This window comes from Pectobacterium sp. CHL-2024, assembly GCF_044751765.1.
Taxonomy (GTDB): domain Bacteria; phylum Pseudomonadota; class Gammaproteobacteria; order Enterobacterales; family Enterobacteriaceae; genus Pectobacterium; species Pectobacterium brasiliense.
Genome location: NZ_JBIXKO010000009.1, coordinates 1 through 161,948, shown reverse-complemented (window position 1 = coordinate 161,948; position 161,948 = coordinate 1). Strand labels below are relative to the sequence as shown.

At 53.5% G+C, this 161,948-nt stretch carries 129 protein-coding genes, 6 tRNA genes and 1 rRNA gene; 99 read left to right on the top strand and 37 right to left on the bottom strand.

Features of this window, described 5'->3' with window-relative positions; genetic code table 11:
- The first annotated feature begins 174 nt into the window (after window positions 1-174).
- From rrf to yjfF, 7 genes are all read left to right on the top strand, one after another.
- Window positions 175-290 (top strand): 5S ribosomal RNA (rrf, locus tag ACIPUG_RS14870).
- Between the two features lie 52 nt (window positions 291-342).
- Window positions 343-419, top strand: a tRNA-Asp gene (locus tag ACIPUG_RS14865).
- A gap of 54 nt (window positions 420-473) precedes the next feature.
- Window positions 474-549 (top strand) — tRNA-Trp (locus ACIPUG_RS14860).
- A 439-nt stretch (window positions 550-988) separates the two neighbouring features.
- A complete protein-coding gene (gene ytfQ / locus ACIPUG_RS14855; protein WP_010283932.1) occupies window positions 989-1,945 on the top strand; it encodes a galactofuranose ABC transporter, galactofuranose-binding protein YtfQ in 957 nt (318 codons plus the stop codon).
- A gap of 190 nt (window positions 1,946-2,135) precedes the next feature.
- Window positions 2,136-3,653 carry a galactofuranose ABC transporter, ATP-binding protein YtfR gene (gene ytfR / locus ACIPUG_RS14850; protein ID WP_039555976.1) on the top strand — a complete coding sequence of 506 codons (1,518 nt, stop codon included), beginning with the start codon at window positions 2,136-2,138 and terminating at the stop codon, window positions 3,651-3,653.
- Window positions 3,643-4,653, top strand: coding sequence for a galactofuranose ABC transporter, ATP-binding protein YtfT (ytfT, locus tag ACIPUG_RS14845; protein WP_010283927.1), 1,011 nt, complete (start codon window positions 3,643-3,645; stop codon window positions 4,651-4,653). The genes ytfR and ytfT overlap by 11 nt, the downstream gene beginning before the upstream one ends.
- Window positions 4,653-5,615: a galactofuranose ABC transporter, permease protein YjfF gene (yjfF, locus tag ACIPUG_RS14840; protein ID WP_205538470.1), complete on the top strand. Its 963-nt coding sequence runs from the start codon at window positions 4,653-4,655 to the stop codon at window positions 5,613-5,615. The genes ytfT and yjfF overlap by 1 nt, the downstream gene beginning before the upstream one ends.
- 21 nt (window positions 5,616-5,636) lie before the next feature.
- On the opposite strand, the gene hdfR is transcribed toward yjfF, so the two are convergent.
- Entirely contained in the window at window positions 5,637-6,464 is an 828-nt protein-coding gene (gene hdfR, locus ACIPUG_RS14835; protein WP_010294681.1) for an HTH-type transcriptional regulator HdfR, read from the bottom strand.
- 120 nt (window positions 6,465-6,584) lie between these two features.
- On the opposite strand from hdfR, the gene ACIPUG_RS14830 reads away from it, so the two are divergent.
- A complete protein-coding gene (locus tag ACIPUG_RS14830; RefSeq protein WP_010283921.1) occupies window positions 6,585-6,923 on the top strand; it encodes a DUF413 domain-containing protein in 339 nt (112 codons plus the stop codon).
- A gap of 57 nt (window positions 6,924-6,980) precedes the next feature.
- On the opposite strand, the gene ACIPUG_RS14825 is transcribed toward ACIPUG_RS14830, so the two are convergent.
- Window positions 6,981-8,507, bottom strand: coding sequence for a YifB family Mg chelatase-like AAA ATPase (locus tag ACIPUG_RS14825; protein WP_400338964.1), 1,527 nt, complete (start codon window positions 8,505-8,507; stop codon window positions 6,981-6,983).
- Window positions 8,508-8,914: 407 nt separating this feature from the next.
- Between ACIPUG_RS14825 and ilvL the strand changes: the two genes are divergently transcribed.
- The 7 genes from ilvL (at window position 8,915) to ACIPUG_RS14790 (ending at window position 16,395) form a co-directional block, all read left to right on the top strand.
- A complete protein-coding gene (gene ilvL, locus ACIPUG_RS14820) occupies window positions 8,915-9,013 on the top strand; it encodes an ilv operon leader peptide (RefSeq protein ID WP_071531109.1) in 99 nt (32 codons plus the stop codon).
- A 140-nt stretch (window positions 9,014-9,153) separates the two neighbouring features.
- Window positions 9,154-10,800, top strand: a complete 1,647-nt coding sequence (gene ilvG, locus ACIPUG_RS14815) for an acetolactate synthase 2 catalytic subunit (protein ID WP_400320485.1) — start codon at window positions 9,154-9,156, stop codon at window positions 10,798-10,800.
- 57 nt (window positions 10,801-10,857) lie between these two features.
- Complete coding sequence (gene ilvM / locus ACIPUG_RS14810; protein ID WP_010294673.1) at window positions 10,858-11,118, top strand: acetolactate synthase 2 small subunit; 261 nt, start codon at window positions 10,858-10,860, stop codon at window positions 11,116-11,118.
- Between the two features lie 25 nt (window positions 11,119-11,143).
- The gene (locus ACIPUG_RS14805; RefSeq protein WP_014916970.1) at window positions 11,144-12,070 is read left to right on the top strand and encodes a branched-chain amino acid transaminase; all 927 of its coding nucleotides are present in this window, start codon (window positions 11,144-11,146) and stop codon (window positions 12,068-12,070) included.
- A gap of 73 nt (window positions 12,071-12,143) precedes the next feature.
- Entirely contained in the window at window positions 12,144-13,994 is a 1,851-nt protein-coding gene (gene ilvD, locus ACIPUG_RS14800; RefSeq protein ID WP_010283912.1) for a dihydroxy-acid dehydratase, read from the top strand.
- A 5-nt stretch (window positions 13,995-13,999) separates the two neighbouring features.
- Complete coding sequence (gene ilvA, locus ACIPUG_RS14795) at window positions 14,000-15,544, top strand: threonine ammonia-lyase, biosynthetic (RefSeq protein ID WP_040034470.1); 1,545 nt, start codon at window positions 14,000-14,002, stop codon at window positions 15,542-15,544.
- A 107-nt stretch (window positions 15,545-15,651) separates the two neighbouring features.
- Window positions 15,652-16,395: a DUF2461 domain-containing protein gene (locus ACIPUG_RS14790; RefSeq protein ID WP_104212883.1), complete on the top strand. Its 744-nt coding sequence runs from the start codon at window positions 15,652-15,654 to the stop codon at window positions 16,393-16,395.
- Window positions 16,396-16,407: 12 nt separating this feature from the next.
- Here ACIPUG_RS14790 and ACIPUG_RS14785 read toward each other — a convergent pair whose 3' ends face one another.
- Window positions 16,408-17,208 (bottom strand): lysozyme inhibitor LprI family protein, encoded by an 801-nt coding sequence (locus tag ACIPUG_RS14785; protein WP_104212884.1) that lies wholly within the window; start codon window positions 17,206-17,208, stop codon window positions 16,408-16,410.
- Window positions 17,205-18,095 carry an HTH-type transcriptional activator IlvY gene (gene ilvY / locus ACIPUG_RS14780; RefSeq protein ID WP_010283902.1) on the bottom strand — a complete coding sequence of 297 codons (891 nt, stop codon included), beginning with the start codon at window positions 18,093-18,095 and terminating at the stop codon, window positions 17,205-17,207. Before ilvY ends, ACIPUG_RS14785 begins: the two co-directional genes overlap by 4 nt.
- Window positions 18,096-18,262: 167 nt before the next feature.
- Here ilvY and ilvC point away from each other — a divergent pair, with 167 nt between their 5' ends.
- Window positions 18,263-19,741, top strand: a complete 1,479-nt coding sequence (gene ilvC, locus ACIPUG_RS14775) for a ketol-acid reductoisomerase (RefSeq protein WP_010283900.1) — start codon at window positions 18,263-18,265, stop codon at window positions 19,739-19,741.
- 113 nt (window positions 19,742-19,854) lie between these two features.
- Here the strand turns inward: ilvC and putP are convergent, their stop codons facing one another.
- A complete protein-coding gene (gene putP / locus ACIPUG_RS14770) occupies window positions 19,855-21,339 on the bottom strand; it encodes a sodium/proline symporter PutP (protein WP_400338958.1) in 1,485 nt (494 codons plus the stop codon).
- Between the two features lie 196 nt (window positions 21,340-21,535).
- Here putP and putA point away from each other — a divergent pair, with 196 nt between their 5' ends.
- Window positions 21,536-25,480, top strand: a complete 3,945-nt coding sequence (putA, locus tag ACIPUG_RS14765; protein ID WP_400338956.1) for a trifunctional transcriptional regulator/proline dehydrogenase/L-glutamate gamma-semialdehyde dehydrogenase — start codon at window positions 21,536-21,538, stop codon at window positions 25,478-25,480.
- Window positions 25,481-25,574: 94 nt separating this feature from the next.
- Here the strand turns inward: putA and ppiC are convergent, their stop codons facing one another.
- Window positions 25,575-25,856, bottom strand: a complete 282-nt coding sequence (ppiC, locus tag ACIPUG_RS14760; RefSeq protein ID WP_039277727.1) for a peptidylprolyl isomerase PpiC — start codon at window positions 25,854-25,856, stop codon at window positions 25,575-25,577.
- A gap of 160 nt (window positions 25,857-26,016) precedes the next feature.
- On the opposite strand from ppiC, the gene rep reads away from it, so the two are divergent.
- Window positions 26,017-28,038, top strand: a complete 2,022-nt coding sequence (gene rep, locus ACIPUG_RS14755; RefSeq protein ID WP_014916955.1) for a DNA helicase Rep — start codon at window positions 26,017-26,019, stop codon at window positions 28,036-28,038.
- 213 nt (window positions 28,039-28,251) lie between these two features.
- Here the strand turns inward: rep and ppx are convergent, their stop codons facing one another.
- Both ppx and rhlB read right to left on the bottom strand, forming a co-directional pair.
- Window positions 28,252-29,748 carry an exopolyphosphatase gene (gene ppx / locus ACIPUG_RS14750; protein ID WP_205566980.1) on the bottom strand — a complete coding sequence of 499 codons (1,497 nt, stop codon included), beginning with the start codon at window positions 29,746-29,748 and terminating at the stop codon, window positions 28,252-28,254.
- A gap of 6 nt (window positions 29,749-29,754) precedes the next feature.
- Complete coding sequence (rhlB, locus tag ACIPUG_RS14745; protein ID WP_014916953.1) at window positions 29,755-31,044, bottom strand: ATP-dependent RNA helicase RhlB; 1,290 nt, start codon at window positions 31,042-31,044, stop codon at window positions 29,755-29,757.
- A 118-nt stretch (window positions 31,045-31,162) separates the two neighbouring features.
- Here rhlB and trxA point away from each other — a divergent pair, with 118 nt between their 5' ends.
- From trxA to ACIPUG_RS14655, 18 genes are all read left to right on the top strand, one after another.
- Entirely contained in the window at window positions 31,163-31,489 is a 327-nt protein-coding gene (gene trxA, locus ACIPUG_RS14740; RefSeq protein WP_010283883.1) for a thioredoxin TrxA, read from the top strand.
- Between the two features lie 494 nt (window positions 31,490-31,983).
- A complete protein-coding gene (gene rho, locus ACIPUG_RS14735; protein ID WP_010283881.1) occupies window positions 31,984-33,243 on the top strand; it encodes a transcription termination factor Rho in 1,260 nt (419 codons plus the stop codon).
- 206 nt (window positions 33,244-33,449) lie between these two features.
- Window positions 33,450-34,547: a UDP-N-acetylglucosamine--undecaprenyl-phosphate N-acetylglucosaminephosphotransferase gene (gene wecA, locus ACIPUG_RS14730; RefSeq protein ID WP_094370123.1), complete on the top strand. Its 1,098-nt coding sequence runs from the start codon at window positions 33,450-33,452 to the stop codon at window positions 34,545-34,547.
- A 21-nt stretch (window positions 34,548-34,568) separates the two neighbouring features.
- Window positions 34,569-35,615: an ECA polysaccharide chain length modulation protein gene (gene wzzE, locus ACIPUG_RS14725; protein ID WP_039286255.1), complete on the top strand. Its 1,047-nt coding sequence runs from the start codon at window positions 34,569-34,571 to the stop codon at window positions 35,613-35,615.
- A 67-nt stretch (window positions 35,616-35,682) separates the two neighbouring features.
- Window positions 35,683-36,813, top strand: a complete 1,131-nt coding sequence (gene wecB / locus ACIPUG_RS14720; RefSeq protein WP_400338953.1) for a non-hydrolyzing UDP-N-acetylglucosamine 2-epimerase — start codon at window positions 35,683-35,685, stop codon at window positions 36,811-36,813.
- Window positions 36,814-37,098: 285 nt separating this feature from the next.
- On the top strand, window positions 37,099-38,361 hold the full coding sequence (wecC, locus tag ACIPUG_RS14715) for a UDP-N-acetyl-D-mannosamine dehydrogenase (protein ID WP_039466137.1): 1,263 nt from the start codon (window positions 37,099-37,101) through the stop codon (window positions 38,359-38,361).
- Window positions 38,352-39,425, top strand: a complete 1,074-nt coding sequence (rffG, locus tag ACIPUG_RS14710; protein WP_208851965.1) for a dTDP-glucose 4,6-dehydratase — start codon at window positions 38,352-38,354, stop codon at window positions 39,423-39,425. The genes wecC and rffG overlap by 10 nt, the downstream gene beginning before the upstream one ends.
- 37 nt (window positions 39,426-39,462) lie before the next feature.
- Window positions 39,463-40,194, top strand: a complete 732-nt coding sequence (gene wecD, locus ACIPUG_RS14705; RefSeq protein WP_400338950.1) for a dTDP-4-amino-4,6-dideoxy-D-galactose acyltransferase — start codon at window positions 39,463-39,465, stop codon at window positions 40,192-40,194.
- Between the two features lie 4 nt (window positions 40,195-40,198).
- Window positions 40,199-41,329, top strand: a complete 1,131-nt coding sequence (rffA, locus tag ACIPUG_RS14700) for a dTDP-4-amino-4,6-dideoxygalactose transaminase (RefSeq protein WP_400338948.1) — start codon at window positions 40,199-40,201, stop codon at window positions 41,327-41,329.
- A gap of 1 nt (window position 41,330) precedes the next feature.
- Window positions 41,331-42,581 (top strand): lipid III flippase WzxE, encoded by a 1,251-nt coding sequence (wzxE, locus tag ACIPUG_RS14695; RefSeq protein ID WP_400338945.1) that lies wholly within the window; start codon window positions 41,331-41,333, stop codon window positions 42,579-42,581.
- Window positions 42,578-43,663: a TDP-N-acetylfucosamine:lipid II N-acetylfucosaminyltransferase gene (locus tag ACIPUG_RS14690; protein WP_010283870.1), complete on the top strand. Its 1,086-nt coding sequence runs from the start codon at window positions 42,578-42,580 to the stop codon at window positions 43,661-43,663. The genes wzxE and ACIPUG_RS14690 overlap by 4 nt, the downstream gene beginning before the upstream one ends.
- The gene (wzyE, locus tag ACIPUG_RS14685; protein WP_249647941.1) at window positions 43,660-45,048 is read left to right on the top strand and encodes an ECA oligosaccharide polymerase; all 1,389 of its coding nucleotides are present in this window, start codon (window positions 43,660-43,662) and stop codon (window positions 45,046-45,048) included. Before ACIPUG_RS14690 ends, wzyE begins: the two co-directional genes overlap by 4 nt.
- Window positions 45,045-45,794 (top strand): lipopolysaccharide N-acetylmannosaminouronosyltransferase, encoded by a 750-nt coding sequence (gene wecG / locus ACIPUG_RS14680; protein WP_039522135.1) that lies wholly within the window; start codon window positions 45,045-45,047, stop codon window positions 45,792-45,794. The genes wzyE and wecG overlap by 4 nt, the downstream gene beginning before the upstream one ends.
- Before the next feature lie 306 nt (window positions 45,795-46,100).
- Entirely contained in the window at window positions 46,101-47,492 is a 1,392-nt protein-coding gene (locus tag ACIPUG_RS14675; protein ID WP_039286239.1) for an amino acid permease, read from the top strand.
- A gap of 139 nt (window positions 47,493-47,631) precedes the next feature.
- A tRNA-Arg gene (locus ACIPUG_RS14670) sits at window positions 47,632-47,708 on the top strand.
- 121 nt (window positions 47,709-47,829) lie between these two features.
- Window positions 47,830-47,905, top strand: a tRNA-His gene (locus tag ACIPUG_RS14665).
- Window positions 47,906-47,947: 42 nt separating this feature from the next.
- A tRNA-Leu gene (locus ACIPUG_RS14660) sits at window positions 47,948-48,034 on the top strand.
- A gap of 42 nt (window positions 48,035-48,076) precedes the next feature.
- Window positions 48,077-48,153: transfer RNA gene (locus ACIPUG_RS14655), tRNA-Pro, on the top strand.
- Window positions 48,154-48,276: 123 nt separating this feature from the next.
- On the opposite strand, the gene ACIPUG_RS14650 is transcribed toward ACIPUG_RS14655, so the two are convergent.
- Window positions 48,277-49,584: a histidine-type phosphatase gene (locus tag ACIPUG_RS14650; protein ID WP_379057310.1), complete on the bottom strand. Its 1,308-nt coding sequence runs from the start codon at window positions 49,582-49,584 to the stop codon at window positions 48,277-48,279.
- Between the two features lie 247 nt (window positions 49,585-49,831).
- Between ACIPUG_RS14650 and purB the strand changes: the two genes are divergently transcribed.
- The 6 genes from purB (at window position 49,832) to ACIPUG_RS14620 (ending at window position 55,351) form a co-directional block, all read left to right on the top strand.
- Window positions 49,832-51,196 (top strand): adenylosuccinate lyase, encoded by a 1,365-nt coding sequence (gene purB, locus ACIPUG_RS14645; RefSeq protein ID WP_014916939.1) that lies wholly within the window; start codon window positions 49,832-49,834, stop codon window positions 51,194-51,196.
- Window positions 51,197-51,205: 9 nt separating this feature from the next.
- A complete protein-coding gene (locus ACIPUG_RS14640) occupies window positions 51,206-51,748 on the top strand; it encodes a GNAT family N-acetyltransferase (RefSeq protein WP_205532853.1) in 543 nt (180 codons plus the stop codon).
- Window positions 51,745-52,536 carry an amino acid ABC transporter substrate-binding protein gene (locus ACIPUG_RS14635; protein ID WP_010284946.1) on the top strand — a complete coding sequence of 264 codons (792 nt, stop codon included), beginning with the start codon at window positions 51,745-51,747 and terminating at the stop codon, window positions 52,534-52,536. The genes ACIPUG_RS14640 and ACIPUG_RS14635 overlap by 4 nt, the downstream gene beginning before the upstream one ends.
- A gap of 137 nt (window positions 52,537-52,673) precedes the next feature.
- Window positions 52,674-53,345 carry an amino acid ABC transporter permease gene (locus ACIPUG_RS14630; protein WP_010284942.1) on the top strand — a complete coding sequence of 224 codons (672 nt, stop codon included), beginning with the start codon at window positions 52,674-52,676 and terminating at the stop codon, window positions 53,343-53,345.
- Window positions 53,346-53,354: 9 nt separating this feature from the next.
- Window positions 53,355-54,116 carry an amino acid ABC transporter ATP-binding protein gene (locus ACIPUG_RS14625; protein WP_010284939.1) on the top strand — a complete coding sequence of 254 codons (762 nt, stop codon included), beginning with the start codon at window positions 53,355-53,357 and terminating at the stop codon, window positions 54,114-54,116.
- Window positions 54,117-54,193: 77 nt separating this feature from the next.
- On the top strand, window positions 54,194-55,351 hold the full coding sequence (locus ACIPUG_RS14620) for a M20 peptidase aminoacylase family protein (protein WP_014916936.1): 1,158 nt from the start codon (window positions 54,194-54,196) through the stop codon (window positions 55,349-55,351).
- Between the two features lie 682 nt (window positions 55,352-56,033).
- Here the strand turns inward: ACIPUG_RS14620 and hemY are convergent.
- Genes hemY through hemC form a run of 4 tightly spaced genes read right to left on the bottom strand, consistent with a single transcriptional unit; the run spans window position 56,034 to window position 60,056 of the window.
- The gene (gene hemY / locus ACIPUG_RS14615) at window positions 56,034-57,227 is read right to left on the bottom strand and encodes a protoheme IX biogenesis protein HemY (RefSeq protein ID WP_400338942.1); all 1,194 of its coding nucleotides are present in this window, start codon (window positions 57,225-57,227) and stop codon (window positions 56,034-56,036) included.
- A 2-nt stretch (window positions 57,228-57,229) separates the two neighbouring features.
- The gene (gene hemX / locus ACIPUG_RS14610; RefSeq protein WP_039510553.1) at window positions 57,230-58,354 is read right to left on the bottom strand and encodes a uroporphyrinogen-III C-methyltransferase; all 1,125 of its coding nucleotides are present in this window, start codon (window positions 58,352-58,354) and stop codon (window positions 57,230-57,232) included.
- A gap of 23 nt (window positions 58,355-58,377) precedes the next feature.
- Window positions 58,378-59,118: a uroporphyrinogen-III synthase gene (gene hemD / locus ACIPUG_RS14605; RefSeq protein ID WP_039277693.1), complete on the bottom strand. Its 741-nt coding sequence runs from the start codon at window positions 59,116-59,118 to the stop codon at window positions 58,378-58,380.
- The gene (gene hemC / locus ACIPUG_RS14600) at window positions 59,115-60,056 is read right to left on the bottom strand and encodes a hydroxymethylbilane synthase (RefSeq protein ID WP_039557413.1); all 942 of its coding nucleotides are present in this window, start codon (window positions 60,054-60,056) and stop codon (window positions 59,115-59,117) included. Before hemC ends, hemD begins: the two co-directional genes overlap by 4 nt.
- Before the next feature lie 455 nt (window positions 60,057-60,511).
- Here hemC and ACIPUG_RS14595 point away from each other — a divergent pair, with 455 nt between their 5' ends.
- On the top strand, window positions 60,512-63,070 hold the full coding sequence (locus ACIPUG_RS14595; RefSeq protein WP_040034417.1) for a class I adenylate cyclase: 2,559 nt from the start codon (window positions 60,512-60,514) through the stop codon (window positions 63,068-63,070).
- Between the two features lie 45 nt (window positions 63,071-63,115).
- The gene (locus tag ACIPUG_RS14590; protein WP_400338939.1) at window positions 63,116-64,288 is read left to right on the top strand and encodes an MFS transporter; all 1,173 of its coding nucleotides are present in this window, start codon (window positions 63,116-63,118) and stop codon (window positions 64,286-64,288) included.
- 34 nt (window positions 64,289-64,322) lie between these two features.
- On the opposite strand, the gene cyaY is transcribed toward ACIPUG_RS14590, so the two are convergent.
- Complete coding sequence (gene cyaY / locus ACIPUG_RS14585; RefSeq protein WP_010284924.1) at window positions 64,323-64,643, bottom strand: iron donor protein CyaY; 321 nt, start codon at window positions 64,641-64,643, stop codon at window positions 64,323-64,325.
- A 59-nt stretch (window positions 64,644-64,702) separates the two neighbouring features.
- Between cyaY and ACIPUG_RS14580 the strand changes: the two genes are divergently transcribed.
- The 10 genes from ACIPUG_RS14580 to ACIPUG_RS14535 all read left to right on the top strand — a co-directional run bounded on the left by ACIPUG_RS14580 (window position 64,703) and on the right by ACIPUG_RS14535 (window position 73,883).
- Complete coding sequence (locus ACIPUG_RS14580; RefSeq protein ID WP_014916929.1) at window positions 64,703-64,888, top strand: lipoprotein; 186 nt, start codon at window positions 64,703-64,705, stop codon at window positions 64,886-64,888.
- A gap of 77 nt (window positions 64,889-64,965) precedes the next feature.
- Window positions 64,966-65,790 (top strand): diaminopimelate epimerase, encoded by an 825-nt coding sequence (dapF, locus tag ACIPUG_RS14575; RefSeq protein WP_400338936.1) that lies wholly within the window; start codon window positions 64,966-64,968, stop codon window positions 65,788-65,790.
- Entirely contained in the window at window positions 65,787-66,491 is a 705-nt protein-coding gene (locus tag ACIPUG_RS14570; protein WP_320722127.1) for a DUF484 domain-containing protein, read from the top strand. Before dapF ends, ACIPUG_RS14570 begins: the two co-directional genes overlap by 4 nt.
- Window positions 66,488-67,423 carry a tyrosine recombinase XerC gene (gene xerC / locus ACIPUG_RS14565; protein WP_400338933.1) on the top strand — a complete coding sequence of 312 codons (936 nt, stop codon included), beginning with the start codon at window positions 66,488-66,490 and terminating at the stop codon, window positions 67,421-67,423. Before ACIPUG_RS14570 ends, xerC begins: the two co-directional genes overlap by 4 nt.
- Window positions 67,423-68,139: a 5-amino-6-(5-phospho-D-ribitylamino)uracil phosphatase YigB gene (gene yigB, locus ACIPUG_RS14560; RefSeq protein ID WP_180774907.1), complete on the top strand. Its 717-nt coding sequence runs from the start codon at window positions 67,423-67,425 to the stop codon at window positions 68,137-68,139. Before xerC ends, yigB begins: the two co-directional genes overlap by 1 nt.
- Before the next feature lie 80 nt (window positions 68,140-68,219).
- Entirely contained in the window at window positions 68,220-70,382 is a 2,163-nt protein-coding gene (uvrD, locus tag ACIPUG_RS14555; protein ID WP_180787102.1) for a DNA helicase II, read from the top strand.
- A 144-nt stretch (window positions 70,383-70,526) separates the two neighbouring features.
- On the top strand, window positions 70,527-71,273 hold the full coding sequence (locus ACIPUG_RS14550; RefSeq protein WP_039286217.1) for a cyclase family protein: 747 nt from the start codon (window positions 70,527-70,529) through the stop codon (window positions 71,271-71,273).
- Window positions 71,274-71,460: 187 nt separating this feature from the next.
- Window positions 71,461-71,517 carry a YsgD/CorL family protein gene (ysgD, locus tag ACIPUG_RS14545; RefSeq protein WP_349814568.1) on the top strand — a complete coding sequence of 19 codons (57 nt, stop codon included), beginning with the start codon at window positions 71,461-71,463 and terminating at the stop codon, window positions 71,515-71,517.
- Between the two features lie 166 nt (window positions 71,518-71,683).
- On the top strand, window positions 71,684-72,634 hold the full coding sequence (gene corA / locus ACIPUG_RS14540; RefSeq protein WP_010284904.1) for a magnesium/cobalt transporter CorA: 951 nt from the start codon (window positions 71,684-71,686) through the stop codon (window positions 72,632-72,634).
- A gap of 190 nt (window positions 72,635-72,824) precedes the next feature.
- Entirely contained in the window at window positions 72,825-73,883 is a 1,059-nt protein-coding gene (locus ACIPUG_RS14535; RefSeq protein ID WP_014916922.1) for an AbrB family transcriptional regulator, read from the top strand.
- Here ACIPUG_RS14535 and rarD read toward each other — a convergent pair.
- Together rarD and ACIPUG_RS14525 are read right to left on the bottom strand one after the other, a co-directional pair.
- Complete coding sequence (gene rarD / locus ACIPUG_RS14530) at window positions 73,849-74,778, bottom strand: EamA family transporter RarD (protein ID WP_014916921.1); 930 nt, start codon at window positions 74,776-74,778, stop codon at window positions 73,849-73,851. The genes ACIPUG_RS14535 and rarD overlap by 35 nt on opposite strands.
- Before the next feature lie 102 nt (window positions 74,779-74,880).
- Window positions 74,881-75,369: a thioesterase family protein gene (locus ACIPUG_RS14525; RefSeq protein WP_014916920.1), complete on the bottom strand. Its 489-nt coding sequence runs from the start codon at window positions 75,367-75,369 to the stop codon at window positions 74,881-74,883.
- Between the two features lie 273 nt (window positions 75,370-75,642).
- On the opposite strand from ACIPUG_RS14525, the gene pldA reads away from it, so the two are divergent.
- The 3 genes from pldA (at window position 75,643) to rhtC (ending at window position 79,141) form a co-directional block, all read left to right on the top strand.
- The gene (gene pldA, locus ACIPUG_RS14520) at window positions 75,643-76,515 is read left to right on the top strand and encodes a phospholipase A (protein WP_039504628.1); all 873 of its coding nucleotides are present in this window, start codon (window positions 75,643-75,645) and stop codon (window positions 76,513-76,515) included.
- A 133-nt stretch (window positions 76,516-76,648) separates the two neighbouring features.
- Window positions 76,649-78,475, top strand: coding sequence for an ATP-dependent DNA helicase RecQ (recQ, locus tag ACIPUG_RS14515; protein WP_010284890.1), 1,827 nt, complete (start codon window positions 76,649-76,651; stop codon window positions 78,473-78,475).
- A 42-nt stretch (window positions 78,476-78,517) separates the two neighbouring features.
- Complete coding sequence (gene rhtC, locus ACIPUG_RS14510) at window positions 78,518-79,141, top strand: threonine export protein RhtC (protein WP_010284889.1); 624 nt, start codon at window positions 78,518-78,520, stop codon at window positions 79,139-79,141.
- A gap of 89 nt (window positions 79,142-79,230) precedes the next feature.
- On the opposite strand, the gene rhtB is transcribed toward rhtC, so the two are convergent.
- Window positions 79,231-79,851 carry a homoserine/homoserine lactone efflux protein gene (rhtB, locus tag ACIPUG_RS14505; RefSeq protein WP_039277662.1) on the bottom strand — a complete coding sequence of 207 codons (621 nt, stop codon included), beginning with the start codon at window positions 79,849-79,851 and terminating at the stop codon, window positions 79,231-79,233.
- A 130-nt stretch (window positions 79,852-79,981) separates the two neighbouring features.
- Between rhtB and pldB the strand changes: the two genes are divergently transcribed.
- On the top strand, window positions 79,982-81,019 hold the full coding sequence (gene pldB / locus ACIPUG_RS14500) for a lysophospholipase L2 (protein ID WP_400338928.1): 1,038 nt from the start codon (window positions 79,982-79,984) through the stop codon (window positions 81,017-81,019).
- 102 nt (window positions 81,020-81,121) lie between these two features.
- Window positions 81,122-81,922: a sugar/pyridoxal phosphate phosphatase YigL gene (yigL, locus tag ACIPUG_RS14495; RefSeq protein WP_010294521.1), complete on the top strand. Its 801-nt coding sequence runs from the start codon at window positions 81,122-81,124 to the stop codon at window positions 81,920-81,922.
- 80 nt (window positions 81,923-82,002) lie between these two features.
- On the opposite strand, the gene glpQ is transcribed toward yigL, so the two are convergent.
- Both glpQ and glpT read right to left on the bottom strand, forming a co-directional pair.
- A complete protein-coding gene (glpQ, locus tag ACIPUG_RS14490; protein WP_400338925.1) occupies window positions 82,003-83,070 on the bottom strand; it encodes a glycerophosphodiester phosphodiesterase in 1,068 nt (355 codons plus the stop codon).
- Between the two features lie 75 nt (window positions 83,071-83,145).
- A complete protein-coding gene (glpT, locus tag ACIPUG_RS14485; RefSeq protein WP_400338922.1) occupies window positions 83,146-84,495 on the bottom strand; it encodes a glycerol-3-phosphate transporter in 1,350 nt (449 codons plus the stop codon).
- A 311-nt stretch (window positions 84,496-84,806) separates the two neighbouring features.
- Here glpT and glpA point away from each other — a divergent pair, with 311 nt between their 5' ends.
- The 6 genes from glpA to gntR all read left to right on the top strand — a co-directional run bounded on the left by glpA (window position 84,807) and on the right by gntR (window position 93,072).
- Window positions 84,807-86,477, top strand: coding sequence for an anaerobic glycerol-3-phosphate dehydrogenase subunit A (gene glpA, locus ACIPUG_RS14480; RefSeq protein ID WP_400338919.1), 1,671 nt, complete (start codon window positions 84,807-84,809; stop codon window positions 86,475-86,477).
- Complete coding sequence (gene glpB, locus ACIPUG_RS14475; protein WP_014916911.1) at window positions 86,467-87,729, top strand: glycerol-3-phosphate dehydrogenase subunit GlpB; 1,263 nt, start codon at window positions 86,467-86,469, stop codon at window positions 87,727-87,729. Before glpA ends, glpB begins: the two co-directional genes overlap by 11 nt.
- Window positions 87,726-88,937: an anaerobic glycerol-3-phosphate dehydrogenase subunit GlpC gene (glpC, locus tag ACIPUG_RS14470; protein WP_400338917.1), complete on the top strand. Its 1,212-nt coding sequence runs from the start codon at window positions 87,726-87,728 to the stop codon at window positions 88,935-88,937. Before glpB ends, glpC begins: the two co-directional genes overlap by 4 nt.
- 457 nt (window positions 88,938-89,394) lie before the next feature.
- Window positions 89,395-91,050 carry an alginate lyase family protein gene (locus tag ACIPUG_RS14465; protein WP_400338915.1) on the top strand — a complete coding sequence of 552 codons (1,656 nt, stop codon included), beginning with the start codon at window positions 89,395-89,397 and terminating at the stop codon, window positions 91,048-91,050.
- A 169-nt stretch (window positions 91,051-91,219) separates the two neighbouring features.
- Complete coding sequence (locus ACIPUG_RS14460) at window positions 91,220-91,915, top strand: pirin family protein (protein ID WP_014916908.1); 696 nt, start codon at window positions 91,220-91,222, stop codon at window positions 91,913-91,915.
- Window positions 91,916-92,076: 161 nt separating this feature from the next.
- Window positions 92,077-93,072, top strand: a complete 996-nt coding sequence (gene gntR / locus ACIPUG_RS14455) for a gluconate operon transcriptional repressor GntR (RefSeq protein WP_014916907.1) — start codon at window positions 92,077-92,079, stop codon at window positions 93,070-93,072.
- A gap of 8 nt (window positions 93,073-93,080) precedes the next feature.
- Here the strand turns inward: gntR and ACIPUG_RS14450 are convergent, their stop codons facing one another.
- The gene (locus tag ACIPUG_RS14450) at window positions 93,081-93,593 is read right to left on the bottom strand and encodes a gluconokinase (protein WP_010277892.1); all 513 of its coding nucleotides are present in this window, start codon (window positions 93,591-93,593) and stop codon (window positions 93,081-93,083) included.
- Between the two features lie 158 nt (window positions 93,594-93,751).
- On the opposite strand from ACIPUG_RS14450, the gene ACIPUG_RS14445 reads away from it, so the two are divergent.
- Window positions 93,752-95,128 (top strand): GntP family permease, encoded by a 1,377-nt coding sequence (locus tag ACIPUG_RS14445; RefSeq protein ID WP_039466207.1) that lies wholly within the window; start codon window positions 93,752-93,754, stop codon window positions 95,126-95,128.
- 215 nt (window positions 95,129-95,343) lie between these two features.
- On the opposite strand, the gene ACIPUG_RS14440 is transcribed toward ACIPUG_RS14445, so the two are convergent.
- Window positions 95,344-95,937 carry a YhgN family NAAT transporter gene (locus ACIPUG_RS14440; protein ID WP_014916905.1) on the bottom strand — a complete coding sequence of 198 codons (594 nt, stop codon included), beginning with the start codon at window positions 95,935-95,937 and terminating at the stop codon, window positions 95,344-95,346.
- A 299-nt stretch (window positions 95,938-96,236) separates the two neighbouring features.
- Between ACIPUG_RS14440 and asd the strand changes: the two genes are divergently transcribed.
- Window positions 96,237-97,340, top strand: a complete 1,104-nt coding sequence (gene asd, locus ACIPUG_RS14435; RefSeq protein ID WP_039510528.1) for an aspartate-semialdehyde dehydrogenase — start codon at window positions 96,237-96,239, stop codon at window positions 97,338-97,340.
- Window positions 97,341-97,512: 172 nt separating this feature from the next.
- Here asd and ACIPUG_RS14430 read toward each other — a convergent pair whose 3' ends face one another.
- A complete protein-coding gene (locus ACIPUG_RS14430; protein ID WP_080162961.1) occupies window positions 97,513-98,004 on the bottom strand; it encodes a hypothetical protein in 492 nt (163 codons plus the stop codon).
- Window positions 98,005-98,087: 83 nt separating this feature from the next.
- On the bottom strand, window positions 98,088-99,806 hold the full coding sequence (locus tag ACIPUG_RS14425; RefSeq protein WP_094370434.1) for a sensor histidine kinase: 1,719 nt from the start codon (window positions 99,804-99,806) through the stop codon (window positions 98,088-98,090).
- A 372-nt stretch (window positions 99,807-100,178) separates the two neighbouring features.
- Between ACIPUG_RS14425 and glgB the strand changes: the two genes are divergently transcribed.
- From glgB to glgP, 5 genes are all read left to right on the top strand, one after another.
- Entirely contained in the window at window positions 100,179-102,356 is a 2,178-nt protein-coding gene (glgB, locus tag ACIPUG_RS14420; RefSeq protein ID WP_400338910.1) for a 1,4-alpha-glucan branching enzyme, read from the top strand.
- On the top strand, window positions 102,357-104,333 hold the full coding sequence (gene glgX, locus ACIPUG_RS14415; protein ID WP_400338907.1) for a glycogen debranching protein GlgX: 1,977 nt from the start codon (window positions 102,357-102,359) through the stop codon (window positions 104,331-104,333).
- Window positions 104,334-104,368: 35 nt separating this feature from the next.
- Complete coding sequence (glgC, locus tag ACIPUG_RS14410; RefSeq protein WP_039498123.1) at window positions 104,369-105,646, top strand: glucose-1-phosphate adenylyltransferase; 1,278 nt, start codon at window positions 104,369-104,371, stop codon at window positions 105,644-105,646.
- 28 nt (window positions 105,647-105,674) lie between these two features.
- The gene (gene glgA / locus ACIPUG_RS14405) at window positions 105,675-107,114 is read left to right on the top strand and encodes a glycogen synthase GlgA (protein WP_039286184.1); all 1,440 of its coding nucleotides are present in this window, start codon (window positions 105,675-105,677) and stop codon (window positions 107,112-107,114) included.
- A 75-nt stretch (window positions 107,115-107,189) separates the two neighbouring features.
- Entirely contained in the window at window positions 107,190-109,637 is a 2,448-nt protein-coding gene (gene glgP, locus ACIPUG_RS14400; protein WP_014916897.1) for a glycogen phosphorylase, read from the top strand.
- A gap of 97 nt (window positions 109,638-109,734) precedes the next feature.
- Here glgP and ACIPUG_RS14395 read toward each other — a convergent pair whose 3' ends face one another.
- The 5 genes from ACIPUG_RS14395 to glpD all read right to left on the bottom strand — a co-directional run bounded on the left by ACIPUG_RS14395 (window position 109,735) and on the right by glpD (window position 114,813).
- The gene (locus tag ACIPUG_RS14395; RefSeq protein WP_400338904.1) at window positions 109,735-110,229 is read right to left on the bottom strand and encodes a hypothetical protein; all 495 of its coding nucleotides are present in this window, start codon (window positions 110,227-110,229) and stop codon (window positions 109,735-109,737) included.
- A 72-nt stretch (window positions 110,230-110,301) separates the two neighbouring features.
- Window positions 110,302-110,628, bottom strand: a complete 327-nt coding sequence (locus tag ACIPUG_RS14390) for a hypothetical protein (RefSeq protein ID WP_400338901.1) — start codon at window positions 110,626-110,628, stop codon at window positions 110,302-110,304.
- 12 nt (window positions 110,629-110,640) lie between these two features.
- Window positions 110,641-111,225 carry a hypothetical protein gene (locus ACIPUG_RS14385; RefSeq protein ID WP_336833993.1) on the bottom strand — a complete coding sequence of 195 codons (585 nt, stop codon included), beginning with the start codon at window positions 111,223-111,225 and terminating at the stop codon, window positions 110,641-110,643.
- Window positions 111,226-111,834: 609 nt separating this feature from the next.
- Complete coding sequence (locus tag ACIPUG_RS14380) at window positions 111,835-112,731, bottom strand: DUF4123 domain-containing protein (protein WP_104212920.1); 897 nt, start codon at window positions 112,729-112,731, stop codon at window positions 111,835-111,837.
- Window positions 112,732-113,313: 582 nt separating this feature from the next.
- A complete protein-coding gene (gene glpD, locus ACIPUG_RS14375) occupies window positions 113,314-114,813 on the bottom strand; it encodes a glycerol-3-phosphate dehydrogenase (protein WP_010277863.1) in 1,500 nt (499 codons plus the stop codon).
- A 320-nt stretch (window positions 114,814-115,133) separates the two neighbouring features.
- Between glpD and glpE the strand changes: the two genes are divergently transcribed.
- The 5 genes from glpE (at window position 115,134) to malQ (ending at window position 121,807) form a co-directional block, all read left to right on the top strand.
- Window positions 115,134-115,457 (top strand): thiosulfate sulfurtransferase GlpE, encoded by a 324-nt coding sequence (glpE, locus tag ACIPUG_RS14370; RefSeq protein WP_039508608.1) that lies wholly within the window; start codon window positions 115,134-115,136, stop codon window positions 115,455-115,457.
- A gap of 68 nt (window positions 115,458-115,525) precedes the next feature.
- Entirely contained in the window at window positions 115,526-116,359 is an 834-nt protein-coding gene (glpG, locus tag ACIPUG_RS14365) for a rhomboid family intramembrane serine protease GlpG (protein WP_039510516.1), read from the top strand.
- A gap of 24 nt (window positions 116,360-116,383) precedes the next feature.
- Complete coding sequence (locus ACIPUG_RS14360; RefSeq protein ID WP_010277854.1) at window positions 116,384-117,142, top strand: DeoR/GlpR family transcriptional regulator; 759 nt, start codon at window positions 116,384-116,386, stop codon at window positions 117,140-117,142.
- A 42-nt stretch (window positions 117,143-117,184) separates the two neighbouring features.
- A complete protein-coding gene (gene malP / locus ACIPUG_RS14355; protein WP_400338897.1) occupies window positions 117,185-119,707 on the top strand; it encodes a maltodextrin phosphorylase in 2,523 nt (840 codons plus the stop codon).
- Between the two features lie 12 nt (window positions 119,708-119,719).
- On the top strand, window positions 119,720-121,807 hold the full coding sequence (gene malQ, locus ACIPUG_RS14350; protein WP_400338894.1) for a 4-alpha-glucanotransferase: 2,088 nt from the start codon (window positions 119,720-119,722) through the stop codon (window positions 121,805-121,807).
- 67 nt (window positions 121,808-121,874) lie between these two features.
- Here malQ and nfuA read toward each other — a convergent pair whose 3' ends face one another.
- Window positions 121,875-122,450, bottom strand: a complete 576-nt coding sequence (nfuA, locus tag ACIPUG_RS14345) for a Fe-S biogenesis protein NfuA (protein WP_010277845.1) — start codon at window positions 122,448-122,450, stop codon at window positions 121,875-121,877.
- A 60-nt stretch (window positions 122,451-122,510) separates the two neighbouring features.
- Complete coding sequence (gene gntX, locus ACIPUG_RS14340; protein ID WP_400338891.1) at window positions 122,511-123,212, bottom strand: DNA utilization protein GntX; 702 nt, start codon at window positions 123,210-123,212, stop codon at window positions 122,511-122,513.
- 83 nt (window positions 123,213-123,295) lie between these two features.
- Here gntX and bioH point away from each other — a divergent pair, with 83 nt between their 5' ends.
- The 8 genes from bioH to ACIPUG_RS14300 all read left to right on the top strand — a co-directional run bounded on the left by bioH (window position 123,296) and on the right by ACIPUG_RS14300 (window position 133,706).
- Entirely contained in the window at window positions 123,296-124,063 is a 768-nt protein-coding gene (gene bioH, locus ACIPUG_RS14335; protein WP_400338888.1) for a pimeloyl-ACP methyl ester esterase BioH, read from the top strand.
- 182 nt (window positions 124,064-124,245) lie between these two features.
- Window positions 124,246-127,362: a multidrug efflux RND transporter permease AcrD gene (acrD, locus tag ACIPUG_RS14330; RefSeq protein ID WP_400338885.1), complete on the top strand. Its 3,117-nt coding sequence runs from the start codon at window positions 124,246-124,248 to the stop codon at window positions 127,360-127,362.
- A gap of 146 nt (window positions 127,363-127,508) precedes the next feature.
- The gene (locus ACIPUG_RS14325) at window positions 127,509-128,123 is read left to right on the top strand and encodes a LysE family translocator (RefSeq protein WP_400338883.1); all 615 of its coding nucleotides are present in this window, start codon (window positions 127,509-127,511) and stop codon (window positions 128,121-128,123) included.
- A 106-nt stretch (window positions 128,124-128,229) separates the two neighbouring features.
- Window positions 128,230-129,213, top strand: coding sequence for a GlxA family transcriptional regulator (locus tag ACIPUG_RS14320; protein ID WP_400338881.1), 984 nt, complete (start codon window positions 128,230-128,232; stop codon window positions 129,211-129,213).
- 124 nt (window positions 129,214-129,337) lie between these two features.
- Complete coding sequence (locus ACIPUG_RS14315) at window positions 129,338-131,083, top strand: alkaline phosphatase (RefSeq protein WP_400338880.1); 1,746 nt, start codon at window positions 129,338-129,340, stop codon at window positions 131,081-131,083.
- A 12-nt stretch (window positions 131,084-131,095) separates the two neighbouring features.
- Window positions 131,096-131,575 carry a hypothetical protein gene (locus ACIPUG_RS14310; RefSeq protein WP_039288599.1) on the top strand — a complete coding sequence of 160 codons (480 nt, stop codon included), beginning with the start codon at window positions 131,096-131,098 and terminating at the stop codon, window positions 131,573-131,575.
- Window positions 131,576-131,583: 8 nt separating this feature from the next.
- Window positions 131,584-132,276 carry an ABC transporter ATP-binding protein gene (locus ACIPUG_RS14305; RefSeq protein WP_040033304.1) on the top strand — a complete coding sequence of 231 codons (693 nt, stop codon included), beginning with the start codon at window positions 131,584-131,586 and terminating at the stop codon, window positions 132,274-132,276.
- Entirely contained in the window at window positions 132,273-133,706 is a 1,434-nt protein-coding gene (locus ACIPUG_RS14300) for an FtsX-like permease family protein (protein ID WP_400338878.1), read from the top strand. The genes ACIPUG_RS14305 and ACIPUG_RS14300 overlap by 4 nt, the downstream gene beginning before the upstream one ends.
- A gap of 135 nt (window positions 133,707-133,841) precedes the next feature.
- Here ACIPUG_RS14300 and kduI read toward each other — a convergent pair whose 3' ends face one another.
- The 4 genes from kduI to ACIPUG_RS14280 form a co-directional block, all read right to left on the bottom strand.
- Entirely contained in the window at window positions 133,842-134,678 is an 837-nt protein-coding gene (kduI, locus tag ACIPUG_RS14295) for a 5-dehydro-4-deoxy-D-glucuronate isomerase (protein ID WP_010299379.1), read from the bottom strand.
- A gap of 12 nt (window positions 134,679-134,690) precedes the next feature.
- The gene (gene kdgT / locus ACIPUG_RS14290) at window positions 134,691-135,647 is read right to left on the bottom strand and encodes a 2-keto-3-deoxygluconate transporter (protein WP_014916883.1); all 957 of its coding nucleotides are present in this window, start codon (window positions 135,645-135,647) and stop codon (window positions 134,691-134,693) included.
- Window positions 135,648-135,998: 351 nt separating this feature from the next.
- Entirely contained in the window at window positions 135,999-136,787 is a 789-nt protein-coding gene (locus tag ACIPUG_RS14285) for an IclR family transcriptional regulator (protein ID WP_014916882.1), read from the bottom strand.
- Window positions 136,788-137,009: 222 nt separating this feature from the next.
- Window positions 137,010-139,343, bottom strand: coding sequence for a Tex family protein (locus ACIPUG_RS14280; RefSeq protein WP_400338875.1), 2,334 nt, complete (start codon window positions 139,341-139,343; stop codon window positions 137,010-137,012).
- A gap of 362 nt (window positions 139,344-139,705) precedes the next feature.
- On the opposite strand from ACIPUG_RS14280, the gene ACIPUG_RS14275 reads away from it, so the two are divergent.
- On the top strand, window positions 139,706-140,992 hold the full coding sequence (locus ACIPUG_RS14275) for a citrate synthase (RefSeq protein ID WP_400338872.1): 1,287 nt from the start codon (window positions 139,706-139,708) through the stop codon (window positions 140,990-140,992).
- Window positions 140,993-141,057: 65 nt separating this feature from the next.
- Here the strand turns inward: ACIPUG_RS14275 and ACIPUG_RS14270 are convergent, their stop codons facing one another.
- Together ACIPUG_RS14270 and ACIPUG_RS14265 are read right to left on the bottom strand one after the other, a co-directional pair.
- Window positions 141,058-142,725, bottom strand: a complete 1,668-nt coding sequence (locus ACIPUG_RS14270; RefSeq protein WP_039550028.1) for a methyl-accepting chemotaxis protein — start codon at window positions 142,723-142,725, stop codon at window positions 141,058-141,060.
- A gap of 472 nt (window positions 142,726-143,197) precedes the next feature.
- A complete protein-coding gene (locus tag ACIPUG_RS14265; protein ID WP_400338870.1) occupies window positions 143,198-144,901 on the bottom strand; it encodes a lysophospholipid acyltransferase family protein in 1,704 nt (567 codons plus the stop codon).
- Window positions 144,902-145,248: 347 nt separating this feature from the next.
- Here ACIPUG_RS14265 and ACIPUG_RS14260 point away from each other — a divergent pair, with 347 nt between their 5' ends.
- From ACIPUG_RS14260 to greB, 3 genes are read left to right on the top strand one after another with little or no spacing between them, the layout of a single operon-like run.
- Window positions 145,249-145,587 (top strand): helix-turn-helix transcriptional regulator, encoded by a 339-nt coding sequence (locus ACIPUG_RS14260; protein ID WP_400338867.1) that lies wholly within the window; start codon window positions 145,249-145,251, stop codon window positions 145,585-145,587.
- Complete coding sequence (locus tag ACIPUG_RS14255) at window positions 145,577-146,872, top strand: type II toxin-antitoxin system HipA family toxin (RefSeq protein WP_268198903.1); 1,296 nt, start codon at window positions 145,577-145,579, stop codon at window positions 146,870-146,872. The genes ACIPUG_RS14260 and ACIPUG_RS14255 overlap by 11 nt, the downstream gene beginning before the upstream one ends.
- Window positions 146,869-147,348, top strand: a complete 480-nt coding sequence (gene greB / locus ACIPUG_RS14250; RefSeq protein WP_039288614.1) for a transcription elongation factor GreB — start codon at window positions 146,869-146,871, stop codon at window positions 147,346-147,348. Before ACIPUG_RS14255 ends, greB begins: the two co-directional genes overlap by 4 nt.
- An 82-nt stretch (window positions 147,349-147,430) precedes the next feature.
- On the opposite strand, the gene ACIPUG_RS14245 is transcribed toward greB, so the two are convergent.
- Window positions 147,431-148,228: an HpcH/HpaI aldolase/citrate lyase family protein gene (locus tag ACIPUG_RS14245; protein WP_400338866.1), complete on the bottom strand. Its 798-nt coding sequence runs from the start codon at window positions 148,226-148,228 to the stop codon at window positions 147,431-147,433.
- A gap of 333 nt (window positions 148,229-148,561) precedes the next feature.
- Here ACIPUG_RS14245 and ACIPUG_RS14240 point away from each other — a divergent pair, with 333 nt between their 5' ends.
- The 10 genes from ACIPUG_RS14240 to envZ all read left to right on the top strand — a co-directional run bounded on the left by ACIPUG_RS14240 (window position 148,562) and on the right by envZ (window position 161,764).
- A complete protein-coding gene (locus ACIPUG_RS14240) occupies window positions 148,562-150,463 on the top strand; it encodes an IucA/IucC family protein (RefSeq protein WP_400338864.1) in 1,902 nt (633 codons plus the stop codon).
- An 81-nt stretch (window positions 150,464-150,544) separates the two neighbouring features.
- A complete protein-coding gene (locus ACIPUG_RS14235; RefSeq protein ID WP_227527375.1) occupies window positions 150,545-152,740 on the top strand; it encodes a TonB-dependent siderophore receptor in 2,196 nt (731 codons plus the stop codon).
- Between the two features lie 41 nt (window positions 152,741-152,781).
- The gene (locus ACIPUG_RS14230) at window positions 152,782-154,185 is read left to right on the top strand and encodes a Y4yA family PLP-dependent enzyme (RefSeq protein ID WP_400338861.1); all 1,404 of its coding nucleotides are present in this window, start codon (window positions 152,782-152,784) and stop codon (window positions 154,183-154,185) included.
- A 13-nt stretch (window positions 154,186-154,198) separates the two neighbouring features.
- Window positions 154,199-155,215 carry a PLP-dependent cysteine synthase family protein gene (locus tag ACIPUG_RS14225; RefSeq protein WP_010277727.1) on the top strand — a complete coding sequence of 339 codons (1,017 nt, stop codon included), beginning with the start codon at window positions 154,199-154,201 and terminating at the stop codon, window positions 155,213-155,215.
- 10 nt (window positions 155,216-155,225) lie between these two features.
- The gene (locus ACIPUG_RS14220) at window positions 155,226-156,395 is read left to right on the top strand and encodes an NAD/NADP octopine/nopaline dehydrogenase family protein (RefSeq protein WP_400338858.1); all 1,170 of its coding nucleotides are present in this window, start codon (window positions 155,226-155,228) and stop codon (window positions 156,393-156,395) included.
- A gap of 60 nt (window positions 156,396-156,455) precedes the next feature.
- A complete protein-coding gene (locus tag ACIPUG_RS14215) occupies window positions 156,456-157,706 on the top strand; it encodes an MFS transporter (protein WP_400338855.1) in 1,251 nt (416 codons plus the stop codon).
- Window positions 157,699-158,859: an ABC transporter substrate-binding protein gene (locus tag ACIPUG_RS14210; protein WP_400338854.1), complete on the top strand. Its 1,161-nt coding sequence runs from the start codon at window positions 157,699-157,701 to the stop codon at window positions 158,857-158,859. The genes ACIPUG_RS14215 and ACIPUG_RS14210 overlap by 8 nt, the downstream gene beginning before the upstream one ends.
- Window positions 158,860-158,927: 68 nt before the next feature.
- Entirely contained in the window at window positions 158,928-159,338 is a 411-nt protein-coding gene (locus ACIPUG_RS14205; protein WP_080718602.1) for a ParB N-terminal domain-containing protein, read from the top strand.
- Window positions 159,339-159,686: 348 nt separating this feature from the next.
- Entirely contained in the window at window positions 159,687-160,406 is a 720-nt protein-coding gene (gene ompR / locus ACIPUG_RS14200) for a two-component system response regulator OmpR (RefSeq protein WP_005969424.1), read from the top strand.
- A complete protein-coding gene (gene envZ / locus ACIPUG_RS14195) occupies window positions 160,403-161,764 on the top strand; it encodes a two-component system sensor histidine kinase EnvZ (protein ID WP_039277203.1) in 1,362 nt (453 codons plus the stop codon). The genes ompR and envZ overlap by 4 nt, the downstream gene beginning before the upstream one ends.
- Window positions 161,765-161,948: the final 184 nt, after the last annotated feature.

Below are 161,948 nucleotides of genomic sequence, written 5' to 3'. Positions count from 1 at the left end.
TACGTTGAGCTAACCAGTACTAATGACCCGAGAGGCTTAACCTTACAACACCGAAGGTGTTTTAAAGACTCATAGAGAACGATGTTCAGCTTGTTCAGAGATTGGTTCTGGTGGTTGCGTGATGACGAGAAAGATAAAGTCACCATAGTAACGGCTGGAATGAAACAGAATTTGCCTGGCGGCGATAGCGCGGTGGTCCCACCTGACCCCATGCCGAACTCAGAAGTGAAACGCCGTAGCGCCGATGGTAGTGTGGGGCTTCCCCATGTGAGAGTAGGGAACTGCCAGGCATCAAATTAAGCAGTAAGCCGGAGTAATCCGGTGGTTGTAGAGAAATTCGGTGGAGCGGTAGTTCAGTTGGTTAGAATACCTGCCTGTCACGCAGGGGGTCGCGGGTTCGAGCCCCGTCCGTTCCGCCACTTATTAAAAATTATGCCTGCTAACTTTAGCAGGCATAATATTAAGCGTAATTTAGGGGCGTAGCTCAGTTGGTAGAGCACCGGTCTCCAAAACCGGGTGTCGCGAGTTCGAGTCTCTCCGCCCCTGCCAAATAAAACCCTTCACGTTATCGTGAAGGGTTTTTTTTGATCTATACTTTATGCTCGATCCTGTCTCGTATCCTTCTTTCCAATTTCTTCGTTATTTCTCCCCTCTGGATGTCTAATTAATCTAACGTGTTGTTATTTAATAGATAAAATTCGCTAATGTGCTGTTGATAGATCGTGCTGATTTAGCTGTAAATATGCACAAAATAACCGTAATACCAGGTTGTGAACTTGCTCATTCACCTTGTTCGATATTTGAACTAAAACTATCTACAACCTGAGTGAAAGGAAGTTGTTTTTCAGAACGATCCTTCAGGTTGCATTCACTTGTTAGTGATACCTGCCAACATCACATCGGTAGCGCTACAGCAGAAATTCGTAGCGCTATGCTGTACCTGAAATCTGACTAAGTAGCTGTAAGACTACACAGAAGGAGTTTAAGTATGTACAGACGTTTACTGGTAGCTGTTGCTGTAAGCACTGCGTTATGTGGTGCCGTACAGGCAAAACCCCTAACGGTTGGGTTTTCCCAGATTGGTTCAGAATCAGGATGGCGCTCTGCGGAAACTAAGGTGTCAAAGCAGGAAGCCGAGAAGCGTGGGATAACGTTAAAAATAGCGGATGCTCAGCAGAAGCAGGAGAATCAGATTAAGGCTGTGCGGTCGTTCATCGCTCAGGGCGTAGATGCCATATTTATTGCTCCAGTTGTCGCGACAGGTTGGGCGCCAGTCTTACAGGAAGCTAAAGAAGCAAAAATTCCAGTGTTCCTGCTTGATAGAACGATTGAGGTTAGCGATCCATCGTTGTACACCGCTGCTATCGCCTCTGATAGTGTCTATGAAGGAAAAGTGGCAGGGGAGTGGCTTGTGAAAGAAGCCGCTGGCAAACCTTGTAATGTTGTTGAGTTGCAGGGAACTGTTGGGGCTAGCGTTGCGATAAACCGTAAGAAAGGGTTTGCTGACGGTATAGCTTCAGATCCGCAGATAAAAATTATTCGCTCACAGTCGGGAGACTTTACTCGTAGCAAGGGTAAAGAGGTCATGGAAAGCTTTATTAAAGCTGAGCAGAATGGGAAAAATATCTGTGCGGTTTATGCACATAATGATGACATGGCAATAGGCGCTATTCAGGCAATAAAAGAAGCTGGTCTGAAACCTGGTTCACAAATAAAAGTTGTCTCCATTGATGGTGTCCCCGACATTTTTAAAGCTATGATGAATGGCGAAGCTAATGCCACCGTTGAATTAACACCTAATATGGCTGGTCCTGCTTTTGATGCTTTATTAGCGATGAAGAAGGACGGGAAACAGCCTGAAAAATTCATTCAAACCGAATCACGTTTATTACTGCCTGACACGGCAAAACAGGAATATGAAACCAAGAAAGACCTTGGTTATTGAGATTTATATTGTGGATTTATCATTGATATAAATTTTGCTAAATACCTGGCAGAAATATAAATATGGGAAAGTAGGCTTGCTATGTTTTCTGCACCGTTTAATCACGGGACAGTGAATATTGTCAGCCTACTTACCATAATATTGCTCAGGTGTGATGTAGCCTTGTTAAGTTGTCGCATAGGTGATGCTGATGGAAACGACACGGTTGTTAGATATTCGGGGCATGAGCGTTGAGTTTCCGGGGGTAAAAGCACTAGATCAAGTGGACTTCACGCTTGATCGCGGCGAAATAGTGGCGCTATTAGGAGAGAATGGCGCAGGGAAGTCAACGTTAATTAAGGCGTTGACTGGTGTTTACCATCGCTCAACGGGTGAAATTATCCTCGATGGTATGGCGATTAATCCTGTAAATACGGCTCATGCTCAGTCATTGGGTATTGGTACGGTCTATCAAGAAGTCAATCTATTACCGAATCTGTCCGTTGCGGCAAATCTATTTATTGGTCGTGAGCCCACACGTTGGGGCATCGTGGATCAACATAAAATCCTGCATCAGGCCGAAGCACTTTTATTGAATTATGGACTGATGATCGATGTTAGCCATCCGCTTGGTAATTACTCCATCGCAGTGCAGCAAATTGTAGCTATCGCCAGAGCTATCGATCTTTCCGCTAAAGTTTTAATTCTTGATGAACCGACCGCAAGCCTTGATGCAAAAGAAGTCGATATGCTACTGGATATATTGCGGACGTTGCGCGATCGCGGAATCGGTATGATATTTGTGACACACTTTCTGGATCAGGTTTATCGCATTAGTGACAGAATTACCGTTTTGCGTAATGGAAGATTAGTCGGGACATTGCCTGCCGCAGAATTACCACGTATTGAATTAGTCCAAATGATGTTGGGGCACAGTTTTGATGAAACGTTATTGAAGCGTGGCGAACATAGTGACGTCTCAGGTGAGCCTATCGTGCAGTTTAAACACTATGGTCGGCGTGGCTCGATTAATGACTTCGAGCTTTCCGTGCGCCCGGGAGAAATTGTTGGCCTCGCTGGTCTACTGGGGTCCGGCCGGACAGAAACCGCGCAGCTGATATTTGGTATTAACGTGCCTGATGCCGGTGAAGCCAGAGTTGATGGCAAACAAGTCAGCATTCGCACGCCACGTGCAGCAGGAAAACTCGGCTTTGGCTATTGCCCTGAGGATCGCAAAACTGACGGCATTGTCGGTGCGGCAACGGTACGAGAGAACATCATTTTGGCGCTTCAGGCGCAACGTGGCTGGCTGAAGCCCATTTCCTTACGTGAGCAAACCCGTATCGCTGAAAAATTTATCAGCCTATTAGGGATTCGTACGCCGAGTCCAGAGCAGGAAATTCAGTATCTATCGGGAGGGAATCAGCAAAAAGTCCTGCTATCGCGCTGGCTGGCAACAGAGCCGCGCTTCTTGATTCTGGATGAGCCAACGCGAGGAATCGATGTCGGTGCGCATGCTGAAATCATTCGCCTGATCGAAAAACTTTGTGAACAGGGGATGGCGTTACTCGTGATCTCTTCTGAATTGGAAGAACTGACCGGTTATGCGGATCGCATCATTGTGCTGCGCGACAGGCAGCACGTTGCGCATCTTGAACATAATGAGATCTCGGTTGCCGCAGTCATGCAGGCAATCGCAGTACAAACGGGAGCAGATGATGACAGATAATAACGTCAAACCTGCCAAAAAAGTCCGCTTAACGTTCACCAAAGGGGTGCCACAGCTTCTGGCGCTCGTTGCCATCTTGCTGATTGATAGCATGGTCGCGCCCAACTTCTTCTCCCTCCACATTCAGGATGGGCGCTTGTTCGGTAGCCTTATCGACATCCTTAACCGCGGTGCGCCCGTTGCGCTGCTGGCATTAGGTATGACGTTAGTGATTGCCACTGGTGGAATCGATTTATCGGTTGGTGCGGTAATGGCGATTGCAGGCGCGACGGCCGCAACGCTTACTGCTGCTGGCCATCCGCTTCCTTCTGTACTGCTGGTTGCGCTATTGGTTGGTGCGTTGTGTGGGCTATGGAACGGTTTTCTGGTTGCGGTGTTACAGATTCAGCCGATTGTAGCGACGTTGATGCTGATGGTTGCCGGGCGAGGCATTGCTCAGCTGATTACCGAAGGTCAAATTATCACGTTCGATAACGCCGGGTTGGCTAAGTTGGGCAGCGGAACCCTGTTCTATCTACCCATGCCAGTGATTATTGCCTGCGTGATGCTGTTGGCGCTGTGGATTTTGACGCGTAAAACGGCGCTTGGGCTATTTATCGAATCTGTTGGTATTAATTTGCGATCGGCTCGCAACGCTGGCGTGAGTACGAAGCTGGTATTGGTCGCAGCTTATGTCATATGCGGCGTGTGTGCGGCCGTAGCGGGCGTTATCGTGACTGCAGATATCCGTGGGGCGGATGCGAACAACGCGGGCCTCTGGTTGGAATTAGACGCGATTCTGGCTGTGGTGATCGGTGGCGGTTCGCTACTTGGGGGGCGTTTTAATTTGCTGCTCTCTGTCGTCGGTGCCTTGATTATTCAGAGTATGAATACTGGCATCCTGCTGTCTGGCTATCGGCCGGAATTCAACCTGGTTCTGAAGGCACTCGTCGTTCTGCTGGTTTTGGTTATGCAATCTCCGCGTATTTCGCTGCATCACCTGTTCAGGAGGAAAACATAATGTTGAAACGCCACTTCCCCCTGTTGATGACGATTCTGGTCTTTATTGCTGGCTATTTATTCTGTCTCAGCCAGTTTCCCGGCTTTGCGTCGACGCGAGTTTTCTTTGATTTACTGACGGATAACGCCTTTCTGGGGATCGTGGCTGTTGGGATGACGTTTGTCATCTTGTCTGGCGGGATCGATCTCTCCGTAGGGTCAGTCATTGCATTTACTGGTGTGTTACTGGCCAAACTGATCGGTACGTATGGCATTGATCCTTTCTTTGCGTTCGCAATAGCGCTGGTGATGGGCGCCATGTTTGGCGGGCTGATGGGATGGATTATCGACACGCTCAAATTGCCAGCCTTTATTATCACGCTGGCAGGTATGTTCTTTGTCCGAGGAATGAGCTTTATCGTCTCACAGGAGTCGATTCCAATCGATCACCCGGTCTATAGCCAACTGGCGGGTTTAGCATGGCGCATGCCGGATGGAGGACGGTTTACCTTTCTGGCGCTGGTTATGTTGGTTGTAGTACTGCTGGGGATCGTGATGGCGCACCGTACCCGTTTCGGTAACCGTGTTTATGCGATTGGTGGTAGCAGCTATTCAGCGGAACTGATGGGGGTGCCCGTCAGGCGGACGACGATTCATATCTACATGCTTTCCAGTACGTTAGCGGTGCTGTCAGGTATTGTTTTCTCTCTCTACACTTCCGCGGGTTATGCTCTGGCAGCAAGCGGTGTGGAATTGGACGCCATCGCTGCCGTCGTCATCGGCGGTACGCTACTGACCGGTGGTGTCGGAACCGTATTGGGCACCCTGTTTGGCGTACTGATTCAAGGTCTGATTCAAACGTATATCACGTTTGACGGCACCTTGAGCTCATGGTGGACAAAAATCGTCATTGGTTTCCTGCTGTTTGCTTTCATTGGGTTACAGAAGGCGTTAAGCACATTCTGGTTAGCCAGACGTGCTTAAGTGAGTTGTGAGCAAAATAGCTCATGGATTAATCACAATAGGCGTTTTCAGCAACTGACGAATCATCGTCTGCTGATCGCTGTTTTGTAACCAAACGGCGTAAAACGGGCGCACGACGGGCTGACTGTCGCCAACTATCCGCAGGTTGGAATAGGTTTGTAACCAATGGCTGGGTAAAAACGCGCAGCCGCCGGTTGTTTCAAGCAATTGGCGGGTCAACTGGGCCGATGTTGTTGTCAACACGGGAAGCTGATCGCTGGCTAATAGGCGATGTTCCTGCTGATGAAAGTCTGCGCCCCACTCTAATTTTATATAAGGCAGTTCCTGCCCAGGTGGGTGCGCTTCTGCAGCAAACAGCGAAAGGGAGAAGTTACCCAGTAGCTGGCTCGCTAATTCTTCCATTTTTGGCTGTTCGGTTGTAATCAACAGATCCAACTGACGCTCATGGAGTTGTTTTACCAGCGAGTGACGTAAGGCAATGCGCGCTTCTAGCTGGAGCAGCGGGCGCTGTTGATACAGCGATTGTAGCCAGGGAGTCAGATAGGCCTCCCAGAGTGACGCCGTTGCTCCTACCGAAAGCAGGCTGTGTTGCTGCGAGCGTGCGACTTCTTTTTTGGCGATCTGCCAGGTGCCGATAAGGCTTTCCGCATAGGGCAGAAGCCGTTCGCCAGCGGGCGTCAGACGTATGTTGTTCCGATGGCGCGTGAACAGGTTGGCACCAAGCTGCGTCTCTAACTGGCGAATCCGAAAACTCACCGCTGACTGCGTGAGATACAGGGATTCGGCGGCACGGCCAAAGTGTCTTGTCCTGCTGACTTCCAGAAAGGTTTTTAGTAATTCGGTATCCACGCCCATCTCCAAAAAAATTTTGTCGTAATGATTTAAATGTTTTGTTTTACACAATGTCAAGCCTATCTAATACTCCGCGCCATAAACAACACGACCATAGAAGAATTAGGAGCGTGTAAGATGGCAGAAAGCTTCTCTACCACTAATCGTTTTTTTGATAACAAGTTCTACCCGCGTGGTTTTTCCCGACATGGCGACTTTACGATTAAAGAAGCACAATTGTTGGAACGCCACGGCTACGCGTTTAACGAGCTGGATTTGGGTAAACGTGAGCCAGTGACGGAGGAAGAGACATCGTTTGTTGCAATGTGTCGCGGCGAACGTAAAGCGGAAACGGAACTGGAAAAAATCTGGTCCAAATATCTGGATCGTATTCGTCGTCCTAAACGCTTCCATACGTTGTCTGGTGGTAAGCCGCAGATGGATGCAGTGGAAGAATACACTGAAAGCGATGATTAATTAAGAATGGGGCTAACGCCCCATTTCCTTTTGTAGCGAACAAATGTAATGCTCTCGCTATTCAAGGTTTTTGTGGAGCTGGATGAGCAAGCGATCCATACAGCGATAGCTCAGCGCTTCGGCAAGGTGTTTTCTTTCAATATTATCCCGACCGCCTAGGTCAGCGATCGTGCGCGCGACTTTCAAGATCCTGTGCCATGCACGTACGGATAAGCCAAGTTTGTTCATCACCTCTTCCAAATAGGTCGCATCAGCCATCTCCAATCCGCAGTGTTTTTCTATTTCACGTGAAGTGAGTAGCGCGTTGATTTTATTTGCCCGCTTCAGCTGTATCTGCCGTGCGATCAGCACGCGCTCACGAATTGTCGCGCTGCTTTCGCCTTGATAATGCTGCTGAGATAAAACCCCTGGTGGTAGCAAAGGGACTTCGATTGAAAGGTCAAAGCGATCCAAAAAGGGACCGGAAAGTTTGCTGAGATAGCGCAGTATTTGTTGTGCCGGCAACCGGTTATGAACGCCCTGATAGTGGCCTGACGGGCTGGGATTCATTGCGGCAACGAGCTGCACCCGTGCTGGGTAGCACACCTTAGCCCGAGTGCGGGAAATGATAATTTCACCGGACTCCAGAGGCTCTCGTAGTGAGTCCAGTACGCGTCGCTCAAACTCCGGTAATTCGTCCAAAAATAGTACACCGTTGTGGGCGAGCGAGATTTCTCCGGGTTTGGGTAGCGACCCTCCGCCCACGAGCGCAGCCATAGAGGAACTATGGTGAGGCGCTCTGAATGGTCTGGCTCGCCAGCGCGTCATGGTGGCATCAATGTTGATTAGGCTGTTGATGGCGGCGCTTTCCAGCGCTTCTTCATCGCTTAATGGTGGCATCAGATTGCCTAATCGACTCGCCAACATGGTTTTCCCTGTTCCCGGAGGCCCTAGCAAGAGCAGGTTGTGACCGCCTGCCGCCGCGATTTCTAACGCGCGTTTAGCCTGTTCCTGACCGATGATATCCTTCAGATCGCGCGTATCTTCTTCGATCGGTGGAACGGGCGTCATGTCGGAGCAACTGAGCAATTCCTCTTCTCCACTGAGAAAAGCACACACGTCCAACAAATGCCCGGCCATTAGCGCTTCACCCTGTGGTATCAGGGTCATCTCCCGTTTATTGTCATCTGGCAGGATAAGCTGGCGGCCTGATTTTATGGCTTCCAATGCAGCGGGAATCGCGCCATTGACGCCACGTAAGGTGCCAGACAGGCCGAGTTCGCCAAGAAACTCGTAGCGGCTTAGCTTCTCACCATCGATTTGTTCTGAAGCCGCCAGAATCGCCAGAGCAATCGGCAGATCGTAGCGTCCTCCTTCTTTTGGCAGGTCTGCGGGGGCGAGATTGACCGTGATGCGCTTTGCCGGAAACGTAAATCCGCAATTGATGAGAGCGCTGCGCACGCGATCGCGCGCTTCCTTGACGGTGGTTTCTGGTAAACCCACCAGCGTTAAAGCCGGTAGCCCACTGCTGATATGAACTTCGATATAAACGTCCGGTGCTTGTACACCAATCATTGCCCGAGTATAGGTAACTGCCAATGACATGCTATTTCCCCTTTGCTGATGGTTTGCATCATGTCTGGCAAGGGAGAAGAAGTAGAGACCGTCTTCGCCACTTTGCGCGGCGATTTCATGAAATAATCCTCTGTTTCAGTAATGAGTAAAATTTGTGCGTGATGCGCCGCAATTATGTAGGGTGAACCGATGGCTTAATGCTATCCGCCGATTGACGACTCTCGTTTTCATCTGTCACGTTTCTCGTACAACGCTCATTTTTACGCCAACGGGCGAAAATAATTTGATGCGCGTCTACCTTATGATTACGTTGTATTTTTTCTCGTATCATAGGTAATCCTTACGGGTGGCAATGAAAAAAAATTGTTGTCAGGCCATGTCTTACTGTGATAACTCTGTAGGCATTCGTTCGACAGAAGATTAATGAACAACCTATTATGAAAGCCCTATCCCTAGTGATTAGCCTAGTCGTGATTAGCGTGGTGGTGATTATTATCCCACCGTGCGGGGCTGCACTTGGACGAAGAATGGCTTAGAAATCAAGGCCTAATTCAAGAAAACCCCCGCACCGAAAGGTCGGGGGTTTTTTGTTGGGCGTAATCTATAACGGAAAGGAACAGAAAATGAACATCAGCATAAAATTCTGTTATTCCCATAAGATGTCGGGGAAATAACTATGAATGGAGCACAGTGGGTGGTTCAAGCGTTGCGAGCGCAGGGAGTGGAAACCGTTTTTGGTTATCCAGGGGGCGCGATAATGCCAGTCTACGATGCACTTTATGACGGCGGCGTTAAACACCTGCTGTGTCGCCACGAGCAAGGCGCAGTGATGGCGGCGATTGGCTATGCCCGCTCCACGGGCAACGTGGGCGTCTGCATTGCGACGTCCGGCCCGGGGGCAACGAACCTGATCACCGGTTTGGCCGATGCGCTGCTGGATTCTGTGCCTGTGGTAGCGATCACCGGACAGGTTGGGTCGGCACTGATCGGCACCGATGCTTTTCAGGAGATCGACGTGCTGGGGCTGTCTCTGGCCTGTACGAAACACAGCTTTTTGGTTGAGTCTCTCGAATCATTGCCGGAAGTGATGGCAGAAGCGTTCGCGATTGCCAACAGCGGCCGACCAGGCCCTGTTCTGGTCGATATTCCTAAAGATATTCAGCTGGCGATGGGGGATTTCACTCCGAACTTTGCGCCCGTTGCTAACGATGTTGATTTCCCCGATCAAGATATCGCGCAGGCATATGCCCTGTTGGCTAAAGCGCAAAAACCCGTGCTGTACGTTGGCGGTGGTGTTGGCATGGCGAATGCGGTTCCGGCACTGCGTGAATTCCTGAGCGTAACGGATATCCCTTCCGTTTCGACGCTGAAAGGGCTGGGTGTCGTGGATGCCAATCATCCCTATTACCTCGGTATGATTGGTATGCACGGCACGAAGGCGGCGAACCTGATTGTGCAGGAGTGTGATTTGTTAATCGCCGTTGGGGCGCGCTTTGATGACCGCGTAACCGGCAAGCTGAACGCCTTCGCGCCTCACGCCAGCGTGATTCACATGGATATCGACCCAGCGGAACTGAGCAAGTTGCGTCATGCTAATGTCGCGTTGCAAGGCGATCTGAACGCGATATTACCGGCGCTGCAACAACCGCTGAACGTCAGCGCGTGGCGCCAGCAGGCGACCATGATGAAGGCGGAATACCCGTGGCGTTATGATCATCCCGGTCAGGCGATTTATGCGCCTGCGCTGCTGAAAACGATCTCCGAACGAATGGATGCGGACACCGTGGTGACGACTGATGTAGGCCAGCACCAGATGTGGGCTGCGCAACATATGACGTTCAGCCGCCCTGAGAATTTCATCACCTCCAGCGGCCTCGGTACGATGGGCTTCGGCGTACCCGCTGCGGTAGGCGCACAGGTTGCGCGCCCGGACGATATGGTTATTTGTATTTCCGGCGATGGCTCTTTCATGATGAACGTTCAGGAGTTGGGCACCATCAAGCGAAAACGGCTGCCGTTAAAGATCGTGCTGCTGGATAACCAACGGTTAGGCATGGTGCGTCAGTGGCAGCAGTTATTCTTTGATGAACGTTATAGTGAAACTGACCTCTCCGATAACCCTGATTTCCTGACACTGGCAAGCGCGTTTGATATCCCTGGCCAGCGCATCACCCGTAAAGATCAAATTGATGTCGCGCTGGACGCCCTGTTTAACAGCGAAGGACCCTATTTACTGCACGTATCGATCGATGAATATGAAAACGTCTGGCCACTGGTTCCGCCGGGTGCGGGTAACGAAACGATGCTCGATAAAACCGAATAGGCTCGACAACACCGAATAATGGCCGACTTACACAGAATAAGTGCTGGAGACAACAGAATGACACACCATCAACTTTCGATTCAGGCGCGCTTTCGTCCCGAGGTTCTGGAGCGTGTATTGCGTGTTACCCGCCATCGCGGTTTCAAAGTTTGCGCGATGAATATGGTGCAAACCACCAATGCCGATCACATTAATATTGAACTGACCGTTGCCAGCCATCGTTCGGTGGATTTATTGTCAACGCAATTGAGCAAGCTGTTGGATATTGCCTGCGTTGACATTCAACCGATGACGACATCACAGCAGATCAGCGCCTAACGCAAAAGAATAAGGAAAAAGAAGAATGACAAAAAAAGCGGACTACATTTGGTTCAATGGCGAGATGGTTCCATGGGCTGAAGCAAAAGTACACGTCATGTCGCATGCCCTGCATTATGGCACCTCCGTCTTTGAAGGCGTTCGTTGCTACAATTCACATAAGGGCCCGGTGGTTTTCCGTCACCGTGAGCACATGCAGCGCCTGCGTGATTCGGCAAAAATTTACCGTATGCCCGTCGCACAAAGCGTAGATGAGCTGATGGAAGCCTGTCGTGAAACGCTACGTAAAAATAACCTGACCAGCGCGTATATTCGTCCACTGGTGTTCATTGGTGATGTGGGTATGGGCGTTAACCCGCCAGACGGTTATCAAACCGACGTCATCATCGCGGCCTTCCCGTGGGGCGCGTATTTGGGTGAAGAGGCGCTGGAAGCCGGCATTGATGCGATGGTGTCATCCTGGAATCGTGTGGCGGCAAATACCATTCCAACCGCCGCGAAAGCGGGTGGCAACTATCTATCCTCCCTGCTGGTGGGTAGCGAAGCACGCCGCCACGGCTATCAGGAAGGGATCGCGTTGGATGTCCACGGCTATGTTTCCGAAGGCGCAGGCGAGAACCTGTTTGAAGTGAAGGACGGTATTATCTTCACGCCGCCGTTTACCTCTTCGGCGCTGCCGGGCATTACGCGTGACGCTATCATCAAGCTGGCGAAAGATGCGGGATATGAAGTGCGTGAGCAGGTGCTGTCCCGCGAGTCACTGTATCTGGCGGATGAAGTCTTCATGTCCGGCACGGCGGCAGAAATTACCCCCGTGCGTAGCGTCGACGGCATTCAGGTCGGTGCTGGCAAACGCGGACCGGTCACCAAAGCCTTGCAGCAGGCGTTCTTTGGCCTCTTTACGGGTGAAACCGAAGATAAATGGGGCTGGCTGGATCCGATAAATCAGTAAGCAGTCAAGACAGACAGTCAGGCGGTGACACGTTCCGTCATCGCCAAATTCGTAATTTTTGGAGTAACAGAGCATGCCTAAGTACCGTTCAGCCACAACCACTCACGGCCGTAATATGGCCGGTGCCCGAGCCTTGTGGCGCGCCACCGGGATGACCGACGACGATTTTGGTAAACCGATTATCGCAGTGGTCAACTCCTTCACCCAATTCGTGCCGGGCCATGTGCACTTGCGCGATCTGGGTAAACTGGTTGCCGAGCAGATCGAAGCCTCCGGCGGCGTCGCGAAAGAATTTAACACCATTGCGGTCGATGACGGTATCGCGATGGGACACGGCGGCATGCTCTATTCCCTGCCTTCCCGTGAACTGATCGCCGACTCCGTGGAATACATGGTCAATGCCCACTGTGCGGATGCCATGGTGTGTATTTCCAACTGCGACAAAATCACCCCGGGGATGTTAATGGCGTCGCTGCGTCTGAATATTCCGGTGATTTTTGTTTCTGGTGGCCCGATGGAAGCAGGGAAAACCAAATTATCCGATCAGATCATCAAGTTGGATCTGGTGGATGCCATGATTCAGGGCGCAGATCCGAAAGTCTCGGATGAGCAGAGCGAGCAGGTGGAGCGTTCAGCCTGTCCGACCTGTGGCTCCTGTTCTGGTATGTTTACCGCTAACTCCATGAACTGTTTGACCGAAGCGCTGGGGCTGTCTCAGCCGGGTAACGGTTCTCTGCTGGCAACGCATGCTGACCGTAAGCAGCTGTTCCTGAACGCAGGCAAACGTATTGTCGGTCTGGCGAAGCGTTACTACGAGCAGGATGACGAGAGCGTGCTGCCACGCAATATCGCTAATAAAGCCGCATTTGAAAACGCCATGATTCTGGATATCGCCATGGGCGGTTCCACCAATACCGTTCTGCATCTGTTAGCCGCGGCGCAGGAAGGTGAGGTGGACTTCACCATGACCGATATCGACAGGCTGTCACGTCAGGTGCCACACCTGTGTAAAGTGGCGCCGAGCACGCAGAAATACCATATGGAAGACGTACACCGCGCGGGCGGCGTGATCGGTATTCTGGGCGAGTTGGACAGAGCGGGTTTGCTGAACCGTGAAGTGAACAATGTGTTGGGCAAAACACTACCGGAAACGCTGGAAGCCTACGACGTGATGCTGACGCAGGATGAGAGTGTAAAAAGCATGTATTCCGCTGGCCCGGCGGGTATCCGTACGACTAAAGCGTTTTCTCAGGATTGTCGCTGGGATTCACTGGATACCGATCGTCAGGAAGGGTGTATTCGTTCCCGCGAATTTGCCTACAGTCAGGATGGCGGGTTGGCCGTGCTGTACGGCAATCTGGCAGAGAATGGCTGTATCGTGAAAACCGCAGGCGTGGATGAAGGGAGTCTGGTCTTCCGCGGTCCGGCAAAAGTTTATGAAAGCCAGGATGATGCGGTAGACGCCATTCTGGGCGGTAAAGTCGTGGCGGGTGACGTCGTTGTGATCCGTTATGAAGGGCCGAAAGGCGGGCCGGGTATGCAGGAAATGCTGTATCCGACCACCTACCTGAAATCGATGGGGCTGGGTAAAAGCTGTGCGCTGATCACTGACGGGCGCTTCTCCGGCGGTACTTCTGGCCTGTCTATCGGCCATGCGTCTCCTGAAGCAGCCAGCGGCGGCACCATTGCACTGGTACAGGACGGTGACATCATCGCGATTGATATTCCGAACCGCAGCATTGCGCTGGTCCTGGATGATAATGCGTTAGCAAGCCGCCGCGCAGCGGAAGAGGCGAGAGGCGAGCAGGCCTGGACGCCACATAATCGCGAACGTCAGGTGTCTTTTGCGCTGCGTGCGTACGCTAGCCTGGCAACCAGCGCGGATAAAGGCGCTGTGCGGGATAAAAGCAAGCTGGGAGGCTAATGCTGATGGCTGTGTCACAACCTCTTCCTGCCGCGCCGGGAGGCGCGGAGTATCTGCGGGCGATCTTGCGCTCGCCAGTGTATGAAGTCACGCAGGTCACACCGCTAGAGAAGATGGAAAAGATCTCTTCGCGGCTGGGTAATGTCATTCTGGTAAAACGTGAAGACAGGCACGCGGTGCACAGCTTCAAGCTGCGCGGCGCGTACGCTATGATGGCCGGTCTGAGCGATGAGCAAAAATCCCACGGTGTGGTAACGGCGTCAGCCGGTAACCATGCGCAAGGTGTCGCGCTCTCTTCCACCAAGCTGGGGATTAAATCGCTGATTGTGATGCCGGTGGCGACGGCTGATATCAAGGTAGATGCCGTGCGCGGTTTTGGCGGCGAAGTGCTGCTACACGGTGCCAACTTTGATGAGGCCAAGGCGAAGGCGATTGAGCTGTCACAACAGCAGCATATGACCTTTCTGCCGCCGTTCGATCACCCTGCGGTGATTGCGGGACAGGGCACGTTGGCGATGGAATTACTACAGCAGGATGCGCATCTGGATCGCGTGTTTGTGCCGGTCGGCGGTGGTGGTTTGGCGGCAGGTGTTGCCGTACTGATCAAACAGTTGATGCCGCAGATTCAGGTGATCGGCGTAGAAGCGGAAGATTCCGCCTGTCTGCGCGCGGCGCTGGATGCCGGGCAACCGGTCGATCTGCCGCGTGTCGGGCTGTTTGCCGAAGGCGTGGCGGTGAAGCGCATTGGCGATGAAACGTTCCGCCTGTGTCGGGAATATCTGGATGACGTGATTACCGTCGACAGCGATGCCATCTGTGCGGCAGTGAAAGATCTGTTTGAGGATGTCCGCGCAATTGCTGAACCGTCCGGCGCGCTGGCGTTGGCGGGGATGAAAAAGTACATCCAACAGCATCAGATTCAGGGTGAACGTCTGGCGCATATTCTGTCCGGCGCGAACGTCAACTTCCACGGGTTACGCTACGTTTCTGAGCGCTGCGAGCTGGGTGAACAGCGCGAAGCCTTGCTGGCCGTGACGATCCCTGAGAAACAGGGCAGCTTCCTGAAGTTTTGCCAACTGCTGGGCGGTCGTTCCGTTACCGAATTCAACTACCGCTATGCGGATGCCAAAGATGCCTGCATTTTTGTCGGTGTGCGTCTGACGCGTGGCTATGTGGAGCGGCAGGAGATTATCGCCGAGCTGTCCGCAGACGGTTATGAAGTGGTGGATTTGTCCGATGATGAAATGGCGAAGCTGCACGTTCGTTATATGGTCGGCGGACGCCCTTCCAAACCGCTCCAGGAACGGCTGTACAGCTTTGAGTTCCCAGAGTCGCCGGGCGCATTACTGAAATTCTTGCATACGCTGGGAGCGCACTGGAATATTTCACTGTTCCATTACCGCAGCCACGGCACGGATTTTGGTCGCGTGCTGGCCGCGTTCGAGTTGGATGCAGGCGATCGGGAATTCGAGCAGCACCTACAGGCGCTCGGCTATGAATGCCACGACGAAACCAATAATCCGGCGTTCCGTTTCTTTTTAGCGGGTTAAGTTAGTTGATTACGCGCTGAGTTTTCCCTTAATGCCGCCGATGGTGTTTCACCGTCGGCGGCGTTATCTTTAATGTCATCTGACAGCAACAGGGATGGCATTTCTTTATGGCAACGCAGTTCACGGGTTTTTCTCAAGCGGGTTTAACGTTTCTTCAGCAGGTGCGTCAGTACAACGATAAAGCGTGGTTTGACGAGCATCGTGCGGTTTACGATGAGCAACTGGTTGCGCCGTTCCGCACGCTGGTGGATGAACTCAGTCTGACCATGTTGCAGATTGATGATCACTTTGAAACACGTCCCGCTATCGGTAAGACTCTCTCCCGTATTCATCGCGACACGCGCTTTTCTCACGATAAATCACGCTATCGCAGCCATATGTGGCTCACTTTCAAACGTACTCGCAAAGACTGGACGGATGCACCGGTGTATTTCTTTGAAATCACGCCGGATACCTGGCGTTACGGGCTGGGCTATTACAGCGCGACGCGTAATACGATGGACCTGTTCCGTCAGACGCTGCGCGGTAATCCGTCGCAGTTTCTTGAAGTAGCAAGCTGTCTGGGAAAGACCTTCACGCTGGAAGGCGAAAGCTACAAACGCCCGCTGATTAAAGATCAGGAGCTGGAACTGGCTGACTGGTATAACCGTAAGTCGTTTGCCGCGATATCTACCCGACAGGATATGGACGCGCTGTTTTCCGGCGATCTGGTGACGGTTCTGTCACAGGGTTTTACCCAGCTTGAACCGCTCTATCATTACCTGATGAACGTCGAAACGATGAAGAAGGCCGTGCAGGAAACGGAGTCCGATACGCGGGCCTTTTCGGCGGATAAGTGGTTCGAACGCTAGAGCTAGCCAACGCTACGGCGTTTTCTGCTGCTCCAGTGGCGTTTTATCGCGCTCCAGCAAATAGTTAAACAGGTAACCTTCTTCCCGATTGCTGCCGAAGGTGGCGATTTGCAGATGATCATCGTCAATGCAGGTGAGTAGTATTTTCACCTGCTGGCCGAAGCTGCTTTCACCTTTGCCAATGGCTTGCGTATCGCTCATCTGACGGGCGGTGAAGTCTGAATCATCCAGCTTGTTACCGTAGCGAAATGCAATGGACGCGCCGCCTTCAATCTTGCCGCGCTGGTTGGTCATCGTCAGGCTGACGGCGTGGTAGGGTGCTTTCTGATCGTACATTTCCCGAAAATAATCCCCCAGATCGCGATATTCCTCGGCGGAAAGCCCTGACATCACATACTCATAGCTGAATGAGCCGTGGAAACAAGCGGTGCTTTTCACGGGCGTAATCGGCGAAGGGAGTGCGTGCTGCGCGATGTCATTCAGATAGCGCAGCCGGTTTAACTGCTGCTGGTAGCGTTGGCGCAAGCAGTCCTCGTCTTTGCATTGATCGCGTGTGGTCAGCCAGCTGCGCTGAAACTGGTTGAGCGTTTTTTCCCACGGCGCGCTGTTGTCGTACGCTGTCAGGAACGCGCGGGAGGTCTTCCAGACCTGTGCCAGTTCTTCATCGAGCTGCCCGAGCAGCGGGCTGGCGCAAATCAGCTTTTCCTGTGCTGAGACGGCGTTGTTGCAGGAGAAACTGGCGGCTTGCGCATGGTGGCTGAGGGAAACGAACGTCACCCCTGCGGCGATCAGGGCAGTGAAGGCTATCTTCATGGGGTATCCTGTAATATGTCCCAAAAGGCGGCAATCAGCGGTTCGCTAAGCCGTTTTTTCTGTACGCACACGCCGAGTTCAAGCGGTTCCATTACCTGCTCGACAAAGACAGAGACGCGGTTGCGTACCGGTTCCGGGCTGTTTTCCAGTACGACGTTGGGAATCAGCGCGATACCACAGCCCAGCGCGACCATCGATACCATCGCTTCATGCCCGGAGATGGTGGCGTAAATTTGCGGGTTAGTGATGTGGTTGCGTCGAAACCACAGATCGATGCGCTTACGCACCGGGCCGTGTTCCGGCAGGATAAACGGAATCTGCGACCAGTCTGGGTCTGCCTGCCGCACCAGCGACTGCACGGGGCAGGGAAGTGCCGGGATAATCAACGCTAGTGGCAGTTTATCGAGCGGCATGAAGTCAACACTTGCTGGGAGCGCTTCCGGGCGTCCCGCAATCCCCAAATCCCCATCATTCGACTGAATTTTCTCAACGGCATCAGCGGCATCTCCCGTCGTCAGTTTAATTTCTACCAGCGGGTGCAGCGCCCGAAAGCGATCCAGTATCGGCGGCAGGTGGCTGTAGGCGGCGGTGACGGAACAGAAGATCCGCAGCTCGCCGCTTAACGACGGCCCGTGCTGGTCTATCGTGTGGCGTAGCTGCTGGTATTGTAGCAACGTTTGCTGGGCGAACTGCTTCAGGTGATCTCCGGCATCGGTAAGCTGCACGGTACGGTTATCGCGCAGAAACAGCGTCTGCCCTAAATCCTCTTCCAGCCGTTGGATTTGCCGTGACAGCGTGGATGGGCTGATGTGCATCGCCTTGGCGGTACGGCCAAAGTGCCGACTTTCCGCCAGATGCAGGAATAATTTGAGATCACGTAGATCCATGCGATACAGGCCCCGTTTTTTATCTTGCAGATAGTGCAATGTGACGTTGTTAATATATCAATTTAAGCAACGCAATTCCTGTCATATGATGGGGTCATAGTGAATTCCCATCTGGCGGGAATCCTTTCTCGAATAACAGACAAACAAAACCGTATACGGAGCACGACATGGCTAACTATTTCAACACATTAAACCTGCGTCAGCAGCTGGATCAATTAGGCAAGTGCCGCTTCATGGGGCGTGATGAATTTGCCGATGAGGCGAGCTACCTGAAAGGGAAAAAAGTGGTGATCGTCGGCTGTGGTGCTCAGGGTCTGAACCAGGGTCTGAACATGCGCGATTCTGGTCTGGATATCGCTTACGCCCTGCGTGCTGAAGCGATTGCCGAAAAACGCGCATCATGGCGCAAAGCGACCGAAAACGGCTTCACCGTTGGTACCTACGAAGATCTGATCCCGCAGGCTGACCTGGTGGTTAACCTGACGCCGGACAAACAGCACTCAGCAGTCGTTCAGGCGGTACAACCGCTGATGAAACAGGGCGCTGCGCTGGGCTACTCTCACGGCTTCAACATCGTTGAAGTGGGCGAGCAAATCCGTAAAGACATCACCGTCGTGATGGTGGCACCGAAGTGCCCGGGTACGGAAGTACGTGAAGAATACAAACGTGGTTTCGGCGTACCAACGCTGATCGCGGTTCACCCGGAAAACGATCCGAAAGGCGAAGGTATGGCCATCGCTAAAGCGTGGGCTGCGGCAACCGGTGGTCACCGTGCTGGCGTTCTGCAATCCTCTTTCGTTGCGGAAGTGAAATCTGACCTGATGGGTGAGCAGACCATTCTGTGCGGTATGCTGCAAGCGGGTTCTCTGCTGAGCTTCGACAAACTGGTTGCTGAAGGCACCGATCCGGCTTATGCAGAAAAACTGATTCAGTTCGGCTGGGAAACCATCACCGAAGCGCTGAAGCAGGGCGGGATCACGCTGATGATGGATCGCCTGTCTAACCCAGCAAAACTGCGTGCTTACGCACTGTCTGAGCAGCTGAAAGGCATCATGGCGCCGCTGTTCCAGAAACACATGGATGACATCATCTCCGGCGAATTCTCCAGCGGCATGATGGCTGACTGGGCGAACGATGACGTGAAACTTCTGACCTGGCGTGAAGAGACCGGTAAAACGGCATTCGAAAACGCACCGCAGTTCGACGGTAAAATCGCTGAGCAAGAATACTTTGATAACGGCGTGCTGATGGTTGCGATGGTGAAAGCGGGCGTTGAGCTGGCGTTTGAAACCATGGTGAGCTCTGGCATCATCGAAGAGTCGGCTTACTACGAATCACTGCATGAGCTGCCGCTGATCGCTAACACCATTGCGCGTAAGCGTCTGTATGAAATGAACGTGGTTATCTCTGATACCGCTGAATACGGTAACTACCTGTTTGCTAACGCTGCCGTTCCATTGCTGAAAGATGCATTCATGGCATCCCTGCAGCCAGGCGATCTGGGCAAAGCGGTAGCAGGCACCGAAGTGGACAACGCGCAGCTGCGTGATGTTAACGAAGCGATCCGTAATCACCCAATCGAAACCGTAGGCCACACGCTGCGCGGTTACATGAAAGACATGAAGCGTATCGCTGTTGCGGGTTAATTTCCGTCAGTGATCGAAATAGAAGAGGGCACAGCATTGGCTGTGCCCTCTTTTTTATCAACGAACGCTTTTATCGCCGGGCTTTTGTAGCAATAGCAAACGTACGTTTTTTATCAAACGGACTTATATTGTTCTTCCGCCTGATTGAAGCGATCGGTAATCGCTTTTGATGGCGCTTTACCCAGCAGGCTGACGATAAAAATGGTCAGGCTGTTGAAGATGAAACCTGGGATAATTTCATACAGGCCCAGCCAGGCGTAGTGTTCCCAGATCAGCACGGTTGTTGCGCCCACGATCATGCCGAACAGGGCACCGTTGCGCGTCATGCGCGGCCACAGCAGGGAAATCAAAATCACCGGTCCGAATGCGGCACCGAACCCAGCCCAGGCATAGCTCACCAGACCCAGCACGCGGTTTTCAGGATTAAGCGCCAGCGCGATAGCGATGATAGCCACTAACAGCACCATGGCGCGGCCCACCCACACCAGCTCTTGCTGACTGGCGTTTTTGCGCAGGAACGGCTTGTATAAATCTTCGGTGATGGCGCTGGAGCACACCAGCAGCTGGCAGCTTAGCGTACTCATCACGGCAGCCAGAATCGCAGACAGTAGCACCCCGGCAATCCACGGATTGAACAGCAGCATGGATAGCTCGATAAAGACGCGTTCGCTGTTTTGCGTCACGTTACCTGCCTGATCCGGGTTGTTGTGGAAGTAAGCAATGCCGAAGAAGCCTACCGTCACGGCACCAGCCAGACAAAGAATCATCCAGGTCATACTGATGCGGCGTGCGCTGTGGATCGTGTGGTGCGAATCGGCGGCCATAAAACGCGCCAGAATGTGCGGTTGACCGAAATAGCCCAGACCCCAGCCCATCAGCGAGAGGATAGCGACAAAATTCAGTCCTCGGAACATATCCAGGTTGGCCGGGTTTTTCGCTTCAATCACCATCAGTGAGCTATCAATTCCTCCAAGAGACAGGATGACGATCACTGGCGTCAGAATCAGGGCGAAAATCATCAGGCTGGCCTGAACGGTGTCCGTCCAGCTTACGGCGAGAAAGCCGCCGATGAAGGTATATGCGATGGTGGCTGCTGCACCGGCCCACAACGCGGTGCCGTAACTCATACCGAAGGTACTTTCAAACAGGCGCGCTCCAGCGACCACGCCGGATGCACAATAGATCGTGAAGAAAATCAGGATGACTAACGCGGAGATCACGCGCAGTAATTTACTGTTATCTTCAAAGCGGTGGGTGAAATAGTCAGGCAGGGTGAGCGCGTTGTGGTTTACCTCAGTGTGTACGCGCAGGCGTCCGGCGACCCATTTCCAGTTCAGGTACGCGCCTAACGTCAGGCCGATCGCGATCCAGCTTTTAGAAATCCCGGCAATGAAAATAGCGCCCGGTAATCCCATGAGCAGCCAGCCACTCATATCGGAAGCGCCAGCCGACAGCGCGGTTACCACGCTTCCCATCCGGCGTCCGCCCAGAATGTAATCGCCAAAGTTATTGGTGGCGCGGTAGGCAAACAGGCCGATGAGAACCATCCCGAAAATATACAATAGAAACGTCACCAGCATAGGTGTGCTTATTGTCATTCAACTCTCCACATTATTTTTCGTGCCGCTGTCGCGGCGACGCTGTGTTTTATAGTAATCACTCAGGCCGGAACGAGGTCTGACGGTGATGATGGGCTGCAACCGATCCGTTTGTTAACAAGGTTGCACAAAGTTGCAACATGGTTGATATTGACGTTATCCCGATGTGCATCTTCTCATGACAGGAGTGGACTCTATGGGCTCTACCACGATGGGTGTAAAACTCGATGAGGAAACGCGCGAACGTATCAAGGCGGCAGCCCAGCGTATTGATCGTACACCGCACTGGCTGATCAAACAGGCTATTTTCCATTACCTCGAACGCCTCGAAAGCGGCCTCGACACTCCTGAAACACCGCAATGGGCGAATGTCAGCCACATTGAAGCGGAAGAGATTATGCCGCAATCTCAGGAAGAAGAAACCCACCTACCCTTTCTTGATTTCGCCGAGCACATTCTTCCGCAGTCCGTTATCCGCGCCGCCATAACTTCTGTTTACCGCCGCCCCGAAAGTGAACTGGTTCCTATCTTGCTCGAACAGGCAAGACTTACCGATGAAATGTCGCAGTTAACGCAAAAACTGGCTTATCAACTGGCAGAGAAATTACGTGGTCAGAAAGCCGGAAATGGGCGTGCGGGCATTGTGCAAGGACTGCTACAGGAATTCTCACTTTCTTCTCAGGAAGGGGTGGCGCTGATGTGCTTAGCCGAAGCGCTGCTGCGTATTCCCGATAAATCCACGCGTGATACGCTTATTCGCGACAAGATCAGTCGGGGAAATTGGCAGGCGCATCTTGGTCACAGTCCGTCACTCTTTGTGAATGCTGCAACCTGGGGACTGCTGTTTACCGGAAAGCTGGTGGCGACGCACAACGAAGTGAACCTCTCGAATTCGCTGAACCGCATCATCGGGAAAAGCGGCGAGCCGCTTGTCCGCAAAGGTGTCGATATGGCTATGCGGCTGATGGGAGAGCAGTTTGTCACCGGGGAAACTATCGGCGAAGCGCTGGCGAATGCCCGTGAACGGGAGAATAAAGGCTTCCGTTACTCTTACGACATGTTAGGTGAAGCCGCGCTGACGGAACATGATGCTGCCGCGTATCTGTCGGCCTATCAACAGGCGATTCATGCTATCGGCAAAGCCTCGAACGGGCGCGGGATTTACGAAGGGCCGGGCATCTCCATCAAGCTGTCGGCGCTGCATCCCCGCTATAGCCGGTCGCAGTATGATCGTGTGATGGAGGAACTTTATCCGCGTTTGTTGATGCTGACGCTGCTGGCGCGTCAGTACGATATCGGGATCAATATTGATGCGGAGGAAGCCGATCGACTGGAGATCTCGCTCGATCTGCTGGAAAAACTCTGCATGGAGCCGCAGTTGGCGGGGTGGAACGGCGTTGGGTTTGTCATTCAGGCTTATCAGAAACGTTGCCCGTATGTGATTGATGCGTTGATTGAGCTGGCACAGCGCAGCCGTCGGCGGCTGATGATTCGTCTGGTGAAAGGAGCGTACTGGGACAGTGAAATCAAGCGCGCGCAGGTTGACGGGCTGGAAGGCTACCCAGTCTACACGCGTAAGGTCTATACCGATGTGTCGTATCTGGCGTGCGCTCGGAAGCTACTGGCCGTCCCGAATCTGATTTACCCGCAGTTTGCCACGCACAACGCGCAGACGGTAAGCGCGATCTACCACATGGCGGGCAACAATTATTATCCTGGGCAGTATGAATTCCAGTGCCTGCACGGCATGGGGGAACCGCTTTACGATCAGGTGGTGGGCGCGGTTGCTGATGGAAAACTGAACCGTCCGTGCCGTATTTATGCTCCGGTCGGAACCCATGAAACGCTGCTGGCTTATCTGGTGCGACGCCTGCTGGAAAACGGCGCGAATACCTCGTTTGTTAACCGCATTGCGGATACCTCAATGGCGCTGGAAACGCTGATTGCCGATCCGATTCGTGGCGTAGAGGCGCTGGCAAAAGTGGAATGGAGCATGGGCGCACCTCATCCCAAGATTCCTCTGCCACGTCAGCTATATGGACGGGAACGGCAAAATTCGAGCGGACTGGATCTCTCGAACGAGCACCGGCTGGCTTCGCTCTCCAGCGCGTTGCTGAATCATGCGTCACAGCCGTGGTATGCCGCGCCAATGATTGAGGGGGAAAGCGAGGCGAGTGAAGAAAGACCTGTCGTGAATCCCGCAGATATGCACGATGTGGTGGGCTACGTTCTCGATGCCTCGGTGGCGGATGTTGAGCAGGCGGTAGATGCCGCAGTACATGCTGGCACCATTTGGTTTGCGACGCCACCCGCAGAGCGGGCCGCGATATTGAATCAGGCCGCCTCGCTGATGGAAGGGCAGTTGCAAAGTCTGCTGGGACTGCTGGTGCGGGAAGCGGGTAAATCCTTCAGTAACGCGATTGCCGAAGTGCGCGAAGCGGTGGACTTCTTGCGCTATTACGCGGGGCAGGTTCGGGATTCATTCACCAATGATACCCATCGTCCGCTGGGGCCGGTGGTTTGCATCAGCCCGTGGAATTTCCCGCTGGCGATCTTCACCGGCCAAATTTCTGCCGCACTGGCGGCAGGAAACAGCGTGCTGGCGAAACCGGCTGAACAGACGCCGCTGGTTGCGGCACAGGCGGTGCGTATTTTACATGAGGCGGGCATTCCTCTGGGTGTGCTGCAACTGCTGCCCGGACAGGGAGAAACGATTGGTGCCGCGTTGGTCAGCGATGAACGGGTACGCGGCGTGGTGTTTACCGGATCGACGGCCGTTGCCAAAACCCTGCAACGCAGCATCGCGGGCAGGCTCGATCCACAGGGGCGTTTGACGCCGCTGATTGCCGAAACGGGTGGACTGAATGCGATGATTGTCGATTCGTCTGCGCTGACGGAGCAGGTGGTGAATGACGTTATCGCCTCTGCGTTCGACAGCGCTGGACAGCGTTGCTCGGCGCTGCGTCTGCTGTGCCTGCAAGAGGATATTGCGGATCGCACTCTGGCTATGCTGCGTGGCGCGATGGCGGAGTGTCGAATGGGCAATCCTGAGCGGTTATCGACCGACATCGGTCCGCTGATTGACGTGGAAGCGAAAGAGAACGTGGAACTGCATATCCAGACGATGCGGTCGAAAGGCCATACGGTATTTCAGGCAGCGTATCCGCAGGATGAGGAGACGTGGCGGCACGGGACGTTTGTGAAGCCGACCCTGATCGAGCTGGGCAAGATAGACGAGCTGAAAAAAGAAGTTTTTGGTCCAGTTTTACACGTAGTTCGCTATCAAAGCCAGCAGTTGGATGCCGTGATTGCGCAGATCAACGCGGCGGGATACGGTCTGACGCTGGGTGTGCATACCCGCATTGATGAAACTATCCTGCGTGTGACGGGCAAGGCGAAGGTGGGTAATCAATATGTGAACCGTAATATGGTCGGTGCCGTTGTCGGTGTTCAACCGTTTGGTGGGGAAGGCTTATCAGGAACCGGACCAAAGGCGGGCGGGCCGCTTTATCTGTACCGTTTGCTGGCACATCGGCCGGACGACGCGCTTGCGGCAGAATTCGCACAGCAGAACCGTGAACAGGCGCTGCTGGCGGGGCTACAGGCGCTGGAAGACTGGGCGATTGCTGAGGAGCGTCACGGGCTAGCGATGTTATGCCAGCGCTATAGAGAATATAGCGTTAGTGGGACAACGCGGCTGTTGCCCGGCCCGACAGGGGAAAGTAATTCCTATACGCTGCTGCCGCGCGAGCGGATTTTATGTCTGGCGGATAATGAGGACGATCGCTTGATTCAGACGGCGGCGGTGTTGGCAACGGGCGGGGAGTTGTTGTGGCAGGAAGGCGAGCAGGAGAAAACGCTTTACGGCCGTTTACCCGCCGGCGTGCAGTCGTATATTCAGTTCACGCCTGACTGGCAGCGGCAAGGTGTGTCTTTTCATGGCGTCATTTATCATGGGGATGCCGATCGATTACGGCAACTGAGTGAGGCGCTTGCAGAGCGCGATGGCCCGATTATCCAGCCGTTAGGCTATGCGCAGGGCGATACCCACGTTCAGTTGGAGCGTCTGTTGACCGAACGTTCCCTGAGTATTAATACCGCTGCTGCGGGCGGCAATGCCAGCCTGATGACGATAGGTTAATAAGGCATTTAATAGAAAAAACGCGCCAAACCAGAAGGTCGGCGCGTTTTTCATGTTCGGGGGTGTCGGCGTGGCGACTTCATTGCGATACAACTTAATTGCGATAAAGCACCTTGATTACGTGGTAACCAAACTGGGTTTTCACCGGACCAAACGGCTTCAGCAATTCGCAGGAAAACACCGCCTTATCGAATGCTGGCACCATGTCGCCTTTACGAAATTCACCTAAATCGCCGCCGTTGCGTTTTGACGGGCAGGTCGAGTGCTTCTGTGCCAGTTTCTGGAAGTCTGCACCTTTTTCCAGTTGCGCAAGAATTTCAGTAGCTTCCTGCTCAGTGTCTACCAGGATGTGTAGGGCTGCTGCGGTATTTGCCATGTTATTACCTTTTTTGCAAAAGAGATTCCGGCGCGCAATGTAACATTTGCAACGCAAGATGTGGACTGCGATGTGCTTTCCTTAATAACAAATCCCTGGTCAAGATCGATACGGCTTTCTGCTACAATCGCCTTCCGTTTTATGAGTGAGCAAGATCGTTATGCGCTTAAACCCCAGCCAACAACACGCCGTCGAATTCGTCACCGGACCTTGTCTGGTGCTGGCGGGCGCAGGTTCAGGCAAGACCCGCGTTATCACCAACAAAATCGCGCACCTTATCCGCCAGTGTGGCTATCAGGCTAAGCACATTGCCGCTGTGACGTTTACCAACAAAGCGGCGCGAGAGATGAAGGAGCGTGTGTCGCAAACGCTGGGGCGTAAAGAAACGCGTGGGTTAATGATCGCGACCTTCCATACGCTGGGGTTGGAGATCATCAAACGTGAATACGTCGCGTTGGGCATGAAATCCAATTTCTCATTGTTTGACGATCAGGACCAGATGGCGCTGCTGAAAGAGCTGACGGAACAGTGGCTGGAAAACGATAAGGTTCTGCTGCAACAGCTGATCTCGACGATCTCAAATTGGAAAAACGATCTGATCGATCCTGCCGGCGCGGCAGCAACCGCCCGTTCCGAACGCGATAAACTGTTTGTGCATTGCTACTCGCTCTATCACGATCACTTACGTGCCTGTAACGTACTGGACTTCGACGATCTGATTTTGCTGCCCACGCTGTTGCTGAAGCAGAACGCGGAGGTGCGTGAACGCTGGCAGAACCGCTTACGCTACCTGCTGGTGGATGAATATCAGGACACCAACACCAGCCAGTATGAGCTGGTTAAGCTGCTGGTAGGCACCCGCGCGCGTTTTACCGTCGTAGGTGATGACGATCAGTCTATTTACTCCTGGCGTGGTGCGCGACCACAGAATCTGGTGTTGCTACAGCAGGATTTCCCCGCGCTTGACGTGATCAAGCTGGAACAAAACTACCGCTCGTCCGGGCGCATTCTGAAAGCCGCCAATATTCTCATCGCCAATAACCCGCACGTTTTTGAAAAGCGTCTGTTCTCGGAGCTGGGTTACGGCGATGAACTCAAAGTGATTACCGCCAACAATGAAGATCACGAAGCGGAGCGGGTCGTTGGTGAGCTGATTGCCCATCACTTTATTAAAAAGACCCAGTACGGCGACTATGCCATTTTGTATCGTGGCAACCATCAATCGCGTCTGTTTGAAAAGATGCTGATGCAGAACCGTATTCCGTATCGTATCTCCGGCGGCACGTCGTTTTTCTCCCGACCTGAAATCAAAGATTTACTGGCTTATCTGCGCGTACTGACCAATCCAGACGATGACAGCGCGTTCTTACGTATTGTGAACACGCCCAAGCGTGAAATTGGCCCGGCGACGATGAAGAAACTGGGCGAGTGGGCAGGGCAGCGCAATAAAGGTCTGTTCAGCGCGAGTTTTGATCTTGGGCTGAGCCAGACGCTGACCGGTCGTGGGCTGGAGTCCCTGCAACGGTTTACCCAGTGGCTGGCGGAAATCGCCCGTCTGGCAGAGCGTGAACCGGTCGCCGCCGTGCGCGACCTGATTCATGGGCTGGACTACGAAAGCTGGCTGTATGAAACCTCGCCGAGCCCAAAAGCCGCAGAAATGCGGATGAAGAACGTCAATCAGCTATTCAGCTGGATGACGGAAATGCTGGAAGGCTCCGATCTGGATGAGCCGATGACGCTGACGCAGGTCGTAACGCGCTTCACGCTGCGGGACATGATGGAACGGGGAGAGAGTGAAGAGGAACTGGATCAGGTTCAGCTAATGACGCTACATGCGTCCAAAGGCTTGGAATTCCCGTACGTCTTTTTAGTTGGGATGGAAGAAGGTCTGTTGCCGCACCAGAGCAGCATTGATGAAGATAACGTCGACGAAGAGCGTCGTCTGGCATACGTGGGGATTACGCGTGCTCAGCGCGAACTGTTCTTCACATTGTGTAAAGAACGCCGCCAGTATGGCGAGTTGGTGCGCCCTGAGCCGAGCCGTTTCCTGCTTGAACTGCCGCAGGATGATGTGGTGTGGGAAACGGAAAGAAAAGTGGTTAGCGCACAAGAGCGTATGCAGAAGGGTCAGACGAATGTCGCTAATATTCGGGCGATGTTAGCGAAAGCAAAAGGGGAGTAGATATACCCGTCATACTTCAAGCTGCATGTGCGTTGGCTTCCCTTACTCACCCCAGTCACTTGCTGGTGTAAGCTCCTGGGGATTAATGAGTCTCATAAATGAGACTCCCCCTTCGGGCCAGCGTTCACGCTGTTCAAATCGGGCTGACACCGATTTGTCGTGCGCTTGCCGCCTTCCTGCAACCCGAACTATTTAGGGTATAATATATATCCGTTAAGCTGTGGTTTCTTCCAACATCAGCGGCCAGTGTACGTAGCTCTGCCAGCGGCTTTCCTGTTCCAGCATTTCTGCCCGTAACGGGTGCTGAGCCAGCCAGCCGGCAGGCAGAATCAAACGTAACGCTTCGCCTTCTACGCGTAATCGTACGGCTGGCAGCGTGTCATCACGGCGGCGGCTGGCAAAAATAATCGCCAGACGCAACAGGCGGCACAGGCGCTGTGCCTGATTGACCGGCAGCGCATTCTGCTGACTGAGCGGCATTAAATCGACAGGGTTAATCTGGTTTTGCAGGAGTGTCGCTAACAGCTTTTTCTGGGCGGGCGTAAAGCCGGGGAGATCGCTATGGCGAATCAAATAGGCTGCATGCTGGGGCGACTGGCGAAAATCGATGCTCAAACCGATTTCGTGAACCAGACAGGCGCTGCGCAGTAACTCACGAGCCCGATTATCTAACTGCCAGTCACGGGCAACCTGTTGCAGAAAGTTGTCCGCCAATGCACTGACGCGTTTAGCCTGTTCGGTATCCAGCAGATAACGGCGTTGCAGCGTTGCTAACGTACGGTGACGAATATCCTGATCGACAGGAAGATCCAGCATGCCATAGACCAGTCCTTCACGCAGCGCGCCTCCGGCCAGCGTCATCGTTTTGATGTCGAGTTCCTGGAAGATCGCCAGTAGAATGGCTAATCCGCTGGGGAAAACCAGCGCGCGTTCCAGCGTCAGGCCATCAATTTCCAATTCTTCCAGCTTATCGCATTGAATCGCATGCTCTTTAAGCTGTCTGAGCTTCGGCAGAGTAATGTATTCATCCATTCCCTGCGCGACCATAATTTCCTGTAGCGCCTGGACTGTGCCGGAAGCGCCGACGCAGATTTGCCAACCCTGCTCACGCAGAGAGGACGCGACAGGGCGCAACATTTCACGCGCCGCCTGTTCAGCGCGTTCAAAATTACCGGCTTCCAGATTGCGGTCACTGAAATAGCGATCCAGCCACGTTACGCATCCCATCGGGAGGCTGATCAACTGAGTCGTTTTTGCGCCGATTCCCGTTGCCAGTTCGGTACTGCCACCGCCAATATCCACGACCAGACGCGCATCCGGGCCGCCTGTCGTATGTGCCACACCTTGATAAATCAAGCGTGCTTCTTCTTCACCGCTGATAACCTGAATCGGCAAGCCCAGAATTTCCTGAGCCCGTTGCAGAAACTCGTCAGCGTTCGTTGCCAGTCGCAGGGTGGCTGTCGCGACAACGCGCACCTGATCCTGCGGAATGTCCTGCAACCGTTCGGAGAACAGCTGTAGACACTGCCAGCCACGCTGCATCGCTTCCTGCGAGAGCCGATTCTGTTTATCCAGCCCTGCCGCAAGGCGGACTTTACGCTTTATTTTCGCCAGCGTCTGAATGCTGCCTGCGGTTTCCCGGGTGACCAGCATATGGAAGCTGTTCGAGCCGAGATCGATGGCAGCGTAAAGTGAAGAAGAGCTCAGCATCGACGGTTAGTCCGCTCGTTTACGGTTATTACGGGGCGCTCCGCTGCGGCGTGGCGCATTGTGTCGGCGCGGGCCATTATTGGAACGCGGTGGACGTGTTAAACGCTTCGGCGCAGGTAAATCATTCATCAGCGCGTCACTGTTGTATTTGCTGACTGGGATACCGTGACCGATATAGGTTTCGATAGCCGGAAGGTTCAGCGCGTACTCTTCACAGGCCAGACTGATAGAGAATCCACTCTGCCCCGCACGGCCCGTACGGCCAATACGGTGAACGTAGTCTTCGCAGTCATCCGGCAGATCGTAGTTAAAAACGTGGGTCACAGAAGGAATATGCAAACCGCGTGCTGCAACGTCCGTTGCCACCAGAATATCCAGATTACCTTGGGTAAATTCTTCCAGAATACGCAGACGTTTTTTCTGTGCGACGTCGCCCGTCAGCAGCCCAACGCGATGGCCATCGGCAGCCAGATGGCCCCAGATGTCTTCACAGCGATGCTTGGTATTCGCAAAAATAATGCAGCGGTCCGGCCACTCTTCTTCCAGCAGTGTCTGGAGCAGGCGCATTTTTTCTTCGTTGGATGGATAAAACAGTTCTTCTTTAATGCGGTGGCCGGTTTTCTGTTCCGGTTCAACTTCCACATACTCGGCGTTATTCATCTGTTCAAACGCGAGTTCACGCACCCGGTAGGAGAGCGTAGCGGAGAAGAGCATGTTCAGGCGCTGTGCCGTTGCGGGCATGCGGCGGAATAGCCAGCGAATGTCTTTAATGAAGCCGAGATCGTACATGCGATCTGCTTCGTCCAGCACGACGACCTGAATCGCGCCCAGATTGATGTGGTTCTGCTTGGCATAATCGATCAGACGACCGGTGGTGCCGATCAGAATATCAACGCCGCTTTCCAGCACTTTAAGCTGTTTGTCGTAGCCGTCGCCACCGTAGGCTAAACCTAATTTTAGCCCAGTTGCATGAGACAGCGCTTCTGCATCAGAGTGAATCTGGACAGCCAGTTCACGAGTTGGTGCCATAATTAAGGCACGTGGCTGATTGGTCTGACGCTCTGCGTTTGCAGGGTGTGAAAGCAGATAATGGAAAGTAGACGCGAGAAAAGCCAGCGTCTTGCCGGTACCGGTTTGCGCCTGACCCGCAACATCACGCCCTGACAGAGCCAATGGCAGAGCTAACGCCTGAATAGGCGTACAGTTATGAAACCCTTTACTTTCAAGAGCTTCAATAACCTGCGGGTGCAGGGCGAAGTCGGAAAACTTCTGTTCAGTTAAGTGTGTTTTGCTCATAGTGTGGTAGAATATCAGCTAACTATTGCTTTACGAAAGCGTATCCGGTGAAATAAAGTCAAGCCGTTGTTGGTTAATGCTACACCAACAAGGTAGAAATAATCCTGCGGAGTAAAATATGAGCGATAAAATAATTCACCTGACTGATGACAGCTTCGGCACGAAAGTATTGCAAGCTGAGGGCGCTATCTTGGTTGATTTCTGGGCTGAGTGGTGTGGTCCTTGCAAAATGATCGCTCCTATTCTGGATGAAATTGCTGAAGAGTTTGAAGGTAAACTGACGGTTACCAAGCTGAATATTGATGAAAATCCGGCTACTGCGCCGAAATATGGTATCCGTGGCATTCCTACTCTGCTGCTGTTTAAAAACGGCGAAGTCGCTGCGACGAAAGTCGGCGCACTGTCGAAAGGGCAACTGAAAGAGTTCCTGACGGCGAATCTGTAATTAGCTTGATACCCTAAAAAGGGTGTCGCCGGCGGGCGCAATTGGGCAATATGTAATTCTCATATTGACTGCTTGCCGCTCGTCGGGAAGCGTGTTAGATTCTTCATCACTGCATATCGTACTTGCCTATGTTTAAGCCCTTAGGCTTAAGCCTGAAAGTTAGAGTCTAAAGCATTATTCTGTGTCGAAATCGAAAAAATCGTTGTTTTACAAGGTAATTGTTCTACAAGACGATTGTTTTACAACACGTTTGTGATCCGATTTGGGCAGTCTGCTAGTTTTACAATAATTGGTTTTATGTGTCTTCGATCTCCTGCCGTTGATTTATGCGGATATCGTTTATGCGGATGTTGTTTTGCGCGGATGTAATGCGCTTCAGGTGTGAAACCAGACAGGAATCCGGTGGTTGAAGGCTGTTATAGAGGCACGGATGATCCTGCCATACCATTCACGTTATAGTTCGAGATTTACCCCGAGTTAAAGAACCCACCACTATGAATCTTACCGAATTAAAGAATACGCCAGTTTCTGAGTTAATTACTCTTGGCGAAAATATGGGACTGGAAAACCAGGCCCGCATGCGCAAACAGGATATTATCTTCGCTATTCTGAAACAGCATGCCAAAAGCGGCGAGGATATTTTCGGCGATGGTGTGCTGGAGATATTGCAGGATGGCTTCGGCTTTCTCCGCTCCGCAGACAGCTCCTACCTCGCAGGCCCCGATGATATCTACGTTTCTCCCAGCCAAATCCGCCGTTTTAACCTCCGCACTGGTGACACCATTTCTGGCAAGATTCGTCCGCCGAAAGAAGGTGAACGCTACTTTGCGCTGCTGAAAGTTAACGAAGTCAACTACGACAAACCTGAAAACGCCCGCAACAAGATCCTGTTCGAAAACTTAACGCCGCTGCACGCAAACTCTCGTCTGCGTATGGAGCGGGGTAACGGTTCGACAGAAGATCTGACGGCGCGTGTGCTGGATCTGGCTTCGCCGATCGGCCGTGGTCAACGTGGTCTGATCGTTGCACCGCCAAAAGCGGGTAAAACCATGCTGCTGCAGAACATCGCACAGAGCATCGCTTACAACCATCCTGACTGCGTGCTGATGGTGCTGCTGATTGACGAACGTCCGGAAGAAGTTACCGAGATGCAGCGTCTGGTGAAAGGTGAAGTGGTAGCGTCAACGTTTGACGAGCCAGCTTCCCGTCACGTTCAGGTTGCCGAAATGGTGATCGAAAAGGCGAAGCGTCTGGTTGAGCATAAGAAAGACGTTATCATCCTGCTGGACTCCATTACCCGTCTGGCGCGTGCCTACAACACCGTGGTTCCGGCTTCGGGCAAAGTGTTGACCGGTGGTGTGGATGCCAACGCCCTGCATCGTCCGAAGCGTTTCTTCGGTGCGGCGCGTAACGTTGAGGAAGGCGGTAGCCTGACCATCATCGCCACCGCGCTGGTTGATACCGGTTCTAAGATGGACGAAGTGATTTACGAAGAATTTAAAGGTACAGGTAATATGGAACTGCACCTGGCGCGTAAAATCGCAGAAAAACGCGTATTCCCGGCGATTGACTACAACCGTTCCGGTACGCGTAAAGAAGAACTGCTTACTACCTCTGAAGAATTGCAGAAGATGTGGATTCTACGCAAGATCATCCACCCAATGGGTGAGATCGACGCTATGGAATTCCTCATCAACAAGTTGGCGATGACGAAAACCAACGATGAATTCTTCGATATGATGAAACGTTCATAAATCCGGGCGTTCATCCATTACGGATAACTCGGGGAACGCCACGCTGGGTCGTGGCGTTTTTTTATCCCCTAATTGATCGGATGTGAAGGGGCCTTCTACCAGGAAGTCTCGGTTATCACTCAATTTGTACTGGCGATCAACGTGGGCGATAGGATATAAGGCGTAAACCGAGTCTATACTGAACAGCTACAGCGCAGCTGTTAACGGTGAACTTACTCACTATGAGTACCGAATTACTATTTATTTTCTTGTTTTCTCTGGGCTTTCTTTTTTTTGCTCGCAGCATCGCGGGTAAAATAGGGCTTGTCGATCGTCCCAACTACCGTAAACGCCATCGGGGTCTTGTCCCTCTGGTTGGTGGTATCTCCGTGTATGCGGGTATCTGCTTTACCTACTTCATTACCGATCAATATATTCCCAACTTCCGTCTTTACCTGCTGTGCGCGGGTGTGCTGGTGTTTATCGGCATGCTGGACGATCGTTTTGATATCAGCGTGAAAATTCGTGCCGTTGTGCAGGCGTTTGTTGCCGTGGTGATGATGGCTTTCGCTGGCTTGACGATACATAACCTGGGATTCATTTTCGGTCCGTGGCAGATGGGGCTGGGGCCGTTTGGCTATCTGGTCACGCTGTTTGCGGTTTGGGCGGCAATTAATGCGTTCAATATGGTGGACGGGATCGATGGATTGCTCGGCGGGTTGTCCAGCGTCTCATTTGGGGCGATGGGCATTTTGCTGTACCTGAGCGGCCACACGAATCTGGCATTATGGTGTTTCGCCATGATTGCGGCGACGTTGCCTTATATTCTGCTTAACCTCGGCATGTTTGGACCTCGCTACAAGGTGTTCATGGGCGATGCCGGTAGCACGATGATTGGCTTCACGGCCATCTGGCTCCTGATTCAAACAACGCAAGGCCCGCAGCATCCGATTAATCCGGTTACGGCACTGTGGATCATCGCTATCCCGCTGATCGATATGATCGCCATTATGTATCGACGCTTGCGCAAAGGGATGAGCCCGTTCTCGCCTGACCGACAGCATATCCATCATTTAATGATGCGGGCTGGCTTCTCTTCCCGTCAGGCGTTTGTACTGATTACGCTTGCTGCCGCCTTGTTGGCCGCGGTCGGTGTGTTGGGAGAATATTTCTTTTTTATACCCGAATGGTTTATGTTGGCATTATTCTTGCTTGCATTTCTGCTGTATGGCTACTGCCTGAAACGAGCATGGCGGGTCGCCCGTTTTATCAAGCGAATCAAACGCCGTATGCGGCATTCTGATGAGCAAAAGCAGTCATCCTGACCAAATAATTTTGGGGAAGTAATGAAATCAGAGAACTTGTCTACCGGGAATGCGTTGATTGATAACGAACTGGATATCCGTGGTTTATTTCGCCTGCTGTGGCGTGGAAAGGTATGGCCGATAGCAATCGGCCTGCTTTTTGCCGTTGTGGCACTGGGTTATTCCTATCTTGTTAAACAAGAGTGGAGCGCGACAGCGATTACCGACAAGCCGACGGTCAATATGCTGGGTGGGTATTATTCGCAGCAGCAATTCCTGCGTAACCTCGACGCCCGTTCTTTTTCCGCGCCTCAGCCAGAACAACCGTCTATTTCGGCCGATGCTTATGACGAGTTCATCATGCAATTAGCGGCTTACGATACCCGCCGCGATTTCTGGTTGCAGACTGACTATTATAAGCAGCGTCTGGAAGGCGATGAAAAAGCCGATGCGGCTCTGCTCGATGAATTGGTTAACAACATTCAGTTTACGCCGCGCGACGACGGGAAAAAGACCAATGACTCCGTGAAACTGGTGGCAGAAACCTCTAAAGATTCCAACACGTTGCTTCGTCAGTATGTGGCTTTTGCCAGCCAGCGTGCAGCCAGTCACCTGAATGAAGAAATTAAGGGGGCCTGGGCGGCCAGAACCATTTTCATGAAGTCGCAGATCAAGCGTCAGGAAGCGGTAGCAAAAGCGATTTACGATCGCGAAGTCCGCAGCGTTGAGCTGGCGTTGAAAATCGCCCAGCAGCAAGGTATTAGCCGCAGCCAGACGGATACGCCGGCAGACGAAATCCCCGCATCGGAAATGTTCCTGCTTGGCAGGCCGATGCTTCAAGCCCGACTGGAAACATTGCAGACCAGCGGCCCCCACTACGAACTGGATTACGATCAAAATCGTGCGATGTTGGCGACGCTGAACGTTGGCCCAACGCTTGAGGCCAGTTTCCAGACGTATCGTTATTTGCGTACGCCGGAAGAGCCGGTGAAGCGTGACAGCCCACGCCGGGCATTCTTGATGGTGATGTGGGGTGCGATTGGTGCGCTCGTCGGCGCGGGTGTTGCCTTGGCTCGCCGTCCGCGCTAACCAGCTTGCTGATTCGCGTCTGATGCTCAGCGAGCGTCTGCGTCTAACCTGATTAAAGAGATTCAATGTGAAAGTATTGACTGTTTTCGGCACCCGGCCGGAAGCCATAAAAATGGCACCGCTGGTTCATGCCCTGGCTCAGGATGGAGCCTTTGAATCGAGAATTTGCGTAACAGCCCAGCACCGGGAGATGCTGGATCAGGTGCTGCGTTTGTTCGATATTACGCCGGATTACGATCTGGATATTATGCGCCCGGGACAGGGACTCAGTGAGATATCCTGCCGGATTTTATCAGGACTTGAACCCGTTATGGCGGAGTTCAAACCGGATTTGGTGTTGGTACACGGTGATACCACCACGACACTGGCAACCAGTCTGGCGGCTTTCTATCAACGTATCCCCGTCGGCCATGTAGAAGCGGGATTGCGTACTGGCAATTTGTACTCGCCCTGGCCGGAAGAGGCTAACCGCAAACTGACCGGACATTTGGCGATGTACCATTTCGCCCCAACGGAAAATTCTCGCCAAAATTTACTGCGTGAGCACCTATCTGATCGACATATTTTTGTGACGGGTAATACGGTGATTGATGCGCTGTTCTGGGTGCGCGATCGTATTCTCGGGGATGCCGCGCTACGCCGCAGCCTTGACGAAAAATATGCCTTTTTGGACGATAACAAAAAACTGATTTTGGTTACCGGGCACCGCCGCGAAAGTTTTGGCGGCGGCTTCGAGCGCATTTGCAGCGCGCTGGCAGATATTGCCCGTCGACACCCTGAAGTACAAATTGTGTATCCGGTTCACCTGAATCCTAACGTCAGCGAACCGGTGAATCGCATCCTGAGCTGCATTGATAATGTGATGCTGATTGCGCCGCAGGACTATCTGCCTTTCGTGTATTTGATGAACCGTTCTTACATGATTTTGACCGACTCTGGCGGCATTCAGGAAGAAGCGCCGTCGTTAGGCAAGCCCGTATTGGTGATGCGTGATACGACAGAGCGGCCGGAGGCGGTGGAAGCCGGCACGGTCAAGCTGGTAGGGACAGAAGTAACCAGCATTGTCGATGCGGTATCTACGCTGTTGACGGATGAAGAAGCGTATCAGGCAATGAGTCGCGCCCATAATCCTTATGGCGATGGACAAGCCTGTCAACGCATCGTTGATGCTTTAAAAAATCGCCAGGAGCGATTTTAAACGTCGCTTGCGACGATCCTAAGGGTGTCGTGCAGGGATAGCCCGACATAAAAAATCGCTAAGTGTATTTTCGGGCTGAGAATAGCTGATTGACAGAGTGTAAACGGAGATAATGGGATAGAAGAGTAAAGCGTTTGCGCCATGGATGGCGCAATCCGAGCGTACAGGGATGTATTCACAGCGTCTTTACGATCTATCCATTATCTCCGCTCAATGCATCCATCAGCGCTCGAAAATTGAACGTCGCCTTGCGACGGCCCGACATAAAAATTATCAGGTGACACTATGAGCTTTACTACCATTTCCGTAATCGGTTTGGGCTACATCGGTTTACCCACCGCTGCTGCGTTTGCGTCGCGCCAGAAAAAAGTCATCGGTATCGATGTGAACAAACTGGCGGTAGAAACCATTAATCGCGGCGAAATCCATATCGTCGAGCCCGATCTGGATGCGTTGGTCAAAGTGGCAGTGGAAAATGGTTACCTTCAGGCGCTGACAAAGCCTGTGCCAGCCGACGCTTTCCTGATTGCCGTTCCTACCCCATTCAAAGGCGATCACGAACCCGACCTGGCCTACGTTCAGGCGGCTGCGGCATCTATCGCGCCTGTTCTGAAGAAAGGCGATCTGGTGATTCTGGAATCGACATCCCCCGTAGGTGCAACCGAACAAATGGCCGAGTGGCTGGCCGAGGCGCGAGCGGACTTGACGTTTCCGCAGCAGGTTGGGGAAACGGCGGATATCAATATAGCCTATTGTCCTGAACGCGTTCTGCCAGGGCAGGTCGTGGTCGAACTGATTAAAAACGATCGCGTCATTGGCGGCATGACCCCGGTATGCTCTGCTCGCGCGAGCGAACTGTACAAAATCTTCCTCGAAGGTGAGTGTGTGGTTACTAACTCCCGCACCGCCGAAATGTGCAAGCTGACGGAAAACAGCTTCCGCGACGTTAATATTGCTTTCGCCAATGAGCTCTCGCTGATTTGTGCCGAACAAAACATTAACGTATGGGAACTTATCCGATTGGCAAACCGCCATCCCCGCGTCAATATCCTGCAACCCGGCCCTGGCGTCGGCGGGCACTGTATTGCGGTCGACCCTTGGTTTATCGTGGCGCAGAATCCGCAGCAGGCCCGGTTGATTCATACCGCCAGACTGGTGAACGATGGCAAGCCACTCTGGGTCGTGGATCGCGTTAAAGCGGCTGTGGCGGATTATCTGGCACAAACGGATAAACGCGCCAGCGAGGTCACGGTGGCCTGCTTTGGGCTGGCGTTCAAGCCCGATATTGACGATCTGCGTGAAAGCCCAGCTGTAGGGATTACGTCCATGATCGCACAGTGGAATACCGGCGTGACGTTAGCCGTCGAACCGAATGTCAAACACCTGCCGTCCGTGTTGGCCGGGCAGGTGAAACTTGTCGATACCAGCAGTGCATTAAAAGAAGCCGATGTGCTAGTCATGCTGGTCGACCACCGTCAGTTTAAAGCGGTTAGCCCAGAAGATGTGAAACAACAGTGGGTTATCGATACCAAAGGAGTATGGCGTTGAAACGTATTTTAATTACCGGCGGAGCAGGGTTTATTGGTTCGGCGTTGGTCAGATACATTCTGACGGAAACGCAGGACAGCGTCGTCGTTGTCGATAAGCTGACCTATGCAGGGAACCTGTCTTCTCTGGCCCCCGTTGCTGATAGCTCACGCTTCGCCTTCGAGCAGGTTGATATCTGCGATCGTGCGGAATTGGACCGTGTCTTTACCGCTTACCAGCCCGCGCTGGTGATGCATTTGGCGGCAGAAAGCCACGTCGACCGCTCTATCGATGGCCCGGCGGCGTTTATCGAAACCAATATTGTCGGCACCTATACGATGCTGGAAGCCGCACGTCATTACTGGCAAAACCTGGCTGATGCGGACAAGCGCGCATTCCGTTTTCACCATATCTCTACCGATGAAGTGTTTGGTGACCTGCATGGGACGGATGATCTGTTTACAGAAACCACGCCTTATGCGCCAAGCAGCCCCTATTCCGCATCGAAAGCCTCCAGCGACCACCTTGTTCGCGCCTGGCTGCGCACCTACGGGTTCCCGACGGTTATCACTAACTGCTCGAATAACTACGGCCCTTACCATTTCCCAGAGAAGCTGATTCCGCTGGTGATTCTGAATGCGGTCGCGGGCAAACCCTTACCGGTTTACGGTGACGGCGCGCAAATCCGTGACTGGCTGTTTGTCGAAGACCACGCTCGCGCACTGTACAAAGTGGTGACGGAAGGCGAAATCGGCGAGACGTATAACATCGGTGGTCACAACGAGCGCAAAAACATTGAAGTCGTGCAGACCATTTGCGCGCTGCTGGAAGAGCTGGCACCGAATAAGCCTGCTGGCGTAGCGTATTACCGCGATCTCATCACCTACGTGAAAGACCGCCCTGGTCACGATATGCGTTACGCGATCGATGCTGGGAAAATTGAACGTGAGCTGGGCTGGCGTCCAGAAGAAACGTTTGAGACGGGTATGAGAAAAACCGTCAGTTGGTATCTGAATAACGAAAAATGGTGGCGCAGCGTGCAGGATGGTTCTTATACCGGTGAGCGTTTAGGGTTGAACGACTAAACCTGCGTCTGATGGCGGAAAAGAGAGGAGCGAAACGATGATCCATCCGATATCAATTGGAAAGGGAGAGATTCGCGCCACGGTTGAACCGCTGGGCTGGGAGAACGAATTCTTCCAGATTGACAGCGGTAAGCTGAATTTTTCGCCTTCTGCGCCTGCGTTGACGCTCGATGCGCTGAACGCATTTACGCTGACGCAGGCTAAAATCGCAGCGGACAACCTGGTGCTGGCAGATGCGCTTGCTGATCTTGGGTTTCGATTGGTTGAAGGCGAGGTCGATCTCAGTCTGCCGCTCCAACGGGCTACGGTTGTTACGCCGCTACCGCGCTGGCGTGAAGCTACACCCGACGATATCCCTGCACTAAGGGACGCGGCGTCACGTGTTTTTGCGCTGAGCCGTTTTCGTTCTCCGTGGTATCAACCGGAGGATAGCGGGCGTTTCTATGCACAGTGGATGGAGAATGCCGTGCGCGGTACGTTCGACCACTGTTGTTTGCTGGTGGAAGATGTCGCGGGCAATCCACAAGGATGGGTCACGCTACGCAGAGTGAATGACTCGGATGCCCGTATCGGTCTACTGGGCGTTTGGCCGGGCGTTACGGTACGTGGCATCGGTTCACAGCTGATGGCGCTGGCGGAAGCGTGGTGCCGACAACAAGAGTTGATATGTCTTCGGGTCGCGACACAGGTTAGCAACGTGGCGGCGCTTCGTCTTTATCTTCGCCGTGGTGCCACGATTGAGAGCACGGCGTATTGGTTATACAGGTGATCACATGATTCCATTTAATGCGCCACCAGTTGTGGGTACAGAGCTAGATTATATGCAGGCTGCGATGAGCAGCGGTAAATTGTGCGGCGATGGTGGATTTACCCGCCGCTGTCAGCAGTGGCTGGAACATTATTCCGGCAGCAAAAAGGTCCTGCTCACTCCGTCCTGCACCGCTTCGCTGGAGATGGCTGCTATCCTGCTGGACGTGAAGCCCGGCGATGAAGTGATCATGCCGAGCTATACCTTCGTGTCTACCGCCAATGCCTTTGTGCTGCGTGGTGCGAAGATCGTGTTTGTCGATATTCGCCCGGATACCATGAATATTGACGAAACGAAGATCGAAGCGGCCATTACGGAAAAGACGCGCATTATCGTGCCGGTTCACTACGCAGGTGTAGCCTGCGAGATGGATGCGATTATGACACTGGCGAAGAAATACGATTTATATGTCGTGGAAGATGCCGCGCAGGGCGTGATGTCGAGCTACAAAGGCCGTGTTCTGGGCTCTATCGGCCACATCGGCTGCTTCAGTTTTCACGAAACCAAGAACTATACCTCGGGCGGCGAGGGCGGAGCCACGCTGATTAATGACGCAAGGCTGGTGGAGCGTGCGGAAATCATCCGTGAAAAAGGCACCAACCGCAGCCAGTTCTTTCGTGGGCAGGTGGACAAATACACCTGGCGGGATATCGGTTCAAGCTACCTGATGGCAGATATTCAGGCTGCCTACCTCTGGGCACAGCTGGAAGCGGCACGTCCGATCAACGAACGCCGTCTGAAACTGTGGCAGAACTACTACGCGGCATTCAAATCTCTGGCTGATGCTGGGCGTATTACCCTGCCGACCGTGCCTGCCAATGGGATTCATAACGCGCACATGTTTTATATCAAACTGCGCGATCAGGACGACCGCAGTGCGTTTATCAATTACATGAAAGAAGCCGAAATCATGACGGTCTTTCATTATATCCCGCTGCACAGTTGCCCGGCCGGTCTGAACTTCGGTAGTTTCTCCGGTGAAGACCGTTACACCACGCAGGAAAGCGAGCGGCTGGTGCGTTTACCGCTGTTCTACAACCTGTCAGACGTCAATCAGCGGACGGTGATCAATACCATTCTGAGCTTCTTCTCCTGATATGTCGTTGGCGAAAGCATCGATATGGACGGCAGGCTCCACGCTGATAAAAATCGGCGCGGGGCTGGTTGTCGTCAAACTGCTGGCGGTCGCTTTTGGCCCTAGCGGTGTGGGGATGGCAGGGAATTTCCGTCAGCTTATTACGGTTCTAGGCGTGTTAGCCGGTGCGGGGATCTTCAACGGCGTCACCAAATACGTGGCGGAGTACCAGCAACAGACGGAACGGCTCAGGCCGCTGCTCGGTACGTCAGTCACGCTGGTGCTGGGGTTCTCCACGCTGTTGGCGATTCTCTTTCTTTCCGCCGCAACGCCTATCGCCAATCTGCTGTTTGGGCATGATGACTATCGCGATGTGGTGCGTGCGCTGGCGTTTATCCAGATGGGCATCGCCTACGCTAACCTGTTTCTGGCGATTCTCAAGGGCTATCGGGATGCGATAGGCAACGCGCTGGCTGTGATCGGCGGCAGCCTGATCGGGCTGGCGGCCTTTTGGCTCTGCCTGCAACTGGGCGGCTATGTTGGCGCACTGGCAGGGCTGGCGCTGGTGCCCGCCCTGCTGGTGATTCCAGCAGGCATCATGCTATATCGACGCACTCCGCTGTCGCTGACATCGCTAAAACCAGCCTGGGATCGCGCGATTGCCGGGCAGTTGGGCAAATTTACGCTGATGGCGTTAATGACGGCGGTGACGCTGCCCGTTGCGTACATCATGATGCGTAACCTGCTGGCGGCGCACTACAGCTGGGACGAAGTGGGTATTTGGCAGGGCGTCAGCAGTATTTCCGATGCTTATCTGCAATTCATTACCGCCTCTTTTACCGTCTATTTGTTGCCGACACTCTCGCGCCTGACGGATAAAGTCGCGTTGTCGCAGGAGATTGTCCGCTCGCTGAAGTTTGTGCTGCCCGTTGTGGCAGGCGTCAGCTTTTGTGTGTGGCTGCTGCGAGATTTTGCCATCTGGCTGCTGTTCTCCAGCGAGTTCACGGCCATGCGAGATCTCTTCGTTTGGCAATTGGTAGGCGATGTAATGAAAGTGGGCGCTTACGTCTTTGGCTATCTGGTCATTGCGAAAGCGGCATTGCGCTTTTATCTGCTCACGGAAGTGAGCCAGTTTCTCCTGCTGACTGGGTTTTCCCACTGGCTGATTCCGCTTTATGGCGCACAAGGTGCGGCACAGGCCTATATGGCAACCTACCTGGTCTATTTTTTGCTTTGTTGTTGCGTATTCATTATTTACCGTAGGCGAGCATGACGACACTGATTCATGTATTGGGATCTGACATCCCGCATCATAACCAGACCGTTTTACGTTTTTTTAACGACGTACTGGCGACGGAACTCCCCGAGCAGCAGATTCGGCATTTTATCGTGGCGTCCCGCGACGGTATTTCATCGGCTGATTTCCCCGCGCTGCGTATCGAAACCTGCGTGGATAAGAAAACGCTGGCTGAGGCCGTCATCGCCAGAGCCAAAGCGAACCGCAAGATGCGCTTTTTCCTGCATGGGCAGTTTAATCCCACGCTGTGGCTGGCGTTGCTGAGCGGAAAAATCAAATCCGAGCAGGTTTACTGGCACGTCTGGGGCGCGGATTTGTATGAAGAGGCGAGCAGCCTGAAATATCGCCTGTTTTATCTGCTGCGGCGTATGGCGCAAAAGCGTGTCGGACACGTGTTTGCTACGCGTGGCGATCTGGCGTGGTATCAGCAGCGTTCACCTCGCGTGCCGACGTCATTGCTGTACTTCCCAACGCGAATGGATCCAGCGCTAACGGGCATGCAGGTGGATAAACCGCTGGCAGGGCCGATGACGATTCTGGTCGGCAATTCTGGCGATCGCACGAATCGCCATCAGGAAGCGCTGCGGGCGATTCACAAGCAGTTCGGGAAAAACGTGCGGGTCGTTGTGCCGATGGGCTATCCCGCGAATAACGAGTCCTACATCGCGCAGGTGGAAAAGGACGGTTTGGCGCTGTTCGGCGTGAAAAATTTCCAACTGCTGAAAGACCAACTGGCGTTTGATGATTATCTCAACATGCTGCGTACCTGCGATTTGGGCTATTTTATTTTCGATCGCCAGCAGGGAATCGGGACGTTATGTCTGCTGATTCAGTTTGGCGTGCCGTTCGTGATCAGTCGACAAAATCCGTTCTGGCAGGATCTGACGGAACAAGGGCTGCCCGTGCTGTTTTACGGTGACGAATTGGATGAGGCGCTGGTGCGTGAAGCGCAGCGCCAACTGGCATCAGTCGATAAGCAACAGATTGCGTTTTTTAATCCCAATTATCTGCAAGGCTGGCGCGATGCGCTGGCATTGGCGACGGGAGAACCAACATGACGCTGGGGCAATTTGGTGGGCTGTTTGTCGTCTACCTGATTTCAGTCATCTTTATCCTGAGCCTGACCTGGATGGAGTTCCGGCGGGTGCGTTTTAATTTTAACGTGTTGTTTTCCCTGCTCTATTTGTTGACGTTCTATTTTGGTTTTCCGTTTACCTGCGTGCTGGTGTTCCGGTTTGGCGTTGACGTGGTTCCCGTGCAGTTCCTGCTTCAGGCGATGCTGTCTGCGACGGCGTTCTATGCGATCTATTACGTCAGCTATAAGACGCGGTTACGCCAGAAAACCTCCGTGCCACGTGCGCCACTTCTGACGGTGAACCGGGTTGAAGCCAATCTGACCTGGCTGCTGTTGGCGCTGATTGCCGTTGCCACCGTCGGTATCTTCTTCCTCAACAATGGCTTTTTGTTGTTTAAGCTGCGTTCTTACAGCCAGATATTCTCTAGCGATGTATCCGGTGTGGCGTTGAAACGCTTTTTCTACTTCTTCATTCCGGCGATGCTGGTGGTGTATTTCCTGCGCCAGACACAGCGTGCGTGGATAATGTTCCTCATCGGAACGGTCGCGTTTGGGATGCTGACGTATGTGATTGTTGGCGGAACGCGTGCAAATCTGATCATCGCCTTCGCGCTGTTTCTGTTTATTGGCATTGTGCGCGGCTGGATTACGCTGTGGATGCTGGTTGCGGCTGGCGCGTTCGGGATTGTCGGGATGTTCTGGCTGGCGCTGAAGCGCTATGGGCTGGATGTCAGCGGCGATTACGCCTTCTATACCTTCCTCTATTTAACCCGTGACACCTTCTCGCCTTGGGAGAATCTGGCGCTGCTATGGCAGAACTACGACAAGATTGAATTTCAGGGGCTGGCACCGATTGCCCGTGATTTCTACGTCTTTATTCCGTCCTGGCTATGGCCGGACCGTCCTAATTTGGTGTTAAACAGTGCGAATTATTTCACCTGGGAAGTGTTGAATAACCGCTCTGGGCTGGCAATCTCCCCCACGCTGTTGGGTTCGCTGGTGGTGATGGGCGGGGTGCTGTTTATCCCGCTCGGCGCGATTGCGGTAGGGCTGGTTATCAAGTGGTTCGACTGGGTGTACGAGTTAGGTAAGAACGACAGCAATCGCTATAAGGCCGCGATTTTACAGGCGTTCTGCTTCGGGGCGGTGTTCAATATTATTGTGCTGACGCGTGAAGGCGTCGATTCTTTTGTTTCACGTGTGGTGTTTTTCTGTCTGGTATTTGGTCTGTGTCTGCTGGTTGCCAAACTGCTCTATTGGCTGCTGGAAAGCGCTGGACTCATCCGGCAGCGTCTGATGCGTATGCGAGCCACGCCGATCGCGCCGACATCCAACACCGTGGATCCTGTGATAAAGGAGCAGGTATGACAGCGTTAAAAACCACAGAGACCATTCCTCTGTATACCATTCGTGGTTTGCCCATTCACGGCTTTCGCAATATGGCGCAGTTTGTAGATTACCTGTTTACGGGCGAGCGGGTTGAAACAGGCACGCTCGTCGCGATTAATGCTGAGAAAGTGCTGACGGCGGAAAAAGACGTCGCACTGCGTGCGTTGCTCGATCGCGCAGAGTACAAGTATGCGGATGGTATCAGCATCGTGCGCTCCATTCGGCGCAAATACCCGCAGGCTGACGTCACGCGGATTGCTGGCGCCGATCTGTGGGAAGCGCTAATGGCACGAGCGGGCAAAGAGGGAACGCCGGTTTTTCTGGTGGGCGGCAAACCTGATGTGTTGGCACAAACGGAAGCGAAACTGCGGGCGCAGTGGAACGTGAATATTGTCGGCAGTCAGGATGGCTATTTTGCGCCAGAGCAGCGCGATGCCCTGTTCGAACGTATCCGTGCCAGCGGTGCGCAAATTGTTACCGTCGCGATGGGGTCGCCACGACAGGAAATTCTGATGCGCGACTGTCGTCACCACTATCCCGATGCGCTGTATATGGGCGTGGGCGGAACGTATGACGTCTTTACCGGGCATGTGAAGCGTGCCCCGCTCGTGTGGCAAAACTTAGGACTGGAATGGCTGTATCGTTTGCTGTCCCAGCCGAGCCGTATTTTTCGGCAGTTTAAGCTATTGAAATATGTCGCCTATCACTACAGCGGTCGTCTGTAGCTTCATTGAATTGGCGCGTTAAACGCGCCAACCTTTCCCCGCCATTTTTCCCAGCAGTATATAAACCTGATTTCTTATCCCTATTCGATTTTAATTGTCTGTTTGCCAGCCAATCAGAAATACAGAATTCTATCTTTGGCGTATTCGTCATCCCTGATGTGTTATTCAAACCCACATTACGGTATTTTCATGCCGCTAATTTGGGGCAAGGGTACGTTCTTTCTCATCGGTAGTCGGCAGTATTTCTGAAATAAGAACAATAACCGGCAGCAGCCGGGATAAGCACAACATAAAGACAGAGGATATATGGCAGAAGATGTAAAGCAGGAAAAACTCCATCGAGGGTTGGAAGCCCGGCATATTGAGCTGATTGCGCTGGGTGGCACGATCGGCGTCGGGCTTTTTATGGGCGCGGCTAGCGCTCTGAAGTGGGCGGGACCATCAGTATTGCTGGCTTATATTGTCGCTGGGATCTTCGTTTTCTTCATCATGCGCTCAATGGGCGAAATGCTGTTTCTGGAACCAGTCGCGGGGTCGTTTGCCGTCTACGCGCATAAATACATGAGCCCCTTTTTCGGGTATCTCACCGCGTGGGGCTACTGGTTTATGTGGATGGCGGTCGGGATTTCGGAAATTACCGCCATTGGCGTGTATGTTCAGTATTGGTTCCCCGATTTGCCGCAATGGCTACCGGCCATTGCAGCGGTTGCGCTGGTCGCGGGCGCAAACCTTGCGGCAGTCAGGCTGTATGGTGAAATCGAATTCTGGTTCGCGATGATAAAAATCACCACCATTGTCGTGATGATTGTCGTCGGTGTCGGCATTATCTTCTTCGGCTTTGGCAACCACGGTCAGGCGACCGGGTTCAGCAACCTGACCGAACACGGCGGTTTCCTCGCTGGAGGCTGGAAAGGTCTGCTGTTCGCGCTCTGTCTGGTTGTGGCGTCTTATCAGGGCGTGGAGCTGGTCGGCATTACGGCGGGCGAGGCGAAAAATCCGCAGGTGACGCTGAAGCGCGCGATCAACAACATTCTGTGGCGCATCCTGATTTTCTATGTGGGCGCGATCTTCGTTATCGTCACAATTTTCCCCTGGAATGAAATCGGCACGTCCGGTAGTCCGTTTGTGCTGACATTTGCGAAAATTGGCATCACTGCGGCGGCGGGTATCATCAACTTTGTGGTACTGACGGCTGCGTTGTCTGGCTGCAACAGCGGCATGTATAGCTGTGGACGTATGCTGTATTCGCTTGCCAACAACCGCCAGCTCCCTGCCTGGCTAGGTAAAGTGACAGCCAGCGGCGTACCCGCGGCAGGCGTCATGATTTCTATTCTTTGCCTGATGGCTGGGTCGGTGTTGAACTACATCATCCCTAATCCAGAAAAAGTGTTTGTGTATGTTTATAGCGCTAGCGTGCTGCCGGGTATGGTCCCGTGGTTTGTGGTGTTGATTAGCCAACTGCGTTTTCGTGAACAGCATCGCGCCGCGCTGGCCACACACCCGTTTAAATCGATACTGTTCCCGTGGGTAAACTACCTGACGATGGCATTTTTGCTGTGTGTGCTGGTGGGAATGTACATCAATATTGATACGCGGATGTCTTTACTGGTCGGTATCGGCTTTTTAGCCGTGGTCAGCCTGTGTTATTTCGCGCTGGGACTGGGCAAAAAAACGTCGCTGACAGAGAGTAAGTCGTAGTATTTGGGGGCGGGAAGGGCGGAACTGTGTGTTATTTAGCTTTGAATGAGCAAATCCTAATCAAACGCATCATTTCGATAAAAAAGCACTAGACAGTCAGTCGCTAAGTCCGTAATATCCCGCCCCGCAACGGCGCTAAGCGCCCGTAGCTCAGCTGGATAGAGCGCTGCCCTCCGGAGGCAGAGGTCTCAGGTTCGAATCCTGTCGGGCGCACCATTATATTTTTATGAAGTATGTTGTGTGCAAGAGCTGCGGTGGTACACTTTTCTTCCTAAAGAAAGTATCCCGTAAAAAGGAAGTACCGCGTAATAAGTAGTTGATGTAAAGTGTGGTGATGGTGGCTATAGCTCAGTTGGTAGAGCCCTGGATTGTGATTCCAGTTGTCGTGGGTTCGAGTCCCATTAGCCACCCCAGATTTTACAGATATAGCAATTGATTGATAGTTTGTGAGTTATGCGAAGGTGGCGGAATTGGTAGACGCGCTAGCTTCAGGTGTTAGTGTTCTTACGGACGTGAGGGTTCAAGTCCCTCTCTTCGCACCACACAAACGAGAACATCAGTGATGTTCAAAAAAACAGTACATTCGGCGAGTAGCGCAGCTTGGTAGCGCAACTGGTTTGGGACCAGTGGGTCGGAGGTTCGAATCCTCTCTCGCCGACCAATTACAAAGAAAAGCACATCGAAAGATGTGCTTTTTTTTCGCCTGTAATTTGCCTTCTCTGGCGAAAGCCTTGCCGAATTCATTAACCCGACAAGGTGTTGTTGTTCCCTGCGATATCGTGCGTTACGGCGCGTAATGCACTGGTGCCAGCGCGCTGCTATCGATACTTTCTCGCATTGATTTCAGTGCGGTACCAAAAGGACACAGCGTGCCTTTTTCCGTCTGCTGGCAGCCCTGAGAGGTCAATTCTTCTTTCAGTAACGGCTGCCGATCGTCAAGCGGCGTCAGTGAACGGATCTGATCCAGCGATTGTGTCTGGAAATAGATACGCAAAAAACGCTGCTGAGTGGTGGTATCGCGCCAGCGTTCGAATACCAGACTGCCCGCGGGCGGAATGTTATCGGCGGTATCGCCGGGTAGTTGCCAATGAAACTGCAACAGCGTGCGCAGATAGGCGATGTTGGTGTCGTGAGCGACATACAGCAAGTAAGGCACGGCTGGTGGCTCCCCTTGTGCGGTGTCCTGCGCTTCCTGCGTCCCCTGTGCCAGAGCCTGGGCGATTTGCTGTATGAATAGCGAACCGCCGCGCTGTGCGATATAGGGAACATCATTGGTGAAGTCGTATTTAGCCGTCATTGGCGCCATCAACGGGATGAGATCCTGTGCGTTGCTGACGTGACCAAAAGCGACCTGCGCCCGCGGCAGATTCTCGCTGTATTCCAGCAGGAAAACCTCGCTCATATTCGCCAGCGTATTCAGGCCGCTGATAGAAGTTGAACCGTCTTTATCCTGTTTTATCGCCCACGGTTTATCAAACACCGGGCACGGCTTATCCGCTTCGCATACGACCTGCTTCAATAGCTCGATACTGGGCTTAAGACGCTCATAGGCGATATTCAAATCACCTCCCATGGCTTCCAGCACCGCAGCTTTTGCTCGTTCGGGGTCAAGCGTGCCAATCCCCATTTTATCCCCGTGGAACAGCGGATCCTGTTTTTCATCCTCAACGGCATGCGTCGCAACGCCGCAGCCAGGAAACATGCCGTCCATATAGGCTTGTGCAGTTGCGCGGGTGCGCTGTAATGGGCTGGCGAGCACATAAATCTGCTGCTCCGTTGGACAACCTGACGTGAACAGATGCTGTTGACGGTAATACTCGGCCTCATAGCGGCCTTTTAGTACGGTGGCAGCATAGCCGTGTCCGGTTAATTCACCCTCGCGTGTGACCCACTGCGGCCACTCTCGTGCTGTGCCGGATTCCAGCGCCGTCGTGTTGGATTCTGTTGGAGGACGTACGCCATGACGGCTGACTTCAACGACCTTTTCCAGCTGGTAGCGATCCTGCGCTTGGGCCTGAGTAGAAAAGGCTGAAATAATGATCATGGTAATCAATAAGCTACGGGGAGTACGTAATGTCGTGTGGGAAAGCATGATAATCCTTCGTCAGCGGTCATACGGATAAGGAGTTTCATTGTAGGAAGAGGAAAGTGACAAATGGGCTTTTCTGCTTGGGAGAGAGTGTTAGCGAACATTTCTACATGCATAGTTTGCAATCAAACTTTTTGATCTAAGATAGATCCCAAAGGTATAAAGCGCATAATTTCCGCATGTTATATTTTTAAAAATTAAAAAGACGACATAAATCCCGCCTGATAAATCCAACACTAACGAGTTAACTATGGCATCACATCTTATTGATTTTCTTCTTATAGGGAATAATTTTGGCACGCCTGAAATGCGCGGCGTCTGGTCCGAGCATAACCGCCTGACTAAACAGGTCGAAGTTGAAGTTGCCCTGGCACTTGCCGAGGGTGAACTGGGTGTCATTCCGCTGGATGCGGCAAAAACCATTGCAGAAAACGCTGACGCAAGCGCGCTTAACGTTGAAGAGATTGCCAAAGATGCCGCGCGCATGAAGCACTCTCTGATGCCGACGATTGCCGCGATTCAGAAACAGTGCGGTGCGGCGGGTGAGTTTATTCACTACGGCGTGACCACGCAGGACATCGTTGATACCGCGACAGTGTTACAGCTGAAACAATCTTTTGATATTGTCGTCAGAGATACACAACTGCTGGCCGTTGAACTGAAGCGTCTGGCGAAGAAATATCAACACACGCTGATGGCCGGTCGTACCCACGGTATGCAGGCGCTGCCCACTACGTTTGGCTTCAAACTGGCCGTCTGGCTGGATGAATTTATCCGTCACCTCGAACGTCTGGGTGAAATCAAAGAACGTGTGTTGGTTGGTAACATCAACGGTGCCATCTGTACCTATGCCTCTTTTGGCGAACAAGGGCCGGAAATCGAGCGTTTGACGCTGGATAAGCTGGGGCTGAATACGCCGAATATCGGCTGGCAGTCTGCCCGCGATCGCTTCTCCGAATATGCTTCTGTTACGGTTCTGATCAGCGGTACGCTGGGCAAAATCGGTAATGAGCTGTACAACCTGATGCGCACTGAGATTAACGAAATCGAAGAGCCGTTCTCCGAAGGGAAAATTGGTTCAACCACAATGCCGCATAAACGCAATCCAGCTGCACTGGAAGGGCTGGCGAGCCTGACGGCTCCGCTGTTTAAGAGCGCTGCGCTGATTCATGAATCGATGAAAGTTGAGCATGAGCGTGATGCGATGAGCTGGCGTGCGGAGTGGATTGCGCTGCCGGAAATCAATATCTATCTGTCCGCTCAGCTTCAGAATGCGCTTGGCATCCTGCGTGGCATGTCCGTCAACGAGAAGCAGATGCTGGCGAACCTCGATCTGCAAAATGGCCTGCTGCTGTCCGAAAAAGTGATGTTCGAGATTGGCAAACGTCTCGGCAAGCAGACTGCTCACCATCTGGTTTACGAATGCTCAATGCAGGCATTCGAGCAGAATCAGTCCTTTAAATCGGTGCTGCTGGCTCACCCGGTGCTGTCTGAACAGGTAACCGCTGCCGATCTGGACGAATGGCTGAATCCGGCTAACTACGTTGGCAGTGCGCCGCAGAAGGTTGATGACGTGATTCGCTATGCAGATAACTCCGGCCTGCTACCAGCATAAGGTGACACCATGAGTATCGTATTTCGTCAGGCTATGCTTGCGGATGATGAAACTTTTCTGGCGCTGGCGCTGGCGGCATTTGAGCCGATTCGCCAGTTAGGCATCAATTTTTCCGCCGCCCATGCAGATATTGACATGGTGCGTACGCATATTGCCTCACACGGCGTTTATGTGATGGAAAAAGACGGTGAGATGGTGTCGTCATTTACCATCCGCTATCCGTGGGGGCCTGAACCGGGCCCGTTCGGTCTACCTCATCTGGGCTGGTTTGCAACGCATCCTGGCTATAAAAAACAGGGGCTGGGTAAGCAAATGATGAGCTGGCTGGAGGAAGAAATTCTGATTAACCAGCTCAAAGCGCCTGCCGTGTCGCTTGGCACCGCGCAAAACCACCCGTGGCTGATTGAGATGTACAGAAATTATGGTTTCAAGGAAGTCGGGCAGACGAATCTGGGAAAAGGACACCTGACAATCTGGATGGAAAAAATCCTTGATAACCAATTGTATGACCAGTGGAAAGATAAAAAATCAAAAAGAGAGGCAGTAAAATGATGAAAAAAGTAACGTTGTCTGTTCTGGCGCTGACGACCGCCTTTCTTGTTGCTGGCTGTGATTCTGGGAAGAGCGGCTCTGAGCAGGAAAAAGTATTGAAAGTGGGTTCAACAGGCCAAAGTTATCCAAGTGGCTTCAAGCAGGATAACAAGCTGGTCGGGTTTGACGTTGAAGTCACGGAAGCCATCGCAAAAGATCTGAACTATAAAGTTGAGTGGGTCACCGCCGATTTCAGCGGCCTGATGGGGCAGTTGGAAGCGAAAAAGCTGGATACTGTGGCGAACGTGGTAGCCATTACTCCAGCGCGTCAGGAAAAATACAATTTTGCTCAACCGTATAGCTTCTACGGCAGCCAGATTGTGACGCACAAGGACAACGCGGACATTAATACACTGGCTGACCTGAAAGGGAAGACGGTTGCCGGGGTTCTGGGTTCCAACCATGTCAACAACCTGAAAAAAGCGTTTGCCGACGGCAGCGTGAATATTCGCACCTATGAAACACGCGATGGCGCGATGAACGATGCGCTGTCTAAGCGCGTTGAAGGCTACGTGAATTCACGTCCGATTCTGTTGGCAGAAATCAATAAGCGTAACCTGCCGTTCAAACTGGTCGGCGAGCCGCTGGTGATTGAAGAAGTGAGCTTCCCGTTCCATAAGGACGAGAAAGGCGATGCGCTGCGTAAGCAGTTCGATGCAGAGTTAACGAAAATGCGTGAAGATGGACGCCTGAAAGCGATCTCCGAAAAATATTTTGGTGAAGACATCACGGTATCACCGGCTAAATAACCTCACGCCGTCATCTTGGCCGAGTCATTACGTAACCTGATGATTCGTTATGTCGCCAGATGGCTTGTTATGTAGTCTAGTCATAACCCTGTTCCACCGGCGCAATATGGCCGGTGGATGCATTAATGGTATTACTCATGAATATCGATCTTGCCTACCTGTTAAAGGTCTTTCCCCAGGTATTAATGTATTTGCCAACCACGCTGTTCCTCGCCGTGGTTTCGATGTTTTTTGCTATGGTTCTCGGCCTTATCCTGGCGTTAGTCCGTGAAAGCAAGATTGTCGTGGTAGTAAAAATCGTCGAGCTGTATATCTCGCTGTTCCGCGGCATTCCGTCGCTGGTTCAGCTGTTTATCATCTACTTCGGCCTGCCGCAGCTATTCCCCGGCTTATCCAATCTGGATGCGATGACGGCCGCGATTATCGGCTTTAGCCTGAAAACGTCCGCCTATATGGCTGAGATTTTCCGTGCGGGCTTGGCCTCGGTGGATTTCGGCCAGACGGAAGCGGGCTTATCCATTGGCATGAGCAAAGCGCAGGTCTATCGCCGCATCGTGTTGCCTCAGGCCATGTTGAATGCGCTGCCCGCGACGGGGAACACCTTCATTTCTCTGATTAAAGATACCTCGGTGGCCTTTGCGCTGGGCGTCTCCGAACTGTTCGCGGAAGGCAAGATGATTGCCGCTGAATCTCTGCGTTTCTTTGAGACCTTCCTGGTTGTGGGTCTGATTTACTGGTTGGTGATCATTGTTTATTCCTGGCTGCAAAAACAGCTGGAGAAGAAACTGAATCACTCGCTACAGCGATAAGGGGCTGACATGATCAGTGTAAAGAATCTTTCTAAGCGCTTTGGCGATCAGGTGGTGTTGGACAACATTAGTCTGGATATCGCGAAGGGTGAAGTCGTGGCGATTATTGGCCCATCCGGTTCGGGTAAATCCACGCTGCTGCGCTGTCTGAACCTGCTGGAAACGCCAGAGTCGGGCACGATTGAAATTGGCGACCAAACGCTGGATACGCGCCGTTATTCCTCTAAAGAGGCCTATGCGCTGCGCCGCCAGACGGCGATGGTATTCCAGAGTTACAACCTGTTTAAGAACAAGACGGCGCTGGAGAACGTGACGGAAGCGCTGATTGTCGTGAAAAAAATGCCGAAGAAGCAGGCGGATGAAATCGGTCTGGCTTTGCTGGAGCAGGTTGGTCTGCTGCCGCAGGCGGCACAGTATCCGGTGACGCTATCCGGCGGGCAGCAGCAGCGCGTGAGTATTGCACGTGCGCTGGCGGTCGATCCGAAGGCGATTTTGTTCGATGAGCCGACTTCGGCGCTGGACCCGGAAAGGGTACACGAAGTGCTTCAGGTGATTCAGAAGCTGGCGAAAAATGACACCACGATGGTGATCGTCACCCACGAAATGCAGTTTGCGAAAGAAGTGGCTGACCGAGTGATCTTCATGGCGGACGGTCATATCGTTGAGGAAGGTCCGGCTGAGCAGGTCATTAGCTTCTCGGATAACCCGCAAACCCAGCGTTTCCTGCGTCAGTTGACCAAGCTGCCTGAGCCGCTTGAGTACGATATTTAACGCATACGTAGACACACCTGCACGCCTGAACAAGGCAGCCCTGTCAGGCAGGGCACGATAATGTGGAGCAAGTATTCATGAGAACAGCACCTCAGCACGAGCCTCTGGCTCAGTTTATTCAGGCGTTTCGCCACGATTTACACCGCAATCCTGAACTGTCGAATCAGGAGTTCGAAACCACGAAGAAGATTCGTGCGGTATTGGAAAAAGAGGGGATTCGTATCCTCGACCTACCGCTGAAAACCGGTCTGGTTGCTGAAGTCGGCGGCTTACAGGATGGTCCACTGGTCGTGGTACGTTCTGATATCGATGCTCTGCCGATTGAAGAAGAGTCTGGCGTAGAATTTACGTCGCTCAACAAAGGCGTGATGCACGCCTGCGGTCATGATTTTCACTCTTCCGCTGCACTTGGCGCGGCGATTCTGCTGAAGAAAATCGAGCCGGAGCTGAAAGGCACCGTGCGAATTTTGTTCCAGGCCGCTGAAGAGACCGGGTTGGGCGCACCGGAAGTCATCGCCGTTGGCGCGTTGGACAATGCGGTAGCGATTTTCGGCATTCACAACGATCCGACGCTGCCTGTTGGCGTCATCGGTGGGAAAGACGGTGCATTGACGGCGGGCGTTGACCGCTTTGAGATCAAGATCGCAGCGAAAGGCTGTCACGCTGCGAAGCCGCATGAAGGCAACGATCCGATTATCATTCTGGGTCAGCTGATTTCTGCCGTACAGACCATCATCAGCCGCACGGTATCGTCCGACAACAACGCGGTGGTGTCGATTACGCAGGTTCATAGCGGCAGCACCTGGAACGTTATCCCAGACACGGCCTACGTTGAAGGCACGGTCAGAACGTTCAATCAGGACGCGCGTGATTTGATTGAACAGCGTTTCCGTCAGATCGTTGCAGGTATCGCCAGCACCTTTGGTGCGGAAATTGAGTTCCTGTGGCATGCAGGGCCGCCATCGGTGATCAACACGCCAGAGTGGGTTGAGTTTGCGCTGAATGTGGCGAGTGACGAAGGGTTTGAAGCGCGCCGCGTAGAAGCCAGCCCGATTGGTGAAGATTTTGCGTTCTATCAACAAAAATTACCGGGTACGTTCATGATGGTCGGCTCTGGCGGACCGTATGCGCTGCACCACCCGAAATTCCGCGTTGATGATCGCGCACTGTTCCCGACCGCGCACTATCTGTATCAGGTGGCGAAGCAGAGCTTAGAGCAACTGTCCTCTCGCTAATCTCCTCTCATTAAGTCAACTCTGTCCGCGCCGGTTTCCCGGCGCGGATATTTTCCCCTTTCTTAAATTGAATCAGCAGCTTTGATAGGGCTGTCGGAAAAACACGACACTCTAGGGGTTCTGCTGTCGCAAAAAAGAGACATTTAATTCATTGATTATTAATGGTTAATATTTTACGTGACAAAATCGTCTCTGAATGGCGACAGGTTTTGTGAGCACGATCTCGTTTTTGTCGCCCATCGTGTCTTAGCTACTCTCGCAGTGGATAAATAAAAATAGTATTTATTATTAGTTGCTTACCTCTATTTTGTGCGGCTGTGATAATAAAATTATGCATGTTGGCATAATTTATGCTTAAATAAGCGTGTAGATGCTCATTCCACCTTCTATGCTTGCTTCGGCTTCATAATCCTGGGAATGACGCAGAGCCAATTTGAGGTGCCTATCGTCCAACTCCAGATGAAGATGCAAATCTCCATCGGGCCTTCCGGACATAACGTTGAGTGAGGCACCATTCTGTTGTCTGACAGACCTGATATTTTCAACGCTTACCGTTTATCGGTAAGCGTTTTTTTTCGTCTGAGGAAAATGTTCGGTAACGGCCTTCTGCCGCGCTATGCAGGACGGATCACACAAAAGAATAAGGCTCCAAAAGGAGCCTTATGAAAGGAGTGCGTAGCGGTTAGTCGGCAGGTTGTTGTAGCGTGAGTAACAGCCCTTCGCGCCGCATTTGAGCCGCTTCATCCGGCAGACGCAACCGATCGAGTGCATCGGCGCGCCAGGCATAATCATACGCGTCTGGGCGGAGCTCCAGCGCGGTGCGGAAAGCATCGCTGGCCTGCTGCCATTCGCCGTGTTTCATCAGCAATTGGCCTAACGTGCTGCTCAACAGCGGCGTTGCCCCCTGCTGCTTGATGTACTGGTGCAGCACTTTTTCCAGCTGTTCTGGGTTTCCGGCTTTGAGGCGTGGCATTAGCAGAATCAAGCGTTCGTCATACTGGCGCTTGAGACCGTCGAGAATGATCTTCTGAGCGGTATCATGATCGTCACACTCGATCAGATGCTCAGCCATCGCGACCTGAAGCGGGATCTCATGACGTACTTTGCGACTCTGATTATTCCACCATGACTTCAGCCCTTCGCTGCCGCCATCTGCCATTGCCTGATTCATCAAGCCGATATAGGCCTGCTGCTGCAGATCCAGTAAACGTTCTTCAGGGTACAGGTTGATCTTGCGCATCGCAGGCAGAATATCCAGCAGCGCACTATAGGCGTGAGTACGCAGGAAAGCCTGCTCTGCTAAACGCAGCACCTCAGGGTGGCGGGGCGCCACCTCCAGCAGTTTGTCGACGCCGTGACGTGCGGCATGATCTTCATTACGCGCTAGCTGAATACGCACGCGCGTAATATCCACCGGAAGCTGATCGGTATCTGCAACCTCGGCGGCACGCTCCAGATATTGCTTGGTGCGGAATTCGTCGCCGCGCTGCTGGGCGGCTTCGGCTGCCAGCAGGTAGTTAACCACGGGCTGCTCGGCATGGTCGGCATTGCGCGTCAGCAGCTTCTCTACCTGTAAATAATCCCCCTCGGCCAGCTTGAGCAGCGCGGCTTTGGTCTGTTTTCTGGCGCGAGTGCGTTTGCGGCCGAGGAACCAGCCGCGCGTGCGGGATCCGGTACGAAAGATCCGGCGGAGCACCCATTCCACCGCCAAAAAGGCGAGGAAGAGCAGTACCAGCATGATGACCAGACCGGTCACGCTGGTTTGAATGTCATAGTTATCCGTTTGGATCAGGACGTAGCCTTGGTGACCCGCGACGATCGGGCCGATCACAACGCCAGCGATCAGGATCAGGAACAGCAATAAGACTTTTAGCATGCTCATTCCCCTTGCTGTGTGGCTGGCGCCTGAGCCAGTAGGTTACGAACGCGCGTTTGCATCAGTTTTTCCAACAGCGCCTGACTTTGTAGCTCCGTTGGGACATCCAGTGAAACCGACTGCTGGCTTAAGGCATCGAGCTGATCTAAAAAGGCCTGCGTTGTGGGGTCGGTAGTATCGAAGTAGGCGCGAACCCAGGTTGCTGCCGTTTCCAGCGACTGTTTGTACACTTCATTCTGGTGGCGAGGAATGGCCTGTGCGGCAACCAGCAGACGTGAGCGGATATTCTCGCGCAGATACACATCCTGATTCGGTGCCAGCAGCGGTTCGGCGGCGCTGTCGCGGCGGCGAATGGTGATAAAATCAGCCAGGAAATTGTGCCAGCTCTTGCTCAGATTTTGTCGCCACTCGCTCAAGGAAGCGGACAGCTCTGTGCTGTTGGCGTCCATCGGCGCTTCATCGGTGTTGTTGTCGGCGAGCTGCAAGTTATCCAACTGATCGGTGAGCTGATTGACTTTCAGGATGATGCCGTCAAAATCGACCTGACTTACGCCTGCCAGCGCACCGATATCGTTAGTCAGCGCGCGGCGGATTTCTATCAGGCTAGGATCGTTCATTTCCGCCAGGCTGGCGTCCGCGCTTTTCAGCAACGCGCCTGCGGTGGTGACGTCTTTGTCGCTCCACAGCTTGCGTCCTGCCAGTTTCACCAGAAAATCTGCCTGAGCGATCAGCCAGGTATTCGTATCATGGCTGGAAAGCGCCGCCAGCTTATCGCGCAGCTCGTCTGACTGACGCGTTAGCGCCTCAAGACGCTGTGCGGCAGTCTCCTGCGCTTTGCTTTGCTGCTGTTGAGCGTCCAGCCACTGCTGCTGCTCTTGCTTATGCTGTTGCTGCAATGTGTTGAACTGCGCTTCCAGACGTTGAAGCGCGGCAGTTTCTTTCTGCGCCTGCTGGTGGCCGTGGTAATACAAGCCTGCGCCTATGGCCAGTGCAATCACAATCGCGATCGCCCCCAGCACGGCACCGCTACGTTTGGGCTGCGGTGCGGGATCCTGCTGCTGATGCGCGGGTTCAACCCGTTCAGCAACCTCGTCGGATGGAGCTGTGGGGGTATTGTGTTCCGTCATAATGGTACATCCCATGATCAGGTTTATTGTAGTGCGCGCACGAGCGCATCGTTATCGGCATTATCAGCCACTCGGATATCACGCCAGCCAAGCTGACGAGCTTGTTCAGCCAGTCGTTCGCTGACGACGATCAGCTGGCAGCCGAGTAACCAGGAAGCCCGATAGTAATCAGGTACTAAAGTATAGATCCGTTGTAGCATTTCTCCGCTGGTGATCACCAGTTTGTCGATGCCTATTTGTTGCCAGTGGCGGCTTTGCTCTAGCCCGTCATAGTGAACGTCTCTGCGCTGATAACATTCACAGTAGGTCACCTGTGCGCCCCGCTCGGTTAGCGTTTCCCCTAGCAGTTCCCTGCCGCCGTTGCCGCGCAGCAATAATGCGCGTTTACCGGAAACATCTTGCAGGTCAGGAAGTTGCAGGAGCGTTTCGCTGGTTTCGCGCTCAGGTGGATAGGTTACCGGGTGTGCACTGATTTTATGCAGCGCCAGTGCGGTGGTACGGCCGATGGCGTAATAAGCGAGATGGGCAGGCCAGTTGATGCCCGTACGTACCAGCATCGGATCGGCGTAATGAATGGCGTGTTGTGAGAGCGCAAACACCAAATCGTCGGCGCTCAGTGCCTGTAATAGGGTAGGCAGGCTGGCGAGTTCTCGTCCGGGTGAAAACTCGATCAGCGGGCTGTGCCAGGCGTTATAGCCGAGCTTTCTTAAACGGGTCACCAGTTGTTCGCCAGTTGGTGACGGACGGGTAACCAGAATCGTCATGATGAGCTTGACCCTTGATAAACGGCTTGAAGGATGGCGCTGGCCCCTTTGGCTAACAGCTCTTCAGCCAGTGCGATCCCGAGTTGTTCGGCATCGGAGACGTTTCCTTTGCGTTCACCGACGATCATTTGGCTGCCGTCCGGCGCGCCAACCAGCGCACGTAGCCACAGCGTATCGCCTTCCAGTTCGGCGTAGCTGCCAATCGGCACCTGACAGCCACCTTCAAGGCGTACATTCATGGCGCGTTCAGCCAGTACGCGGGCCGCGGTAGCGGGGTGGTTGAGTGGGGCAAGAAGTTGACGGACATGTTCGTCATCCAAACGGCATTCGATGCCGATAGCGCCTTGTCCGACGGCTGGCAGAGACTCTTCCGGGCTTAACGCACAGCGGATGCGCGCTTCAAGGCCAAGACGTTTCAGACCCGCGACCGCAAGAATAATGGCGTCATACTCGCCGTTATCCAGTTTTGACAGGCGTGTGCCGACATTACCGCGCAAATCTCGAATCACCAGATCAGGGCGTCGGGCACGCAGCTGGCACTGACGGCGCAGGCTGGAGGTGCCGACACAGCTGCCTTGCGGTAATTGATCGAGGCTGTCGTAATGATTGGAAACAAAAGCGTCGCGCGGGTCGTCGCGTTCGCAAATGGTGGTCAGACCGAGGCCGTCTGGGAATTCGACAGGGACATCTTTCATGGAGTGGACGGCAATATCGGCGCGCCCTTCAAGCAGCGCCAATTCCAGTTCTTTAACAAACAAGCCTTTACCGCCGACCTTTGCCAGTGGCGTATCGAGGATGATGTCGCCGCGGGTGACCATCGGCACCAGCTCCACGTGTAAATCCGGATAGAGGTGGTTCAGACACTGCTGAACATATCGTGCTTGCCACAGGGCGAGCGGGCTTTGTCGGGTGGCAATTCTAATAATATTGGCTAACATGCTTGATACCGTTTTTATCATTTTCCGCCATCGTATCATTGATGGTGCGTTGGTGTCAGGTTGTGGGCATTAGCGGTGCGCCTTTTAAAACGGTCTGAAATTCGGGTGCCGCATACATAGATATACTCTAAATAATTCAAGTTTCAGGCAGGCGGCAAGCGAGGGAATCCCGATGAGCTTACTTAAGTAAGTGATTCGGGTGAGTGAACGCAGCCAACGCACATGCAACTTGAAGTATGACGAGTAGGAAGCCGTGCTGATGCAGTTGGGTAGAGAAATTCGTAATAAAGCAAGATAGATAAGTCTAACTTTCTTTACTTTCTTTACGCCCAATCAGCAAGGTGTTAAATTGATCACGTTTCCAGCAATAATTCGCTAAACATTCTTCTAATTTCATCATGCGGATTTGGAACACGGGGTTTTTCTAGGCACTGGGATAAATCAGGCGAAACGTCTTGTACTTCTACATCGAGACTTTGAAGCAAAGACTGGATGCGATCAACCAACTGCGTGTTGACCGTGCTCTGGGAGCAATGAAACCCGCTTTTCAGCAGGTTTACAGTCTTCTGCCCATTTTATTACATCATCATCACCCGTTGATGCCCGGCTACCTTGAAGGCAAGGTGCCTCACGGTATCTGCACTCACACGCCTGATGAAAAGCAGCAACAGTACCTTGATGGCATCGCGTTGCGCTGGGGTCAGTTTGATTGTTCTCATCCGCAGGGTGAACTGCCGATCACGGGCATCTATTCAATGGGAAGCACCTCGTCTATCGGGCAGAGCTGTAGCTCCGATCTCGATATCTGGGTGTGCCACCAATCCTGGCTGGATAGCGAAGAACGCCAACTCCTACAGAAGAAATGTACGCTGCTTGAGCAGTGGGCCGCGGCGCAGGGCGCTGAGGTCAGCTTCTTCCTGATGGATGAAAGCCGTTTCCGCCACAATGAAAGCGGTAGCCTGAGCGGTGAAGACTGCGGCACCATGCAGCACATTCTATTACTCGACGAATTCTACCGTACCGCCGTGCGTATGGCGGGTAAACGTATTCTGTGGAATATGGTGCCGGTCGAGGAAGAATCTCACTACGACGAGTATGTGCTGTCGCTCTACTCGCAAGGGGCACTGGCACCGAACGAGTGGATGGATTTAGGCGGCCTGAGCACGCTGTCGGCGGAAGAGTATTTCGGCGCGAGTCTCTGGCAGCTCTATAAAAGCATCGATTCCCCCTATAAAGCCGTACTGAAGACGCTGCTCTTGGAAGCCTATTCCTGGGAATACCCGGACACCAGCCTGCTGTCGACCGAAATTAAAAAACGCCTGCATGACGGCGAGATCGTCTCTTTCGGTCTTGATCCTTACTGCATGATGTTGGATCGCGTGACGCACTATCTGACGGCGATCAACGATCCCACGCGCCTCGATCTGGCGCGTCGATGTTTCTACTTAAAAGTCTGTGAAAAGCTCTCCAGAGAAAAAGCCTGTGTCGGCTGGCGTCGTCAGATTCTGAGCCAACTGGTGCAAGAATGGGGCTGGAGCGACGAACATCTGGCGATGCTCGATAACCGCGCTAACTGGAAAATCGAACAGGTACGCGAAGCACATAATGAGCTGTTGGATGCGATGATGCAGACCTATCGCAACCTGATTCGCTTCGCCCGCCGTAATAATCTGAGCGTCAGCGCCAGCCCGCAGGATATCGGTGTGTTGACCCGTAAACTGTACGCTGCGTTTGAAGCGCTGCCGGGTAAAGTTACCCTGCTGAACCCACAAATTTCGCCCGATTTGTCGGAGCCGAATTTAACCTTTATCTATGTTCCGGCGGGTCGTGCGAACCGCTCTGGCTGGTACCTGTACAATCAGGCACCGTCGATGGATGCGATTGTCAGCCATCAGCCGCTGGAATATAACCGCTATCTGAACAAGCTGGTGGCGTGGGCGTATTTTAATGGCCTGCTGACGCCAAGCACGCGCCTGTATATTAAAGGCAACGAGCTGTGTGACATCACGCGCCTGCAAGCGCTGGTGGACGACGTAGCCAGCCACTTCCCGCTGCGTCTGCCTGCCCCCACGCCGAAGGCGCTGTACAGCCCGTGTGAAATTCGTCATCTGGCGATTATCGTCAATCTGGAACACGATCCGACGGCGGCCTTCCGCAATCAGGTGGTGCATTTCGATTTCCGTCATCTGGATGTCTTTAGCTTCGGCCAGCAGCAGCAGTGTCTGGTTGGCAGTATCGACCTGCTGTATCGCAACTCATGGAACGAAGTGCGTACGCTGCATTTCAGCGGTGAACAGGCGGTGTTGGAAGCGCTGAAAACCATTCTGGGCAAAATGCATCAGGATGCGGCGCTGCCGGAATCGCTGGAAGTCTTCTGCTACAGCCAGCACCTGCGCGGGCTGATTCGTACCCGCGTGCAGCAACTGGTGTCCGAATGCATTGAGCTGCGCCTGACCAGTACGCGTCAGCAAGAGCCTGGGCGTTTCAAAGCAGTGAAAGTGGCGGGGCAAACTTGGGGCTTGTTCTTCGAACGGCTGAGTGTATCGGTGCAGAAGCTGGAAAATGCGGTCGAGTTTTATGGCGCGATTTCCAACAACAAACTGCAAGGCCAGCCGGTTCAGGTTGAAACCAACCATGTCCATTTACCGCCAGTGGTCGATGGCGTCGCCAGCGAAGGGATCATCCAGTTCTTCTTTGAAGATCTGACAGAAAATCAGGGCTTTAATATCTATATTCTGGATGAGTCGAATCGCGTTGAGGTGTATCACCATTGTGAAGGCAGTAAAGAAGAGCTGGTGCGTGATGTCAGCCGCTTCTATTCGTCTTCGCACGATCGCTTTACCTACGGCTCCAGCTTTATCAATTTCAACCTGCCGCAGTTCTACCAAATCGTACAGTTGGACGGTCGCACGCAGGTGATCCCGTTCCGCAGCAGCGCACTTTCTCATCTGTGCATTACCCCCGTGGTAGATGATGAGGTGATGACGATGAAGCAGCGGCTACAGATTCTATAACGTTCTGGCACTCGGCTTTCAGCGTATTCAGAAAGGGATGTATTGATGGATTCGTTGCAACGCCGAAACCTGATACTGCTGGCGCTCGGACAAGGGCTGACCGGCAGTATTATTTCCCTGATGACGCTGTGCTCTACGCTGGTTGGCGTATTAATGACGCCGGTTCCGCTGTTGACCACGCTGCCGATTACCGCGACGGTGTGCGGCGCGGCGCTCATGATCTACACCGTTTCCTCATTGATGACGAAATATGGCAGGCGCAACGCGTTCATCATCGGCACGCTGCTGGGGCTGGCGGGCGCGCTTTTGGCGGCGCTGGCGATTGTGCTACACAGCTTCTCCCTCTTTGTGTTTTCGACATTTGTGCTGGGGATGTCCTGCGCCTTCAATCAGTATTATCGTTTCGCCGCGGCTGAGATATTTACCGACAATCAGCAGAAAAATCGGGCGATTTCATGGGTGATCAGCGGTGGTATTTTGGGTGGTTTCCTCGGTCCGTTCGCGGCCAGCCAGTCTTCTCAGCTCTGGGCACCGTACCCGTTTCTTGGCAGCTTTATCGCGGCGGCATTTATCTGCGTTATCACGTCACTGCTGTTGTTTGGTCTTAAACTTCCCCCGATGTCCGTTGCCACGCCCAGTACTCAGCGTAGTGAACCGCTGGCGTCAATCCTGAAAAGCCGGGCATTTGTGTTGGGAACGGCAAGCTGTTCTGTCGGGTTTGTGGTGATGACGCTCTTAATGAATTCTGTGCCGCTGGCGATGCACCAGCACCACTTTTCTGTCAGCAACAGCGCGACGGTGTTGCAATGGCATTTTGTGGCGATGTATGCGCCTGCGCTGCTGTTAGTGCTGCTGGCGAAGCGACTGACGCCGATTCAGGTCGTGGTGATTGGCATGGTGTGTAACGTCGTCGGGGTGGCGGTCGCGCTGAGCGGTTTGACGTTCTGGCACTTCCTCTTTGCGCTGATGCTGTTCGGCGTCGGGTGGGCGTTTATGTTCAACGGCGGGACATTCATGCTGAATGCGTTTACCCATTCAGTGCATAAATCCCGTTTGCAGGGGATTAACTCGCTGGTGATTTACGTGCCTAACGCGCTGGCTTCGTTATCTGCCGGTAGCCTGATGGCGCTAACCAGCGGTTGGCCGCTGGTCAATATGGTGGGTATCGGCATGCTGTTGTTGCTGGTTCTGGGGTTGATCATTCTGGGACGGCGCTGAGGTGTGGAGCGCCGCGAGACCGTTGAAAAGGCGGTTACCCGAAGTGAACGGTTTCCCCAGCCTGATCCGAGCAGGCCGCTGACAGCAGCGCGATAAAATCTTCACCGCTGCGATCGCATACCCAGCGCTCCGCCTGACGGTTGAAGTGGTAACCGCCCGTTTTGGTCGCCAGCCAGATTTGGTGCAGCGGTTCCTGCCGATTGATCACGATTTTGCTGCCGTTCTCAAAACTCAGCGTCATCACGCCGCCGTTAGTTTCGTAATCGATGTCGGCATCACCCTCAAACCGATCCAGCGTTTCTTCCAACTGAAGCATGAGTTCGTCGGCTAATTGGTGGAACTCGCTATCGTTCATTTTCGATTCCTATTGATTTTCATGATCCACCTGCGATTATAGAGAGCATACGAGTATTAATGACAGGTCTTAACGTGATGAAGAACGTATTTCGCCAGCTTTTTCTGGTGTTAGCCGTAGTGAGTTTATTTGGTTGTGGTCTGAAAGGGCCGCTTTATATGCCTGCCGATGGCAAATCCGGTGCTTCAACGACTCAGCAAAATGAGAACCAGCCGCCGCAAAAGAAAGCATCAGTACGTCCTTAATGCGTGACGGTAATAATAAATAACAGGTCACGTAGATGTTTATCGCGCCCGGTTAAGCAAGCGGGGGAGTCAGGATAATGCAGTTCGCTAAGATGCACGGGTTAGGCAACGATTTCATGGTTGTTGATGCCGTTACGCAAAACGTTTATTTTTCACCCGAATTGATTCGCCGTTTGGCGGATCGACACTGTGGTGTAGGGTTTGACCAATTGCTGGTCGTTGAACCGCCCTACGATCCTGAACTGGATTTTCATTACCGCATTTTTAACGCGGATGGCAGCGAAGTGGCGCAGTGCGGCAATGGCGCGCGCTGCTTTGCTCGTTTTGTTCGCCTGAAAGGGCTGACCAACAAGCGTGATATTGCCGTCAGTACGCAGACTGGCCGGATGGTGCTGTCGGTGACCGATGACGAACTGGTACGCGTCAATATGGGCGAACCCAATTTCGAGCCGCAACAGGTGCCTTTCCGCGCGGTCAAAGCGGAGAAAACCTACATCATGCGTGCCGACGAACATACGGTGCTGTGTGGCGTGGTGTCGATGGGCAACCCGCACTGTGTGATTCAGGTTGAGGATGTGGACACGGCGAAGGTGGACACGCTGGGGCCGCTGCTGGAAAGCCACGAGCGTTTTCCCGAACGTGCCAACATCGGTTTTATGCAAGTGGTTGATGGCCACACTGTCCGACTGCGGGTGTACGAACGCGGTGCGGGAGAAACGCAGGCGTGCGGTAGCGGCGCGTGTGCTGCTGTGGCGGTAGGGATCCTGCAGGGATTATTGTCCGCGAACGTTCGCGTATCGCTGCCGGGCGGGGAGTTGGATATCCAGTGGGATGGGCCGGGACATCCGTTATTCATGACCGGGCCTGCAACGCATGTCTACGATGGATTTATTCATTTATGAAGAATGTCGAGGAACAGGCAGAGCGCGAGATCGCACTCAGTGACGAGATGGTTTTGCAGTTCCTGCAACAGAATCCCGATTTTTTTATCCGCAATGCGCGTCCCGTCGAGCAGATGCGCATTCCTCACCCCGTCAGGGGAACCGTGTCGCTGGTGGAATGGCAGTTGGCACGTCAGCGTAACCACATTACTCAGCTTGAGGAAGAAATCACGCTGTTGATGGAACAGGCGGGGGCGAACGAAGTGCTGTTCAATCGCCTGCTTGGGTTACAAACTGAATTAGCGTCGGCGGATAGCCTGACCGACATGTTGGATCGCTTGCAGCGCTGGGCGCGTCAGCTTGGTCTGGCGGGCGCAACGGTGCGTCTGTTCAGTGATAAATGGCGCCTTGGCGCGCCGTCTGGTTTTACCCACCTTGAGCTAAACCGCTCCACCTTTGAGCCGCTGCGCATTCAGCGCTTCGGACAACATAACCACTATCTTGGCAGTCTGAACGGGCCGGAGCTGTTGCTTCTGCTGCCACAGGCCAGACAGGTTGGGTCGGTCGCGCTATCGCTGATGGGAAATCATCACGATTTGGGCGTGCTGATTTTCAGCAGCCGCGACAGCCACCATTATCAGGATGGCATGGGAACCGTGCTGCTTCAGCAAATGGCCATGATGCTGCCAGCGATGCTGACGCGCTGGGTTGAGCGGGCATGAGCCGGCAGCCTGCGCCATCGGAGGCTCCTTCCTCTTCGCCGTTACAAGCTGATGTTGATGCGTTCCTGCGCTATCTGAAAGTAGAGCGTCAGCTAAGCCCGTTGACGCAGACCAGCTATTTACGCCAACTGTCCGCGGTTATCACGATACTCTCTGCGGCGGGTGTGGCTGACTGGCGCAAGTTGGACGCCTCTGGCGTGCGTTCCGTGGTGTCCCGCAGTAAGCGCGATGGGCTGCATTCCAGTAGCCTGGCGCTCCGTTTATCGGCACTGCGCAGTTTTCTCGACTGGATGGTGTCACGCGGCGTGCTGGTGGCGAACCCCGCTAAAGGGGTCTCAGCACCGCGAGCCGGGCGTCCATTACCCAAGAATATGGATGTGGATGAGACGAATCGCCTGCTGGAAATCGATTTGGACGATCCCCTTGCGGTGCGCGACCGCACGATGCTGGAAGTGATGTACGGCGCGGGGCTGCGTTTGGCTGAGCTGGTTGGCATGGATTATCAGCATATTGATTTGGCCAGCGGTGAAATCTGGGTCATGGGGAAAGGCAGTAAAGAGCGCAAATTGCCGATAGGAAAAACGGCGGTAACCTGGCTGGAACGCTGGCTGGCGCTGCGTGAACGGTTTGGCCCTCAGGATGATGCCGTGTTTATCTCCAATCAGGGGCGACGTATTTCGATGCGCAACGTGCAGAAGCGTTTTGCCGAATGGGGGATTAAGCAGGGCGTGAATAGTCATGTCCATCCGCACAAACTGCGTCACTCCTTTGCGACGCACATGCTGGAATCCAGCGGTGATTTACGCGCGGTACAAGAGCTGCTTGGCCACGCTAACCTGACCACGACGCAGATTTACACCCATCTTGATTTTCAACATTTAGCCTCCGTGTACGATGCCGCGCATCCACGCGCCAAACGAGGGAAACCCTGATGCATTTTTACCGATCTCTTGGCCCGATCCGGGCGATCACGTTCGATCTGGATGACACGCTGTACGACAACGCGGACGTCATTCGGCGCACGGGGCAAGAGTCAATCCACTTTCTACAACAGTACCATCCTGCACTTCGTGATTTTCAGGCCGATGACTTTCAGAACTTACGCCAGACCTTGCTTGAGCGCGAACCGGACATCTATCACGACGTGACCGAATGGCGTCGCCGTGCGGCTGAACTGGCGATGTTAGAGCGCGGCCTGAGCGCGGCAGAGGCTAAGGATGGCGCAAAAGCGGCAATGGAAAACTTTGCCCACTGGCGCAGCCAGATTACGATCACCGAAGAGACGCACCAGACGCTGGCGGCGTTAGCCGAGAAAGTGCCGCTGGCCGCCATCACAAACGGTAACGCTGAGCCGCACCGCTTTGGCCTCGATCGCTATTTCTCGTTTATCCTGCGCGCTGGCCCGCATGGTCGCGCCAAGCCGTTTGACGATATGTACCATCTGGCAGCGCAAAAGCTTAATTTGCCTGTGCATGAGATTTTGCATGTCGGTGACGATCTCACGACCGATGTGGCGGGGTCGATCCGCTGCGGTATGCAGGCCTGTTGGATTAACCTGCGTGAAGGCAACCTGACGCAGATTGGCGACGCCCGGCTGCTGCCGCATATTGAAATTTCGCGGTTGGCATCGCTGTCGGCATTGCTATAATCACTGCATTAATCTGTATAAATCACCAGTGGAAACGCCCTTGTCGATGCGGTGTTTCCCTCACCGGATAACCCGTACCTATGGACGTTTCTGATCTGCTCGATGGCCTCAACGACAAACAGCGTGACGCGGTAGCCGCGCCGCGCAGCAATTTATTGGTGCTGGCGGGGGCAGGCAGCGGCAAAACTCGGGTACTGGTTCATCGCATTGCCTGGCTCTTGTCCGTCGAAAACTGTTCGCCGTATTCCATTATGGCGGTGACGTTTACCAACAAAGCAGCGGCGGAGATGCGCCATCGTATCGATCATCTGATCGGCACCAGCCAGGGCGGCATGTGGATTGGCACTTTCCACGGGCTGGCACACCGCCTGCTGCGTGCGCACCATATGGATGCCAATCTGCCGCAGGATTTCCAGATTCTGGACAGCGAAGATCAGCTGCGTCTGCTGAAACGTCTGATTCGGGCTCTGAATCTGGATGAGAAGCAGTGGCCGCCGCGTCAGGCGATGTGGTTCATCAACGGAAAGAAAGATGAGGGGCTGCGCCCGCAGCACATTGAAAGCTACGGCAACCCTATCGAACAAACGTGGCAGCGCGTGTATCAGGCTTATCAGGAAGCGTGCGATCGTGCCGGGCTGGTGGATTTTGCCGAGCTGCTGTTACGTGCGCATGAACTGTGGCTGAACAAGCCGCATGTGCTGAACCACTATCGCGAACGGTTTACCAACATTCTGGTGGACGAATTCCAGGACACCAACCGCATTCAGTACGCCTGGATTCGTATGCTGGCGGGCGACAGCGCCAAGGTGATGATCGTCGGGGATGACGATCAGTCGATTTACGGCTGGCGCGGTGCGCAGGTCGAAAATATTCAGCTGTTCCTGAAAGATTTCGCCGGTGCAGAAACGATCCGTCTGGAGCAGAACTACCGCTCGACCAGCAACATCCTGAAAGCGGCGAATGCGCTGATCGCGCATAACGGCGGGCGGCTCGGAAAAAACCTGTGGACCGATGGTGTAGAAGGCGAGCCTATCTCGCTGTATTGCGCGTTCAACGAATTGGATGAGGCGCGCTACGTCGTTAATCGGATTAAAACCTGGCATGAAAATGGCGGTTCGCTGAAAGATAACGCCATTCTGTATCGGAGTAACGCCCAGTCGCGCGTGCTGGAAGAGGCGCTGTTGCAGCAGAGTATGCCGTACCGCATCTACGGCGGCATGCGCTTCTTCGAACGTCAGGAAATTAAAGATGCACTGTCTTATCTGCGCCTAATCGCTAATCGTAACGATGATGCGGCGTTCGAGCGTGTGGTGAATACGCCGACGCGCGGCATTGGCGATCGCACGCTGGACGTGGTGCGCCAGACGGCGCGCGATCGTCAGCTGACGCTGTGGCAATCCACGCGGGCGCTGTTGCAGGAGAAAGTGCTGGCTGGGCGGGCGGCGGCATCGCTGCAACGCTTTATCGAGCTGATCGATGCGCTGGCCTATGAAACCTCTGAGCTGCCATTGCATATTCAAACCGACCGGGCGATTAAGGATTCCGGCCTGTGGAGCATGTACGAACAGGAAAAAGGCGAGAAAGGGCAGGCGCGGGTAGAAAACCTGGAAGAACTGGTGACGGCGACGCGCCAGTTCAGCTATCAGGAAGAAGATCAGGATTTGATGCCGCTTCAGGCCTTCCTGTCGCATGCCGCGCTGGAAGCAGGAGAAGGTCAGGCGGATGCCAATCAGGATGCGGTTCAGCTTATGACGCTGCACTCGGCGAAAGGGCTGGAGTTCCCGCAGGTGTTTATCGTCGGTATGGAAGAAGGGATGTTCCCTAGCCAGATGTCGCTGGATGAAGGCGGACGTCTGGAAGAAGAGCGTCGTCTGGCTTATGTCGGCGTCACGCGCGCGATGGAAAAGCTGACGATAACCTACGCGGAATCCCGCCGTTTATACGGCAAAGAAGCTTATCACCGGCCTTCCCGGTTTGTCGGCGAGCTGCCGGAAGAGTGTGTTGAAGAAGTACGGTTACGCGCCAGCGTCTCCCGTCCGGTTAATCATCAGCGTCTCGGCACGCCGATAACGCAAAACGACAGCGGCTACAAATTAGGGCAGCGGGTTCGCCATGCGAAATTCGGCGAAGGTACGATCGTGAATCTGGAAGGCAGCGGCGATCACGCCCGTCTTCAGGTCGCGTTTCAAGGGCAAGGTATTAAATGGCTGGTCGCTGCTTATGCCAGGCTGGAAACGGTGTGATCGTCACAATGCTGCTTGAAGTATGACGGGGTTATATAACTTATAAAAACCCTGTCTTAGTCTTTATCGTCATTTTCGACAATGCTAGGTGGCCTGCCGCGTATCCATGGATGTGTGGTATCACAATAAAAAAGGAGCATGCCCATGACGCTAGACCAGATTATTGCCGAGTTACAGAAGAAGAAATGGGTCGATCTCACGCATACGGTGACGGAGTCGATTCCTATTTTTAGCGCGTTTGAAGGTGTGTTGCAGCGTAAGACCTTATTCAACGTTGAAGATCACGGGTTCTATGCGCAGGCCGTGACGTTTGCGACACAGACGGGGACACATATTGATGCGCCGGGGCATTTTGTCGCGGGTAAGCGATATCTGGATCGTATTGATAATAAAGAGCTATTGCTGCCGCTGGTGGTACTCCACAAGCAAGACGCCGTCGCGAACGATCCCGACTACCGCCTGTCGGTTGACGACATTCTGGCGTTTGAGCGTGAACACGGGGAAATCCCGTCAGGCAGTTTTGTCGCGTTTGCCAGCGGCTGGAGCACGCGCTGGCCTGATCTTGATGCCTTCGCCAATAAAGATGAAGAGGGCAACAGCCATACGCCGGGGTGGTCGCTTGAGGCGCTGACGTTCCTGTTTGAAGAGCGCGGCATTAGTGCGGTTGGGCATGAAACGCTGGATACGGATTCCGCTGCGGATTTCCGTCGCAACAACGGGCTGATTGGCGAGTTCTTCGTGCTGAACCAAAATGCCTGGCAGGTTGAGGTGCTGAATAACCTGCATCAGCTGCCGTCTACCGGCGCTTATATTCACGTCAGCTACCCTAATTTCGCTGGTGCGCCCGGCTTCCCCGTCCGTGCTATCGCCTATTTACCAGACCACGCTTAACCGATAAACGCGGTTCTTTTTTACTCTGAGGACTGCGTTTTTTACCCTTTTCCGCGCCGAATTTATTGGATAAACCTTATCCATTTGACCAATCTTTTACAGCGTGTTTCAGCCGCGGTTTTAAAGTTGAAGTCTTTTTCATCTCGGCGTAACATGCGCGCATCATTATTCTCGGAGGACTAACGCCTTGGACACACCCAGTCGATACTGGCTCACTAACCTGTTCATTAGGTACAACTTCTAAGGCTATCTTCCTCTGCTGATAGCCTTCGTGGTTGTCAGCGACGCTGTTTTTGTCGCTACGAGTCAGATCCGTCGAACGGACTGAAACCTGCTGGTGACACCTCACCTTTGTTTCTGTGCTTCAATCGCGTTGTCCATCTCTGCTACTGAAAGGGGAGCTATGGCCCATGCTGAGCGCATTTAAACTGGATAACTGCCGTTTATCTCGTCTGGAACTGGATGACTCCGATGATCTCACCACGTCAGTTTGGGTCGATTTGATCGAGCCGGAAGACGATGAGCGTGAAAAAGTACAAAACGAACTGGGACAAAGCCTGGCAACCCGCCCGGAACTGGAAGACATTGAAGCGTCGGCTCGTTTTTTTGAAGATGAAGACGGCCTGCACATTCACTCCTTTTTCTTTTTTGAAGATGCTGACGATCACGCCGGTAACTCGACCGTGGCGTTTACTATTCGTGATGGTCGTCTGTACACCTTGCGCGAGCGTGAGCTGCCTGCATTCCGCCTGTATCGCATGCGTGCCCGTAACCAAACGCTGGTGGACGGCAATGCTTACGAACTGCTGCTCGACCTCTTTGAGACCAAAATTGAGCAACTGGCGGACGAGATCGAGAACATCTACAGCGATCTGGAATCGCTGAGCCGCATCATTATGGAAGGGCGTCAGGGTGAAGAGTACGACGACGCGCTGTCCACGCTGGCGGAGCTGGAAGACGTGGGCTGGAAAGTGCGCCTGTGTCTGATGGATACCCAACGTGCGCTGAACTTCCTGGTGCGTAAAGCCCGCTTGCCATCCGGCCAGTTGGAGCAGGCGCGCGAAATTTTACGCGATATCGAATCTCTGCTGCCGCACAACGAATCCCTGTTCCAGAAGGTTAACTTCCTGATGCAGGCGGCGATGGGCTTCATCAATATCGAACAAAGCCGAATTATCAAGATCTTCTCGGTCGTTTCCGTGGTGTTCCTGCCGCCGACGCTGGTGGCATCCAGCTACGGGATGAACTTTGAGTTTATGCCAGAGCTGAGATGGTCGTTTGGCTATCCGGGTGCGATTGTGCTGATGATTCTCGCCGGACTGGCACCGTACCTCTATTTCAAACGTAAGAACTGGCTCTAAGTTTTTACCGATGCGCCTGATGGGGTTTAACCGTCAGGCGCGTTAAAACGCCTTTCTCTATACTTGTCGTTCCCCGACTCACTCTTCCTGTTTATTCTTCCGCGTCTGTTCATTCTCCGGCCATCTTGTTTAGAATGGCGGACAGTCTTTCTGTTCTTACTTTCTATCCTTAAAAAAACAGGTCGTGTGCATGAAAGGGATATCTCCTTGGATGCAATGGGGAATATTGCTGTCGGTGTCATTATCCCTTGGGTTTGGGCTACAGATTTACCACGTTCCCGCCGCGCTGTTGCTGGGGCCGATGATGGTCGGCGTCGTCATGGGGTTAAACGGTGCGACGATTCGCATCCCACCCGTCTGCTTTGCGGGCAGCAATGCCGTTCTGGGCTGTCTGGTCGCACAAAGCCTGTCGTTTTCTATCCTGAAACCGCTGATGAGTGAATGGCCGCTGGTGCTGTTCATTCTGCTGGCGACGCTGGTTGCCAGCGGGCTATCCGGCTGGCTGCTGGTCAAATTTAGCGAACTGCCCGGCACGACCGGAACCTGGGGCGCATCGCCGGGCGGTGCGTCGGCAATGGTCGCGATGGCCGGGGAGTTTGGCGCGGACGTACGGCTGGTCGCCTTCATGCAATATTTACGCGTGCTGATGGTCACCGCGTCGGCGGCGTTTGTCGCGCGCCTGAGTTTGGGTGATGAAGCGGCGGAAAACAGCGCGATGCTGGTCTGGTTTCCCGCACTGGACTGGCGCTTTCTGGCGACGCTTTGCGTGGCGTTTGGCAGCGCCTGGCTGGGAAGACGTCTACGCATTCCATCCGGGGCGCTGTTAGGGCCGATGATTATCGGCTCGATGCTGCATGCCAGCGGCACCTTGCATCTGCAAACCCCAGAATGGCTGTTGGCGCTGGCCTATGCCTTTATCGGATGGAGTGTGGGTTTATGTTTCACCCGCCCGATCTTTTTGCTGGCTATACGCACGCTGCCGCACATGATGGCGTCGATAGTGGGATTGATGCTGCTGTGCGGTGGAATGGCGTGGATGGTGACGAAAATGATGCCGGTGGATATGCTGACCGCCTTTCTGGCGACCAGCCCCGGCGGGCTGGATTCGATTGCGATTATTGCCGCAGGCAGTCGGGTCGATATGGCGTTTGTGATCGCCATGCAGACGCTGCGGCTGTTTTCGACGCTGCTGTTCAGCCCGATCTTATCGCGCTTTATTTCCCGTCGTGTTGAGGCTGGGAAACTGTAGCTGGCGTGCGGCGTAGCTTACGCTGCGTATAAAGCGCATCCAGAATAAACAGCGCCAGCGCACCCCAGATGAAGGCGAAAGTAATCAGTTTGTCGCTGCTGAATGTTTCACCGTAGAACACCACTGCCAGTATAAACATGATGGTAGGGCCGAGATACTGGAAGAAGCCGAGCGTCGATAGGCGCAGGCGCATCGCCGCGGCGGTGAAAAACAGCAGCGGCACCGTGGTGACGATACCCGCCGAGAGCAGCAGCAGGTTCAGCGACCAGGGATTGGCTGTCAGATGGCTGCTTGGCGTGTCGGCAATAAAAAACAGATAAATGACCGCGACCGGCAGCAGCCACAGCGTTTCGATCAGCATGCCAGTTTGCCCGTCGATACCAATCTTCTTACGCAGCAGACCGTATAACGCGAAGCTGAAGGCCAGCCCGAGCGCGATAACCGGCAGCGAGCCAAACGTCCACAGCTGAACCAGTACGCCGGTCACGGCGAGCAACACGGCCAACCATTGCAGGCGGCGAAAGCGTTCGCCCAGAAAGATCATGCCTAACATGACGTTAACCAGCGGGTTGATGAAATACCCCAGGCTGGCTTCTAGCATGTGATGGTTGTTGACCGCCCAGATGTACAACAGCCAGTTTCCGCCGATAAGCACCGCCGTTAATGCCAACAGAAACAGATGCTTGACGTTACGGCAGGCAAGGCTCACCTGACGCCATTTCCGGCCAATGGTCAGCAGGAGCAGCATAAAGAAGAATGACCAGATAATACGGTGCGTTAGTATTTCATTGGGCGGAACGTGCTCAAGCAGCTTGAAGTAAACGGGAGCAATTCCCCAAATAAAATACGCACCGAGGGCGAAAAAGATCCCCTCACGGGTTTGTTGCGCGTTCATGGGTGACTCGATAAGGACGGCGGGAAAACGCTAAGTCTACCCAAAACTGTGAGCGCTTTCACGTAAAGTGTTAATGACAATCCCGTTTGCCCACGAGAAAGGCTACCCGACAATATAGGTTGCGGTAGCGCTGGCCAAATGCGAACCCTGTTCGTTATGCAATTCGGCACGGGCGACGGCGATTTTATTGCCGCCGCGCAGCAGCGTGCTGGTAATGGTGAAGTGTTCTCCATAGCCCGGCCGCAGATAATCTACCCGCATATCAATCGTTCCCATGCGGGCGAGGCGGTGATGAAATTCCTGATCGCTGATCGTCTCATGGCGCAGCAGCGTGTTGCCAACGCAAACCAATCCGGCGGCAACGTCCAGCCCGGCAGCAATCACGCCGCCATGCAGGATTTTTTGTGCTGCATTGCCGATGAGCTTATCTTGCCGAGTGAACGTCAGGACGGCTTTGTCGGCTTCAAACTGCTGTAGTTCAAGACCGAGTTCGATGTTGAATGGCATCTTGTAAATGAAGATCTCGCCAACGAGCTGGCGCACGGTATCTCTGGTTAATGTCGTTCCCTGAAATGAGGGGTGGTTAGCCATCGTTGTTTTCCGTCCGAGCAATAAGAGGTAAACATTAAATGTAGGTGATTTGATGCGATAAGGTTATGCAAGTGTTTATTTTATGCATTGATTTTGTTTCTTGCCAGAAAAGGCCGAGAAACGGGAGAACGATAATTCAAACGTCGCTGAACTGTGTAGAATGGCGGGCTTGAGTGGGGAAGGCTTATCACTATTTAGATAAATGAGTTTATTTAGATAAAAGATTTTATTTGGATAAAAGAATGCTGGAGAAAAACATGTCGGAGAAAATGAATGCATAAAATCGGATTCGTACTGGCAGCATTACTGATAGCACAGGCCCATGCTGAAACAACAACAAACGTAAACGAGCCTGCGCCAAATCAACCTGCGGTACGTGGCAGCATTATTGCCAGCTTGTTAGAAGAGCACAACACCCCGTTTGTTCTCTATCCTTACGAGAGCAACTACATACTGTATACCTATACCAGCAACATCAATAAAACGGCGATACAGAGCTATAACTGGGGCGATGAAGCACGTAAAGATGAAGTGCATTACCAGTTGAGTCTGGGGTTCCCGATCTGGCGTGGCATTCTGGGTGATAACTCGTTGCTGGGGGCGTCCTATACGCAGCGCTCATGGTGGCAGTTGTCTAATAAGAGTGAGTCTTCTCCGTTCCGTGAAACCGATTATGAGCCACAGGTCTTTTTGGGCTGGGCAACGAACTACACCTTCGCGGGCTGGACGCTGCGGGATGTGGAAATGGGCTTTAACCACCAGTCTAACGGCCGTTCCGAACCGACGTCGCGCAGTTGGAACCGTGCCTATGCCCGCCTGATGGCGCAGAACGGCAACTGGCAGGTTGATGTGAAGCCGTGGGTGCGTTTCTCCGACAGTCAGGATGACAATCCAGATATCACCAAATACATGGGCCATTATCGCTTGCGCGTCGGCTATGTGTGGGGCGACAGCGTGTTTAGCGCAGAAGGGCGCTATAACTGGAACAGCGGCTACGGTGGCGGTGAATTGGGCTGGAGCTACCCGCTGACGCGTCATGTCCGTTTCTACACCAAGGTGTTTAGCGGCTACGGCGAATCCCTGATTGACTACAACCACCGTCAGACCCGCTTTGGCGTTGGCGTCACGCTGAACGACATGTTCTAACGGCCATGTTTTAGCGACAGGGGTTTTCGCGATTACCGCTTTAGCCCCTGTTGTTTTACCAAACTAACGATTGCAGTTTTACCCAACGGCGCTGAAAATAGCGCCTGTTTGATTTCATTGAATTGGGGAAGGCGTGTCTACGGCGGAAGTATTGAATAAGGAAGCGCTGGCGGTTCAGGTTCTGCGGGACACGTTCGGCTACCAGCAATTCCGACCGGGTCAGCAGGAAATTATCAGCGCGACGCTCAGTGGGCAGGACTGTCTGGTTATCATGCCGACAGGCGGCGGCAAATCGCTGTGCTATCAAATCCCTGCGCTGGTGATGGACGGGCTGACGCTGGTGGTGTCCCCGTTGATTTCACTGATGAAAGATCAGGTCGATCAGCTGCAGGCCTACGGTGTTTCGGCAGCCTGCCTGAATTCGACACAGACGCGCGAGCAGCAGCTTGAGGTGATGGCCGGTTGTCGTACGGGTCAGATCAAGCTGCTTTATATTGCGCCTGAACGCCTGACGACGGACAGTTTCCTCGATCATCTCGCCCACTGGCAGATCGCTCTGATCGCGGTGGATGAAGCGCACTGTATTTCCCAATGGGGGCACGATTTCCGCCCTGAATACCGGGCGCTGGGGCAGATTAAACAGCGTTTCCCGCATCTTCCTTTTATCGCGCTGACCGCTACGGCTGACGAGACCACGCGGAACGATATCGTTCGCCTGTTGGATCTTCAGTCACCGCTGATTCAGATCAGCAGTTTTGACCGTCCAAATATTCGCTACACGCTGGTGGAGAAGTTCAAACCGCTCGACCAGCTCTGGATGTTCGTGCAGGGGCAGCGTGGAAAAAGCGGTATCATTTACTGCAACAGCCGCTCCCGCGTGGAAGATATTTGTGCACGGTTGCAGGCCCGTGGGTTGAGCGCAGGGGCTTATCACGCTGGATTGGATAACGAACGGCGTGCACAGGTGCAGGAAGCGTTCCTGCGTGACGATCTTCAGGTGGTCGTCGCGACTGTGGCGTTTGGTATGGGCATCAACAAGCCTAACGTGCGGTTCGTGGTGCATTTTGATATTCCGCGCAACATCGAATCCTACTATCAGGAAACGGGGCGAGCTGGGCGTGATGGCCTCGCTGCCGAAGCTGCGCTGTTCTACGATCCGGCGGATATGGCGTGGCTGCGCCGCTGTCTGGAAGAAAAACCGGCTGGGCCGCAGTTGGATATCGAGCGTCATAAGCTCAATGCGATGGGCGCGTTTGCCGAAGCGCAGACCTGCCGCCGTCTGGTGTTGCTGAATTATTTCGGTGAAGGACGCCAAGAAGCCTGCGGCAACTGCGATATTTGTCTCGATCCGCCGAAGCGCTATGACGGGCTGGTCGAAGCGCAAAAGGCGCTCTCCTGCGTATACCGCGTTGGGCAGCGCTTTGGTTTAGGGTATGTCGTCGAAGTGCTGCGCGGGGCGAATAACCAACGTATCCGTGACTTCGGCCATGACAAACTGCCGGTTTACGGTATTGGTAAAGATAAATCGCAGGAGCATTGGGTCAGCGTGCTGCGCCAGTTGATTCATCTGGGCTTGCTGAACCAGAACATCACAATGCATTCCGCCGTACAGCTTACCGAATCTGCGCGCCCCGTGTTACGGGGGGAAATGCCGCTACAGCTGGCCGTGCCGCGTGTGATTAACCTGAAGCCGCGCGCCAATCAAAAATCTTACGGCGGAAATTACGACCGCAAACTGTTTGCCAAATTGCGCAAACTGCGTAAATCCATCGCGGATGAAGACAATATTCCGCCTTACGTGGTGTTCAGTGATGCCACGCTGCTGGAGATGGCTGAACTGATGCCGATCACCGCGGGTGAATTGCTGAATATCAACGGGGTTGGACACCGTAAACTCGAACGTTTCGGTGCGCCTTTCATGAACATGATTCGCGATCATGTCGATAATGATGACGAGTAACGCTCGCCTTATCTGATTGCATTTAAAAACAGGAAAACCAAGATGCTGATGCTATTTCTGACGGTGGCGCTGGTGCATTTCATTGCACTAATGAGCCCGGGACCGGATTTCTTTTTTGTTTCACAAACCGCGGCCAGCCGTTCCCGCCGTGAAGCGATGATGGGTGTGCTGGGTATTTCTCTGGGTGTGGTGGTCTGGGCGGCTATCGCGCTGCTGGGGCTGCACCTGCTGTTGCAAAAAATGGCCTGGCTGCATACGGCCATTACCGTCGGCGGCGGGCTGTACCTGTGCTGGATGGGCTGGCAGATGCTGCGTTCTGCTCGGCGTAAAGCACAGCTGGAAACCACGCAGGAAACGGCGGTGGTACTGCCTCAGCGTGGTAAAACCTTCATGCGTGGACTATTGACGAATCTGGCGAATCCGAAGGCGCTGATCTATTTCGGTAGCGTGTTCTCGCTGTTTGTCGGCGACAGCGTCGGTAGCGGCGCTCGCTGGGGGCTGTTTGCGCTGATCTCGATTGAAACGCTGATCTGGTTCAGCCTGGTCGCGATGGTTTTCGCCCTACCGGCAATGCGTCGTGGCTATCAGCGTCTGGCGAAATGGGTGGATGGTGTGGCGGGTGTGCTGTTTACCGGGTTCGGCCTGCACCTGATTTTCTCTCGCTAATCTTTCCCTGCGAGAATATCCCTCTAAGAGCATTTGCTTTCGAGAAAAAAACAGCGCGCTGTACTCTGATACGACGCGCTGTCTTTTAATCAGGCCTTTCTCGCCGTAGCGAGTAACGCGCCGACCAGAACAAACAGTGAACCGAATATCCGGTTGAGCGTCTTCATCTGCCGTGGACCTTTCAGCCATCCGGCGATACGCGTGGCTAGCGTGGCGTAGCCAATCATCACGATGATATCGACCACCACGGTGGTGATACCTAGCACCAGATACTGTGCAGTCTGCGGCTGGTGGGGAATAATGAACTGCGGGAACAGCGCCGCCAGAAACACGATGCTTTTCGGGTTGGTCAGATTCACCAGCACCGCACGTTTAAAGAGCCGACGACGCGGCATCGCGCTGGCGATCGCCTGAAGGTCCAGTGCGCCTGCGGCGCGCCACTGCTGAATACCCAGCCAAATCAGATACGCCGCGCCCAGCCATTTCAGCATATCGAAAGCCAGTACCGACTGATTAAGCAGCGCGCCTAACCCAATGCCGACCAGCACGATATGAATCGCCAGCCCGACCTGTAAACCACAAATTGAGGCCGCTGCGCCGCGATAGCCGTGGCTAATGCCGGTACTCATGGTGTTGATGGCACCCGAGCCGGGCGACAGGCTGAGAATAAGCGTTGTGAGTAAATAGGTTAACCACCAATCCAATGTCATGAAGCATGCCCCTGAATCACGTTCTGTATTACGAGAGTCTGTCTGTTTTTTATGTCACAATACGCTGGTGCTCCACTGCTTGTCATGTTCTTCCGCTAGCTTTGTTTTCCCGCGTCACCGGAGAGGTGTGATGATTCGACGCCACAATACGTTGTTTACGTCGGAACGGTTAACGCCTGAAGGGTTAACCTCGAACCTGTTAACGCGAGAAGCGCAGTTTGCCGCTTTTGCTACCGGAGAATTACTGGATTTCTGGCGTCAGCGCGAAGAGGGCGAATTCTCCGGCGTTGATGATGTACCGATCCGGTTTGTTCGCTTTACCGCACCCCAACACGATAAGATTGTCGTTGTCTTCTCAGGCCGTATCGAAAGCTATGTCAAATATAGCGAAGTCGCTTATGACCTCTTTCATAGCGGTTATGATGTGCTCATCATGGATCACCGTGGGCAAGGGCGCTCGGGTCGCGTGTTGCAAGACGGACACCGTGGACACGTTGTGCGCTTCAGTGATTATGTCGATGATGCTGAAACGCTGTGCCAGCAGCATATTGGCCCGAAGCACTATACCCGCCGGTTTGCCTTAGCGCATTCGATGGGTGGCGCGATTCTGGCACAGCTGCTGATTCGCCAACCTGAGACGTTTGATGCCGTAGCGCTGTGCGCGCCGATGTTTGGCATTCATTTACCGCTTCCTCATTGCGTTGTCGGATGGATCGTCGATTGGGCGGAGCGTCGCCCAGCAATACGTGATTATTACGCCATCGGCACCGGACAGTGGCGGCCGTTGCCCTATCGGATGAATGTGCTGACACACAGCCGTGAGCGTTACCAGCGCAGCATTCGATTTTATGCGGACTCACCGGATTTGCGCATCGGCGGCCCGACCTATCATTGGGTGCGTGAGGCGATACAGGCGGGAAAACAGCTACTGGCACAGGCTAGCGCTGTCACCACGCCGCTTCTGCTGCTACAGGCGGGAGAGGAACGCGTGGTGGATAACCGCAGCCAGAATGCGTTTTGTCAGGTGCTGGCACAGAACGGTAACGCTAACTCAAACGGCGTGTTGCAGGTTATCCCCGGTGCGCGGCATGAAATTCTCTTTGAAACGGATAACCTCCGCGCTCGGGCATTTGCGCTGATTTTGGCGCACTTTGCGCGTTATCATTAATTTTAGACTGTTGGCACGCCGTTCAACGGACGCCGCCAGCAACCTCGTTAATTTTTTGCGGCGCGTGCCGCCACAACACACCAGAAGTGAGATCTCATCGCTATGTACCATGTCGTTGCTTCCGATTTAGATGGCACACTGCTGTCACCTGACCACTCGTTGTCCCCGTATGCGAAAGAAACCCTCAGGCTGCTGACGGAAAAAGGGATTCACTTTGTGTTTGCTACCGGACGGCATCACATGGATGTCGCGCAGATCCGCGATAACCTCGGCATCAGCGCATTTATGATTACCTCGAATGGCGCGCGCGTGCACAACTCGCAGGGCGAGCTGATTTTCAGCCACAACCTGGATCAGGACATTGCCCGTGACCTTTACAGCGTCGTACACAATAACCCCGATATGCTGACGCACGTTTACCGCGATGATGAGTGGTTTATGAACCGTCCACGCGCGGAAGAAGAGCGCTTCTTCAAAGAGTCGATCTTTAAATACAAGCTGTTTGAACCTGCATTGCTCGAAACCGATGGCGTCAGCAAGGTGTTCTTTACCTGTGATTCCCATGAACAGTTGTTGCCGCTGGAAGAAGCGATCAATGCGCGCTGGGGCGACCGCGTCAACGTGAGCTTTTCGACGCTTACCTGTCTGGAAGTGATGGCGGGCGGTGTGTCTAAAGGCCATGCGCTGGAGCAGGTGGCGAAGATTATCGGCTTCTCGCTCAAAGAGTGTGTGGCGTTTGGTGATGGAATGAACGACTACGAAATGCTGTCGATGGCGGGTAAAGGCTGCGTGATGCAGAACGCGCATCAGCGCCTGAAAGATATGCTGCCGGATCGCGAAGTGATTGGGTCTAACGCGGACAGCGCGGTGCCGAATTACCTGCGGGAACTGTTTCTGAAGTAAGCCGTCTGTTTCTGAAGTAAGTCGTATAGTATCGACCGACGCATCATCGGGCACGCGGTGCCCGATGGCAATGCTGAGTCTCAGCGCGGTTTTTTCAGGAAATCGACCGCTTTGTCGGGAAAATCGGTGAACAGCCCGTCAACATCCGCCTGATAGTAGAGAATATCGTAGAGCCGATCGATATCGCTGGCGTACGCCGGTAGCCTGTCAGCTCTTGCCGTAAACGGGTGTACCTGAAGTTTATGCTGGTGGGCTTCCTTCACCATATCGGTAAAGGTGATCTTATCAGGTGTCGCCCCTTTCTGGACGAGCATGTGATAGTCCGGGCCGATACCATCGGCATAGGTCGCAATTTGCTGCATCGCGCCGGGCTTTTGCATCCAGTCGTAGTTGTAATTCACCCACGTCCCATCGGCCTGTTTCTCGTAGGTTTCATGCCAGTCGGTATAGGCAATCAACTGAATCAGGTTCAGATCCATCTTCATCTGCGGCTGCAATTCGGTTTTGATGCGCTTTAGCTCTGCGACATCAAACGATTGCAGGAAGACCTTATCGCTTTTTTTCGTATAGCCATACTGCTTCAACACGGCCAGCGTTTCGCGCGCGATGTCTTTCCCTTCCTGATGGTGAAACCACGGTGCTTTGATTTCGGGGTAGAGTCCGATGTTCTTGCCGGTCGAGTGGTTCAGACCCTGAATAAATTCAATTTCTTCCTGAAAGGTATGAATACGGAAGTCGGATTTCCACATCGGAAAACGGTTCGGGTAGCTCTGGACCTGCTTGCCGTCTTTGATGTCGAATCCTTCGGTGAACTTCAGCGACTTGATCTCTTTTAGCGTGAAGTCGATAGCGTAAAAGCGTCCATCTTTACGGGCGCGTTGTGGAAAACGTTCTGCCACGTCGGTCACGCGATCCAGATAGTGATCGTGCAACACAATGAGCGCGTTATCTTTGGTGAGCACCAGATCCTGCTCCAGATAATCGGCACCCTGAGCGTAGGCCATCGCCTTTGCCGGAAGCGTATGCTCGGGCAGATAGCCGCTGGCACCGCGGTGGGCAATAACGATTTTGTCGGTTGATGAAGCGAAAGCACTAAAGGAAACGGAGAGTGCGAGGGCGGAGAGTAGAGATGTTACGGTAACGTTCATGCGATCAAACCTCTTTCTGTTGAGAGAAAGGCGGCGTCGTTATGACGCCGCCAGAGGGATGCTTACAAGAGCGGGTTAGGCGCGACTGGCTAACTCTGCTTTATGCTTTTTCTCATTCAGCATAACAATAACCAGCAGAAGTACCGCCAGAATGCTGCCGCCGATCATGACCATGAAGCCGCCGTCCCAACCGAAGAAGTCAACGGTGTAGCCGACGATGGCGCTAGCGGCAACGGAACCGCCGAGGTAACCGAACAGGCCGGTGAAGCCCGCTGCAGTACCCGCTGCTTTTTTCGGTGCCAGTTCCAATGCATGCAGACCAATCAGCATGACCGGACCGTAAATCAGGAAGCCGATGACGATCATACAGGCCATGTCCACACCCGGGTTACCGGCTGGGTTCATCCAGTAAACGATGGTTGCTATTGTCACCAGCGTCATGAAGAACACGCCTGTCGCACCACGGTTGCCTTTGAAGACCTTGTCGGACATCCAGCCGCACAGCAGCGTGCCCGGAATCCCTGCGTATTCGTAGAAGAAATAGGCCCAGGAAGACTTATCCAGTGCGAAGTGTTTAACTTCTTTCAGGTAGGTCGGTGACCAGTCGAGGATACCGTAACGCAGCAGATAAACGAAGACGTTGGCGATCGCGATGTACCACAGCAGTTTGTTCGGGAAAACGTACTGCATGAAGATCTGCTTAGCCGTCAGTTCTTCTTCCGCTTTTTCATTGTAATCAACCGGATAATCGTTTTTGTACTCTTCAATCGGTGGCAGACCACAGGATTGCGGTGTGTCACGCATCAGTGCAAAAGCGATCATGGCAATCAGAATGGCGGCGAAGGCCGGCATGTAGAGTGCTGCTTTCCAGTCGTTGAACCAGGCCATACCCAGCAGGAACAGCAGAGGAGGAATACCACCACCGACGTTATGAGCACAGTTCCATACGGACACGATGCCACCACGTTCTTTCTGTGACCACCAGTGAACCATCGTACGTCCACACGGCGGCCAGCCCATACCCTGGAACCATCCGCACAGGAACAGCAGGACGAACATAATCGCAATGCTGGACGTTGCCCACGGCACGAAGCCCATGAACAGCATGACCGCACCTGACAGAATCAGACCCGCAGGCAGGAACACGCGCGGGTTAGAACGGTCGGATATCGATCCCATGATGAATTTGGAAAAGCCGTAGGCAATAGAGATACCTGACAGTGCAAAACCGAGGTCACCGCGTGAGAAGCCCTGTTCAATCAGGTAAGGCATGGCCAGTGCGAAGTTTTTACGCACCAGATAGTAGGCGGCGTAGCCAAAAAAGATCCCCATGAAAATCTGCCAGCGCAGGCGGCGATAGAGCGGATCAACGTGTTCTTGCGACACGCGCGGCTGGTGGGCGGCGGGCCTAAAAATACTCAGCATAGATATCTCCAATGCGAAAAAAAACGATAGCTTTTTTGTTCTATTACGAACGTTATTGTAAGGGGATAGCGTGCAAATGAGTGTGATTCATGACGCTGATGTTACACTTTTATGAAACTGTGACGATTTTTGCGCTCATGTTAACAGAATCGGAAAATTCCACAGTGCGGTTTTAGTGACCTAAATCACACTTATTGTTTTTAAACCCCGCTTTATTTTCGTTTAGTGTTCGTTTTTGCTCTTTATCAAACATTAACCCTTCTTTCTGTGTCCCAATAGCAACATGTAGACCATCCGCCTGGAGCGAGAACATGAAGCAAAATACGGGGAACTGGCGTGAAACTGACGTGGTTGTCATCGGCGGTGGTGCAACGGGAGCAGGAACGGCACGGGATTGTGCCCTGCGTGGACTGCGCTGCCTGCTGCTTGAACGTTATGACATTGCGACCGGCGCAACCGGGCGTAATCACGGCTTATTACACAGCGGGGCCCGCTATGCAGTAACCGATGGCGAGTCTGCCCGCGAATGTATTGAAGAAAACCAGATTCTCCGGCGGATTGCTCGCCACTGTATTGAGCCTACTGACGGTCTGTTTATCACCTTGCCCGAAGACGATCTCGGTTGGCAGGCTCAGTTTATTACCGCCTGTCAGCAGGCGGGGATTAGCGCACAGGCGTTGGACCCGCGGGAAGCGTTACGACTGGAACCGGCAGCAAATCCGACGCTGATTGGCGCGGTGCGCGTGCCGGATGGTTCGGTCGATCCTTTTCGCCTGACGGCGGCCAACATGATTGATGCCTGCGAGCACGGTGCGGAAGTGCTGACCTATCACGAGGTCATCGGGCTGATTCGCAAGGGCGATCGTATTACCGGCGTGCGCGTTTTCGACCATAAAAAAGGTGTAGAAACAGAAATCTACGCACAGGTGGTGGTCAACGCGGGCGGTATTTGGGGGCAACACATTGCGGAATATGCCGATCTGCGCGTGCGGATGTTCCCGGCAAAAGGTGCGCTGTTGATTCTTGGGCATCGCATCAACAACATGGTGATCAACCGCTGTCGTAAACCGGCGGATGCCGACATTCTGGTGCCGGGCGATACCATTTCGCTGATTGGCACCACCTCAACCCACATCGATTACGATCAAATCGACAATATGCTGGTGACGCCTGCCGAGGTGGAAACGCTGATGCGGGAAGGGTCGATGCTGGCGCCGACGTTGGCGAGCACGCGAATTTTGCGCGCCTATGCCGGCGTCCGACCGCTGGTTGCCAGCGATAGCGACCCGAGCGGGCGTAGCGTAAGCCGCGGCATTGTCTTGCTCGACCATGCCAGCCGCGACGGGCTGGAAGGATTTATTACCATCACCGGCGGCAAGCTGATGACCTACCGCCTGATGGCGGAGTGGGTGACTGACGCTATTTGCAAAAAGCTGGGTCATGACGTGGCCTGCTCGACAGCACATACGCCGCTGCCCGGTTCTGAATTGCTGGAGGAGGTGAAGTCCGCTCCTCACCCCCTGTCTGCTTACCCTGCAGCAAAACCGCTCTCTGCGCCACTGCGCGGTTCGGCGATTTATCGCCACGGTGAACGTGCCGGAAGAATGCTGTCCGGTGAACGTCTGGACCGCAGTCTGGTGTGCGAATGTGAGGCGGTGACGGCGGGGGAAGTGCGCTACGCCGTGGAATCGTTACAGGTGAATAACCTGATTGATTTACGTCGGCGCACCCGCGTGGGTATGGGCACCTGTCAGGGTGAACTCTGTGCCTGTCGTGCGGCGGGTCTGCTGTGCCGTCTGGGCACCGCGACGCCGGAGCAATCGCTCACGCAGCTCAGCCAGTTTTTGAACGAACGCTGGAAAGGTATTCGCCCGATTGCGTGGGGCAATGCGCTGCGCGAAAGCGAGTTTACCAGCTGGATTTATCAGGGATTGTGCGGCCTGACGGCCAGCGACAGTCAGGAGGATCGTCATGCGCTATGACGTTGTGATTATCGGTGGCGGACTGGCGGGATTGACCTGCGGTATTCGCCTGGCGGAGCAGGGAAAACGCTGTGCGATTGTTAGCGCGGGACAGAATGCGCTGCATTTTTCTTCCGGTGCGCTGGATTTACTCTCCCATCTTCCTGACGGGCAGCCCGTGAGCCAGCCGCTCGATGCGCTGGATGAACTGGCGCATCAGGCTCCTCACCACCCTTATTCCCGCATGGGCGCGGCGGCAGTGGCGGCGCTGTTGCCACAGGCCGAGGCGCTGTTGGAACGCAGCAATATCACCCTGCAGGGCAATCATCAGCAAAACCACTGGCGCATGACGCCGCTAGGTAAGTTTCGCGCCTGCTGGCTGAGCCCGGTCGATGGCGTCACGCGTGGTTTGCCGGATTCCCGCTTTGGCGATAATCCGCTGATTGCGGGTATCGAAGGCTTTCTGGATTTTCAGTCCCGTATTGTGGCCGGTACGCTTCAGACGCAGGGGATCGCGGCCCGCAGTGATGAACTCAAGCTGCCCGTGCTGGATCGATTGCGTCAGAACCCCAGCGAATTCCGCGCGGTTAATATCGCCCGTGTGCTCGACCGACCGGAAAATCGCTCGGCGCTGCTGGAGGAATTGTCGCTTCTGGCTAACGGTAACGATGCCATCATCATGCCAGCCTGTCTGGGCTTGGACAGCCCTGAAATCATCAATGAACTTGCTGATGCGTTAGGTAAACCGGTGCTGCTGTTGCCGACATTGCCGCCGTCATTGCTCGGGTTACGCTTGCATCAGGCGCTGTCGCAGCGCTTTCGCCAACTGGGTGGGATGGTGATGCCGGGAGATCGTGCGGTGCGCGCCTCGCTGTCTCCGCAGGAGATTGCGATCCATAGCCACCATCATCGCGATATTCCGTTGCGGGCGAAGCATGCGGTGCTGGCGAGCGGCAGCTTTTTCAGTAATGGGCTGGTGACGCAGTTTGATCGGGTGACCGAACCGGTCTTTGGGCTGGACGTTCGATTCGCTGACCAGCGCGAGGGCTGGAGCCAGCAGGATGTGTTTGCGCCACAGCCTTATCTGCAATTTGGCGCAATTGTCGATGAATACCTGCATCCGTGCATTGGGGGCGAAACGGTCAACAACCTGTACGCGATTGGCGCGGTGCTGGAAGGCTTCGACCCGATTGTACAGGGATGTGGAGCGGGGGTTTCCTTGCTCAGCGCACTTCATGTTGCCGAACAGATTTTGAAGGAGGGCAACCCATGAGCCTGCTTAGCGATAACAGTTTTGAAGATTGCATTAAGTGTACGGTCTGTACCACGTACTGTCCGGTTTCACGCGTGAACCCACTTTATCCCGGCCCGAAACAGGCCGGGCCGGACGGCGAACGCCTGCGGCGCAAAGATCCGGCGCTGTATGATGATGCGCTGAAATACTGCACCAACTGCAAACGTTGTGAGGTCGCGTGCCCGTCGGATGTCAAGATTGGTGACATTATTCAGCGTGCAAAGGGGACGCACAGCACCCACAAGCCGACGCTGCGCGATGCGATTCTGAGTCATACCGATCTCATGGGGTCGATTGCCACGCCGTTTGCGCTGCTGGTGAATACGGCGACCAGCCTGAAACCCGTGCGCCAACTGCTGGATAAGGCGTTGAAAATCGACCATCGTCGCCAGTTGCCGAAATATTCATTCGGCACCTTCCGGCGCTGGTATCGCCAACAGGCAGCAAAGCAACAGGCTTATGATGAGCAGATCGCCTACTTTCACGGCTGCTATGTGAACTACAACCATCCACAGCTGGGTAAAGATCTGGTTCAGGTCTTCAACGCGATGGGCATTGGCGTCCAGTTACTGAATAAAGAGAAGTGCTGCGGCGTGCCGCTAATTGCCAATGGTTTTCACGACAAGGCCAGAAAGCAGGCACATGCGAATATCAAATCGCTGGATGAGGCAATCAATCAGAAATCCCTGCCGGTAGTCGCGACGTCATCCAGCTGTACGTTCACGCTGCGGGACGAATATCCGCATTTGCTGGGGGTGGATAACGGCCATGTGCGCGATGGTGTCGAACTGGTGACGCGCCAGCTCTACCGCCTGCTGGAAGAAGAAGGTCGCACGCTGCCGCTGGGTAAATTGCCGCTGCGGGTGGCGTATCACACGCCCTGCCATCTGGAGAGGATGGGCTGGACGGCGTATACCCTGGCGCTGCTGCAACGCATCCCCGGCCTTGAGCTGGTGATGCTGGATTCCCAGTGCTGCGGTATTGCGGGCACCTATGGCTTCAAGAAAGAGAATTACGCCACGTCGCAAGGCATTGGCGCACCGCTGTTCCAGCAGATTGAAGAGAGCGGCGTTGATATCGTAGTAACGGACTGCGAAACCTGTAAATGGCAGATTGAGATGTCGACCAGCAAACGGTGTGAGCACCCGATCACCCTGTTGGCGAGGTCACTGGCGCAGCCAGAGTAACAAACAGAAGGGGAGCAAAACGGGCTGTCACTCAGCTCGTATTGAGAATAAGAATTTATCGCAAAAAGCACTTTACAAGTGCGAATGATAATGATTATTATTGCTGTGCGTTCCGGGGAACGATGTCATGTGCCTGTGTTAATTACCGATGGTGTTCATGACGATTCGGCTTCCCCGTGAAGGCACGACATTGCTCACATTGCTTCCAGTATTATTTAGCCAGCTCGGGTGCTGGCTTTTTTTTTGCCTGTCGAACGCCCGAACTGCCCGTCTCAGATCTTCCGAAAGCCTTCTCCCTTAATCCACCGCCATAAACCATTCTCTGGTTTTACCGATACATCGTGCTGGTGATTGCCTTGCCGATCGATTATTGATGATACCGTTCTGGAAAAACGAACGGGTATCGCACCGCCATAGAGGTCAATCAATAAAAGGGAAACTGTTTATGGATAGCTGCTTGAGTAAGAAAAAAGGTGTTTTTTTCTTAATAATTATATTGTTGAGTCTGTTTCTAAGTGAACTCAGAGTGGGCCACGCGGCCGCCAACGATAAAGCCTTCCTGCATCCGGGTATGCTTTATACGCAGGCCGATCTGGAGCGGATGAAGGCAGGTGTCAATAATAAGCAAGAGCCTTGGTATACGGATTGGCAACTGCTGCAATCTCACTATTTGGCAAGCTCCACCTATTCGGTCACACCAAAAGCGGTGGTATACCGGAACGACCCCACGAATGGGAATACGGGAAACGGCGAGCTACAGAATAGTGCTTCCGCCGCATTGTCCCTCGCAATTGAATGGGCGGTGACAAAAAATCCCGCCTATGCGAATGCGGCGATAAAAATTCTGAACGGCTGGTCAACGACATTAACGGCAATTAAAGGTAATGACGCACAGCTGGCCGCCAGCCTATATGGTTATAAATTGCTTAATGCGGCTGAAATTTTGCGTTATACCGGAAGCGGCTGGTCGTCTGCCGATATTGCGCAGTTTAGTAAAATGATGACCAACGTATTTTACCCATTGACCATCACGTATGGTCAGGTAAATGGCGGTTGGGCGAATGGTAATTGGGACGCGGCCGACACGGTATTTAACCTGAGCTTAGGCGTCTGGCTGAACGATTCTGAAATATATAATAATGCCGTAACGTATTTTAAGCAGGGCGAGGGCAACGGCTCGGTTATCCATTATGTACAAAATGATAATGGCCAATTGCAGGAGAGCGGCCGCGATCAGGCGCATGCGCAAGGGGGATTAGGCTTATTAGTGATGGCGGCGCAGATTGGCTATAACCAGCGCCAGTATCATACAAGCGGTGCAGATATGGTGAGCTACCCGAATAATAGCTATCCGCTTGTTAAGGCTGCGGAATATACAGCGAAATATAATCTGGGATATACGGTGCCCTATACGCCGATTCCTGGCAAAGGTTATACGCTTGCGGATATGGGAAAAGGGCGCTCATGGATCCCTGGCCTGACCATCTCTTCTGCGTTTCGTGGTGAATTCAGGCCAATATATCGGGGGATTTTCAGTTTATTCACTGCTGCTGGCGTGCCTGAAGCCAAACTGCCTTACACGAAAGACGTCATCAGCCGTATGCCGATAGGTAAATTCTATTTTGACCATCCCTCTTATGAAGGGCTTATTAATGCTACGGAGGATTCCGCCTCACGCCCAATGTCTATCGTTCTGCAATCGGTCAGCAAATACAGGAATCAGGATAATACCGGGACGCTGGCCACGGTTACTGGCGAATCAACGCCCATTATCGTCAATGGCGTAAATCCGTCGGTAAATAGTGGAATTCAGGCAATTTATCTTAATCAAAATAGATTCGCTTTCCGCTCGATACAGACGGGGAAATATATTTCTGCCACCGCTGATGGGCGTTTAGTGGCGTCTGCAGACAATATAACCGACAGCGAATCTTTTATTTATACCGATTCCGGCAACGGTAACGGAACGCTATTGGCCGTGTCGAATAAGCGCTTCCTCATTATGGATCCTGACACCTATCAAATTTCAGCGACGGGAACGGGCGTTAGCAATGATAATGGTCGGTGGGTGATGTTATATCCCGATCCGACAGCGTTAGGTGTGGTTAAGTAATCGTTGAACACGGAACCAGAGTGATTCTCTGGTTCCGCCATTTCTCAGTTCTTATTTCTCAATGCGACATCCTGTTCTGATTTTTCGAACAGAGCGGTGAGTTTTTTGCGCTATCTTATTTATCGCCGCCCGTTACACTTTCCTTATCAAAAACGCGGGAGGAAATAACATGATCTATTTACGTCAAGCGCAAGATCGCGGACATGCGAATCACGGCTGGCTCGACAGCTGGCACACGTTCTCATTTGCCGATTATTACGATCCTGATTTCATGGGATTTTCGGCACTGCGCGTCATTAATGAAGACTTTATTGAGGGCGGTCAGGGCTTTGGCACGCATCCGCATAAAGATATGGAAATTCTGACCTATGTATTGTCCGGTGCGGTTGAACATCAGGACAGCATGGGAAATAAAGAGCAGGTGCCAGCGGGCGAGTTCCAGATTATGAGTGCGGGCACGGGTATTCGTCACTCTGAATACAATGCCAGCAAAGACGAACAGCTGCACCTGTATCAAATCTGGATTATCCCGGAAAAAACCGGGCTGGCGCCGCGCTACGAGCAGAAACGCTTTGATGTGCAGCAAGGGCGTCAGCTGGTGCTGTCTCCGGATGCGCGTGAAGGTTCGCTGAAAGTCTTTCAGGACATGACGCTGTGGCGCTGGGCGCTGAAAGCGCAGGAACAATCGGTGTACCAGATTCAGGCCGGTCGCCGCGTCTGGGTTCAGGTGGTGCGCGGTACGGTAGAGATTAACGGCCAGAAAGCGGAAGCCAGCGATGCATTCGCGGTTTGGGACGAAACGGCGATCTCCGTACACGCCAGCGAGGACAGCGAAATCCTGCTGTTTGATCTGCCGCCAGTATAACGGCGAGTGAGAAAAATGAAGAAGCCCGCGTAGGAAAGGACGCGGGCTTTTTATTTATCATGACCTGATTACATCATTCAGATTCTGCCCCTTTGCCTTTACTTTCTTAATGCTTTTTTTGTTAGACTTAGATTACTGTTTTTCAGGCATTTTAGTCGACGATGAAGAAAAAAAGACCCGTTCTCCAGGACGTTGCTGATCGCGTGGGGATTACCAAAATGACGGTAAGCCGTTATTTGCGTAATCCTGCTCAGGTATCCGCCGCGTTGCAGGAAAAGATCGCTATTGCATTGGATGAGCTGGGCTATATCCCCAACCTCGCGCCGAATATGCTCGCCAGCTCCACCAGCCGGGCGATTGGCGTGCTGCTGCCGTCATTAACTAATCAGGTTTTCGCCGAAGTCTTGCGCGGGATTGAACGCACGGCGGAAGCGCACGGCTACCAGACCATGCTGGCGCACTATGGTTATCATCCTGACAGAGAAGAACAGCGCCTGACGTCACTGCTGTCGTATCACATCGATGGGCTTATTCTGGCTGAACGTACCCACACGCCGCGAACGCGCCAGATGCTGGACGTTGCTGGCATTCCGGTCGTTGAGCTGATGGATTCCGTCTCACCCTGTCTGGATATGGCCGTCGGGTTTGATAACGTTGAAGCCGCTCGACAGATGACATTGCGTATGGTCGCGCTGGGGCATCGTCATATCGTCTATCTCGGTGCGCGTCAGGATGAGCGTACGATTATGCGCAGTCAGGGCTACGAGCAGGCGATGTGGGAAAGCGGGCTCAAGAGTTATTGCGTGATGAGCGAGCGGGCGTCGTCCTATTCGCTCGGTGGCGAATTGCTGCGGCAGACACAGGCGGAATACCCGCAGGTCGATAGCGTATTTTGTACCAATGACGACTTAGCCGTCGGTGCGATGTTCGAATGCCAGCGGCAGGGGCTACGTGTGCCGGATGACATTGGCGTAGCGGGTTTCCACGGGCACGACATTGGTCAGGCGATGGTGCCGAAGCTGGCTAGCGTACTGACACCGCGTGAACACATGGGACGCGTCGGCACCGAACAACTGCTGGCTCGTCTGCGTGGCGAGCCAGTTACGCAGGAGAGGGTCGATGTCGGCTTTACCGTGCTGGACGGCGAAAGCCTCTAAGCGCTGGGTTAGCCTGCCGCGCGCAGTGCGTCAACGCAGCGCTGCACGACGTCTTCCCGGGTGCCGTCAATATCGACTTTCAGGACATCCGGCTCATCGCTACCCGGTTCTTCCAGCGCATCGAACTGGCTTTTCAGTAGGTCTGTCGGCATGAAGTGGCCTGCTCTGGCTTTGTGACGCTCCAGAACCAGCTCAAAGCTGCCTTTCAAATAGATAAACACCATCTTTTCGTTGCCTTCGCGCAGGCGGTCGCGGTAACGCTTTTTCAGCGCGGAACAGACGATGATGCCCGTCTCGTTTTTGTGCGCCAGGCTGTAGGCAACATCGCTGAGTCGCTCCAGCCACGGTGCGCGGTCGTCGTCATTCAATGGCGTACCGCTGGCCATTTTCTGGATATTCGCGCGCGGGTGCAGATCGTCGCCGTCAATAAATTTTGCCTGAATGGCGCGGCCAAGTTCAGCGCCAACTGAGGATTTTCCACTGCCTGATACGCCCATCAGAATAATGCTTCGACCTGACATAATTTGATCTCTATCTCAAAATGTAAATTAAATGGTGTTTGATAGTTCCTGATTTTAACATGTTACCCGTATCATGTTACCGGTATCAAATGATGATGTGATGCATCTCACAAACAATTAGCCAACCCAGACCGAGTGCCCTAAAGAGATTATTAACGATGACAGAAATCACCTCCGCCTATAGCGCCAGTGTGTTGTTGACCATTGCCGCTGGTGCAGTCGCACTGTTACTGGTGCTGATTATGCGCTTTAAAATCCATGCGTTCCTGGCGCTGACACTCGTCAGTCTGGTAACAGCATTGGTAACAAAAACACCTTACGAAAAGATTGTACCGACGCTGCTGAGCGGTTTCGGTAGTACGCTGGCATCCGTTGCCCTGCTGGTTGGACTAGGGGCAATGATTGGCCGCCTGTTAGAAGTGACCGGCGGCGCGAATGTGCTGGCGGATACGCTAATTAATAAATTTGGCGAACATCGTGCACCTTTTGCGTTAGGGGTTGCTTCTCTGCTGTTCGGCTTCCCGATCTTTTTTGATGCGGGTCTGGTTGTTATGTTGCCGATTATTTTCAGCGTGGCAAAGCGCTTCGGCGGCTCGACACTAAAATATGCGTTTCCTGCGGCGGGCGCATTTGCTGCTATGCACGCCTTGGTACCGCCACATCCCGGCCCCGTTGCAGCGAGTGAATTGTTAGGTGCCAACATCGGGCTGCTGGTGATTATCGGTACGCTTATTGCGCTGCCAACCTGGTATTTCGGCGGGTATCTCTACGGCCTATATGCAGGTAAAAAATTCGACATCAAACTGCCTGCGAGCTTCCTGTCTGCTGTTGAAACGGATACGACCGTTAAACCACCACGTTTTTCCGTTGTACTGAGTATTTTGTTGCTGCCATTGGTGTTGATTTTCCTCGATACTGGGCTAAACACGTTGACGGTAATGGGGATGGTGAGCGGCGATAACGGCGTGGTGCAGTTCTTGCGTATGCTAGGGAAAACCCCTGTTGCGTTACTGATCACGGTGTTTTTTGCTTTGATGGTCTTTAGCGGCAGCAAAAGCCGAGCGCATCTGGAAAAAGTTTGTGATGGGGCATTAGGGCCAATTTGCGCCATTATTTTGGTAACCGGCGCAGGTGGCATGTTCGGTGGCGTTCTGCGTGCCAGCGGAATTGGCAACGCGCTATCCGGTGCACTGGCAGATACGGGCATGCCTGTTATCGTTGCTGCATTTGTGGTGTCGATGGCACTGCGTGTGGCACAGGGTTCTGCAACGGTGGCACTGACGACCACGGCGGCGTTGATGGCACCCACAGTGGCGGCGACCACGGGATTAAGCCAGTTTGACCTGTGCTTTATCGTAGTGGCGATTGCGGGCGGGGCGACTGTGCTGTCGCATGTGAACGACTCCGGGTTCTGGCTGGTCAGTCGTTTCCTTGAAATGGATGAGAAAACGACCCTGAAAACCTGGACGGTGATGGAAACGCTGCTCGGCACCATTGCGTTCCTGCTGGCGTTAGTGGGGAGTATTCTTCTCTAACGCTCCTGCGCGGAGGGCGTTAAGCAAGCCTGACGCGCGGTGATAATGGATAGATCGTAAAGACGCTGTAAATACATCCCTGTACGCTCGGATTGCGCCATCCATGGCGCAAACGCTTTACTCTTCTATTCCATTATCACCGTTTTCATTCTGAGAATCGTTTTGTAATGATTAGAGTAGAGCTTCGCTATCTGCATGGTGGCGAAGTGCTATTTCTATAACTTCATATAAGCACGCACGCCGTCGAGGAACATCTGCGTCGATAGCATCACCAGAATCAATCCCATCAATTTCTCCAGCGCACTCACGCCTTTCTCACCCAGCAAACGCAAGAACACATCCGACATTAGCAGGATGATGAATGAAATCGTCCAGGCGATAAACAGCGCCAGCGTCAGGTGAGGTAGTTGATTGGGATACTGGTGGGACAGCAGCATCAGCGCCGCGAGGATCGACGGCCCCGCTACCAGTGGAATCGCCATGGGCACCAAAAACGGTTCTTCACCGGCTGGCAGACCGCTGCTATTGCCTTCCTGCGAAGGGAAAATCATACGAATCGCGATGAGGAACAGCACGATACCGCCGGAAATCGACACGGTTTCGGTGCGCAGATTCAGGAATGCCAGAATGCGTTCACCGGCGAACAGGAAGATCAGCATCAGCCCGAGTGCGATCAGCATCTCACGGATTAGCACCACACGTCGGCGTTTGGGGTCGAGGTGTTTGAGTACGGACATGAAAATCGGCAGATTGCCGAGTGGATCCATAATGAGCAACAGCAGCACTGTTGCGGAGATCATTTCTGTCATTTTGGTTTTTTACTCCCGAAACCTTGTTTCCTGACCTGGGCCATCTTCACGGGCTGACCAACGTGATTATCCTGTGCCAGGTTGATGATATTAGAATGACTGCTGAAAAAGGGCGTACTATCGAATAAATTCACTTGCGACTTTAGGTACATTTTGTAAGGCTGAATGACACAATTATTTACGGGTTTACGACACGACGCGCGCGCGACCTCTGCGGGAGATCACCGAACCAGCAATCACTAAGCGCTATCGACGTTAGCCAGAATTCTTTTTGTTACCCCCAAAGCAGGACAGTTACCATGAAAAATGTTGGTTTTATTGGCTGGCGCGGTATGGTCGGCTCGGTTCTCATGCAGCGCATGGTGGAAGAACGCGACTTTGATGTGATTCACCCGGTATTCTTTTCGACTTCTCAGCACGGCGAGCCTGCTCCGGCGCTGGGTGGTCATAAAGGCGTGTTGCAGGATGCTTATAATATCGATGCACTGCGCGCGCTGGACATCATCATTACCTGTCAGGGCGGCGATTATACCAATGAAGTTTACCCAAAGCTGCGTGAAAGTGGCTGGCAGGGTTATTGGATCGATGCCGCATCCTCACTGCGTATGAAAGATGACGCGATTATTATTCTGGATCCGGTTAACCACGGCGTGATTCAACAAGGTCTGGATAAAGGCATCAAAACCTTTGCCGGCGGCAACTGTACCGTCAGCCTGATGCTGATGTCATTGGGCGGTCTGTTTGCGAACAATCTGGTGGAGTGGGTTTCTGCCGCGACGTATCAGGCGGCTTCTGGTGGCGGTGCGCGTCACATGCGTGAACTGCTGGCCCAGATGGGATCGTTACACGGTGAAGTGGCGAAAGAGCTGCAGGATCCGGCCTCTGCGATTCTGGATATCGAACGTAAAGTGACAGCGCTGACCCGTAGCGGTTCGCTGCCAACTGATAACTTCGGCGTGCCGTTGGCAGGTAGCCTGATTCCGTGGATCGACAAGCAGTTGGATAACGGCCAGAGCCGCGAAGAGTGGAAAGGTCAGGCGGAAACCAACAAGATTCTTAGCACCAGTAGCGTCATTCCTGTTGACGGCCTCTGCGTGCGCGTCGGCGCACTGCGCTGCCACAGCCAGGCGTTCACCATCAAACTGAAAAAAGACGTGGCGCTGCCGGAAATCGAACAACTGCTGGCAACCCACAATGACTGGGTGAAAGTGGTGCCGAACGATCGCGATATCACCATGCGTGATCTGACGCCTGCTGCGGTAACGGGCACGCTCTCCACGCCGGTGGGTCGTCTGCGTAAGCTGAACATGGGGCCGGAATACCTGTCCGCCTTCACGGTCGGCGATCAGCTGCTGTGGGGAGCCGCTGAACCGCTGCGCCGTATGCTGCGCATCCTGCTGTAGTTATCTTGTCATAGTTCTTCTGCTTTTCTGGCGCAACATCGTTTGGTGTTGCGCCAGTTTCTACTCGTATTTCTTCACTCGTATATCTTCGAGAACCGCGATGGGTCGGGTATTTCAGAGTGGCCAGCGCACAAGCGGCTTGTCGTATGACGGGTATCACTCACTGATATTTTCAGCAAAGTACCAGACCTCTTTGTTGCAGACACAGATTTAGCTGATCCACCTTATCTTTAGCCGTCGTGGTGCAGATAAAACGTGGATTTTCATGTAAATAGACGTCGCCGTTCTGAAGTAATCCAACTTCAAGCAACTGCAATTCGGCTTGTTGTAACTGTTGCTGTAACACTGGCAGGTAAAAACCGGATGCATCATAAAAGAACTCTTCAGGAGTGATGTCTCCGATTGGGAAACCCTGTTCGTCAAACAAACTGTCTATAGATAACGCGATCCCTGCTTGTTTAATAGGGGTTAACGCTTCCAGCGCCTGAAGATCAAATTCTTTCCATTCGATATAACAAAGAAAATCTTCCCCCAATAAATCATCCAGCCAATAGATCTGTGCATATTCGCCATGCGATTTATTCAATGCTGGCGTAATGATGTCGTGTGCTGAAAATCCGGGCACTGCCTGTTCAAATGCGGCATAAAGTGCGGTATCGCTCATGGCGCTTCCTTGTATTGATAAACTGACTTTGCTCTGCCGTCACGGTAGCCTGCTACCTAATCCGCAACGCCTTGCTCTCCTCATCACGCCACGCTATCCAACTGTTTCAATGCCTGACGGGGTGAGATCAGTGGGACGCGTACTTCGACCCGGGTGAATTTATCTGCTTCGCTGACTACCGTGATGCCATAGCGGTTGCCGTAGCGTGCTTTGATGCGACGGTCGACCAGATTCATGCCTAATCCATCGCCGCCGCTGCGGGGCTGATAAGTACCAGCGTTATCTTCCACTGACAGTTCCAGCGTGTTGGCGTGCAGGCGTCCGCTAATGTGGATATGCCCGTTTTCAATCATCTGAGAGATACCGTGCTTAATCGCATTTTCGACAATCGGTTGCAGGGAAAACGCGGGTAACCGCGCTTCACGCAGCGTCTCCGGTAGCGAAATGTCTACGGTCAGGTGATCGGCAAAGCGCGCTTTTTCGATTGCGAGATAGGCATTAACGTGTTCCAGCTCGTCATTGAGCGACACTTCATCGTTGCTGCGCTTGAGGTTTTTACGGAAAAACGTCGATAGGGACAGCACCAGCTGGCGAGCGTGATCGGGGTTGCGTCTTATCACGGCGGACAGCGTATTGAGCGCGTTAAACAGAAAATGCGGGTTGACCTGTGCGTGCAGCAGCTTAATTTCCGACTGGGCCAGCAGCTGTTTCTGCTGTTCAAAACGGCCCGTCAGAATCTGTGCGGAAAGCAGGTGGGCGATCCCTTCCCCCAGCGTGCGGTTAATGCTGGAAAATAGCTTGTTCTTGGGCTCATAAAGCTTGATCGTGCCGACAACGCGCTGATCTTCGCCCCGCAGCGGAATCACCAGCGTGGAACCGAGTTTGCAGTGTGATGAAACCGAACAGGTATAAGACACCTCGTTGCCGTCGGCGTACACCACTTGATTGTTGTCTATCGCCCGACGGGTGTGTGATGACGTGATAGGTGCGCCGACGTTGTGGTGGTCGTCGCCCAGTCCGATGAAGGCCAGCAATTTGTCGCGATCGGTAATGGCTACGGCACCCACTCCCAGCTCTTCATACAAAATACGGGCGACGCGCATACTGTTTTGCGGGTTGAATCCCTGACGCAGCGCCCCTTCGGCGCGGGCGGCGATTTGCAGTGCCTTGGCGGAAAACGCGGAGGTGTATTTTTCAAAAATGGCGCGTCTGTCGAGCAGGATGCGCATGAACATGGCGGCACCGATGGTGTTGGTGATCATCATCGGTAGAGCGATATCTCGAACCAGTTCAACCGCATTATCAAACGGACGGGCGACCAGCAGGATAATCGCCATTTGCAGTATCTCCGCGACCAGCGCGGTCAGGCCGACGACGAGGGGCTGGAACAGCAGGTCGATGCGGTTGCGGCGTGCCAGATAGCGGTGTAACAGCCCACCGAGCAAGCCTTCGGCAATCGTCGACAGCATACAGGCCAGCGCGGTCATCCCGCCCATCGAATAGCGGTGTAATCCACCCGTTAACCCGACGAGAAAGCCGACGGAAGGGCCGCCCAGCATGCCGCCGAGTACGGCACCCGTCGCGCGGGTATTGGCAATAGAATCGTCTATATGCAGGCCGAAATAGGTTCCCATAATGCAAAACACGGAAAACACCAGATAGCAGACCAGCTTGTGCGGCAGGCGGATGGTGACCTGCATCAGCGGGATAAAAAGCGGTGTTTTACTGAGCAGATAGGCGATAACCAGATAAACACACATCTGCTGTAACAGGGAAAGAATCAGATCAACCTGGCTAACCATGGGCGGGGTCTCATCATACGCGAACCGCCAAATTGTACTGCTTTTTGCTAGCGGACGAATCGATCTTTAAACAAAAGATGCTAATTATCTCGTGTCATAACTTATTCATATAAATATAAACGGAAAAATTTCATCCGTTCTCTGATATTTCTCCGTTCTTTGACTACGCTGAATTAGGGGGCGTGGTTCAAGAACTCTTTCATAGTATTCATTATTTTTACACGTCGCCGTTATTCATTAGCAAGCTAATAACCCGTTATTTTTATTGGATTTTTGTTAAAAATAAGTAACGGGGGAATATAAGCGCAACGTAATGTGCTTTTTATATTACTTATTTATTTAATTCAAATGGTTAATCAGAGGATGGATACCATGTCAGCGTTTTCTGAGGCGATTAATTTACTTATTTCCGGGCACTATGCCGATCCGTTTTCGCTGTTAGGTATGCATCATTCCTCCAAAGGTCTTGAAGTTCGGGCACTGCTGCCGGATGCGCAGGCAGTCTGGGTTGTGGATGCCAGCAATGGACGAAAAATCGTCGAGCTGGATCGTGTTGACGAACGCGGTTTTTTTTGTGGTCTGGTGCCGCGCCGGAAAAATGCCTTCCGTTATCAACTGGCCGTGACCTGGGGTGAAGAAACCTGGGTCATTGAAGATCCTTACCGTTTTGGCCCGCTGTTGCAGGATATGGACATTTGGCTTTTGGCTGAAGGCACCCATCTGCGGCCTTACGAACGGCTAGGCGCACATCTGGAAACGCTGGACGGTGTTGAAGGCACGCGCTTTGCCGTCTGGGCACCGAATGCCCAGCGCGTTTCAGTAGTGGGGCAGTTCAACTTCTGGGATGGCCGACGTCACCCGATGCGGCTGCGGCAGGAAAACGGTATTTGGGAACTGTTTTTGCCCGATGTGAAAGCGGGGCAGCTCTACAAATATGAAATGATCGACAGCCACGGCAACGTCCGGCTGAAGGCCGATCCGTATGCGTTCGAAGCGCAGATGCGCCCGGATACCGCCTCGCTGATTACACCGCTGCCTGAGAAAGTCCCGACCAGCGACGCCCGGCGTGAGGCGAACGGTCTGCGTTCACCGATCTCCATTTATGAAGTTCACCTTGGTTCCTGGCGGCGGCATACGGATAACAATTTCTGGCTGAGCTATGAAGAACTGGCGAATCAGCTGATTGATTATGTGCAGTACATGGGCTTCACGCACGTGGAGCTGATGCCGATTAACGAACATCCGTTCGATGGTAGCTGGGGTTATCAGCCGCTGGGGCTGTATGCGCCAACGCGTCGTTTCGGCACTGCGTCGGAGTTCAGAGCCTTTGTTGATGCGCTCCATGATGCAGGCATCAACGTCCTGCTGGACTGGGTGCCGGGGCATTTTCCCGGCGACGAATACGGTTTGGCGCAGTTTGACGGCACCGCGCTGTATGAATACGCCGATCCGCGCGAAGGCTATCATCAGGACTGGAACACGCTGATTTATAACTATGGTCGCCATGAGGTGCGTAACTATCTGGCGGGCAATGCGCTGTTCTGGATGGAGCGCTATGGCATCGACGGCCTGCGGGTCGACGCTGTGGCTTCCATGATTTACCGCGACTACAGCCGCAGTGAAGGCGAGTGGGTACCGAACCATTACGGCGGTAAAGAGAACCTCGAAGCGATTGCGTTTCTACGCTACACCAACCACATGCTGGGTCATGCCGCGCCCGTGGCGATCACGCTGGCCGAAGAGTCCACCGATTATCCAGGCGTCACGCTGCCGCCGGACTGCAACGGCTTAGGGTTTCACTACAAGTGGAATATGGGCTGGATGCACGACACGCTGACCTATATGCAGCTCGATCCGGTTCACCGCAAATACCATCACGATTTGCTGACATTCGGCATGTTGTACGCCTATAGCGAGAACTTCGTGCTGCCGCTGTCTCACGATGAAGTGGTGCACGGTAAGCACTCGCTGCTGGATCGCATGCCCGGCGATGTCTGGCAGAAATTTGCCAATTTACGTGCGTATTACGGCTTTATGTGGGCGTATCCCGGCAAGAAGCTACTGTTTATGGGCGGCGAATTTGCGCAAGGGCGTGAGTGGAACCACGATGCCAGCCTGGACTGGCACTTGCTGGATGAACCGGAAGGCTGGCACCGCGGCGTGCAGACACTGGTACGCGATCTCAACCACTGCTATCGCCAGCAGCCGCCGCTGTATCAGTTGGATTTCCAGCCGCAGGGCTTTGAATGGCTGGTGGTGGATGACCGGGAAAACTCGGTCTTTGCCTTTGTCCGGCGTGATGAGCAAGGCAACGAAGTGCTGGTGGTCAGCAACTTCACGCCAGTGCCGCGCTATGGCTATCGGATCGGCATCAACCAGTCTGGCGGCTGGCGAGAAGTGCTCAACACGGATTCGGTTCACTACAACGGTAGCGATACGGGCAATGTCGGGACGATTTACAGCGAGGAGCACGCTAGCCACCAGCGCCAGCATTCTCTGGTTCTGACTATTCCGCCGCTTGCCACGCTGTATCTGGTGAAGGAGGCGTAAATGGCGGAATTGCAGACAGGCAAGCCGACGCCGCTGGGAGCCAGTTTTGACGGCAGCGGCGTGAATTTCGCGCTGTTTTCGGCGGATGCCGAGCGGGTCGAGCTGTGCATATTTGATGAACGTCAGCAGGAACAGCGCATCGAACTGACCGCGCGTAGCGGCGATATCTGGCATGGCTATCTCCCTGATGCACAGCCGGGGCTACGCTACGGTTTCCGGGTTGATGGGCCGTTCGAGCCGTCGCAGGGTTTGCGTTTCAATCCGCATAAACTGCTGCTGGATCCGTGCGCCCGCCAGCTTGATGGCTGGGTGGTGGATGACGCTTGCCTGCAAGGCGGGATTGACCAGCGGGATGAACGCGATAGCGCTGGCATCATGGCGAAGTGCGTGGTCACGGCGGAAGATTACGACTGGCAGGATGACCAGCATCCGCAAACGCCCTGGAATCAGACGGTGATTTATGAGGCGCATGTCCGCGGGCTGACGCAACTGCACCCTGATATCCCCGAAGACATTCGCGGTAGCTATGCGGCGTTAGGCCATCCGGTGATGATTGATTATCTGACGTCGCTGGGCATCACGGCGCTGGAACTGCTTCCGGTGCAGCAGCATGCCGATGAACCCCGGCTTCAGCAACTGGGGCTGCGTAACTACTGGGGCTATAACGTGCTGCTGCCGTTTGCCGTCGATAACAGTCTGGCCGCGGGCGATGACGCGCTGAATGAATTTCGCGATGCGGTGAAAGCGCTGCATCACGCCGGCATCGAGGTCATTCTGGATGTGGTGTTTAACCACAGCGCCGAGCTGGACGTCGAAGGCCCCACGCTGTGTCAGCGCGGCATCGACAATCGTAGCTACTACTGGCTGGATGACAACGGCGAATACCATAACTGGACTGGCTGCGGCAATGTGCTGCGCCTGAATCACCCGGCGGTGATCGACTGGGTGATGGACTGCCTGCGCTTCTGGCGCGAGGTCTGCCACGTTGACGGTTTCCGCTTCGATCTGGCCACAGTGCTGGGACGAACCCCGGACTTTACCGCCGACGCGCCGCTGCTGTCTGCCATGAAAAATGATAGCCGCTTACAGGGCTGCAAGCTGATCGCCGAACCGTGGGACATCGGACATGGCGGTTATCAGCTCGGTCAATTCCCGACACCGTTTGCCGAGTGGAGCGACCGCTACCGTGACGACATGCGCCGCTTTTGGCTGCATGGTGACATTTCTCTTGGCGCATTCGCCCGCCGCTTTGCTGCCTCCAGCGACATCTTCCAGCAGCGCGACCGCCTGCCTTACGCCTCCATCAATAAATTGACGGCCCATGACGGCTTTACGCTGCGCGATCTGGTGAGTTTCAACCACAAGCACAATGACGCCAACGGCGAGGGCAACCGCGACGGCACAGGCAGCAATTTCAGCAATAACCACGGTACGGAAGGGTTGGAAGCGGATGACGACATCCTTCAACGCCGACTGGCCAGCCAGAAGGCACTGCTGACGACGCTGATTCTGTCGCAGGGAACGCCAATGCTGCTGGCGGGCGATGAACTGGGACACAGTCAGCAGGGCAACAACAACGCCTACTGTCAGGACAACGAATTGACCTGGCTGCACTGGGAAAATGCGGATCGCACACTGCGCGAGTTTGTCGCCGGATTGATCCAGTTACGCCGCACGATTCCGGCATTACAGCAGGAAACGTGGTGGCAAGAAGGGGATGGCGCGGTGAAGTGGCTGAACCGAGAAGGGCAGCCGTTGACGCCGCAGCAATGGGAGCAAGGGGAGCATCAGCTACAGATTTTACTTTCCGGTCGTTGGCTCGTGTTGTTTAACGCCAGCCTGCATGCCGGTGCGTTCATGTTGCCAGAAGGCCACTGGCAGGTTTCACCGCCGTTTGATGAGACGAATCCGCCTGAAGGTGGAATTTGGCACGGACAAGCGCAGGCGGTAGGCGTCTTGATAAAGCAGACCGCCTAAGCGCAAGCCATTAAAAGAATAATCAGGAGATAGCCATGGTGAATAACGACAAGCATGACCCTCTGATGTTGGCAAGACAGCTCCCTTTGAAATCCGTGGCATTAATTTTGGCCGGAGGCCGTGGAACGCGACTGAAAGGGTTGACGGCATTACGTGCCAAGCCTGCCGTCCATTTTGGCGGCAAATTTCGCATTATTGATTTCGCGCTCTCTAACTGCCTGAATTCTGGCATCCGCCGTATTGGCGTGATTACGCAATATCAGTCGCATACGCTGGTGCAGCACATTCAGCGCGGCTGGTCATTTCTGAACGCGGAAATGAACGAATTTGTCGATTTGCTTCCCGCGCAGCAGCGTCATTCGACCGATCACTGGTATCGGGGAACGGCGGATGCGGTGTGTCAGAATCTCGACATCATTCGGCGCTATCGTGCGGAGTATGTGGTGATCCTCGCGGGCGATCACATCTACAAGATGGACTACTCACGTATGCTCATCGATCACGTGGAGAAGGGGGCGGAATGTACCGTCGCCTGCCTACCCGTACCGATCGAAGAAGCCAGCGCCTTTGGCGTCATGAGCGTGGACAAACAGCATCGCATCCTCGATTTTGCCGAAAAACCGGATAACCCGACGCCGATGCCGGATAACCCCGATATGGCGCTCGCGAGCATGGGGATCTATGTTTTTAATGCGGACTATCTTTATCAATTACTGGAAGCGGATCGTAACGCGACGGATTCTGCCCACGACTTTGGGCAGGACTTGATTCCGAAGATTGTCTCGCAGCGTCTGGCCTGGGCGCATCCTTTTACGCTGTCGTGCGTCACGTCGGGCGAAGATGAACATCAGTATTGGCGGGATGTCGGCACGCTGGAAGCCTACTGGCGCGCCAATCTCGATTTGGCGTCCGTCACGCCGGAACTGGATGTGTACGATCGGCACTGGCCGATTCGTTCTGCGATTGAATCGCTGCCGCCCGCCAAATTTGTTCAGGATCGTTCCGGCAGTCACGGCATGACGATGAACTCGCTGGTATCCGGGGGCTGCATCGTCTCCGGCTCTGTGGTCACGCATTCTGTGCTGTTCCCGCGCGTGCGGGTGAATTCGTTTTGCAGTATCGATTCGACGGTGATCCTGCCGGATGTCAACGTGGGGCGCTCCTGCCGTTTACGCCGTTGTGTCATCGATCGCGCCTGCCACTTGCCGGAAGGCATGGTGATTGGTGAAAACGCGGAAGAGGATAGCCGCCGTTTTTACCGTTCGGAAGAGGGGATCGTGCTGGTCACGCGATCAATGTTGGAAAAGCTGTAAACACCATCGGAACAAAACGGGAGTAATAATGCGGGTCTTACATGTTTGTTCGGAGCTATTTCCACTATTGAAAACCGGTGGACTGGCGGATGTGGCTGGTGCGTTGCCCGGCGCGCAGATTGCGGCGGGGATGGATGCCCGTGTCATCCTGCCTGCCTTCCCCGATCTGAAAAAAGGCATCGCCAACCTACAGGTCGTGCGTGAGCTGGATACCTTCGCGGGACATGTCACGCTGCTGTTCGGCCATTTTAACGGCGTCGGTATTTATTTGATTGATGTGCCTGAGCTGTATGAACGCGCGGGCAGCCCTTATCACGACCCGGCGCTTTATGCGTATGCCGACAACTACCTGCGGTTTGCGCTGCTGGGGTGGATGGGATGTGAAATGGCATGCGGGCTGGATCGCTACTGGCTGCCTGATGTTGTGCATGCCCATGACTGGCACGCGGGGCTGACCTGCGCCTACCTGGCGGCGCGCAACCGTCCGGCGAAATCGGTCTTTACCGTTCACAACCTGGCCTATCAGGGGCTGTTTGATGCCCGGCATATGCCGAATCTCCATCTGCCGAGCGAGTTCTTTCAGGTGTACGGGCTGGAGTTTTACGGCCAGATTTCCTACCTCAAGGCGGGATTGTACTACGCTGACCATATTACGACCGTCAGCCCAACCTACGCGCACGAGATTACGCTACCGGCTTATGGCTACGGCATGGAAGGCTTGCTGAAAGCGCGCGAAGAAGAAGGACGGCTATCCGGCATCCTCAATGGCGTAGACGAAACGATTTGGAATCCGGCGCACGATCCTTTACTCACCAGCCATTACTCCCGAGATGCTTTAGCGGACAAAGCCGCAAACAAGCGGCATCTGCAAACGGCGATGGGCCTGAAGGTGGACGACAAGGCACCGGTTTTTGCCATCGTCAGCCGGCTGACCAGTCAGAAAGGGCTCGATATCGCGCTAAGCGTGGTGCCGGACCTGCTGGAACAGGGCGGACAACTGGTGGTGCTGGGCGCAGGGGATGCGGATTTACAGGAAGGCTTTCTGGCGGCGGCGGCGGAATATCACGGCCAGGTTGGCGTACAGATTGGCTATCACGAGTCCTTCTCGCACCGCATTATTGGCGGCGCAGACGTCATCATGGTGCCGAGCCGATTTGAGCCTTGCGGGTTAACGCAGCTCTACGGCCTGAAATATGGCACGTTGCCGCTGGTGCGCCGAACTGGCGGGCTGGCGGATACGGTATCGGACTGTTCGCTGGAGAATCTGGCGGATGGGCTGGCAAGTGGGTTCGTCTTTAACGATTGCAGTGTGGGATCGTTATCCCGCGCGATTCGTCGTGTGTTTGTGTTGTGGTCCCGACCCACGCTATGGCGCTATGTGCAGCGTCAGGCGATGGCGATGGATTTTGGTTGGCAGGTTGCTGCTCAGGCTTATGGTGCGCTCTATCAACGCTTGTATACCCACTAGTTTTCCTGCTGCGCGTCATCCTCGTGCAATCTGAAAACGACAGGGTAGGGTAACACTCACTTGGGAATGAATATTATGAACTCGCCGTTTATCTATACTTCACCAACGCTCAGTGTGGAAGCGCTGAAACACTCTATTGCTTACAAGCTCATGTTTAGCGTGGGGAAAGATCCCTCTATTGCGAATAAACATGACTGGCTGAACGCCACGCTGCTGGCCGTGCGTGACCGGATGGTGGAGCGCTGGCTGCGCTCGAATCGGGCACAGCTTTCGCAGGATGTGCGGCAGGTCTATTACCTGTCGATGGAATTTTTGCTGGGGCGGACGTTGTCGAACGCGCTGCTGGCGATGGGACTGTATGACGATCTGAAGGCCGCGCTGGATGGCATGGGGCTGGAACTGGACGATCTGCTACAGGAAGAAAACGATCCCGGCTTAGGGAACGGCGGCCTGGGGCGTCTGGCTGCCTGTTTCCTGGATTCGCTGGCGACGATGGCGCTGCCGGGGCGCGGTTACGGTATTCGCTATGAATACGGTATGTTCAAACAGAATATTGTTAACGGCAGGCAGGCTGAATCGCCGGACTACTGGCTGGAATACGGTAATGCGTGGGAATTCCCGCGCCACAGCACGCGCTACAAAGTGCGCTTCGGCGGCCGAATCCAGCAGGAAGGCAGTAAAATGCGCTGGCTGGAAACGGAAGAAGTTATTGCGTGCGCCTACGACCAAATCATTCCCGGTTTTGATACCGATGCCACCAATACACTGCGTCTGTGGGGCGCGCAGGCCAGTAACGAAATCAATCTGGGTAAATTTAATCAGGGCGACTATTTTGCGGCGGTAGAAGATAAAAACCACTCGGAAAACGTGTCGCGCGTGCTGTATCCCGATGATTCCACCTATTCAGGCCGCGAGCTGCGTTTGCGTCAGGAATACTTCCTGGTTTCCGCCACGGTGCAGGACATTCTCAACCGCCACTGGATGATGCATAAAACGTACAACAATTTGGCGGAGAAGTTCGCCATTCACTTGAACGATACGCATCCGGTGCTGGCCATCCCTGAGCTGATGCGTTTGCTGATCGATGAGCACAAATTCAAATGGATAGAGGCGTGGACCGTGGTGAGGAAAGTCTTCTCCTACACCAACCACACGCTGATGCAGGAAGCGCTGGAAACCTGGCCGGTTGATATGCTGGGTAAAATCCTGCCGCGCCATCTGCAATTGATTTTCGAAATTAACGAACATTTTCTGGAGTACGTCCAGAAAGAAGTCCCCGATGACAATGAACTGTTGGCGCGGGTTTCCATCATTGATGAAAACAACGGGCGTAAAATACGCATGGCGTGGCTGGCTGTCGTTGCCAGCCATAAGGTGAACGGTGTATCGGAGCTGCATTCGGATCTGATGGTGCAGTCTCTGTTTGCCGATTTCGCCCGTCTCTTCCCTAACCGCTTCTGCAATAAAACCAACGGTGTGACGCCGCGGCGCTGGCTGGCGCTGGCTAACCCGTCGCTCTCCAAACTGCTGGATGACACCATTGGGCAGACCTGGCGTACCGATCTGAGCCAATTGAGCGAACTGAAACAGCACATCGATTATCCGGCGTTTGTGCAGAAAATCAGCAAGGTGAAGCTGAAGAACAAAGTGCGTTTAGCGACCTATATGGCGGAAAACCTGAATATTGTGGTTAACCCGGAATCGCTGTTTGATGTGCAGATTAAGCGTATTCACGAATACAAGCGGCAACTGCTGAACGTGCTGCACGTCATCACACTCTATAACCGCATTAAGGATGATCCTGAGGTCGAGCGTGTGCCGCGTGTCGTCATTTTTGCGGGCAAAGCCGCATCGGCCTATTACATGGCGAAGCACATTATTAATTTGATCAACGATGTCGCGAAGGTGATCAACAACGATCCGACCCTGCACGATCGACTGAAAGTGGTCTTCATCCCGAACTACAGCGTGAGTCTGGCACAGATGATCATCCCAGCGGCGGATCTCTCTGAACAGATCTCGCTGGCGGGGACGGAAGCCTCCGGGACCAGTAATATGAAGTTTGCCCTGAACGGTGCGCTGACGATTGGCACGCTGGATGGGGCGAATGTCGAAATGCTGGAACACATTGGCGAAGAGAATATGTTCATCTTCGGCAACACGGCCGATCAGGTCGAAGCGTTGCGTCAGAACGGCTACAACCCACGGCAATATTACGATCAGGACGAAGAGCTGCACCGCGTGCTGACGCAAATCACCACGGGCGTTTTCAGCCCTGATGATAGCCGACGTTACAGCGATCTGTTTGATTCACTGGTGAATTTTGGCGATTACTACCAGCTACTGGCAGATTATCGCAGCTATGTGGATACGCAGGATCGGGTGGATGAGCTGTATGCGAAAAAGGACGAATGGGCGCGCTGTGCCGTCCAGAATATTGCCAACATGGGCTATTTCTCGTCCGACCGCACCATCGGCGAATACGCAGAAGATATCTGGAATATTAAACCGATACGGTTGTGATGAGAGAAGACCCCTCCATTGAGGGTTAATTTTTAAAAAGACAACAGGCGTTCAATGAACGCCTGTTTACTAAGGTTGGGGGAGGGCTGTGTCGCTATCAAACATTGTTTATCGCGCCATCATGTTGCCTGGTTGCTATTCCTATATTTTCATCATTTTGAACGCTATCATTTTGAGAAAAAAACTTTTGAAGTCTTGTTCTATCGGGTATTTCGTTATATTTCTCCGAGTTTAAATCGCTATCAGGAAATGGAGCAGGAATAGATTTTACATGTGGGATGTTATTAATGACTTTAAGATCACCATCAAATTTACCTGCTTTTTTCTTTTTTTGATTATAACGACTAAAATCATTCCATGTACTTGTTGGTATTAACCCTGCATGGCGCAGTGCTTGCCATGTGAAGTCAATACAGCTATTTGTTGCTCCGTTATAGTAAAGATCAAAATATTTATTAGATTTGTTAACTGCGGAGTCCCCAAACTCTTTTAATTTATCGTATTGGTATTCTTTTACTTCTATTTCTCTACTGTAATAAGGGTTTTCGTAGTGAATATTATCCTTTTTAGTAACAAATCCATTTCCTATCATACCTGATTTTATGGGAGCAAACCCATAAGAATCTTGTTCGGGATTGCTATCAGAGATTATTGATATTTTAAACTACATATGACCAGCTGTCGAAACTATTCTTTCCTCAGTATTTTTATCAAGTTCTGGATTTCCATAGTCATCGTTTAGTGGTGTTCCAGGGTAAGCTGTATATATAGTTACCGTATATCTAGGCTCTAAAGAATTAATAATCTCGTCTACAAATTCTTTTCTGGCATGGGATAGCGGGCATGTAGCGCAAGCTTGACCTGCATTATAATTAGCACTTTTATCAGGGTATGCAAACTTTTCAATCTCTTGTTTTTTTTGTTCTACAGTGAGATCATCTTTCTTTGAAATATATTCAAGCAGCTCTTCAGTTTTATTTTCTGGCGTCATATAAAATCCTTTTTATTTTACAAATTTTTGCTCTATATAAATAGAGTAAGTTAAATAATCTCCTTTCAATTTCCCATCGTCATTTAGTACGTCAATGTGGATCCGATACTGTCCATATTGTTTGATTTGATCCGTTATATAAAAAAATAAATTCCCATTATCTATTGTATAAAACTCGAAATTTCTCATTATTTTCCTTTCAATTAACTCTTCAGTAAGATCATTTTTTATTTTATATAGTTCAAAGTTAATTATCGGGTTTATATTTTCTTTAAATGTATCAATAATACTATTGCTTCCATTTGTAAAATCTTCATTCTTTACTTTTAATAATATGTGCGGCGATGGTGATGATAATGGAAATAAATATAAAAGCTTTGGTTTTTGCTGAGGGGTATCCCAAAAGATGAAATCGAAAGCCTCACCTTTTTTAAATAAATTTATATCTTTTTCTATTGAGTAAGTCTTATCTCCAATATAATTTGGTTTGGGGTTTAGAAAGAAATAGGGATCGTCAGAAGATGGCTTCATCCACTGGTATAGCCATGCTCCTCCCGTACCGAGTAAAACACCTATAAATAATAATATTATTTTCATTTTTTAACGACTCCATGTCTACAAGTTACAGATGAGAAATCTAATTAATTGAGTTCGATGTGAAATAATTACTTCAAGGTTTTCTAATAATCAGTATTAATTTTTGTTGTCCTGATTTTCACTCTATTCATGGTGAGCCGATTTTTTATGTAGATACCGCAAGGTAAATGAGCCAAAAATTGGAATGGTGAACATAATAGTAAAAAATAAAAATGAGTTTATGTAATCAAAATCTGTGACTATTATGATAAATAAAGAAATAAGAATCGCCATCGTAACGATGAAATGCTTCTTCATTGTTAAACGTAAAAAAATAGAAACAATCCCACAAATTATTAGGTAGCTGGAGAAGATAATCCATGCTGCAAAATCCCAGCTATTAAAAAAATACGTATCAACATCCCTATCACCACAGAAAAAAGCATATACAAATGATAGCGATAACCAAATAAATGTGGGTATTAAAAAGATGCCAATAGTAGATGATTTATTCATTACATATCCCTATATGATAGAATGAAAGATACAAGTCCTTTCGCCAAAATTACCACACTTTATACGAGCACTCAACCGTGGGTAAGTATGATGTTCCAGTCATGCCTATCCCTCTCAGGCAGAATATTCACCTAGAACATCTTTGAATAAATTACTAACACGATAGTGACCAGGTAGATCTTCACGGAGCAAATAATCCCTCCAAAACTCAGGGGCTTGTTCTAATGAATAATAATCCTTTTCTATTAACAAATGAATTAACTCACGAATTGAGCGGTCATCATTAATGTTATGCTCTTTACAAAAATAATAACACTCACTGACAATATGTTTTACTGAGAAAGTTGTCGAGTTTTCCTGAGAGTCTTTATAGAAATAAAAATCCTGTTCAGGATCACTTTGGTTACTGTTGTGAGAAATATGGTGTATTTTTTCTTTGTATTTAACAAGTGTTTTAGAAAAAACCTCATCAACATATCTAGCTTCTGAGTGGGTATTTAGAATATCAATTTGTGATTGACTAAATTTTAGAAGTTTCATTCTACTCTTGGCCGTGATAGGAAATTGAACACGAACTGAATTAAACGTCTCTTCTCGTACTGATCCATCATAAATGGTCATGATTTTTTCAATTGGCCCCATGAAGCAGAACAGTTCCCACTCCGTCATCACATCGCAAAAAGACCAAATATTTCTCGGATCATAAAAACGGAAAAATACCGGTTTTTCTTCATTGGGGATCTGTACATGTAGATATTTACGCAAGTGTTGCCGCAATATTTTCATTTCAGACGTTGTTTCCAACAAGATACCCCAAGGTGTTTTCCTTCGGCTCAGCCAGTGAAAGACCTTGTCATCTACCTGCACCAAGTGCGGTGCCAATCGCCCAATATCTTCCGGTACTGGCTCTGCGTATAAACTGGCATGGGGTGGGTCTAATTGTTCCAGCATCGAAAATAATTCGGGCTCAACCGCAGTATCCACTATTGCCCAGCGCGTTATCTCACTCACTGTTTTCTTTCTCCTTATTCCTTCGCCGTTGCCATGGCTACCGCACGCCTCGGGTTTTCCCGGAGCGGCACGTCGCTATCCTGATTAAAATAAAAACCTGCGCTGTGGTCTGAGTCTGCTCACACCATCATTCATGTTGATAAAGCGTTACGTTAATAAGATGCCGTGTTGGCTAAAAACGCAGCGTGGGTGAAAAGCGCAAACATTTAAGTCGAGCAGAGAGTCGGTGTGTTCACGTCGTGGGAGACAAGAAGGTTGCAGGGTTGAAGCGGTGTGAAGCGTAATGAAAACGTTCCATGTGGCATCCTTGACGCTATTCCTTTTAAGAAAGTACACGTAAAGGATAACAAGATTTTTTTAGAGTCAATAGCACAAAAAAAGGACTAAAACTGAGCAAGCCCATTGATTAATATTGAAATAATATCATTAAGAATAAATTAGATAGCAAATCAAAAAGATTCCATCATCATTACCTAAGAGCAGGGTACGATAAGGGTATGTTGCGGATGTTTGGTGTCTGCTCTTTATAGTAGGAAGGCTTCTCGATCAGGATGCCTGATCGAGAAGTAGAGTCTGGAGCAATTAACCCGCTTTTGCTATCTGCTGGTAATGGTTTGCCAGCCAGTCGCTGATGCGTTGTTTCTGTGCATCATCGAAGCGCATGCCCAGTTTGGTGCGGCGCCAGATGACGTCATCAAGCATAACGGCCCATTCTTTTTCGACCAGATAGCGCAGTTCTGCTTCATACAGGTCGTGACCGAAATCTTCACCCAGGTCGCTGAGGCCTTTCACGTTTGCCAGAATCAGTTCGCTGTTTGAACCGTAGGTACGGCTGTAACGGCGCGTCAGTGATTCAGGCAGATTGAAGCGGCGACGCAGCGCAGCGGCGTAGTCATCACGCGTGCCGGCGATATCACCACCCGGCAGTACCGCACCTTTCGTCCAGGCCTTACCTGCTTGCGGGTAGTATTTGTGCAGTTTGTCCAGCGCGTGCTCTGCCAGCTTACGGTATGTCGTCAGCTTGCCGCCGAAAACGGAAAGCAGTGGAGCCTGACCGTTATCATCATCGACTGACAGCGTGTAGTCACGGGTAATCGCCTGCGGAGAATCGGATTCGTCATCACACAGCGGACGCACGCCAGAGTAAGTCCATACGATATCGTCACGCGTAAGCTGCTGTTTGAAATGGTCGTTATACACGTCCAGCAGGTAGGCGACTTCGTTGTCATCGATCTTCACATCGTGCGGATTGCCTTTGTACTCCACGTCGGTCGTGCCGATGATTGAGTAGTCATCCTGCCACGGGATCACGAACACAATACGGTGATCTTTGTTTTGCAGAATATACGCCTGCGGTTGGTTATGAACTTTTGGCACCACGATGTGGCTGCCTTTGATCAAACGGATGCCATAAGGCGATTTCAGCTGCAGGCCGTCATCAAAGAATTCTTTCACCCACGGGCCCGTCGCGTTCACCAGACCTTTGGCGCGCCAGGTGAAGGTTTCACCGGTCAGTGAATCAACCGCATCCACAATCCATACACCTTGTTCACGGCGAGCGCGGGTTACTTTGGTGCGGGTACGGACTTCTCCGCCGCGTTTTGTCACTTCCTGCGCGTTTAACACCACCAGACGCGCATCGTCCACCCAGCAGTCAGAATATTCAAAGCCCTGCTTCAATTCAGGCTTAAGCACAGAATCTGCGCCGAATTTCAGTCCCTTACTGGCAGGCAGGCTGACGCGTTTGCCGATGTTGTCGTACATGAACAGGCCGATACGAATCATCCAGGCCGGACGCAGGTGCGGCTGGTGGGGCAAACGAAAGCGCATAGGGAAAATAATGTGCGGGGCCATTTTCAGCAGCGTTTCACGCTCAGACAGTGCTTCGCTCACCAAACGAAACTCATAGTGCTCAAGGTAACGCAGGCCACCGTGAATCAGCTTGGAACTGGCGGAGGACGTGGCACAGGCAAGATCCTGCGCTTCCAACAACAGGACTGATAACCCTCGCCCAGCCGCATCTGCGGCGATGCCTGCACCGTTAATTCCGCCGCCGATAACGATTAGATCTTTGGTTTCCACGTTTCTTCCTCCACCCTCGAATAAATCAAAATGTTCGTTTTCGAGCATTATGATAATCGAAAACAAACAAATCAGCCAACGGTTAACCAAATAAAAACATTTATGCGTGACGAACCTAACAATATGATGATAGTTGTCACATTAAAAGAAGGGATATTAGGCTGGAATTGTGCCGTTTTGTCGTCACTCTCCACATTAGTGAAGCACTGTTTTTATAAATAACCTTATAATCATATGGGTTTTATGCCGTTGAAGGCGGGTTACAATGACGCCAGTTGTTATTAACATCCTGTCCATTATTAACAAGGTTGTCACTTTCGATGGAACAATTTGAAGCTATCAGTATTGAGCAAGCCCATTCCCGCTGGCAGGAAGGGGGCGTTGTTGTTGATATTCGCGATCCACAGAGCTTTGCCGCAGCCCATGTCCCCGGTGCGACGCACCTGACGAACGAGACGCTGTCTGACTTCGTGCGCGGCGCTGACCTCGAAGCACCGGTCATGGTGATTTGCTACCACGGTATCAGCAGCCGCAACGCTGCACAGTACCTGATTAGCCTGGGATTTGATTCGGTGTACAGCATCGATGGTGGCTTTGAGGCCTGGCAAAACCGCTACCCGCAAGACACGCAGGCGCAAGCCTGATCGCATGACGATTAAAGAACCTTTATTATCATGTTTCTAACTCAACCTACTCACTGGCGCTTCCCGCTATGATGATTCGCGTTATTGCTCTCTCCAACCCGCGTCTGGCTCAGGCATTTGTTGATTACATGCGTACACAGCAGGTCCATTTGGAAATGCGGCCTCAGGGGCATGAAGCTGAACTGTGGCTGGAGGATGAAAGCCAACTGGGCAAGGTTCAGGGTGAGCTGGAGATTTTTCTGCGCGACCCGACAAACCCGCGCTATCTGGCGGCCAGTTGGCAAACGGGATCAATGGATACCGGTATTCAATACCAACGCTACTCTTACCTGCAAACGCTGAAGCAAAAAGCAGGCCCGCTGACGCTCTCCCTGATGGTCGTGACGATCGCGGTGTTCATCCTGATGCAAATCTCGGGCTATGAGAGCGTGATGGTATGGCTGGCATTCCCGGCTGAGGGACAACAGATAGAGGTGTGGCGCTGGTTCAGTCATGTTTTGTTGCACTTTTCCCTGCTGCACATTTTGTTCAATCTCATGTGGTGGTGGTATCTGGGCGGCCCGGTTGAAAAAGTGCTGGGAACCGGAAAGTTGCTGGTCATTACGCTGGTTTCCGCGCTGGTGAGCGGCTGGGCGCAGTCCTGGTTTAGCGGCACTCATTTTGGTGGTCTGTCTGGCGTGGTTTATGCCCTGATGGGCTATGTCTGGCTGCGAGGGGAACGAGAGCCTGACGGTTATTTATCCATGCCGCGCAGTTTGATGGCCTTCGCTTTACTGTGGCTGGTCGCCGGATATTTCGATATTTTAGGCATGTCGATCGCGAATGCGGCGCATGTGGCTGGTCTGGTTGTCGGGCTATTGATGGCCTTTTGGGACACGTATAATAAAACAAACCCTCGGTAAATCGGGGCGTCTTAGGGGATAAATGTGAAGCAGACACAACGGCATGACGCCATTATTGAGCTGGTGCGCCAGCAGGGCTATGTCAGTACTGAAGAGCTAGTGGAGCATTTTGCGGTGAGCCCGCAGACCATTCGTCGCGATCTGAACGATCTGGCCGAGCAGAATAAAATCCATCGCCACCACGGCGGTGCAGCATTGCCGTCCAGCTCGGTTAACACGGCCTACCATGACCGTAAAATGATGTGGTCGGATGAAAAGGCGCGCATTGCCCGTCGGGTGGCGAGCCAAATTCCAGACGGCGCTACCTTGTTTATCGATATCGGTACCACGCCCGAAGCGGTGGCCTATGCGCTGATGCAGCACAAGGATCTGCGCGTCGTCACCAATAACCTGAATGTAGCCACGCTGCTGACGGCAAAAGAGGATTTTCGCCTGATCTTGGCCGGTGGCGAAGTGCGTACCCGCGATGGCGGTATCATGGGTGAGGCGACGCTGGATTTTATCTCTCAGTTCCGCCTGGATTTCGGTATTTTGGGCATCAGTGGTATTGACATGGATGGGTCATTACTGGAGTTTGATTACCATGAAGTGCGCACAAAACGGGCGATTATTGAAAATTCTCGCTGCGTCATGCTGGTGACGGACCATTCCAAGTTTGGTCGTAATGCGATGGTGAATTTGGGTAACATGGATTTGATAGACTATCTTTTTACCGATCAGTCACCACCGCCCAGCGTACTGAAAATCATTGAACAACATAAGGTACAGTTGGAGTTGTGTTGAACCCGATGTGCCTTTTCCATGATGGACAAAGGAGGAGGCACGATGTCAGATTCTTCAAGAAAGTCGGGTTCTGCAAAAGTATCCGGATCGTCAACACGTTCAGCGGCTGCAAAAAAGCCAGAGGCTTTAACGCAGCCCGTTTCCTCCGCCCATCCTGCTATCGCCTTTGATGCCTCAGAATTTACCGCCGCGCTGCGCCGCCAACAGCGGCTCGGTGGCGTCACGTCCCTGAAAGCGATGACGCCAGTGCAGTGCTGGCGCGCCGTCAGCCTTGCACTGTCTGAACAACTGCTGATGCACTCCGCTTCGCCAACGTCTCCTGCTGCCAATACGCCTCAGCGCCATGTGAACTACCTGTCGATGGAGTTTCTGCCCGGTCGTCTGACGGGCAACAACCTGCTGAATCTGGGCTGGTATGACGCGGTAGCTGCCGTGCTGGCTGAGCAGGGGCTGAACCTGAGCGACATTCTGGAGCAGGAAACCGATCCGGGTTTAGGCAACGGCGGCTTAGGTCGGCTGGCGTCCTGCTTTCTGGATTCGATGGCAACGGTGGGGCAGCCTGCAACGGGTTACGGCCTCAACTACCAATACGGCCTGTTCCGGCAGCATTTTGCGCAGGAAAAGCAGCAGGAAACGGCCGATGACTGGCAGCGCGATACCTATCCGTGGTTTTTACCGCGCGCGGAGCTGGCGGTGGATGTCGGGTTTGGCGGGCGTCTGCAACCTCAAACTGACGGCACCTTGCGCTGGTTGCCGGATACCGTTTTCAGAGGTGAAGCCTGTGACCTGCCGGTGATTGGCTATCACAACGGTGCGGCGCAGCCGCTGCGTCTGTGGCGTGCGACGCATCGCGAGCCGTTTGATCTGACGCTATTCAATGAAGGGCACTATCTGCGCGCGGCACAGGCGGGGATTTCCGCCGCCAGCCTGACCAGCGTGCTGTATCCGAATGACAATCACGCGGCGGGCAAACGCCTGCGCCTGATGCAGCAATACTTCCACTGCGCCTGTTCGGTGGCCGACATTCTGCGCCGTCACCTTAATGCTGGGCGCGCGCTGTCCACGCTGCCGGATTATGAAGTCATCCAGCTTAACGATACTCACCCGACGTTGGCGATCCCCGAACTGATGCGGCTGCTGATGGATGAGCATCAGATACCGTGGGATGAAGCCTGGTCGATAACCGGACGTACTTTTGCCTATACCAACCACACGCTAATGCCGGAAGCGCTTGAGCGCTGGGACGAACGGCTGTTTGGCCGCCTGCTTCCGCGCCACCTGTCTATTATTCGGCAAATCGATACGCAGTTTAAGGCGCAGGTCGAACAGCAATGGCCCGGCGATCGGCATATATGGGCGAAACTCGCGATTCGCCACCAGCGCCAGATTCGCATGGCAAACCTGTGCGTTGTCAGCTGCTTCGCGGTCAATGGCGTGGCGGCGCTGCACTCGGAACTGGTGGTGAAAGATCTGTTCCCGGAATATCACCTGCTGTGGCCGACTAAATTCCATAACGTCACCAACGGCATTACACCACGCCGCTGGCTAAAGCAGTGTAATCCGGCGCTGTCCGCGCTCATCGACGACACGCTGCACACGCCGTGGGTGAATGACCTGCCCGCGCTGCAAGGGCTAGAGCCCTATGCTGACGATGCTGGCTTTTGTGAGCGTTATCGACAAATCAAAGCCGATAATAAAACGCAGCTGGCGACCTACCTCCGCCAGCAGTACGACATCGTGATCGATCCGCACGCGTTGTTTGATGTGCAAATCAAGCGATTGCATGAATACAAACGCCAGCATTTGAATCTGCTGCATATCCTCGCGCTATATCGTCAATTGCGTGACAATCCGCATCTGGATATAGTGCCGCACGTCTTTTTGTTCGGTGCCAAAGCGGCACCGGGCTATGTATTAGCAAAAAACATCATTTATGCCATTAATCGGGTCGCTGCGGTCATTAATCAGGATCGCCGCGTTAACGATTGCCTGAAGGTCGTCTTCCCGCCGGACTATCGCGTCTCGCTGGCCGAACGGATGATTCCTGCCGCAGATGTGTCTGAACAGATTTCAACGGCAGGTAAAGAGGCGTCCGGCACGGGCAATATGAAGCTGGCGCTGAACGGCGCGCTGACCGTCGGCACGCTGGACGGGGCGAATGTAGAAATGGCGCAGCAGGTCGGTGCAGACAATCTGTTCATTTTCGGTCACACCGTCGAACAGGTAAAAGCGCTACAGGCGCAGTGCTATGAGCCGTCTGACTACCTCGCTGTGACACCGCTGCTGCGTGAAGTGCTGAACGAGCTAGCGAGCGGTGCGTTCAGTCAGGGGGATAAAAATGCGTTTGCCCCGCTGTTGGATAGCCTGCTGAAGCTGGGCGATCCCTATATGTTAATGGCCGATTTTGCACCGTACTGTGAGGTGCAGCAGCGTGTTGATGCGCTTTACCGTGAGCCGGATGAATGGACGCGCCGCTGTGTGCTGAATACCGCCAGAATGGGGATGTTCAGTTCGGACCGGGCGATTCATGATTACCAGACGCGCATTTGGCAGGCGCATCGTTAGGAAAAGGAGAGGGTGTTCAAGGTGGATAAACTGGCAAGCCAGCAGACAGGCATCGCGGAAAGCTATACCGATGCGTATGGCAAAGAGCACATTGTTGCGGTCGCAATCAGAAACCAGATTCAGACAATGATGGACGTTTCTGATAGCGATAATGCACCCTTGCCGCCTGTTCGGGTCTTTTTGCAAGGCCGGGATGCGGTCATCGAGCTTGCTGGTCGCGGTGAATTCCTCTGGACGCTGATGTATGAAAACGGCGGTCAAATTCAAGGACAGATAACGGGCGGCTCAACGCTGGCGCTGCCGGGTGTGCTGCCGCTGGGTTACCACTACCTGACGCTGACGCAGGCCGATCAGCGCTGGAGCTGTCGGATTATTGTTGCCCCGCACCGCTGCTATGAACCCGAATCCTTACTACAGGGGAAACGCTGGTGGGGCGTGACCGTCCAGCTGTATACCTTGCGCTCGCAGAACAACTGGGGCGTCGGGGATTTTGGCGATCTTCGCCAACTGATTGAGCAAATCGCCCGACGCGGCGGTGCCTTTGTCGGGCTGAATCCGCTGCATTCGCTGTATCCCGCACTGCCAGAAGCAGCAAGCCCTTACAGCCCTTCCTCTCGGCACTGGCTGAACATTATTTATATCGATGTGAATCGGATTGATGATTTCCAGCAGAGCAGTGAAGCGCAGGCATGGTGGCACCGTGAGGATACGCAAAGCGCGGTGTCTGCGCTGCGGGCAGGGCGCTGGGTCGATTATGAACCGGTTACGGCCCTTAAGCTGACCGCTTTACGGCTGGCTTTCCGCTACTTTACGACGCGCAGTGCGCTGGATCCACGTATTAGCGCCTTTCGCCAGTTTGTCGTGAGCGGTGGGCAGAGTCTGCAACTTCAGGCGACGTTTGATGCATTGCAGGCTTACCTGAAAAAACAGGGCGAGAATTACGCGGACTGGCACCAATGGCCTGCCAGCTATCATGACGTGCACAGTGAAACCGTGAAGTCATTCCGCCGTGAAAACAGCGATGAGATTACGTTTTACAGCTGGCTGCAATGGGTGGCGCACGAGCAACTCGCGGAGTGTTACGCGCACAGTAAACAGCTTGGCTTGCCGCTCGGCCTGTATCGTGATTTAGCCGTTGGCGTTGCACAGGGCGGCGCGGAAACCTGGGACGAACGGCAGCTCTATTGTCTTGATGCCTCTATCGGCGCACCGCCGGATCCGCTTGGCCCGCAGGGACAAGACTGGCAGCTCGCACCGATGAACCCTACCATGCTGCAACTTCGTGGCTATCAGCCGTTTATCGACGTCCTGCGCAGCAACATGGCGCACTGTGGCGCGTTGCGTATCGATCACGTGATGGCGCTCTTGCGCCTGTGGTGGATACCCAAGGCGGAGTCGGCGGGCAACGGGGCTTACGTGCATTATCCGGTCGACGATCTGCTGGCGGTGCTGGCGCTGGAAAGCCAGCGTCATCGCTGCCTGATTATCGGTGAGGATTTAGGTACGGTGCCGCCGGAAATTGTCACCAAGCTGCACGACTACGGTATCTATTCTTACAAGGTGCTGTTCTTTGAAAAGGACGAAGAAAACCACTTCCGCGCACCGGAAGATTACCCGCGTCAGGCCATGACAACGATCACCACGCACGATCTGCCAACGCTGCGCGGCTACTGGCAAACCGTGGATTTATCGCTGGGGCGGGAATTGGGTCTGTACCCGACGGAAGCGCTACTGCAAGAACAAATGCAGCAGCGTGAGAAAGCGAAGCAGGGGCTGCTCAACGCGTTGCACGAATTCGGGCTATTGCCACAGCGGGTTGGCCGCAATTCGGCGCTGACGACGATGGGCGCACCGCTAAGCCGTGGCGTTCACCGCTATGTCGCTGACAGCGCAAGCGCACTGGTCGGTTTCCAACTGGAAGACTGGCTGGACATGGCGACGCCGGTTAATGTGCCGGGCACCAATCGTGAATACCCCAACTGGCGGCGTAAGCTCACGCGTCCGCTGGAGTCGATCTTCGCTGACCGCTGCCTTGAAAGACTGGTTCGGGATATGGATTTGCGGCGTGGCGCGCCGATGAAAGCGCAGAAAGCCGAATAACAGAATAAATACTTTTCCTCCCCTGAGTCGGGGAGGAAAAGCCAAGATCAATCAGCAGGGGAGAAGATTAGTAGTAAGAGTGCTCGCCGCGCTGGTGTTCGGTGAGGTCTCTCACACCTTTCAGCTCAGGGAAGGTTTGCAGCAGCTCTTTCTCAATCCCTTCTTTCAGCGTGACGTCAACCATAGAACAACCGTTACAGCCGCCGCCAAATTGCAGAATCGCCAGACCGTCATCGGTAATTTCCATCAGCGTCACACGGCCGCCGTGGCCAGCCAGCTGTGGGTTGATCTGCGATTGCAGCACATACTCCACGCGTTCCATCAGCGGGGCGTTGTCGTCCACTTTACGCATTTTGGCGTTCGGCGCTTTCAGCGTAAGCTGAGAACCTAACTGGTCGGTTACGAAGTCGATTTCAGCGTCTTCCAGATAAGGTGCGCTGAGTTCGTCCACGTAAGCGGAAATCTTTTCAAACTTCAGTACGGTATCGCTGGCTTCTACGGCATCCGGCGGGCAATACGATACGCCACACTCGGCGTTTGGCGTACCTGGATTGATAACAAAGACGCGAATCTGTGTGCCTTCTTCCTGTTTTGCCAACAGTTTCAGGAAATGCTCCTGAGCAGCATCGGTAATACGGATCATAATAGTAAGCTCGATAGTTGACTGCACTTATCGGTTATAATACGCCCATCCTCCCCCCGACTACAAGGTTCGGCACAAACACCAGACCTGAACGCCCGCTGCACCTTGAGCCAGCAGCAGCCTGCTGATTTCGGCTGCGGTACTACCCGTCGTGACCACATCATCCAGTAAAACCACCTGCTGCCCGGACAGCGAGACATCACAGGAAAATGCACCCCGCAGATTGCGCCGCCGCGCACTAGCGCTGAGCGTTTGCTGTAGCGGCGTGCGTCGGGTGCGCTTCAATGCGCGTGGCTCATAAGCACAGTTCAGCCAGCGGGCGAGAGGCCGGGCGAGCAGCTCGGTCTGGTTGAAGCCACGTCGCCACTGGCGGTTCCGGTGCAGGGGAACGGTGAACAAACGATCGGGGCGGAACAGAGGAACCCGCCCGGAGAGCTTTCGCTCGCGGTAGGTCATCAGCCAGCGTAGCAACAGCTGTCGGGCGAGCACCGCTGCCAGCTCGGTTTTACCGTGAAACTTAAAATGCTTCAGCAGCGTGTTGAATGGCGGTACGTAGTCGCTGATAAACGTGATTGATTGCCAGGGCGGCGGGTTTTGCAGGCAGCGCCCGCACTGATGTGTTGTGTCGCCGGAGGGCAAGCCACAGCGCGGGCAGCAGAGGGGCAAACGCGGCAAATGGCGCTGGCAGTACGAGCAAATACCCTGCTGGCTGTGATGAAGCGGCAATAAGCATAGCCAGCAGCGTGCGGAGATGGTTAACATTGTTTTCCTTAACGATCGTTTTCCCTGAAATATATTGACCCCATGCAAACGTGAAGGGGTTTCCTGAGGAAGGAAGATAACTGATGGCAGCGTTGTATTGGCAGACCGAAGGCGCAGGAAACACGGATCTTGTGTTGCTGCACGGATGGGGATTGAATGCGCAGGTATGGCAAAGCATGATTGCGCGACTCGCCCCGCATTTTCGTCTGCATGTAGTCGATCTGCCGGGCTATGGCAGAAGTCAGGGATTTGGGCCGATGTCGCTGAGTGATATGGCGAACATCGTATTGGCACAGGCACCGGAACACGCCGTCTGGTTAGGGTGGTCGCTGGGTGGGCTGGTTGCCAGCCAGATTGCATTGAGCGCCCCTGCGCGGGTGGACAAGCTGATTACCGTGGCGTCATCCCCCTGTTTCAGCGCACAGGACGACTGGCCGGGCATCAAGCCGGACGTCTTGCAGGGGTTTCAACAGCAGCTCAGTGAGGATTTCCAGCGTACGGTCGAGCGGTTTCTGGCGCTGCAAACGCTGGGAACGGAGAGCGCACGGCAGGATGCTCGACTATTAAAAAGTGTGGTACTGGAACAGCCAATGCCGTCAGTCGAGGTATTAAACGGCGGGCTGGCGATTTTGCGTGAAGCGGATTTACGCCAGCCGTTAGCCGACGTGGCCGTGCCATTCCTGCGGCTCTATGGTGCGTTAGACGGGCTGGTGCCGCGCAAGGTTGCCGGATTGCTGGATGACCAGTGGCCGAACTCAACCTCGGTGGTGATTCCAAAGGCCGCGCATGCGCCGTTTATCTCGCACCCTGATGCCTTTGCCGAGCAGGTGATCGCGTTCGCGCAGGCGTAGCCGACGATAATTTACATTTTCTCCTCAATTTCTCCACGATTTAGCCGACATCGACAGTTAAGGTAATTCGGCACCCTGTGTGCAGGGTTTTCTCTGGGTTTTGTGAATCTTATTCAGATTGTTCATAAGTAGGCTGCTCGTGAAGCAGCCACGTTAAAATATGGCTGAGGAGTGTTGGAGAGATGGCGAACTTTTTTGTCGACCGTCCCATTTTTGCGTGGGTGCTGGCTATCCTTCTCAGTCTTTGCGGTATGTTGGCCATCAAGTCATTGCCGCTGGAACAGTATCCCGATCTGGCTCCGCCCAGCGTGCGAATCACCGCGAGCTACCCCGGCGCATCGGCGCAGACGCTGGAAAATACCGTCACACAGGTGATTGAGCAAAGCATGACGGGGCTGGATAACCTGATGTACATGTCCTCGGACAGCAGCAACACCGGGCAAGCCAGAGTCATGCTGACCTTTGAGGCAGGCACCGACCCCGATGAAGCCCGCCAGCAGGTGCAAAACCAGCTTCAATCCGCTATCCGCAAACTGCCGCAGGAAGTCCAGCAGCAGGGCGTCACCGTGAGTAAAACCGGCGATACCAATATTCTGATGGTCGCGTTTGTCTCTACCGATGGCAGCATGGACAAGCAGGATATCGCCGATTATGTCGCGACGAATATTCAGGAACCGATTAGCCGTATCAGCGGGGTGGGCGAGGTTTCTGCGTATGGATCGCAGTATGCGATGCGCATCTGGCTTGATCCGGCCAAACTGATGGATTATGGGCTGACGACCAGCGACGTAGTGCGGGCGATTGAATCGCAGAACAGTCAGGTCTCGGTAGGGCAGGTCGGCGGCGTGCCGTCTGTGGATAATCAGGTGCTTAACGCGACAATCAACGCGCAGTCGCTGTTGGAGACGCCGCAGCAGTTTCGCGATATCACGCTGCGCGTCAAGCAGGATGGTTCCGCCGTGACGTTAGCTAACGTTGCAGAAGTCGAACTGGGCGCGGAACGCTACGATTTTCTCAGTCGTTTCAACGGCCAGTCCGCTTCTGGTCTGGGAGTGACGCTGGCGTCCGGTGCGAATGAGCTGGAAACCGATAAGCGGGTCAGAGAACGTATCGAGGAACTGTCGCAGTACTTCCCGCACGGGCTGGAAGCCAAAATCGCTTTCGAAACCTCCCCTTTTGTTAAAGCCTCTATCACCGATGTGGTGAAAACCCTGTTCGAAGCGGTGCTGCTGGTCTTTTTGGTGATGTACCTGTTCTTGCAGAATTTCCGTGCCACGCTGATCCCTACGATTGCGGTGCCGGTGGTGTTGCTCGGTACGTTTGCCGTGCTGTATGCCTTCGGCTTTAGCCTGAACACCCTGACGATGTTCGCGATGGTGCTGGCGATTGGCCTGCTGGTTGACGATGCCATTGTGGTAGTGGAAAACGTAGAGCGGGTGATGAGCGAGGAAGGGCTCTCACCACGCGAGGCGACGCGAAAATCGATGGGGCAGGTGCAAGGGGCGCTGGTTGGGATCGCGCTGGTGCTGTCCGCCGTGTTTGTGCCGATGGCCTTCTTTGGCGGCACGACGGGAGCGATTTACCGCCAGTTCTCCATCACGATTGTGACCTCAATGATTCTGTCGGTGCTGGTGGCGATGATTCTGACGCCCGCGCTGTGTGCGACGTTGCTCAAGCCGCTTGCCAAGGGGCAGCATCATGGCCGCAAAGGGTTCTTTGGCTGGTTTAACCGGAGCTTTACTCGCACGTCGCTGAAGTATGAGCGTGGCGTCGGCAAGATATTGATCAACAGCGGGCGCTGGCTGTTGCTGTATATGGGCATCATCGGGATTATGGCCTTCCTGTTTTTCCGGCTGCCGACTTCGTTTCTGCCGCAGGAAGATCGCGGTGTGTTCACGACACAAGTACAGCTCCCGCCGGGCTCGACGCAGCAGCAGACCCTACAGGTGGTCAACAAGATTGAGCAGTACTATCTCACGAAGGAAAAAGACACCGTGACGTCCGTGTTTTCCACCATCGGCTCAGGGCCGGGTGGAAACGGGCAGAACGTAGCGCGGCTGTTTGTACGTCTTAAAGACTGGGATGAACGCACCACGCCGGAGAGCAGCTCGTTTGCGATTATCGAACGCGCGACCAAAGCCTTTCGTCATATTCAAGAAGCGCGTGTGTTCGCCAGTAGCCCGCCGTCAATTAACGGGCTGGGGAGTGCCGCCGGTTTCGCCATGCAGCTACAGGATCGCGCGGGACTGGGACACGATGCGCTGATGGCCGCACGGGATCAGCTGTTAAATATGGCTGATAGCAATCCCGAACTGACGCGCGTGCGCCACAACGGTCTGGATGATAGCGCGCAGCTGCGCATTCATATCGATCAGCGCAAAGCACAGGCGCTGGGCGTATCGGTGGATGACATTAACAGCACGTTGAAAACGGGCTGGGGCTCGACCTATGTCAATGACTTCCTCGACCGCGGTAGGGTGAAGAAAGTCTACGTGCAGGCGGCGGCGAAGTTCCGCATGCTGCCGGACGATGTCAGCAAATGGTATGTGCGCAACAATAGCGGCGGCATGGTGCCGTTCAGCGCGTTTGCGCAAACCGTCTGGGAAACGGGATCGCCGCGCCTTGAGCGTTACAACGGCTATTCCTCGCTGGAGATTGTCGGCGAGGCGACGCCGGGCGTCAGTACTGGCACGGCGATGAATGTCATGGAATCGCTGGTGGCGCAATTGCCGGAAGGCTTTGGATTACAGTGGACGGGTATGTCGTTGCAGGAGCGATTGAGCGGGGCGCAGGCACCGGCGCTGTATGCCATTTCGCTGCTGGTGGTGTTCCTGTGCCTAGCTGCGCTCTATGAAAGCTGGACGGTGCCGTTCTCCGTCATGCTGGTGGTGCCGATGGGCGTGCTGGGGGCGTTGGTGGCAACCTGGGCGCGCGGTCTGGAAAACGATGTCTATTTTCAGGTTGGGCTACTGACGGTGGTCGGGTTATCGGCGAAGAACGCCATCCTGATCGTGGAATTCGCCAACGAGATGAACCAGAAAGGGAAGGATCTGGTTGAGGCCACGCTGGAGGCTTCCCGCCAGCGGCTGCGGCCGATCTTGATGACGTCACTGGCGTTTATTTTCGGTGTTCTGCCGATGGCGACCAGCAGCGGTGCGGGCTCGGCCAGCCAGCATGCGGTGGGAACGGGCGTGATCGGTGGGATGCTGGCTGCTACCTTCCTCGCCATTTTCTTCGTGCCGCTGTTCTTTGTCGTCGTACGCCGCCGCTTTCCGTTAAAGGAGAAAGCACCGGAGTAGGGCATGGTCGACATTGCCTGACGACCTGATGGCATTCGCCGAATGGTGGTTTGCTGGGTGTCCATAAACAACACGATTTAGTCCGAACTGTTCATTTCTTCACGCTGAACAGTTCGCTCTAATACCTCTGTAAAAGAGGAGAGGTTATGGACATCACGGTATGGTTTTACTTCGCGCTTGCCTGTTGCGGCCTTGCTCTGACCCCTGGGCCGAATGCGCTACTGGTCATCACGCACAGTATTCGATTCGGGCCTGCTATCACCCTGTATACCATTTTGGGCGGCATACTGGCCTTCGCGCTGTTGATGACGGTATCCCTGTTTGGCATTGACGTGTTGCTTACCATGTACCCTGCTTTCCTGACTGACATAAAATTTGCCGGCGGCATGTATCTTATCTGGTTGGGTTTCAGGCAGTGGCGGTTAAGGACGCTGAATATCAGTGAATCTGCGCCAGTGGTGGCATCAATAAATCGGTTATCTCTTTTTACTCAGGGGGCCGCGTCGGCAGGGGCGAATCCGAAAGTCTTCTTATTCTTCGGGGCGTTTCTCACTCAATTTATCGATCCGACAAAGGACACATTGCTGCAATTTGTCGTGATGGTTACCACGTTTGTCGCCGTGGAGTTTCTGGTTGAACTGGTTATCAATCTGACGGCGGGGCGATTCCGGGTTTATCTTGCAGAGCATGGCAAAGCCTTTAGCATGGTTTGCGGCACAATCTTCATGATGATTGGCGGACTGGTGCTGTTTATGCAGTAAACGGCGGGCCTTGTGCTAAAAAGCCGCTTTCCCTCGCTGAGCGTTAAAATAGGGTTATCTCTGTCTGGATTGCGTTGTCGCGATCCGCTTTTTGAGCAGGCGTAACATGGTCAATCCCCAGATAAAATTCGTTCTGCTGCTGATGCCGGGGTTTTCCCTTCTGTCGGTCGGTGGATTTCTCGATAAGCTGCGGTTCTCCAGCGATGAGGAAGACTATAGTCGTCAGGTGAACTGTTCCTGGACGCTGACGACGCTGGATAACCAGCCAGTGACAGCCAGCTGTGGGGCCGTGCTGGTGCCAGACGAGGCGGTTTCAGCGCGGAAAATCCATACTGAAAACTGCGATTATTTCGTCATTTTCGGTGGGAATACACCCGCCAAAGTCATGTCTGATACCGCCTCTTATCTCCCCTTGCTGCGGCACCTTCGGCGCAGCAAGATCCCGCTGGTGAGTGTCGATAACGCCGCCTTTCTTCTCGCGAAGACGGGGTTTTCCGGCAAGCGTATTCTTGTTCACTGGCGCCATTTCGGTGAGTTTAAAGCGCTGTTTCCGTCTATTACCCCCGTTACGGACAGGAACGTCATGGAGGAAGGCGGTATCTATTCCTGCCCCGGCGGCAGTGCCACCATTGAGCTGGCAGCTTTTCTGCTGGAAAAAAAGCTGGGAAGAGAACGGGCTATCAAAGGGTTGTCAGATATGTTGGTCGGTGGGTTTGTTCCTCCGTCCAGCCTGACATGGAACAGCCCTGAGCTTGAAGGCGCGCCGACGTCGGTACGACGGGTGCTGACTATCATGCGCCAGAGTCTGGCAAGCAGCCTAACTTCTGAGGACATTGCCCAGCGCAGCGGCCTGTCGCGGAGACAGCTGGATAGAGCGCTGCAAAAGCGCATTGGCCGTACCATCCAGCAGACGTACATGGACATGAAGATTGCTCAGGCCTGTTGGCTAATGCTGCGGACTTCCCGCACCTTGTCCCAAATTGCGGCAGATACCGGCTTTTCCGATCCCAGCCATCTGAGCCGCATTTTCCGGCAGCATCTGGGGATGGCGCCCGGAAAGTGGCGTCGGGAGAATGCATTTGAAACGTAACAGCCAGATTGCATTTGTTATTGAAAATAGATGTAGATGCAATAATTTATGGGGAAATTCATCAAACTGTAAAAAAAGGTAACTACGTTATGTCCTGCTAAACTACGCAACCAAGGACATAACAATGAAAGCTCGCTGGTTACTGCCTTTACTGATTTCTGCTGCGCTGCCAGGAATGGTGCAGGCTCAGGCCATTTATCCCATTGACCGCGCCACCATGTTGGCGGGCGGGAAATTCGATTTTAAAGTCGAGTTTGATGAAGTACTTAAGCCGGAAGATATTCGCATTCTGATCAACGGCAAGGATTACCAGCAGGTGCTGGGCAAAACGGCATCGTTTGTTGAGCGTGAAGACGGCGGCAACGCGTCCACGATCTGGCTGCGAGACGTGAACTTGCCGGAAGCGGGCAAGTATATGGTAGAGGCGGAAGCCAAAGGCAAAAAGACGCAGGTGAACTGGGACGTTTATTCCGCGTCCGGCACGCGTAAAGCCAAAAACGTGATTCTGTTCATCGGCGATGGCCTGTCCGTTGCGCACCGTACTGGCGCGCGCATCCTGTCCAAAGGGGTGACGGAAGGAAAAGCGGACGGTCGTCTGGCGATTGATGACCTGCAATATATGGCGTTTGCCGGTACATCCAGTACCGACTCTATCGCGGCCGACAGCGCCAACACCATGAGCGCTTACATGACCGGTCACAAATCCGGTGTGAACGCGCTGGGTGTCTACGTTAGCCGTAGCAAAAATTCACTGGATCACCCGAAGCAGGAAACGCTGGGTGAGCTGTTAACCCGTTCTACCAAGATGTCTGTCGGCGTCGTCAGCGATGCTGAACTTCAGGACGCTACGCCAGCGGCGGTCGTCTCTCACACGCGTCGTCGTGCGGATAAAGCCGAAATCGTTGAGATGTTCTACAACGTGCAGCCTACGGTCATGCTGGGCGGCGGCTCTGCCTACTTCCTGCCAAAAAGCACGCCGGGTTCTAAGCGTAAAGACGAAACCAACTACGTTGAGAAATTCCAGCAGGCGGGCTATTCACTGGTTACCGATGCGGATTCACTGAAGAAAAATGCCGCGCAGGCCACCAAGCTGCTGGGGCTTTTCCACACCGGCAACATGGATGGCGTGATGGATCGTCGCTTCCTGAAAAATGACGTCGCCAAGAAATTCCCGAACCAGCCTGACCTGACCGACATGACGCAGGCGGCGCTGGATGTGCTGTCCAAAAACCAGGATGGCTTCTTCCTGATGGTGGAATCCGCGCTGATCGACAAAGCATCCCACCCGCTGGATTGGGAACGTGCTTTCACGAACACCATCATGCTGGATCAGTCTGTCGCTATCGCCAAGAAATTTGCCGAGAAAAACCCAGACACGATGATTATCGTGACGGGTGACCATACGCATGGCCTGTCGATCATCGGTACTGTGGACGACAGCAAGCCAGGCACCGAGATGCGTGAGAAGGTTGGCGTGTATGAAGATGCGGGCTATCCGAACTATAAGGATGCCAACAAAGACGGCTACCCGGATGACCTGAACGTTTCTAAACGTCTGGCGGTGTTCTTCAACAACTTCCCTGACTATTACGAGACGTTCCGTCCGAAGCTGGATAACCAGTTCGTTCCTGCTATCAAGAACGAAAAAGATGAATATGTCGCCAACAAAGCCTATGAGAAAGTGCCGGGCGCGGTATTCCGTGAAGGGATCCTGCCACGCTCTTCCGACACGGGTGTTCATGCCGTTGACGACATGGTGATTCAGGCGAGCGGCCCAGGTGCAGAGCGTATCCGTGGTTACATGGAAAACACCGATCTATTCCGGGTGATTGTTGATGCACTGGCGGTGAAACCGCAGGACAAAAAGTAATCCTACGACGCTATGAATAATGCGAAATGCAGCAAAGCGGGGGCGACCCCGCTTTTATTCTCTTGGCTGCGCGCGGTGCTGGTGATCTTCCTCCTCGGAGGTATCGCCCCGGTGAAAGCCGCGCAGTCTGAACTCTCCTTCGACAAGCTGTACGCCTCTTACGGCGTGCTGGGTCTGGAATTCTCCAATGAAGTCAAAACGCTCTCCGGCAAACGGGTAAAAATGCGCGGCTTCATGGCACCGCCCCTCAAGGCGGAGTCACAATTCTTTGTCTTAACCAAAATGCCGATGGCGCTGTGCCCCTTCTGTTCGTCTGATGCGGACTGGCCTGAAGATATCCTCGTTGTTTACCTCGCCAAACGTCAGACCTTCGTACAGAACAACACCATGATTGAGGTGGAAGGCGTGCTGGAACACGGATCGTGGACCGACCCTGAAACGGGTTTTGTCAGCCTGCTACGACTGCGTGAAGCCACGTTCGATACCCTTTAGGAGCGCTGATGGCGGAGTTATTAATTCAACACCTGAGTGTGACCTTCCCCGATACGTCCGAGGCCGTGCTGGCTATTCCCGCGCTGTCGATTCGTTCTGGTGAGCGGGTCGCGGTGATGGGGCCTTCCGGCTCCGGTAAGACCACGCTGGTGAATGCTATTACCGGAATGGATCACAGCGGAACGGGCTGTGTGCAGTGGGAAAAACAGGATATCTGGCAGATGAATGAAGCGGAACGTGACCGCTGGCGGGCGCAGCATATCGGGCTGGTGATGCAGGATTTCCACCTGTTCCCCGGCCTGAGTGCGATAGAGAACGTCTTACTGCCTGCGCAGTTTCACCACTGGCGGATCCCCACATCGCTCAGGCAGCGGGCGGCAGATTTGCTGGCACAGGTCGGGCTGGATACCGCGAAACGTCCGATTGAAGTGCTATCACGCGGCGAGAAGCAGCGGGTAGCGGTCGCAAGAGCCTTGCTTAGCAAGCCTGACATTATCATCGCCGATGAGCCAACGGCCAGTTTGGATGCGCACAGCGGCGAGCAGATTGCTGACCTGCTGGTGACGCTGGCGCGCGAGAGTCGCGCGACGCTTATCGCGATTACGCACGATGCACGTCTGGCTTCACAGATGTCGCGCTGTATTCAACTGGAAAAAGGACGCCTCGTGGCGGACACGCTGTATCAGGAGGAGAGCGCATGATTCCTTGGCGTCTTATCTGGGTTGACTGGCGTCGGCTCTGGCCGGGTGTGCTGGTCGTAGTGTTGCTGATCGCCGTGGCGACAGCGTTAAGTATTTCGGTGAGTTTGCAGGAAAGAGCGCTACGTATGGGCAGCGCCAAAGCGGCTGACCGTTTCGATCTGGTGATCGGCGCACCGGGGAGCGAAACCCAATTGGTGCTGTCATCCGTGTTCCTGCAACCGTCGGCGCTGACGCTGGTTCCTGCGCAGGTGCTGACCGATCTGGAGAAAAATCCGCTGGTTGCCTGGGCGGCACCGGTCGCGTTTGGTGATTTCTATCAGGGGATGCCGATTGTTGGCACCACGCCGCCGCTGGTCACCGATAACGGTAAGCGGCAGCTTACCGCCGGACGCGTGTTCAACGATGGCTTTGAAGCCGTAGTAGGGGCGCAAACGGGGCTGACGGTGGGGAGTACCTTTAGCCCGACTCATGGTCAGGTGGGGACAGAAGGGGCGCACGCGCACGATGACGTCACCTACACCGTAGTCGGTGTTTTACCTGCTGACGGCAGCGCGTGGGATAAAGCGATTCTGGTGCCGGTGAACGCGGTGTGGCGGGTACACGGCATCCATCCACCGCATGCTGCGGACGATGAACACTACGATGATCACGACCATAACGAGCATGCCGATCATGATCATGGCGCACATGAGCACGAAGGTGAACATGACGGTCATTCTCATGATGAAACCACGCAGGCGGAAGGCGAACAGCATGCTGATGAGCATCACAACGAAGCCCATCCTGCGGAAGGTGCTGCAAGTGATGATCATCATGCGGATGCCGCTCAACCGGTAACAACGCCACATGATGACGAGCACGGCGAGGAAGAAGCGCACGGCCATGCGCATCAGGCGGGGTTGCCTGCTATTGTCGTTAAACCAAAAACGATCGCGGGTGCTTATCAACTGCGTTCGCTGTATCGCAGCAACACGACGCTGGCGGTGTTCCCCGGCGAAGTGCTGGTGAAGCTCTACTCGATGCTGGGCGACATTCGTGAACTGCTGACCTATATCTCGCTGGGAACGCAGGGATTAGTCGGCGTCGCGGTGGCGATGGTGGCGGTTATCCACCTGCGGCAGCGACAGAAACAGATCGGCGCACTGCGTGCTTTTGGCGCGCCGCGCTACGGCATTTTCACGCTGATTTGGAGCGGGCTGATGTCGCTGGTGAGCGTCGGTGTGCTGTTGGGTGTCGGTTTGGGCTATCTTGCCGCCCGTGCGATTGCGGTGGTCATGAGCGAGAAAAGCGGTTTCGTCTTGCCGGTGACGCTGGAATGGGAAGACATCCACTTCGTCCTGCTCCTGTTGCTGGTCGCCGCCGTGGTGCTCACCATTCCCGCGATGTTGTCCTACCGCCAATCTCCCGCCACGGCGCTGCGTGGTGAGTAAATGTAGCGAGGAAGTGTGGTGAGTAAATGTGGCGACTAAGTGTGGTGAGTAATAACTGACGTGACATAAAAAAAACAGGGTGAACGTGGTTCACCCTGCTGCATTTTACTGTCTTGGCGTGACGCCAGAGGGGGATTAACGTAAATCCAGCATCGCGATATGGTCCATATCGTCAAACGTCAGGTTTTCGCCGATCATGCCCCAGATAAAGGCGTAGTTTTTGGTGCCAACACCGGTGTGAATCGACCAACTCGGGGAGATCACGGCCTGCTCGTTATGCATCACCAGATGGCGCGTTTCATGCGGTTCACCCATCATATGGAAAATAATGGTGTCTTCCGCCATATCAAAATAGAAGTACACTTCCATTCTGCGCTCATGGGTATGCGTCGGCATTGAATTCCAGTTGCTGCCTTCTGCCAGACGCGTTAACCCCATGCTCAGCTGGCAAGTTTCCACCACTTCCGGCACCAGATATTTGCAAATCGTCCGCTTGTTGCAGGTTTTGACGTCGCCCAGCGGTGCTTTGATCGCGTCATCCTGTGTAATGATGCGTGTCGGGAAAACGGCATGTGCTGGTGCGCTGTTGTAATACAGTTTCGCAGGCTTGGCGCTGTCCAGGCTGCTGAACGCTAAGGCTTTCGCCCCCTTGCCGACATAGAGCGCTTCCTCATTGCCAACTTCATAGCTTGTGCCGTCGATGACGATTTTTGCCGGGCCGCCAATATTGATCAGCCCCAGCTCGCGACGCTCAAGAAAATAGTTCACGCCAAATTGTTTGCCGATGCCGTCATCAAACGTTATCTCGCCATCCACCGGCATGATCCCGCCCACCACGATACGGTCGATGTGGCTGTAGGTCATGGTGTATTGGTTTGGCGTAAATATCTGCTCAATAAGAAATTTCTTTCTCAGCTCAGTGGTATCAAGCGTTTTCGCATGTTCACTGTGTACACTTTGTCGTACGTCCATTTTGCTACCTTCTTATGCGGTTTTAGGTGAAAAGCGTTTTGCCCATACTGCCGTAAGGATGGGCACCAGTACTGATGTCACGATCACACTGGTGGCGACTAACGCTGTTGCCTGTTGAGCGACCGGAGCGAATTCCGGAGCCATATTCGCGATCAACAGAGGAGTGGCGACGGCGGCACCCGCGCTGCTGGATGCGGCCACGCCTGCGGTTCCATTACCACCGCCGATAAATTTATCTGCCAGAATCAACGGGATACCTGTAACAACAATCACCAGTAGGCCGAGGAAGATACCTGCGAAGCCCGTCTGGAGGATCACTGATAAATTAATGGTGTTACCTAACGCAAAGGCAAAGAAAGGAATCAGCGTTTGTACTGAATTACCGAACAGCTTTCTCAAGTCCGGGTCCAGGTTGCCCAATGCAAAACCAATCAGGAAAGGCAGGACGGCACCGACAAATAACTGAGGTTCAAAGGTAGCGATACCGCTGGCACCCAGAATGACCATGGTCATCAACGGGCCGGATTCCAGAGACATCAGTACGAAGGCCCCCGCTTCTTCTTTCGAACCGTATTGGTTCATCAGTGCAGCGTACAAACCGCCGTTAGTCATGTCCATTGCCGCGACCAGCGCCAGCACGGAGATCCCAGCCAGCATGCCGTTTTGGATGCCGTCACCTGGCAGGAACGTGCCCGCGATCAGCGCCACAACCCAGGCGGTGGCGATTTTGGTGACCACCAGAACGCCTGATTTTCTCAGCATCGTTCCCGTTGCTTTAAATTCAATGGACGCGCCCATGCAGAAAAACCATACCGCCAGAATAGGGATTGTGCCAGTAATCAGGCCGTTACTGAAAGAACCTAAGTATTTCCCCGCGCCTGGCGTAAAGGTATTACAGAGTGCGCCCAAAAAGAGCGGCACCAGCATTAATCCCCCAGGGATTTTATCAATAGCTTGTTTGATTTTCATAAAAGACCTCATTAAAAGATAAAAGCATGTTCAGCCCGCTTTCAGTGAAAGCAGATGGAGTATTGGTATAAAGTCATAAATAGGGCGGAATAAAACCCAAGGGGTTATTACCCGATTTCATTAATTAGTGAAGATGGTTGTCCCCATTATAAAATTGATAATTAATATTTTTCGTCATCTTAATGATGACTTATGTCATGTTTTTTTAGTTATAGATGGCCTTCCCGTAATGCGTATTAGCATTTACAGGTAATTATGTCATACGTGTCCGTCACGCTTTTTGCGTGTCATTATTTCTGGATTGTTTTAATAAGCCAGAGTTTTTAATTATGGAAAGCGACGATAAATGTTTTATCTAATATCAATATTCCGGCTGTTAATATGAGCGGTAATTGCTTTGCTGGTTTTAATCAGGCTTGCCAGATGCTTTTCTTTTTTTCCATTCGCATATTGCGACTGCATACCGTTAACGCCAATGGCGGCGATGACTTCACCATTTTGGTTAAAGATAGGCGCAGCCATGCAGCAGATCTCTTCTATATCTTCGCCGTCGTCTATTGCCCAGCCCTGTTCCTTGACGATTTTCAGGTGCTGCAGGAAATCTTCTTTATTGGTAATCGTCCGGGGCGTCAAATACTCAAAGGTGCAATCGGCAATCAGTGATTCAATTCTTTCCTGTGGTAACCAAGCGACGAGTACTTTCCCCAGAGACATACGATTAAATACAATTTTCTTACCTTCCCAGGATGTTTTTACGATGGCCTTGGGGGATTCGACTTTACTCAGGAAGAAACCGTTATCGCCGTCCATAATACCAAGATGGCAGGTCAACTCTGTCTCTTTGACTAATTCATGCATAAAGTTAATCGTGTCTTTACGCAGATCAATATTTTTTATTACCAAACCGCCAAGCTCAAACAGTCTTAATCCCAACACATAACGACCGTCAGCGCGCTGACGTAACAATTGCGTTACCACCAGCACTTCCAGTAGATGATGTACGCTGCTTTTGGGTATAGACAAATCAGTGCAAATCTCAGTGAAGCTGGCTTCGTCATGTTTGGCGATGTAGTCAATAATCATCACTAAACGGACGGCTGCCGGCGCTTTACTGTGTTCGAGCTGTTGGAATATATTCATCGGGTTCTATATATAAAACTATGGTTTCCTATATAGAACAATAATAACGCAACGGTAATTTATTTACCTAGATGCAGATCACAAAATAATCGCGAAGTGGTTGAATATTTCAATATAAATGAAACGTAGTTTTATTAGGGAAACAAAATGGCGGTATTTTGGCAGGAAAGATGCCTGACCCTGTAAATAAGGTCAGGCATGATTTAAATGACAGAATGGCGGTTAGCGCTTTTTAAAGGCGGCGGCCAGAGCATCGCCCATCGCGCTGTTGCCAGCGACAGGGGCGCTAGCGGGGCGAGGACGTGATTTACCGGCTGGCTGACGCGATGAAGTATTGCTATCGCCACGCGCATTGCCAGCGCCACGGCGTGATGCGGTGTCGCCCGGCTGTTCATCAAGGCGCATGGTCAGCGCAATACGCTTACGTTGCAGATCCACTTCCATCACTTTCACTTTGACGATATCGCCGGCTTTCACGACCTTGTGCGGATCGTCGACGAAATGGTCGGCCAGTGATGAAATGTGTACCAAACCGTCCTGATGGACGCCGATATCCACAAACGCACCAAAGTTGGTGACGTTGGTGACGGCACCTTCCAGAATCATACCCGGCAGGAGATCGTTTAAGGTTTCCACGCCGTCGGCGAAGCTGGCGGTTTTGAACTCAGGACGTGGATCGCGCCCCGGTTTTTCCAGTTCTTTGATGATGTCGGTTACCGTCGGCACGCCGAAACGCTCATCGGTGAAATCCGACGGTTTCAGGTTACGCAGCGCGTTGGGGTTCCCCATTAGCTCCTGCAACGCTTGCTCGGTCGCGGCCAGAATACGTTCCACGATCGGATAGGCTTCCGGGTGAACGGTAGAGGCATCCAGCGGGTTGTTGCCGTTGTTGATGCGCAGGAAGCCTGCACACTGTTCAAAGGCTTTTGGCCCCAGACGGCTGACTTTCAGCAACTGTTCGCGATTGTGGAAGCGGCCATTCTCATCACGCCAGGTCACAATATTTTGCGCCATCATGCGCGTGAGTCCGGCGACGCGGGTTAGCAGCGCCACGGACGCGGTATTCAGATCAACGCCGACGGCGTTTACGCAGTCTTCGACCACTGCATCCAGTTTTTTCGCCAGCAGACTTTGGCTTACGTCATGCTGATACTGACCCACACCGATGGATTTCGGGTCGATCTTCACCAGCTCCGCCAGCGGATCCTGCAAACGGCGGGCGATAGAGACTGCGCCGCGCAGCGAGACATCCAGATCGGGGAATTCCAGCGCCGCCAGCTCGGACGCGGAGTACACCGACGCGCCAGCTTCGCTGACGATCACTTTCTGTGCTTTGATATCTGGGAACTGTTTCTGCGTGTCGAGGAAGAAGCGTTCGGTTTCACGCGATGCAGTACCGTTACCAATCGCCACCAGCTCAACCTGATGTTTGAGGCACAGTGCGGCGATGATCGGAGCGGCTTTCGCTGCCTGACCTGTATGCGGATAAATCGTATCGGTCGCGACCAGCTTGCCGGTGGCATCCACCACCGCGACTTTTACACCAGTACGCAGGCCGGGATCGAGACCCATCGTGGCGCGCATGCCCGCCGGGGCGGCCATCAGCAGGTCGTGCATGTTGCGGGCGAAAACGTTGATTGCTTCGTCTTCGGCTTTTTCACGCACGCTGCCCATCAGTTCAGTTTCAAGGTGCAGCAGTACTTTAATGCGCCACGTCCAGCTAATGACGGCGCGCCGCCAGCTGTCCGCTGCCGCATTCCCCAAACGCAGGTTCAGGTGGTCGATAATAATCTGTTCGCAGTAGCTCTCACGCGGCGCTTCTTCGTGCTGCGGATCGGCGTTCAGAGCCAGTTGCAGCACACCTTCGTTACGGCCACGGAACATAGCCAGTGCGCGGTGTGAAGGCACCTGAGCAATCGGTTCGTGATGATCGAAATAGTCGCGGAACTTCGCACCTTCTTCCTCTTTCCCTTCCACAACGCGGGAAACCAGATGGGCATTTTTCCACAGATAGTGACGCACTTTCGCCAGCAGCGTGGCGTCTTCGGCAAAGCGTTCCATCAGGATGTAACGTGCGCCGTCCAATGCGGCTTTCACGTCCGCCACACCTTTCTCAGCATCGACATAAGCCTGTGCCGTCAGCTCCGGCTCCTGGCTCGGGTCTTGCCACAGGCTGTCGGCCAGCGGTTCCAGACCGGCTTCAATCGCGATCTGCCCACGCGTGCGGCGCTTCGGTTTATACGGCAGATAGAGATCTTCCAGCTCGGTTTTGCTCAGCGTGCCGTTAATGGCGGTGGCGAGCTGCGGGGTTAATTTCCCCTGTTCGTCGATGGATTTCAGAATAGTCTGGCGTCGGTCTTCCAGTTCACGCAGGTAACCGAGGCGCGTTTCGAGCTGGCGCAACTGGGTGTCATCCAGCCCGCCGGTCACTTCTTTACGGTAACGGGCGATAAAAGGGACGGTGTTTCCTTCGTCCAGCAGGCGGACGGCGGCGTCTACCTGCTCCGTACGCGCCTGCAATTCGCTGGCGATAATGTGGCTTAATGAATCATTCATAGGTCTGATATCAATCGTCATCAAGTTAGTGGAATAAAAAGTAGTGGAGTAAATAAGTAGTAGGTGAAATAAGTGAGGACAGTTATACGGATTGAGCGTGCAAAATGCCAGCCGCCGCCGTCTGGAATACGGGGACGATGATGGCGCTGTTCGCCGGATTACGATCGGAGAAGGGGAAAGAGGCGCGGCAAAATTTACCTACATCAATATTCAGTCAGATTCTTGCAACCCACTCACGATTTTAGCGTATGACATACGTTGGCCTTGTGTAGCTATAAATTGAGCGCCGCACGGGATGACCGATCCAGAAGCCCGTAAGAGCGGACGAGAACAACATCATTATTCGGGCAGGAGAAAGGTTCATGACAGTCAGAACGTCCACGTTGACGGCAGAAGGGCAAGCGGATATCACGCTGGACATGCGTTCCGGCGTGCTGGGGAAAACGGCGGTGGATATTCGCCCACTCGGTGAACACGTGCTGTGCAGCTATGACCCCGGTTTTGCCAATACGGCAGGGTGCGAGTCGGCGATTACCTATATAGATGCGGTGAATAGCGTGCTGCTGCATCGGGGCTTCCCTGTCGAACAGCTCGCCGAGCAGTGTGACTTTACTGAGGTCTGTTACATCCTGCTGCATGGTGAAGCGCCTTCGGCGGAAGCGTATGCGAAATTTGCCGATAACATCACCCGCCATACGCTGGTTCATGAGCAAATTACCCGGATGTTCAGCGGCTTTCGTCGCGATTCCCATCCGATGGCGCTGATGTGCGCGGTGGTGGGCGCGCTGGCCGCGTTCTACCACGATGTATTGGATATCCATAACGCGGAGCATCGCGAGCTGGCGGCCGTGCGGCTGCTGTCGAAAATGCCGACGTTGGCGGCGATGTGCTACAAATATTCCATCGAACAGCCGTCCGTGTATCCCCGTAATTCGCTCTCCTATACCGGCAACTTCCTGCATATGCTGTTTTCGATTCCGGCGGAGAAATATGAAGTGAATCCGGTGCTGGAACGAGCGATGAACCGCATCCTTATTCTGCATGCCGATCATGGTCAGTGCCCGTCTACGATGGCGGTCAGAGCGTCGGGTTCCTCCGGTGCGAACCCGTTTGCCTGCATTGCCGCAGGGCTGGCATCGATGTGGGGGCCGCTGCACGGTGGGGCGAACGAAGCCTGTATGCGCATGCTGGAAGAGATCAAAACGGTCGATCGCGTCCCTGAATTTGTACGACGCGCGAAAGACCGCTGCGATTCATTCCGCCTGATGGGATTCGGCAACTCGGTCTATCAGCATTTCGACCCGCGCGCGGCGATTCTGCGTAAAACCTGTTACGAAGTGCTCAATGAACTTGGCACGGAAGACAGCCTGTTACAGGTGGCGATGGAGCTGGAACATATCGCCATGACCGACGCCTATTTTCTGGAGAATAAGCTCTACCCGAGCGTCGATTTCTATACCTCGGTCATTCTCAAAGCGATGGGGCTGCCGCCGTCAATGTTTACGGTTATTTCCACCGTCGGCAGAACCATCGGCTGGATTGCGCATTGGGATGAGATGCACAAGCAGGATGAAATCAGCATCTACCGTCCGCGCCAGATTTATACCGGACAACCGCGTCGAGACTATGTTTCCGCGCTGAAAGACTGATGCGATTTTCACCATGATACCTATGTCATGGCATAGGCATCATGGTGATCACGGGCAGGATAAGCCTAGAATTTTTCCCAGTTATCCTGTGCGTTGCCAACCGGCGCGAGCGCTAAACGAGCGGGTTGGGCTTTTTTCGCCGTCGGCGCAGGGCGGACTGCTGGCGTGCCTCGCAAATGGAAATGGTTCATAAGCGTAACCAGATGAGAGGACTGTTCGCGCAGGCTGGTTGCCGCATTGGCGGATTCTTCCACCAGTGTCGCGTTCTGCTGGGTGACCTGATCGAGCTGGTTCACGGCATCATGAATTTGCGAAATACCGGACTCCTGCTCCTGCGTTGTCGTCCCGATCTCGCTGATTAAATCCGCCACGCTGCGCGCCTGACGTACCAGTTCATCAATGGTGCTGCCGGTGTCTTCAACCAGACGATTTCCCGCTTCCACTTTTTCGACGCTGGTGTTAATCAGTACCGCGATCTCTTTAGCGGCGGAGGCGGAGCGCTGCGCCAGCGAGCGTACTTCCCCAGCCACCACGGCGAAACCGCGACCTTGCTCACCCGCGCGCGCGGCTTCGACCGCCGCATTCAGCGCCAGAATATTGGTCTGGAAGGCGATGCCATCAATGACGCTGATGATGTCGCGGATTTTGTGTGAACTGGTGGAGATCTCTTTCATCGTAATGACCATGTTGCTGATGGCATCACCACCCTTGGTCGCCGTTGCGCTGGCCTGGCTGGCAAGTTGAGTGACACTACGCACGGTATGGGCATTCTGACGAATCGCCTGGCTCATCTGCTCCATTGAGGCGGCCGTTTGTTGCAGGCTGGCGGCCTGTTCTTCCGTACGCTGGCTCAGGTTTTCGCTGCCTGCGGCGATTTGGCTGGAACCGGACGCGATGGCTTCGCTGCTCTGCCGTACCTGCTCGACGATATCACCCAGGTTATGGCTCATATGACGCATGGTGGCTAACAGACTGCTGTGGTCGTTCGGCTTGATATTGATATCGACGGCCAGATCGCCATCGGCGACCTGCCGGGCAACGTGGGTGGCATAGAGCGGTTCGCCCCCCAGTTGGTTTTTCAGCGTGCGGGTAATTAGCCAGGCTACGACTGCGGCCATCGCGGCAGCGGCAAGCGCGAGAATCAGCATGATAACGCTGCCGGACTGCGCATCCTGCTGCGCCCCGCTGACAATCTCGTTGGTATCCTGCTGCTGCGAGGCCATCATCGCGTCCAGCACTTTAAACAGTGCGTTTTGTGCCGTCTGCATCTCATTGAGAATAATGGTGTTACCTTGCAGACGCTGCTGTGGATCGGTGGACTGCACCAATTCCATCGCTTTCAAAAAGGCCGCAAGGTAGGGCGGACGGGTGTCCTGAAACTGTTTCAGCAGCGCACTGGTGCCTTCGGTGTCGAGCTGTTGCCCCAGCTTTTTCAGGTTGGCGGTATTGCGGGCGATTTGCTCGTCGACGAACTGCTTTTCCTGCCTGATTTGTGCAGGGTCAGTACTAATTGCAATGTTGCGAATCAGGCGAGCATTGGCATCAAAACCAGCTTTAACTTCCTGAATCAACAACATGTTCGCCAACGTGGTACCGGAAAGTCGGTTGATGTCGTTACCCAGTCCAACCAGCTGGAGTCGTCCGAAGAATGCCACCATCAGGCTGATGATAATAACCAGAGAAAATCCCATACCCAGCATCTTGCCGAGTTTGATTCTGTTCAGCATATTCATAAACATCCTTAATTTTTTGACATGCTATGAAGGCATAACGGAGGGGGCTTGCTATCGTAATCGATGCAAGTAATGACAAGGCATTATAGCTATGTTTCGTATTTTCGGGATACATCGGTAACTCCCGTCCTCAAAAACATATCGATAAGAATATCTGTAATATCGGCAAGAAAAGCGTTCTGTTGATCACGTAAATTACGGCGAATGGGATTTCGTATGAAATGTGTGATCTGAGAGACAAAATGCGTGCGGGTATGGCGTTGGCTAATGGGAATAATGAGAAAAACGTGGGAGAGTGGTGCGTTAACCCCTTTAGACGTTAACGCACCCATCAATCAAGACGTTTTATCGCCGATATACCCGTCATACTTCAAGTTGCATGTGCGTTGGCTGCGTTCAGTCACCCGAATCACTTACTCAAGTAAGCTCATCGGGATTCCTTCACTTGCCGCCTTCCTGAAACTCGAATTATTTAGGGTTTAAAAGGGGCGATATAGCGCTGATAGCGTGATTCTTTCAGCTGTTGCAGATCGACCAGCACCAGACCGTCGATGCAGTTATTGAAATCAGGGTCGATACCGAAGTCGATAAACCGCACGCCGCCCGGCTCACACAGCTCCGAATACTGCTTGTAGAGCGTGGGGATTGCGCAACCCATGTTATTGAGCATGCTTTTCAATCGCGTGAGATCCTGCTGGTAGTCCGTTCCTTCAAACTGTTTCAGCACGTCAGGCAGCGAGGCCGGATAAGGGCGACGCGACGTAGCCAGTGGCTGATCGGGCGTGAAGTGCAAGCGATAAAACGCAACCAGCAAATCGCGTGCATGCGGCGGCAAAGTACCGGAAAGCGACACCGGACCGAACAGATAGCGATGTTCTGGATAGCGCGCCAGATAGGCACCAATACCCAGCCAGAGATAATCCAGCCCGCGTTTACCCCAGTATTTGGGCTGAATGAAACTGCGGCCTAGCTCAATGCCTGATGCCAGTATCGGATCCATTTCGTCACCGTACTGGAACAGGCTGTGGCTGTAGAGGCCGCTTTTCCCTTTTTCTGCGATCAAACTGGCCGTCGAGACAAAGCGATAGGCACCGACAATCTCCAGCTCGCGGTCATCCCATAGGATCAGATGCAAATAGTCATCGTCATAGCTATCCAGATCGCGACGTTGGCCGGATCCTTCGCCCACGGCCCGGAAGGCGATTTCGCGCAGGCGTCCGAGTTCGCGCAACAGCGGCACGTAATCTTCCTCACCGCGTCGATACAGATAGACAATCTTGCCATCCGGCGTGGTACCTAGCGTTTCGCACGCTGACAGGGCGCGCTTCAGCAGCACGCGGTCTTCGGCCAGCGCAATGGGTTTTTCACCGGTAAAACAGCCGGGCTTTCCTTGTCCCAACCGATAAACGTGACGACGGAAACGGGCCGCCAGATCGTTAGCGTTCCATTCGCCCTGGCTCCAGGACGCATAGGGAATTCTGGCACCGATACGCAGCTTGAGGGTTTGATCGCGTTGGCCGAACATTTCTCTCACCAACAGGAGCGTGGAGAGCGGGCGATAAACCATGGAAGAGAGATAGAACAGCGCACTGTTGCGTCCGCCGATATGAATCGGCACCACGGGCGCGCGGGCTTTGCTCGCCATGCGGATAAAACCATTATGCCAGTGACCGTCGCGAATACCTTGCAGGCTAGCGCGTGAAACCTCGCCCGCGGGGAAGACGATGATCGCGCCGTCGCCTTCCAGATGCTGCTGGATGGCGCTGATTTGCTGGCGTTTGGTGCGGTTATTGAAGTTATCGACGGAAAAAAACAGATTTTTGAGCGGGGCGACATAAGAGAGTAGCTGGCTGGCGACGATGCGGACGTCGGGCCTGACGCTGGCGACGGTACGCAGTAGCGCCAGACCGTCCAGTGAGCCAATGGGGTGGTTGGCAACCAACACCACTGGCCCCTGACTGGGGATGTTTTCTAAATCCCCTTCGACCATTTCACAATTGAAGTTGAAGTAGTCAAGAATCTGTTCGACCAGATCTAAGCCTTTCAAATGCGGGTAACGCCGCGCAAATTGGTGCATTTCATTTTCAAATAGCAGAGAACGCAAAACCGTTTTCTGCCAGGGTGGTGTATGGCGATGCGGGGCAAGATCTTGCAGAATGGCGTCTAAGCTAAACATAAATCGTTCTCCGTAGCTCTCCGTGGCTAAAAGTACGGGATAGAAATGACATATTTATGTCTGTTGATAGATTATTAGCCAAAATTGTAAATCTGTGTAATGAACGCGCGATTTTTGCGTGCTACCAACCCAGCCTGCCGATTAGCTGTGGAAAAAGCTCGCTAGGACAGATCTGCCGCCGCTGTTATTCAATGCAGGGGGGCGTGTTTCATTAATAAGGCATATCTTAAAAATATGACCTATTAATAGAACAGCAGTCTTGTGTTTCCTTCATTACAGACGCATCATGTTCTATAAATAGGTGTTAGGTATGTGTTATGCCCCATTAATGGAACAGGAATATAGCGATGGCGAAACCTTCTGCTCGAACATATTCTCGCTACAGCCGTGATGCAGCTCGTTTACTCGGGTTGATGCTTCGCAGCGCGAGGATCGAACGTAATATGACAGTGGAAGAATTAGCTGAACGGGCAGGCGTATCACGAGGCTTAGTCTATCGCGCAGAGGAAGGAGATATGGGATGCTCAATTGGCGCAGTTTTCGAGCTGGCTACTCTTGTTGGTGTCCCTCTTTTTACCACAGACCAATCCGCAATGGCACTTCATATTGCCAGCACGGAGAAAACACTTTCTCTTCTACCGCGTGCTGTACATCCTTCCAAGAAGGTCGTGAATGATGACTTCTGATAACGCTGTCGACAAAGCCTATGTATGGATCTGGTTGCCTGATGCGACGAAGCCCGTTGTGGCAGGTTTATTGAGCCGGGACGGCGACCGACTCATTTTCAATTATGGTCGTCACTATCTGGAGCGAAAAGACGCGATCCCTATCTATGAACCTGAACTGCCGTTAATGCGTGGTGCTATCCCGCCAGCAGCGGGCCTATGGCAGGCGAGTGCACTACGCGATGCCGCACCTGACGCATGGGGACGCAGGGTCATCCTTAATCGACTTATGGGTGTCAGAGGCAGAGGGGCGGATAGCAGTACGCTGGATGAATTGACATACCTGCTTGAGTCCGGTTCAGACAGAATTGGCGGGCTCGATTTTCAGGTATCACCGACAGAGTATGTTCCGCGTTCAGCTCAAAATGCGTCTATTGAAGAGTTGATGCTTGCGGCAACCATGGTAGAAAACGGTGTCTTGTTGACGCCTGAGCTTGATCAAGCACTTTTTCATGGGAGTTCGTTGGGTGGCGCTCGGCCGAAAGCGATGATTGAAGATGAGAACCATAAGTTTATCGCAAAATTTTCATCCTCAACGGATACCTACAATGTCGTTAAGGCTGAATACATTGCGATGCGACTGGCTGCGAGTGTTGGTTTAAATGTGGCTCCGGTGCACTTTCGGCAGACGGCGGGGAAGGACGTGATTCTGATAGAACGTTTTGACCGTATGAAAGTAGAAGGTGGCTGGAAACGTAGGCTGATGGTCTCTGCACTGACGCTTTTCGGCCTTGATGAAATGATGGCGAGATATGCGAGCTACGAAGAATTCTCGGACATCATTCGGCAACGTTTCGATGAACCGAAAGCGACGCTGCGTGAGCTGTTTGGCCGTCTGAGCTTCAATATCATTTGCGGAAACACCGACGATCATGCCCGAAACCACGCAGCATTCTGGGATGGCCGCGCACTAAAGCTGACACCAGCCTATGATATCTGCCCGCAGAACCGGGCGGGTAACGAGGCGACTCAGGCAATGTTGATCGCTGGCGAAAACAGGATGAGCAATTTCGCTGTCTGTCTGGCAGCTGCACCTAAATTTCTGCTGGGTGAAGCTGAAGCCATCGAGATCATCATGCATCAAATAGAAACGGTGCGAGCATGCTGGGAAAGCATCTGCGATGAAGTCGAATTGAGTGAAGTGGATCGTAAGCTGTTTTGGGGTCGGATGTTTCTCAACCCTTTTATTTTTGAAGGTACGCCGGACAGCTTACGCACTAAGAGCCTAACGGGGTTACTGACTTGAAAACCAATCTGATTACCCGCGAGGGGTATGACAAACTGCGGGCAGAGCATGACCATCTCTGGAATGTAAAGCGCCCGGAAATTACGAAAATTGTCTCCTGGGCAGCGAGCCTTGGGGATCGCTCAGAAAATGCGGATTACACCTATAACAAGCGTTTATTGCGCCAGATCGACAGGCGTGTGCGCTACCTGAGAAAATGCCTGACGGAATTGAAAATCGTTGATTATTCGCCGCAGCAGGATGGCAGCGTATTCTTTGGTGCCTGGGTAGAGATCGAGAATGAACAAGGTGAGGTGAAGCGTTTTCGGATTGTCGGCCCGGACGAGATCTACGGCGACAATAAAGACTATATTTCGATCGATTCCCCAATGGCGCGCGCCATGCTGAAAAAAGCGGTTGATGAGGAGTTCACCGTGAACACGCCAGACGGCCCGCGCGAGTGGTTTGTTAATTCGATTGAGTACGTTAAGTCATAAGCGACCCGGCAGCGGCACGCAGGGGAAACACACAGCAAGCCGGGCGAGCGTATCCCCTTCGTGTCCTATTGGCGCAAGAGGTTTAGTCATCTACATTTTGCGCCCGCAATAGCTGTCTGGCCTGCTCAATGACGGGTAAATCCACCATCTCACCGTTTATCTGGAAAGCGTAGCTGTGTTCGGCTGCTTTCAGAACCTGCTTTGCCCAGTCTATTTTGCTGCGATCCGTCGCGAATGCCTGCTGAACGGCATCGATCTGTGAGGGATGAATACAGAGTTTGGCCGAGAAGCCGAGCGAGCGCGCATGTAATGCGTCAGCTAACACCCGGTCGTGATGCGTGAAGTCAGGATTGACGCAATCTATCGGTGGCGGCAAGTCGGCCAGTCTGGAGGCTAATACAATGCGGCTTCTGGCATACAGCAAGGCATACAAGGATTGATCGCAATGAATATCAAGTGAGAAATCCAATGAGCCAAATGCGACTCTTTCTACCCCTGCTGCACAAATCTCTTCTGCATGATGCAACCCCTGCGCGGTTTCAATTATCGCAATAATATGAACCGTTTCCGATCTATTACGATTTATCATTTCCCGCGCATCATGCAGCATTTCTGCGGATTCTATTTTAGGTAAAACAATTTCCCATTTGGCTGTTTTATGTTTGGATGGGGCGTTATTTCTTAATTTTTCTTTATTATTTAGCCTATTCAGAAACTCTATATCTTCACTGAATTCCACTGAACCAAATTTGTTTAAACGTATATATCTTTTGCAATTTATTTCAGAGACGGGAGTATCGTTTTTATCCCATTGGATAATATTTTCTCTAGCCTGGTTTTTTTCATCAGGATGAACAGCATCTTCTAAATCAAATATCACGGCATCGGCACCGCAGTAGACGGCTTGTTGAAAGCGGTGGGGCGCATTACAGGCACAAAGAGATAGGTTTTAGCGTGTTCCATGCTGCTCTCCTTCTGTTAATTCATTGATTAAATGCAGTTTTATTAAAATGTAACTCATTAATTGCGAATAAGAATGATAGCTATTTACATTGCGGTGGTTAATATGCTAGCTTTCCGTTCATTATTTTTCAATCCATCTATCACGACATTTTTATTAAGTTTCGGGACGTGTTAACCCGAGATTTAACGACACCCTTTTATACGTTACTGCAATCGGTTTTTACTTGTTTTATCGGTATGAGGAGTGGTTATGAATATCAAGGCTGACGAAATTAAACACAGGGATATACATCAGGATGTAGATGATTTTCTCTCTGATTACTCAAATAAAAACGCGTTAAGGCGATTGATTCGCTGCTTTTTCGCAGAAGGAATTTTGAATAAAAATAACCTGAGATTTATTGAGGGTAATTCCAGGGCAGCAACGCTGGCTTTGCAGGGTGGCAAAGGTATATTGAAATTTGATGATATTTCGCCAGCACCGGCAAACACCTATATTAATAATGGAAATATTTATCTCATTCATTCAGATGGAACGTCTTTTCCCGTTACCAGCCACGAGCGATTGATTGATTTACTTCGCGACAGTTTCGATTTTCATCCTGACGAGAGCGGCATCAGTGGCCTGAAAAAAGACGTCGGTAACAGCATTCGTAATGATACCAACGCCCGGCGCTATCGCTGCCAGTGGCGTGCTGAGGTGGCCGATGCCATGCAGCAGGACGGGCAGAACGCTTTCACGCCGTGGCTGCGTCGGCAGCTCAGCATTCGCGATGCCGCCATGTTTCTCGATCAGTGGGGATCGCTGGAAGGCCACCCTTACTACCCGACCTGGAAAGCCCGCCCCGGACTGAGTGACGAAGACGTCCAGCAGCTGTCACCCGAATTTAACGCCCGCGTGCCGCTGCGTATTACCGCGCTGCGCCGCGATATGGCGTATGTCGAATCCATGCCGCACGTCGATGGTTTTCATTCGTGGTTTGCTCAGGCATTCCCCGCGCTCTGGCAGGACTGGAAGCAGCGCCTGAATCAACAAGGGCTGGATGAGACGCAGTGGCTCCCGCTGCCCATCCACAGTTGGCATTTGGAAAACTGGGTGAAACCCCACTATGCGGATGAGATCGCCGAAGGGATTCTGCTTACCGACGGCCCCGATCTCATCACCTTGCCGGGGATGTCGTTCCGTACCGTTTTGCCCGTTGAACCGCCTTCTTCTCCCTTCATCAAACTGCCCGTCGCCATCTGGATGACCAGCGAAATGCGCAGCCTGCAGGCGAAATCCATCCACATGGGGCCACGTATCAGCACCATTATCGAAGCGATTCTGGCGCAGGAAGGCGGGTTTGAGCAGCGGCTGGAATTTTTCCGCGAAGAGACGGCGTTCCACTACAAGCACGCGATTCATCAGGATGACGCGCCGGGCAAACACCTCTCCGTCGTTTTCCGCGATGCTCGAATTTATGAACGCACTGACGGCGCGCTGCCCGTGACCGTCGCCACGCTGTTTACGGCACTGCCTCACCGCGAGCAGCCGCTGTTCACCGAGCTGGTAACGCTGTCCGGGCTTGGCCCCGAAGCGTGGTTCCGCCAATACGTCCGCGCCGTTACCCGGCCTGTTATCGCGATCTATCTGCTGTACGGCATCGGGCTGGAAGCGCATCAGCAGAACAGCCAGATCCTCTTTTCACCGGAAGGTGTCGCGCAGGGATTATTAATCCGTGATTTCGGCGACGGGCGCACCTATGCGCCGCTGCTGCGTCAGCGCGGTCATCACCTGCAACCCTACGTCTGGCCCGGCATTCTGCCCACGGTATTTGAAGACGACATCGAACCCGTGCGGATGTTTGTCGTCGATGCCTGCTTTGTCAGCCACCTGCACGAACTGGCGCTGGCGCTCAGCGCGGAATACGGCTTTGCCGATGCCCGGCTGTGGCAGGTGATGAAAGAAGAAACCGCCGCGGCGTTTGACGCCGTGAAGTCGCGCGTTGATGGCGAGCTGTGGCAGACCGAACGCGACATGTTTATGACCCAGCCCTGGTATACGCGTTCGCTGCTGCGCATGCACATCCAGGAATATCGCGACTATCGGATTCAGCACGGTCTGAGCAATCCCTTCCTCATTGAAGAGGAAGAAACCCGCATCGGATCGTGATGTATGGCGATGCTCCTGCCTCACAGGCTGAATACGGGAGCATCTTTTTCACTCCTCATTTTGAGATGGATAACTTTGTTGATGAACGCCAGGAAGAACTTCACTCCACCTACCGGGAAGACTCGTTTTCCTATTCCCTCCGCGTTGGCCATCGCCGTAACGGCTGTGCTAAGCGGCATCGCGATACCCGCGCAGTCTGCAACGGGCGAGCGCGATGATTCCACTATCGTGGTGGAAGCTAAAGACGCGGATGCCGTGCAGGGGCTGGTCGCAGGCGGCATGTCGGCGCGGTCGTCCAGCACCGGACTGCTGGGCAAAAAGGACGTGATGGATACGCCGTTTAACGTCAGCAACATGACCTCATCGTTTATTGAAAATAAACAGGCACAGACGCTGGGGCAGGTGGTCGCGCATGATGCATCGGTGCGGGTGAGCAGTTCTCAGGGCGGTCTGCTGGATTCCTACTACATTCGCGGTTTTCCACTCAATGAAGGAAACCTGAGCGACATCGCCATGAACGGCGTCTACGGTGTTGCGCCCAACTATCAGTTGATGACCGACTACATCGAGCGGGTGGAAGTACTGAAAGGGCCGTCGGCGTTGCTGTATGGTCTGTCGCCTAACAGCAGCGTGGGCGGCGTGATTAATGCTGTCACCAAACGCCCGACCACCGTCGGCAATCTGACCCGCCTCACGACCAGTTGGCAGTCTGATTCCCAGCTCACGCAGCATGCGGATATTTCCCGCGTCTATGCGCTCGACAATAACAATTTGCTCGGCGTGCGTTTTAACGGGAATTACGGCTACGGCGACACGGTGTGGGATGGCAGCGACAAACGTACACAGGTCGGCTCGCTTGGGCTGGATTTCTCGTCAGAACGCTTTCGCGCCACGTTGGATCTTATCACTCAGCATCTGAAAACCCGTGCGCCGTCTCGCCCTTATTCGTTCGCGCAGGGTGTGACCGTGCCCGACGCACCGGATGGCAATAACAATATCTCTCAGCCGTGGGGGTTCTGGCATTCCAAAGACCAGTCGGTGCTGCTGCATACCGAATACGATCTGGCGGATAACGTTACCTGGTTTACCGATTTAGGTGGTTCCAGTGCACACGTGAGCCGACTGTCGGAGCAGGTGCCGCAGGTGACGAATAATAATGGCGATATTCGTTCTACCGTAGGGAATTACCGCTTTACCACCAGCCGTTACAATTTCGCGACCGGCATTCGTGCGGATGTGGAAACGGGCTCGGTGACCCACAAGCTGTCGGCACAGACTAGCTACTATCGCGATCGTCAGGCTAGCGCTAATGTGCCGGGAACAGCTATTAATTCAAATATTTATAACCCTGTCTATGTGCCAGCACAGGATATCGCCGCACCGTCAAGCATATACAAACGTTCTTCCACGGCACTGTCGGGTATCGCGCTAGCGGATACGCTCGGCTTTTGGAACGATGCGCTGCAGGTCACGGGTGGGCTGCGTTATCAGCAGATCAACACGGATAACTTCGCCGCCCCGGATGGCGGGGTGCGCTCTTCTTATGACAAGAGCGCAATCACCCCGATGCTCGGGGTGATTGTTAAACCCTGGCAGCATGTTTCTCTCTACGCCAACTACATTGAGGGGCTAAGTAAAGGGGACGTGGCGCCCACGACGGCGAGCAATCCGGGTCAAGTGCTGTCGCCGTATAAGAGCAAACAGTACGAGGCTGGGGTAAAAGTGGACGCGTTGGGGACGATTTCTACGCTAAGCGTCTTCCAGATCACCAAGCCGAGCGGCGCATTAGCTAACGGACCGGGCAGTGAGTTTATTGAGGCTAACGAGCAGCGCAATCGGGGTATTGAGCTGGATGTCGTCGGCTCACCGCTGGAGGATTTGCGCCTGACCGGTGGCGTGATGCTGCTGGATGCCGAGCTGACCAAAAGCGTGACGCCGGGTGCACAGGGCAAGCGTGCGCCGGGCACGTCGCGTTTTCAGGCTAACGCCGGCGTGGAATACGATCTGCCGTTCCTGCGCGATCTGACGCTGAACGCCAACGTCACCCATAACGGGAAGCAGAACGTCAACACCATCAATACCCAGTCTATTCCTTCCTGGACCACCGTTGATTTCGGCGCGCGTTACAAGACGCGAATCTACAACGCGCCCACCACATTCCGTGCGGATGTCCTGAACGCGTTTGACCGCAATTACTGGTCTGGCGTGACGTCGTTCAGCACGGTATCGCAAGGAACGCCGCGGACGCTGATGCTGTCCGTCGCGGTTGATTTCTAAGGATAGGCATTTTTCAGGAACCGAACGTTAAGGAGATAGCGATGAGCAACCTGTTTAGCTTTGCCGCAGTGTCTTCCCTCCCTGTCGCGCAGGCCCACTGGCCTGAGAGACTGACGCCTTATCTGGACAGTGAGATTGAGCAGTTTCTTTTCAACTCGCCGCAAAGGCTGTCGTGGCTGGTTGAGCAGTATGGGTCGCCGCTGAATATTGTCTGGCCGCACACCGTGGCCAACAATATCGCGGCATTGCGGACAGTGTTGCAGCGTCACGACGTGGATTGCCGCCTGTACTACGGCGCGAAGGTGAACAAATCGCCGGGGCTGGTTCAGGCGGCGGTGAATGCGGGCGTTGGCGTGGATGTTTCCAGCCTACAGGAACTGAAAGATGCGCTGCGGGCAGGCTGCGACGGCGCGCGGCTGTGCGCCACCGGCCCGGCCAAAACGCGTGAGTTCCTGACGGCGCTGGTTCATCATCGCGCTCTTATCGTGCTGGATTCACCGGAAGAGTTCGACGAGGTGCTCGCGCTGGCGGATTTACTACGCGTGACGGAGCCCGTGCGGGTTCTGCTGCGCTATCGCCCGTCGTTCGCGCAGGCCAGTCGGTTTGGCATGCTGGCCGATGAGGTTGCAATCTGTCTGGAGGCGTTGAGCACCAGACAGGCTGTGCTTCATCTGGAAGGCTTCCATTTCCATCTCGGCGGCTATGATCCCGATACCCGTGTGGCGGCATTTGCTGAGGTACTGCCATTACTGGATCGGGCACGCTCAAAGGGATTGCAGCCCGCGATTATTGATATCGGCGGGGGATTGCCGATTCAATATCTTTCGGCTTCACGCTATCAGGATTATTTAGCGAAGCAGAATGCGGCGGATTACCGCCACGGTCAGGTGCCGACCTCGTTTTACCCATATGGCGGTGAGCGTTCGGCTGTCGACTATCTTGAGGCATTCCTGTCCGCCCCAATCGGACAGCACCGCGTAGCGGACGTGCTCAAGCAGCACGGCCTGATTCTGGCGATTGAGCCGGGACGCAGCCTCGCTGACCAAAGTGCGATTACGGTATTTCGCGTCACGCGCACGCGCCGCCAGCCGGATGGCAACCACGTCGTGTTTGTGGAAGGCAGCAGCTTCAGCGCGTGTGAAACCTGGTTTAACTCTGAGTTTTTGATTGATCCTCTGCATGTTTTTTCCGTCAAAAAAGACACGCCTCTGGCACCGGGTAAAGCCTGGATCGCCGGACACAGCTGTCTGGACGACGATGTCATTACGAACCGATTGATTCATTTTCGAACCGTGCCGCAGTCAGGCGATTTACTGATTTACGCGAATACGGCGGGATACCAGATGGACCTGCTGGAAAACGCGTTTCATCGGCATCCGCTGCCTGCGCGCCTGTGTGCGTTCAAAGGTAAGAAAGGTGAGCTGATTTTTTCCAGTGATAACTGAATGGAGCAGAACCATGATCCTGAATAAAGTAACTGATTTGATTGGTAATACGCCCGTTATACAAATTCCGGTTCCCTATGGGGATACGCGTTTGTTTTTAAAAGTGGAGAAGAACAACCCCGGCGGCAGCATGAAGGATCGCATGGCGAGAAACATGATTGTTGCCGGACTGAAGTCAGGCAAAATCCGTCCCGGTGGCACCATTGTCGAGTCGTCATCGGGGAATACCGGTATCGGGCTGGCGCTGGCGTCAATTGAATACGGCCTGCGCTTTATCGCCGTGGTCGATCATCACGCGGCACAGGATAAAATCGCCATCATGCGCGCGCTCGGCGCGGAAATTCGCTACGTCTCCGGCGACTACGGCGAAGATGAGGTGGCGGTGGTGGAACGCCAGCGCATGGCGGCACAGCTGGCGCAGGAAATACCCGGCGCGGTGTTTATGAACCAGTCGGATAACGCGGCGAATGCGGGCGGCTATGCCGATTTTGTCCGCGAGCTGTTCAGCCAGATTGGCAAGATCGACGCGTTTGTCGGCTGCGTGGGCACCGGCGGTTCGATGACCGGCATTTCGCACGGTCTGAAAGTCCATAACCCGGATATCACGACCATTGCCGTTGAACCGGTGGGTTCTATCGTCTTCGGCCACCCCGGCAAGCCTTACTATCAATCCGGCACCGGGACGCCCGCGGGGGATACCGTGGGGCTGGTGCTGGATTACAGCTGCATCGACTGTGGCGAGCAGGTTTCGGATGCGCAGGCGTTTGAAACGGCACGCTATATCGCACGGCATTACGGTTTGCTGGTCGGCGGTTCGACGGGCGGAGTGATCTATAAAGCGCTGGAGCTGATCTATCAGGATCGCATCGGCGGCAACGTTGTGCTGGCGATTGCCGACGGCGGGGAGAAATACCTGCACACGGTATTTAACGAAGAGTGGCTGGCGGCGCGTAATCTGATCGATAGCGGCGTGTGGCACGATCTGGATCGCTGGCTGGGCAATGCGATTTCTCTGGAGCAGGCGAGCTAAGGAGTCAAGGATGATCGAAACGCTAAGCGGGCAGCCGCTTAACGTGGTGATTTGCGGGGCCGGCAAGACCGGCCATCTCGCCACGGTGCTGTTTAAACAACGGCCAGACGTTAAGGTGACGCTGCTGGGCAGCCATCCTCGTCTGCCGGAAGCCTATCAGCAGCACGGTAAACGGCTACACGCGCTGCTGCCGGATGGCGAGACGCTGACGGCGACGCCGGACTGTGTGACCTGTGATCCGGCGGAAGCCTGCCGCGATGCGGATATCGTTATCATCACCGTTCCCGCTAACTTCCGCGCCGATCTTCTGGCGCGGATCGTTCCTCATATTCCCAGCGATAAACCGGTTTATGTCGGCGCAATCCCCGGCTTTTGCGGCTTTGACTGGCTGGCCGAACGTGAGCTGGCCGCGCGCCCAAACGCGGTGATTTGGGGCATGAAGGATGTCGCGCACATTGCGTTTGATTTGCTGCCGGGCCAGTCGATCAAAATGGGTGGTGAAAAGGCCACGCTGTATGTCGCCACGCATCGGCGTGAAACCGCTGCGAGCCAGCAGGCGCTGATGGCGCTGCTGCAACGGCTCTATGCTGCGCCCGTGGTGCTATTGCCGGATTATTTGGAGATCACGCTGACGCCGGGTAACCCGATTATGCACAGTGCGGTGATTTATGGCCTGATCGGTCCTTACGGGCAGTGGCATGCCCGACCGCTCTCACAGCCGCTGTGCTGGTGGAATGATTGCCCGGAACTCGGGGCCTATTATCTGGAACGCATGGACGAGGAGAACCAGCAGCTGTGTGCGGCGCTGGAGACGCGGCTTGGCGTGCTGCTGGACTCGGTACTGCCGCTCAAGCAGGAGATTATCGATGCCTATGGCGATCAGATTGCCGATGCGCACACGATGCTTTCCGTGCTGCGCACCAATCAGGCTTATCACGGCATCGGTCTGCCGCTGCGAAAACATGATGCTGGTGGGTACGTGTTTGATACTCAGCATCGGGTGTTCCAGGAGGATATTGCCTACGGCCTGAGCCTGCTGGTGACGATTGCGGAGAACCTGACCGTTAGCGTGCCGTACATTGAGGAAGTCTACCGGTGGTGCAGCGATTACATGGGAACCTCCACGCAGGATCGTCCCGACTATTTCCCGCCGCACTGGCTGACGGATGAGATGAATTGACGTGATGACCGTAGCGGGTATGAGGCCGGGTGACGCCGTCGAATCAGAAGGAGCTGACGCATGCGCTTGAGCGGGCAGGTCGCGTTCATCATCCACTTTATGTTTGTCGTACAGCTGGTGGCGATGGGGGCGATGGAGATGAGCGGGCCGTTTTGGCCGCTGCATCTGGAAAGTATGTCATCGGGTGCGGAACTGAGTATCGCGGGGATTGCCGTGTACGTCGGGCCGATGCTGGGCATTATGCTGACCAGCGCCTTCTGGGGACGGATGGGCGACCGGCTGGGCAACAAAGCCATGATGATCCGCGCGCTGTTTGGGCTGGCATTAACTCAGCTCGGGCTGGCGTGGGCAAATGACATCTGGACGATAGTCGCGCTGCGTTTTATTCAGGGTGCCTGTGCGGGCTATATTGCGCCCGCGCAGGCGTATGGCGTCGCGGTGGTCAGTCCGCTACAGCGCACGCGGCTGTTTGCCTGGCTTCAGGTCTCTACCAACGTGGGATCGCTGCTGGGAGCGATTGTCGGTGGACTGATCCTCGATTATCTGAACTTCTTCTGGATCAACCTGAGTGCGGCGATCCTCTGCGCGCTGTGCGGCATCACCGTGGCGCTGTTCCTGCCGCATGTCGCCCCTGAGGCTCCCGTTGCTCCGCCTGCGGACGCACAGACGAAAGCCCTTCCCCGCAGGCGGCTCTGGGCGCTGTCGCCGATTCCCGGTCTGCTGCTGATTTCTGGCCTACTGCTGACCAGCCGTATGATCCCGCAAACGCCGTTTTCCCTCTATCTGGACGGCTTCTTTCAGGTGGATAAGTGGGTTATCGGGCTGTGTTATGGCTTGCAGGCGACCGGCGTGATTGTCTCCGCGTCGCTGTGGGCGCGCTATTTTGAAAATCTCTCGCTGTCGCAGACGCTGAGCCGCCTGTGTGTGGTCATGCTGGCCTGCGCCATCGTGACATTGACGGCCGCTACGATCCTGAATATTGCGATTTTCATCCCGCTGTACTTCCTGTGGGGCGTGCTGTTGGGAGCGACGACGCCCGTGCTGATGGCGCTGATTTCCCGCGCGGCTGGGGCCGGACAGCAGGGTTACATACTCGGCGTGGCGCAAAGCGTTAGCCAGTTTGCCTCGATTCTGGGCATTGCTTTGGGCGGATTGGTTCTCTATTCCCCCGGATTACGTTCGCTGTTCTTCTGCGTTGGCGCCGCTTATCTGGTGACCTTCCTGGTCGCGCTGATGCTGCTACGACGCCTGCGGATACAGGCGGAAAAACATGACTCTCTCTCGACGAAGGGAAATATCGAAAATGTGTAATCGTTGGACGCGGCAATATTGCCGTCGGTTATTGCTGAGCGCGCTGTTGATGGTAGGCCTGTCGCCACTGGTGGGGCAGGCTGAGCAAACCGCGCAAACCTCAACCGTCATCAAGGACGTGTTGGGGCGCGAGGTGAGAGTCAAGACGCCGGTGCAGCGCGTCATGCTGGGGGAGGGGCGTCAGCTTTATCTGGTTGCGATGCTCGACAGGGAAGACCCGGCGAAAAGGATTGTCGCCTGGAAGCGCGATCTGATTCAGTCCGATCCGGCCACGTGGCACCAGTATCGTGACCGCTTCCCTCAACTCGCAAAAATACCGACGTTTGACGGCACGGAAAAGGGCACGTTTGACGTGGAGCAGGCGTTGTCGCTCAAGCCTGATGTCATCATTATGAACATTGAGGCACAGCGGTCGATTGTCGATGCGGGTTATGACCGGATACTGGACAGCGTCGGCATTCCGATTGTGTATGTCGATTTTCGCTATCACCCGCTGGAAAACACGGCACCTACCATGCGTCTGTTCGGCAAGCTGTTTAATCAGGAAGCACGTGCCGAAGCCTTTCTCGCATTCCGTGAGGCGCAGCTAAAACGTGTTTCTGATGTGCTGTCGGCGAAAAAACCGCGTTCCCCGCGCGTTTTTATTGAGCGACTGGGTGGCTATACCGATGAATGCTGCCTGACGTTCGGCCCAGATAACTTCGGTAAATTCGTGCAATTGGCTGGTGGCGATAACGTTGCGGCGAAGAATGCGCCGAGCACCTTTATGCAGATGCATCCTGAACAGGTGATTGTGGAAAACCCGGAAATTGTAGTGATCACCAGCGGCAACTTTGAGGCCTTCGTACCCGGTGGACGCTGGATTGGTCTGGGGCCGGGGCAGGATATGGCGGAAGGACGTAAGCGTCTCGAATGGTTTCTGGGGCGTCCGGCCTACACCAACAGCGTCGCCAAGCAGCAGCGAGCGTTTCATGCCATCTGGCATCAGTTTTACAACGGCCCGTATGACTTTATCGCCATTCAGCAACTGGCCGAGTGGTTCCACCCAGACTTATTCCGCGATCTCAATGCGGATGACACCTTCCGCCAGCTTCACCAGCAGTTCTTGCCGGTTGATTACCAGCCGGGCTATTTCGTCAGTCTTACGCAGTAAGTCACTCACCGTCGGCTCCGGTGCACTGGCCGGAGCGATACGAGATTGTTTACGTCAGGAGGTAGAGCGTGTTTGAAAGTATGACTTACCAGATTGCTCTTACGCCCGTGCAGTTCCTGCTTCCCTCTGAAAATGTCGATATGTCGAACGTGGAATGTCTGATGGAGGATATTTGCCGCTGTGGCTGTTGGACGACGCCAGTACCGATAGAGAAAGAGACGGGGATTATTATGGACGGTAATCACCGGTTACGCGCGGCCGCCGAGCTGGGATTAAAGCATATCCCCTGTGCGCTGCTCGACTATGACGATCCCCGTGTGTCCGTTTACCACTGGAAGACTGGGCAACCTTTTTGCAAAAGCCTGATTATGCAAACGATTGTGGCGGAAAAGAGCCTGTTCCCTTACAAGACGACGCGTCACCTTTTCCAACCGGCATTGCCGTCGGTGCGTGTTGTGCTGGATGAGCTTATGCGTTAATCACCGCGATACGTTAACCGCTCCACGTTGTCGCGCTGAATTCAGGCGGCAACGTCCTCTTTCTTCGCTTTTCTCCTGCTTTCGCCGCTACCTCGCCTTTTTATTGGCGGCGGCGTTACTATAATCTTGATAAACGACAATCTTCGTAAACGACACGCTTCGCTAACTGCAATCGTCATTAATCGCCGATTATTTCATGCCTGAGAGCGCAGGAAATGATTGATTACACGAATTTTAATATGCTTTGTAACAATTTTGCCTAGAATGTATACCAGAAACGACTGTCAGTAATTCGTATGTTTCTGAACAATAGCATCGTCGGCGCTATTACGCCTTTGGAGAAAGAGAATGCAAGAAAACTATAAAATTCTGGTTGTAGATGACGACATGCGTTTGCGGGCGCTGTTAGAGCGTTATCTGACTGAGCAGGGTTTTCAGGTACGTAGCGTAGCCAATGCTGAACAGATGGACCGTTTACTGACCCGTGAATCCTTTCACCTTATGGTGCTGGATCTGATGCTGCCGGGCGAAGATGGGCTGTCCATCTGCCGTCGTTTGCGCAGCCAGAGCAATCCGATGCCGATCATTATGGTCACGGCAAAAGGGGAAGAAGTCGATCGTATCGTCGGGCTGGAAATCGGCGCGGACGATTATATTCCTAAACCTTTCAACCCGCGTGAACTGCTGGCTCGCATTCGTGCGGTGCTGCGTCGTCAGGCAAACGAACTGCCGGGCGCGCCGTCGCAGGAAGAAGCCATTATCGCGTTTGGCAAATTCAAGCTGAATCTGGGCACGCGCGAAATGTTCCGCGATGATGAACCGATGCCGTTAACCAGCGGCGAGTTTGCCGTACTTAAGGCGCTGGTGAGCCATCCGCGTGAGCCGCTGTCCCGCGATAAGCTGATGAACCTGGCCCGCGGTCGTGAATACAGCGCGATGGAACGTTCCATCGACGTACAAATTTCTCGTCTGCGCCGCATGGTGGAAGAGGATCCGGCGCATCCGCGCTATATCCAGACCGTGTGGGGTCTTGGCTACGTGTTTGTCCCGGACGGCAGTAAGGCATGATGCAATGGCGCTTTTCTCCGCGCAGCTCATTTGCACGGACGTTGCTACTGATTGTCACGTTATTGTTTGTCAGTTTGGTCACCACCTATCTGGTGGTGCTCAACTTCGCGATTCTGCCGAGTTTGCAGCAGTTCAATAAAGTGCTGGCATACGAAGTAAGAATGCTGATGACGGACAGTCTGCAACTGGAAGATGGCTCCACGCTTGAGGTGCCGCCTGCGTTCCGGCGTGAGATTTACCGCGAATTGGGTATATCGCTGTACACCAATGCGGCGGCGGAGGAAAGCGGCCTGCGCTGGGCCCAGCACTACAAGTTTTTGAGTGACCAGATGGCGCAACAGCTGGGCGGCCCGACGGATGTGCGGGTTGAAGTCAGCAAGAATACGCCGGTGGTGTGGCTGAAAACCTGGCTGTCACCGGATATCTGGGTGCGCGTTCCCCTCACCGAAATTCATCAGGGCGATTTCTCGCCGCTCTTCCGCTATACGCTGGCGATAATGCTATTGGTGATTGGCGGCGCGTGGCTATTTATTCGGGTGCAGAACCGACCCTTGGTTGAGCTGGAGCATGCGGCTTTACAGGTCGGTAAAGGCATTATTCCGCCGCCGCTGCGTGAATATGGCGCTTCCGAAGTGCGTTCCGTGACGCGTGCCTTTAACCAGATGGCCTCCGGCGTGAAGCTGCTGGCCGATGACCGCACGCTGCTGATGGCGGGCGTCAGCCACGATCTGCGTACGCCGCTGACGCGAATTCGTCTGGCGACCGAAATGATGGGCAAGGAAGATGACTATCTGGCGGAGTCGATCAATAAGGACATTGAAGAGTGTAATGCGATTATTGAGCAGTTCCTCGATTACCTGCGTACCGGTCAGGAAATGCAGACGGAAGTGGCCGACCTGAACGCCATTATGGGTGAAGTGGTGGCATCGGAAAGCGGTTATGAACGCCAGATCGACAGCGATTTTGCTACCGGCGAACTGCTGGTGCGCATTAGCTCCCTTTCGATCAAACGAGCGGCGCTGAATCTGGTCGTGAATGCGGCGCGCTACGGTAACGGCTGGATAAAAGTCAGTACTGGACGTGAGCTACAGCGCGTCTGGTTTCAGGTAGAAGATGATGGAGAAGGCATCGCGCCCGATCAGTTACAGCACCTGTTCCAGCCGTTTGTGCGTGGCGATAGCGCACGAACCACTAGCGGTACAGGGCTGGGGCTGGCGATTGTGCAGCGTATTATCGATGCGCACAATGGCGTGCTGGATGTCGGCAGAAGTGAACGCGGTGGACTCTGCGTCCGCGCGTATCTGCCGCTGCTCTCGGACGTTGCGGTAGCGGATGCGGGTGCCGTGAAAGAGTCATAAGCATTTTGTGCAGCACCGGCATGAATAAGAAAGGCGCGGAATCCGCGCCTTTCTTAGATTACGACAAAGACCGTCGAGCGGTAGTAACGGATAGATCGTAAAGACGCTGTGAATACGTCCATTGTATCTTGAACTAGGTAGTGGGTGATGGTTAGCTACCATCACCTGAAACAGGGTGAATCTG

Coding starts and splice junctions, on each gene's coding strand:
- ytfQ (WP_010283932.1), top strand. CDS start 989: ATGTACAGACGTTTACTGGTAGCTGTTGCTGTAAGCACTGCGTTATGT.
- ytfR (WP_039555976.1), top strand. CDS start 2,136: ATGGAAACGACACGGTTGTTAGATATTCGGGGCATGAGCGTTGAGTTT.
- ytfT (WP_010283927.1), top strand. CDS start 3,643: ATGACAGATAATAACGTCAAACCTGCCAAAAAAGTCCGCTTAACGTTC.
- yjfF (WP_205538470.1), top strand. CDS start 4,653: ATGTTGAAACGCCACTTCCCCCTGTTGATGACGATTCTGGTCTTTATT.
- ACIPUG_RS14830 (WP_010283921.1), top strand. CDS start 6,585: ATGGCAGAAAGCTTCTCTACCACTAATCGTTTTTTTGATAACAAGTTC.
- ACIPUG_RS14825 (WP_400338964.1), bottom strand. CDS start 8,507: ATGTCATTGGCAGTTACCTATACTCGGGCAATGATTGGTGTACAAGCA.
- ilvL (WP_071531109.1), top strand. CDS start 8,915: ATGAAAGCCCTATCCCTAGTGATTAGCCTAGTCGTGATTAGCGTGGTG.
- ilvG (WP_400320485.1), top strand. CDS start 9,154: ATGAATGGAGCACAGTGGGTGGTTCAAGCGTTGCGAGCGCAGGGAGTG.
- ilvM (WP_010294673.1), top strand. CDS start 10,858: ATGACACACCATCAACTTTCGATTCAGGCGCGCTTTCGTCCCGAGGTT.
- ACIPUG_RS14805 (WP_014916970.1), top strand. CDS start 11,144: ATGACAAAAAAAGCGGACTACATTTGGTTCAATGGCGAGATGGTTCCA.
- ilvD (WP_010283912.1), top strand. CDS start 12,144: ATGCCTAAGTACCGTTCAGCCACAACCACTCACGGCCGTAATATGGCC.
- ilvA (WP_040034470.1), top strand. CDS start 14,000: ATGGCTGTGTCACAACCTCTTCCTGCCGCGCCGGGAGGCGCGGAGTAT.
- ACIPUG_RS14790 (WP_104212883.1), top strand. CDS start 15,652: ATGGCAACGCAGTTCACGGGTTTTTCTCAAGCGGGTTTAACGTTTCTT.
- ACIPUG_RS14785 (WP_104212884.1), bottom strand. CDS start 17,208: ATGAAGATAGCCTTCACTGCCCTGATCGCCGCAGGGGTGACGTTCGTT.
- ilvY (WP_010283902.1), bottom strand. CDS start 18,095: ATGGATCTACGTGATCTCAAATTATTCCTGCATCTGGCGGAAAGTCGG.
- ilvC (WP_010283900.1), top strand. CDS start 18,263: ATGGCTAACTATTTCAACACATTAAACCTGCGTCAGCAGCTGGATCAA.
- putP (WP_400338958.1), bottom strand. CDS start 21,339: ATGACAATAAGCACACCTATGCTGGTGACGTTTCTATTGTATATTTTC.
- putA (WP_400338956.1), top strand. CDS start 21,536: ATGGGCTCTACCACGATGGGTGTAAAACTCGATGAGGAAACGCGCGAA.
- ppiC (WP_039277727.1), bottom strand. CDS start 25,856: ATGGCAAATACCGCAGCAGCCCTACACATCCTGGTAGACACTGAGCAG.
- rep (WP_014916955.1), top strand. CDS start 26,017: ATGCGCTTAAACCCCAGCCAACAACACGCCGTCGAATTCGTCACCGGA.
- ppx (WP_205566980.1), bottom strand. CDS start 29,748: ATGCTGAGCTCTTCTTCACTTTACGCTGCCATCGATCTCGGCTCGAAC.
- rhlB (WP_014916953.1), bottom strand. CDS start 31,044: ATGAGCAAAACACACTTAACTGAACAGAAGTTTTCCGACTTCGCCCTG.
- trxA (WP_010283883.1), top strand. CDS start 31,163: ATGAGCGATAAAATAATTCACCTGACTGATGACAGCTTCGGCACGAAA.
- rho (WP_010283881.1), top strand. CDS start 31,984: ATGAATCTTACCGAATTAAAGAATACGCCAGTTTCTGAGTTAATTACT.
- wzzE (WP_039286255.1), top strand. CDS start 34,569: ATGAAATCAGAGAACTTGTCTACCGGGAATGCGTTGATTGATAACGAA.
- wecC (WP_039466137.1), top strand. CDS start 37,099: ATGAGCTTTACTACCATTTCCGTAATCGGTTTGGGCTACATCGGTTTA.
- rffG (WP_208851965.1), top strand. CDS start 38,352: ATGGCGTTGAAACGTATTTTAATTACCGGCGGAGCAGGGTTTATTGGT.
- wecD (WP_400338950.1), top strand. CDS start 39,463: ATGATCCATCCGATATCAATTGGAAAGGGAGAGATTCGCGCCACGGTT.
- rffA (WP_400338948.1), top strand. CDS start 40,199: ATGATTCCATTTAATGCGCCACCAGTTGTGGGTACAGAGCTAGATTAT.
- wzxE (WP_400338945.1), top strand. CDS start 41,331: ATGTCGTTGGCGAAAGCATCGATATGGACGGCAGGCTCCACGCTGATA.
- ACIPUG_RS14690 (WP_010283870.1), top strand. CDS start 42,578: ATGACGACACTGATTCATGTATTGGGATCTGACATCCCGCATCATAAC.
- wzyE (WP_249647941.1), top strand. CDS start 43,660: ATGACGCTGGGGCAATTTGGTGGGCTGTTTGTCGTCTACCTGATTTCA.
- wecG (WP_039522135.1), top strand. CDS start 45,045: ATGACAGCGTTAAAAACCACAGAGACCATTCCTCTGTATACCATTCGT.
- ACIPUG_RS14675 (WP_039286239.1), top strand. CDS start 46,101: ATGGCAGAAGATGTAAAGCAGGAAAAACTCCATCGAGGGTTGGAAGCC.
- ACIPUG_RS14650 (WP_379057310.1), bottom strand. CDS start 49,584: ATGCTTTCCCACACGACATTACGTACTCCCCGTAGCTTATTGATTACC.
- purB (WP_014916939.1), top strand. CDS start 49,832: ATGGCATCACATCTTATTGATTTTCTTCTTATAGGGAATAATTTTGGC.
- ACIPUG_RS14640 (WP_205532853.1), top strand. CDS start 51,206: ATGAGTATCGTATTTCGTCAGGCTATGCTTGCGGATGATGAAACTTTT.
- ACIPUG_RS14635 (WP_010284946.1), top strand. CDS start 51,745: ATGATGAAAAAAGTAACGTTGTCTGTTCTGGCGCTGACGACCGCCTTT.
- ACIPUG_RS14630 (WP_010284942.1), top strand. CDS start 52,674: ATGAATATCGATCTTGCCTACCTGTTAAAGGTCTTTCCCCAGGTATTA.
- ACIPUG_RS14625 (WP_010284939.1), top strand. CDS start 53,355: ATGATCAGTGTAAAGAATCTTTCTAAGCGCTTTGGCGATCAGGTGGTG.
- ACIPUG_RS14620 (WP_014916936.1), top strand. CDS start 54,194: ATGAGAACAGCACCTCAGCACGAGCCTCTGGCTCAGTTTATTCAGGCG.
- hemY (WP_400338942.1), bottom strand. CDS start 57,227: ATGCTAAAAGTCTTATTGCTGTTCCTGATCCTGATCGCTGGCGTTGTG.
- hemX (WP_039510553.1), bottom strand. CDS start 58,354: ATGACGGAACACAATACCCCCACAGCTCCATCCGACGAGGTTGCTGAA.
- hemD (WP_039277693.1), bottom strand. CDS start 59,118: ATGACGATTCTGGTTACCCGTCCGTCACCAACTGGCGAACAACTGGTG.
- hemC (WP_039557413.1), bottom strand. CDS start 60,056: ATGTTAGCCAATATTATTAGAATTGCCACCCGACAAAGCCCGCTCGCC.
- ACIPUG_RS14590 (WP_400338939.1), top strand. CDS start 63,116: ATGGATTCGTTGCAACGCCGAAACCTGATACTGCTGGCGCTCGGACAA.
- cyaY (WP_010284924.1), bottom strand. CDS start 64,643: ATGAACGATAGCGAGTTCCACCAATTAGCCGACGAACTCATGCTTCAG.
- ACIPUG_RS14580 (WP_014916929.1), top strand. CDS start 64,703: ATGACAGGTCTTAACGTGATGAAGAACGTATTTCGCCAGCTTTTTCTG.
- dapF (WP_400338936.1), top strand. CDS start 64,966: ATGCAGTTCGCTAAGATGCACGGGTTAGGCAACGATTTCATGGTTGTT.
- ACIPUG_RS14570 (WP_320722127.1), top strand. CDS start 65,787: ATGAAGAATGTCGAGGAACAGGCAGAGCGCGAGATCGCACTCAGTGAC.
- xerC (WP_400338933.1), top strand. CDS start 66,488: ATGAGCCGGCAGCCTGCGCCATCGGAGGCTCCTTCCTCTTCGCCGTTA.
- yigB (WP_180774907.1), top strand. CDS start 67,423: ATGCATTTTTACCGATCTCTTGGCCCGATCCGGGCGATCACGTTCGAT.
- uvrD (WP_180787102.1), top strand. CDS start 68,220: ATGGACGTTTCTGATCTGCTCGATGGCCTCAACGACAAACAGCGTGAC.
- ACIPUG_RS14550 (WP_039286217.1), top strand. CDS start 70,527: ATGACGCTAGACCAGATTATTGCCGAGTTACAGAAGAAGAAATGGGTC.
- corA (WP_010284904.1), top strand. CDS start 71,684: ATGCTGAGCGCATTTAAACTGGATAACTGCCGTTTATCTCGTCTGGAA.
- ACIPUG_RS14535 (WP_014916922.1), top strand. CDS start 72,825: ATGAAAGGGATATCTCCTTGGATGCAATGGGGAATATTGCTGTCGGTG.
- rarD (WP_014916921.1), bottom strand. CDS start 74,778: ATGAACGCGCAACAAACCCGTGAGGGGATCTTTTTCGCCCTCGGTGCG.
- ACIPUG_RS14525 (WP_014916920.1), bottom strand. CDS start 75,369: ATGGCTAACCACCCCTCATTTCAGGGAACGACATTAACCAGAGATACC.
- pldA (WP_039504628.1), top strand. CDS start 75,643: ATGCATAAAATCGGATTCGTACTGGCAGCATTACTGATAGCACAGGCC.
- rhtC (WP_010284889.1), top strand. CDS start 78,518: ATGCTGATGCTATTTCTGACGGTGGCGCTGGTGCATTTCATTGCACTA.
- rhtB (WP_039277662.1), bottom strand. CDS start 79,851: ATGACATTGGATTGGTGGTTAACCTATTTACTCACAACGCTTATTCTC.
- pldB (WP_400338928.1), top strand. CDS start 79,982: ATGATTCGACGCCACAATACGTTGTTTACGTCGGAACGGTTAACGCCT.
- yigL (WP_010294521.1), top strand. CDS start 81,122: ATGTACCATGTCGTTGCTTCCGATTTAGATGGCACACTGCTGTCACCT.
- glpQ (WP_400338925.1), bottom strand. CDS start 83,070: ATGAACGTTACCGTAACATCTCTACTCTCCGCCCTCGCACTCTCCGTT.
- glpT (WP_400338922.1), bottom strand. CDS start 84,495: ATGCTGAGTATTTTTAGGCCCGCCGCCCACCAGCCGCGCGTGTCGCAA.
- glpA (WP_400338919.1), top strand. CDS start 84,807: ATGAAGCAAAATACGGGGAACTGGCGTGAAACTGACGTGGTTGTCATC.
- glpB (WP_014916911.1), top strand. CDS start 86,467: ATGCGCTATGACGTTGTGATTATCGGTGGCGGACTGGCGGGATTGACC.
- glpC (WP_400338917.1), top strand. CDS start 87,726: ATGAGCCTGCTTAGCGATAACAGTTTTGAAGATTGCATTAAGTGTACG.
- ACIPUG_RS14460 (WP_014916908.1), top strand. CDS start 91,220: ATGATCTATTTACGTCAAGCGCAAGATCGCGGACATGCGAATCACGGC.
- gntR (WP_014916907.1), top strand. CDS start 92,077: ATGAAGAAAAAAAGACCCGTTCTCCAGGACGTTGCTGATCGCGTGGGG.
- ACIPUG_RS14450 (WP_010277892.1), bottom strand. CDS start 93,593: ATGTCAGGTCGAAGCATTATTCTGATGGGCGTATCAGGCAGTGGAAAA.
- ACIPUG_RS14445 (WP_039466207.1), top strand. CDS start 93,752: ATGACAGAAATCACCTCCGCCTATAGCGCCAGTGTGTTGTTGACCATT.
- ACIPUG_RS14440 (WP_014916905.1), bottom strand. CDS start 95,937: ATGACAGAAATGATCTCCGCAACAGTGCTGCTGTTGCTCATTATGGAT.
- asd (WP_039510528.1), top strand. CDS start 96,237: ATGAAAAATGTTGGTTTTATTGGCTGGCGCGGTATGGTCGGCTCGGTT.
- ACIPUG_RS14430 (WP_080162961.1), bottom strand. CDS start 98,004: ATGAGCGATACCGCACTTTATGCCGCATTTGAACAGGCAGTGCCCGGA.
- ACIPUG_RS14425 (WP_094370434.1), bottom strand. CDS start 99,806: ATGGTTAGCCAGGTTGATCTGATTCTTTCCCTGTTACAGCAGATGTGT.
- glgB (WP_400338910.1), top strand. CDS start 100,179: ATGTCAGCGTTTTCTGAGGCGATTAATTTACTTATTTCCGGGCACTAT.
- glgX (WP_400338907.1), top strand. CDS start 102,357: ATGGCGGAATTGCAGACAGGCAAGCCGACGCCGCTGGGAGCCAGTTTT.
- glgC (WP_039498123.1), top strand. CDS start 104,369: ATGGTGAATAACGACAAGCATGACCCTCTGATGTTGGCAAGACAGCTC.
- glgA (WP_039286184.1), top strand. CDS start 105,675: ATGCGGGTCTTACATGTTTGTTCGGAGCTATTTCCACTATTGAAAACC.
- glgP (WP_014916897.1), top strand. CDS start 107,190: ATGAACTCGCCGTTTATCTATACTTCACCAACGCTCAGTGTGGAAGCG.
- ACIPUG_RS14395 (WP_400338904.1), bottom strand. CDS start 110,229: ATGATAGGAAATGGATTTGTTACTAAAAAGGATAATATTCACTACGAA.
- ACIPUG_RS14390 (WP_400338901.1), bottom strand. CDS start 110,628: ATGACGCCAGAAAATAAAACTGAAGAGCTGCTTGAATATATTTCAAAG.
- ACIPUG_RS14385 (WP_336833993.1), bottom strand. CDS start 111,225: ATGAAAATAATATTATTATTTATAGGTGTTTTACTCGGTACGGGAGGA.
- glpE (WP_039508608.1), top strand. CDS start 115,134: ATGGAACAATTTGAAGCTATCAGTATTGAGCAAGCCCATTCCCGCTGG.
- glpG (WP_039510516.1), top strand. CDS start 115,526: ATGATGATTCGCGTTATTGCTCTCTCCAACCCGCGTCTGGCTCAGGCA.
- malP (WP_400338897.1), top strand. CDS start 117,185: ATGTCAGATTCTTCAAGAAAGTCGGGTTCTGCAAAAGTATCCGGATCG.
- nfuA (WP_010277845.1), bottom strand. CDS start 122,450: ATGATCCGTATTACCGATGCTGCTCAGGAGCATTTCCTGAAACTGTTG.
- gntX (WP_400338891.1), bottom strand. CDS start 123,212: ATGTTAACCATCTCCGCACGCTGCTGGCTATGCTTATTGCCGCTTCAT.
- bioH (WP_400338888.1), top strand. CDS start 123,296: ATGGCAGCGTTGTATTGGCAGACCGAAGGCGCAGGAAACACGGATCTT.
- acrD (WP_400338885.1), top strand. CDS start 124,246: ATGGCGAACTTTTTTGTCGACCGTCCCATTTTTGCGTGGGTGCTGGCT.
- ACIPUG_RS14325 (WP_400338883.1), top strand. CDS start 127,509: ATGGACATCACGGTATGGTTTTACTTCGCGCTTGCCTGTTGCGGCCTT.
- ACIPUG_RS14320 (WP_400338881.1), top strand. CDS start 128,230: ATGGTCAATCCCCAGATAAAATTCGTTCTGCTGCTGATGCCGGGGTTT.
- ACIPUG_RS14315 (WP_400338880.1), top strand. CDS start 129,338: ATGAAAGCTCGCTGGTTACTGCCTTTACTGATTTCTGCTGCGCTGCCA.
- ACIPUG_RS14310 (WP_039288599.1), top strand. CDS start 131,096: ATGAATAATGCGAAATGCAGCAAAGCGGGGGCGACCCCGCTTTTATTC.
- ACIPUG_RS14305 (WP_040033304.1), top strand. CDS start 131,584: ATGGCGGAGTTATTAATTCAACACCTGAGTGTGACCTTCCCCGATACG.
- ACIPUG_RS14300 (WP_400338878.1), top strand. CDS start 132,273: ATGATTCCTTGGCGTCTTATCTGGGTTGACTGGCGTCGGCTCTGGCCG.
- kduI (WP_010299379.1), bottom strand. CDS start 134,678: ATGGACGTACGACAAAGTGTACACAGTGAACATGCGAAAACGCTTGAT.
- kdgT (WP_014916883.1), bottom strand. CDS start 135,647: ATGAAAATCAAACAAGCTATTGATAAAATCCCTGGGGGATTAATGCTG.
- ACIPUG_RS14285 (WP_014916882.1), bottom strand. CDS start 136,787: ATGAATATATTCCAACAGCTCGAACACAGTAAAGCGCCGGCAGCCGTC.
- ACIPUG_RS14280 (WP_400338875.1), bottom strand. CDS start 139,343: ATGAATGATTCATTAAGCCACATTATCGCCAGCGAATTGCAGGCGCGT.
- ACIPUG_RS14275 (WP_400338872.1), top strand. CDS start 139,706: ATGACAGTCAGAACGTCCACGTTGACGGCAGAAGGGCAAGCGGATATC.
- ACIPUG_RS14270 (WP_039550028.1), bottom strand. CDS start 142,725: ATGAATATGCTGAACAGAATCAAACTCGGCAAGATGCTGGGTATGGGA.
- ACIPUG_RS14265 (WP_400338870.1), bottom strand. CDS start 144,901: ATGTTTAGCTTAGACGCCATTCTGCAAGATCTTGCCCCGCATCGCCAT.
- ACIPUG_RS14260 (WP_400338867.1), top strand. CDS start 145,249: ATGGCGAAACCTTCTGCTCGAACATATTCTCGCTACAGCCGTGATGCA.
- ACIPUG_RS14255 (WP_268198903.1), top strand. CDS start 145,577: ATGACTTCTGATAACGCTGTCGACAAAGCCTATGTATGGATCTGGTTG.
- ACIPUG_RS14240 (WP_400338864.1), top strand. CDS start 148,562: ATGAATATCAAGGCTGACGAAATTAAACACAGGGATATACATCAGGAT.
- ACIPUG_RS14235 (WP_227527375.1), top strand. CDS start 150,545: ATGAACGCCAGGAAGAACTTCACTCCACCTACCGGGAAGACTCGTTTT.
- ACIPUG_RS14230 (WP_400338861.1), top strand. CDS start 152,782: ATGAGCAACCTGTTTAGCTTTGCCGCAGTGTCTTCCCTCCCTGTCGCG.
- ACIPUG_RS14225 (WP_010277727.1), top strand. CDS start 154,199: ATGATCCTGAATAAAGTAACTGATTTGATTGGTAATACGCCCGTTATA.
- ACIPUG_RS14220 (WP_400338858.1), top strand. CDS start 155,226: ATGATCGAAACGCTAAGCGGGCAGCCGCTTAACGTGGTGATTTGCGGG.
- ACIPUG_RS14215 (WP_400338855.1), top strand. CDS start 156,456: ATGCGCTTGAGCGGGCAGGTCGCGTTCATCATCCACTTTATGTTTGTC.
- ACIPUG_RS14210 (WP_400338854.1), top strand. CDS start 157,699: ATGTGTAATCGTTGGACGCGGCAATATTGCCGTCGGTTATTGCTGAGC.
- ompR (WP_005969424.1), top strand. CDS start 159,687: ATGCAAGAAAACTATAAAATTCTGGTTGTAGATGACGACATGCGTTTG.
- envZ (WP_039277203.1), top strand. CDS start 160,403: ATGATGCAATGGCGCTTTTCTCCGCGCAGCTCATTTGCACGGACGTTG.